The organism is Fibrella aquatica, from assembly GCF_041321135.1.
GTDB classification, from domain to species: domain Bacteria; phylum Bacteroidota; class Bacteroidia; order Cytophagales; family Spirosomataceae; genus Fibrella; species Fibrella aquatica.
In genome coordinates this window covers 1-230,686 of sequence record NZ_JBGGWF010000002.1, presented here as the reverse complement: position 1 = coordinate 230,686, position 230,686 = coordinate 1, and the positions used below count along the sequence as shown (strand labels likewise).

Annotated in this window: 173 protein-coding genes and 2 tRNA genes (1 of these 175 cut by a window edge); 103 read left to right on the top strand and 72 right to left on the bottom strand. The window is 51.1% G+C overall.

The genetic code is table 11. The features are described from left to right. Positions 1–111, top strand: partial view of a hypothetical protein gene (locus ACAW87_RS04855; RefSeq protein ID WP_370722031.1) — the 3' end only. Its footprint begins 489 nt before the window's first position; the window shows 111 of its 600 coding nt (coding positions 490–600); its start codon lies beyond the left edge, outside the window; its stop codon occupies positions 109–111. 15 nt (positions 112–126) lie between these two features. Beyond that, the gene (locus ACAW87_RS04850) at positions 127–1,107 is read left to right on the top strand and encodes a DUF1028 domain-containing protein (protein WP_370722030.1); all 981 of its coding nucleotides are present in this window, start codon (positions 127–129) and stop codon (positions 1,105–1,107) included. 105 nt (positions 1,108–1,212) lie between these two features. Here ACAW87_RS04850 and ACAW87_RS04845 read toward each other — a convergent pair whose 3' ends face one another. From ACAW87_RS04845 to ACAW87_RS04805, 9 genes are all read right to left on the bottom strand, one after another. Beyond that, the gene (locus ACAW87_RS04845) at positions 1,213–1,986 is read right to left on the bottom strand and encodes an SDR family NAD(P)-dependent oxidoreductase (RefSeq protein WP_370722029.1); all 774 of its coding nucleotides are present in this window, start codon (positions 1,984–1,986) and stop codon (positions 1,213–1,215) included. Between the two features lie 358 nt (positions 1,987–2,344). Then, positions 2,345–4,225, bottom strand: a complete 1,881-nt coding sequence (locus ACAW87_RS04840) for a heparinase II/III domain-containing protein (RefSeq protein WP_370722028.1) — start codon at positions 4,223–4,225, stop codon at positions 2,345–2,347. Positions 4,226–4,257: 32 nt separating this feature from the next. After that, on the bottom strand, positions 4,258–6,207 hold the full coding sequence (locus ACAW87_RS04835; RefSeq protein WP_370722027.1) for a heparinase II/III domain-containing protein: 1,950 nt from the start codon (positions 6,205–6,207) through the stop codon (positions 4,258–4,260). 61 nt (positions 6,208–6,268) lie between these two features. Beyond that, on the bottom strand, positions 6,269–7,453 hold the full coding sequence (locus tag ACAW87_RS04830; protein WP_370722026.1) for an alginate lyase family protein: 1,185 nt from the start codon (positions 7,451–7,453) through the stop codon (positions 6,269–6,271). A gap of 197 nt (positions 7,454–7,650) precedes the next feature. Then, the gene (locus ACAW87_RS04825) at positions 7,651–8,634 is read right to left on the bottom strand and encodes a DUF4466 family protein (RefSeq protein ID WP_370722025.1); all 984 of its coding nucleotides are present in this window, start codon (positions 8,632–8,634) and stop codon (positions 7,651–7,653) included. A 6-nt stretch (positions 8,635–8,640) separates the two neighbouring features. Further along, a complete protein-coding gene (locus tag ACAW87_RS04820; RefSeq protein ID WP_370722024.1) occupies positions 8,641–9,039 on the bottom strand; it encodes an SGBP N-terminal domain-containing protein in 399 nt (132 codons plus the stop codon). Positions 9,040–9,058: 19 nt separating this feature from the next. After that, entirely contained in the window at positions 9,059–10,789 is a 1,731-nt protein-coding gene (locus ACAW87_RS04815) for a RagB/SusD family nutrient uptake outer membrane protein (RefSeq protein WP_370722023.1), read from the bottom strand. 209 nt (positions 10,790–10,998) lie between these two features. Next, positions 10,999–14,166 carry a SusC/RagA family TonB-linked outer membrane protein gene (locus ACAW87_RS04810; RefSeq protein ID WP_370722022.1) on the bottom strand — a complete coding sequence of 1,056 codons (3,168 nt, stop codon included), beginning with the start codon at positions 14,164–14,166 and terminating at the stop codon, positions 10,999–11,001. 89 nt (positions 14,167–14,255) lie between these two features. Further along, complete coding sequence (locus ACAW87_RS04805; protein WP_370722021.1) at positions 14,256–15,389, bottom strand: endo-1,4-beta-xylanase; 1,134 nt, start codon at positions 15,387–15,389, stop codon at positions 14,256–14,258. 203 nt (positions 15,390–15,592) lie between these two features. Between ACAW87_RS04805 and ACAW87_RS04800 the strand changes: the two genes are divergently transcribed. Beyond that, complete coding sequence (locus tag ACAW87_RS04800) at positions 15,593–15,718, top strand: hypothetical protein (protein WP_370722020.1); 126 nt, start codon at positions 15,593–15,595, stop codon at positions 15,716–15,718. Between the two features lie 225 nt (positions 15,719–15,943). Here ACAW87_RS04800 and ACAW87_RS04795 read toward each other — a convergent pair whose 3' ends face one another. Both ACAW87_RS04795 and ACAW87_RS04790 read right to left on the bottom strand, forming a co-directional pair. Continuing rightward, positions 15,944–20,107, bottom strand: coding sequence for a hybrid sensor histidine kinase/response regulator transcription factor (locus ACAW87_RS04795; RefSeq protein WP_370722019.1), 4,164 nt, complete (start codon positions 20,105–20,107; stop codon positions 15,944–15,946). A gap of 88 nt (positions 20,108–20,195) precedes the next feature. Further along, complete coding sequence (locus tag ACAW87_RS04790) at positions 20,196–21,386, bottom strand: glycoside hydrolase family 88 protein (RefSeq protein ID WP_370722018.1); 1,191 nt, start codon at positions 21,384–21,386, stop codon at positions 20,196–20,198. A 518-nt stretch (positions 21,387–21,904) separates the two neighbouring features. Here ACAW87_RS04790 and ACAW87_RS04785 point away from each other — a divergent pair. The 3 genes from ACAW87_RS04785 to ACAW87_RS04775 all read left to right on the top strand — a co-directional run bounded on the left by ACAW87_RS04785 (position 21,905) and on the right by ACAW87_RS04775 (position 24,609). Then, positions 21,905–22,999: an alpha-amylase family glycosyl hydrolase gene (locus ACAW87_RS04785; RefSeq protein ID WP_370722017.1), complete on the top strand. Its 1,095-nt coding sequence runs from the start codon at positions 21,905–21,907 to the stop codon at positions 22,997–22,999. Between the two features lie 45 nt (positions 23,000–23,044). After that, on the top strand, positions 23,045–23,968 hold the full coding sequence (locus ACAW87_RS04780; protein WP_370722016.1) for a sterol desaturase family protein: 924 nt from the start codon (positions 23,045–23,047) through the stop codon (positions 23,966–23,968). A gap of 122 nt (positions 23,969–24,090) precedes the next feature. Next, complete coding sequence (locus ACAW87_RS04775; protein ID WP_370722015.1) at positions 24,091–24,609, top strand: DUF3459 domain-containing protein; 519 nt, start codon at positions 24,091–24,093, stop codon at positions 24,607–24,609. Between the two features lie 36 nt (positions 24,610–24,645). Here ACAW87_RS04775 and treF read toward each other — a convergent pair whose 3' ends face one another. After that, on the bottom strand, positions 24,646–26,247 hold the full coding sequence (gene treF / locus ACAW87_RS04770; RefSeq protein WP_370722014.1) for an alpha,alpha-trehalase TreF: 1,602 nt from the start codon (positions 26,245–26,247) through the stop codon (positions 24,646–24,648). Continuing rightward, positions 26,244–29,600 carry a maltose alpha-D-glucosyltransferase gene (gene treS / locus ACAW87_RS04765; RefSeq protein ID WP_370722013.1) on the bottom strand — a complete coding sequence of 1,119 codons (3,357 nt, stop codon included), beginning with the start codon at positions 29,598–29,600 and terminating at the stop codon, positions 26,244–26,246. Before treS ends, treF begins: the two co-directional genes overlap by 4 nt. Before the next feature lie 286 nt (positions 29,601–29,886). Between treS and ACAW87_RS04760 the strand changes: the two genes are divergently transcribed. Further along, positions 29,887–32,103 carry a bifunctional alpha,alpha-trehalose-phosphate synthase (UDP-forming)/trehalose-phosphatase gene (locus ACAW87_RS04760; protein WP_370722012.1) on the top strand — a complete coding sequence of 739 codons (2,217 nt, stop codon included), beginning with the start codon at positions 29,887–29,889 and terminating at the stop codon, positions 32,101–32,103. A 57-nt stretch (positions 32,104–32,160) separates the two neighbouring features. Here the strand turns inward: ACAW87_RS04760 and ACAW87_RS04755 are convergent, their stop codons facing one another. Then, positions 32,161–33,555 (bottom strand): TIGR00341 family protein, encoded by a 1,395-nt coding sequence (locus ACAW87_RS04755; RefSeq protein ID WP_370722011.1) that lies wholly within the window; start codon positions 33,553–33,555, stop codon positions 32,161–32,163. 89 nt (positions 33,556–33,644) lie between these two features. On the opposite strand from ACAW87_RS04755, the gene ACAW87_RS04750 reads away from it, so the two are divergent. Next, positions 33,645–34,889 carry a cation:proton antiporter gene (locus tag ACAW87_RS04750; RefSeq protein WP_370722010.1) on the top strand — a complete coding sequence of 415 codons (1,245 nt, stop codon included), beginning with the start codon at positions 33,645–33,647 and terminating at the stop codon, positions 34,887–34,889. A gap of 125 nt (positions 34,890–35,014) precedes the next feature. Here the strand turns inward: ACAW87_RS04750 and ACAW87_RS04745 are convergent, their stop codons facing one another. Beyond that, positions 35,015–36,382: a chloride channel protein gene (locus ACAW87_RS04745; protein ID WP_370722009.1), complete on the bottom strand. Its 1,368-nt coding sequence runs from the start codon at positions 36,380–36,382 to the stop codon at positions 35,015–35,017. A 157-nt stretch (positions 36,383–36,539) separates the two neighbouring features. On the opposite strand from ACAW87_RS04745, the gene ACAW87_RS04740 reads away from it, so the two are divergent. Beyond that, entirely contained in the window at positions 36,540–37,460 is a 921-nt protein-coding gene (locus ACAW87_RS04740) for a DUF8428 domain-containing protein (RefSeq protein WP_370722008.1), read from the top strand. Here the strand turns inward: ACAW87_RS04740 and ACAW87_RS04735 are convergent. Beyond that, positions 37,457–38,134: a metalloprotease family protein gene (locus tag ACAW87_RS04735; RefSeq protein ID WP_370722007.1), complete on the bottom strand. Its 678-nt coding sequence runs from the start codon at positions 38,132–38,134 to the stop codon at positions 37,457–37,459. The two genes, ACAW87_RS04740 and ACAW87_RS04735, sit on opposite strands and share 4 nt — an antisense overlap. A gap of 156 nt (positions 38,135–38,290) precedes the next feature. Here ACAW87_RS04735 and ACAW87_RS04730 point away from each other — a divergent pair, with 156 nt between their 5' ends. Continuing rightward, a complete protein-coding gene (locus tag ACAW87_RS04730) occupies positions 38,291–39,115 on the top strand; it encodes a glycine-rich domain-containing protein (protein WP_370722006.1) in 825 nt (274 codons plus the stop codon). Positions 39,116–39,178: 63 nt separating this feature from the next. Here the strand turns inward: ACAW87_RS04730 and ACAW87_RS04725 are convergent, their stop codons facing one another. After that, the gene (locus ACAW87_RS04725; protein WP_370722005.1) at positions 39,179–40,048 is read right to left on the bottom strand and encodes an SDR family oxidoreductase; all 870 of its coding nucleotides are present in this window, start codon (positions 40,046–40,048) and stop codon (positions 39,179–39,181) included. Positions 40,049–40,207: 159 nt separating this feature from the next. Between ACAW87_RS04725 and ACAW87_RS04720 the strand changes: the two genes are divergently transcribed. The 14 genes from ACAW87_RS04720 to ACAW87_RS04655 all read left to right on the top strand — a co-directional run bounded on the left by ACAW87_RS04720 (position 40,208) and on the right by ACAW87_RS04655 (position 55,939). Further along, complete coding sequence (locus tag ACAW87_RS04720; RefSeq protein WP_370722004.1) at positions 40,208–41,704, top strand: helix-turn-helix domain-containing protein; 1,497 nt, start codon at positions 40,208–40,210, stop codon at positions 41,702–41,704. A gap of 50 nt (positions 41,705–41,754) precedes the next feature. Further along, positions 41,755–43,050 carry an NCS2 family permease gene (locus tag ACAW87_RS04715; RefSeq protein ID WP_370722817.1) on the top strand — a complete coding sequence of 432 codons (1,296 nt, stop codon included), beginning with the start codon at positions 41,755–41,757 and terminating at the stop codon, positions 43,048–43,050. 69 nt (positions 43,051–43,119) lie between these two features. Next, positions 43,120–43,647 (top strand): GNAT family N-acetyltransferase, encoded by a 528-nt coding sequence (locus ACAW87_RS04710; protein WP_370722003.1) that lies wholly within the window; start codon positions 43,120–43,122, stop codon positions 43,645–43,647. A 56-nt stretch (positions 43,648–43,703) separates the two neighbouring features. Continuing rightward, positions 43,704–44,393, top strand: coding sequence for a uracil-DNA glycosylase family protein (locus tag ACAW87_RS04705; protein WP_370722002.1), 690 nt, complete (start codon positions 43,704–43,706; stop codon positions 44,391–44,393). Between the two features lie 13 nt (positions 44,394–44,406). Beyond that, entirely contained in the window at positions 44,407–45,582 is a 1,176-nt protein-coding gene (locus ACAW87_RS04700; RefSeq protein ID WP_370722001.1) for a DUF819 family protein, read from the top strand. A gap of 215 nt (positions 45,583–45,797) precedes the next feature. Beyond that, the gene (locus ACAW87_RS04695) at positions 45,798–46,862 is read left to right on the top strand and encodes a sulfite exporter TauE/SafE family protein (RefSeq protein ID WP_370722000.1); all 1,065 of its coding nucleotides are present in this window, start codon (positions 45,798–45,800) and stop codon (positions 46,860–46,862) included. 173 nt (positions 46,863–47,035) lie between these two features. Then, positions 47,036–48,226 carry a trans-sulfuration enzyme family protein gene (locus ACAW87_RS04690; protein WP_370721999.1) on the top strand — a complete coding sequence of 397 codons (1,191 nt, stop codon included), beginning with the start codon at positions 47,036–47,038 and terminating at the stop codon, positions 48,224–48,226. A 13-nt stretch (positions 48,227–48,239) separates the two neighbouring features. Beyond that, positions 48,240–49,328, top strand: a complete 1,089-nt coding sequence (locus ACAW87_RS04685) for a Gfo/Idh/MocA family protein (RefSeq protein WP_370721998.1) — start codon at positions 48,240–48,242, stop codon at positions 49,326–49,328. A gap of 116 nt (positions 49,329–49,444) precedes the next feature. Further along, positions 49,445–50,182, top strand: a complete 738-nt coding sequence (locus ACAW87_RS04680) for a phosphoadenylyl-sulfate reductase (RefSeq protein ID WP_370721997.1) — start codon at positions 49,445–49,447, stop codon at positions 50,180–50,182. A gap of 120 nt (positions 50,183–50,302) precedes the next feature. Continuing rightward, complete coding sequence (gene cysD, locus ACAW87_RS04675; RefSeq protein WP_370721996.1) at positions 50,303–51,199, top strand: sulfate adenylyltransferase subunit CysD; 897 nt, start codon at positions 50,303–50,305, stop codon at positions 51,197–51,199. Between the two features lie 94 nt (positions 51,200–51,293). Next, positions 51,294–52,538 carry a sulfate adenylyltransferase subunit 1 gene (locus ACAW87_RS04670; RefSeq protein ID WP_370721995.1) on the top strand — a complete coding sequence of 415 codons (1,245 nt, stop codon included), beginning with the start codon at positions 51,294–51,296 and terminating at the stop codon, positions 52,536–52,538. A 101-nt stretch (positions 52,539–52,639) separates the two neighbouring features. Continuing rightward, positions 52,640–53,224, top strand: a complete 585-nt coding sequence (locus ACAW87_RS04665) for a nucleotidyltransferase family protein (protein ID WP_370721994.1) — start codon at positions 52,640–52,642, stop codon at positions 53,222–53,224. Between the two features lie 431 nt (positions 53,225–53,655). Further along, the gene (locus ACAW87_RS04660) at positions 53,656–54,630 is read left to right on the top strand and encodes a porin (protein WP_370721993.1); all 975 of its coding nucleotides are present in this window, start codon (positions 53,656–53,658) and stop codon (positions 54,628–54,630) included. Beyond that, complete coding sequence (locus tag ACAW87_RS04655; protein WP_370721992.1) at positions 54,566–55,939, top strand: voltage-gated chloride channel family protein; 1,374 nt, start codon at positions 54,566–54,568, stop codon at positions 55,937–55,939. Before ACAW87_RS04660 ends, ACAW87_RS04655 begins: the two co-directional genes overlap by 65 nt. Before the next feature lie 51 nt (positions 55,940–55,990). Here the strand turns inward: ACAW87_RS04655 and ACAW87_RS04650 are convergent, their stop codons facing one another. From ACAW87_RS04650 to ACAW87_RS04640, 3 genes are all read right to left on the bottom strand, one after another. Further along, positions 55,991–58,240: a xanthine dehydrogenase family protein molybdopterin-binding subunit gene (locus ACAW87_RS04650; RefSeq protein WP_370721991.1), complete on the bottom strand. Its 2,250-nt coding sequence runs from the start codon at positions 58,238–58,240 to the stop codon at positions 55,991–55,993. 122 nt (positions 58,241–58,362) lie between these two features. Next, positions 58,363–59,394 (bottom strand): FAD binding domain-containing protein, encoded by a 1,032-nt coding sequence (locus ACAW87_RS04645; protein WP_370721990.1) that lies wholly within the window; start codon positions 59,392–59,394, stop codon positions 58,363–58,365. 20 nt (positions 59,395–59,414) lie between these two features. Then, the gene (locus ACAW87_RS04640; RefSeq protein WP_370721989.1) at positions 59,415–59,945 is read right to left on the bottom strand and encodes a (2Fe-2S)-binding protein; all 531 of its coding nucleotides are present in this window, start codon (positions 59,943–59,945) and stop codon (positions 59,415–59,417) included. A 276-nt stretch (positions 59,946–60,221) separates the two neighbouring features. On the opposite strand from ACAW87_RS04640, the gene ACAW87_RS04635 reads away from it, so the two are divergent. From ACAW87_RS04635 to ACAW87_RS04575, 13 genes are all read left to right on the top strand, one after another. Continuing rightward, the gene (locus ACAW87_RS04635; RefSeq protein ID WP_370721988.1) at positions 60,222–62,363 is read left to right on the top strand and encodes a ferredoxin-like domain-containing protein; all 2,142 of its coding nucleotides are present in this window, start codon (positions 60,222–60,224) and stop codon (positions 62,361–62,363) included. A 111-nt stretch (positions 62,364–62,474) separates the two neighbouring features. Further along, positions 62,475–63,224, top strand: coding sequence for a uroporphyrinogen-III C-methyltransferase (gene cobA, locus ACAW87_RS04630; protein WP_370721987.1), 750 nt, complete (start codon positions 62,475–62,477; stop codon positions 63,222–63,224). Between the two features lie 146 nt (positions 63,225–63,370). Then, positions 63,371–64,327 carry an oxygen-dependent tRNA uridine(34) hydroxylase TrhO gene (trhO, locus tag ACAW87_RS04625; protein WP_370721986.1) on the top strand — a complete coding sequence of 319 codons (957 nt, stop codon included), beginning with the start codon at positions 63,371–63,373 and terminating at the stop codon, positions 64,325–64,327. 433 nt (positions 64,328–64,760) lie between these two features. Further along, a complete protein-coding gene (locus ACAW87_RS04620; RefSeq protein ID WP_370721985.1) occupies positions 64,761–67,619 on the top strand; it encodes an outer membrane beta-barrel protein in 2,859 nt (952 codons plus the stop codon). 96 nt (positions 67,620–67,715) lie between these two features. Next, positions 67,716–68,483, top strand: a complete 768-nt coding sequence (locus ACAW87_RS04615) for a GLPGLI family protein (RefSeq protein ID WP_370721984.1) — start codon at positions 67,716–67,718, stop codon at positions 68,481–68,483. Positions 68,484–68,604: 121 nt separating this feature from the next. Continuing rightward, on the top strand, positions 68,605–70,341 hold the full coding sequence (locus tag ACAW87_RS04610) for an alpha-amylase family protein (protein ID WP_370721983.1): 1,737 nt from the start codon (positions 68,605–68,607) through the stop codon (positions 70,339–70,341). Positions 70,342–70,377: 36 nt separating this feature from the next. Continuing rightward, complete coding sequence (locus ACAW87_RS04605; protein ID WP_370721982.1) at positions 70,378–71,256, top strand: N-acetylmuramoyl-L-alanine amidase-like domain-containing protein; 879 nt, start codon at positions 70,378–70,380, stop codon at positions 71,254–71,256. 109 nt (positions 71,257–71,365) lie between these two features. Continuing rightward, positions 71,366–71,584 carry a YgaP family membrane protein gene (locus tag ACAW87_RS04600; protein WP_370721981.1) on the top strand — a complete coding sequence of 73 codons (219 nt, stop codon included), beginning with the start codon at positions 71,366–71,368 and terminating at the stop codon, positions 71,582–71,584. A 22-nt stretch (positions 71,585–71,606) separates the two neighbouring features. Then, positions 71,607–72,437: a hypothetical protein gene (locus ACAW87_RS04595; RefSeq protein WP_370721980.1), complete on the top strand. Its 831-nt coding sequence runs from the start codon at positions 71,607–71,609 to the stop codon at positions 72,435–72,437. After that, positions 72,428–73,795 (top strand): ethanolamine permease, encoded by a 1,368-nt coding sequence (gene eat, locus ACAW87_RS04590; RefSeq protein ID WP_370721979.1) that lies wholly within the window; start codon positions 72,428–72,430, stop codon positions 73,793–73,795. Before ACAW87_RS04595 ends, eat begins: the two co-directional genes overlap by 10 nt. 17 nt (positions 73,796–73,812) lie before the next feature. Beyond that, positions 73,813–74,493 (top strand): hypothetical protein, encoded by a 681-nt coding sequence (locus ACAW87_RS04585; RefSeq protein ID WP_370721978.1) that lies wholly within the window; start codon positions 73,813–73,815, stop codon positions 74,491–74,493. Positions 74,494–74,532: 39 nt separating this feature from the next. Then, on the top strand, positions 74,533–75,813 hold the full coding sequence (locus ACAW87_RS04580; protein ID WP_370721977.1) for a hypothetical protein: 1,281 nt from the start codon (positions 74,533–74,535) through the stop codon (positions 75,811–75,813). Positions 75,814–76,115: 302 nt separating this feature from the next. Then, the gene (locus ACAW87_RS04575; RefSeq protein ID WP_370721976.1) at positions 76,116–79,274 is read left to right on the top strand and encodes an ExeM/NucH family extracellular endonuclease; all 3,159 of its coding nucleotides are present in this window, start codon (positions 76,116–76,118) and stop codon (positions 79,272–79,274) included. Between the two features lie 110 nt (positions 79,275–79,384). Here ACAW87_RS04575 and ACAW87_RS04570 read toward each other — a convergent pair whose 3' ends face one another. From ACAW87_RS04570 to ACAW87_RS04535, 8 genes are all read right to left on the bottom strand, one after another. Continuing rightward, positions 79,385–80,587 carry a DUF3179 domain-containing (seleno)protein gene (locus ACAW87_RS04570; protein WP_370721975.1) on the bottom strand — a complete coding sequence of 401 codons (1,203 nt, stop codon included), beginning with the start codon at positions 80,585–80,587 and terminating at the stop codon, positions 79,385–79,387. Positions 80,588–80,677: 90 nt separating this feature from the next. After that, the gene (locus ACAW87_RS04565; protein ID WP_370721974.1) at positions 80,678–80,872 is read right to left on the bottom strand and encodes an ester cyclase; all 195 of its coding nucleotides are present in this window, start codon (positions 80,870–80,872) and stop codon (positions 80,678–80,680) included. 89 nt (positions 80,873–80,961) lie between these two features. After that, positions 80,962–83,139: a TonB-dependent receptor family protein gene (locus ACAW87_RS04560; RefSeq protein ID WP_370721973.1), complete on the bottom strand. Its 2,178-nt coding sequence runs from the start codon at positions 83,137–83,139 to the stop codon at positions 80,962–80,964. Positions 83,140–83,223: 84 nt separating this feature from the next. Beyond that, positions 83,224–84,765 (bottom strand): phosphatase PAP2 family protein, encoded by a 1,542-nt coding sequence (locus tag ACAW87_RS04555; RefSeq protein WP_370721972.1) that lies wholly within the window; start codon positions 84,763–84,765, stop codon positions 83,224–83,226. A gap of 46 nt (positions 84,766–84,811) precedes the next feature. After that, positions 84,812–85,702 (bottom strand): hypothetical protein, encoded by an 891-nt coding sequence (locus ACAW87_RS04550; protein WP_370721971.1) that lies wholly within the window; start codon positions 85,700–85,702, stop codon positions 84,812–84,814. Between the two features lie 5 nt (positions 85,703–85,707). Next, the gene (locus ACAW87_RS04545) at positions 85,708–86,829 is read right to left on the bottom strand and encodes a hypothetical protein (protein ID WP_370721970.1); all 1,122 of its coding nucleotides are present in this window, start codon (positions 86,827–86,829) and stop codon (positions 85,708–85,710) included. Between the two features lie 341 nt (positions 86,830–87,170). Further along, positions 87,171–87,716 (bottom strand): hypothetical protein, encoded by a 546-nt coding sequence (locus ACAW87_RS04540; protein WP_370721969.1) that lies wholly within the window; start codon positions 87,714–87,716, stop codon positions 87,171–87,173. A gap of 124 nt (positions 87,717–87,840) precedes the next feature. Beyond that, complete coding sequence (locus tag ACAW87_RS04535; protein ID WP_370721968.1) at positions 87,841–88,635, bottom strand: DUF2490 domain-containing protein; 795 nt, start codon at positions 88,633–88,635, stop codon at positions 87,841–87,843. A 213-nt stretch (positions 88,636–88,848) separates the two neighbouring features. Between ACAW87_RS04535 and ACAW87_RS04530 the strand changes: the two genes are divergently transcribed. The 14 genes from ACAW87_RS04530 (at position 88,849) to ACAW87_RS04465 (ending at position 110,531) form a co-directional block, all read left to right on the top strand. Continuing rightward, entirely contained in the window at positions 88,849–91,344 is a 2,496-nt protein-coding gene (locus ACAW87_RS04530) for a TonB-dependent receptor domain-containing protein (protein WP_370721967.1), read from the top strand. Between the two features lie 465 nt (positions 91,345–91,809). Next, positions 91,810–94,845, top strand: a complete 3,036-nt coding sequence (locus ACAW87_RS04525; RefSeq protein ID WP_370721966.1) for a SusC/RagA family TonB-linked outer membrane protein — start codon at positions 91,810–91,812, stop codon at positions 94,843–94,845. 22 nt (positions 94,846–94,867) lie between these two features. Further along, positions 94,868–96,526 (top strand): RagB/SusD family nutrient uptake outer membrane protein, encoded by a 1,659-nt coding sequence (locus ACAW87_RS04520; RefSeq protein ID WP_370721965.1) that lies wholly within the window; start codon positions 94,868–94,870, stop codon positions 96,524–96,526. 459 nt (positions 96,527–96,985) lie between these two features. Then, positions 96,986–98,167: a mannonate dehydratase gene (gene uxuA, locus ACAW87_RS04515; RefSeq protein ID WP_370721964.1), complete on the top strand. Its 1,182-nt coding sequence runs from the start codon at positions 96,986–96,988 to the stop codon at positions 98,165–98,167. A gap of 35 nt (positions 98,168–98,202) precedes the next feature. Beyond that, positions 98,203–99,636, top strand: a complete 1,434-nt coding sequence (gene uxaC, locus ACAW87_RS04510) for a glucuronate isomerase (RefSeq protein ID WP_370721963.1) — start codon at positions 98,203–98,205, stop codon at positions 99,634–99,636. A gap of 112 nt (positions 99,637–99,748) precedes the next feature. Next, a complete protein-coding gene (locus ACAW87_RS04505) occupies positions 99,749–101,089 on the top strand; it encodes an MFS transporter (RefSeq protein WP_370721962.1) in 1,341 nt (446 codons plus the stop codon). A gap of 163 nt (positions 101,090–101,252) precedes the next feature. Beyond that, positions 101,253–102,683 carry a Gfo/Idh/MocA family protein gene (locus ACAW87_RS04500; RefSeq protein ID WP_370721961.1) on the top strand — a complete coding sequence of 477 codons (1,431 nt, stop codon included), beginning with the start codon at positions 101,253–101,255 and terminating at the stop codon, positions 102,681–102,683. A gap of 114 nt (positions 102,684–102,797) precedes the next feature. Next, on the top strand, positions 102,798–104,186 hold the full coding sequence (locus ACAW87_RS04495) for a putative oxidoreductase C-terminal domain-containing protein (RefSeq protein WP_370721960.1): 1,389 nt from the start codon (positions 102,798–102,800) through the stop codon (positions 104,184–104,186). Between the two features lie 145 nt (positions 104,187–104,331). Continuing rightward, the gene (locus ACAW87_RS04490) at positions 104,332–105,450 is read left to right on the top strand and encodes a Gfo/Idh/MocA family protein (protein ID WP_370721959.1); all 1,119 of its coding nucleotides are present in this window, start codon (positions 104,332–104,334) and stop codon (positions 105,448–105,450) included. After that, positions 105,425–106,294 carry a ThuA domain-containing protein gene (locus tag ACAW87_RS04485; RefSeq protein WP_370721958.1) on the top strand — a complete coding sequence of 290 codons (870 nt, stop codon included), beginning with the start codon at positions 105,425–105,427 and terminating at the stop codon, positions 106,292–106,294. Before ACAW87_RS04490 ends, ACAW87_RS04485 begins: the two co-directional genes overlap by 26 nt. Before the next feature lie 227 nt (positions 106,295–106,521). Continuing rightward, positions 106,522–108,096 (top strand): F0F1 ATP synthase subunit alpha, encoded by a 1,575-nt coding sequence (atpA, locus tag ACAW87_RS04480; RefSeq protein WP_370721957.1) that lies wholly within the window; start codon positions 106,522–106,524, stop codon positions 108,094–108,096. 113 nt (positions 108,097–108,209) lie between these two features. After that, positions 108,210–109,091: an ATP synthase F1 subunit gamma gene (gene atpG / locus ACAW87_RS04475; RefSeq protein ID WP_370721956.1), complete on the top strand. Its 882-nt coding sequence runs from the start codon at positions 108,210–108,212 to the stop codon at positions 109,089–109,091. A gap of 466 nt (positions 109,092–109,557) precedes the next feature. Continuing rightward, positions 109,558–110,139, top strand: a complete 582-nt coding sequence (locus ACAW87_RS04470) for a DUF4136 domain-containing protein (RefSeq protein ID WP_370721955.1) — start codon at positions 109,558–109,560, stop codon at positions 110,137–110,139. A 113-nt stretch (positions 110,140–110,252) separates the two neighbouring features. Beyond that, complete coding sequence (locus ACAW87_RS04465) at positions 110,253–110,531, top strand: hypothetical protein (RefSeq protein ID WP_370721954.1); 279 nt, start codon at positions 110,253–110,255, stop codon at positions 110,529–110,531. Here the strand turns inward: ACAW87_RS04465 and ACAW87_RS04460 are convergent. The 3 genes from ACAW87_RS04460 to ACAW87_RS04450 form a co-directional block, all read right to left on the bottom strand. Next, positions 110,525–111,871 (bottom strand): peptidoglycan DD-metalloendopeptidase family protein, encoded by a 1,347-nt coding sequence (locus ACAW87_RS04460; RefSeq protein WP_370721953.1) that lies wholly within the window; start codon positions 111,869–111,871, stop codon positions 110,525–110,527. The two genes, ACAW87_RS04465 and ACAW87_RS04460, sit on opposite strands and share 7 nt — an antisense overlap. A 282-nt stretch (positions 111,872–112,153) precedes the next feature. After that, complete coding sequence (locus ACAW87_RS04455) at positions 112,154–113,638, bottom strand: APC family permease (RefSeq protein ID WP_370721952.1); 1,485 nt, start codon at positions 113,636–113,638, stop codon at positions 112,154–112,156. Positions 113,639–113,752: 114 nt separating this feature from the next. Continuing rightward, positions 113,753–117,781 carry a GEVED domain-containing protein gene (locus tag ACAW87_RS04450; RefSeq protein WP_370721951.1) on the bottom strand — a complete coding sequence of 1,343 codons (4,029 nt, stop codon included), beginning with the start codon at positions 117,779–117,781 and terminating at the stop codon, positions 113,753–113,755. A gap of 108 nt (positions 117,782–117,889) precedes the next feature. Here ACAW87_RS04450 and ACAW87_RS04445 point away from each other — a divergent pair, with 108 nt between their 5' ends. Together ACAW87_RS04445 and ACAW87_RS04440 are read left to right on the top strand one after the other, a co-directional pair. Then, entirely contained in the window at positions 117,890–118,522 is a 633-nt protein-coding gene (locus ACAW87_RS04445) for a DUF6134 family protein (protein WP_370721950.1), read from the top strand. A 105-nt stretch (positions 118,523–118,627) separates the two neighbouring features. Further along, positions 118,628–119,884 (top strand): lytic transglycosylase domain-containing protein, encoded by a 1,257-nt coding sequence (locus ACAW87_RS04440; protein ID WP_370721949.1) that lies wholly within the window; start codon positions 118,628–118,630, stop codon positions 119,882–119,884. A 66-nt stretch (positions 119,885–119,950) separates the two neighbouring features. Here ACAW87_RS04440 and ACAW87_RS04435 read toward each other — a convergent pair whose 3' ends face one another. From ACAW87_RS04435 to ACAW87_RS04425, 3 genes are all read right to left on the bottom strand, one after another. Continuing rightward, entirely contained in the window at positions 119,951–122,110 is a 2,160-nt protein-coding gene (locus ACAW87_RS04435; protein ID WP_370721948.1) for a c-type cytochrome domain-containing protein, read from the bottom strand. A 70-nt stretch (positions 122,111–122,180) separates the two neighbouring features. Further along, on the bottom strand, positions 122,181–123,632 hold the full coding sequence (locus ACAW87_RS04430) for a DUF1501 domain-containing protein (protein ID WP_370721947.1): 1,452 nt from the start codon (positions 123,630–123,632) through the stop codon (positions 122,181–122,183). After that, a complete protein-coding gene (locus tag ACAW87_RS04425; RefSeq protein WP_370722816.1) occupies positions 123,629–125,989 on the bottom strand; it encodes a PSD1 and planctomycete cytochrome C domain-containing protein in 2,361 nt (786 codons plus the stop codon). Before ACAW87_RS04425 ends, ACAW87_RS04430 begins: the two co-directional genes overlap by 4 nt. A gap of 227 nt (positions 125,990–126,216) precedes the next feature. Here ACAW87_RS04425 and ACAW87_RS04420 point away from each other — a divergent pair, with 227 nt between their 5' ends. After that, on the top strand, positions 126,217–126,744 hold the full coding sequence (locus ACAW87_RS04420; RefSeq protein ID WP_370721946.1) for a DinB family protein: 528 nt from the start codon (positions 126,217–126,219) through the stop codon (positions 126,742–126,744). 153 nt (positions 126,745–126,897) lie between these two features. Here ACAW87_RS04420 and ACAW87_RS04415 read toward each other — a convergent pair whose 3' ends face one another. Then, a complete protein-coding gene (locus ACAW87_RS04415; RefSeq protein WP_370721945.1) occupies positions 126,898–127,305 on the bottom strand; it encodes a pyridoxamine 5'-phosphate oxidase family protein in 408 nt (135 codons plus the stop codon). Positions 127,306–127,594: 289 nt separating this feature from the next. On the opposite strand from ACAW87_RS04415, the gene ACAW87_RS04410 reads away from it, so the two are divergent. Next, entirely contained in the window at positions 127,595–128,812 is a 1,218-nt protein-coding gene (locus ACAW87_RS04410) for an MFS transporter (protein ID WP_370721944.1), read from the top strand. Between the two features lie 241 nt (positions 128,813–129,053). Here ACAW87_RS04410 and ACAW87_RS04405 read toward each other — a convergent pair. Beyond that, positions 129,054–129,137, bottom strand: a tRNA-Leu gene (locus ACAW87_RS04405). A gap of 143 nt (positions 129,138–129,280) precedes the next feature. On the opposite strand from ACAW87_RS04405, the gene ACAW87_RS04400 reads away from it, so the two are divergent. Next, a complete protein-coding gene (locus tag ACAW87_RS04400) occupies positions 129,281–130,024 on the top strand; it encodes a class I SAM-dependent DNA methyltransferase (protein ID WP_370721943.1) in 744 nt (247 codons plus the stop codon). Between the two features lie 74 nt (positions 130,025–130,098). Here ACAW87_RS04400 and ACAW87_RS04395 read toward each other — a convergent pair whose 3' ends face one another. After that, entirely contained in the window at positions 130,099–132,831 is a 2,733-nt protein-coding gene (locus ACAW87_RS04395) for a TonB-dependent receptor (protein WP_370721942.1), read from the bottom strand. Between the two features lie 334 nt (positions 132,832–133,165). Further along, a complete protein-coding gene (locus tag ACAW87_RS04390; protein ID WP_370721941.1) occupies positions 133,166–134,404 on the bottom strand; it encodes an ABC transporter permease in 1,239 nt (412 codons plus the stop codon). 84 nt (positions 134,405–134,488) lie between these two features. Between ACAW87_RS04390 and ACAW87_RS04385 the strand changes: the two genes are divergently transcribed. The 5 genes from ACAW87_RS04385 (at position 134,489) to ACAW87_RS04365 (ending at position 139,384) form a co-directional block, all read left to right on the top strand. Then, positions 134,489–135,763: an asparagine synthetase B gene (locus ACAW87_RS04385; protein WP_370721940.1), complete on the top strand. Its 1,275-nt coding sequence runs from the start codon at positions 134,489–134,491 to the stop codon at positions 135,761–135,763. A gap of 127 nt (positions 135,764–135,890) precedes the next feature. Beyond that, positions 135,891–136,028 carry a hypothetical protein gene (locus ACAW87_RS04380; protein WP_370722829.1) on the top strand — a complete coding sequence of 46 codons (138 nt, stop codon included), beginning with the start codon at positions 135,891–135,893 and terminating at the stop codon, positions 136,026–136,028. A gap of 98 nt (positions 136,029–136,126) precedes the next feature. After that, the gene (locus ACAW87_RS04375; protein WP_370721939.1) at positions 136,127–137,362 is read left to right on the top strand and encodes a hypothetical protein; all 1,236 of its coding nucleotides are present in this window, start codon (positions 136,127–136,129) and stop codon (positions 137,360–137,362) included. A gap of 45 nt (positions 137,363–137,407) precedes the next feature. Further along, positions 137,408–139,057, top strand: coding sequence for a DUF8832 domain-containing protein (locus ACAW87_RS04370; RefSeq protein WP_370721938.1), 1,650 nt, complete (start codon positions 137,408–137,410; stop codon positions 139,055–139,057). Between the two features lie 15 nt (positions 139,058–139,072). Further along, positions 139,073–139,384, top strand: coding sequence for a GNAT family N-acetyltransferase (locus ACAW87_RS04365; RefSeq protein ID WP_370721937.1), 312 nt, complete (start codon positions 139,073–139,075; stop codon positions 139,382–139,384). On the opposite strand, the gene ACAW87_RS04360 is transcribed toward ACAW87_RS04365, so the two are convergent. The 6 genes from ACAW87_RS04360 to rsgA form a co-directional block, all read right to left on the bottom strand. Continuing rightward, positions 139,381–140,619, bottom strand: a complete 1,239-nt coding sequence (locus ACAW87_RS04360) for a glycosyltransferase family 4 protein (protein ID WP_370721936.1) — start codon at positions 140,617–140,619, stop codon at positions 139,381–139,383. The genes ACAW87_RS04365 and ACAW87_RS04360 overlap by 4 nt on opposite strands. A gap of 17 nt (positions 140,620–140,636) precedes the next feature. Beyond that, positions 140,637–142,955, bottom strand: a complete 2,319-nt coding sequence (locus ACAW87_RS04355) for a glycoside hydrolase family 65 protein (protein WP_370721935.1) — start codon at positions 142,953–142,955, stop codon at positions 140,637–140,639. Between the two features lie 133 nt (positions 142,956–143,088). Continuing rightward, a complete protein-coding gene (pgmB, locus tag ACAW87_RS04350; protein ID WP_370721934.1) occupies positions 143,089–143,775 on the bottom strand; it encodes a beta-phosphoglucomutase in 687 nt (228 codons plus the stop codon). 116 nt (positions 143,776–143,891) lie between these two features. After that, positions 143,892–144,767, bottom strand: coding sequence for a PIG-L family deacetylase (locus tag ACAW87_RS04345; protein ID WP_370721933.1), 876 nt, complete (start codon positions 144,765–144,767; stop codon positions 143,892–143,894). Positions 144,768–144,928: 161 nt separating this feature from the next. Beyond that, on the bottom strand, positions 144,929–146,797 hold the full coding sequence (locus ACAW87_RS04340; protein WP_370721932.1) for a glycoside hydrolase family 13 protein: 1,869 nt from the start codon (positions 146,795–146,797) through the stop codon (positions 144,929–144,931). 73 nt (positions 146,798–146,870) lie between these two features. Beyond that, positions 146,871–147,797: a ribosome small subunit-dependent GTPase A gene (gene rsgA / locus ACAW87_RS04335; RefSeq protein WP_370721931.1), complete on the bottom strand. Its 927-nt coding sequence runs from the start codon at positions 147,795–147,797 to the stop codon at positions 146,871–146,873. Positions 147,798–147,876: 79 nt separating this feature from the next. Between rsgA and ACAW87_RS04330 the strand changes: the two genes are divergently transcribed. Next, positions 147,877–149,232 (top strand): neutral/alkaline non-lysosomal ceramidase N-terminal domain-containing protein, encoded by a 1,356-nt coding sequence (locus tag ACAW87_RS04330; RefSeq protein ID WP_370721930.1) that lies wholly within the window; start codon positions 147,877–147,879, stop codon positions 149,230–149,232. A 1-nt stretch (position 149,233) separates the two neighbouring features. Here the strand turns inward: ACAW87_RS04330 and ACAW87_RS04325 are convergent, their stop codons facing one another. Then, the gene (locus ACAW87_RS04325; protein ID WP_370721929.1) at positions 149,234–149,971 is read right to left on the bottom strand and encodes a Nif3-like dinuclear metal center hexameric protein; all 738 of its coding nucleotides are present in this window, start codon (positions 149,969–149,971) and stop codon (positions 149,234–149,236) included. A 321-nt stretch (positions 149,972–150,292) separates the two neighbouring features. Here ACAW87_RS04325 and ACAW87_RS04320 point away from each other — a divergent pair, with 321 nt between their 5' ends. The 3 genes from ACAW87_RS04320 to ACAW87_RS04310 all read left to right on the top strand — a co-directional run bounded on the left by ACAW87_RS04320 (position 150,293) and on the right by ACAW87_RS04310 (position 153,178). Beyond that, a complete protein-coding gene (locus tag ACAW87_RS04320) occupies positions 150,293–151,678 on the top strand; it encodes an MATE family efflux transporter (RefSeq protein WP_370721928.1) in 1,386 nt (461 codons plus the stop codon). 79 nt (positions 151,679–151,757) lie between these two features. Continuing rightward, positions 151,758–153,035, top strand: coding sequence for a GTPase HflX (hflX, locus tag ACAW87_RS04315; RefSeq protein WP_370721927.1), 1,278 nt, complete (start codon positions 151,758–151,760; stop codon positions 153,033–153,035). 71 nt (positions 153,036–153,106) lie between these two features. Beyond that, positions 153,107–153,178 (top strand) — tRNA-Arg (locus ACAW87_RS04310). Positions 153,179–153,336: 158 nt separating this feature from the next. On the opposite strand, the gene ACAW87_RS04305 is transcribed toward ACAW87_RS04310, so the two are convergent. Beyond that, positions 153,337–154,620: a nucleotide sugar dehydrogenase gene (locus ACAW87_RS04305; RefSeq protein WP_370721926.1), complete on the bottom strand. Its 1,284-nt coding sequence runs from the start codon at positions 154,618–154,620 to the stop codon at positions 153,337–153,339. A gap of 296 nt (positions 154,621–154,916) precedes the next feature. Between ACAW87_RS04305 and ACAW87_RS04300 the strand changes: the two genes are divergently transcribed. Both ACAW87_RS04300 and ACAW87_RS04295 read left to right on the top strand, forming a co-directional pair. Beyond that, positions 154,917–155,999 carry a dipeptidase gene (locus tag ACAW87_RS04300; RefSeq protein WP_370721925.1) on the top strand — a complete coding sequence of 361 codons (1,083 nt, stop codon included), beginning with the start codon at positions 154,917–154,919 and terminating at the stop codon, positions 155,997–155,999. Between the two features lie 307 nt (positions 156,000–156,306). Beyond that, positions 156,307–156,855 carry an RNA polymerase sigma factor gene (locus ACAW87_RS04295; protein ID WP_370721924.1) on the top strand — a complete coding sequence of 183 codons (549 nt, stop codon included), beginning with the start codon at positions 156,307–156,309 and terminating at the stop codon, positions 156,853–156,855. Positions 156,856–156,926: 71 nt separating this feature from the next. On the opposite strand, the gene folB is transcribed toward ACAW87_RS04295, so the two are convergent. The 3 genes from folB to ACAW87_RS04280 form a co-directional block, all read right to left on the bottom strand. Further along, complete coding sequence (gene folB / locus ACAW87_RS04290) at positions 156,927–157,277, bottom strand: dihydroneopterin aldolase (RefSeq protein ID WP_370721923.1); 351 nt, start codon at positions 157,275–157,277, stop codon at positions 156,927–156,929. Positions 157,278–157,317: 40 nt separating this feature from the next. Then, positions 157,318–158,226 carry a DivIVA domain-containing protein gene (locus ACAW87_RS04285; protein ID WP_370721922.1) on the bottom strand — a complete coding sequence of 303 codons (909 nt, stop codon included), beginning with the start codon at positions 158,224–158,226 and terminating at the stop codon, positions 157,318–157,320. 114 nt (positions 158,227–158,340) lie between these two features. Further along, on the bottom strand, positions 158,341–159,258 hold the full coding sequence (locus ACAW87_RS04280; RefSeq protein ID WP_370721921.1) for a WD40 repeat domain-containing protein: 918 nt from the start codon (positions 159,256–159,258) through the stop codon (positions 158,341–158,343). Between the two features lie 83 nt (positions 159,259–159,341). On the opposite strand from ACAW87_RS04280, the gene ACAW87_RS04275 reads away from it, so the two are divergent. Continuing rightward, complete coding sequence (locus ACAW87_RS04275) at positions 159,342–159,974, top strand: 4'-phosphopantetheinyl transferase family protein (RefSeq protein WP_370721920.1); 633 nt, start codon at positions 159,342–159,344, stop codon at positions 159,972–159,974. A gap of 312 nt (positions 159,975–160,286) precedes the next feature. Here ACAW87_RS04275 and ACAW87_RS04270 read toward each other — a convergent pair whose 3' ends face one another. Then, positions 160,287–161,519: a BaiN/RdsA family NAD(P)/FAD-dependent oxidoreductase gene (locus tag ACAW87_RS04270; RefSeq protein ID WP_370721919.1), complete on the bottom strand. Its 1,233-nt coding sequence runs from the start codon at positions 161,517–161,519 to the stop codon at positions 160,287–160,289. Positions 161,520–161,690: 171 nt separating this feature from the next. On the opposite strand from ACAW87_RS04270, the gene ACAW87_RS04265 reads away from it, so the two are divergent. The 4 genes from ACAW87_RS04265 (at position 161,691) to ACAW87_RS04250 (ending at position 165,435) form a co-directional block, all read left to right on the top strand. Then, positions 161,691–162,800, top strand: a complete 1,110-nt coding sequence (locus tag ACAW87_RS04265) for a DNA/RNA non-specific endonuclease (protein ID WP_370721918.1) — start codon at positions 161,691–161,693, stop codon at positions 162,798–162,800. Between the two features lie 90 nt (positions 162,801–162,890). Beyond that, positions 162,891–163,322, top strand: a complete 432-nt coding sequence (locus ACAW87_RS04260; RefSeq protein WP_370721917.1) for an FKBP-type peptidyl-prolyl cis-trans isomerase — start codon at positions 162,891–162,893, stop codon at positions 163,320–163,322. Between the two features lie 160 nt (positions 163,323–163,482). Then, positions 163,483–164,454, top strand: a complete 972-nt coding sequence (uvsE, locus tag ACAW87_RS04255) for a UV DNA damage repair endonuclease UvsE (RefSeq protein WP_370721916.1) — start codon at positions 163,483–163,485, stop codon at positions 164,452–164,454. Between the two features lie 66 nt (positions 164,455–164,520). After that, positions 164,521–165,435: a sugar phosphate isomerase/epimerase family protein gene (locus tag ACAW87_RS04250; RefSeq protein ID WP_370721915.1), complete on the top strand. Its 915-nt coding sequence runs from the start codon at positions 164,521–164,523 to the stop codon at positions 165,433–165,435. Between the two features lie 28 nt (positions 165,436–165,463). On the opposite strand, the gene ACAW87_RS04245 is transcribed toward ACAW87_RS04250, so the two are convergent. Beyond that, entirely contained in the window at positions 165,464–165,964 is a 501-nt protein-coding gene (locus tag ACAW87_RS04245; protein ID WP_370721914.1) for a DinB family protein, read from the bottom strand. 201 nt (positions 165,965–166,165) lie between these two features. Further along, on the bottom strand, positions 166,166–167,800 hold the full coding sequence (locus ACAW87_RS04240) for a carboxylesterase/lipase family protein (RefSeq protein ID WP_370721913.1): 1,635 nt from the start codon (positions 167,798–167,800) through the stop codon (positions 166,166–166,168). A gap of 117 nt (positions 167,801–167,917) precedes the next feature. Here ACAW87_RS04240 and ACAW87_RS04235 point away from each other — a divergent pair, with 117 nt between their 5' ends. After that, positions 167,918–168,544 (top strand): PepSY domain-containing protein, encoded by a 627-nt coding sequence (locus ACAW87_RS04235; protein WP_370721912.1) that lies wholly within the window; start codon positions 167,918–167,920, stop codon positions 168,542–168,544. Positions 168,545–168,589: 45 nt separating this feature from the next. Here ACAW87_RS04235 and ACAW87_RS04230 read toward each other — a convergent pair whose 3' ends face one another. Beyond that, the gene (locus ACAW87_RS04230; protein WP_370721911.1) at positions 168,590–169,909 is read right to left on the bottom strand and encodes a DEAD/DEAH box helicase; all 1,320 of its coding nucleotides are present in this window, start codon (positions 169,907–169,909) and stop codon (positions 168,590–168,592) included. A 170-nt stretch (positions 169,910–170,079) separates the two neighbouring features. Here ACAW87_RS04230 and ACAW87_RS04225 point away from each other — a divergent pair, with 170 nt between their 5' ends. The 3 genes from ACAW87_RS04225 to ACAW87_RS04215 all read left to right on the top strand — a co-directional run bounded on the left by ACAW87_RS04225 (position 170,080) and on the right by ACAW87_RS04215 (position 173,110). Beyond that, complete coding sequence (locus ACAW87_RS04225) at positions 170,080–171,408, top strand: DEAD/DEAH box helicase (RefSeq protein WP_370721910.1); 1,329 nt, start codon at positions 170,080–170,082, stop codon at positions 171,406–171,408. A gap of 59 nt (positions 171,409–171,467) precedes the next feature. Then, complete coding sequence (locus ACAW87_RS04220) at positions 171,468–172,616, top strand: DEAD/DEAH box helicase (RefSeq protein ID WP_370721909.1); 1,149 nt, start codon at positions 171,468–171,470, stop codon at positions 172,614–172,616. Between the two features lie 89 nt (positions 172,617–172,705). After that, complete coding sequence (locus tag ACAW87_RS04215) at positions 172,706–173,110, top strand: hypothetical protein (RefSeq protein WP_370721908.1); 405 nt, start codon at positions 172,706–172,708, stop codon at positions 173,108–173,110. Between the two features lie 287 nt (positions 173,111–173,397). On the opposite strand, the gene ACAW87_RS04210 is transcribed toward ACAW87_RS04215, so the two are convergent. Then, the gene (locus tag ACAW87_RS04210) at positions 173,398–173,820 is read right to left on the bottom strand and encodes a DUF2254 domain-containing protein (protein WP_370721907.1); all 423 of its coding nucleotides are present in this window, start codon (positions 173,818–173,820) and stop codon (positions 173,398–173,400) included. 84 nt (positions 173,821–173,904) lie between these two features. Beyond that, the gene (locus ACAW87_RS04205; protein WP_370721906.1) at positions 173,905–177,924 is read right to left on the bottom strand and encodes a two-component regulator propeller domain-containing protein; all 4,020 of its coding nucleotides are present in this window, start codon (positions 177,922–177,924) and stop codon (positions 173,905–173,907) included. 308 nt (positions 177,925–178,232) lie between these two features. On the opposite strand from ACAW87_RS04205, the gene ACAW87_RS04200 reads away from it, so the two are divergent. The 11 genes from ACAW87_RS04200 (at position 178,233) to ACAW87_RS04150 (ending at position 195,485) form a co-directional block, all read left to right on the top strand. Next, positions 178,233–181,388 carry a SusC/RagA family TonB-linked outer membrane protein gene (locus ACAW87_RS04200; RefSeq protein WP_370721905.1) on the top strand — a complete coding sequence of 1,052 codons (3,156 nt, stop codon included), beginning with the start codon at positions 178,233–178,235 and terminating at the stop codon, positions 181,386–181,388. Positions 181,389–181,400: 12 nt separating this feature from the next. Then, positions 181,401–183,272, top strand: a complete 1,872-nt coding sequence (locus ACAW87_RS04195) for a RagB/SusD family nutrient uptake outer membrane protein (protein WP_370721904.1) — start codon at positions 181,401–181,403, stop codon at positions 183,270–183,272. A gap of 30 nt (positions 183,273–183,302) precedes the next feature. Beyond that, on the top strand, positions 183,303–184,034 hold the full coding sequence (locus ACAW87_RS04190) for a DUF3823 domain-containing protein (RefSeq protein ID WP_370721903.1): 732 nt from the start codon (positions 183,303–183,305) through the stop codon (positions 184,032–184,034). 29 nt (positions 184,035–184,063) lie between these two features. Then, positions 184,064–186,172, top strand: a complete 2,109-nt coding sequence (locus tag ACAW87_RS04185) for a CehA/McbA family metallohydrolase domain-containing protein (protein WP_370721902.1) — start codon at positions 184,064–184,066, stop codon at positions 186,170–186,172. Between the two features lie 34 nt (positions 186,173–186,206). Further along, positions 186,207–189,791 carry a PVC-type heme-binding CxxCH protein gene (locus tag ACAW87_RS04180; protein ID WP_370721901.1) on the top strand — a complete coding sequence of 1,195 codons (3,585 nt, stop codon included), beginning with the start codon at positions 186,207–186,209 and terminating at the stop codon, positions 189,789–189,791. Between the two features lie 13 nt (positions 189,792–189,804). Beyond that, complete coding sequence (locus ACAW87_RS04175) at positions 189,805–190,578, top strand: ThuA domain-containing protein (RefSeq protein ID WP_370721900.1); 774 nt, start codon at positions 189,805–189,807, stop codon at positions 190,576–190,578. A gap of 46 nt (positions 190,579–190,624) precedes the next feature. Next, positions 190,625–191,737, top strand: coding sequence for a Gfo/Idh/MocA family protein (locus ACAW87_RS04170; RefSeq protein ID WP_370721899.1), 1,113 nt, complete (start codon positions 190,625–190,627; stop codon positions 191,735–191,737). A 111-nt stretch (positions 191,738–191,848) separates the two neighbouring features. Further along, entirely contained in the window at positions 191,849–192,706 is an 858-nt protein-coding gene (locus ACAW87_RS04165; protein WP_370721898.1) for a sugar phosphate isomerase/epimerase family protein, read from the top strand. Positions 192,707–192,733: 27 nt separating this feature from the next. Further along, positions 192,734–193,354, top strand: coding sequence for an HAD family hydrolase (locus tag ACAW87_RS04160; protein ID WP_370721897.1), 621 nt, complete (start codon positions 192,734–192,736; stop codon positions 193,352–193,354). Between the two features lie 31 nt (positions 193,355–193,385). Beyond that, positions 193,386–194,612 carry a Tm-1-like ATP-binding domain-containing protein gene (locus ACAW87_RS04155; protein WP_370721896.1) on the top strand — a complete coding sequence of 409 codons (1,227 nt, stop codon included), beginning with the start codon at positions 193,386–193,388 and terminating at the stop codon, positions 194,610–194,612. Between the two features lie 15 nt (positions 194,613–194,627). Continuing rightward, positions 194,628–195,485: a phosphoenolpyruvate hydrolase family protein gene (locus ACAW87_RS04150; protein ID WP_370721895.1), complete on the top strand. Its 858-nt coding sequence runs from the start codon at positions 194,628–194,630 to the stop codon at positions 195,483–195,485. 35 nt (positions 195,486–195,520) lie between these two features. Here the strand turns inward: ACAW87_RS04150 and ACAW87_RS04145 are convergent, their stop codons facing one another. The 4 genes from ACAW87_RS04145 to ACAW87_RS04130 all read right to left on the bottom strand — a co-directional run bounded on the left by ACAW87_RS04145 (position 195,521) and on the right by ACAW87_RS04130 (position 199,694). Further along, positions 195,521–196,744, bottom strand: coding sequence for a sensor histidine kinase (locus ACAW87_RS04145; RefSeq protein ID WP_370721894.1), 1,224 nt, complete (start codon positions 196,742–196,744; stop codon positions 195,521–195,523). 74 nt (positions 196,745–196,818) lie between these two features. Then, positions 196,819–197,769 (bottom strand): magnesium/cobalt transporter CorA, encoded by a 951-nt coding sequence (gene corA, locus ACAW87_RS04140; protein ID WP_370721893.1) that lies wholly within the window; start codon positions 197,767–197,769, stop codon positions 196,819–196,821. An 82-nt stretch (positions 197,770–197,851) separates the two neighbouring features. Then, positions 197,852–199,051, bottom strand: a complete 1,200-nt coding sequence (locus ACAW87_RS04135; RefSeq protein WP_370721892.1) for an MFS transporter — start codon at positions 199,049–199,051, stop codon at positions 197,852–197,854. 73 nt (positions 199,052–199,124) lie between these two features. Continuing rightward, complete coding sequence (locus ACAW87_RS04130) at positions 199,125–199,694, bottom strand: DinB family protein (protein WP_370721891.1); 570 nt, start codon at positions 199,692–199,694, stop codon at positions 199,125–199,127. Positions 199,695–200,112: 418 nt separating this feature from the next. Here ACAW87_RS04130 and ACAW87_RS04125 point away from each other — a divergent pair, with 418 nt between their 5' ends. Further along, complete coding sequence (locus ACAW87_RS04125; protein ID WP_370721890.1) at positions 200,113–201,618, top strand: capsule assembly Wzi family protein; 1,506 nt, start codon at positions 200,113–200,115, stop codon at positions 201,616–201,618. 94 nt (positions 201,619–201,712) lie between these two features. Here the strand turns inward: ACAW87_RS04125 and ACAW87_RS04120 are convergent, their stop codons facing one another. The 5 genes from ACAW87_RS04120 to nusB form a co-directional block, all read right to left on the bottom strand. Beyond that, positions 201,713–202,432 (bottom strand): YbbR-like domain-containing protein, encoded by a 720-nt coding sequence (locus ACAW87_RS04120; protein ID WP_370721889.1) that lies wholly within the window; start codon positions 202,430–202,432, stop codon positions 201,713–201,715. A gap of 119 nt (positions 202,433–202,551) precedes the next feature. Further along, positions 202,552–202,869, bottom strand: a complete 318-nt coding sequence (gene yajC / locus ACAW87_RS04115) for a preprotein translocase subunit YajC (protein WP_370721888.1) — start codon at positions 202,867–202,869, stop codon at positions 202,552–202,554. A gap of 66 nt (positions 202,870–202,935) precedes the next feature. Beyond that, the gene (locus tag ACAW87_RS04110) at positions 202,936–203,406 is read right to left on the bottom strand and encodes a DUF1573 domain-containing protein (RefSeq protein ID WP_370721887.1); all 471 of its coding nucleotides are present in this window, start codon (positions 203,404–203,406) and stop codon (positions 202,936–202,938) included. Positions 203,407–203,418: 12 nt separating this feature from the next. Beyond that, entirely contained in the window at positions 203,419–203,721 is a 303-nt protein-coding gene (locus tag ACAW87_RS04105; protein WP_370721886.1) for a YtxH domain-containing protein, read from the bottom strand. 79 nt (positions 203,722–203,800) lie between these two features. Next, positions 203,801–204,937: a transcription antitermination factor NusB gene (gene nusB, locus ACAW87_RS04100; RefSeq protein WP_370721885.1), complete on the bottom strand. Its 1,137-nt coding sequence runs from the start codon at positions 204,935–204,937 to the stop codon at positions 203,801–203,803. Positions 204,938–205,295: 358 nt separating this feature from the next. Here nusB and ACAW87_RS04095 point away from each other — a divergent pair, with 358 nt between their 5' ends. Then, entirely contained in the window at positions 205,296–207,077 is a 1,782-nt protein-coding gene (locus ACAW87_RS04095) for an ABC transporter ATP-binding protein (protein WP_370722815.1), read from the top strand. Between the two features lie 98 nt (positions 207,078–207,175). Here the strand turns inward: ACAW87_RS04095 and ACAW87_RS04090 are convergent, their stop codons facing one another. From ACAW87_RS04090 to radA, 3 genes are all read right to left on the bottom strand, one after another. Further along, positions 207,176–207,661 (bottom strand): ankyrin repeat domain-containing protein, encoded by a 486-nt coding sequence (locus tag ACAW87_RS04090; protein WP_370722814.1) that lies wholly within the window; start codon positions 207,659–207,661, stop codon positions 207,176–207,178. A 121-nt stretch (positions 207,662–207,782) separates the two neighbouring features. Continuing rightward, complete coding sequence (locus ACAW87_RS04085; protein ID WP_370722813.1) at positions 207,783–209,429, bottom strand: catalase; 1,647 nt, start codon at positions 209,427–209,429, stop codon at positions 207,783–207,785. Between the two features lie 167 nt (positions 209,430–209,596). Continuing rightward, positions 209,597–210,973, bottom strand: coding sequence for a DNA repair protein RadA (gene radA / locus ACAW87_RS04080; RefSeq protein WP_370721884.1), 1,377 nt, complete (start codon positions 210,971–210,973; stop codon positions 209,597–209,599). 275 nt (positions 210,974–211,248) lie between these two features. Here radA and ACAW87_RS04075 point away from each other — a divergent pair, with 275 nt between their 5' ends. Then, on the top strand, positions 211,249–211,920 hold the full coding sequence (locus ACAW87_RS04075) for an outer membrane beta-barrel protein (protein WP_370722812.1): 672 nt from the start codon (positions 211,249–211,251) through the stop codon (positions 211,918–211,920). Between the two features lie 76 nt (positions 211,921–211,996). Here ACAW87_RS04075 and ACAW87_RS04070 read toward each other — a convergent pair whose 3' ends face one another. Both ACAW87_RS04070 and ACAW87_RS04065 read right to left on the bottom strand, forming a co-directional pair. Beyond that, entirely contained in the window at positions 211,997–212,410 is a 414-nt protein-coding gene (locus ACAW87_RS04070) for a LytR/AlgR family response regulator transcription factor (RefSeq protein WP_370721883.1), read from the bottom strand. 310 nt (positions 212,411–212,720) lie between these two features. Then, the gene (locus tag ACAW87_RS04065; protein WP_370721882.1) at positions 212,721–213,152 is read right to left on the bottom strand and encodes a LytR/AlgR family response regulator transcription factor; all 432 of its coding nucleotides are present in this window, start codon (positions 213,150–213,152) and stop codon (positions 212,721–212,723) included. Positions 213,153–213,333: 181 nt separating this feature from the next. Here ACAW87_RS04065 and guaA point away from each other — a divergent pair, with 181 nt between their 5' ends. The 5 genes from guaA (at position 213,334) to trpS (ending at position 219,335) form a co-directional block, all read left to right on the top strand. Continuing rightward, positions 213,334–214,866 carry a glutamine-hydrolyzing GMP synthase gene (gene guaA, locus ACAW87_RS04060; protein ID WP_370721881.1) on the top strand — a complete coding sequence of 511 codons (1,533 nt, stop codon included), beginning with the start codon at positions 213,334–213,336 and terminating at the stop codon, positions 214,864–214,866. A 119-nt stretch (positions 214,867–214,985) separates the two neighbouring features. Beyond that, positions 214,986–215,453: a nuclear transport factor 2 family protein gene (locus ACAW87_RS04055; protein ID WP_370721880.1), complete on the top strand. Its 468-nt coding sequence runs from the start codon at positions 214,986–214,988 to the stop codon at positions 215,451–215,453. A 140-nt stretch (positions 215,454–215,593) separates the two neighbouring features. Continuing rightward, entirely contained in the window at positions 215,594–217,861 is a 2,268-nt protein-coding gene (locus ACAW87_RS04050; protein WP_370721879.1) for an NADP-dependent malic enzyme, read from the top strand. A gap of 54 nt (positions 217,862–217,915) precedes the next feature. Further along, entirely contained in the window at positions 217,916–218,293 is a 378-nt protein-coding gene (locus tag ACAW87_RS04045) for a four helix bundle protein (protein WP_370721878.1), read from the top strand. A 61-nt stretch (positions 218,294–218,354) separates the two neighbouring features. After that, a complete protein-coding gene (gene trpS, locus ACAW87_RS04040; RefSeq protein ID WP_370721877.1) occupies positions 218,355–219,335 on the top strand; it encodes a tryptophan--tRNA ligase in 981 nt (326 codons plus the stop codon). A gap of 90 nt (positions 219,336–219,425) precedes the next feature. Here trpS and ACAW87_RS04035 read toward each other — a convergent pair whose 3' ends face one another. Continuing rightward, positions 219,426–220,028 carry a T9SS type A sorting domain-containing protein gene (locus ACAW87_RS04035; protein WP_370721876.1) on the bottom strand — a complete coding sequence of 201 codons (603 nt, stop codon included), beginning with the start codon at positions 220,026–220,028 and terminating at the stop codon, positions 219,426–219,428. A gap of 273 nt (positions 220,029–220,301) precedes the next feature. Here ACAW87_RS04035 and ACAW87_RS04030 point away from each other — a divergent pair, with 273 nt between their 5' ends. Beyond that, entirely contained in the window at positions 220,302–221,402 is a 1,101-nt protein-coding gene (locus tag ACAW87_RS04030; RefSeq protein WP_370721875.1) for a hypothetical protein, read from the top strand. A gap of 218 nt (positions 221,403–221,620) precedes the next feature. Here the strand turns inward: ACAW87_RS04030 and ACAW87_RS04025 are convergent, their stop codons facing one another. Continuing rightward, the gene (locus tag ACAW87_RS04025) at positions 221,621–222,304 is read right to left on the bottom strand and encodes a TetR/AcrR family transcriptional regulator (protein ID WP_370721874.1); all 684 of its coding nucleotides are present in this window, start codon (positions 222,302–222,304) and stop codon (positions 221,621–221,623) included. 128 nt (positions 222,305–222,432) lie between these two features. Between ACAW87_RS04025 and ACAW87_RS04020 the strand changes: the two genes are divergently transcribed. Genes ACAW87_RS04020 through ACAW87_RS04010 form a run of 3 tightly spaced genes read left to right on the top strand, consistent with a single transcriptional unit; the run spans position 222,433 to position 226,378 of the window. Beyond that, entirely contained in the window at positions 222,433–223,434 is a 1,002-nt protein-coding gene (locus ACAW87_RS04020) for an ABC transporter transmembrane domain-containing protein (protein ID WP_370721873.1), read from the top strand. Positions 223,435–223,439: 5 nt separating this feature from the next. After that, positions 223,440–224,801 (top strand): HlyD family secretion protein, encoded by a 1,362-nt coding sequence (locus ACAW87_RS04015; protein ID WP_370721872.1) that lies wholly within the window; start codon positions 223,440–223,442, stop codon positions 224,799–224,801. Next, a complete protein-coding gene (locus ACAW87_RS04010) occupies positions 224,798–226,378 on the top strand; it encodes a TolC family protein (protein WP_370721871.1) in 1,581 nt (526 codons plus the stop codon). The genes ACAW87_RS04015 and ACAW87_RS04010 overlap by 4 nt, the downstream gene beginning before the upstream one ends. Positions 226,379–226,519: 141 nt before the next feature. Here the strand turns inward: ACAW87_RS04010 and ACAW87_RS04005 are convergent, their stop codons facing one another. Continuing rightward, positions 226,520–227,758, bottom strand: coding sequence for an MFS transporter (locus tag ACAW87_RS04005; RefSeq protein WP_370721870.1), 1,239 nt, complete (start codon positions 227,756–227,758; stop codon positions 226,520–226,522). A gap of 115 nt (positions 227,759–227,873) precedes the next feature. Between ACAW87_RS04005 and ACAW87_RS04000 the strand changes: the two genes are divergently transcribed. The 4 genes from ACAW87_RS04000 to ACAW87_RS03985 are packed head-to-tail and all read left to right on the top strand — an operon-like array spanning position 227,874 to position 230,608. Continuing rightward, a complete protein-coding gene (locus ACAW87_RS04000; protein ID WP_370721869.1) occupies positions 227,874–228,722 on the top strand; it encodes an ABC transporter ATP-binding protein in 849 nt (282 codons plus the stop codon). Next, a complete protein-coding gene (locus tag ACAW87_RS03995) occupies positions 228,719–229,534 on the top strand; it encodes a hypothetical protein (protein WP_370721868.1) in 816 nt (271 codons plus the stop codon). Before ACAW87_RS04000 ends, ACAW87_RS03995 begins: the two co-directional genes overlap by 4 nt. A 4-nt stretch (positions 229,535–229,538) precedes the next feature. Next, positions 229,539–229,910: a GntR family transcriptional regulator gene (locus ACAW87_RS03990; RefSeq protein WP_370721867.1), complete on the top strand. Its 372-nt coding sequence runs from the start codon at positions 229,539–229,541 to the stop codon at positions 229,908–229,910. Then, positions 229,907–230,608 carry a hypothetical protein gene (locus tag ACAW87_RS03985; protein ID WP_370721866.1) on the top strand — a complete coding sequence of 234 codons (702 nt, stop codon included), beginning with the start codon at positions 229,907–229,909 and terminating at the stop codon, positions 230,606–230,608. The genes ACAW87_RS03990 and ACAW87_RS03985 overlap by 4 nt, the downstream gene beginning before the upstream one ends. Positions 230,609–230,686 lie beyond the last annotated feature (78 nt).

Below are 230,686 nucleotides of genomic sequence, written 5' to 3'. Positions count from 1 at the left end.
GAGGGTACAAACACGATCCGCGTCATCAATAAGAGAATAATTTACACCTCATCGGGCACGAAGGAAGTACTCATTACGACCAACTATAAGCGTTACACAAAAACTACATAACATCAACCCAACTCTATGCGCCTTTTCTTCCTGATTCTCGTCCTGCTCCCGTTTGCCACAAACGCTCAACACACCCGAAATGGCGACCCGTTTGCGCATACCTTCTCGATTGTAGCTCGCGATGAAAAAACGGGCGATCTGGCCGTTGGGGTGCAAAGTCACTGGTTTTCGGTAGGTACGTCGGTGTCGTGGGGCGAGGCGGGCGTTGGCGTGGTGGCTACGCAGTCGTTTACCAACAAATCATTTGGGATCAGGGGATTGCAACTTTTAAAAGCAGGCAAAACCGCGCAGGAAGCCCTCGACGAATTGCTCCGCACCGACGAAGGTCGCGAAGTGCGGCAGGTAGCTATCGCCGACGCGAAAGGCAATGTAGCCGTGCATACCGGCAACAAGTGCATCGATTTTGCCGGGCACAAAAAGGGCACCAACTACTCGGTGCAGGCCAATATGATGCTCAATAACACGGTGCCCGATGTTATGGCCGCGGCTTTCGAGAAAAACAGCACCCTGCCCCTTCCCGAACGAGTACTGACTGCGCTAACTGCCGCACAGGCCGCAGGCGGCGACATTCGTGGTCGACAGTCGGCGGTTTTGCTGGTGGTAAAAGGCAAAGCGTCGGATGCACCCTGGGACGATAACCATCTGGTAGACCTTCGGGTAGACGATGCAGCCCAACCCCTGCCCGAACTGGCTCGTCTGCTGCGTACCCACCGCGCTTACGAGTACATGAACAACGGCGATCTGGCCACGGAGAAAAACGACATGAAAGCCGCTATGGAGCAATATGGCGCTGCCATGAAACTCTTCCCCAAGAATCTGGAAATGCAATACTGGACGGCAATTGCCCTGGCTAACACCAAACAGGTGCCCAAGGCGGTCGGCATGCTGCGAGGCATCTACGCGCAGGACAGTAACTGGCGCGAACTCACCCGCCGATTACCTAAAGTGGGACTACTGACGGTGACTGACGCAGAGCTGGCGCAGTTGATCAAGTAAGTTCAATGTCTAATGTTCAAAGTCTAACGTTGCGCTGCGGGGTAGTGATTTAACCCTGGCAGCGCAACGTTGGACTTTGAACATTAGACATTGAACCCAAAAAAATCACCTCCCCATCCAGCCGCCGTCGACAGTTAACACGGTGCCGTGAACGTACTTACCAGCCTCTGACGCCAGGAAGACAACCGGCCCTTTGAAATCGGCGGTTTCACCCCAACGGGCAGCCGGGATGCGCGACAGAATGGACGCGCTACGATCCGGATCAGCGCGGAGGGCTTCGGTGTTATCCGTTGAAATATAGCCCGGTGCAATGGCATTCACATTGACGCCTTTAGATGCCCATTCGTTGGCAAACGCCTTCACCATGCTGCCAATTGCCCCTTTGCTGGCGGCGTAGCCAGGTACGTTGATACCGCCCTGGAACGTCAGCAGCGACGCCGTGAAAATCACCTTACCACTCCCCTGCTCGATCATGCGTTTTCCGATTTCGCGGGTAAGAATAAACGGCGCATTCTGGTTTACTTCGATCACCTCATCCCAATAGGCATCGGTATGTTCAGCGGCGGGCTGACGAAGGATGGTACCCGCGTTGTTGACCAGGATATCGATTACCGGATGATCGGCTTTTACTTGTTCGATGAATGCGTAGAGGGATTCGCGCTGACCGAAATTGGCTTTGTAGGCATAAAAACGGCGTCCCAGTGCCTCGACGGCCTTACCTACGGCGCTGCCCTCAGCGGGCAGATTAGCCGAAACGCCAATGATGTCGGCCCCGGCTTCGGCCAATGCCTCGGCCATAGCTTGCCCAATACCCCGATTGCAACCTGTTACTAAGGCAATTTTACCGGCTAATGAAAATGTGTTAAGTACGTTGGTCATTCTGAACGAAAAATAAACGAATGAATGGATTGTGTTTTAGGGTAAACAGGCTGACTACCAGTTTTACCCGTTTCCTGGCTTTGTTTCGAAGAGTCGGTGCACCAGCGGCACGAATGTACGGACAACCGGCTTTCCTGGCTGTCATCAACGTACCTACCTAGGCAGGGCTTTCATCTGAAAACCAGTTATGCCAAAAATTGCTTTCGCCTGGCCCTTCGACAGGCTCAGGGTGACAACCTAACTCAAGTTCATCATGAACATCTGGATGTGAGTTGTCACCCTGAGCCTGTCGAAGGGCCAGGCGAAAGCAATTTTTGATGCTAAAGATGAACGCCACACATTAATGAGAAAGCCCTGCCTACTTGGGCCACTGCGCAAGTGGCAAGACGGGCGTTGAGCTGACCTGCCCCCCTTTTTCAGGCATCAGTACTACCGTAATCGCTGATTTTGACTTAGCTGGCAGCACCACCTCGAAACCCAGCAATGTGGTTCCCTTATTCTGGTTTTCGTAGGTACGTGATGGCATAGTTGGCCAGGTTTTCATAGTTACGTTGGCCGGTTCCTGCACCTGAAGAATCAGTTTTTTACCGTCTTTGGTCAGTTCAACCCGGTTATTACCGAGTATGGTCACTGTTGCCGGGGTGGCCATTGTCCAACGCACGGTTGCTTCTTTTTCCCCAGTTTCCAGTTCATCACGAACCACAACCTGCGACTTGTTTATGATGGCAATACCCCGATTGGCTTTGGCTAACTGATCGCTGTAGATGGAGGTCAGGTCAGTGGTGACGTTCATAAACTGCGGTTTGTCTGACGAAGACGTAATCGACGAAAAGCCCTTCACTTGCTGTAATTGGCCGTTGATGGTCAGTGTGTTGTGAACGAAATTATTATACCGAAAGACGGTCCAGCGTTCAGAGTCCTGGGTCATACCCCATAGTTTTACGCCGTTCACTTCCAGCGGATTATATTCTTCCATGCCCAAATCCATAGCCCAGCGTACGCCGTCGGCATCCATCACAAACGAGCCAACATCCATGTGGCCGTGATTGACACTCGGCGAACCGGTTTTCACGCCAACGTAGATCGCGGCCGGGTCGGTCCAGGACGAACGCATCATCGCTACCGGGTTTCGACCGGTGCCTACCCATAGCTGCTCGCGGGGCGGGTCGATTTTGCTGAGCGATACCCCTGAACCCCAGATCATAACCGCCGGAAAGATTCGGTTTTTAACGTGTTTGGTCATGGGTACGTTCGTCAGTTGTCGACGCTCTTCAAGCAGCAGTGAATACTCGTTCAGCCGGTTGGCAAACCAGAACATAGCCGGTTGCAATTCACTGTTTCCGCCCGAATCAGAGTAGTTGAACGGAATACCAGTCGGGCCGGTCATGTTCTCCATAAACGACGCCGTTTTCATGAAGCCGGGAAGGGCCGACAGACCAAAATCGGTTCCGAATGCTTTTTCGACAGCGCTGATCAACAGCACGTTAAAGCTTGTTCCGTAACCCCAGTAGCTGTATCCTTCCTGGTAAGCTCCCGTTGGATTGTAGTCACCCATGGGTAGTTTCACCGTCGTGATCGCCCGATTGATCAGGCTACGGGCCAGTTCGGGCTGGTCTTCGTAAATGGCCAGCGCGCCGAAAGCAATGCCCGCGTTACAGACCTGATTCCAATTGTGGGTAGCTTTTAGCCAGCCGTTATTTTTTGCCAGCAGCGATGGCTCCAGCCCCTTTTTCAGAATGGCTTTGCGAATGACAGCCCGCGACGATTCAGGCAGTTCACTATGCAGCCAGTCGTATCCGATCGCAACAGCCATGGTCATTTCGGCCACATCGAGGAAATGTGATGGGTTCCAGTCACTGAATGCCGATACGGTCAGCAGCTCCTGTTCGCCCCGTTTCAGGTACGTTGGCTGGCGGGTGAGGCGATAGGCATACCCCAGGGTAAACAACCGACGAAGCGCCTCGCGCGATACGCTCAGTAACCGCCGGCCAGTCACAATTCGCTCAAGCACCGGGGTTTTGCCAATTGCGTCTGCCTCATTGATTATTGCCTGGTGTGCGCTGGCCCAGGTTTGGTCAGCTTTCATGGTTTTCTGAATAGCTAGCTCCTCGCCTTTCAACAGCAAAAGGCGTGGGTGATCAGGTATAGTTGTCGTGGCTGTTATGTGGTTTTCCTGAGCAACGGCGATTGTTACGCAGGCCAGAAAGAGAAATAGGAAAATTGGTTTCAGGTGGCTCATTTTCATATCGGTGAGTTTGACCCTTTTCGGCCTTAGTTGGCGGCTACGGTCAAATTGACTCTGTCGGTCGTTTTTGGGGTCAGCGCGTTTAGGTTGATGCGGTAGATCGTATCGCCCCATTTACTGACGATACCCCGATCTTCGGGTGCGTCCAGTTTTACTTTCTCGACCGACGCCCGAAACTGTTTGGGATTGTACGTCACCACAAAATCACGGGCTTTCCCTCCCCTGGGCGCGTAATGAATCAGTAACTCGCCGGGTTTTCCCAGATCGGTTGGATAGCAGGTCATCAGATGCTGAGTGAGTTCAGTTGCTTTTTCCAGGTTGATCACGTCGTTGATCTGCACGTTCTTGCCTCGATTCAGCCGCACCGTGCGTTGCCAGTTTAGTACCCCCGCCTCTTTCGGATAGGCCTGCGAAATATCCAGGTCGAATTGTGTAAAGGAGTCAGCCTCTTTATAGGCGATGTTACGGGCTTTGAACTGTGGACCAGGTGGCTGATTTTGGCCGTTGATGGTGGGCAGGTTATGGTAATCCGAGCAGTTGTACCAGATCTCGTACCGCTTGCCGCTGAAGGTTTTACTCGTATACGTACCCCGGCCCACATCGATCAGCACCGGTTGACCATCGTAATACACCACATAGTTGCCAATGTCATTATGGTTATGACTCTCGTCGTTATGACCTCCCTTGGCGGCTACGTAAAAGCCATCGGTTGTTCCGGCCTTATCGCGGGCAGCAAATACCTGTAAATCAGGTAGCCATACATTTTTTGGCAACGGTAAACCCTGAGCAGCAGTCTGAAATTCGCTCTGCATGAACAGGGAATAGAAGTGTCGGAAGTAATGAAACTTACCAATGGTCCCCGTTTCCGGCTTTCGATAATAGGCTCCAAACCGCATCATATCGGGGTCGTTGATGGCTTTTCCGTACCGGTAAATCATCGTCGATGCCATGCCCGGTTGCGGATCAGCGTCGGCGAAATTCAGAAAATACCGGTCGCTGATCTGGGCGCGGTAGATAAAGCGACCCATGTTCCGAAATTTCTCATCGGCATAGACGTACGCAAACGCATCGTTGCTGGCTGTGTTAAGCAGGGCCACATTATCAAAAAGCGACGCGGCAGCCGCACCCCAGTAACTTGGCCCTTCATCGCAGCCACCATCGTTCGGGTACGGATTAACGAATTCATCCAGCACATCGAGCAGTTTGTACACCGAGGCAGCGCGCTTGTCGTCGTCTTTTTCGAGAAGCAACACCGCATTTAGCCAGTTCGAGCAAATCCAGGGATTCCAGTTGTTGGGTGCACGACCGGCGGCGGTTTTTGTCATCCAGCCGTGGGGTTGCGTCATTAGCGGCTGAAAAACCCGGTAATCGGTCTCGTTGTAGATACGTTTCCTGATCTGCGGCGAAACGGCATCCAGTTTATCACCCAGGTAGTAATCGACCCAGGCCAGGTACGTTGCCGTTTCGGCGGCAAACAAATCAACGAATGGTTTGGAGACGTCCATCAAACCAGCATAGGCTTTTGATTTGGGCAGGTGCGCTGGCACACCCCAGAACGATTCTTCGCAGATCGACCAGACCCCATCGATAATCTGGTCAGTAAAGCGGCCCTTATTTTCGTAGATCTCAGCCAGCAGTAACGTACCCAGCACTTCCCGTTTTTCGAAACTCACGAGTTGGTATTCGTCACGGTCGCCGGTGCGCCCGATCAGCAGCGATTTGGTGGCAGGAATGTAGGGCCATTTGTAGGTCAGGTACGTCTCCGCTTTTTTCAGGTACGCCTGCATCATAGCCTGATCGGCTTTGGCCCAGCCCGCCCGGTCCTGCCGTTTGGGGAAAGGTGCCCATTTTGCCTGTGCAATCAGGATTTTCTTCAGCTCTTCTTTCGAGAATTTCCCACTGAGCAGATTAGCTTCCTGCGCCTCGGCGGTAAAAAAGAGCAACCCGCAGAGCAGTGTAACAAGTATGGTTTTCATGGAACGATTGCGATCACAGCTTACACCAGGCCAAAGCGATTCGGGGTCACTCTCCTACTACCTAAAACAGGGAGCGGGTCAGGGCAAACAGGCTGTCTTGTCCGGGCAGTACAGTTGCGTCTCCCTGCTTGTATTTCTGACTGGCAATGGCTTTTACCGTTGTAAACTCGTCGAAATTTGGCGTTTTAATCTGCTGGAACGTCCACGGTTTTGTTTGATCGGCGTAAGGCAGCATCCAGAAATACGCTTTTTTCAGGCTTTTACCATCGGCGGTTTCGTAGTTCCAGAGATCAATGTTTACGTTTTCGGCTAGTTGAGCCAATCCAAAGAAACCTTTCAAATTCATGACCGAATAGCCCCAGGTCAGCGTGCGGGCGAGTTCGTGTGGCTGACTGCCATCTTCCTTCAGTTGACTTTGGATACGCTTCAGGGTTTTCTGTTCGATGATCTGTTTGGCCAGTCCTTTGTCGTCCAGAAAAAGCGCAATGGCCACCGCCTGCACGTCATAATAGGTGCCGTGGTTGTTGTGCTCATCTTCCTCGTCTTTTCCGATCGGGCTCATCATCATCCAGTCCAGAAACTGCCTGAACCAGCCTTGTAGCGCTGCATGTTCCTTGTTTGTCCACGCTTTCGACCCCTTCAGCAATTGTACCGCATCAACCAGTTTGGCAAACATGCGCGTGTCGATGAGGCCAATGCCGCGCCCTTCGGTGATGCCGGGAATCGCCTGCCCGTAGTTCAGGTTGGGGTTCATGTGGGTAGCCGGATTCAGGAACCAAACCCGCAACAGGTCTGCCGCCTTGCGAGCGTACTTCTCATCGTCTGAAAAATAGTAGGCTACGGCTAGTTGTTGCACCTCTTCGCACATCGCTTTCAGGTACGTTTCGTCCTGCACAGCATACCGTTCAGGGTTGATCTGTCCGTCTTTCCGAATGTAGGGCAGGCCGTTGGCTTTTGTCGAGTCGGGCCACCAGTATGGGCCTACGCTCATGTAATCGTGCTTGTCGCCGCTGGGGGGCATTTTTGTTTTCTCCACCACCGAATGCGCTGGCTTAGAAAGCAGCTTGTCGGCGTTGGCCAGCACCTTTTTTCGAGCCGCCAGCAGGGCGGCATTTCCCTGAGCAATCTGCGTTTTATTCGCCTGCAACAGCGCCCCGTTTAGCAGGAAAGTCGACGGCTTCTGGGCGGTAGCGCTTAATACGCAGACCAGCAGCAGGAAGCCAATTGATGATGCCAGTCGTATCATGATGCTGGGTAGTTTGGTGAGTGGTGTTAACTGCTTCGCGAGCTCGGTTGCTGACGCATAGCCCTTCGACAGGCTCAGGGTGACAATCCCACTCAAGGTCGTCACTTACATTCTTGAGTGAGATTGTCACCCTGAGCCTGTCGAAGGGCTATGCGTCAGCAACCGAGCTCACGAAGCAGCTAACCAGTTAGCCAGTCCTACTTCAGTTTAAGTCGCTTAATACTCACCGTCATCGTTTTAGCTGTATTGTTAACAGCGTTAACATAGACGTATGCGGCATACGTACCATCGGCTGACTTCACAAATGCACCCTGATCGACCGCCATGCCGAAGGCATAATCGGCTGAATTGACGAAGGTCGTTTGCTGAAGATCAATGTCGTCGATATAGACATCGAAGCCTGCGGTACCGCGCAGTTGCGCATCTTTTACATCCACGCGCTTGTCAATCAGCGTGCGGGGTTTGGCCAGACCAGTGGGTAACACCACATCGGTCAGGTACGTTGGGTTCGACGGCGCAACGATGGCGTGTCCGAAGGCAAAAGTGCTGATCGTTGGCCGATAGATGTACACAAAATCGATCTTGCTGGCCAGATTATTCGCTTCTACTTCTGCCTTCGTGTAAGCGGTCATATCCGCGAGTGACACATACGCTTTGGCTCCGTCGCCCAGCACAATCGACCGTTTCATGTCCATTCGGCTGATTCGGTAGCTTGGAGACTGGATGCTGACTTCTTTGCCAGTCGAGTTGGTGGCACTGAAGCGGAACGATACATCCTTGCCCTGCGAGTCGGCAGTTGGGTAGTAATAGTACCGCAACGTAATGGCCTTGTTGGTCGCCACATCGAGGATATTGGCCGTTGATACGGTTCCGTTCGTCAGCGTGTCCGTTGCCGTTTGTTTGGGCTGATCAACGCCTGTGCTCGGGTTGGTGTACCAGGAATTACGGCTAAAACCGGTCAATGGACCACCCGCCACAGAGGCTTCGGCCCGAACGTTTTTCAGATCACCTTCGGTGGTACCGATGGCATAGGCGAACTCGATACGGTCACCAACCAGTGCGGGTCCGGTCGTTTTTTTAAGCAGATCGTTTTGAAACGGTTCTGTTGGAGCAATTGCTTTTTTTTCGCAACCCGCAGTGAGCAGGGCGACAATAGCAACCGGAATGAGATAATGACGCATGGGTGGCTATTTTTGAAGAGTGACGGTAACAGTATACGTTTTGCGCACTTGCCGATTTCCCGAGACAACGGTGTAGGTCTTGGCTTCGGTAAAGTCAGTCCAGATGCCCATCGTGGGCTCAACAATGGCGTCGGTCACTACGCTGCAAATCGGCTTGAGCCGTTGCATATTGGTGCCAAACCGGGCAATAGCCGTCACCGTCAGCGCGGTTGTGTCGATCTTGGTCTGGCCACTGACCAGCACTGTGCGGTGGTCGGTACCCAGCAAATCGAACGAAGTCATGAATGACTGTGAGCGCTGAGTAATCAGCAAGCCATTGGCGTCAATTGGGTCTTCGCCGCCGCAGGCAAACAGGCCGGCAACAGTCAACAGACTCAGACAGATATAAAGGATTGATCGTTTCATGGAAAATGACGATTTCAGCTTAGAGCCAGGGAATGTTCTGGGTGATTTTTGGATTTACTTCAATCTCATTGTTCGGTATCTGGAAGATATAATACCGCTGGTAAGCACGCAGATCAGCATTGACGAATTCGTCGCGTATCCGCGTCCCTTGCGTATCGAACAACACCTGTCCGCTTGGTGCAGGCCAGATCTCCTCCGCTTTCTTCCAGCGGCGAATATCGAAGAAGCGGTGACCTTCGCCCACCAGTTCAATGATGCGCTCCTGCTCAATGGCTTTGAAGAACTCAGTTTTAGAGGCAAACTTAGCCGCATTCAACGCGGGCAGGTTACCCCGACGGCGTATACGGTTCAAGAGCGTAAAGAGCTCAGCAGTTGGTCCGCCGTTCACTTCATTTACTGCTTCGGCATACATCAGCCACACATCGGGCAGGCGCATCAGGTAAATATCCTGAGGTCCGTCGCTCCGGTTAATGCCGCCGGTCTGACGTACCCACTTGCGGAACACATAGCCCGCCGGTGCGCCGTCGTAGTTGATGGCCGTCACCCCGTCGCGGTTGCCAAACCGGAAAGGCAGACTGTCGCCGATAACGGTCAGGCCATCGGTTGAGAGCTGCACCATTTTCTGGCCATCCCAGACCATCGTAGCCCGCATGCGGTAATCACGCCCTTCATACGATTTTGGGTTGGTGGCGCTGTTTGTCAGCGTAGTGGTGCGGCTCAAAACCAGCGGCGGCGCAAAATCGCCGGTGCTGGTGAGCTGATAGCGGTTTGCCAGCCGGAACGTAGGTGCCACCCAAACCTGGCCAAAGCCCGTGTTCCGGTTCCCAAAATCACGCGACAACTCTTCGCCCTGGCTCAGCAGCGGGCCACCGAACTGCACCGAAAAGATAATCTCCCGATCATACTCGTTGAAATACTGGAACAGGTGCCAGTAGTTCGGGTTGTCGGCCGGACCGGGATCACCATTGCGGAAGAGTGGAATATTCAGGTCGATGATCTTCTTGAAATCAGCCGCAGCCGCTGTGAAATGCTTCTGTGCTTCGGCCGTATTGCCTTCACCCTTCATCCATGAGGCCCAGTACAAATTCACTTTGCCACTGTAGGCCCAAGCGGCTAGTTTAGAGGCCCGGCCCAGGTTATCGCCCGTATACACTTCGGGCAACGCAGCCGCAGCAAAGGCAAGGTCGGCCAGGATCGAGTCTTTCACGGCGGCGCGTGGCGTACGTGAGAGTGTGTAGGCTTCGGCGTTACCATTGAGCTTGTTCGTGAAATAAGGCACGTCGCCCCACAGATCGATCAGGCGGAAGTAGTTGATGGCGCGGAGAAAACGCGTTTCGGCTACCAGTCGGTCCATCAGAGCCAGATCGGCAGCGGCTGTTGTGGTGGCCCGCAGAATACCGATGTTACCCAGCACGTAGTTGGCCCGGTTGATGGTCCGGTAGCAATCGTTCCACAGAAAACCGAAGTTACCCGTTGAGCCGAGCGCACTTGGGCTATACGTACCTTGGTTATTGCTGGTGCCACGGGTATGCACAAACTCACCGGCTCCATCGAAATAGTAATCGCGGTCGAAGGTGCTTCGGTTGGCCTCGTAAACGCCATTTACGGCAGCACTTGCGTCGGCGGTGGTTTTCCAGAATAGGTCAGCCGACAGTTGGGTGGTGGGTACCTGATCGAGCAGATCCTCGGTACAGGCGGCTGACACCAGCACCATGCCCACCAGTAGATATAACTTATAGATTCGATTCATGATGAGAAGAAGTTGTCATTTGTGGTCATTATGCCGTTGGCGTCATTTGCTTCGCGTCATTAAGTTGTCATTTCGCCGGGGCGCGGAGCCTGCGCTGTCATTTATAGTCATTGGTGGTCATTTGCTTTGCGTCATTTTAGCAGAAACAGCTAATGACTACTTAATGACAGCTCAGCGTAATGACGCCAACGGCATAATGACCATTTTAATTAAAAGCTGAGATTCACGCCAAACGAGTATGATTTCAGCAGCGGAAATGGATCATCCTGATTATCAACCCCTGATACACTAGTGCTTTTCTCAGGATCGACGCCCCGGTATTTGGTGAAAGTCAGTAGGTTCTCGGCGGTGCCATACACGCGCAGTTTGCTTACCCCTACACGGCCCAGGTACTTGGCTGGAATGTTGTAACCGAACTGTATGTTTTTGAGGCGGACGTAGCTGAAATCGTCCAGCCAGAAGGTAGACTCGGCCTGGTTATTTCCGCCCGATCCTGTCAGGAGGCGTGGTAAAGTTGCCGACCGGTTATCGAGGTTCCAGGTATCATTCCAGTGGAAATCCTGGAAAGCATTACGCGCCGATGGAACGTTCACGTTGTTGAACGGCTCCAGCCAGAAGTCTTTCCGGCCGGTAGCTCCCTGCCAAAGCACACTCACGTCGAAACCACGCCAGTTCCCGAACAGGTTAACGCCATACGTACCCAACGGCTGATCGCGGTTGAACCGGGGCTGCGCTACCCGATCTTCATCGTTGACCTGCCCGTCGCCATTCATGTCTTTGTAGAGCACATCACCCGGCGAGAAGTACTGCCCCTGATACGGTGCATTGGCAATGTCTTCCCAGCTTTGGGCAATACCCGTAGCTACCCGGGTGTAGGCAAAGTGATAGGGCATGTTCAGGTACGTAAATCCTTTACCCAGAAACTCATTCCATTCCAGCAGTTTGTTCTTGTTCCAGGCCATGTTGACCGTCGCCCCTACGTTGGCATCCCGCACTTTGGCGCGGTAGGTGATATTTACCTCCATCCCGGTATTCCGCAGTTTACCGATGTTCACACGGGGCGCGTTGTAGCCCGACAGAAAAGTAGAGAGCGACGAAGGCCTAATCATGCCCGATGTCAGCTTGTTGTACACGTCGATATCAGACGTCAGACGGCCGCCGAAGAAAGCCAGATCAAGCCCTACGTTGGTGACGTTGGTTTGTTCCCACGAAAAATCTTCATTGATAATCTTGGCCGAACTGAACCCCTTCACAATTTTACCGTTCAGGATGTAGTTCGTCAGGTTGAAGATATCGCGCTGTTCGTATCGACCCACGCCGGAGTTATTACCCAGCTTACCAATCGACGCCCGGATTTTAGCTGAAGAGACCACCGAACTGAACCGCTTGAAAAACGGCTCCTCCGAGAAACGCCAGCCTACCGATGCCGACGGGAAAAAGCCATACTGGAATCCGGGCAAAAACTTGCTTGAGCCGTCGTAGCGGGCGTTTGCCTCAAAGAGATACTTATCATTGATAACATAGTTTAAGCGGCCAATAGCCGACCGCAGGCCCTCTGCATCGGAATTTCCACCGGCTGTTTGCGTAGTAGTTAGCGCCGCGTCGATTTCGCTCAACAGTGGGTTGATCCGCTCCAGGCGACTGGCCGACAGGTTGCGGTTGAACCAGTATTCTTCGGTGTAGGCACCAAGCAAGGTCAACTGGTGATTGCCAAACAACGTCTGATTGTACGTCACCCGGCCTTGAAGCAGCGTTTTATAACCCGAATTGACGGCGTTACTTACACCCGCACTTGGCGCTACCAACGTCCTCGAAAGCTGGTTCGTCTGGAAATTGAATACGTCGGTTGGGTCAGAATAACTCTTTGTGAACTGGTTGTAGTAACGTAATCCATAGTCGCCCCGGAAAGTCAGTCCTTTAATTGGGGTCCACTCACCGTACAGGTTCGCGTTTACTTCCTGCCGATCGCGCTCATTGTGGTTGATGTTCATGGCCGCCAGCATGTTGTAGGCCAGCGCATCTTCCCCATAAGCCATTGCCCCGCCATACTGGCCAGTTGTGGGATTTTGCGGAAGAATACCTGCTACCGCATAGCGAATATCGTAGCCAGCCGTTCCGTTGTAGGTAATCAGACCTTCTGAGTTAGCGTACGTCTGTTTCGACCATTGACCGTCCATTCGGATACCAACCTTGATGTTATCACTTAGCTTGTAATCCAGATTAAATCGCGTGTTATAGCGTTTGTAGTCATGGTTGATCAGCAAGCCCAGTTCATCGTATACACCGGCTGAGAGGTAGAAATTGGTCCGATCGTTACCGCCAGCCGCCGAAAGGTTGTGGGTCTGAATTCGACCGTTGTCGCGCAGCACTACATCCCACCAGTTGGTGCTTGGGTACTTGATAGGATCAACCAGACTTTTTGATAGCCAGTCCTCGACTGTACCGTACCGGAACGTCGTTGACGAAGCGCCGGCTGCCGAGGCGCGAAGGTGCATGGTCAGCGAACGGGCATAATCATCGAAGTAGTTGTAGAAGTTGGTTGGCTGCGACAGGCCATACGTACCTGAGTAGCTAATGAGCGGTTTTTTGTTGCCCGAACCGTTTTTGGTCGTAATCAGCACAACCCCGTTGGCAGCCCGCGAGCCATAAACCGATGCCGACGCCGCATCTTTCAGTACCGAGATACTAGCCACATCATTCATATCGATCCGGTTGATGTCTACATCAGGAATACCATCGACCACAATCAGCGGCCCCGAGTTATTGACCGTTCCCAGACCCCGAATAACCAGCGCCGCGCCGCTACGCCCCGCCTGACCGGTTGATTGCTGCACAGCCAGGCCAGGAATCAGCCCCGACAGACCCGACGATACGTTAGCCAGCGACCGACTCGCGATTTTATCATCGATGGTAATAGCGGCTACAGCTCCGGTGAGATTTTCTTTCTTTTGGGTACCATAGCCCACAACAATCACTTCGTTTAGTTGCTTGGTGTCGGCAGCCATCGACACATCGAGCGTTGTTTCGCTGGTAACGGCCACTTCCTTCGGCAGATACCCAATAGCCGACACAATCATGATTCCGCCACCGGTGGGCAGGTTAATCGTGAACCGTCCGTCGGCGTCGGAAGTGGTTCCGGTTCTGGCGTCTGATTTCAGCACGATGGTAGCACCGGGTAAGCCATCCCCTTTTTCGTCCAGAATCCGGCCGCTAAACTTGTAGGTTGCCGTTTGTCGGGCAGCCTGTCCACTGCCTGTTGGCGTGACCTGCGCTACAGCAAACTGAGGAGTCGACAGTAGGGCTACTGAGCAGCCCGTTGCCAATAATCCCAGCCTCCAGACGCGCAGTGTCGGATGTGATTGATACAGGTTTCGCATTGTTATTAACGTGTTTAACTGGTTTAGTCTATTCGATGTATGCGTACTATACGGGTAAACTTCGACAGGTACTGATGCACAGAGGCAACTCATTTCAACCCGTCGAGCAAGCCGTCATAGGCCGATTTTTTGGCGTACTGTTTGTCAAAAGGAAGTGGAAAATCGTTGCAGCTACACCAACCGGGAATCCAGCTATCGCCATCGCCCACATTCCAGGTGGTAATACCGTGCTGCTGTGATGTAGGAATCAGCGTTCGGTACGCCCGTACCACCGAAGCGTACTTCTGGCGTTGTTTCAGCGCATCAGCAGCGCTGAGAACGTACCCGGCTACTTTATTCTGGTTTACCCGAATATCCAGTTCCGACACGTGGATCAGTAGCCCCGTTGCAGCAACCTCCTTAAATAGATTCTCGATCAAAGCGTCGGTTAAGCCAATGTGGGTATGCATTTGCAGGCCCAGTCCGTCGAGCGGTATACCTCGTTTTTTGAAGTCTGCGGCCAACGCCAGGGTAGCGGCCAACCGCTTTGGACTATACTCGTGGCCATATTCATTGTAGAAAAGCTTCACAGATGGGTCAGCTTCACGCGCATAGCGAAACGCACGGGCTATATAATCCGGACCAAGCTTCGTCAGCCAGATGGATGGCCGCAAGGTTCCATCGTCAACAAAGGCTTCGTTGACCACATCCCAAGACGCAATACGACCCTTATAGTGACTTATTACGGTCTGAATATGGCTTTTAAACATGGCCTCCCAGGCCAGCGAGTCGCCCTGAAAGTTGGTTACCCAGGCGGGTAGTGACTGATGCCAGATTGCTACATGCCCATGCATCCGTTGCTTGTTCTGCTCGGCAAAGGCCAATAACTGGTCGCTGCCTGTCCAGTCGTAGCGGTCTTGAGCCGGGTGTACGTTTCCCATTTTCAGGTAGTTCTCGGCCGTGACGCTACTAAACTCAGTTTGGGCAATTTGGCGATAGGCCGAATTACTGCTCAACAGATTTGGGTTCAGGGCGGCCCCGATCGGAAACGGAAATTCAGCCCGCAGGGTCGTGGTCGCTACAGGTGGCTTTACCGGAGCTACCACCGCGGGTGTGGTTGCCGATTGGCAGGCAATCAGGATAACACCGGTCACGGCCATCACTGCCCCAAGAGTACTTCGGCCTCGCAGGTACGTTCTGATAAAAGCAGAATTCAGGTTTTTCATCGTCGTTGTACTACTCATTGATGAATCAGTTTGAGAGACAGGTGCGTATAGGCTGTCTTGCCGACAGGACAATAGTAGTTACCAGGAGACAATAAAATAATGGAATAGTATCAATTGGAGCGATGAATCCACCCTTTTGAACGTTCTGTCACCCGGCTGAACTATTTGTCCTCCTTGATGAACATTGTACGTAACCAGTAAAAAACCAGACGATACTAAACTTGCAGTATCAAAACCAGAACGCCACGAACGTGAAAAAAGACAGAAGTACGCTGACCATCGCTGAGGTCGGATCGGTGATGCTGATCGTGAGTTTACTGGTCTACATGCTGTCGATTATGCTGTGAGGGGTGATATGGTGAAGGGTGAAGGGTGAAGGGTGATGTGGTGAAGGGTGATATGGTGAAGGGTGAAAGGTGAAGGGTGATGTAATGAAGGGTGAAGAGTTTCACCAGGTGCAATGGATGCGTTGCTAATCAACGTACCCCTTTACCACATCACCCTTCACCCCTTCACCCTTCACCCCTTCACCCTTCACCCCTTCACCCTTCACCCTTCACCCCTTCACCCCTTCACCCTTCACAAATCACCTCCTCAACAGGCTGGGTGCTGAACTCGGTGGGTGTCATGCCGTACTGACTGCGGAAAGCCCGGCTGAAATATTTGGGATCGCTGAAGCCAACGGCAAAAGCAACTTCAGATACACTGGCTTTACGCTGTTTCAACAACTGTTCGGCTTTTTTCAGGCGCGTGGTTCGCAACAGATCGATCACCGACAGACCCGTGAGCATTTTCACTTTACGGAACAATACCGGCCTGCTCATCCCTATTTCGCTCACCAAACTGCCGACGTTAAATTCAGGCTCGTGCAAGTGCTTATCGAGCACCATCATTAGTTGATTCAGGAATTTAGCATCGGGGTGGTCAAGTTCCTGTGCCTGAGGCTGAAGTGTCACCTGGCGGTTGTACCGGGCTTTCAGTTGCTCGCGCAGGTTCAGCAGGTTGTTTACCCGCGCCTGAAGCAGAATGGGGTGGAACGGTTTAGTCAGGTAGTCGTCGGCACCCGTTTCAAGGCCGGTGAGCTGATTATCTACCGTGTCTTTTGCCGTGAGAATAATCACCGGAATATGACTGGTTCGCGGATCAGATTTGAGGCGGTGGGTCAGGGCAAAACCGTCCATGATAGGCATAGCCACGTCGGCAATGATGATATCGGGCAGTAATCGGGCGGCTTTCTCCCAACCTGCAGCCCCATCGGCCGCTTCAATAACCTGATAGGTATTCTCGAACAAATGACGAATGTAGGTACGTATATCGTCCTGATCTTCAACCAACAATACAATGGGCCGCACTGAACCCTCTTTCGGTAGCAGCCCGTTTTCAGACAGTAGAACCGGCGGAAGCGCTACAGTTGTCAGGGCCGGTTCCGGCTCGGCAGGCGTCGATACCGGCGCCTGGTTACCTATGGTATTGCCCACCGGTAGCGAAATGGTGAAGCGGGTAAAACCCGATTGATGAGCAGTCGCTTTACAACTTTCAACATTTATCTGTCCACCGTGCTGCTCCACAATGTGTTTACTCAGTGCTAAACCAAGGCCAAACCCGGAATCACGCGTTCTGGGCTGATTTACCTGGTAGAACTGATCAAATATATGGTCAATATCGCCGGCCGAAATTCCCTGACCGGTATCTTCAATCACTATCACCACCCGATCACCCATTGGCGAAGCCGTAAATTCCTGTTGTAGCCGGATAGACACTGTGCCGTCGGCCGGTGTGAATTTGAAAGCGTTTACGAGCAGGTTATACACCACTTTCTCCAATTCCCCCACGTCGATTCGGGCTATCAGTGTATCAACCTCCGACTCATAAATAAGCGTAATATGTTGGGAACGGGCGTGTTCAGCGAACGAATCGGTGATAGTACGCAGGAAGAGAACCATGTCTACCTCTTGCTGCTGAAGCTGGATGTTGCCCGTTTCGTGCTTTCTGAAATCAAGCAGTTGGTTCAGCAATCGCAATAGCCGATCGGTGCTGTTGCGCATAATGGCAAGCTGCTTCTGAACCACCCCATCATTGGCATACTGATTAGCCAATACCTCGATTGGAGCCATCACGAGCGTTAATGGCGTACGAATTTCGTGAGCGATCTCGGTGAAGAAATTTAGCTTGATCTGATGTAGCTCCTGCTGTCGGTTTTTTTCATCATGTTCCACCTTCAAATCGTGGGCCAACTGCAGACGGTTCCGGTTAATGCCCGACCACAGCCGCAGTAGACCCAGAAAAGTGAGTACATACAGTACATACGCCCAGGGTGTTTTCCAGGGTGGCGGCAACACCGTGATTTTCAGCTCCAGCGGTTTCCGGTTCCAGACATCATCGTTGTTAGTACCCTTAACCCGAAGCGTATACGTACCTGCGGGCAGGTTCATGTACATGGCCTGCGGCTCGCTCACATAGTTCCAGCCTCGGTCGAAACCAGCGAGTTGATAGGCATAGCGATTCTTCGGCGAGTTGATGTAGTTAAAGGCCGAAAAACTAAGCGAGAATACGTTTTGCTGGTAGGTAAATGTAAGCCCCTCTTCTGAGTCAACATTCAATCTGTCAACTACTTCCTCTGATTGAGCAGGCAATGGTTGATTAAATAACCGGAGCTGAGTGAAAGCCAGTTTCGGGGCTGTGGTGTTGCGGCGAATGCTATCGGGGTGAAACATGACAATGCCGCTGTAACCCCCGAAATAAAGCTGCCCCCGCGCATCCTGAAAGGTAGAATTAGGCGTAAACTCTTTGCAAACCAGCCCATCTTCTTTATCATAAGCGATAAACGTTGACTGATCGGAATCAAACTGAGCCAGGCCCTTATCAGTACTGACCCACAACCGACCCCGTTGATCTTCCTGAATACCAAACACGGTATTGCTAGGCAACCCATTACTGGTTGTGAACCGCCGGAACGAACGCTGATTGGGAAGCAACAGGTTTAATCCGTTCTCGCGCGTGCCCACCCACAGTTGGTGTTTTCGATCTTCGAGCAAACAAACAACGTGATCACTACTCAGCGACGTACTGTCGCCGGGCTTATGCAGGTATCGCACGAATGCATCCTGACCGGTTATTTTCCGGTTGAGCCCCCAAACCGTGCCCACCCAGAGTTGCTGTTGACTATCGACCAGCAATTCGATCGCCGCGTTTGAACTGAGTGAAGTATTGCGATTCGGCTCGTGACGAATGGAACTAAACGACTTCATCTGTTCATCAAACCGACACAGACCACCAAAATAGGTGGCTACCCAAAGTGTTCCCTGCGCATCCCGTTTCAGGTCGTAGATGTGGTCATCGGGCAATGATTTTGGGTTATTCGGTTCGTGCAGATAGCGCGTCACTGTCTGACGGCGCAAATCAATGTAATTTAGCCCCTTCAACGTACCTACCCACAAACCGGCAGTACCATCGGCAAGCAGGCATTTTACTTTATCGTTGGTCAGCGACTGACTTACTTTCGGATCATGTACGTAGTGCCGGGCAATACTTTTGTCGGCATTTACCAAAAAAAGGCCGCGATCTTCAGTACCCACCCATCGCTGATTAGGCGTCGTAGCCTCTAGCATTGGCCCCGCAATTTTAAACGGCATTCCCCCCCGGCTATCAACCGGGCGATAGGAGCCAAACTGGCGGGCAAGCGGGCTATACATGGCCACACCACCATAATACGTACCTACCCAAAAGGAACCGTCGCGGTCGCGGAATAACGACCGTACTGAGTTATCGCTGAGCGAACTGGGGTCGGTAGGCTGGTTCATCAGGGTACGCGCCCTGCTTCCATCCTGCGCAATGATGTGCAGGCCGGTCATGGTACCCACCCAGAAATTACCCTTCCCGTCGGGCATAATTGTTCGAACCGTCTGCGTGCTGACGTCGAGTCTGGGGGCCGGATTCCACGACACAACCCGCCCTTTCTGCTTATCGAAGAGCGCAATTCCGTTTCGCTCTGTACCAATCCATAACCGGCCGGCCTTGTCTTCGGCAATGGCGTTCACCCCATTCGAGGTATTGTGGTAGACAGAATCGGCTGAATGCAGGTAGTAGTTAGTCAATTCAAACTGACCCGACCGCGTTGGTTTTAGCCTGGCCAAACCACCCGACGTACCTACCCATACATTCCGCTCCCGATCTTCGTAAAGCGTTCTGATCGTTTGGTTGGACAGGTCCCCCTGCTGATCGGTTAGATCAATCAGACGATCACAGCGGTTAAGGTCTGACTTGTGAAGGCGAAAAAGACCACGCGACGTACCTAGCCAAACCCGGTGTTGATGATCTTCCAGCAACGTATTGATGGTTGACTCCGCAGGCTTACCGGTTGTAATTACCAAAGGCGAAACAGGCAGAAAATCATCCTGCTGATGACGGTATATACCAATACCTTTCGACGTACCCACCCACAAGCGCCCCTGCTTGTCGAGCAGCAAGCTGTTGATGATATTCGAGGCCAAACTGTTGGGAACACCACTTCTGGGCTGATAAACAATCACATGGCGAGAGTCGTACCGGTTCAGGCCATTGCGGGTACCAAACCACATGAATCCTTTAGGGTCTTGCGCAATGGCATATACGCTGCTTTGCGACAAACCCTCTTCAACACTTAAGTGGCTGAAATGCTCAATGCCTGTCTGCCCCTTTGCCCTTGGCAGCAAAGCGAAATACAGGGCCGAAAGCCACAGAATTGTCGAGAGTTTCATGCTACTCATTCGTGCCATGTCATTCAATTCGTGGACTTTGTGCTACTACTGACTGGAGAAGCCTATGTAACTACTCTCAGCATATAGATTAACTCCGCTTTTTTTGTAGGGCCTGATACCGTAATAGGGCTTCGAGGTAGTAATAATCAGCATAGACCAGTGGCACATCGATTTCACTTTTGCCCGGCTTGTGCCCCACACTGTGCTTGAGAATAAAATGATTGTTCTCTCCAGCCTTCGCCAGGTACGTTGGGCTCGACAAACTTTCGAGCATGGTCACGGCCGACTGGTAGTAGGTTTTGGCCGACGAACCGCCATAGGTGCTCAGTTCAAGCAGGGCCGACGCCGTAATGGCACCCGCCGAGGCATCACGCTCTTCGCCCGGAATATTGGGGGCATTAAAATCCCAGTACGGAATTTTGTCGGCGGGCAGGTTGGGGTGTTTCAGGTAGAAATCGGCAATGCGCTGCGCCAGTTTCAGGTATTTCTTGTCTTTCGTTTCCCGATACATGGTCGTGTAACCATATAACGCCCAGGCCTGTCCCCGCGCCCAGGCCGACTCGTCGGCGTAGCCCTGATGGGTTCGGCGCGCTTCTACGTTACCACCTTCACCATACAATACTACGTGATAACTACTGGCGTCGGGCCGGAAATGGTTTTTCAGCGTCTGATCGGCATGCGTCACGGCAATAGTGCTCAGCTGTTTGTTTCCTCCTGTTTTAGCAGCCCAGAACAGAAACTCGAGGTTCATCATGTTATCCACGATAACCGGATAGGCATACACTTTACCGGCTCGATCTTTAAAACTATTCCAGGATTTGATGACGCCGTAATCGGGCCGGAAACGCGTAGCCAGCGATTGGGCTCCTTTCAGCATTACCTCCCGATAGACCGGATTTTTGGTCAGTCGGTAGCCATTGCCGAAGGGGCAGTATAGCATGAAACCCAGGTCGTGCGTACCTGTATTGTTCTGTTCTTTGGCCACAGCCATAGTCCATTTGTGAGCGGCTTCTTTCCATTTTGGATCACCGGTTTGTTCAAAAAGATACCAAAGTGACCCGCCAAAAAAGCCGCTGCACCACCAGCTCGATTTCATATCACGCGGACTACCATCGGGATTGGTCGACTGCGGGAATTTAGTAGTATCGGGGTGCGAGGCCAGCATGCCTTCGTATTGTTTGGCCGCCAGTGCAAACGATTCGTTTACATTAATCGTCGATTGAGCCGGTGCCAGATGGGCCAGTAACACAAGGCCAAGCAAGGAAATATATCTGATCATTCTTGTAGGTAGTGAGTGATGCACTATGGTGGGGCAAGAAAAAGGGCGCCCGATTTTACTGTTCAGCGGGCCATCAAATCCAGGAAAAATCAAAAATTTCATAAACTCCCTTACATAAAACCCAGCTAGTGTGTAGTGTTGTACTGCTCCGCGAGCAAGGCCGGCCCTGCTGCGCGAAGCAGTACAACACTACAGGTCAAATATCCGACCTCCAATATCCCAAATCCATTCTCTCTCTAAGCAATTTTTAAGTTCTGCTTAAGTCTATTTTAAGGGTTGAAACCGAGTTTTGTAGTTAGTATATATAGTAACCAGGCAATCCGATGACTTTCATTTCCCGCTTAGGTATATGGCTAATTTCTCTTTCGCTTCTGGCGGTATCGCTCATACTGAATCAGGTGGTGGGCCTGATACTACGGCTTAGAAAACAGATTAGCATTCGAAGCTTTCTCGGTTACTAGAAAAACGAGCAAGCATGTAGTGGGTTAGCAACATCGGTTAGCGTATCGAAATGATTTATGCTCAACCAACAGTTAAGTGATATCAAACCCTTCGGGATTACCTTCAACAGTGGGCAAAAAGCCACTGCCCGAGTGTGGCATACAGCTGCTACTCGCGTAGCCATTCAAGTCGAAGGTCAGGCTGCACCGGTTGATCTTATTCGTGCCAATAATGGCTACTGGGAGGTTGAAACAGCCTATATCAGACCTGGCGATTTATACTCTTTGCTGGTTGATGGTGAACGAATCTATCCCGACCCGGCTTCGCTGGTACAGCCGCACGGCCCTTATGGCCCTTCTGAGGCAGTAGACCTGAAAAACTACTATTGGGAAGACGGTTGCTGGGTAAACCCAGATATGGATGCCTACCGGCTAGTTGACCTTGACCTGGGCAGTTGCACGGCTGTCGGGACGTTCGATGAAGCCATACCCCGAATCAGGCAACTGAAAAAGACCGGCGTTACGGCGGTTGTTATTAGCCCAACCCAACCAGTTAGCAACGCGGCCAATTTATACGATACGTCGCCCATTTATAGCATTCAACCGAAACTTGGCACGCCCCAACAGCTTCAGCACCTCATTAATGCCTGCCACTATGAGGGCGTTGCCGTTACTATCAGCCTCGATTATAGTCTGGTTTGCCCCACCGAAGCGAACCGGCAGCAGGTTGAGCATTTTCAGAGCCGTCGCCTGCGTACCGCCTGGGTCGATCAGACGCTGCGCGTCGACAGATCCCGTTCAGAGGCCAGTATGCTTTACGCGCTCGACAATGCGCTGATGTGGTTTCGTGATTTCCATGCTGATGCGCTACGGTTGAGCAATGTACATGCACTGCCCGATTCCGAATTATTTCTCAATCAGCTCAGAAACGCTACCGACGAGTTAACAGCTTCGACCAACCGGCAGTATTATCTACTGATCGATTCCGACACTACCCAACCGGTAATCAACTGTCAGTATTTTCACCATCTTCCTGAAGTAGAAGAGAAACCTGCTGAACCGGCCACCGAGGCCTCACCGAATACGCTGCTTCCTAAACCTTACCGGCAGGCCTACGTTTACAATACACGGTTCGCCTCCATACTGAAAAGCCTGTTCAATCGCCGCACCTAGCTTGACAGGTAACTTACTTAACAACCCTGAAAACGATCTTTTTCTATGCTCGACACCTTATTCGGTGCCCCTGCTATTCCATTTGACCAACTCGGACAAATTGAACAGGGTGCGCCCAGCCTCATTATTTGGGCAGCTCCCATTTTGCTCTCGCTAACGGCCATCGAGATGATCGTTACCTACATTCAAGAGAAGCCGTACTATGAAAAATGGGAAACCATCGGATCAGTACTGGTTGGGCTTGGGTCACTGGTGGTTGGGGCGGCCCTCAAACTGGGGTTGCTCTACGGTGTTGTCTGGATCTATAACCTACTGCCCTGGCGCATGACACTTCAATGGTGGACGTTAATTCCCTGCTACCTTATTTTCGATTTCTTCAGTTATTGGGCGCACCGAATGTCGCACGAGAAGCGATTTTGGTGGGCTACGCATGTGGTTCATCATTCGGGCGAAAATTATAATCTAAGCACCTCGTTCCGGCTAAGCTGGATTCAGAATCTGAAGATCATTTTCTTTCTTCCTGTGGCCTTAATCGGCTTTCACCCTATCATTTTTTTCACTGTCAGTCAGGCTGCGGTACTGTTTCAATTCTGGGTTCACACCGAATATATTCACAAGCTTCCGCGCTGGGTTGAGTATATTTTTGCTACACCCTCTAATCACCGCGTACATCACGGCTCACAGGAAAAATACATCGACAAAAATTTTGGGGCTACGTTTATTTTCTGGGATCGACTGTTTGGTACCTATCAACCCGAAGAAGAGCGACCTGTCTATGGCATCACAACCAACATTGGGCAGAAAGCCAATCCCTTACACATTAATTTTCACGAGGTTGCTGATATCATTCACGACGTTAAGCAAGCCCGGGGATGGCGGCGGAAGTGGTTTTTTCTGTTTGGTAGTCCTATAGAAGTGGCCCGTCAGAAGCAGCAACTGGCTGAAGTGAGTGACCTAACAGACAAATAAGTCACTGTGTATTTTTCTAAGGATTTTCTAAGCTCAAAATAAGTACTTTTTAATTTGTAAGGTTGTAGTTTGGGCTATTCTTGCGGCCTGATTAACTGGCAGTTCGTTAAAACCCGATCAAGATGATACAACCACATACTCAATCGTTTCGATCTGAAACAAAAGACGACTTCCAGGAAGCAGCAGTTACTCTTGAGTCACTCAAGTTATTGGCTGGATCATTATTGGTTAGCCCGCACATTCCCACCTTATTTACGGGTAATGTGTCAGATGATCTCCATGCATACGATTCGCAAACTCAGTTGTTGAAGGCCTATTACAAGGCCCTAAACGAACTGCGCCGTCAGGAACCGGCCTTGCATGATATGAGTCGGAAATTAGTTGCGCTCATTCCACCAGATAATGAAAATGTGCTTTTTCTACACCGGTGGGTTGGTAGTCAGCACTTGCTCTGTTTGCTAAATTTTACGGCGATGAAGCAAGAAGTTCACCTGCCCGCAATGGGCATGGACTGGCACAAATCTATTGATTCGGCGGCTCCCTGCTGGAATGGTCCCGAAGCAGCGCCCAATTTCATAGCCGACGCTGAACGCATTGTGTTGCAGCCCGAGTCTATCATTATCTACAAATGCTGTGACTAATGCGATGCCGGATTACATCCTCACTCCGGTTACTCTTTACTTCTCGGAGAGTAAACGCATCAGCACTCCGTTTGTCCAGCCAAATCCATCCTGATTGGGGTACTCACCTCCCTTAGCGGCATCGGTGTTAATGACGTCATACTTCTCAACCAGTTTACCCGTGGCTTTGTAGACCCGCAAATTCTCATTAACCCAGTTTTGCTTAATCTTGTTGGCCAACGGAACCTGCCTGTAATTACGCAACCCCCGAATGGCTATCCACTGCAATGGAGCCCAGCCATTGGGTGCGTCCCACTGCTCGCCTGTACGGCCAAGCGTAGTGGTCAAACCCCCGGGTTTTAGGAAAAACCGCTCGAGTTTGCGCGCCACAGCTACGGCCTGTTGTGGTGAAGCCATACTCACGAAAAGCGGATAAACGCCCGCCAGCGAATAAACGATAGACGTTTTACGGGCCACAAAATCGTAATCGAAGAAGAACTGGCTTTTTGCATTCCAGCAAAAGCGCTGAATAGCTTCGCGGCGTTGCAGAGCTAGTTTCGTGTACATTTCTGCTTTTATCTTGTCGCCTTTTAGCGAATAGCCAGCGGCCAGTGTCTGTTCCAGGTTTAGCAGCAACGCATTCAGATCAACAGGAATAAAATCGATGGTATGAATAGTTTGCAGGCTTTTATAATCCCGAAACCATCGGCTGCTAAAATCCCAGCCCGATTCGGCACCAGCCCTGATGTGCCGGTACAAGGATGCCTGATCTTTGCTATTTCTGGCCAGGTTCACATCTTCCCGATACGACTCGGGCCGGGGCGTTTGCTTGTCATCGTAGTAACGGTTCAGCACCACACCATCATCAAGTCGAACTACGCGTCGAATAGCGGGGCGCTGCGCTGTCAGTTCTGCTTTCCCATCCATCCAGAAATTATACTCCTGCTGCAATTGAGGCAGGTAATTGAGTAATACCCGCCGCCCCTTCACTTCAGACAGCAGATTGACCATAAACGAGAAAAACGGCGGCTGCGACCGACCCAGAAAATAGGTTCGGTTACCGTTGGGAATAAAGCCAAAGGTTCGGATCAGGTAGGCAAAATTGTCGACCATATTCTGAATCTGAACCGTTTTGCCCGACGCTTTCAATCCCAGCATCGTAAAATAGCTATCCCAGTAATAGATTTCGCCAAACCGTCCGCCCGGAACGACATACGATTTGGGCAACGGAATCAGCGTACCCGCCAGCTTCCCCGAGTTGGGCGAAGCGGGGCGGGTAAGCACGGGCCAGAGGTCGGCAATATGTTGCTGCGCCGACTGCCCCGCTTTACTCGTATAGCCGGACGCTGGCCGAACGGGCAAGGTAAAATGCTGGAGAACAAACGCTTTCAGATTAAATCCTTCCTGCGTACGGGCTTTTTCGTAGTTACTCAGAATGGTTGCCACCGAAAATTTCGGTGTACAGTCGGCAAACGTTTTCGAGTCAGGAAAGACGGTATTCATCTGAACAGCCTCAAATAAAGCTCCGAACTGTTCATCAGGGCCAGCCGGCAATATGGCAGGGGATTGCTTTTTATCGAGCGCCCGCTGACCCCACGCGGGGGTCAGACAGAGCAGAAAAAAAGGAACCAATGCAAGCTTTTTCAACGAGGTGTTCATGGCAGGTTAACAGGCAATACAGACTCAATTAATTGCAACGCCGCCCGCACCGAACCAGATTGGTCCTTAAGGCCATCATTCAGGTCTTTCATGGCCTTTTCCAGCAGGTACGTTTCCAGCATAATTTGCAAATCGGCCGTATCGCGGGGAATGATCGAACTCTCCTGAACGGTGTCGAAATAAGCTTTCAGGAAAATAGAACTCACCTGCTTTGCCCAGAATTGCGAATAAGGAAGCAGTTGCCCGGCTTGTTCGTCGGCAATTTGGTCACTCGTAGCAAAGGCCTCATCGACAACGTAATAAAGCGAGCGTACCATGTCGGCGATATCGCGCAAGGGTGATCGTTTCAGGCGGCGCTCGCTGTAGGTCCGGATCGGATCGCCGCCAAAATCACGGATGGCCAGATCACGCCCCGTCAGCAGAATCTTTTCCAGTTGCAAATCACCGTGAATCCTGATCTTCATGGTGTCGAGTTTATGGTCATAAATGCGCCGGAACGTTTTAAGAACAGTTTCCCGACGATTCATCAAAGCGTTGGCCATCGGTTGCACATCGGCCGGTAATTCGTTGTGGCTTTGGTTGAGTTGCTTGTAGGTCTCACGCACCAGCGACTGCATACCGGAAAACAGTGAACGTTGATAATGCAGCGAGAACGCCTCCGGCTCAAATTCCGCCTGATCCGTCACCGACGATAACGCCAGGTGCATTTCACCAATCCGTACGCCTAGCAAATGGGCCTGTTCGGCAGCCCGACGACCCAGTAGTACCTGCGTTTCAGTCGGCATATCATCGAATGAAATGGGTTGACTGAGTGTGCTATCGGGTACGTTCATGGCCAGATCGAGCTGGGTTTTGTCGCGCGCCAGTATCCTTTCGATGTAATTGTTGACCCGTTCCAGTACATATTGCTTTCCATTGCCATACAGCCCCACCTGTTCTTCCAATACGCCGAGTAACACAGATTCGCCATTCATACGCATACTCACAGCGCCAACCTGAGGAGCTACATTCTGAAAATTAGCTTTCTGAATCAGAAACTGACTCAATTCGGCATCGGGATTTATGGCCAGATCAACCTTGCGATACATTTTAAGCAAAAAACGACTATCATAACTGATGGATAGGTAGTTAGCGCTTACTTCCAACAGTTTTGCTTTATTTTCCTTATGCTCGGCTTTGTAATCGACCAGGGCAGGCTGCTGCTCAAACAGCAGTTTATCTTTAGCAACGTACCTGGTTTTTTGGCCTTCGCTTTCTTCCGCCGGCTTACTCATCTGATCGATCAGCGCCTGTTGAACCGGGGCCAGATACAGACCATCGCAAAGTGCGGTAGTTTCCCCGCCGATGTTGAGGTTGGCCAGTATTGCCTGCGGACAGGTTACACTCATTTTAGACACCTGTTCGCCACTTGTCTGCGCCAGCACGAGTTGAAAAATTGAGGATACTCCCCGTTCATAAGCCACTTCGATCAGGAGTACATACGCCACCGAATCGGCCAGTGGCAGGGTAGTATGGTGACTGATCGTCACCTCCCGCATAGCGTCTTTCTGTTCGCCCAGCCAATCGGTTGTGAGGAGATAATTGGGCAGTACTACCGTTTCCAGCACGGTACGGTTTCGACTATCGATCAGGTTGGTCCAATCATCGAGTTCAACAGTGGGTAATTGACGCGTATCGACCACGCCCGCCGCTGTCTTTTGAAGTACAAACCACTGATAATCATAAGAGGCCAGGGTAAAGAAGTAATTTTCCCGTTCAGTTATAACCGGAAAGGCATTCTTGCTGAACAGCTCGACAGGTACGTACCCGGCATAACCTGGCAACTCAATCTCGGCGGGCTGGGCATATTTCGACAGATTAATGACAATCAGCAGTGTCTCGTCTTCGTAACTCCGGGTAAAGGCCAGCACTTTAGGGTTCTCAACGGTCAGAAAACGCATATCGCCTCGCCCAAACGCCTTATGCTTCCGCCGCAGGCCGATCATCCGTTTCATGAACCAGAACAACGACGATGTGTTCCGGCGCTGCGTTTCCACGTTGACCGACTCAAAATGGTATTCCGGGTCCAGAATCGTGGGCAGGTATAGCTTCTGCGGGTTGGCCGACGAGAAACCAGCGTTGCGGTCGGGCGACCATTGCATGGGGGTACGTACCCCATCGCGGTCACCCAGATACACGTTGTCGCCCATGCCTATCTCATCGCCGTAGTAGATGACTGGGGTACCTGCCAGCGAGAACAGCAGGCTGTTGAGAATCTCGATTTTTTTCCGGTTGTTTTCCATCAGCGGAGCCAACCGGTGCCTGATTCCCAAATTAATCTTTGCTTTTGGGTCTTTAGCGTAGGTTTTGTACATGTAATCCCGTTCTTCGTCGGTCACCATTTCGAGCGTTAACTCATCGTGGTTACGCAGAAAAATAGCCCATTGGCAATTATCAGGAATAGCGGGGGTTTGATCGAAAATATCGGTGATCGGATACCGGTCTTCCATTTGCAGGGCCATGAACATGCGAGGCATGACAGGGAAGTGGTAATTCATATGGCATTCGTCGCCATCGCCAAAGTATGACGCCGAATCTTCGGGCCACATATTGGCTTCGGCCAGAAACACAACGCCGGGGAAATGGGCATCAATGTGGCTTCGGAGGGTTTTCAGGAAAGCATGCGTTTCAGGTAAGTTTTCGCCGTTGGTTCCCTCCCGCTCAAACAGATAAGGCACTGCATCAAGGCGGAATCCATCTACACCCAATTCACACCAGTAATCGATCATCCGAAATACTTCTTCCTGCACCAGCGGATTATCGTAGTTCAGGTCGGGTTGGTGATGGAAAAAACGGTGCCAGTAATACTGTTGTGCTTCGTGGTCCCAGGTCCAGTTCGAACGTTCAAAATCCTGAAAGATAATGCGCACATCGCCGTATTGAGTCGGGTCATCGGTCCAGACGTAATAGTCCCGCTCGGGCGATCCTTTGGGGGCTTTTCTGGCCCGCTGAAACCACGGGTGCTGGTCAGACGTGTGGTTGATGACCAGCTCGGTGATGACTTTAAGGTTGCGCTGATGGGCTTCGCTGAGGAGGGTTTTGAACTGCTCTACCGTACCGTATGACGTGTTGATATTGTAGTAGTCGGCAATATCGTAGCCATCGTCGCGCAGTGGCGACGGGTAAAAAGGAAGCAGCCAGATAGCCGTTACGCCTAGTTCCTGCAGGTAGTCCAGCTTTTCGAGCAACCCCTCGAAATCGCCGATTCCGTCGCCATTACCGTCGCGGAACGCTTTAATATGGAGTTCGTAGATAATGGCATCCTTGTACCAAAATAGGTTATCCTGCGTTGTTGCCTCATTTTGTAATGACATAGCTTTCTTTTTCCGGTTTATGCATTGTGGGCTTCGTTGGCGACACAAGCCATGCAGGTCAATCGGACCTGAACGTTGAGATGTGCAACAAGCCACACGCCTGTAAGAATTTGCTTATAACAACCTTAGAATATCATTAGAGGACCCGGTTATTAGCCCAAAAAGCCCGGTAACTTATCGTACAGGCCCGCTCTAAGGAGATTCTAAGATTTGCTTAAGCCCGCTCTAAGTCCAGAGTACTTACTTTGTTGACACACACTGCACGTATCAGTAATACACCAACTTTATGAACACGTCTAAGCATTCATTCAACCGATTACTGATCGTTTCGTACCGGTTACCCTTCACCATTCAGACAACTGATGAGGGACCGGTACTGAAGCAGAACTCAGGGGGACTGGTATCAGCGGTACTGTCTATGGCCGAACGAATGGGTCAGCGAGGCGACGAGGCAGCGAGTAAGATTCACTGGGTGGGTCATGCCGACCCCAGCCTTCAACAAATGAATTTGTCTGTGTTTGAGAACGAAACGTTTGTGGCGCATCCGGTTTTCATGGATGAATCGGTTCACAAAGGGTTCTACGAAGGCTTTAGCAACGACTTGTTGTGGCCTTTGTTTCACTATTTTCCATCATATGCCTCGTTCAATGAGCAGGATTTTACGCATTACCAGCAAGCTAATACCCGCTTTTTAGAAGAACTGACAACGCTGATTCAACCGGGAGATCTGGTGTGGATTCACGATTTTCAGCTCATGTTGCTACCCGATATGGTGCGCAAAGCCCAGCCAAAAGCGGCTATTGGTTATTTCTTCCACATTCCATTTCCGAACTACGAAATCATTAAACTCCTGCCACGTACCTGGCGTCAGCAACTGATCGAAGGGGTACTGGGGGCCGATCTGGTTGGTTTTCATACGGCCGATTATGTGCAGCATTTTTTGCAAAGCGTTTCGGAAGTACTGTCGCTACCCCTCATTGGTCAACGGATCGTACTCGAAGACCGCTCGGTATTGGTTAAACATTTCCCTATTAGCGTCGATTTCACCAAGTTCAGTAGCAGCGGCCAGGAACAAGAGGTTGTTGCTCTTCGGGAGCGCTATTTATCGCTACTCCGACACAACAAGCTCATTTTTTCGGTCGATCGTCTCGACTACACAAAAGGCATCGTTTACCGGTTGCAGGGGTATGAACGTTTTTTACAGCAACAGCCCGACTGGCACACCCGCGTTACGTTTGTCATCACCGTGGTGCCTTCACGCGACCAAATTCCGCAGTATCAGGAGCTAAAACGCGAGATCGAAGAAAACGTGGGTCGAATCAACGGGTTGCACGGCACCATTGGCTGGCGGCCCATTGTGTACTCATACGGTTCGCTGAGTTTTAACGAGCTGGTAGCCCTGTATACTGCCTGCGACATTGCCCTGATCACCCCTGTCAGAGACGGCATGAATCTGGTTTGCAAAGAGTTTGTGGCCAGTCGGAATGACCAGAGAGGTGTACTTATTCTGAGTGAACTGGCCGGTGCTGCTCAGGAGCTCCAAGAGGCGTTGATCATCAACCCAACGGATACACAGGAAGTAGCCGACACCATTGAGCAGGGATTGACCATGCCTCAACCCGAACAGGAACGGCGGATGATCCATATGCGCAATCACTTACAAAATCATAACGTTTTTCGCTGGAGCAACTCATTCCTGAAAGCCTTTGACGAAGTCACATCCACAGAATCTGACATGGAAACAAGCTTGCCTGTCTCTTCCTTTATGACTGCTTTTCAGGAAGCGCGTCAACGTATGCTACTGCTCGATTTCGACGGCACGCTGGCCCCGCTGGTCAATAACCCGGCCGATGCCCGGCCTTCCGAGAGTTTAAAACGAGCCTTGGCCAGCCTGGCCGAAAATAGCGATCTGGTCGTGATCAGTGGACGTAACCGCGCGTTTTTAGAGAAAACCATGGCGGGTATTCCCGTGTATCTGGTAGCCGAACACGGTGCTTTCCTGAAAAAACCAAGTCAGTCATGGGAGCGCCTCGACCTCTCCTCCGACGATTGGGTAGAACCGGTACGGGCCGAAATGGCCAGGTACGTTAACCGCTTTGCCGGTTCGTTTGTGGAAGAGAAAGAAACAGCTATTGCCTGGCATTACCGCATGGCTGAGGCCGACGACATTGAAGGTAGAGCCGTTGAACTGGCTTCTGGCCTGCGGGGGCTGTCGTCGTCGGTGCCGCTTACCGTTATTCAGGGGAATAAAGTAGTGGAAGTGAAACCCGCCAAACACAGCAAAGGCACCGTAGCCATCAGCATTGCCGAGCAGAAATCATATGATTTTATTGTTAGCATTGGTGATGATGCCACCGATGAAGATATGTTTCAGCAATTGCCCAACTGGGCCTATACCCTTAAAGTAGGGTCGGGCCAGTCGTTTGCCCGCTACCGGCTCGCCCGGCAGCGCGACGTAGAGATGCTGCTGCAACAGATGAGCGAAGTGCTAACTGAAGTGTAGTTGGGGTAAATGGTCATACCGGGTAAAGCCCGGCGAGACCACTTACCCCAACTACACTTACTCCACAATCAGCTTGATGCGTTTGCTTTTGGTGCGGCTTTGCAACCAACGTTGAATCCGGTTGCGTTCGGCCAGAGTATGTCGGCGCGAGAATTTGGCGTAAACCAGCAGAACCGTGTCTGGCCTGGCACTATTACCACTCATCACTAGCGAACGGGCGGCGGTAAACGTCTGCACGTCGGGCATCAGGGTCTTCAGTTCATTGCGCAGATCAGCTACGGGTAAATTTGCATTTTGCGTGAGTTCAATATACCGCCGTAACGAATCGATGGTGTATTCTTTCCGCGCAATCGATGATTGGCTATACTTGATTACCTGATCGGTGATCGTATTTTTCAGGGCATCTACGTCTATTTCGGCGTCTTTAAAATTACCCTGCTTTACTACAAGTAGGGTATTATTTAACCCGTATGGCAGCATCTTCGAACGCAAATGGTTGATCGAATCTTTCGGCATCGACTCGCCCACCATGGTAAGTTGCAAGCGGGGTTGTGTACGATTATAGTCGGCATTGTAGCTAATGACCTGCCGGTATTCGAAGTTACATTCGTTGGCAACGAACCGTTTGGCCGCCTGTTCGAACAGGGTTTTTCGCACAATCTGATAAGCCAGGTACGTACTAGGCACCAGCACAATCAGTACAGATACCCAGATTGTTTGCCGAACCCGCCTTTCTACCTCGATCGTTGGGTACTGCTTTTGGTGATAGCCCAGAAAACGAACAATCAGGTACGTTGCCAGGCTAATGCACACGCTGTTGATCAGAAACAGGTAGAAGGCGCCGGCAAAATAGTATACATTCCCGGTGGAGAGGCCATAGCCGGCCGTGCAAAGAGGGGGCATCAGGGCAGTGGCAATGGCGACGCCCGGCACCACGTTAGTCACCTTCTCGCGACGGGAGCCCGCTACAATACCGGCCAAGCCGCCGAAAAAGGCAATGAACGCATCCCAAACCGTGGGCGATGTACGGGCCAGCAACTCAGATTGAGCAATGTGCAGCGGACTGAGCACAAAGTACAGCGTAGACGTCAGCAGACTAATAAAGACCGCGATGCCGAGGTTTTTCAGGGCTCGCATAATCATCTCCAGATCATTGATGCCAATGCCTAACCCTATACCCATGATGGGCCCCATGAGCGGCGAAATAAGCATGGCCCCGATGATTACCGCCGTTGAATTCACGTTGAGGCCGATAGAGGCAATGAAGATGGCAAAAATCAGGGTCCACAGATTAATACCCTTAAACTCAATGCCCCGGCTAATGCTTTCGATCACACCAGCTTCGTCGTCTTTATCCTCATCGAGGCTAAAACGTTCGCGCAGAAACACGCTGAAACGGGTTAACACATCTGTATGTTTGGGGCGGCGAAGGTTTGGGTCTTTAACAAGCATAGGTCAAGGTATATTACCAGTTGTTGGCCAGGCACCGGCAGGCTGTCGTAGCCGAAAATAGTTTAATCTCGTAAATTTCTACAAGGTATATGGACTTATTTACCCTCATCACAGTACTGATTGTTGTTTCGGCCCTATTCGCTTACCTCAACATCCGGCTTCTTCACTTACCCGATGCTATCGGGGTCATGCTGCTATCGTTGCTGTTTTCTGTGGGGCTCATTTTGCTCAACGCCCTGCAACCCAGTTGGCTAAGCACTGTTCGGGAAACGGTAGAGCAAATTGATTTTGGGCGTGTCTTGTTCGATGTCATGCTTAGCTTTTTACTCTTTGCCGGGGCTTTTCATACCGATGCGGCTCAGCTACGCCTCGAACGCCGGTCGGTTATGTTGTTTGCCTGCGTTGGGGTTCTCTTCAGCACATTTCTGATCGGCACAGGTCTGTATTATCTGGCCCTTTGGCTCGGTTACGGCATTTCTTATCCGCTTTGCCTGCTTTTCGGTTCGCTCATCTCACCTACCGACCCTATTGCCGTGCTGGGTATTCTGTCTAAATTCAAGTTGCCCGAAAGTGTAAAGCTCAATATTGTGGGTGAATCATTATTCAACGACGGCGTGGGCGTAGTCGTTTTCGCCTCTATTTTTCGAGTTGTGGTCGACGGAACAGAACATTTCAACGCTGCCAACATCGGATTGCTATTTGCAGAAGAAGCCGGGGGAGGTATCTTATTCGGCATTGCGCTTGGGTACGTTATGTTGCGGTTGCTTCGCTCCATCGATCATTATCAAACGGAAGTGATTATCACGCTGGCCGGGGTAATGGGCGGTTATTTGCTGGCTCAACAACTGCATATTTCCGGTCCGCTTGCGATGGTCGTTGCCGGTTTGCTGGTAGGTGGAAAGGCCCGGCAGGGCGCGATGAGCCATCAGACGGAGGAATACGTCGATAAATTCTGGGAGATTGTAGACAGCATTCTCAACGTGGTTCTTTTTGTGCTGATTGGACTGGAACTGCTGATCATCGAGCTTAAATGGAGTTACGTGCTGATCTGTCTGCTGGTGATTGGTCTGGTATTGCTGTCCCGGTTTATCTCCATCTGGGTTCCGTTCCGGTTGGCCCACCGCTGGCTCGACCTCGACAGTAAAGCCCCTGTTATGCTTACCTGGGGCGGCCTTCGGGGCGGAATATCTATTGCCTTAGCCCTTTCCATTCCAAACAGTTTCTCCGAGAAAGGACTGCTCGTTACCATCACCTATGCTGTAGTCCTGTTCTCGGTACTTGTGCAGGGCCTTACCATGGAAAAGCTAATCAGAAGGCTGTATCCGGCCTCATAGAGGTGGGGGTGATTTGGTGAGGGGTGAAGAGTGAAAGTTACTTTCGTTTGGGTAATGACCTTACGAAGGTAACCTTCACCCTTCACTCCTCACCAAATCACCCCTCACCCCTCGTCCTTCACCCCTCACCCCTCACCCCTCACAACCGCTTCGTCAACGAATCCTTCTTTCAGGTGTTCATAGAAGGAAACAGGGTCGACCAGCGACGCTGCGCCCTGGGCCATGAGGCCACCCAACAGCAGTTGAAAAATAGCCGAGTGGCGGTCTGTCATTTCGAGCACCAGAATGGCCGCCGTGAAGGGCGACCGCACCACACCAGTCAAAAAGCTAACCATACTGACCAAAATAATCAGGTTATGATCAACGGGATCGATGCGGGTTAGCTGAGCTAGTTCGTCGCCCAAAATAGCTCCGGCGCTGAGTGAAGTGGCAAAGATGCCCCCGGCCCCGCCACTACTGTAGCTAAGCGCCATGCCCGCAAAACGCACCGGAAACATGTACCAGGCCGTTTGGTCACCCGTCTGAAAAAGCAACCGGTTAATGATGGGCTTACCGGTACCGATAGCATCGGTGCCTACCCAAAATGCCAAACTGGCCATTAATAACCCGCAACCGATCACCCAGCCAACCTGTTGCATCGGTTGCTTAAACCGTTTCCTGATCGCATTCAGTTTTAGCAGCGCTTTGGCAAAGAGCGCGCCCGCCAGTCCGCAGAAGAGGGCTACCAGTACCACCACCCCCAGAAACAGACCGGTAGAACTGGTTACTTTAGGAAAGCCCAGGTAGAGGTAAGGACCCAGAATAGCCTGAGCGGTCATACCGGCGATGATTACGGCCGTGAACACCGCCGTCCGGAACTGGGTGATGTGCGTTTGGGTCAGTTCTTCCACCACAAAGACGATACCGCCCAGAGGGGTGTTGAACGCCGCAGCTAGCCCGGCTGCCCCACCTGTAATGAGTGCGATTTGCCGGGAAAGCTGTGGCCAGCCGGCGGGTTGTAATCGATTGATAGCCCGAAAGATAGCCGCCGAAATCTGAATCGTCGGCCCTTCGCGACCAATCACGCCACCGCCAATCAGCAGCACCGCACTACTGACCACTTTCACAATGGCCACTCGCAAACTGAGCAGATACCCTGTATGCCCGTGTTGCGCAGGATTGGACAATTCAATACCTGCCATTACCTGCGGAATACCACTTCCCCGCGCTGCCGGGGCCAATTTATGAACCAATGCCCACGACACCAGAAAGGCGATCGGTGTCAGTATAAAGGCTAACCAGGGTCGGGCAGTTAGCCATTCGAAGCTGGTCTGTTCGGCCCACACAAAGAGCTTCTCGTAGCCTACCGCCGCCAAACCGGTCAGTATAGAAGCAATCCAAAATGGTATACTCTGGAGAATTAACTCACGAACGCGGTCTGTGTATAATCGGCGAATCAGGTATCGATCGATCCAGGCCAGTACCTGCGCGTAACGGGATATCTTAACAGACATAGGTGGTATGGTAACTACCTATTCTAACGCACAACAGACTGATCAGATTAGTTAAAAGCCTGTTTCTAAGTAAATTCTAAGTTTTATTTAAGCGCTGTATAACGCTTGAATAGGATGTTTACTGATGTATTAACAACTCATTAAACAACGTACCTACATGGAAGACTACACTCAAAAAACGGGATGGGTAACCTGGCTGTTGGGCGGGCTGACAATCTTATTACTAGGGGGCGGCTATTACGTCTGGAATCAGAACAAAACTCTGATCCGGCAGTCGGATCTGAGCAAGCGCGCCGCCGACTCGCTTGTTTCTGTGAAATTTCACCTGGAGGGCGACGTGCGTAAACTGGAACAGGAATTGCAATCGGCCATTGAAGCGAAAACAGCCATCGACAGCCGGCTCAGTTCCGTAGAAAATCAGTTGGCGCAACGGAACCGGATCGTTACTCAATTGACTCGTACCGGCAGCAACCGGAGGCAGACGATTCAAGCGCTGAATCAGAACCTGGAAACCTTGACGGTGGGCCGCGATAGTCTGACCAATCAGATGAATGCGATGCGCGAAAAAATTGGCTGGCTGACTGACTCCGGCACCGTATATCGCAACCGTAGTCTGCAGTTGGCCGATGATATTGCTCAACTGAATACCACATTACTAACAATGGTACCCCGGTCTGACCTGCGAAGTGATTTGTTCCGGGTCGAAGCTGTCAAGTCGAATAAGAAGGAAACAGCAAAAGCCAAAAAGATAAATGCACTCACCGTTTCACTGAACGTACCTGCCAATACGGGGCTGTCTGGTCAGCAGGAGGTGTATCTAGCTATTACCAACGGTGAAAAGAAAGCGGCTTTGCCCCCACTCCGCAGTCTCACTGTTATGCTGCCTACTGTGAACGAAGTGGTAGAAGTGAATGCCGTTCAATCTGTTCAATTTGGCAGTAATTCACAGCGCATCGTTTTCCATCTGGATTCGGTTGCAGATTTGAAGCCGGGACTTTATCGCGCTTCCGTCTATACAAAGGATACGTACCTGGGCTCTGTTGAATTCAGTTTCCGGGACAGTTTTTGGTTCTTTTAGCCCTCAACCCGCTCAAAATAGTATGTTCGGTTTTCAACGTCTATATCGTCATAAGTAAACATATGACGGTGCTGATTTTTGCGCCAGAAATTGATGAGCACGAAATCGCCGATACAGCCAGTGGTGTGCAGAAAAAGCAGTGTAGCCCAGGCAACGGCAAATTGAGGCATAACTGCCCAGGCAATCACCAAGGCTATGCTGATGAACACGAAGGGCATTACTGCTACATAAGCCACCTCGCGCAGAGTCATCACATAGTTTTGCGCATAGGCATACGCCATCATGCCTTTCCACGACCAGCCATAGCCAACGCGGGGAGCACCTACCCGTTTAAAAAAAATACCGTGAATAAACTCGTGTACAGTGATTAATGGGAAGAAAGCGACTAATCCTGCAAGAAACTGAATGCCGCTACTAATCAGCGCCTCTTTGGGTAACCACCTGGCAATCCCTGTACCGATAAGCCAGCCGAAGCCGACCGATACCAGCATGAACAGCGCGAAGCCAGCCGCCTTTTTAAGACGTTGAGGTGTTGTGACCGGCTTGTCTGTTGCCTTCTTCCCGGGCGACATGCCCAGTTCGCGGACCAGGAACTGCATCATCTCTTCAATTTTGAACGATTCGACAAGGCGGTATCGGCCTGATTCGTGCAAGTCTTGAATAGTAGGTTTCATGAGAGGAAATATAACCGGAAATAATCAAATTTATAAAATGACCTATTTAAAAACCGCTGAGTAAAAGTCTGCCTTGCCTAGTCAACAATTTGGTAACAAATCCTTAACAGACAAGGCTTGCACAGATCAACGATTACCGCGATATTTCTTACCAATATGAAAGCGATAATCGATCGAATGTCCGGAGACGAAGCGGCCCTCTGGACTAAACTCAGCACCTTCTCGATAGATGGTCCTGATACCCGCCTCACCTTTGCGGCAAGGCTTGCCCGAGAAAACGGGTGGAACCGCGTCTATACCCAACGCGTGCTGGAAGAATATCGTAAATTTCTCTTCCTCTGCTGTGTTACCCCAACCGGCGTAACCCCATCCGACGCGGTTGACCAGGCGTGGCACCTGCACCTGACCTACACCAAATCGTATTGGATCGACCTCTGCCGCCATACACTCGGGCACGACATTCACCATAACCCAACACAGGGTGGCGTGAGCGAAGGAGAAAAGTTCGACGGTATGTACAGTCATACCCATGACCTGTATGAGCACTATTTTGGGGCTACTCCCCCGGCCGATATCTGGCCCGAAAATGAGCAGCGCTTCACCGATATTGACTTTGAGCGGGTAAATCGGCGCACAAACTGGGTCATGCGTAAGCCGACTTGGGTGGCTCCGAAAATGATCGCGGCGGGTGCCGCAATGTTGCTCGTTGCCGGGCTTTTTCTCCAATCAAATAACAGTTTATTACTGATGCTACTTGCCGGACTGACGGTAGTAATCATTACGGTGACTAACCTGTCAGCAAGCTCTAATGACAAACGTCGCGACAACAATTCGGGTGGTGACGGAGGGGGCTGCGGGGGCGTGACGGACACCGGCGATGGTCACCACGGTGGTGATAGCGACGGAGGCGGTGGAGACTCGGGCTGCTCGGCCGGTGGGTGTAGCAGTGGCTGCGGGGGAGGCTGTGGAGGTGGTGACTAATAAAAAATCCGGCGGTGCATGAGGCACCAACCGGATTTGAACACAAGCTACGGATTGTGTGATTTAGGCATTCCCACCGTTCACATCCAGCAGGCTACCTGTGATGTATGAGCCATCGGCCGATGCCAGCAGCACGTAGGCGGGCGCTAACTCGTCGGGCTGACCGGGGCGTTGCAAAATCGTTTTGCTGGCGGCTTCCTCTACCCCTTCAGGTCCCATACCTGCGCCGGGCAGGAACGGTGTGTAGATAGGTCCAGGTAACACGGCATTCACCCGAATTTTCTGCTCGCCCAGTTGGGTGGCCAGTGACATTGTGAAAGCATGGATAGCTCCTTTTGTCGACGCATAATCGACCAGTTTGGGCTGACCCATTTTGCCCACGATGCTCCCTGTGTTGATAATCACGTCATGCTCGTGCAGGTGCGGAAGAGCTGCCTGTACCATGAAAAAGTATCCGAGAATATTGGTATCGAACGTGCGGCGTAACTGCTCTTCAGTAATATCGATCACGTTTTCCACAATATGCTGGTAAGCGGCGTTATTGACCAGAATATTCAGTTTACCGAACTCACTTACCGTCTGATCAACTGCTTTCTGGCAGTTCGCTTTGCTTCGCACATCGGTTGGAATTAGCAGGCATTTGGTGCCAAACTGTTCGGCCAGGCGTTTGGTTTCGTCGGCATCTTCCTGTTCCTCTGCCAGATATATAATGGCTACGTTGGCGCCTTCTTTGGCGTAGGCTACGGCTACAGCCCGGCCAATACCGCTATCACCACCGGTAATGATGGCTACTTTGCCCGCCAGTTTACCAGCTGCGTTGTAGCCGGATAAATCACTCTGCGGTTCAGGGGTCATCTTGGCCTGAATGGCCGGAAAATCCTGTACTTCACTTTTCAATTCACCACTCTTCGGGCGTTTTACTACTTGTTCCATAGATTTAAAGAATCTGTAAATAATACGTTGACTCGGCAACGCCGACACTCCATAAAGAGCCGTAAATGTGATTGATTGTTTCGTTATTACGTCTAAACGGCCAATTTACCGGGCTTCCAATCGAGAATGTTATCTTTATAGCGAATTAACTACCTGCCTGTGTCGCTCTCTTCCGATCATATCCGCCTGCTGTTTGGGCTCAAACTCCGTCAACTTCGTCAGGAGCGGGGTATCTCCGTGAGTGAACTGGCCCTGCGGTCGGGGATGGCCATTTCCTACATCTCAGAAATCGAAAAGGGACGTAAATACCCCAAAGCCGATAAAATTTCGGGCCTTGCCCGGGCACTCGACGTTGATTATGACACGCTGGTTTCGCTGAAGGTCAACAAGAAACTTGCTCCCATCGCTGACCTCCTCCGCTCCAAGTTCCTGACCGAAATACCGCTCGAACTGTTTGGTATCGATCCCTCCGACCTGCTCGATCTGCTGGCTGGAGCACCCGATAAAGTCAGCGCCATGATTCGTACGTTCATGGATATTGCGGTGAGTTACAACATGAGCGTAGAACGACTGTATCTGACCATGTTACGCTCCTATCAGGAGATCAACGATAACCATTTCGAAGACATTGAAGCCGACGCCACGCGATTTCTGGCCGAATTTGCCTCTCCCGGAACTGCCGCCGATTCAGGGCTGCTGACGAACCTGCTTAAAACACGCTACACCGTCAGAATCACTAACTTTGATCCGGTTCACCAGCCTGAATTAGCCCCCCTCCGATCCGTCTACCGCCCCGAATCTAGGACATTATACCTCAATAGTACTTTGTCTGAACCGCAGCGTTCTTACGTACTGGCCCGGGAAGTGGGCTTTCATTACCTGAACCTGAAAGTCCGCCCCTATACCTATGCCTACGTCGAAGCCGAGTCGTTCGAGCAGATCCTGAATAACTACAAAGCGTCGTATTTCGCCGGGGCAGTTCTTATTCGCCGCGATTCGATGGTAGCCCGGCTTAATGAACTATTTGCCCGCGACACCTGGAGTAATGAAGCCCTGCTGGCCATTATTGATGAGGTTGGAGCCACTCCCGAACGATTCTTTTATCGCCTCAGTAACGTATTGCCCCGCGACTTTGGCATTGATCAACTCTTTTTCTACCGCTTCAACCATACTCCCGGCCAAACGACGTTTGCGCTGACAAAAGAAATGCACCTCTCCCGGCAGCAGGGGCCTCGCGGAATGGTGGATGAGCATTTTTGCCGACGCTGGGTTGCGCTAACCAGTTTGCAGGAACTGGGATTTCTGCAACATCACAAAGATTTTAGCGGCTCATTATGCCGGGCACAGCTTTCTACCTACGCCGATACCGGCCAAACGTTTCTGGTTGTATCGGTAGCACACCCCCACCGGTCCGACAAAACAGATGCCAGTTCTGATCAGAATATGAGTGTGTCGATGTGTTTCGTGGTGAATGATACGCTTCGTAGCAAGATGCGCTTTCTCAACAATCCCGACAGCAGTATTCCCCACCGAGTGGTGAACGAAGCCTGCGAACGGTGCGGTATTTTCGACTGCCGCGAGCGCGTTGCTTCTCCCACAATTCTCCAGAAAAAACGGCAGTTAGAGGCCATGAAAGGCGCTCTGGACATACTGTAAATGGTGCCTAATGCTGATCCGTAAACTTTAGACCCTGCACTTTGGATTCCATACGCACTTCGGCCAAAACTGAAATTCTGGCCGGCATCTCAACGTTTATTGCCACGATGTACATCATCGTGGTCAATCCAGCTATTTTAAGCCAGAGCGGACTACCCTTTTCGGGTGTTGTGACGGCAACGGTGCTACTATCGTTTTTTTGTAGCCTCATGATGGGTCTTTATGCCCGAAACCCCATTGTGGTAGCGCCAGGCATGGGTCTCAACGCTTTCTTTACCTTTTCGGCCGTGAAAGGCATGGGTATTCAACCCGAAGTGGCGCTGGGTGCCGTTTTCTGGGCGGGGGTGCTGTTTTTGCTGCTCACCATTTTCAACGTCCGAACGGCGCTGGTTCGGGCCATACCCAAGCCACTCCGCTACGCTATTTCGGCAGGAATTGGTCTGTTCATCACCCTTATTGGCTTCGAAAACGCCCATTTTATCATCGCTAGTCCAGCCACACTGGTGCAGATGGCCAGTTTCCGCGATCCAGTGGTCATCACGTTTATGGTTGGTCTGTTGCTTACGGCAGCCTTGGTGGCGCGTAACGTACCCGGCGCTATCATTCTGGGCATAGCCGTCACCACCGCACTCGCCTGGCCCATTGGCCGGTGGTGGGGCGATGCGTCGGCCATAAATTTCGGGAAACCTACGCTGGTGAGTTGGCAGGGCCTGTTTGCCGCCCCAGACTTCAGCCTGATTGGCAAACTGGATCTAATGGGTTCATTGCAGTGGGCGCTGGGGCCGGTCATTTTCGCTTTTGCCTTCACCGATCTGTTCGACAGTATTTCAACCTTCGTAGGTGTATCTGAGGCATCTGGACTACACGACGAAGAAGGCGAACCCCGTAACCTGAACCGATCGTTGCTGACCGACGCCGTGGCTACAACGCTGGCCGGGGTATTGGGAACCAGTCCCGGAACGGCCTACATCGAATCGGCGGTAGGTATTGCGCAGGGTGGGCGGACCGGTCTGGTAGCGATAGTCGCAGGCTGCCTGTTTCTTCCCTTTCTGTTTCTGTCTCCCCTACTCTCGGTTATTCCGGCGCTGGCCACCGCCCCCGCACTGGTTCTCGTGGGCACGTTCATGATTCAACCTGTTACCCGCATTCGCTGGACCGAACTCGATGAAGCCATTCCGTGCTTTCTGGCGCTGGTGCTTATCCCGTTCAGTTATTCCATCACGCAGGGTATTATCTGGGGTTTTCTGAGCTGGACGGTCATCAAGCTGGCAGTGGGCAAACGAGACGAAATCCCCGTAGGCCTGTGGGTTGTCGATGCGTTCTGCGTGGCCTCCCTCTTACTGTAGGCACGTTGTCAGGCAGCATCGAGCCATTATGTATATTCGTAAAAAACACTCGCTTGTCTGCTCTCGATCATGTTTCCCGACCTCACCACCCTAATCCTCGAATCGGAACGTCTTCGGATGTTACCCGTTTCCGAAAACTATACCGACCTTATTTTCCGCGAATTCACGCCCGAGGTAGCCACTTATATGCACCCACGCCCTGCCTCTGAACGAACCGAAACCGAGGCTTTCGTTGAAGCGGCAAAAGCGTGTAACCAGGAAGGCAGCAGTTTGAATATGGTAATTACCGATCGCCAGACAGGTGATTTTCTAGGGTGCGTTGGGCTTCACAAACTCGCCGACAAGCGGCCCGAGTTTGGTATCTGGGTAAAACAGTCGGCGCATATGCACGGGTACGGACGGGAGGCAATTCACACGCTGAAACGATGGGCCGATGAATATATCCCCTACGAATACCTGATCTACCCCGTTGATTCACGTAATATTTCCAGCCGCAAAATTCCCGAATCGCTCGGCGCGGCCATCATTAGCCAATATGACGATACCGGCGGCATGGGTCAGGACCTGACTCTGATCAAGTACCGGATTGAACGGTAACATTTAAACCTGTAAGGTCTAAAAAAAGAGCTTATAGGTTTATTTCACAAAGCAGAATGACATTCTCAGAACGAGCTATCCAGTTTTATCTGAATCAGCACGAACCAGCCGGTTTGCCGATGGGCGTGTCGGCCATGAATCCGTACGCCGATCCGGTAGTGCAGGACATTATCACTCAGTTTTACACTAAATTCTATACCGACCAGCAGCCGCGCGTATTTATTCTGGGCATCAACCCCGGCCGGTTTGGGGCGGGTGTAACGGGGCTTTCGTTTACCACGCCACAGAATTTAGCCCGGTACTGCGGCATCCCAAACAACTTGCCTCCTACACCCGAACTATCCAGCCGGTTCATATACAAGGTTATTGATGCATTTGGCAGTGTAGACGCGTTTTATGGCCGTTTCTTTCTCTCATCGCTTTATCCGCTGGCGCTGGTAAAAGACGGGAAAAACTACAATTTCTACGACGACAAAGCCACAACACAAGCATTATGGCCTGTGATGATCGACAGTTTACAGCAGCAACAAACGTTTGGCTGCGATCGGCGTACTGCCATCTGCCTGGGTCGTAAAAATGAGACTTTCCTGAAAAAACTCAACGATCAGCATGGCTTTTTTGATCGAATTCTGACGGTTGATCACCCGCGTTATATTCTTCAATACCGATCGAAGCATCTGGAACAATACGTAGACACGTACCTAAACGTGTTGGCCGACTGCCTACCCGATCAATTTCCCAGGTAGCTTGCTTGCCAGAATGAACGGAAGTAACTATGTTGCAATCAGGCTGCTACTAACCGCACCACTCCCACCCTTGTTCATTCTGTCTGTCCTGTTTCTCAACGTCTTCATTTGCGAATGGCTGACGACAAAGCCCTATTTTCAGTCGCTGGGCACCGCTTTGCTGGTTATTATCCTGACTGCCATTGAGGCTAATCTGGGGCTTATTCCTACCTCAGATATCCCTTTGTACGATGGTATTTTCACCTATGTGGCCCCATTTTCTTTGTTTTTGCTACTTCTGCAAGTGAACCTGAATGACTTGCGTCGGGCTGGACTACCTATGTTGACCATGTTTCTGGTAGGTTCTGTCGGCACCATAGCTGGTGTGCTCAGCAGCATGTGGCTTTTCAGTGGCCCACAAACGGTTGGCAACCTTTATTACGCGCTGGCGGGAATGTTTACAGGTACGTATATCGGCGGCAGCATTAATTTTCACGCGCTGGCATTGCACTATGGCGTATCTAAAGCGGGCAATTTGTTTGTGGCCGCCACCGCCGCTGACAATATCATGACGGCGATCTGGATGGCAGCCAGTCTGGCCATTCCGCAGGCGTTGCAACGCTTTTGGCCACGCCGTGAGTCGACGCTACCAGTCGAAACCGCCAATACCTTGCTAACGAACGATCAGGAAACGGTTTCACCCTTGCATCTGTCGCTGTTGCTGGCCATGGGCACCGGCGGCATTTTTCTGTCTAAAGAAGTAGCATCAATCTGGCCTGCAATTCCGTTTGTGCTGGTACTCACAACGCTTGCGCTCACTCTTGCACAGTTTAGAACCATTAATCAACTGCGCGGAAGCCGGTTATTAGGACTACTGGGCATTTATCTGTTTCTGGCCGTGATTGGTGCCTACTGCGACCTGTCGGCACTGCTTCGCGATGGGCAACTGGCCGTTGTGCTATTCGGCATGATTTGCGGCATCGTGCTCATTCATGCCCTCATTGTGTATGGAATTGGTGCGCTCTTTAAAATCGATTGGGCCGTGCTCAGTATTGCCTCACAAGCCAACATAGGTGGGGCAACATCAGCGCTGGCCTTGGCCCGAAGCCTCAACCGCCCCGATCTGCAGCTCCCCGCCGTGCTGGTTGGCTCGCTCGGCAACGCAATCGGAACGTACCTGGGTATCCTCGTCGCTGAGGGGCTCCGTTGAACTAATGCCCCTACGCCAAAGCCGAGAGATTGAATTTTTCTGATTATTTCTACCTGTTTTTCAGGATTCGACGCGAAATACACCAGCTTAGTGAACTATGCTGACTGAATATTTCTTTTACCTTTGCATCACATCAACCTGCTAAAAAACGCCACAATAGCTGTGGCGTTTTTCATAACAACACTAATCTATTAAGTCGATATAGTTAATACATTATGCAAATCGACAACCAGGCCGACCCCGTTTCTGAGCCCATAGCCAACGTACCCACCCCTCCTTTAGATTTAAATGGACTCACGGTTTTGGTTCAGGGGGCGCAGGCTGAACAGCAGGCGCTAGCGATAAAAACGGCGTTTCCGGCCGCGAAAGTAAGTACCGAGCCCCCACGCCCCATTTGGCGGCGCCGTACCCGAACAGAGATTGCGATTTACGTAACGGCAGCCTTTTCGCTGATGATTGTCGGGCATTTGTTGTTTAGCTATTTCACGCTCGATCGAATTACGCTACTGGCCACCTCGGTCAGCATTGAACCCGAATTTTTCTTCTTTCTGATGGCCGGGTTTGTGGCTCAGATGATCGACGGGGCGTTAGGCATGGCCTACGGCGTAACGGCTACCACTTTTCTGATGAGCGTAGGTATCAGCCCGCTTCACGCGACAGCGAGCGTACACAGTTCCGAAATTTTCACGTCGGGTGTGTCGGGCTACATGCACCTTAAGTTTGGCAACATCAACAGCAAGTTGTTTAAAGCCGTACTGATTCCGGGCGTAATTGGTGCCGCACTGGGAGCCTGGTTAATATCCGAGTTATCATCGTTTGAAAGCTATGCCAAAGCACTACAACCCATCATTTCGGTCTACACCGCTTTTCTAGGCATCCTTATCATCCGGAAAGCACTCGTTAAACGCATTGTCAAGAAGCCAATCAAAAACATCGGCCTGCTTGCCTGGACGGGTGGCTTTCTGGATTCGATTGGTGGTGGTGGCTGGGGGCCTATAGTCAACTCAACGCTTATAGCCAGTGGTCGGCATCCACGATACACAATTGGCTCGGTCAATCTGGCCGAATTCTTTATTTCCTTCGCTTCATCCGTTGTGTTTGCCCTCTATGTGGGTCTGGGCAATTACGGGCTCGTGATTCTGGGTCTGATTTTAGGTGGCAGTATTGCGGCTCCCATCGCCGCTCATTTAGCCCAGCGATTGCCCGTTAAAACCATGATGGTATTAGTAGGCATCGTTGTCATCCTCGTAAGTTTGCGGAAAATAATTATGTTCTTTTAAAAAGAGACGTAAGAATCAAGAGATCAGAGACAAGACGGGAGATATGAGAGACAAGAAACGAGATTTCTATATGGTGAAGCTTCTATAGCCTAACCCACTGTCTCTCACATCTTAACTTCCATTTCTTGCTTCTCAAATTTCGTTTCTTGCCTCTCATATCTTGCCTCTGTACCATGAAAAAACAGACCAAAGCCATACGTACCCAGACGAAAAAGACGCAGTACCGGGAACATTCGACCCCACTGTTTCTAACGTCGAGTTTCACCTTTGAAAGCGCCGAACAGGGTAAAGAACTTTTCGAGGAAACGATTGAAGGTAACATCTACAGCCGCTTCTCGAACCCCAACGTAACGGAGTTCGTCGATAAAGTCTGTATGCTGGAAGGGGCCGAAGAAGGCATTGCCACGGCAACGGGTATGGCCGCGGTTTTTGCCTCGATGGCTGGACTACTAAAATCAGGTGATCACCTGGTGGCTTGTCGGGCGTTATTTGGCTCGGCACACCAGATCATCACCCAGATTCTGAGCAAGTGGGGTATCACGCATACGTACGTCGATGCAACGGCTACTGAAGCCGAATGGGAGGCCGCTATGCAGCCAAACACAAGGATGGTCTATCTCGAAACACCCTCGAATCCAGGCCTCGAACTGGTTGATCTGGCCATGCTTGGGCGGTTGAAAGACAAATACGGTTTTATCCTGAACGTGGATAACTGCTTTGCCACGCCCATTCTGCAAACACCCATCGACTTTGGTGCCGATCTGTCGGTTCACTCAGCCACCAAATTCATGGATGGCCAGGGTCGTGTGCTGGGTGGTATTGTTGTTGGTCGTGCTGATTTGATTGCGCCCATCCGGTTTTTTGCCCGCCACACGGGTCCATCGCTGTCTCCGTTTAACGCATGGACATTGTCGAAAAGTCTCGAAACGCTTGACCTGCGGATGGAGCGGCATTGCTCGAATGCGTTGGCACTGGCCGAATCACTGGAAAACCACCCCGACGTAGCCGTAGTGAAGTATCCATTCCTGCCATCGCACCCGCAGCACGATCTGGCCAAGTCGCAGATGAGCGCCGGTGGCGCCATTGTGACGATTGAACTGGAAGGCGGTTTTGAGCGGGTACAGGCGTTTATGGAAGCGCTGCAAATCCCCACACTTTCATCAAACCTGGGCGATTCGCGCACCATTGTGACCAACCCAAACACAACGACCCACGCGAAACTAAAGCCTGACGAGAAAGTAGCCTTAGGCATCACACCGGGCCTCATCCGTATCTCCGTCGGCCTGGAACATATTGACGACCTGATCGCTGATTTCGAACAAGCCGTAACGGTGAGTGCAGAAGTAGTAAAGGAAAACGTGTAGAACCAATCCTATTATGAAGTTACGTCTCTCCATATTTTTTGTACTACTGGTGCAGCTCGCTACTGCGCAAAAAGTCCATAAACCACTTCGAGTTGGTATTGCGGGCCTGACCCATGCGCATGTACATCAGATTTTGGGGCGATTGAAACAGGGCGATCTGGTTTTGGTAGGCATTGCCGAAGCCAACCGCGATTTAGCGAGTCGCCTCACAAAACAGTACGGTATCGATATGGCGCTGGTATATCCAACGCTCGAGACAATGTTGAGCAAAGGCAAACCGGAGGCTGTGCTCGACTTTGGTGCCATTGCCGATCATGTCAACACAGTGAAAGCCTGTGCACCGCTTGGCATTCATGTGATGGTTGAAAAACCACTGGCCACGCGCTATTCAGACGCTGTTGACATGGCTGCACTGGCTAGAAAGCACAACACCCAGTTGCTGACGAACTACGAAACAACCTGGTATGGCAGTAACCACCATGCCTATGCCGTAGCCAATACCGACAAAGCCATTGGCGATATCCGCAAAATTGTGGTGCACGACGGGCACGAGGGGCCTAAAGAGATTGGCTGTAACCCTGAATTTCTGGAATGGCTCACCGACCCTGTGGCAAACGGAGCTGGTGCCCTGTTCGATTTTGGCTGCTACGGAGCCAACCTCTCGACTTGGCTGATGCAGGGACAGCGACCAACGGCCGTTATGGCTGTTACCAAACAGATCAAGCCCGACCTGTATCCGAATGTGGATGATGATGCTACCATTTTACTGACCTACCCAAAAGCCGAAGCCATCATTCAGGCCTCGTGGAATTGGCCGTTTAGCCGCAAGGATATGGAGGTATATGGGCAAACCGGGTACGTGAATACCATTGATGGTACACGCATGCGGATTCGTCTGAAAGCAGATAAAACGGAACGGGCCATAGAAGTACCCCAAACCGAAGCACCGGCCAGAGACCCGTTCACGTACCTGGCTCGCCTGTTACACGGTGAAACAAAACCCGATGCGCTGACATCGCTTGAAAACAACCTAGTTGTTGTCGAAATATTAGACGCCGCCCGAGAGTCAGCCAGAACGGGTAAGGCAGTAGAGTTGAAATAGTCATTAAGTGGTCATTACGCTGCGCTGTCATTGATGGTCATTAGGAATAATAATAGACAGCGCAGCGTAATGACTACTTAATGACTATAAAATGACCACCTAATGACAGTTCAACCATGAGTACCGAACAACCTACTACACACACCTTCGAATCGCTGACAGCCCAATTAGACGGCCTCAACGAGATCGACGCCATTCGTAAGCTGACGGAGTTGTTTCCCGGTCAGGTAGTTTTCTCCACCAGTCTTGGCTACGAAGATCAGGTCATCACCGATCTGATTGCCACAAACGAGTTAGCTGTTCGTCTGTTTACGCTCGACACGGGCCGTATGTTTGGCGAGAGTTACTCTGTCTGGAACAAGACCCTGAGCCGCTACGGCCTGCCCATCGAAACAATGTACCCGAAGCAGGAGGCCGTTGAACAACTAATGACCGCCAAAGGGCCATACAGCATGTATGAGAGCGTCGACAACCGGAAAGAATGCTGTTTTATCCGTAAAGTCGAACCGCTAAACAGAGCTCTGGCGGGGCAAAAAGTATGGATCACCGGCATCCGGGCCGAGCAGTCGGCTAACCGGAACGACATGACCCGGCTCGAGTGGGACGAAGCGCATCAATTAGTAAAGTTTCACCCGTTGATGAACTGGACGTTCGACGACGTAAAGGCCTACGTGAAAGATCATAACGTGCCGTACAATCCGCTGCACGACAAGGGGTTTGTCAGCATCGGTTGCCAGCCGTGTACCCGCGCTATCCAACCCGGCGAAGATTTCCGTGCCGGCCGCTGGTGGTGGGAAGACAACTCGAAAAAGGAATGTGGACTGCATACCCACGAAGAAGTTTTCAAGCCTTAGTAATGTCATTAGGTAGTCATTGATTGTCATTAATTAGTCATTTGTTGTAAAACGAGAAGACCATCTACTGACCATTAATGACAGCGAAGCGTAATGACCACCTAATGACAATCAATGACCATGGATTATTTAGATCAACTCGAATCGGAAGCGATTCACATCATGCGGGAAGTAGCCGGGCAATTTGAACGGCCGGCGCTACTCTTTTCGGGCGGCAAAGACTCCATCACGCTCGTCCACCTGGCCCGCAAAGCGTTCCGTCCCGGTAAATTTCCGTTCCCGCTCGTCCATATCGACACGGGACATAATTTTCAGGAAGCCCTCGATTTTCGTGATTGGCTGGCTAACAGCCTCGGTGAACGACTGATTGTCAGGTACGTTGAAGACACCATACGTACCCGGAAACTGAAAGAGCCAACCGGTCGCAACGCCACCCGCAACGGCCTGCAAACGTTCACCTTGCTGGATACAATCGAAGAGTTTGAGTTCGATGCCTGCATCGGTGGTGCCCGTCGCGACGAAGAGAAAGCACGCGCCAAGGAACGCGTTTTCTCGGTGCGCGACGAGTTTGGCTCGTGGGACCCAAAACGGCAACGCCCCGAGCTTTGGAACCTCTACAACGGCCGGATCCATAAAGGCGAAAACGTACGGGTATTCCCTATCTCGAACTGGACTGAACTCGACGTCTGGAATTACATTCGTCGCGAGAATATTGATCTGCCGAGCCTGTATTTCGCTCATGATCGCGAGTTACTGCTCCGCGATGGTAAATTGATGGCCACTGCCGGCAACGTAATTCAGCAGGAGGCTGATGATGAGCGGGTAACCCGCCGGGTACGTTTCCGCACTGTTGGCGACATTTCCTGCACCGCTGCTTCCGAATCAGACGCCGACACGCTTGACCAGGTGATTGCCGAAATCCAGGCCACCCGCGTTTCTGAACGGGGCGAAACCCGCATGGATGACCAGCTTTCTGAAGCAGCCATGGAAGACCGCAAAAAAGGAGGCTATTTCTGATCAATCAAGAATTAAGAATTAGGAGTTGCGCTGCAAAGCACGATTCTGGTACGCTGACAACTCTTAATTCTTAACTCTTAATTCTTAATTTCTAATGGATTTACTACGTTTTATAACTTGTGGTAGCGTTGATGACGGGAAAAGTACCCTCATCGGTCGGCTGCTGTATGATTCCAAATCAATTCTGGCTGATCAGCTAGAAGCCATCGAAAAAGCCAGCAGAAGTCGGGACAACGGAGAAGTTGATCTGGCCCTGTTGACCGACGGTCTCCGCTCAGAACGCGAACAGGGAATTACCATCGACGTGGCGTACCGCTACTTTCAGACTACGGCCCGTAAGTTCATCATCGTGGATGCGCCGGGGCATATTCAGTACACCCGCAACATGGTAACGGGGGCGTCGAACTGCCAATTAGCCATCGTTTTGATCGATGCACGGCATGGTGTGGTAGAACAGACTCGTCGGCACTCACTCATTGCCAGCATGCTCGGTATTCGGCACGTAGTGGTGGCGGTGAATAAAATGGACCTGGTTGATTTTTCGGAAGATGTGTTCTCGAACATTTGTATTCAGTACGCCGAATTGGCTCAGAAACTGACTATTCCTGACATCACGTACATTCCATTGAGCGCACTTAACGGTGATAACGTGGTTGATCAGTCGGAGTCAATGCCCTGGTACACTGGCACAACGCTGCTAAACCATCTGGAAACGATTGAAATCGACCAGAGCGATAGTCAGTTGCTCGGCCGTATGCCGGTACAACTCGTTATTCGCCCACAAACGGCCGAACTGCCCGATTACCGGGGTTATGCTGGAAAAATCAATAGCGGTTCGTTCTACGTAGGCGAAGCGGTAACGGTACTCCCCTCTGGCGAAAGCTCGACTATATCACGAATCGAGACCAATGAGCAGGACGTTCAGGTCGCGCATGTGAATCAATCAGTTATTCTGCACCTGGCCGATAACATCGACATCAGCCGCGGCGACCTGATTGTACCGTCGGCCAACCAGCCGCTGTTGAGTCAGGACGTAGAGGCTATGCTTTGCTGGATGGATACCAAAACACTTTCGCTGGGCAGCAAATACGTGTTGCAGGTAGGTACGTCCCGGACACGCTGCTCGGTTCGGGCTATTCCGTATCAGCTCAATATTGAAACCTATGAGCAGATCGAAAGCATCGACACGTTGAAACTGAACGATCTGGCCCGTGTGGTGCTGCGTACCGCTCAGCCCATCGCCTTTGATCCGTACGGCCAAAACCGGGCCAACGGTGGCGCTATTCTAATTGACGAAACCAGTAACGTTACAGTCGGCGCGCTGATGCTGCAACATTAGTTTGTTGTTTGAAGTTTGAGGTTTGATGTTGCGCTGCGAAGGCACGATTGGTTCAATAGCAGCGCAACGTCAAACTACAAACTTCAAACCTCAAACCCATCATGACAGTAGGTACCATCATTCTGGCCGCCGGGGAATCATCACGGCTGGGTCAACCCAAACAATTACTGGAGAAGAACGGGCAGCCCCTTGTCCGCCACATGGCCCAGCTGGCCCATGACCTGAACGCCGGGCCGGTGGTCGTGGTAGTTGGCGCCAATTCGGAAGCCGTCACCGAGGCGCTTCACGATATTCAGGTACGTATCGTGCCGAACCCGGACTGGAAAACGGGCATGGCCAGTTCACTGAAAGTGGGCATCGAGTTACTGGAAAAAACATTCCCGGAGGCCATACTCGTATTATTGACCGACCAACCACACGTGAGTCGTGCTTTGGTGGAAGAACTGATCGACACCGCCACATCGACGCACAAAGCCATTGTGGCTAGTGCGTATGGAGATGTCGTGGGTGTTCCGGTACTGTTCAGACCCGAATACTTTGACGCGCTGAAAGAACTCACCGGCGATACGGGAGCCCGAAAGCTGGTACAGCAACATCTGGATGACGTGGCCAGCGTTCCGTTTGAGCAGGGCAGTATTGACTTGGATACCCCCGACGATGTAGCCAAGTGGTTAGGAGAGAATTAGTGGGCTGGGTTTGGCATTCAGCTTTCACAGCACTTACTTTGTCATTCGACTTTTCAGTAATCGGAATTAATTTTTCTTTGATTTACTGAAAGTCGTCTGATTACTACTCAAGCGGATAATTGATTAAACTATTTTTCATCCTTAAAATCAATCGTAATCAATAATATCCTCTCGAGTTAAAGTCAATGAAATACTTTTTATTTTTTCTTATTTCGTGTAATTTATTAGTTGTCAATCAGGCCATTTCGCAATCAGATTCACTACAAAAAACAACGGCACCCAGGCCTGGTGATGTTAAGTGGTACGATCAGTTAGCGATACGGGGATACATGCAGGCACGATACAATCGCCTCCTGGAGACAAACGAAGACCTGAGATGCGAACAGTGTGACCGGTCGTGGGGAAAGGGAGACGGATTTTTTATTAGACGAATGCGCGTCATTTTTTTCGGACAAGTCAGCAAACAGATATACGTTTACATCCAGCCCGATTTCGTCAGCAATGCCAGTTCTGACAGATTGCATTTCGCACAATTACGCGACGCATATGTTGACGTGGGGCTCGACAAAAACAACGAATTTCGATTTAGAATTGGTCAGAGTAAAGTGCCTTTTGGCTTCGAAAATATGCAGTCGAGCCAAAACAGATTGGCCCTGGATAGAAATGACGGTTTAAATAGCGCCGTGTCTAACGAACGTGATCTAGGCGTATTTTTCTATTGGGCATCTAAAGAAAAAAGGAAGTTATTAAGTTACCTCGTCAATTCAGGTTTGAAGGGAAGTGGCGATTACGGTATAATCGGTTTTGGCGTTTACAATGGACAAACGGCAAACAATCCAGAACTGAACGACGAGCTACACGTAGTGGGTCGACTTACGTATCCGTTCAAAGTAAAAAATCAACTCCTCGAAACAAGCATTCAGGCTTACAAAGGTCAATATGTGCTATCGAGATCGAATATTAGCACAGGAACAACGGTTGACAGCGACTTGAATTACCTTGATCAACGAATGGCCGTTACGTTCGTTTTATACCCTCAACCTTTCGGTATTCAAGCCGAATACAATACGGGAAAAGGTCCTGAATTCGACAAAACAACAAACTCAATTCAGACAAAAAACTTGCACGGTGGGTACGTTCAGGTCATGTATAATCAAAAAATCGGCAATCAAACCTTATTTCCTTTTGCTCGGATTCAGCAGTATAAAGGCGGAAAGAAGCACGAGTTAGATGCCCGAAGTTACGAGGTTAAGGAAGCAGAAATTGGCGTAGAATGGCAACCAGTTCGGCAACTGGAAATAGTAGGTATGTATACGATTTCGGAGCGCCGGTTCGAAGATTTTGCACGAAAAAACAACTTGCAATCCGGGCGGTTACTCCGACTACAGGCACAGGTTAATTTTTAAACTAACATTAAAGCTGGAAAAGTCGTTTAGTCGCCGTATTACCCTGCTTACACGCCTTTTTTTCAGGCGGCACACAGCCATCCCCTATATCCTGAAATGGCTGTTCATCAGCGGAATTCTCGGCATTTGTATCGGCACGGCATCGGCGGGATTTTTACAATCGCTGGACTGGGTAACGGCTTACCGGGAAACACACCTTTGGCTGATCGCTTTACTACCCTTTGGCGGTCTGCTCATTGGCATGCTGTACACACACTATGGTAAGGACGTAGAGGCTGGCAACAACCTGCTTATCGATACGATTAATAACCCAGGCGGAACAGTTCCACTCAAAATGGCTCCCTTTGTGTATGTCGGCACCATGGTCACGCATTTGCTGGGGGGCTCGGCTGGTCGCGAAGGCACTGCTTTGCAAATGGCTGGCGCTATTGCCGATCAATTCAGCATCCCGTTGCGCCTGAGCGAAAACGACCGAAAAGTGCTGATCATTGCTGCCATTGCGGCAGGTTTCGGCTCTGTTTTCGGGACGCCCCTGGCAGGTGCCATTTTTGGACTGGAGGTTTTTCTGATTGGCCGCATTACATACGCGGCGCTATTTCCGGTCATCATGTCGGCTACCCTGGCTGATTTAGTGACCAACCTCTGGAAAACTCACCATACCCATTACCATATCGATCTGGTACCGGCTATTTCGCTGCCGACGTTGTTGTATGCACTAGGTGCCGGCCTTGTTTTTGGCTTGTGTGCCGCTTCATTTAGCCGCCTTATTCACACGGTAAGCGCTTTATTCAAAGCCAAGATCAGCTACCCTCCTCTGCGACCATTTATCGGCGGTATTCTTGTAGCGCTCGGCGTTTGGACCATTGGTACTACCAACTACATCGGTCTTGGAATTCCTACCATCCTGGCATCGTTTGAGAAGCAACTACCCGCTTACGATTTCGCGCTGAAGATGGCATTTACACTAATCACGCTGGCCGCCGGTTTCAAAGGAGGCGAAGTAACACCACTCTTCTTCATTGGCGCCACCCTGGGCAATGCCCTTTCTTATTTTGTTCCTCTGCCCACCGAACTGCTGGCGGGCATGGGCTTTGTGGCCGTGTTTGCAGGGGCAACCAACACCCCGCTGGCCTGTACTATTATGGCTATGGAACTGTTTGGTAGTGGCTGTGGCGTATATGTCGCCGTTGCCTGCGTTACCTCCTATCTGGTTTCAGGCCATTACAGTATTTATGGCCGGCAGTTGATCGGCGAGCCCAAACACAGCCGTTTCAGTCAGTATATGGGCAAACGATTGAATGAACTTTGAGGTAATTGGTCGCACCGGGCGGTGCCCAGTTAGACCAATTACCCCAGTTAACTAATACAATACGCGGTCAAGCGTGATGGGTAAATCGTAGATGCGTTTGCCGGTGGCATGAAAAACGGCGTTGGCTACAGCGGCAGGCATACCCACAATACCAATCTCGCCTAGCCCTTTAGCACCAAGCGGATTTACAATATCGTCGTGCTCTTCCACAAAAATCACGTCGAGTTCATGGATATCGGCGGCTACAGATACATGGTACTCAGCCAGATTGTGGTTCATAAACCGACCGTAGCGATGATCCATTTTACTGTCTTCCTGCAACGCACTGCTTATCCCCCACACCATTCCGCCAATAATCTGACTGCGGGCCGTGCGCGGATTTAGAATACGTCCACCAGCTACAGCTGTAACAGCTCGTTTTACGGTTACCGTACCCAAATCTTCGTCTACCTCCACCTCAACGAAAGCCGCCGCATGGGTATGACGCGAGTATTTCTTGATCTCCAGCGGGTTAGGAATAGACGTTGACGTTTCCGTTACGGCCCGCCCCCCGTTCAGCGCTACAATGTCGACCAATGCCATTGATACAGTCGGGTCTTTTTTCAGCCTGAGTTGCCCGTCAAAGAAGGTTACGTCTTTCCAGGTAGCATCATAAAACGGCGATTTGGCATCTTTTGCGGCCAGTTTAAGCAGCTTCTTGCCTAAATCTTCACAAACCTGCTTCACCGCCGAGCCTACCGTCGATGCCGTCCATGAACCGCCCTGAATGGGGGCCATTGGCATTTCGGTATCGCCTAGTTTAAAGATCACATCTTCGATTGGCATACCCAGCGTATCGGCCGCAATTTGGGTCATGATGGTATACGTACCCGTGCCAATATCAGCGGTGGCGCTGCTGACGCGGAGTTTACCGTTTACGGTCAATACGGCTTCGGCGCGGGCTGGCATCCGGCTGGCATCCCAGATTCCGGTAGCCATTCCCCAACCCACCAGATTATGCCCCCGCTTCATGGAGCGTGGTTCGGGGTTGCGCTGATCCCAGCCAAAACGTTGGGCACCCTGATAAAAACAGGCCCGCAGCTCTTTGCTCGAGAACGGTTTACCGCCTTCCGTCCAGTCTTTTTCCGAGTAGTTTTTTAGCCGCAACTCAATCGGATCCATGCCCAATTCGTAGGCCAGAGCATCCATAGCGGTCTCGATCGCATGATCGCCGGTTACACCACCGGGGGCACGCATATCCAGTGGTGAATAAATATCGAGCGGTTTTACCTTGTAGGTTAGCGTAGTGTCAGGTACGTCGTAAAGAATACCCGTCCAGTTCACCACCACTTCAGTATAATCCTCAAACTGAGAGGTGGCTGCCTTAGCGTCGTGCTTGATGGCCGTGATGGTTCCGTCGGTCGAAGCGCCCAGTTCGACTTCCTGTACCGTGTTGGGGCGGTGACCAAATGAGAACATCTGCTGTCGGGTAAGCGTGACCCGTACCGACCGGCGGAGGGCTTTAGCCGCCATAACCGCGAGAAAAAGCTGGTACTGAGGGCGCAAGCCTGACCCAAAGCCACCGCCTACATACGGTGAAATAACCCGTACATGACTGAACGGTAGATCAAAGATCTGCGCCACGTACATCTGGCTGTTCGGCGCGCCCTGCGTTTTGTCATAGATCGTCAGATACGGCTTTCCGTCCTTGTCTTCTTTGCCATACTCTACCGTTGTACCAAACATCTCCATCGGATTATGGTGCTGCGGGCCATGCACGTGACGGGCGTTTATGGATACTGGGGCAGCCGCCATGGCTGCATCGGCGTTACCGCGCGGTTCGGGCGGTAAAGGCTTCAGGAAATGAGAAACGCCGGGCTCAGGGTCACGGGCTTCCGATAAGTTAGCCTCCAGATCAGTTATCGACTGTTCGGCATCATAAACTACTTTAATAAGCGAGGCACCGTAGCGCGCCATTTCAAAGGTATCAGCCACCACCAGCGCAATTGGCTGGCTACTGTACTTAATCTGGTTGTCGTGTAAAGGCCGGAATGGCGAACCCGGCGGGGCATCCTGATCCTTGTAATTCATGTCGAACCAGGCCGTTTTGGGCCGATTCTCATGAGTAAAGACCTCCAGCACACCGGGTAGAGCCAATGCCGCTGCCGTATCGATGCTGGTGATCGTTCCCTTGGCAATCTCACCCGACACCACAAAGCCGTAAGCAAGGTCAGGTACGTTAAATTCGGCGGCGTATTTCGCCTTACCAGTCACTTTATCCAGGCCGTCGACACGTTTGACGGGTTGTCCAATGTAAGTCATGAATGTGTGTGTTTGGGATAGTTTGTGGTTTGTAGTGTGTAGTTTGTGGTTGCGCTGCTAATCTAGAAATGGGTTCCAGAGCAGCGCAACCACAAATCACACACTACAAACCACAAACCTCTTTATTTTTCAACTCCTGCTGCTTCTGTCAGTGCGCGTACGATGGCCCGTTTGGCGAGATCGATTTTGAACGTATTGTGTCCGTATCCTTTTGCGCCCGCCAGTAGGTTCTCAGCTACCGCGTGGAAGTTTTCGGCGGTGGCTTCTTTACCAATTAACAGTTGCTCGGCTTCTGTTTTACGCCAGGGTTTATGAGCTACCCCACCCAACGCCAGCCGGGCGTTTGTAACGGTGTTCGATCCGTCAGTTCCGTCCATCTCCAGCCCTACGGCTACTGATACGAGGGCAAATGCGTACGAAGCCCGGTCGCGTAGTTTCAGGTACGTATGGTGTTGCGAAAAACCGGTGGCGGGCAAATCTATCGCCGTCACTATTTCGCCGGGTTGCAACGTGTTGTCGTACTGAGGTTGCCCCTCGGGCAGTCGATGGAATTCAGCAATGGGGATAGTCCGTTCACCGTTTGGTCCCTCAATGCGGATAATAGCTTCGAGAGCAGCCAGGGCTACACACATATCGGAAGGATGCGTAGCGATACAAGCCGTTTGGGAATTGGTGTCAGTCTGCCCCGACGATTCGGTGCCCAGAATGGCATGAATCCGGTTATAGCCGCCTATTGCGCCGCAACCACTGCCCGGTTCGCGCTTATTACATGGCATTGCTTTGTCGTAGAAATAGTAGCAACGGGTGCGTTGAAACAGGTTTCCGCCGTTGGTAGCCATGTTGCGCAATTGCGGCGAAGCCCCCGCCAGAATGGTTTCTGATAACAACGGATACCGCTCTTTTACCAGCGGATGATAGGCTGTATCGGCATTCGTAACCAACGCACCGAGGCGCAATCCGCCATCGGGTAATTCAGTAATGTCGGTTAATGGTAAGCGGTTGATATCGACGAGGCGCGATGGCTTCTCGATATTTTCCTTCATCAAATCGATGAGGTTGGTGCCACCACCAATGAACTTAGCGGCAGGCTCGGAGACCAGTTCATCAATGGCTGAGCCAACAGAATCGGGTCGGGAATAAGCAAATGGATTCATAACGAGAAGCGCTGAGAAGTTTAGCTTTTAGAAAGGCCCATGACATCAGTTACGGCATCGACAATGTGCGGATAAGCTCCACAACGGCAAATGTTGCCGCTCATTAGTTCGCGTACATCAGCCTCGGTTTTTGCCTGACCTTCGTTCATTAGCCCTACCGCCGAGCAAATTTGCCCGGGAGTGCAGTACCCACATTGGAAAGCATCATGGTCAACGAAAGCGGCCTGTAACGGATGTAATGCACCTTCCGAACCGGCCAGTCCTTCAATGGTGGTGACCTCATGATCATCGTGCATAACGGCTAGGGTCAGGCACGAGTTAATTCGTTTGCCGTTGACCAAAACGGTGCAGGCACCACATTGGCCGTGGTCACAGCCTTTTTTGGTACCTGTCAGATTCATGTATTCGCGAAGCGCGTCGAGTAGCGTTGTCCAGGGCGCTACGCTAATAGTTTTGATGGCGCCATTGACGTTGAGACGCACGGAGCCGGGTGTTAGTAAAGCGGCGGAGGCATCCCCCAGAGAAACAGGTGGTGACAGAGTCGTTTGCATAAGCGATGAATAGTCGAGTGTACTCACCCAACGGAAAGGGTTGGCGTGTGTTTAAAAAGTTGAGGAAATGACCTTTTCCTAAGTACGTTTTATGGCAGTCTGCCCATAACTATGTCAGAAATGCGGCCCTTGAAGCACTAAAAACAGGCTTTTCGGAACGATTTTAGCTGGTTTCCAATTAAACCTGTACGTACACTTCATAACGACTAAGCCGGACCCACCTCCGGCCTTTGTTTTAATTAGTCAGTATATAAACTCTATAGAGTAATAGTAGATATGTCTATTACCTTTTCTCCCAATGTCAGCCGAGCGGCTCAACGCGACATTAACGACCTTCAGCAAAAAGTCGATGCCTTTACTACCGGGCAGATGACCGACGAGCAGTTTCGTAAATTCCGCTTGGCGCGGGGCGTGTACGGTCAGCGGCAGGCTGGCGTTCAGATGATCCGCATTAAACTGCCTTACGGACGAATCTCAGCCGATCAACTCATCCGTATCGCCGATGTTTCTGATAAGTACGCCACGGGTAACCTGCACGCCACTACCCGCCAGGATATTCAGCTTCATTTTGTTAAACTAGCCGATTCGCCACAGCTTTGGGCTGAACTCGAAGACGCCGGCATTACCCTGAAAGAAGCCTGTGGCAACACGGTACGTAATGTAACGGGTTCTGCGCGGGCGGGTATCGATCCGGAAGAACCGTTTGATGTCTCTCCCTACGCTCACGCTATTTATGCCTACTTCCTGCGTAATCCGATTTGTCAGGATATGGGGCGTAAGTTCAAGATCGCTCTTTCGTCGTCGGAGCGTGACTCGGCCTACGGTTACATGCACGATATTGGCCTGATTCCCCGTATTCAGGATGGCAAACAGGGCTTTAAAGTGCTGTTGGCAGGTGGTTTGGGAGCGCAACCGTTTGCCGCCCAGACAGCGACGGAGTTCATTGCCGAAGATCAGGTCATTCCGTTTATAGAAGCCGTAATCCGCGTATTCGATCGCTATGGCGAACGTACGAAGCGTCATAAAGCGCGGATGAAATACCTGCTCAACGACATTGGCCTGGAGGAGTTCCTCAGCCGGGTGCAAACCGAGTGGACGGCGTTGAAGAGTAAGGAGTTTAAGGTTCAAGGTCCAACGGTCAACGTTGCACTGCCAGAACCACGCCCTGAAGTATCTGGCTATCAGCCTGACAGTCAGGACGCTGCTTTTAACACCTGGTTTAAAACCAATGTGTTCGAACAAAAGCAGGCGGGTTGGTACGCCGTTCAATTGCGGGTTCTCCTCGGCGACATGTCGTCGGATACAGCACGGGCGCTGGCTCAGGTTGTGAAGCAATATGCTGGCGATGATATTCGGGTAACGGTGAATCAGGGTTATCTGCTCAGGTACGTTCGGCCCGAAAATGTAGTAGCTCTATACGAAGCCCTCGACGCGCTGGGACTTGCAAAACCCGGTTTTGACACCACGGCCGATATTACCACCTGCCCCGGCACCGATACCTGTAACCTGGCCATTACCAGCAGTTACGGCATCACCCGGGCGCTTGAAACGCTAATGACCGAGGAGTTTCCTGACATCGTGTACAACACCGATATCAAGATCAAGATCAGCGGTTGTATGAATGGTTGTGGTCAGCACTCGGTGGCCACTATTGGTTTCCACGGCTCGTCGATTAAAAACGGCGCGTATGTATTGCCTGCGCTTCAGGTGTTGCTGGGCGGCGGTTTCAACGCGGATGGCGTTGGTCAGATGGGTGACAAAGTCATCAAGCTGCCAACCAAACGCGGGCCGGCGGCACTTCGCACGCTGTTTGCCGATTACGAAGCCAACGCTTTCGACGGTGAATATTACAACAACTATTACGGTCGGCAGGGTAAGAATTATTTCTACACACTACTGAAACCACTGGCCGATCTGAAAACGATAACAGATAGTGACTACGTTGACTGGGATCATTCTGAGCAATATGCTACAGAAGTGGGTGTAGGGGAATGTGCCGGCGTAATGCTCGATCTAGTGGCAACCACACTCGACGAAGCATCCGACAAGTTTAGCTGGGCCACCGAATCGCTGGACGACGGTCGTTGGGCCGATGCGATCTATCACGCCTACAATGTGTTTATCACCGGTGCCAAAGCAGCCCTGATGAGTCGCGATGTCCCTACTAATACACAGCACGGTATTGTGGCTGATTTCGATCGTGAGTTTGCTGGTGTCGATGGCTTCCACGCTGAAGAATCGGCATTCAAGACGCTGGTTTTCAGTATCAATAAAGAAGAACCCTCCGAGGCTTTCGCTAACCGATTTATCGGCGAGGCAAACCAGTTTCTGGCATCAGTTCGGGCTTATCGCGAACAGCAGATCCAACGCGAAGGGCTTCCCACATTGACAGAACTGGTTCAGGCACAGGACAGCTAAACAGAATTACGTTTGACGAGTTACGATTGACGATTTGCCCTGCCTGAGCAACCGTGTTGTAAAGCAGAAGAGCAAATCGTCAACCGTAACTCGTCAAACGGACATCGAATTATGAAGGTAACCCTCATTGGCGCGGGTCCCGGCGACCCTGACCTGATCACATTAAAGGGCATAAAGGCACTACAATCAGCTGATGTGGTGATGTACGATGCCCTCGTTGCCGAAGAATTGCTCGACTACTGCCGACCCGATGCGCTCAAAGTATATGTCGGAAAACGGCGCGGTGCTTATTCGTGCATGCAGGAAGATATTAACCCGCTGATTGTTCATTACGCCCAGAATTACGGGCATGTGGTGCGATTGAAAGGCGGCGATTCATTCGTGTTCGGACGAGGGTACGAAGAACTCGACTATGCCCGACAACACGGATTACATGTAGACGTAATACCTGGAATTTCAAGCAGTTATGCTGTACCTGCCTCCGCAGGTGTGCCCCTTACCTCACGTGGCCTCTCAGAAAGTTTTTGGGTCGTTACCGGCACAACTAAGGCCGGGAAGCTATCGAAAGACCTTCATTTGGCGGCTCAATCGTCGGCAACGGTCGTGGTACTGATGGGTATGCACAAACTGGCAGAGATTGCGGAGGTTTTCGGCGATGCCGGTAAACGCGACACGCCCATTGCTATCATTCAGAATGGAACCACCCCGCAGCAACGCGTGGTAACTGGTACCGTAAGCACTATAGTTGACGAAGTGGCCAAATCAGGTATCGACAACCCGGCCGTGATTGTCATTGGCGCAGTAGCCGCGCTGGCAACTACGCCCGAAAACGCCCGCTTTTTCGTAAATTTGCAGGCGTAATACTTAACCTCACTCCCAACCCCTCTCCTGAAAACCAGGAGAGGGGAGTTACTCTACAGCAGCTTCGCAATTCAGCAGAGCTACGCTAAAGCGGCTCCCCTCTCCTGGTTTTCAGGAGAGGGGCTGGGGGTGAGGTAAAACTTGCCATGAAACCATACCGCGTTCTCTTATACTATTATTACACGCCCATTGCTGATCCTGAACAATTTCGGGAAGAGCAGCATCAGCTATGCCTGAGCCTGAATCTGCTTGGACGTATCATCGTAGCACCAGAAGGACTGAATGGCACCGTTTCGGGCCTTCCCGCCGACTGCGACGCCTACATGGCGGCCGTTCGGTCTGACCCTCGTTTTGCTGCAATAGAATTTAAGGTAGAAGCACACGAGGCCCATGCCTTTCAAAAGTTGCATGTTAGGGTAAAGTCCGAAATTGTCCATTCCGACCTGCCCGTCAATCCGTTGGAGCAAACGGGAATTCACCTCGAACCAGCCGAATTCAGAGCGATGAAAGACGATCCTGATGTGGTGCTGGTCGATATGCGGTCGAACTACGAACACAGCGTGGGTAAATTCAGCGGAGCCGTTACGTTCGATATGGAAAACCTGCGTGATCTACCCGATCATGTGGGAGAGATTGCGCATCTGAAAGATAAAAAGATCATAACCTATTGCACCGGCGGTATCAAGTGCGAAAAAGCATCGGCTTACCTCCTCTCGCAGGGTTTTGAGAATGTGTATCAGTTGCATGGCGGCATCATCAAATACGGTCTGGAAGCTGAAGGCGAAGGATTCGACGGGCAGTGCTACGTGTTTGATAACCGGTTGGCGGTTGACGTGAACCACGTTAATCCAACTATTATATCAACCTGTTTCCGGTGCGGCACCACTACCAGCCGCATGATCAACTGCGCCAGCCCGGCCTGTAACAACCACGTTCCGCTGTGCGAAGACTGTGGGGATGCGCATGCAGGTACATGTGCCGATGCCTGTAAGCAAGACCCAGCGCTACGTACCTACGATGGAACTGGCTACTACAGCAAAAAGTCGGCGGGCTACACACCCGAACAAGGTTACCGAAGCAGACAGCGTAGCGTCATTGGCTGAAGCTAACAGCTTGACGATTTCAAGCCCAACATCACGAAACCGGAAAAGACCCCTTTTCCGGTTTTTTTGTGCACGTCCATGCAACGAAAGTTGCTCTTCAGGAATCATTCAAATCGATACTGTCGTAGTGCTTTGTACGTGTACGGCTCCGCATAGCAGTAAGACTTTCGCAACTTTTACATGTTGCTTACAATCTTTTACCCCCTTTTTACAGCTACCCACACATTCGTCTGCTACTTGCTTCCTGTTCCGTACAATTAATTTTTAAGAAGCCATTATGCAATTTCTACAGGCGACGCATCCCTCTCAGAACCACTTGTCCCCTTCCCCTACCGTTTAAACTATATTTATAGTTAAAATACCTTAACCAAAGGCGGTGAATTGGTTACGTAACTACATTTGTCCTTATTGAATCGCTATCGTTCTCCTGCGTATGAAAAACAGATTACTTGTTCTCTTCCTCTGTGTCTTGTTTGCCCTGCCGGCAGTTGCCCAGACACCACCTTCCCGCTTTACCGTTCAGGCCACTGTTACGGACACCATAGGCGCTAAATTAAATGGAGCTACTGTGATGCTCCAGACGACCAAAGACTCGGTACTGACCAACTATGGACGGACCGACGAGACGGGTGCTTTCACGCTGAAAGGGGTTCGGCGAGGTACATATATTCTGAAGGTTACGTATGTGGGTATGATGCCCCTAAACCAGATGGTCACCTTCGATGCCGAGCCAACTGTCAATCTTGGCACCATTAAACTCAAGCCTATTGCCAAAGAGCTATACGAGGTTGTGATCAAAGCAGCCCGCGCCCCACTCACTATCCGAGGCGATACGGTCGAGTATGACACACGGGCCTTTAAAGTGCCACCGGGGTCGAGCGTTGAGGATTTACTCCGGAAACTACCGGGCGTTATTGTTGACCGTGAAGGCAATATTCGGGCGCAGGGACAGGAAGTAAAACGCGTTACCGTTGATGGCAAGCAGTTTTTCAGCGACGATCCGAAAATGGCGACTAAAAATTTACAGGCCGAAACGATCTCGAAAGTACAGGTATTCAGCGACCAGACCGAAAAGGCTAAGCTTACGGGTGTTGACGATGGTACCAAAGAGAAAACGATGAACCTTGAACTGAAAGAGGAATTCAAGAAAGGCGGATTCGGAAAGATAACGGGGGGCGTAGGGCCTGCCAGCGACCTGCCTGCCCGGGCCGAAGTGCGGGGCAGCTACAACAAATTCGACAAGAAACAGCAACTTTCGCTTATTGGCCTGGCCAACAACACGAACCAAAGTGGCCTCTCCTGGACTGATTACCAAGACTTTAGGGGTAGCAACTCGTTTAACTGGAACGACAACGCCGATTTTGGGTTCAGTAGTGGCAATAACTTCATCGTGTTCGGTGGCGGAGATGGTGAGAGCCTGTCTATTCCGATTACGGGCGGTGACCGGGGCAACGGTTTGTCAGACAACGTAGCGGGCGGAGCCAACTACAACTACGACACCAAGAAAACTAAGATCAGCGGCAGCTACTATTTTAGCCAGACCAAATTACGGACCGAGAGCGAAAGCGAAGTGACCAACTTCATCCCGTCGGGCGACCTGAACACCAGCACCACCACCAACCAGACTAACCGTAATGCAAGCCACCGGGTGAGTTTCCGGATTGAAAAGCAGCTGGATACGCTCAACACGCTGGTTTTTGCGAACAGCAGCCGGTATACCACCAACAACGCGCTCCGCCTCAGTAACCGCGACATTCGCCGTATTTTGAATTCGTCGGCTCAGCCTACCACCTCCAATTTCACAAATAACAGCAGCAACGGTCAGTCGTTTGCCATGTCGAATTCACTGATTTTCAGACATAAATTCAAGAAAAAAGGCCGCACGTTTAACGCCAGTGCCGGTTACCAGTTGAACAGCAGCGACGGGACACTAGATCTGGAAGCCCGCAACGAGTTTTTTGAAGCGACTGACATTAACGACCAGTTGCGCATTATCAGCCAGTTGCAAACTACCAACAGCACGGCATCGGAGTACAAGACTAGTTTGCTGTTTGTTGAACCCCTCTCAAAGAAATTCTTTTGGGAGTCGTTTTACAACTTCAGCCTGCGCTATGATGAGGTTGACCGCAATGTGTTGAACACCCAAACCGATTCACCCACGTTGAACGATTCACTGAGTCGTTATTACACCAACACGTACATTTATAACCGATTGGGAACCAGCGTACGGTACACCAACAAAGGCCTGAACGTGGGCGTAGGAGGTGCCGTGCAACAATTCCAGATCGACGGCGAGTTTGCCGCCGACCAGTCTCGGCCCCGTCTTGGCGTGATCAACCGGTCGTTCACCACGTTTGTACCCAACATGTCGGTAAACTTCGACCTTAAGAACAACAAGTACCTGTATGGTGGATATAATCTTCGGGTGCAGATGCCAACCTCACGGCAACTGCAGCCTATCGTTGATAACAGCAACCCGCTGTTTATTACGCAGGGAAATCCGAATTTGCTACCTGCCCTGACGCACAATGCCAACCTGGGTTTCAACTACTTCAACCCCGGTTCGTTCACCAACTTCTACGGCGGCCTTAACTACGGATACAACATCAACCAGATCGTATACGCGCAGACCATCGACCCGCAAACGCTGATTACCAGCACGCGTCCCGAAAACATCACCGGTGGCTACAATTTTGGGTACTATAACTACGTGAGCTTCCCGCTCAAAAAGACGAAAGCAACCCTCGATCTTGGTGGAAACATCAACTTTGGTCAGCTGATTACGCCCATCAACGGCGTACAAAACCAGACCAACACCACTAATTACAACGCCAACACAAGGCTGAGCCTGACACCGGCCGACTGGTTTACGTTTTACGGAAGCGCCGATGTAAACATTGGCAACGCGCGGTATTCGATCAACTCAGCGCAAAATGCCCAAACGATCAATACCAACTACAGTGCCGACGCCAATGTGAAAGTACCCGGCGATGTATTTATCAGCAGTTCATTCAATTACCGGATTTACCGAAATGAGCGTTTTGGCTTCAACCAGTCCGTTCCTATCTGGAATGCTTCGGTATACCGTTTGGTTGGAAAGGCTAAGAAAATGGAAGTTCGTCTGTCGGCCTATGATTTGCTGAACCGGAATATAAACGTGAACCAATATGCCGGTCAAAATTCCGTTTCTTCGGAGCGCACCCGGACATTGGCCCGGTACTTCATGTTCAGCATGACGTACAACATGCGCGGTTTGAAAGCCAGTGTACGGAAAGGTAACGACTGGGATTAGATGATGTAGCGCCGAAGCTCCAGCTTTGGTAGGTAATAAGTTACGTAGAGCTGACCACCGAAGCTGGAGCTTCGGTGCTACAATCCTAAAAACGCTATGACTCGATTACTTAACCCAATTCTCTGTGCCCTTTTTGTCCTAACGACGCTGACGGCACAGGCGCAGGCCAATCAAACCGAAGGAGTGGTCAATTACACGCGCCGCACCTACTGGATCAAAATCATTGCCCGCATGACGTACCTGAGTCAGGAACAGAAAGACCGTGCGGCCAACACCTGGAAGAATGAGGAGGAAGGGAGCAAAGAGAAGATGAAGCTCACCTTCACGCCGACTACCAGCCTCTACACCTACGAAAGCGAATCGGGAGAATCGGAAGATGGCCGCTACACCTGGCGTAACCGGGAACTCGCCTTCTTCCGCGATTTCGACAAAGAGCAACAGACCGACGTGGAAGAGATGTTGGGCAAAGTGTATGTCATTGATGACTCGCTGCGTATTCCAGCCTGGAAAATTGGTAATCAGGTTCGGGAAATTGCCGGTCATATGTGTCTGAACGCCACCACAACAGACCCTATAAAAAATCAGGCAATTGTGGCGTGGTTTGCGCAGGACATTCCTGTTTCGGCCGGCCCCGAGCGGTATTACGGGTTACCGGGTCTCATTCTGGAACTGGATGTAAACAACGGCGACGTGGTCATTGAGGCAACCAGCGTTACCTTCAAACCGGTAGCCGCCGATATGAAGTTACCAAAACCGAAAAAGCCCAAGAAACTGGACGGCAAAGGCTACGAAACCATGCTGAAAAACTACATCGTAGAGCAGATGAAAGAGCAGCAAAACCCCTATTGGGAGATCAGGTATTAGGCAAAAATAGGTTCAAAGTTTAATGTCTAACGTCTAAAGTTGCGCTGCTAATCTATCCTACCACGATGCAGCAACGCAACTTTAGACGTTAGACATTAAACTTTGAACCTATTTTTGCCTCATGGCATCTGATAAACTGATCATCTACCAACTGCTGCCCCGGCTGTTTGGCAACATAAATACCACCAACCATACCTGGGGAACACTGGCCGACAACGGGTCAGGTACGTTCGCCGATATAAACGACGCGGCCCTCGAAAGCATAAAAACGCTGGGGGCCACGCACGTTTGGTACACTGGCGTACCCGAACACGCCACCATGACCGACTACTCGGATCAGGGAATTACACCCGACGACCCCGCTGTGGTGAAAGGGCGGGCCGGGTCACCATATGCCATTAAGGATTACTACGATGTGGTGCCCGATTTTGCGCAGTCGGTCTCCAACCGCATGGCCGAATTTGAGGCGTTGGTGCAACGTACCCACGCCCACGGGCTGAAAGTAATTATCGACATTGTACCTAACCACGTGGCCCGCCAATACGGGTCAGATGCCAAACCAGCGGGTGTGGTTGATCTGGGCGAAGACGACGATGTTCGCCAGGCTTTTTCCACGAAGAACAATTTCTATTACCTGCCCGGCACTACATTCGTTGCCCCCTTTATTCCCGGCAGTGTAGATGCAAATCCGCCGCTGTCCAACTCGGCAACACCCATCCGGGAGGTGCCCGCGAAGGTGACCGGTTCCGGCTCCATCAACGAAGCGCCGCATATCGACGATTGGTACGAGACCATCAAACTCAACTACGGCTATAACGTTTTCGACGGTTCGTTGCACATTGGCTCCGAGAGCACCTCTGACCGACCCGACACCTGGTATAAGTTACTGGACATTATGCTTTTTTGGGCCGGAAAAGGCGTCGACGGCTTCCGGTGCGACATGGCGCATCTGGTGCCCGTGGCTTTTTGGCAATGGGTAACCGGGAAAGTAAGAGCCACGTACCCAGCCCATATTTTCATCGCCGAGATTTACGATCCGGGGCTGTATCGTCCGTTTATTTTCGAAGGTGGTTTCGATTATCTCTATGATAAAGTAGGCCTCTACGATTCGCTTCGGCGGCTAGTAGAAGGGCATGGCAGCTGCTATGACCTTACGCGCGTGTGGCAGCAGGAATCGGGCGACTTTTCGGAACATATGCTCCGTTTTCTGGAAACCCATGACGAACAGCGCATCGCCTCGTCATTTTTTGCCACCGATCCCACGCGGGCTATTCCTGCCATGGTCGTTACAGCCACCCTGCACACGGGGCCCTACCTGCTTTATTTTGGGCAGGAAGTAGGTGTAAAAGCCGAAGACGCCGAAGGCTTCAGCGGCCACGACGGGCGTACCACCATTTTTGATTATTGGGGCCTGACCGACTGGCAGGGATACGTTAACAAGCATGCATACGACGGCGCAGGACTCACGGTAGAACAGCATGCATTAAGGGCTTTTTACGAAAAGCTAGGTACGTTCGTCAACGGTTCTGAAGCGATTCGATTGGGTGCTTTCTACGATTTGCAGTGGGCTAATCAATACACGGCTGGCTACAATCAGCACCGGGTTTACAGCTACCTGCGGTATACTGCCGAGCAGAAACTATTGATTGTGTGTAACTTTGACCAATCGAACGGCTTGTCGGCAACGCTTTCTATTCCAGAAGATGCTTTGGCATTAATGCATTTGTTGCCTGAAACCAACCTGGAACTAACCGATCAGCTACTGACCAACGAAACCACATCGGGCAGCGGAAATCAGGGGTTTTCAATCAGTATGCCGCCCACAAGCGTTCGTATTTTTGCACTCAACCAGATTTAAACAGAATACTTTTTGGAAGGGGAACGTCTAACGTACATGAAATTCGGACTATTATGGTTGGGCCTGCTGGCCTCTCCCCTACTGGCGACCGCTCAAAACGCCGATGAGTTGCACCAGATTAGCCTTGTTCCCGGACGGTCTGTGGCCGAAACAGCCGTACAAACGGCCATAACCCTGCTTGGGAAACCCTACGTTTACCACACGCTGGAAGGAAATCAAAGCGAGCAACTGGTAGTCAATCTTAGCGAATTTGATTGTACCACCTTTATTGAAACGACTCTGGCCTTAGCCTTGGCTCAGCAGGAACTCCCTCCAAGATATAGTCCCGCGCAGCTAGAGCCCACGTTTCGCCGGCACCTTACCCGGCTTCGCTATCGAAACGGGCAAATTGATGGCTATGCCAGCCGCCTGCACTACCTCTCTGACTGGCTCAGGGACAATGAACGTAAAGGTATTTTGCAGGATATCACCCGCGAGATTGGCGGTGTTCAGGTGCAGAAGGCCGTGAATTATATGACCACTGCCGTTCATAAATATCCGCACATGGCCGATCCCGTCGTGTACAAGCAGATGGCTCAGGTTCAAACCGATATTAGTCAGCAACCCTTTTACTTTATTCCTACCAAGCAGTTCAGGGTACTGGAAAGCAAACTTCGGGAGGGCGATATTGTCATGCTTACCGCAGCACGACCCGGTCTTGATATGCGGCATGTGGGCTACGCCACCTGGCGAAATGGACGGGTTCATCTACTCCACGCCTCCTCGGACCATAAAAAAGTGGTGCTTACTGCACAACCTTTGGCAAACTATTTGCTTGCAAACAAACGACTGTCAGGTGTGCGAGTAGCCCGAATAAAGACAGGTTCGCTGCGAGTGGCCGACGCCCATTCAGCAGCTATTATTCAGGCGCATTAATTGATTTACAATGCCAACTCTATAGAATTAAAGATTATAGTCATTTGTAAATAATTTGTTACCCGTACATCGAAACTATTTATATTAGCGTCTTAACCTACCTATAAAGATGCCTAATCATAACCAAAACGTCGGTTTCATAGACCGGCTTGTACGTGGATTGCTGGCGATCGATTTGTTGGCATTGTGTTTAACCTCCTTCATCAGCGGACTGACCGTCATCATTTCCGTAGTTCTGATTGCCTACTTAGCCTACAGCGGAGCAACCGGGCATTGCCTGATTTACTCGTCGATGGGGCGAAACAGTCGGCAGCGCACTGAGCCCTAATGTTTCTCACTGCCAGCCCCTGATGGCAAAATTGCCCTGGTTTCAGCCGAAATCAGGGCAATTTTGCCATCAGGGGCTGTATCTTTGGCTTATGTCGCACAAAGCGTTTTACCAGACCCTGTTTCAGACCGAACAACTTTTTCGTCGGGCCGACGATGCGCTGACGTTTCCGACAGTGGCCGCGCCAAACGCTGAATTGCTGACAAGTACGGTCTCCATGCCAGCCAATGAGATTCCTGATTTGGTTCAGCCAACCTTTACCGACGTACCTGCCGTAAGCATCAGCGATCCGGTACTACCGCCACCTGTATCGGTTAGCGTGACCGCACCTGTCGATCTTCTTTCGGCCGACGAACTACTGATCAATACAGTGGACGTTGAACATACTGCTCCTGAAATTGAACAACTCGCTGCGCTCATTGAGCCAGAACCAACACCTGTACCAGAGCCAGAGATTGTCAAAGAAAGTCGCCCGGCCACGCCATTGATTAGCCAGAAAGTGTTGATTCTGGTGGATGAAGACCTGCTGCCAAGCGACCTCCTATTCCTCGAAAAAGTGCTAAAGGCAGTACATCTTGACATTCAGGGTGTCGATCTGCTGAACGTACATGGACAGGGCATTAAGGATGTTGATTTTGGGCAGCTCCTATCGGGAAAGTACATTCATCATTTTTTCACCTTTGGTGTGCCGTTCACCCGGCTGAACCTCGACATTATGATGGATCGCTACCAGCCCGTTCGTTTCGAGGGAATTACCTTTTTGATGGCCGATACACTGCCCGCTATTGAAGCCGATGTTGTCTTGAAAAAGAAACTCTGGGAGTCACTAAAAAAGGTGTTTTTATGGCGTTGACCGACCTTCCTGCTGCGCCGTCGGGCCAAACGCTACGGCGTGTACTGACCACAACGCAATTATGGGGCATTGCTGTTGGTCTGGTTATTTCGGGCGAATATTTCGGATGGAATTATGGTTGGGCCGTAGCGGGAACGGTAGGTTTTGGCATAGCTACGGCTATAGTCACCGTCTTTTACATCGCCTTTGTTTTTAGCTACACTGAACTCACCACTGCCATTCCGGATGCGGGCGGACCTTTTGCCTACGCCTACCGTGCATTCGGACCAATGGGCGGCTTTCTGGCTGGTTTTGCTACGCTCGTCGATTTTTTACTGGCCCCGCCTGCTATTGCCGCTGCACTGGGTGCCTACGCTCATTTTCTGAATCCTGATCTATCTGCACTCTGGATAGGCGTGTTGGCATACGTAGTATTTGTAGGAATTAATATGCTGGGGATCAGAGAATCGGCGAATTTTTCACTGATCATCACCATTCTGTCGGTCGCCGAGTTGCTGGTCTTTATGGTCTTGATTTTTCCGGCATTCAAGTTAGAAAACGTGGTGGCGCATACCGAATCGTTTGGTTGGCAGGGTGTGTTTGCCGCCTTACCTTTTGCGATCTGGTTTTACCTGGCCATTGAAGGAGCCGCTATGATGGCCGAGGAAGTGAAAGACCCGCGACGCACCATTCCCCGTGCTTATTTGCTCAGTATTGGCACCCTTGTTTTTCTGGCTGTAGGCACCATGTTGCTATCGGCGGGCGCGGGCGACTGGCGGTTGCTCGCCAACATTGACTACCCCCTACCTGAAACACTGGCGATGGTGCTGGGGCGCGGTAACCTGTGGACCCGCTTCTTTGCCAGTCTGGGTTTATTTGGTCTCATCGCATCCTTTCATTGCAACACCCTGGGTTATTCGCGGCAAATTTACGTGTTGGCCCGAAACGGCTATTTACCGGCTTTTCTGGCTAAAATCAACACTCGTTTCCGCACCCCACACTGGGCATTGCTGGCAGGAGGTTCGGTGGGGCTGGTGGCGCTGTTTATGGGTAGCACCGATCAGATCATTATTTTTTCGGTGCTGGGTGCCATGATGATGTATGCCATCAGTCTGGTGAGTTTACTGGCCCTGCGGAAGAACGAACCTGATCTGGAACGCCCCTTTCGCACTCCCTTTTACCCCGCACTTCCGTTGCTGGCACTGGTACTGGCCATCGTCTGCTTACTGGCAATTATCTATTTCAACCCGAAGTTAAGTGCACTGTTTACGGGTTTGGGCCTGCTGTCGCTTCTGGTTTTCAGGCTGGTGGGTCGGCGGCAGGTAACGGTAAAACTCCACGTACTTACCGAAGAGACAACGCCTGATAAGGAAAACTAAACCTCAACGTAATTTCTGTGACAAATTCGTCCTACACGCTCCCTTCCTGGCTAACCGATGAGCAGGTACTCCGAGACGAAGCGGTTCTTTTTGGCCTGTCGGAAGCCCGCCCCGACGAAAAAATAGCGTCGATCCGGCTGGCATTTACGGCATTGACGGCCCCACTCGAAAAACAGATCGAGCAGCACCACGAGGCCATCGGTAACCTGAACCTACTGCTCGAAACGGCTGATAATCAACAAAAGGGAAGCCACGTCAAAAAGCCTGATCATCGGTTTGGCAATTGGCCGGTGGGTAGCTTTAGCCTGGGTATACTGTTGTCGCTGACGCTCTGTGCAGGTACGTATCTGGGTACGTTGCAGTGGCTGGATACTCAGCTAGCATTGTTGATGGCGGGCCTTGCGGGGGGCGGCACCGGTACAGCCACGCTACTTATTTGCCAGGCAATTTACCGGCGAACAGCTACGGCACTGGCATTTAGTCAACAGCAGTATGAAGCGACTCAGCGGCAGATTCAGACCGAAAAATCGGCCTGGCTGTTGGAGAAAAAGACCGAGATTGAACAGCTTTACAGGGCTGAAGCAACTTTGAATCAGCAACAGGCACAGCGTGATCTGCTCATTCGTTTGTTCGAAAGCGAATTTGATCTGGCCCGAAGCCTGCGCCATCAGATCCGTGATCGATTCGTCAATCTGTAAGCCGGGTCATCCATTCATTCCAACTTCACCTTTCCTCCTATGCAATCTGATTTTCAGCACGGATACGACGGTGGTACCGATCAGGTGCAGCGCGATCATTTCGAGAGTTACGTATCCAGTCAGGAAAATGAGTCGTTTCTGGCCAGCCAACTCAACCGGTATCAGCGCGATCTGGATCAACTCGACGTTACGATTGTCAACACCACCCAACAGCGTCAAACGCTCGATCAGCAACGTAATACTCACCTTGTTGCTATCAGCTCATTGTCTGGCCGCGTGGCACGACTACGCGAACAGCTGACCCAATTGCGCGACGAGCAAACAAGTTTGCGGACACGCAGACAGGCCGTAACGCCCGAATATTCGCTGATTGGCGGTCTGTTTTTTTTAGTAGCGGGGCTATCTTTTGTGTTTGGCGACCTGATCATCTCGCATGAGATTGTCGCTTATGCGCTTAATATTCGTGATAATATGGAAGCCTGGGCTTTTGCCTTTGGTCTGGCCATGGTGACCGTTTTGCTGAAACCCGCCTATGACCGGCTGCTTGAGCGCCCTTACCAGGAAGATCCGGCCCGAAACCGGGTACGTTACGAGCGATTCAAACTATCACTAGCCGTTTTTGCCATGCTTACCCTGGCCGTATTGGGCTGGTTTCGGTACGAAGCGTACCGGACCGACCAATTAAAAGCTGCAATCAACCGTAGTATCCGTCAGCTTCAGCAACAGGCCACTCCTCTCGACGGCTCTTCGGTACCAGTCGATGCAGCGGTACTGACTAAGATTGAGAAACAGTTACAACAATCGACCGAACTGAATATTGCCTTGGTAAGCAGCCCGTGGGCCATGTTATCGTTCGTACTCAGCGGCTTGCTGTTTGCACTGGCGGGAGCCGTTTGTCTGGGCATTGGATTGCCAGTGGTATCGGCGTTCTGGTTTCGCTGGTTGCAGGTCGACAGACGACTGTGGGTGTTGCGTCGTCGCGAAAAGCCACTTCTTGCTAAGTTAGATCCGCTCGATCAGATCCTGAGCGAACACAGCATGCAACAGCAGTTGATCGAGCAACAAATTGACCAACTACCCGCTGATGCAACCCTTCAGCAGCAACGTACCCAACTGATTGCTACCGTAACGGAGATTGGCAATGAACACCGCCTTGCGCTAACCGACCGCCGCATTGCTCAGTATAATGATGGCTACTCAAACGGCAACACAGACCGACACACTCAACCCAAAGCAGGTAACCGATTAGCGCAATTGCGACCGCATGAAGCCATCCGACAATTACTACGGGATAATCTAAAAAGCGGCAGTCTGGAATAGTAACTTATACTCAATAATTGTAATTATTTAACAAAGTAATAACTCGCTAACATTTAAGAAAGCAAGGTGAATTAAGTTTGCATGATCTCACTACTGTTCATCAACTACTTTACTCACCGCGTATGCGTCGGCCGCTACTTTATCTCTGGCTTCTTTTCACAGGAGCCTTCTTTTTTTACTCTAATGCTGCTTGGGGTCAGGTTACCCTTCCAAGTTCAGGTACGTATACAGAAACGTTTAATTCTCTTAGCTCGGGCTACCCCGCAGGGTGGTCTGGCTACACAGGGGCCACCTCAACCACATTGGGTACTGCTGCAGTATTGACCACAGCCGTCACCAACTGGAATAATATAACAGGCGCTTTTAAGAACTTCGCGTCTGGCACTATAACCTCATCGGGTACGCAGGAAACAGCCACTAACAGAGCCCTTGGATTACGCCAAACAGCTAGTGTTGGCAATCCGGGTGGCGCCTTTGTGCTTCGAGTAACCAACACAAACGGTTTTCAAAATGTCAAGCTCACGTTTAAGCTCCAAAGTCTGGATGCAACCTCCCCCCGCGTGGCAACCTGGCGAGTCGACTATGGAGTTGGCAATATCCCAACCTCATTCACGCAAGTTGCTACTAACCCGGCCTCATTAACCACAGGCGGCAGTTCATTTACCAATCAGGACGTGACCGTCAATTTCGGTACAGCGCTCGACAACATTACCGACGCGGTCTGGATTCGGGTTGTTACTTTATCCACCGCAACTGGTAGTGGGAATAGGCCGTCGACCGCAATTGATGATTTCAGGTTAGATTACACTGTTGGACCGATCACCGGCCCCTTTATATCCGCTAACCCATCTAGTTTACCGAGCCTGAATACCACGCAGGGAATTGCTTCTTCCCCGCAATCGTATGTCTTAACGGCACAGGAATTAACGGCCGCCCTGACGATTACAGCCCCCACTAATTTTGAGGTGAGCATCAACAATGTAGATTGGGCTGGTTCGCAAACACTGCCGCAAACCACCACCTCGGCTACTGTATATGCCCGTCTGAGTGCAGCGGCGCCGCAGGGTACATATACCAACTCGAGTATCACTAACGTGAGTGGCGCGCAATCGGCCAACGTAACGGTAAGCGGCGTTGTTGGCGCAACGGCAGGTACGTTCACAAAAATTAGTAGCATTCAGGGTGCTGGAAACACCTTTGCATTGAGTGGTTCGCAAACAATTGAAGGCATTGTAACCCGAACCTTTCACGGCAGTGCCGGCCAGAATGGCTTTTATGTACAGGAAGAAGATGCGGATCAGGATGGCAATGCAGCTACATCGGAAGGCATTTTCTGCTACGACCCGGTGGGTACGTATGCCTCACTGACCGTAGGCGACAAAGTGCAGGTGTCCGGTACGGTAGCTGAGTTTGCCAGTTCCTCAAACGGGGTAAATAGTACGGTTACACAACTGGCAAATCTAACCGGGGTTGTTGTTGTGAGCCAGAGCAACAGCTTACCAACGGTTCCTTCGGTCAGCTTACCCATACCTGCCCCTAGTGACGGGGTTTCGTATCTGGAGCGTTTTGAGGGCATGTTGGTGCAGATAAGCGCGGCCTCCGGTAATCTGACCGTAACGGAAGTGTTTGGTCTGGGGCAATATGGCCAGGTAACCCTCGCCGCAACAGACGGTACCAACCAGTCAGGAACTGATGCGCGGATTGATCAGTATACACAATTCAATGCACCGAGTGTGAGCGGCTACGCAAGCTATACGGCAGCCACCGCACTGCGTAAAATCATTCTTGATGATGGTAGTGCCGTTGCCTATCCATCCACAGTTATTCATGCCCGGGCAGGTAATCCGCTTAGTGCTGCCAATTCCCTGCGTGGTGGCGACAACGTAGCCAACATCACGGCTATACTCGACGAGCGGTTTGATGGGTACAGACTCCAAACCAGAACGGCCGTTAATTTCAGTGCGGCGAATCCACGCCCATCCAGCGTTCCAGACGTAGGCGGAACGCTCAAAGTGGGCTTTGCCAACGTGCTGAACTACTTCACCACCTTCGGCGGATCTAACGACCGGGGTGCCGACAATACCACTGAGTTCACCCGCCAACGCGATAAAGTGATTGCCAACTTACGCGGAACAGGCGCCGACATTATTGGCCTTAGTGAAATTCAGAACAACGGTACCACCGCTATTCAGGATCTCGTCGACGGCATGAATGCGTTATCGGGTGCGGGTACGTATACTTATGTGACACCCAATTCCAGCGCAGCTAGTGACGTCATTACCGTGGCTACCATTTACAAACCGGCCAGTGTTTCGTTGGCCGGGCAGGCAGTTCCCATACCGGCCAGTTATGGCACAGGCTCTTATGGTGTTGCCGGTCGAAGCGCCGTTGCGCAGACCTTCGCCCAAAAAACAGGCGGCGGGGTTTTCACGCTCGTTACCAACCACTGGAAATCGAAAGGTTCGTCGGCAGGTGGCGTAGGAGATAGCGACACGGGCGATGGGCAATCATTTTCGAATGGAACACGTACCCGACAGGCGCAGGATTTGCGCGATTGGCTAGCCACTAACCCTACCGGCACCACCGACCCCGATTACCTGATTGTGGGGGATTTAAATTCGTATGCCCTCGAAACGCCCGTCACTACCCTGACCACTGGCGGCTATGCCGCCCTGATTCCGAATACCAGTTACTCCTTTGCTTTCCGGGGTGAATGGGGTTCGCTTGACCATGCATTGGCCAACAGTACATTACAGGCACAGGTAACGGGTGCCACCAAATGGTACATCAATTCGGATGAACCAACGGCGCTCGATTACAACACGGAGAATAGCAAACCGGCGGGCTTTTACAGCCCCGATCAATATCGGTCTGCCGACCATGACCCGCTCGTTGTTGGTCTGAATCTAACCACCCCGCTCCCCGTGCGTCTGGTTGATTTTCGAGCTACAGTAGCTGGCGATCAGGTAACCCTGGCCTGGGAAACGGCCACCGAACAAAACGTATCGCACTTTCTAGTTGAGCGCAGCCGCGATGCACGTGAGTTTAGTGCTATCGGGCAGGTATCGGCAACGGGTAATACAATGGCCCGCAAAGCCTACGGGCTAATTGATAATCAACCCATTGACGGAATAAACTACTACCGTCTTCGCACCGTAGACCGTGATGGCAGCAGCGAAACCAGCAAAATTGTGGCCGTAACAGTCGACGAGATAACCCAGGCCATGACGCTGATGGGTAACCCAATTGACAGCCATCAGATTCAATTGGCCGTGCGCAACATGGCGGGAGCGACGTACCATCTCCGTTCACTAACAGGCCAGACTATTCGGCTACAGACACTTCTGCAAACTGACCGTCTGGTCAAATTACAGGTCGATCAATCTGTTTCGGCGGGCGTTTACCTGCTGGAAGGGAAAACAGGCACGAATCGCAACGTGGTTAAAGTAGTGATCGATTAATTTTTTTTGCAGTTGTCGATACACAGGGAAGGCAACCCAAATCGGGTTGCCTTCCCTGTTTTTAAGTCTATACGCCTGGATACGCTACCTGGTGATAGACACTTTTGCCGTTATCTTGTCGTATTCGGATGGAATGACTGCCACGAATGCCAGAATTCCTGATAAGCCTGGACCGGCATCAGTTGCTGTCCAGCCAACGTACCTGAGACAGCTAGTCCCGTCTTGGCCCAGACTGTAGCTGTTTCACGGTCTCTTAATTGGTTATCCGAAAGTGACTCGAACGTAAGCAGTCGACCGTTAACCAGGCGACTAAAGGCGCGGAGCGTTTGTCCATCACTCGCCATCGTTACAACTAGTGGCAGCTTTCCAACAGTGGTATTGATTACCTTCTTCTTTACCAACTCATTCCAGTCGATTGCCTTAGCTGATTTACCATCCAGCACGCCGACTACCCAGGATTTTGGTTTCCACGAAGCAGAGTCGCGGCGGGTGAGTTCGCCTCGCCGAACTCCGGTGTCGTAGGTGGCCAGACTGTCGGTTTCTTCCCGGAAGGCTGGATCAGGTTGCATCACGAGCGTATTGGGATGCTCAGAAGCCCATTCAGACAGGGTCATTTGTCGGGCTGTCAGTTCCGTTAACGCTTTACCCTGGAGTGGGCCCATGATGGCCTCCCCCGTTGCCTGACGCCACCAGCTACCAGTACTATCGTCTTCAAACATGGCATTGAAATGATCCATGCCCACCAGTCTGAACGTTATTGGTTTGCCATCAACCACCGGATCGAACACCCGGCCTGTGCGACAAACGGTGCAATAGGTCACCATAATGGGCTTCCCTCCGACCGTATCGCGTACCTGATGATGGTAGCCAATCAGTTGCAGGGGATAAGCCCTGGCCTCCCCATTTTCCACCACACCCAAAATCAGCTTATTCGCCGGAATTTTATTCTGGCTCATCGGCAACATCCGTTTGGTCGTCGGCTGCAAAAACATATGGTCGGCCATCATCGTCATACTAACCATATAAAATGCCCCGGCATAGATGCCAACCAATCCTAGAACCAACCACCGGTGCCGGGTTTTCCCTGGCTTTGTAATCACCGTAAAAACGGGTGTAATCAGTAGTAGGAGTAGCATCGCCCGAAGCCAGGGCACATACTGATGTAGCCAGTAGGCCACCCCTACCCGACTCAGATTAGCCTCGTCTTTGAGTTGACTCCCCGGAAAAGGCATGATGAAATAGACCCGTATTGCTTCCAGACAAATGAGCAGAGCCAGGCCCACCAACGTCCAGCGTAGCGGGTTCTTGTTCATGGTTATTGGATTAGGGGAATTGGGAAATAGTAAGTTGATAGCGTGACTAGTCGATCAGGAAACTGGCTGGCTAATCAAGCTATCTCTCATTTACAGAATCTGCTTTGTAATCTGGTTGAAATCAACTACCGAAAACTCTTCGGCTATCTTTCCATCGCGAACCGTAAATCGCGCAAAACCCGGTACGGTAAATGGCTTGTTTGTTGCCGCCGTGGCCAGAAACGCCGAGCTGTATGTTCCTGAGAAATTGGCTTTCATAAATACAACATCACCTTCGGTAATCACTTCTGTGTCTGATTATTCGATATTCCGTTGTGGTAGTCAACTTTCTGGAGGATAACCGACACGCGATCTTTTGAAGATACAACCCCGTCTTAGATTTTGATTCCAACAGATAAGACTGCGTTACGCCCGTCTGACGACCATACACCAGGACCAGGATAGAAAAGTGGTCGTTTGGTGAAGTATTGGCTGTTCAACAGATTGTTTACACTACTCCTGACATTCAGCCAGGGTGTGACCCGCCAGGTGGCGTTCAGATCCCAGATACCATACGCTGGCACTGGCCCTTTAGCGCCATTGGCCGAGACAATCGCCGTGTTGAGGGCATCAGAATACGTCATCCCCACGTAGCTATATTGGGCCGTCAGACTGGTACTCCGGTAGCGAAGTGTTACTCCGTTGCGAGACGTGAAGCGTGGCGCTGACTCAACCTGATTGCCGTTTACCGTCCGGTTTTCTGTTCCTGAGGCCACATTGGCGTTCAGATACCGGGCATTCATGAACGCAGTCGATGTGAACCCGCTCACGACAAAACGACCCGCATTAACCAGTTGGCCTTCTACCAACAGTTCCAGCCCCTGACTTCGGCTGTCGCCAATCGTTGTCCGAAACGTGTATGGTTGTCCAGTGGCAGACGTTTGCACCAGCGTTCCCATCCGATTTTGATACAGCACATCGAACAAACTCATGTTGATGTGCCAACCCTGCCAACGGCCTTCCAGGCCTAGTTCAGCATTGTAGCCACTGGCATTTCGGAGATTTTTGTCGATCTGTTCGTAAACAGAGGCCGGTACAATGTCCTTAAAGATGACTGGTCGGTAGGCCTGTGACCAGCCACCATACACCCGAACATCTGCATTGACCTTATACTGACCGCTGAGGCCAAGCAAGACAAACTGATGATCGATATCGGTGGGCAGATTGCCCGGATCATAGTAGGAAATTACACCACGCATCCGGGTAAGGCCGTGTTCCAGCCGAATGCCTGGTGAAACCGTCAACTGAGGCGTCAGGTCAAGCTGCATTTCGGCAAAGGCGGCTCCATTACGGGTGTAGTACCACAAATCGCGACCAAAGGGTGCAGTCAATGTCAAGTCAAAATCCGAACCAGTCGTACCCTTACCTAATTGCTGGCGATGCATATCGTTGTGCATTAGCTGACCACCCACTACCACCGTCGAGGGCAATGTGGCGAGCTGAAACTGATGCAGTAGACGTACCTCCGACGTAAAACTGTTGAACTGATCAACGTCAACCTGACGCTGCCGATACTGACCCGTTACTGGGTCTGGCAGATCGGTGACGGTGGCGAACGCATCGATCAACACACTATTACGGGCACCCAATACAGCCGACGTGATCCACTGGAGGCGGGTACGGTTGCTCAATTGCCAGTCTGCGCGCACCGAAGGCACCCAGATATCCGGGTTAAAATAGTTGCGAGTACGGGTAGCCTGGCGTGGATCAGCCCGAAACATAGAGTCGGTCAATGGGCCCGGGATCTGATACAGGTACGTTGAACGAGCCACTTCGGCAGAAAGCACCAGTCGCGGTGATGCCTGATAGCGTAAGCTTGCAAACAAAGCCTGCGCATCAGACCGGCTGCTTTGCCGGTATCCGTCTGAATGCCGCCAGTACGCATATCCGTAATACGTCAGCTTCCCAACACGGCCTCCTACAGCATTGTAGGTGCTTCGAAGACCGTATGAACCAACCGACCCGATGCTCTCGAAACCAAACCGGCGGGTTGTATCAGCCTGTTTTGACACCATATTGAGCATTCCGCCAAACTGAGCACCATATTGAAGCGAAGCCGTACCCCGTACCAGTTCAATCCGTTCCAGGCTTTCGCCGGGAGGCGAGAAATGGCTGGCCGGGTAGCCATACATGTCTGAATTGGTCAGCACCCCATTGTAACGCATGTTCATCTCCCACGAACGGTGCGCATCCAGTCCCCGCGTTGCCACGTTGATTTGATTGCCCGAGCCGTCCATATCGTAAATGAAGACGCCCGGTACCCGTGCCAGCAACTGACGTGGATTTTTCTGGGCCACATCGGCATCAATCTCGGCCAGTCGAATCTGTTCAGTGCGGCGACCAGCCATCAGGTACGTTCCTTGCTGATTGGGTAATGCGTTAACCTCACCGAGTTTGGTGGTGCGCACATCAACCTGTTTGAGCAAAAGTGTTCGAAGCGTATCCGGCTTTTGAGCATAGCACGGCCAGGCTAATAGCCAAGTAGCTATCAGCGCGTTTAGAAAGTATTTCATCGTGGAGCGTGAGTTGATTTGCAAGTACATAGCCATATGGGAGGCTTACAAAACCTCCTCTATGACTATGTAATGCTGTTGTATCTACAAACCTGACCCGTCTGCTTTACCTCTAGCCACAGCGTATGCACCGATGTTCTTCCCGCAAACCAGACCAACTTCGCAATCTGACCGAAAGTGAATCATACCGTAGATACGCGATACCGACGCCTCCTGTGCACGCGCCCAAAATTCATCGGCCCGGTCAGGAAAAATACTACCTAGTACCGTAGCTGCAGCACCCGAGAAGGTTGAATGCCCGGACGTATAACTAGGGAAATTAGGCAGGCCAACCGATGTTTTCACGCCATACTGTTGCGGACGAGGCGTGTAGTAGTAGAACTTGGTTTCCCAGCAACAGACACTGGCATCTTGCAAGGAAGTCGCTACTAAGGCCAATGTACGGGCCATTCTGACTTCGCTGAATTTAGCTTCGTGAGCCGCATCGGCAGCCGAGCGCATCCAGTGACCGGGGGGCGTGTAACTTCCGGCTCCGTCGGCCCAATAGTTGGCAATCCGGGCCTGTTCGCGAGTCTGGTTTTTATTAATAGCTTTAAGCTCTTGCAGTTCCTTATTGAATTGCTCGGAGCCCGGTTGAGGTGCCATACCCGGCCGTAATTTAACCAGCGTGGCCCGATCGAAATTCCAGGTAGAAACGGCTCCGTAGTTAGGCAACATGGGCGGGCGAAGCGGAGACTCCTGGCTTGTCCAGACTTCCAATTGTCCACGGCTTTTAGCCGATTCAACCATCGCAGCGGTTAGTGTTTGGTTGTTAGACGCACTCATCCCGTCTGTTCGAGCCCGGCCCATCACTTTAGCCGCCACCTGGCTTCCCAGACTGGCACCGGCTTCCAAATCGCTCTTTACGTTCATGCCAGCCCACTGCCGGGCGTTGGTGTGCTCAGCCACTTTCGCATCAATAAACGCCACTTCGCCCGGGAACATCGCTTTCAAAATGACGGCCGAGGCCGCCGCTACAACGGCATCTTCGGATGGGTACGTTGGCAAAGCAGATACAGGCAACGCCACCGGAACGGTTGCATCAACCTTAGAAGGGGCTGTTCGCTTAAAAACATACTTGTAACTCCAGGCCGATACAAGTGCATCGTATTGGGCCACACTCAGGTAGGCCAGCATACGCGCTGTGTAGGGCGGATTAGCAAATGGAAACTTCGGATCAGCCAGGGGGTTAGCAGCGTCGGGCACCGGATATTTACCATCAGCATTCGATGCTGGCGGAGTATTGTACCGCGCTGCCAGTTCACGAGCGATCTCGTTCCAGCGGTAAGCGGCACCAGCTCCCCAGTAAACAACCGCCTCCTGTTGCGCCAGTGAAAGGTTCGCGGCTTTAGACTTCAGGTCGGTCAATTCAGCCAGATAGGCAGCCGATGAAACCGATGCAGGTGTAGCCAGCGTCACCTCGCCAGGATTGGTCAGTATATACGTTTTCCAGCTACCTGCCTTATCATCTACGCTCGCGGGCACATAGCCAACGCGTTGTGGTTCCTCAATGGTTTTGTCGCATGATACTACGGTAATCGCCAGTAGTGCCAATACGAGAAAGAGTAATTTATGTACTGATTTCATTGCTTTTAAAGTCTTATAAACCGCACAGCATTGCTGACTGGCGATCTTATTTCAGGTTGATTTGATACAGCAGGCCCAGCATAAACGACGTGCTTTGCCCCATATTGAGGCCATCGGTAACGTACCCAACGCGGGCATTTACGCCCACGTTATGCGGTTGGTATTTGGCATACCAACCCACGGTTGTCGCCCGCATGTTATTGGTTGGAAACGGCATATCATTCCGGCGAATGTTATCGCCGGAAGTACAGGCAAACCGTTCGGCAAACACTTCTGTCTGGAAGGCTGATCTAAGAATACCGATCCGAACCGCCGTGTCGGTAGCATTGGGAACCGCCACTTCATCGGTGTTGTATACCCGCCCATCGGCCTGGTACGAATCCTGGTCGATACGGATGGTGCTGCGCCAGATATACGAGCCGTGCGCGGTCAGATACAGGCCCGTTTTCGGATGCTTGTAGTTAAGCAAAACCCGCCCGGCCGCCGACCGTGCCCCCATGCCAATCGACATTGGCTGAAAGCTGGGTACGTAGCTGCTCAATGGCGTTGACAAACCGACAATACCGTGTAGTGATAAGCCTTTGTACTGCAAAGCGTTGACCTTCAACCAGCCCGAAACATCCTGAAAACCTTTTTGACCCATCAGGTTGCCCGCCGTGGTGCTTGTCCAGACGTAGGGCACGTTTACGATCAGGTTTACCCGGTCACTCAGTCCTACGGCTGCCATCAGCGATGCGCTTTGTGTGGTGTGCGTACCGATGTTCAGATTTTCGCGTTTGAGGGTATTCTCCCAATACTCGTTCCAGTTGCTCCGCCCGTACATGGCAGCCGCACAAATCGTCTTTTTAGGCATGTATATGGCATCCTGAGGCATCTGCGCCCAGCAAGAGCCCGCGCTTGCGAAGAAAAGCGCGATAAGAAGTAATTGCTTTTTCATACAGCTTAAAAAGAACGGCTTACGTTGAAGGAAATCAGATAATCGGCAAATGCAGCGTCACCGTGCCGAACGCCCAGCGGATCAAGTTGATCAGCGTAACTTCTTGTCCGGTTTCGATAAACAGCGACTGGAACAGTCAGTGCGGCCGCGTAGCCGTGGCTCATGAACGAAAACCCTGGCTCGACCGACACGATATAACCGGGCCGACGAAAACCCTTGCTACCACCTATAGCATCCTTAGCAGGCACACCTTCTACCCGACCACCAAGCATTACCGCTAAACCCGGCACGAACCCAAGCGACTGACTCAGACCAAGGCGAGCGGCAAACTGATCGGCAACTGAGAACTCACCCGTAATCAGATCAATCGTTGTGGCCGTTGGATTACGCCTAACACCGTTAGTTTCGCGCGGATTAAACAGGTAAAATCCATTAGCATAGGCAGTTAGACCGCCGGTTAATTGCGAGTAGCCCTGTAATTCAACACTGGCTCCAACCCCACCATCGCCCAATTGAATTGACTGGTCAACGGGTAGATTAACCGTATAATCAGCACCTTCTTTGGTGCGTTTGTGGAAATTGTCAGTGACTTTGTAATTACCCGTTGGCAGTTTCACGCCTACGCCTACCGCCAGATTCGTTTTCGGTAGTGAAGCCGGATTAATCAACCAGTAGCTGGTCGAAATTCGCAGATCACCAATTCCCTGCGAGCCTGTGTGGAACCGTAGTTGATCGGGGTTACCAGCCACTGCATTACCATAATGCTCGTACAATGACGACCGGTCATTCATCTGAATAGGCAGATTTACCGACACAGACCACCTCAGCGATGGCATGTAGGTAACGCCTAAATCAAGTGCGTGCGACACGTTGATCACCTGCGTTCCCTGCTCTACGCGATGAATTTGTTCTTCATCACCAACAAAGTGTTTGTATGACCGAAAAAAGCGGTAGCCAGCCGAAACCTGCCATTGGCCAGAGCGCTGTTTGAAATAAGCTGCTGACGAACCTGTCGGCGCCGAACAGCTCATGTGACGAACGGCTACACAGCCCTGTGCAGTAGCCAATTGGGTACTCAGTATCAGGCCCAGCAATGCCAGACCAGTGTATTTTAAAGAGGAGATCATGGAAGAATGGCGGTCCATTCAACGCCAGGTACGTTACTAGCCAGCACACACTATCGCCCGCTTTAGTCAACCGTATAGGCCATTCACAACCCATCACAGCACCAACCGGGGCGTATGTCATCTGAAATGACAGCCCAGTGGCATCGACGAGTCAATTACCTACAGAATTGCTGAAAGGGTGCAGGCGAACAGTTGCGCAGAAATTCCGTGCACAAGGAGCCGAAAAAGACCAATTTAATTGAGTGACTGATAGATAGACCGTCTCACTCAGCCGCATACAACCGCAGGTACGTACCTGACAAACTGAAACAGACCGGAGACGACAACACAGAATGACTCAATTAGCCACGCGGAGGGGGAGATAGAACCGCCAGATAGCGGGAAAGTAACGAAACTGGCACATCAGAAATACGCATATCGACCAGCCACGATAATAGGGAAGGCGATATAACCAGCCGATCGGTGAGCTGGTATTCTTTGAGCAACAGCTTAAGCCAGTGACCGGCTTTTCGCTGCGAATCATCACCAGAAGTGGCACCAATCGATTTTTTAACAAACGACAGCAAGTCCTGCTGCAAGAATCCGGCCTGCTTATCTTCGATACCAGCAATGCGAAGTGTATCGCCGCGTAGCTCAAGGCTAATGACGTCATAAAAGCGACCGTTGTAAGCAAAGCCATCTTCTGATGTCTGCTCAACGAGCTTCTGTGCCTGACCCGCACCAAGAACGACCTGAAACTCGACCATACTATCGACCGACGAATAAACCGTGAGCCGTTCGGTGAGGTCATGCTGATCCTGCCACCAGACACCTACAGCCACCCATACTGTTGCTAGCATGTGGTAAAGCAGTAAAGCCAATAAGCTAAGACTCAGCAGGCGTTTCATACTACAATCAAGGTGACTTATCGAAAATCTAGGCGCTTTAGAAGAAAGTCGAGAACAAATATAGCGAAATACAGTTTTGGCTTGCTCTTTCCCCTGTAATTAGCACAATATTCACGCCAGAGATTTAATAGGGTGGTGTGATTAGCCACATGGCAAGTCCATCGAGGCTAAAATTAGTAGCCCACTGAAGCTGAAGCAGATGCAGGTTCCGATGATCTTGAGCCGGGTTCCGCACAAGGTTCTGATATTGATAGCCTACTTCTATTTTCCCCCAACGACCCATATTGTAACCAATGCCACCATAACTCCAGTTTTCACCGTAAAAAGCGTTTTTCGAGCTGATCGGGCTATTCTTGGCTCCTGAAAAACAAAAGAAGGCCTCGTTCGAGAGCGACGCATACCAGCCGTTTTTTTGCTGTTTCAGATCAAAGAAAGGGATGGTTGCTCCTACATGATAGCGGCCCAGTTGCGCCAACGACCATTTATCGGTCGACAGTCGAAGCGGATACCGCTCTTCGTAGCGCAGTCGGTGACTCATACGTACCCGGCTACCAGTAATACCATGCGTTAGGGTTGTCTGGGCCCAGAGTCTATTTTCGTTGACTCTTATTCCGAACAGGTTATGTCGAACATAGGCATAGCCCAGGCCCATTTGAATGTTGTCTGTCACTTTGTAGGTGAGGCTAGGCTGAGCGTAATACTGCAAATCAAGCATCGCAATTCCCGGCGATTCAGCTTTCTGCGAGGTCGCATGACTAGTAGCCGACAGGAAAACGTTGTAACCCAATCGCTTAGTGATTGGACCGGTTTGTGAGTATTGAGGAAAAACCCCGAAGAAATTCCAGGTCTGCCCTGCGGCGGGCAGTGTCAAAAAACTAAGAAGTATGAAAATAGCGGTAACACGTAATCTTAGTATCATGCTGAGTTAAGTAGTTAAGCAGAATTACCTCAGCATACCTAAACAATATATGTGCCACTTACTTCTGGGAATATCTACTCCACTTAAACACAGTCCTCTCGATATAACGGGATTTTAGCCTTAGAACAGGTTATCAATAGTAGAAATCGGTCTTGAATACTTCATTCTGCGAACTCTCAGCAACGTATGAAATATTATTTACTTTTTCTTTTTATGTTGATCCTGGTCCACACACAGGCGCAAACACCAGATTCACTTAAGAAACCCTCACCACTCGATTCTTCCCAACCTGCGTCGACAACAGCAATTACACCATTTACAACACCACAACCCCGTCTTATCAGTACTAGAACCGGACAGCTTACAGGTACACTGATCGATGGTGGACTGAACAAACCGGTTGAGTTTGCTACGGTTGCCTTGTACAACCCACTGACCAATAAGCCGATTGGTGGTACTACGTCTGACGAGCAAGGCAAATTCGTACTGAATAATGTGGCTCCAGGTACGTATCGGGTGGTGGCGAGCTTCATGGGCTACGAAACAAAAACCCTCGACAACATTACCTTAAGGATGGGGCAGCCTCCCCTTGCGTTAGGGGTTATATCCATGCGCGTTGACAGCCGGACCTTGAACGAAGTGGTGATCACCAGTGAAAAACCACTGATTGAAGACAAGGATGACCGAATGGTTTACAACGCCGAAAAAGACCTCACTAATTCGGGCGGTACGGCAATGGATGTACTAAAAAAAGTACCGTTGCTGACTATCGATCCCGATGGTACAGTGCAGATGAAAGGGAGCAGCAGCATTAAAGTATTGATAAATGGTAAGCCCTCAAGCCTGATGGCCCGAAGCATCAACGAAGCCCTTCAAATGATTCCTTCCGAGCTCATCAAATCGGTGGAAGTCATCACAGCCCCATCTGCCAAGTACGATTCGGAAGGCACAGCAGGGGTAATCAACATCATTACCAAAAGTAAATTACAGGGCATCACCGGAGGGCTTACCGGAACACTTGGCAACCGGCAGAACCCGCTCAACGGCAATCTCAACATGAAACGGGAGAAGCTGAGCCTAACCGCCTTTGGCGGCGGAAACTGGACTAACTCCTACGGCCGTTCCGAAAACGTAAGGCGAAACCTGCGAAATGGTGAACTCTTCAGCGTGATTGAACAATCAAACGCGTTCAGCAACGAGGGAAAATCGGTGGTTGGCTCCCTGAGTGTTGATTATGATCTTGATTCTACCAATCGCCTTGGCGTAGATGTCAATTTGGGCGGCGACAATCGCACCACCTATTCAACACGCGACACCCGGCAAAGCGTCGACAGCGATCGAGCGTTTCGGCGATATACCACCACTAACGGGGAGAATAGCCACGCGGATATGAACGTTAACTATACTCGGCTTTTCAAGCGAAGTACCGAGCAGGAATACACGTTTCTGGCCCAGTATAACCAGAATGATGGCCTTAGTGGCTACAGATTGACCCAGTTTCCACTCCCCGAAACAGAACTGATTAATTACCGGGAACAGAACCGTAACGAAAACAGACAGAATGAATTAACACTTCAGACCGACTATTCGCATCCGTTTTCAACTACTAAGCAGCGACTGCTGGAGATAGGCACTAAACTGATCCGCCGCGATGTGGGCAGCAATTTTAGGCTGGAAACATCGCCCGATGGCTCCGTGAATTTTCGGGACGATCCCCGGCGGGCCAACATGTTCGATTATCAACAGGCCGTGTGGTCGTCTTACGCATCGTTCAGAATGCGGACAGCCAAAAACTGGAGTATCAACCTGGGTGGCCGGTTTGAGGTAACGATGATCGATGCCGATTTCAAATCGACTAAAACCCAATTCAGCGATGATTATAACAACTTCCTGCCCAATGTAAGTGTCTCCAAACGAATCGGGAAAAGTCAGCGGATACGGATGAACTACAGCCAACGAATTCAGCGACCGTCCATTGCTTTCCTGAACCCTTACATCAATTCGGCCGACCCGAAAAATATTCAGTCAGGTAACCCCTTTTTGGAGCCAGAACTGGCTCATCTGGTTGAGTGGGCATACAGTACGTATACCAAAAGCGGTACTACGGTTAACCTGATGCTCTTCAGTCGGCAAACGAATAATGCCATCGAGCGGGTAACCACTGTTGACACCACGGGCGTATCGACGAGTACGTATCGAAACATTGCCAGCAACGCCACCTACGGCACCAACCTGTTTGGCTCGGTGAAACCGGTGAAAGGCTGGAATCTGAGTGGTTCGGTAGCGTTAAATTATAATATCTTGAATAGCCCGGCGCTACGCACGAGCAATCGTAACTGGAGCTATCAGCTAAACATGAATACCTCAGTTCAACTCCCTAAAAACACCAGTCTTCAGGCTAATGGCTCGTATCGGTCACGCCAAATACTGCTACAGGGCCAATCTGCCGGTTATTATTATTATGGTTTTTCGGCACGTAAAGAGTTGAAACCTCATAAGATAACGCTGACAGCCACGTTCGAAAATCCATTCCGGGTCTATAACATCGTTTCTAATCAACTGACCACAGCTACCTTCCTGTCAGAGGGCACCAGTTACACAATGATCAGAAACATCAGACTGACAGCCAATTGGCGGTTCGGGAAAATGAGCGCGGGACCCAAGCGGGAAAAGAAAAAAATCGTCAACGACGACAAGAAACCGGCTTGACCAGATTCGTATCCTTCTATAACAACGGCTCAGCATTTCGCGGCCGCCCAGCCCCAATTTATACTTAGTCTTTCAATACCAATTTTTCCGCCGATGTAAATTAACATTCGAGGGAAAGAGTACAACAACCCTTTACCTACTCATTGCCTAGTTGTTAATTTTGGTTGTCAAGCAGCTGTAAACACTAACTACTCGTCTATTTTGCATGTAAGTATAAATACTTATATAATTAAGCGTTACTATCAAATTTTATCATATTATACTCAACACACTCATTATCCAGCATTCATATGTATAGAACGCTTGATAAGCTGTTATGAGAAAAATCAATTTTAATATCTTTATTACAATAAGATTACGGGTAGATTCTAGTAAAAGGTAAACTTTTACGGGGAATAATCAAGAATACAACAAGCGTTTGTTCCTGTTATTAAACCCTATGTTTAAGTATAATCCCTTTAATCTATGATCTCTTACTACTTTCAGGCGCCGCAAATTCGGCGTCTACTCGCATGGTCCTGCCTATGGCTGTGTTGTTTATGTACTGTTCCGGCTCTGGCTCAGGAACGAATGATCACCGGCCGTGTCAGCGACGAGCAAATTTCGTTGCCGGGAGTTACAGTCACCGTTAAGGGAAGTACCCGCGGCACCACAACCGATTCTGAGGGTACTTACCGCATCAGCGTGCCAAATGACCAAGCCGTGCTGGTGTTCTCGTCGGTAGGATTCTCCTCGCAGGAGTTGGTTGTTGGCAATCGCAGTTCTATCAATGTAACCCTGACCAATGACGAACGCGCCCTGAATGAGGTGGTAGTCGTTGGTTACGGTACGCAGAAAAAGAGTCAGCTAACGGGTGCTATTTCGTCGATAAGTGCCAAACAGATTGTTGAGTTACCTATTACCAACGCCAGGCAGGCTTTACAGGGTCGTGCCGCCGGTGTCGATGTAGTACAGAGCGGTAGTCGCCCCGGTGCAGGCGTAACGGTGCGTATCCGTGCCCGTCGTTCCATCAACGCCAGTAACGATCCCCTCTACGTAGTTGACGGTATACCGCTCGCTGGAGGTATTGATGACATCAACCCGAATGATATAACGGGCATGGAAGTCCTGAAAGATGCTTCGGCAACGGCCATCTACGGGTCGCGGGGTGCTAATGGAGTGGTTATCGTAACGACTAAACGCGGAAAACCAGGCCAGACTGTCGTAAGTTTGGACAGCTATTACGGCATCAGCCAGCCCCTGAGTCTGATCGACGTGATGGACGGACCTCAGTTTGCTGAGTACAAGCGCGAATCTCGTCGGGCCATTAATGCCTACACAACGGACGCGGCTTTATTTGAGCCAATTGAGTTAGATGGCATTACAAACGGTCGTACTACCGACTACCAGTCCTACCTACTTCGTACGGGGAGCATTCAGAGTCACCAGGTTGGCGTATCGGGGGGTAACGAAAAAACGCAGTTTGCCATCTCGGGCAACTACTTCCAGGACGTAGGTATTATCAAAAATCAGGATTTTACCCGGTATACATTCCGGATCAACCTCGACCATCAGATAACCAAGCGCGTCAAGGTGGGCATATCGTCACTAGGCGTGTACAGTCTCCAAAACGGCGAAGTCTTCAACCCGTACGGTGGTGCTTTGCAGGAAAACCCATTGGGTAAACCTTACGATGATAATGGCAATCTGATTTTCCTGCCTACTTCCGACGGTTTGCGTACCAACCCCATTGCCGAAGTCATACCTGGTGCTCAGATTGACTTGAATAAGCGTATTCGTCTATTCAATAGTGTGTATGGCGAGTGGAACATTCTGGACGGGCTTCGTTACCGAGTCAATTTTGGACCTGACTTCACCAACCGGCGTCTTGGTCGATTCACAGCAAGTCAAACCAACGCTCGGCGCGGGGGCGATCCAACAGCCTTTACCCTGTACGAATACGGCTTTAATTATACGCTCGAGAACATTCTGACGTACGATAAGACCTTCAAAGGAGTACACAACCTTAACCTGACGGCTCTGCAGTCTATACAGCAGGACGACATTGAGCGGGGTCAAATGAGTGTGACGGGTATTCCGGCAGAGACACAGCAGTATTTCAACCTTGGTGAGGCCACCCTTATCAATAGTATCGGTACAGATGTAAGCCGCTGGACCTTAAACTCCTACATGGCACGACTGAATTATGCCTACAACGACAAATACCTCTTTACACTGACAGGCCGCTATGACGGATCGAGCCGCTTCGGTACCAATACTAAATATGGTTTCTTCCCATCGGCTGCCCTTGGCTGGAATCTCAGCGAAGAGCCATTCCTGAAGACTGTAGCCTGGGTAGATCAGCTAAAATTACGTGCCAGTTATGGCTCTATTGGCAATACGGCTATCAACCCGTACCAAACGCAAACTCTGCTGGGACGTACCACCTACGCCTTTGGTACAACACCAGCTTACGGCTATCGCCCCGGTACGATTGGCAACTCCGATTTGAAGTGGGAAACAACCACTACGGCCAATATTGGATTAGATTTTAGCCTGTTTCAGGGTCGTTTGAGTGGTGCCATTGAGGCTTACCGCGCCAACACGTCTGACCTTCTCCTTCAGGATCAGTTACCGCTCACAAGCGGCTTTGGCAGTGTATTACGAAACGTGGGTAGAACACGCACGGATGGTCTCGAAATCAGTATTTCAACCGTCAATGTTGCCTCGAAAAGTGGTTTCCGCTGGACAACTGACATTCAATGGGCAAAGAACCGTGAAGCCATTGTTGAACTCTTCAACGGCAAAGTAGACGATATCGGCAACGCTCGCTTTATCGGTCAGCCCATTACAGCCTATTTCGATTATAAGAAAATCGGTATCTGGCAGGCAGGCGAAGAATCTCAGGCCGCCAGTTTTGGCCGGAAGGTGGGTGAAATAAAAGTAGAAGATAACAACGGGCGTACGCCGGATGGCAAACTGACGGGCCAGCCAGATGGTAAAATCAATGCCGACGACCGCCTGATCATTGGTTCGCAAGTTCCCGACTTTACGGCAGGCGTAACCAACCGATTCAGCTACAAGGGCCTTGACTTCTCCTTTTTTGTCTATGCCCGCGTAGGTAGCACATTCCGTAGTGGTTTCCATACGGCTTTCAATTCCCTGGCAGGTCGGTACAATAACCTTGACATCGATTATTGGACTCCTAACAATCCTACCAATGAGTTCCCCCGACCGAACCAAAATCAGGAAGCCCCCGTGTTCCAATCTACACTGCAGTATTTCAGTGGCACGTTCCTGAAAGTACGGAATATTAACCTCGGTTATACCTTCCCCGAAACACTCACTAGCCGCATTAAATTAAGTGCCTTGCGGCTTTATGCTTCGGCCCAGAACCCATTTAATTTCTCAGAATATCGCTCAAAGTATAAGGGCATCGACAACGAATCATTCGACATCGTGGACCAGAATCAATCGCCTACTGTAAAACAGTTTACCGTAGGAATCAACGCAAAATTCTAATCCCGATTTAACTCAGTCAATCATGAGAAAAATAATCATACTCTTTACAGCTACACTGCTGTTACTCACAGGACAATCCTGCAAAGATGTTCTTGTTGAAATACCAATCTCACAGGTAGGTAGCCAGTATCTGGACACACCAGCCGGCTTTGAGGCTGCAGCACGAGGTGCGTACCAAACACTTCGTAACTTTTACGGCCGCGAAATAGGCATGAACCTAACCGTTTTCGGCACCGATACGTATACGATGGGGGCCGACGGAAGTTATAAATTTATGAACCAGTATCTCTCGCAGTTTGACGGCAGGGTAGACCTGATTCGTAACCTCTGGAATGATTTCTACATTGGTATCAATACTGCCAACCTGGTGATCGACGCATCTGAAAATATTGCCGGTATTGATGCAACCGTTAAAAAACGGCGCGTGGCTGAGATGAAATTCCTGCGGGCTCACCACTATTTCGTGATGGTGCAAACCTGGGGTCCGGTTGCGTTGGTTCTCAAGGGTAATACAGAACCTACAAAAGCCTTTACCCGCGCCCCGGTTAAAGATGTGTACGCGGCAATAGTCAGTGACCTGGAGTCTTCTTTGGCTGACCTCCCACCTACAACGAGTGGGGTCGACTACGGACGGGCGAACAGAGGGGCGGCCGAGCACCTGCTGGCCCGGGTTTATCTGACGAAAGCAACATCAGAAGCAGCAGCGGCTGATGATTATGCAAAGGCAGTTACTCATGCGACTAATGTAACTAAGAACTATTCGTATTCGCTGCTACCCGACTTTGCCCGAGTGTTCGAGCAGGGAGGTGGAGAGATCAACTCTGAGGTAATCTTTGCCACACAGTACACGTCTGACCCACTTACTAATGGCCCTGGTAACCAAACGCACTTATACTTTGGTATGGAGTACGACACGCAGGCAGGTATGCAGCGCGACACGCAAAATGGTCGCCCGTTTAAGCGATATAAGCCAACTACGTATATGACCGAAACGGTATTCGCTCCGGCTAACCGCATGAATGACTCACGCTACAAAAAGACGTTCAAGGATACCTGGATCTGCAACAGACCCGGAACATACACAAACGTATTCGATGACTCTAAAACTACGCTTACGTTCGCGGCCGGTGATACCACCATATTTATTCCTGGGGTTGAGATGAGTAAGGCCGAGCGCGCCAAACGTAAATATCAGGTGCTGGTGCCCAGTAATTACCGGCTTAACCTGTTCCCAACACTTCAAAAGCATCTCGATCCGCTCCGCCCCGACCGTACCTACGAGCAGGGAAGCCGCGATTTTTTGATGTTCCGATTAGCTGAAACGTACCTGATCTTGGGTGAGGCCCAGTTTAGATTAGGTAAATTACCAGAAGCGGCTGAAGCAATCAACGTAGTACGTCGGAGGGCAGCATGGCCCGGTCGCACAACTCAAATGGAAGTTACACCTGCCCAAGTAACGCTTGACTTCATTCTGGATGAGCGGGAGCGAGAATTAGCTGGCGAAATGTTCCGCTGGTTTGATTTGAAGCGCACGGGCAAGCTCATCGAGCGGGTAAAGGCTCACAACACGGATGCCGCCGCCAACATCAAAGATTTCCACTTGTTACGGCCCATCCCACAGGATCAGATCGACCGGACTACCGATGGTGTAACAACCTTCCCTCAGAATCCAGGGTACTAAAAAAAATGGCCCCAACTCTTTCCCCATCGGGAGAGGTTGGGGCCATGCTAAGTAAATGAACCCTTCAGCCCCAAAAAGTATCAGATGAATGGAGCGTATCAGTGTCCATAGTCTCGAAAAAAAATCTGTCAAGCCTATGCCTGGTTGCCATCCTCACCCAAGTAAAACACTTGATTTTTCTCTCCCATTTTAAGATATACTGTTTATAAACGGCCGTACCCGCTTGATACTATTGTTGAGATTGGGCAACGAATTATAAAAAAAACGAGAAATAATTGGCACTGGTTGATGAATAGACCCATTCAGGACCAACAAGTGAGTAGAATATATACGCCTATCTCCATTTTCGGATGCTGTCAATTCGCCCCTGAAACTAAAGTTGTTTAGTTATCAGCAGGTAGCACAATCACCTATGGTTACTTTCTCACGTTGAACAGTCATTAAAAAAATACACCCTGAATGAATTTACTACAATCCTGGCGTTGGTTTGGGCCAAACGACCCCGTAACCCTCGCCGACGTACGCCAAACCGGAGCAAGCGGAATTGTTACCGCCTTACACCAAATTCCTCATGGCGATATCTGGCCCGTAGAGGCCATCCGGGCGCGGCAAGCCGAAATAAGTGCATCGGCTAAGGGCGAGGCACCACTTCACTGGGCGGTTGTTGAAAGCCTGACCGTATCAGAAAGCATCAAAACCCGTACGGGCGCATTTCGACAGCACATCGAAGACTACAAACAGAGCCTTCGCAATCTGGCCGAATGTGGCTTGAAAATAGTCACTTATAACTTCATGCCCGTCAATGACTGGACCCGTACCAGTTTGAATCACCCTATGACTGACGGATCGAAAGCGCTTTATTTCAACTGGTTCGACCTGGCAGTTTTCGATATTCACCTGTTGAAACGGCCCAACGCAGCCGATGACTATTCGGCCCATGTCGTGGCCGAAGCCGAGCGGCGGTTTGCCAGCTACAGCACGGGAGAAAAAGAGCAACTCGCCGACGTAGTAATGTTTGGTATTCCCGGCGAAGCGAAACAGACCTTGGAACGGATGCGCGAAAAGCTAGGTACGTATGACGATATCAACGCCGACGCCCTACGCTCAAACCTGACCGATTTTCTGGCCGATGTGGCCCCCGTTGCCGACGAGCTGGGCATCAAGCTGGCTATTCACCCCGACGATCCGCCGTTTCCTATTTTTGGTCTGCCACGCATTATGTCGAGGGCCGAAGATTATGAGTACATGCTTACCAAAGTGCCCAACGAGAGCAACGGCGTTTGTTTCTGCACCGGCTCACTGGGTGCTAATCCGGCTAACGACCTGCCCGCGCTTGCCCGGCGTATTGGCGAGAAAATTCACTTCGTTCACCTGCGTAATGTGCGCAAAGATGAACACGGTAATTTCTACGAAGCCGATCATTTGGATGGAGATGTAGATATGTATGCCGTTATGCGCGAGATTCTGGCTATTCAGCAGCGAGTGGACGAGCCTATCCCCTTCCGGCCCGACCACGGCCATCAAATGCTCGACGACCTGCACAAGACTACTAATCCCGGTTATTCGTGCATTGGCCGTCTGCGTGGACTGGCCGAATTACGCGGCCTCGAAATGGGTATTACCCGGGCTGAGGGCTGGTAATCTATCCTGGCAACAAGCACTAACCTCAACTAGATATGACACTGAATTCTGTTACTACCGAGCCCTTTATTTCCGACAACTTTGTGCTGGAAAACGAGTTTGCCCGGTCGCTATACTTCGATTACGTTCGCGATCTACCCATCGTGGACTATCACAATCACCTGCCTCCCGACGAAATTGCCAGCGACAAGCGATATGCCAACCTAACCGAAATCTGGCTCAAAGGCGATCATTACAAGTGGCGGGCCATGCGCGCGAACGGCGTTCCTGAGGCGTTGATCACTGGCGACCGCAACGACTGGGATAAGTTTGAAGCCTGGGCCAAAACGGTTCCGTATACCATGCGCAACCCGCTCCAGCACTGGACACAGATGGAGCTCAAGCATCCGTTTGGTATCGACGATTTATTGACCGGTCAAAACGCACGGTTGGTCTATGATACCTGCAACGAGCAACTACAGAGCCACCTCACGGCCCGCGCCCTGCTCGATGCGCATAACGTACAGGTAGTTTGTACAACCGACGACCCGACCGATGACTTACGGTACCACAGTCAGTATGCTGCCGAAGGGAAGGCCTTGCAAATGTTCCCCACTTTCAGGCCCGATACACTTCTGCCTGCCAACACCGAAGCGTGGCGCAATCAGGTAGCGAAACTAACCGCGGTGTCGGGTATTACCGTGACTGATCTCGATTCGCTGCTCGAAGCGCTGATTAGTCGTATCGACGCTTTTCATGCGCTGGGTTGCCGGGCGTCTGACCACGGTTTGGAACGTCTGCCGCCCGTTTCTGCCCGCACCACAGCGCTGGAAACGGCATGCAAGCAATTGCTCGCCGGACAAACGACGCCTGATGCCGCTACCATAGATCTTTTGCAGGGGTACGTTCTGGTGGAATTATGCCGCGAATACGCCAAACGAGGCTGGATTCAGCAGTTTCACCTGGGTGCGCTACGCAATGTGAGCACGCGCTTGTTTAACAGCCTGGGGGTGAACGTAGGCGGCGACTCGATGGGCGACTGGAGCCAAACGCAGCGGTTAGGTCAGTTTCTGGATGCGCTCGATCGCGACGGCCAACTAACCAAAACGGTCCTGTACAACCTCAACCCAGCCGACAATGAGACGTTTGCCACGATGATCGGAAACTTTCAGTCGAGCAGCGATTCGGTGCCCGGCAAAATTCAGTGGGGCTCGGGCTGGTGGTTTCTCGATCAGAAAGATGGCATGGAGACCCAACTCAATACCCTCTCGAACATGGGGTTGCTGAGCCGCTTCATTGGTATGGTGACCGATTCGCGTAGTTTCCTATCGTTCTCCCGCCACGATTATTTCCGCCGTATTCTGTGCAACCTGATTGGACAGGATATTCAGCGCGGCCTGTTGCCCAACGACCTGCCCTGGCTAGGTCGGCTAGCCGCGAATATATCGTACCACAACACAGTAGATTACTTTGGCTGGACCATTAAATAGGCACTGGCATGCTCGGTCAGGTACGTTCATTACACCTGATCGGGTCTACCAGCCAATCAACCACCACCCGCTGATACCGTAGTGTCCTTCCTGCTGCGATTAAACCTCTTCTATGCTACATACCGAACCTGCCTCTATGATCGACTCGACGGAAAGGCAAACCAACTACCGTTGGACCATTTGCGGGCTGATATTCTTTGCCACCACCATCAATTACCTCGACCGGGTGGTGATTAGCCTTTTGAAGCCCAGTCTCGAAAAAGAATTCAACTGGACAGAAACCGACTACTCCAACCTGGTGGTGGTGTTTCAGGCGGCCTATGCTCTGGGTATGCTGGGTATTGGCGGTATCATTGACCGAATCGGGACTAAAAAAGGCTATGCGCTTTCGCTTACGCTCTGGAGCATTGTAGGTGTAGCCACAGCCTTCGCCAAAACGACTTTCGGCTTCGGTGTCGCCCGGGCCGCCCTGGGGATAAGCGAAGCGGGTAACTTTCCGGCTGCCATTAAAACTGTAGCAGAGTGGTTTCCCAAGAAAGAGCGGGCACTGGCAACGGGTATATTCAATTCAGGCACCAACATCGGGGCTATTGTGGCTCCCCTTACCGTACCTTTTATCGCCGAAAACTATGGCTGGCAGTGGGCCTTTATTCTAACCGGCGCAACCGGTGTAATCTGGCTGGTACTGTGGCTGACGATTTACGAAAAACCTGCTGTCCACAAAAAAGTATCTGCTTCTGAACTGGCTTATATCAATAGCGATGCTGACGAACGAGCTGAGGAAGCAGCCGCCGAAGGAACACTCAAAGTATCGTGGTTTAAATTACTGACGTTCCGGCCTACCTGGGCTTTCTTTTTCGGTAAGCTACTGACAGACCCGATCTGGTGGTTTTACCTCTTCTGGTTGCCTGCTTTTTTGAAGGCTCAATATGGCCTTCAGGGTACCGCCCTGGCCCTACCGGTAGCGTTAGTGTACACGATTGCCAGTGTTGGTAGTGTGTTTGGCGGCTGGTTGCCACTCAATTTCACCAAAAACGGTATGTCGATTTTCAAAGCACGCAAAACATCCATGTTTATCTATGCTTTGTGTGCGTTACCGGTTGTATTTGCCCAATGGCTCGGTAGCATGAATATCTGGCTGGCCGTTTTCATCATTGGCTTTGCGGCTTCGGCTCATCAGGCCTGGAGCGCCAACATCTTCACCACCGTGTCGGATATGTTTCCTCGTCGGGCGGTTGCTTCGGTAACCGGTATTGGTGGCATGGCCGGGGCCTTTGGGGGTATTTTTATCGCTAAGCTGGCCGGTCGGTTGTTCGATCACTACAAGGCACTGGGCGAAATTGAGACTGGCTACTACATTATGTTCATCATCTGTGGATTTGCTTATCTCACCGCCTGGAGCGTGATGCACCTACTGGTTCCGAAATTCAAAACGATCAATATCGCTGAATAGATCAGAACCGGATGGTAGACGTTGGATGCTGGATATTGGACTAAAGACTACCGCGAGGCTACGATTTTGTCCAAAGTCCGGTATCCAACATCTAACGTCCTTACTGATCTCGCTGCTATTCCTTACCTATTTTTCCCCGATTAACTCCTGAACCAACCGAACCATGCAACAGAATGATACGTCAGATGCTTCGCGCAGGAGCTTTCTGAAAACTACCGCAAAGGGAATACTGACATCGTCGGCCATTATAAGTGGATTTCCAACCATCGTTCCAGCGTCGGTATTTGGCAGAAACGCGCCCAGTAACCGCATCAACATTGGAGCGATCGGCACCGGTCGAATCTCTCGCGGACACGACATGCCCGGCGTCTGGCAGTACGATAATGCCAACATCATGGCCGTTTGTGATCTAGATGTAAATCGGGCTAACGATGCTAAAAAGCTGGTTAACGGCTTTTACAGCAAAAAGACCGGTAAAGACTATGATGGCGTTCGGGTATATACCGATTACCGCGAATTGCTGTTAAATAAAGACATCGACGCAGTGCTCGTTAGTACGCCCGATCACTGGCACGCGCCAATTGTGGTTCATGCGGTAGAGGCGGGCAAAGACGTATACATGCAGAAACCAGCTTCGCTCACCATTGCCGAAGGCCGCATGATGGCCGATGCCGTGAAACGCTCGGGGCGGATTGTGCAAGTGGGCAGTCAGCAACGATCATCGCGGCAGTTTCGCTACGCAGCCGAACTGGTACGAAATGGGCGGATTGGCGATCTAAAAACGGTGTATGTAGGCCTACCCGGCGACCCCGGTGGCGATGAAGAACCTGAGATGCCCGTTCCGAAAAACCTGAACTACGATATGTGGCTCGGTACCACACCCGACGTGTACTATACCGAAAAGCGGGTTCACCCAAATGTAGGTTATGACCGACCAGGCTGGCTTCGTTGCGAGCAGTTTGGTGCGGGCATGATTACGGGTTGGGGCGCACACCACATCGACTGCGCCCACTGGGCGATGGATACCGAACTTACCGGACCGGTCGAGATTTGGGGGAAAGCTGATTTCCCAAAAAGTGGACTGTGGAATGTTCACGGTATTTTCCAGACCGAAGCGCTCTACAAGAATGGTGTGAAGATGGTTGTGAGCAACGAGATACCGAACGGGATCAAGTTTGAAGGCACTAAAGGCTGGATTTTTGTATCGCGGGGCGACGCGTCGGTGACGGCGAGCGACCCGATTGCCAAGCAAAATGCGGCCAAGGCCCTCGACGCCAGTGACCCAAAAATCATTACATCGGAAATTGGGCCAAACGAAATCAACCTACCCGTCAGCAAGGAGCACCATGGCAACTGGCTGGAAAGTATTGTTAGCCGGAAAGAACCCATCGCCCCAGTCGAAATTGGGCACCGGTCATGCTCGGCCTGTTTGCTCCATCACGCGGCCATGAAGCTGAACCGGAAACTGTACTGGAATCCGGAAAAAGAGCAATTCGTAAACGACCCCGAAGCCAACAAGCTCCTCTCTCGTCCGCAACGTAAAGAATACGCGATCACGGCATCGGCTTCGAAAAAAATGCTCAAGAAAGGCTGACATTAGCTAAAGCTACGTACTTGATTTCCCGATGAGTTCTGTAGCGCCGAAGCTCCAGCTTCGGTACTGAATAAAGTTACCCTACCGAAGCTGGAGCTTCGGCGCTATAGAACTATGAAAATTGCTCTTTCCATCACAACTACGCTGGTTATCGCTACACTCGTTGCCTTTCGCGGACCGGGCGCCATCGGCCCCATTCGGCTAATCACGCTCGACCCCGGCCATTTCCATGCAGCCCTGGTGCAAAAATCCATGTACGAGGGGGTTGATCCCGTGGTACATGTCTACGCACCCGAAGGGCCCGACGTGCAGATGCACACCGATCGGATACGTACCTATAACACCCGAGCCGACAACCCGACAAAGTGGAAGGAGGAAGTTTACCGCGGCCCTGATTTTATGGCCAAAATGTTGGCTGAACGAGCCGGGAACGTGGTGGTGATGGCGGGTAATAATCGCCTGAAAACAGACTATGTGCGGCAGGCTGTCGGCGCGGGTTTCAACGTGCTGGCCGACAAGCCGATGGTAATCGATGGGTCGGAGTTTGGCAAATTGCAGGAATCGTTTGCGACAGCGGCTAAAAAGAACGTACTGTTGTACGACATCATGACCGAGCGGTATGAGATCACGACCATGCTGCAACGGGCTTTCTCTCGTCAGGCGGCGTTGTTTGGTACGCTGGAAAAAGGCACACCTGATAACCCGGCGGTGACCAAAGAAAGCGTTCACCATTTCTATAAAAACGTGTCGGGCAGCATTCTCACGCGGCCGGCATGGTTCATGGATGTAGCCCAACAGGGTGAAGGCATCGTTGACGTAACAACCCACCTCGTCGATCTGGTGCAGTGGGAATGTTTTCCAGAGCAGACCCTCAATTATAAGAAAGATGTTCGCCTAACCTCTGCCCGCCGATGGACTACGGATATGCGGTTGAGTCAGTTTAAGGCGATCACGAAACTCAATGCTTTTCCTGATTATCTAAAGAAAGATGTTGTTCAGGATAGCGTGCTGAAAGTGTATAGCAACGGAGAAATCAATTATCAGCTCAAGGGCATTCACGCCAAAGTATCGGTCATCTGGGCTTATGCGGCTCCAGCCGGTGCTGGTGATACCCACTACTCTATTATGCGAGGCACCCAAGCGAATCTGATCATTCGTCAGGGAGCCGAGCAACAGTACAAGCCAACGCTCTATATCGAGCCGGTTGCAGGCGCTCCGCAGGGAATGTCCACTCAGTTGGGTACGTCACTGAAAAGCGTGTTGCCCGCCATTCAGCGCGAGTTTCCGGGCGTTGACATCAAGCCGACGGCCGCGGGCTGGATGGTGGTTGTTCCTGAAAAATACAACGAAGGCCACGAAGCGCATTTTGGCCGGGTAATGCAGAACTACCTCGGCTACCTGAAGGCGGGAAAATTACCCGCCTGGGAAGTGCCTAACATGATTACCAAATACTACACCACGACACAGGCACTTACCCTGGCTAAGAAAAGCCAGGTACGTTAGGTATCAGGTACTGAACGCTAGGTGTTGGATAACAGATCAAAACAGGGCGTAAGCTACTTTCTTTCTACTATCCAGCGCCCCGGACTCCCATTGTAACCGTTGCTCTCTAATCGTTTCTCCCCTATTCCTTCTCCAGCTCCTTATCATGGATTCTCTTTTCTCTGACCGCCGGACTTTTCTGAAGAAAACGACCGGTTTAGCGGCGCTGACAGCCTTAGCGCCTCCCCTACAGGCAAGCCCCTACACCAGCGCGTCGCGCATTAAGTTTGCCGCCATTGGTTTAAACCACGGGCACATTAACGGTCAGGTTGAGGCGGTTATCCGAGGCGGTGGTGAGTTGGTGGCTGTTTTTGCCAAAGAGCCCGATCTGCTTGCTGCCTTCACCAAACGGTTTCCGCAGGCTAAAGTCGCCAAATCAGAAGCCGAAATCCTTGATGATAACAGCATTCAGCTTGTGGTCAGTGCAGCCATTGCTAATGAGCGCGCACCGTTAGGCATTCGGGTTATGAAATCCGGAAAAGATTTCATGGCCGACAAGCCCGGTATTACCACCCTTGATCAGTTGGCTCAGGTACGTAAGGTGCAGCAGGAGACAAAACGGATTTACTCGATCATGTTCAGCGAGCGCTTTGAGAACCGAGCTACTGTCAGAGCAGGTGAATTGGTAAAAGCCGGGGCCATCGGTCAGGTTATCCAGACAATCGGCATGGGCCCTCACAGGATCAATCTAAAATCACGGCCCGAGTGGTTCTTCGAAAAAAAACAGTTCGGCGGTATCATCTGCGACATCGCCTCTCACCAGGTCGATCAGTTTCTGTTCTTCACAGGCTCCACTAAAGGCGAGGTTTTATCGTCGCAAACGGGCAACGTGCATTACCCACAGTACCCGAATTTTGAAGACTTCGGCGACCTGACCCTGCGTGGCGACAAAGGCGCCGGCTACATTCGCGTAGACTGGTTTACGCCGGATGGCCTGAATACCTGGGGCGACGGTCGACTGACGATTCTGGGTACTGAAGGCTACATCGAGATTCGTAAAAACGTGGACATTGCAGGACGTGAGGGCGGCAGCCACCTGTTTTTGGTCGACAAGAAAGAAACGCGTTACGTTGATTGCAGCAAACAGGTGCTCCCGTACGGAACCCAACTAGTCGAAGACATTCTGAACCGAACTGAAACCGCCATGCCACAGGCTCATTGCTTCCTGGCTACCGAACTGGCGCTAAAGGCACAGAAAAATGCCCAACGGCTTACAATCGGGTAAAGCCATGCTGTTCACGAAAAAGGCAGGGTTGCTGACGCTCCTTTTACTGATAATTGACCTGTCTCTGGTCAATGCTCAGTCAGAACGGGTTAACTGGAAACGAGTGAAGGTGCTGGTGTACACCAAGAATGGTAAGGGGTACGTCCACGACAACATTCCGTTTGCCGTGCAGTGTATGCTTCGATTGGGAAAACAGCACGGATTCAGCGTCGACACCTCGTCACGCCCGGATGCGTTCAGCGAAGCCAATTTAAAACAATACAACGCCCTCATTTTCGCGAGTACCAATAACGACGTATTCGACGCCGACACGCAGCGGTTGGCGTTTCGGCGCTACATCGAGGCTGGTGGCGGCTTTGTTGGCATACATTCGGTGCTGGGTACCGAGCGAAACTGGCCCTGGTTTAAACGAATGATGGGTGGTACGTTTCTGTGGCATCCGCGCTTTCAACCCTATCGCCTACGGGTATTAGACGCCAACCATCCGTCGATGAAGGACGTACCTACGGTTTGGACGAAATCAGACGAGTGTTACTTCATGAAAGAGTTATCGCCTGGGCCAACCACGGTACTGGCGCACGAACTTGGCTCACTGAATTCGGAAGAATCGGAAAAGATCAAAGCCTCAGCGGGTGCTTATACGGAGCTTTATCCCGCTGCCTGGTACTATCATTTCGATGGGGGTTATACCTGGTGTACGGCGCTGGGTCACGATAAGAAAGACTACGCTGATCCCACGTTTGTGAACCACCTTTTTCAGGGACTCAGGTACGTTGTTAGTCAGGTAAAAAGTATTGATCATCGTAAAGCATACGCCCAATCGGCTTCGGAAGTGATTCGGTAGATCCAGGACACCCCTTCCTCCGCTTTTTGCGGACCTGTTTATCTACTTCTGCAACTATTTCTTCCTTAACTCCAAGGCAACTGGTCAGCAAGACATGCTTCGGCTCCTCATTCTTAGAATAGTATAAGAAATCGTTGCTTTGTCGGGCTTTAATCGGTGTTTTATCGAATTTTAACCGTACCTTTGCGCCCGAAAAATAATCTCTAACTAACGATTTCTCAGACTATATGGTGTCCGTAAGACCCGATGAGGTATCAGCTATCCTTCGCGCACAGCTTGCTGGAGCGCAGACCGAAGCTGAACTCGAAGAAGTGGGTACGGTGCTGCAAATCGGCGACGGTGTGGCGCGTATCTACGGTTTGTCTAAAGTACAGGCCGGTGAATTGCTTGCCTTTAACAATGGCTTGCAGGCGCTCGCGCTGAACCTTGAAGAAGATAATGTCGGTGCAGTATTGCTCGGCGACTACTCAGAGGTAAAAGAAGGCGATACCGTAAAGCGCACCAGCCAGATTGCTTACGTTAACGTAGGTGAAGGCATCCTCGGCCGCGTTGTAAACACGCTTGGCCAACCCATTGATGGTAACGGACCCATTCAGGGCGAGACCTTTGAAATGCCCCTGGAGCGTAAAGCCCCTGGTGTTATCTACCGTCAGCCGGTAACAGAACCCCTACAGACTGGTATCAAAGCGATCGACGCCATGATCCCCATCGGGCGTGGTCAGCGTGAATTGATCATCGGTGACCGTCAGACAGGTAAGACTGCCGTGGCGATCGATACGATCATTAACCAGCGCGAGTTCTTCGAAAAAGGCGAGCCTGTTTACTGTATCTACGTTGCCTGCGGCCAGAAAGCCTCAACGATCAAGCAGATCGAAGCGACCCTGCGTAAAGCGGGTGCCATGGAGTACACGGTAATTGTTGCCGCTGCTGCTTCTGACCCATCGCCTATGCAGTTCTTTGCTCCGTTCACAGGTGCCGCCATTGGTGAGTACTTCCGTGATACGGGCCGTCCGGCACTGGTTGTTTATGATGATCTGTCAAAGCAAGCTGTATCGTACCGTGAAGTATCGCTGCTGCTGCGTCGCCCACCAGGACGCGAAGCGTACCCAGGTGACGTATTCTACCTGCACAGCCGTCTGCTCGAGCGGGCCGCTAAAATCAACCAGAACGACGACATCGCCAGCGAAATGAACGACCTGCCACCAAGCCTAAAAGGTAAGGTAAAAGGTGGTGGATCACTGACGGCCCTGCCGATCATCGAAACGCAGGCAGGTGACGTTTCGGCTTATATTCCAACGAACGTAATCTCGATCACCGACGGTCAGATCTTCCTGGAGTCTAACCTCTTCAACGCCGGTATCCGTCCCGCCATTAACGTAGGTATCTCGGTATCACGCGTGGGTGGTAACGCTCAGATCAAGTCGATGAAAAAAGTGGCAGGTACGTTGAAACTTGACCAGGCTCAGTTCCGTGAACTGGAAGCCTTCGCCAAGTTTGGCTCTGACCTTGACGCCTCTACTAAACTGACGATCGACCGTGGCCGCCGGAACCAGGAGATGTTGAAGCAGCCTCAGTACTCACCCGTTCCGGTTGAGCAGCAGGTAGCTATCATCTACGCCTCAACCAACGGTTTGCTGGATAAAGTACCTGTCGACAAGGTGAAGGAATTTGAGTCGGAATTCAACATGTTGCTGCAAACGCAATATGCCGATGCCCTGACCGACCTTCGTAAAGGCAACCTGAGCGATACGGCAACCGCCGCCATTCGCAAAGTGGTTTCTGAATTGACAGCGAAATATTAAAAAGAAGTTCAAGGTTTAAGGTTCAAAGTCTAAAGTTGCTTCGCTATCTCAGCATTGTTGAGCATCACAACGCAACTTTAGGCTTTAGACTTTGAACTTTAGACGCAAAAAAAATGGCCAGTTTAAAGGAAGTACGCAGCCGGATTACGTCGGTAAACTCAACGCAACAAATCACCAAAGCCATGAAAATGGTGGCGGCGGCTAAGTTGCGGCGGGCTCAGGACGCCATCACGCAAATGCGTCCATTTGCCCAGAAATTGAGCGAAATGCTCGGAACCGTTTCAGCCGGTGCCGAAGCCGCCGCCGACAGCCCGTACAAACAGGCACGGCCCGTACAAAACGTATTGCTGATTCTTGTCACCTCAGATCGCGGACTTTGCGGTGCTTTCAACACGAACGTGGTGAAAGCGGCATTAGCCCGCATCAGTGAGCAATACGCCGAGCAGGCCCGTCGCGGTACGGTGCAGGTTATGGCGATTGGCAAGAAAGGTGCCGAAGCCATGCAACGCCGGGGCTTCAAAGTAAACGCCAACCACGTTAATGCATTTGGCTCACTGAGCTTCTCTACTGTTCGTGAGGCCGCTGAAGAAGCGATGGCTCAATTCGTCAACGGCGAATTCGATGTGGTCGAGGTGATTTACAATGAGTTCAGGAACGTAGCTACGCAGATTATCCGCACCGAGCAGATGTTGCCGATCGTGTCGACTCCTGCTCCGGCTGGCGTGACCACGAGCGTCAACTATAGCTTTGAGCCTGGTGAGGAGCAAATCATCACGGAACTGATTCCTAAAACGCTGAAGATTCAACTGTACAAAGCTGTACTGGAATCGAACGCATCGGAACACGGTGCCCGAATGACGGCTATGGATAAAGCTACGGAAAATGCCGGTGAGCTAATCAAAGAACTTCGTCTTATCTACAACCGGACTCGTCAGGCAGCCATTACCAAGGAAATCCTTGAGATAGTAGGTGGTGCCGAGGCACTTGCCGGATAATTATAATGACACCAATATGAATTAAACCCGCTGCCATGTTTGGTAGCGGGTTTTTTGATGCTTTTATCCAGGTAAACTACTGGTTATTAGTCTCTTATTGTGTAAACTAAAAAATCAGCTATACTTGATACAACCCTGATCGTAAATTCCGGGTCCTCACTTATACGAGGAGGTCTGTTTGCCGGGTACTTTACTATTAGAGTTTGGTTAGAGAACAGCGGAGATCAGCTGTATAAGTTAGCTTTTCTGGATATCTAACTTGTTAATTGTCAAATTGTTAAACCACCGCTTCCCGAACTGACCGTAGTGAATTTCTAGAACTTTAGACTTCTGATTTTGGTTATTATAGTGCCACACAATAGCAGTCACCTGCGTACCGTTTATTGGTAGTCTACGATGACATTTAGTACTTGTGGGGCCTTACCCTGCGTCGGGCAGACGACTGATTATCTAACAAAACACAACCATGTATATCAAAGGCTTAGTAGCGGGTTTATTCGTAGCGGGTTTACTTGCTTCCTGTGCACCGTCGATTGCCGTTAAATACGACTACGACCCAAAAGTGAATGTACGTCAGTTCAGCACGTACCGCATCGAGGCTGACCGGCAGCGCAATGCCGATCCTATTGTGGGTAGCAACCTGAATCAGCGCCGCATTGCCGAAGCGCTGGACCAATCGTTACAGGGGCTTGGTTACAAACCATCTGAAGATATTGGCGCTGATCTGGTGGTTCGTTTCTTCACCGATTCTAAAGATCGTCAGCAAGTTCAATCAACCGGCATGGGTAGCCCCTTTGGTTGGGGTGGCTGGGGTTGGGGTGGTGGTATGAACAATCAGGTGTATTCGCGTCAGTACGAAGAAAACCGGGTTGTTGTCAACATCTACGATAGCCGTACCAACAACATCGTTTGGCAGGGTTGGGCCACTGGTCAGCTGAATACTAAGAAAAACGAGAAAAACCGTGATCTGGCTTTCCGCGAAACAGTGGTTAGCATCATGAAGAACTTCCCGCAAAGTGCCGGTCAGGATTACGGAGCAGCGAGGTAACTTCAATATTTTCGGTAACAAATAGTAACCTGTGGCCCTGGTCTTCGTCTAAGACTATAAGGGCCACAGGTTTTTTTATGCATAGTGAACGGGTGCTGCCGGACGCATCGGTAATGTCGACTTCATCAAAGAACACGATTTACGCATTGTTGGTAGGCTTCGGGCTATTTATAGCCGGAGGCGCCGGACTACTGTGGGTCGATAATCGGCGCATTGAACGCCATACCGACGAACTGAACGATCTGCGTATTCACTTGAACGGCCGCGATCAGGACGTTGATAAGCTCCGTCGCCAACTTCGGGCCTGTTGCCCAGATAGTACAGTGTTGCTCAAACCACCCACTTCAGAAACGCCTCAAAAGACCCCCACCTCACACGGTTGGGATCATTGAGCACGACTAGGCCGTAGGAGCCACCCCGTTTGCCCTGTTTCGCCGCGTACCAGCAGAAAGTTAGGCAACTGAGCCAACACGCGCACCGATGTACCTACAGACAGCGTAGTGATCACCGCTGCTGCAGGATGCGCCTCATCGAGCAACGGCGTAGGTACGTTGATCGATTCGCTTCGCACCGGCTTTTCAATTGATTCAAAGCTTCCTTTAGCCACGTACCCAGCTTGTCCGTTGGGTAGTAGAACGCGCAACCAGTTGGCGGTTCCTCCCTGCACAGTCATAAACTGTTGACGGGATAACGAAGTCAACACCGGTGAATCGCTACCGGGAGCCAATCGCAACTGACCGCGTGTGGTGGTTAACCTAACGGAATCACCGAGCAGGGAAACGGCGGGTAGCTCCTGCCGGGCGGGGCCGGGGCCAAGCCGCACGAAGGGTAACGGGTCAACAGCCCCTTTATTAAACGAATAAATGCCAAAATGAAGATGTGGCCCGGTTGTGCGTGCATTGCCTGTATTCCCTATGAAACCAACCGTATCGCCGATACTCACCCTTTGCCCATCGGTGACGTTAAACCGGTCGAGGTGGGCATAGTACAGGCGCTGTTGGCGGTCATTATCGGTCAGGAAGACCACGTTGCCACCTAGCTCATTCACGCCTACTCGGGAGATAACGCCATCGACGGAGGCCACGGCAGGCGTACCGCGTGGCGCAAAAATATCAATACCTTCGTGTCTGCGACGACCGCCATCGCGAGCTACACCAAAATAGCTGCTGATTTGTCTACTCGTACGCCCTTTCACGGGAAAGCTTAACACCGGGTCGCGGGTGACGGAGATGGTGTAGCGGCCCGAACGCAGTAACTCGGGCTGAATACGAATGAGGTGGGTTTGTGTACGTCGTGGTTCCCAAACCAGTTCGGCCGTGGCGTTACTGTCGGCGTTAGCCTTCGCAAACGCGACCAGATCGGGCGTGGCGTTGCCCAAGGAAAAGACATCGATAAATACGCGCCCCGCCTCCCGCCCCTGCACCTCGACCCGAATCGTTAGCTTATCGCCCCGACTACCGTCGATTCGGTAGCCTACAGCCACTGGTTTAGTAGCCGAGAAATAACCACTTTCGCGGTAAGGTACCGTAATTTTCAGGGAGTCGAGCAATGCCCTGTCGGCCGCCGCCGCCCAGTCTATGCCCAGTGCGGTCTCATCAAGTTGGGCCGTTTTCAGCGAACGCTGATATTGTTCGTGCGGCGTATTGGCACGAAACAGGGTACTGCCGGGACCATTCGTCGTGCAGGACGCTGCCCATACCAACAGCGAAGTAAAAGTGATAATAACTTTCATAACGTATCAACAACGTCCTGTTCGGACGAAGAGAGTTGAGTGAAGGATGCCATCTAGTGCAGCAGATAGAATCCTTTCTATTGTCAACGAACGGGCTCACGCTTTAGTTAAACGACTTACCAACGACCGCTAACTTGTGAGTTGGACTCCAGATTCTCCGTGTTTGCTCACGTATCAGATATCAGCGCACAGCACTGACAGTGAGAATACGCGAAGGCCCCATCTATTCCGTAGACGGGGCCTTCGTATCCACCAATCGAAAAAAAATGCAAAGATTTCCTCTCAGCTATTCGAGCGTTTTGTCCAGAAGTAAACCGGCACGCCGAGTCCCGCGATTACCAGACCCATTCCGGTATTGAATCGGGTTTGCGGGTCGATCAGCAGAATCAGGCAGATACCGATACCGGCAACCATGTACAGGGCGGGTACGAACGGGTATCCGAAGGCGCGGTAAGGCCGCTCGGTATTGGGTTCTTTAGCCCGAAGCAGAAACAGCCCGCCAATTGTGACGATGTAGAACACGAGCGAAGCGAAGGTGCAATAGTCAAGCAAGTCGCCGTATTTACCCGAGAGGCAGAGCAACGACGCCCAGCCGCACTGCAACCAAAGAGCGGCCCCCGGCACCGAATTTTTGTTCAGCTTACTGGCCGATTTCAGAAACAGACCGTCGGTAGCCATGGCATAATACAGCCGTGCACCCGACAGAATCAGGCCATTGTTACAGCCGAAGGTCGACACCATAATCAGTACCGCCATGATGCCTACGGCCACATCGCCAAACACCATGGAGGCAGCGGCGGTACCGATGCGGTCAAATTCAGCGAATTGCATACCCCGACCCACTACGTCGGCGGCATCGGGCAGTCCTTTCAGAGGTAACACGGCCAGGTACGCGATATTGGCCAGCGCGTATATGGTGGTGACCAGCAACGTGCCGAAGAATAAACTGAGGGGAATATTCCGGCGTGGATTTTTAATTTCACCGGCGATAAACGTCACGTTATTCCAGGCATCGGCCGAAAAGAGTGAACCAATCATCGATACGCCGAAAGCCAGCAGCAGCGCTGAACCAACCAAAGGGGTAATGCTCACGGCGTTGGTGACGGGATCGACAACCGTTTTGGTCGCTGTCCACATATCCTGAAAATTGGCCGTCAGCGACCCGTTTGCCATGCCAAAGCCGATGCCCAGCAGAAGCAGCCCGAATAGCGCCACAAGTTTAGCCGAGGTGAATACGTTTTGAATCAGTTTGCCGCTTTGTACACCCCGGCTGTTCAGCCAGGTAAGCAACACGATACTACCGATGGCAAAGAATTTTCCCAGCGAAAACGTGACGGGTCCAATAGCGAACCAGGTAATCTCGGGGTTCAGCGCGGGCACAAAAACCGCCGTAAACTTGGTGAAGGCCACAGCCACCGCCGCAATGGTGCCGGTCTGGATGACAGTGAAAACGGTCCACCCATAGACGAAACCCAGCAACGGATTGTAGGCCCGTTGAATATACACGTACTGACCACCAGCCTTTGGCATCATCCCGGCCAGCTCACCGTAACTCAGGGCTGCGGCCACGGTCAGAATACCGGTCATGATCCAGAGCATCATAAGCCAGCCGGGTGAGCCCAGGTTACGGGCCATCGATGCCGATACAATAAAAATGCCCGATCCAATCATGGAACCCGATACAATCAGGGTGGAGTCGAGCAGACCGAGCGAGCGGTTAAAGTGATCAGAAGAAGTAGATGGTTCAGGGGTTGTTGATGGCGTCATAAAGCGCGTATTCGGTCGAAATAGGATCGTATTCGTTTCTCAATAGCAAGAACGACCAAAGAAAACGGATAACAAAACTGGGAAAGCCTTTCAGTAAACTTCCCCGCTTTTTCTTTATCGAACCCGTACGCTAACCACCGCTTCATCATCTTCACCCAGACCATGTCCATTTGTGTGGGGCGAATCGAGATCGGGCTGCCCTGCCGCCGTAATCAATCCCTGGATGTGCTGCTCGCCACTGCCCGCCACCTGCACAGGTACGTTAACGACGGTGACCTGACCGGCCGCCAGATTGGCCACCGTGAGCGTTACCACCTGCCCTTCAATAATCAGTCCGGCGGTATTTGTCACCACCCAGCCAGCAGGAAGAGTTACCGTAGCGGTGATGCCAGTGGCAGTAAGTACCCCCCGGTTCGCCACCACCACAGACACATTGATGGGGGAGCCCGATAGTGGTGTTCTTTCGTTTACTTGCAGCGAAAGGCTCAGATCTGCTTCAGTGTCTTCGGGCAGTGGTTGATTGCCTAGCACAGTCGGCAACACGCGTGGCGTTGGGTTGGGCGATTCAAAGAGGCTGTTTCCCGTTTCGCGGGTACGCAAATCAACACTGGCCGCATCGTCGTCGCCATCAGCCGTCCCTGAATTCAGGTAGCTATCGGTATCCTCGACGCTGGAGGCAATAATCTGAGCAGCTAAATGGTAAACACCCGGCTGAGTAACCAGTGCGCTGAACGAGAACGTACCTGACGTTGACGTACCAGCGGGCAACGCATCCACCACAGCCATGTAAACAGTTTCTCCATCGCTGGCTATCGATGTTAGGCTGCTACCGGCAAACGTCATGTTGGGCGGCAACAGACTTTTCACCAGTACCCCGTCTGCCAGTTGCGGACCCGCGTTACTGACCACAACCGTGAACGTTACTACTTCATTGACCGCCGGTGTGCGGTTACTGACTACCATTGCCAGCGCCAGATCAGCTGCCGCCAACGTGGTAAATGATTGCGATTGCGAATACTCGGACAAGATGCCACCCGAACAAAGCACCCATACCCGAACAGCATAATCAGTGTTGGGCACCAACCCAGTCAGTTGTGCATTAGGCGCGTTAACGGTCATTGAACCAGGCCAGTTGATCAAACCCACTTCCTGCCATTCAACCACATAAGTCGATAGATCCCGGTTTTCCCAGGTCACTGAAGCTGATGTGGCCGACAGACCAACCACCGTGATGGAGGCTGGTGGTTCGCAGGGTTGAACAACCGTGATGACAGCCTCTCCATTGCTCACCCCTACACCACAACTGTTTTCAACCTGAATGAGCGAATACGATGTGGTAATGGTTGGGTTTACCGTAAGGGCGAAGGGCGACGTGGTTATACCACTAAACGAGTTCCCGTTTCCTATGGTAAACGACCACGGCCCTGAACCAGCCAATGACACACTAAGTGTAGCTGTTTGGCCAGAGGTAATAGTTTGTGAACCAGCCAACGTAGCCGAAGCAGATGCGCACACGCTAATGACATAATCTTCGGTTTCACCATAGGTGACGGTGGAGCACGGATCTGATGGCACCATGATATAGGCAACTCTGACCCGCATTCGATACTCGCCCGGGGCTGTGTTGCCAGGCAACGCCAGCGAACCGGCAATGGAAGTTGTTTGTAGAGTAGGTGACGAGTAGCTTAATTCACCAGCACTGAAAATGCCATTTTTATCCAGATCAATCCAGATAGCCAGCCCTTCCTGATACACTGTACTCAGCAACGATGCCAGGAACGGATACGATTGTCCAGCCCTGAGTGTAGCCCCAACAGTTGTAAAAGACTGGTAAGCTCCCGGTGAACAACCCGAATTACTGCTCATCACAAAATTGCCCAGGGTAAATCCGTTCAGTCCATCATTATCAGCACAGCCTTCCTCAATTCCCGGAATACAGTAAGCTAGTGGACCATTAGCCGTAAAGCTGACAGGTGGTGAATAGGCCGACGGACCCGACGAACAGTTGGTCGCGACCCGCCATTCATAGACCGCATTAGTGGTTAAACCGGCAAGGGTATAGCTCATCGACGAAACCAGCGCAATTGTGGTCCAAGCTGGGTTTCCAACCAATCGCCATTGCAGGGAATAGGTATTATCGGCCCCTCCGCTCCAGTTTAGCTGAGCGGAGTTGCTGTAGATGGGGGCAGTTGTCAATCCAATTGGGGTTGAACAGGCTGTCACGAATAAGCCAGCTACCGATAGAGGTGAACTGCCCGCAGTACCACAAAGCGCCAGCACCTGCCATTCATACGTCCGGTCGAAAGAGAGGCCACTTAGTGTGAGTGAAGTTCCCGAGATACCGCTAACAGAAGACCAGTTGCTTGTGCCTGTTGGCCGATATTGTACAGCGAAAGGTGGTCCTCCGGTCGAGGCAGTCCACGCCAGCACGGCGGTGGTGGTTCCCACAGCGGTAACTGTTAGTGCCGTTGGGGCCGCACAGTTGGCCGGGTTTACAATAGTCAGCAGATAATCTTCAGCCTCACCACCAGCGTAATTTCCGCAGGGGTCGGTCGGCAGTGTTGTTGCAGTCAACACACGCACCTGCACTGATCCGATGGTTAAACTGACGGGTAAGGCCAGCGATAACGTAACGCTACCTGTACCTGCAGCCGGTGTACGGGCCAATAATTCTGTACCTTCAAAAACTCCGTTTCGGTTCAAATCGACCCAAACGGCGGTGTAGAGCGGTACACCTGCATTTAGTAGGGTAGCCGAAAAAGGAATACTCTGGCCCGCTCCAGCCACTGCCGAGATGGTTGTTAACGACGAATATCCAGACACCGCACAACCCGACACCGTACTCAGGATGGTCCCATTCAGCGTTACACTCGCCAACCCGTTGCTAACCGCACACGACGATACATACGTCGGTTTACACACAGGCACATTCACAACCACCACTTGACTCAAACTTCCGGTTGTTGTGTTGGAAGGGCGTATTCGGTAATAAAAAACGCCACCCATAGGCAGATTAGCGTCTGTAAACGACGTTTGGTCGGGGCCTGTGCCACCGACCGACCCAAAACCATCTGTCGGCCTGGCAGAGCGCTCTACAAAATACCCCATTTCATTCGTTGCCAGATCCTGCCAGTTCAGCGCTACCGAGCGGCCATTGGCCGAGAGTGTGACCGAGAGGTTAGCGGGCGCTGTTACGGCCGTGACCGGATACGTCAGCGAATAAGCCGTGTGATTCTGTCGAAGCGCCAGCCCTGCCGCCATCCGATCATACTGACCCGTTGTAAAATCGTGGGTACAGGGGAAATAATACGACATAATGTTGGTAATCGATGGCGTATACTGCGCGCCCTGTGGATCAGTAGCCGTGCCGTTATACTGCTGACAGCCATTGACTGATGCAGTGCTAGCTCCTGCCCGGCCATACGGATCAGCAGGGGTATCGCACACTAGATCACCGGCCGTGGTACAGTTAGCCCCCACTCCCCTTGTCACCAACTCAGGTACGTTGCCTGTACTACCCTGAAAGGTGTGGTATAGGTTGAAATTATGGCCTAGTTCGTGCGGCAGTAATCGGTTCCCCAGATCGGCTTCATTAGATTCGTTCAGAATAAATGACCGGGTTGTTTTCAACAGATTCGCCGGAAAATAAGCGTATCCTCCTAATCCAGACTCAGAGAAACTGTCGACGAAATACATATTCATCGCATTGGGTACGTCCCGTCCTGCTACAACAATGTCTTCGTTATCAGGGTTAAAGACACTGTAGTATGAATCATTGTCAATGTAATCAGGTGTATTGCCGGCAAAATAAAACTGGATGCCAAATCCGTTGAGCAGGTAATAGCTGTTCGTGACAGCCATTATCCGATTCAGTTTGGCCAGATTAATGCCACCTGCGCCAGCCGATGTTCGGAAAATGTGCGGACGGATGGGTACATACGTCAATGCTGTTGGGGCAGCGTTCGCTGACATTTTCATGGCTAACGCCAGCTTTGCCAACTGATCGAGTTCGCGCCGCTGCCCGTCTGTCAGTTCTGGGGCGCCGCAAAACAGAGCTGATGGAGGTATTTTTTGCTGAGCCTGACTAACGTATCCTGTCGTAAGCGAGATAAATAAGACACTCAAAAAGTAAACTAGACGCATACGATATGTTTAGAGTTAGCATAGGCTGATAATGGTAAGTATATCTACACAAAACGAGCCAAAAACCGAGTTAACTAAACAGAAATATTTATAATAATCTGAGCCCAAATGCCTTTATTTTCTCACCACCCTATTGTGCGATCTATGGTACTGTTGCTCCTACTTCTTGGAACAACCAGACAGGCGATTGGGCAACAAGGACTAGAAACCCATCATTATGCCATTGACATTGCTGGCGCAAGAATCGGCACTATGACGGCAACCCGTCATCAATTAACTGACAATGAGGCACTTTACACACAAATCAGTGATGTTCAGGTTAATTTTTTGGTTTATAAGTTGATCATTTATTATAAAGTGATTAGCCGTTTCAAAAATGATCAGCTCATGCTGAGTACGGTAGAAGCCCGTACGAATAAAGGCACGTACAGTTCACGCACCGAATGGAAAGGTAACTACTACGATATTGAGGCTAATCAGTATAAATACGTACGCAAAGCCCGGGAAAACCGCAAAATTGACTTTACCGTTTCGAAGCTGTACTTTAGCGAACCAACTGGACGTCAGCAGGTATATGCCGAATATTTCGGCGACTATTTTACCACAGCGCTAACGTCCCGCCCCTCTTATAGGGCAAAGCTTGCCGACCGCGAAGATGAGTATATCTACGAAAAAGGTAGATTGGTTCGTGTTATCAAAAAGAATGCACTGAAGAATTTCAATATCCGGCTGCTGGACTAAGCCGAACGAGGAGCGCGAACAGAGAGATTGGAGACCAGCGGTTACCGTACCTACCTCAGGCAGGTACATTAATTTGCCACCCAATAGCCTCTGCGCTTCCCATACATGCGAATTCTGCTACTTGCCACTACTATTTGCTTTAGCCTTCTTCAAGGCAATCTGCTTTGGGCACAGTTGGTACCTCAGGTAACTGCGCCCACCAACAGCGATGTGCACTTTTGTGGAGAACAACTTCCCAGCTACCTGCCTATTGTTGCCCAACGGTGGAATAAAACTATTGTTCGCCGTGCCCGGTATACCAATGAATTGATTGATATTCAGCGAAAAGCAGCCGTTCTGTTTCCCATTATCGAACCCATTCTGGAGCAAAACGCCATTCCTAAAGACCTGAAATATCTGGCGCTTGTAGAAAGTGAGTTAAAAAATAAGGCTATATCCCGAAAAGGGGCCGCCGGGCTTTGGCAGCTTATGCCACAGACTGCCCGGAAGCTTGGCCTGTCTGTTCGCAAACGGAATGATCAGCGGTACGATGTTCGCAAGGCTACTCAGGCCGCCTGCCGGTATTTATGGGAACTCTATCGGCAAACAGGCTCCTGGATGCTGGCGGCTTCAGCCTATAACTCCGGCCCAACCTATATTGCTCAGCTTAGCAAAAAATTCCCGCTCGATCACCCGCTGATGCTGCCCTTTGCCAAAGCGGAAACACAACTCTATGTGTATCAGGCACTGGCTTACAAGGAGTTGCTGACTCGTCCAGAACACTATGGTGACCTCCTGAGTGACGAAGCCATTCTTGCAATTTCCGGGCAAAAGATCAAACTAACTTCCGCTGATCGACAATCGATGCTGGCGGTGATTGAAACACCCCACCCCGAAACAGAAAGCGAGAACGTACCTGACGAGATGTCGGTTGCTTCGTTAGCTGATGCTACGGTGCTGATTGGCGGCGAAACAACACGCGAAACAGTTCGCTTAACCGATGTGCGGCCCGTTGCGCTGACCCAAACCAAAGCCGCACCCGTTTCTGAGTCGGTATCCCGATTTTGGCCGTCCCTACAAACCCGCAGCCTCACCAATACCGAATTAACCGAAGGGCAACTGTTTGTATTTGAGGTGACCAGCCCTCAGACCATCGATGAAACAAAACTGATGGTGGGCGATATGGTATACGCGCACATCGAAATCATCGACAAAGCATCGAGGCGTGTGTATCTCCGGGCCGATCGGGTTATGTCGTCACAAACCCGCGAATCTAAGCCGCTCCGACTGGTGGCCGTTGATAAAAGCCATACACCTGGTGTGCCTATGCCTGTTCGCGATGTACTGGCCACCGGCTGGCAATTAGCCTGGGAAAAACTTTAATGGATGAAGCCAACAATCAAGCCTGCCTTCGTGCAGGCTTTTTTTATACCCCAATGAAGAATCCAATCAATTAAAAAATACCTCATCCACAAAAACCCAGCCGGGGTCGCCCTTGCCCCGATGCCAGGCCGGTAGTTTAGTGACCGGATGGGCTACTACCTTTACAACGGCGCAACCTTCACCCTTTAGCGCCACTTGAATGCCTTCGATCCGTGCCGGTTCTTCTTTTTTCGGCTGCTCCGGTTCAATTTTTCGGAGCAGTTTCAAATGCGCCTTATCGGTCCCTCCCCAAATTTCGACGGAAGTTGGGGGCATAATGTAGTTGCCGGTGCTTTTACCAATGCTTAAGGTAACCGATTTGAGCGGCACTGGACGGCCAAAAGTAAAGAAGGCCTCGAACGGCTTTTCGCGGTAGCCAAGCCAGGCCACGTCTTTTGCATTTTCTATCGTCCCTTTTTTCTGATCGATCAGAGTTTTACCCCCCTCGCCCACGTATTGCGGGTTGGGTTCATTGACCAATTCGACCCGGCCGGGCTGGTATTGCCGACCAAAAAAAGTGTATTCGACCAGTTCGCTGGTATACCATTTGTCTTTAGTTGCCCGTGCCTTCACGACCGTGTAGCCATTGACGGCAAACGGTTTTCGATAAACAGGCCCGTTCACCGAATCAGGGTCCGTTCCGTCGGTCGTGTAGCGGATAGCAACGCCCCGTAGCGGATGCCTGAACGTAACGGGTGTTTGGGCGGTCACTACAAACTGCTCGTTGACCAGAATAGGCGGGTTCAACTTCAGGATCTCGGCATCGTCAGGTACGTACCCGGCCATAAACCGAATGTCCCTATTTTGCTGTTGTAGTTGAGCCAAATCAGTTGCTGTGATGGGCGTATTCCAGACAAATACTTCTTTTAAACCAGGCAGTTGAGCCAACGCAGCCAGGGTAGCCCTGTCTACTTTGGTACCCGACAAGGCGAGACTAGTCAGTTTGGCGAGTTTTTTCAGATCGGTCAACGTCTGGCCAGTTATCTCACTGTTATTCAGAATAAGCTTTTCGAGATTTTCAAACTGGGTAATGATTTTCAGGTCTTCGTCCTGCACCGGCATATTGGTCAGGTTAAGCGAAACGAGTTGCGTTTTCACGTCAGACAGTTCTGAGAGGTGTTCTGACTTGTAAGCCTCTCGCACGTAAAAACTAGCCTGCAAGGCCGGAGAGCCATGCGCCAGCGGTACCACCACCCGAAATGGCGTATTCACCTTTTTGAGCGTTTCGGGCGAAACCGCATCGAATGTATAGCTAGCTTCGCCGCCCTTCCCGGTTTGGGTTTGGGTACGTAAATGAGCCTGTACCATCAGGCGTAGGGGATCGTTCTGAGCCAAGGCCCGCAACGATTTCTTTGTGTCGGCTCCGGCTTTAATCCAGGCGGTCAGCAAGGCAACTTCGTCGGGTGCCAGTTGAGGCTTGCCCTTGGGAGGCATATGCTTTTTATCGTCGAGGGGCAGGTCGACGCGCTGAATCAGGTGACTGTTGAGTGGATCACCCGCTACCCAGACAGGTCCATTTTTACCCCCTTTCAGTAAACCCGCCAGGGTACTCATCAGCAATTGCCCTTTCTGTTTCTGTTCGTTATGGCACTGATAGCATTTGGCTTTTAAAATCGGCTCAATGGTACTCACGAACACGGGCGTCTCGTCGGTAAACGCGATGGCTGTTTCTGGCTCAGCGTTCGGAAACAGGTACTCTTCACCGTGGGTTAAACTGGCACCAAAGTGCCCGGTGACAAACAGGCAAAGGGTACTCAAACCCAATAGTGGGCCAAAGACCGGTTTATTTCCGGCCTCTCGCTGAGACAGCAGAAAGAGACCATAAGCCAACACGCTCATACCCACGCCAGTGTATTTATGCCAGTTGAGCAAATTATCGGCATACCCACCCTCACGCGACAGAAAGAAACCCATTAACGCAGCCGTGACTGACGTCAGAGCGGTAATCAACAGCAAAAAGCGAAAAAGCAGCTCAACGCCATCTCCGGCAAAAGACCGCCTGAAAACCCACAGTAACCCAACTACCACCAATAGCCCGATGGGTAAATGCAAGAGCATGGGGTGGAGTCGTCCAATGGGTTTCAACCAAACAGGAATAGTCACCTTTTCCTGGAAAATCAGCAGGAAAATGAGCAGCAGGTTGAGGGCAAAAAGGACGTTGGCGGCAACCGCCTGAAAACGACGCATGGCAGGTGAATGGCAATTTGAACGATTTAAATCTTTGGCTTCCGGCAGCAACCGTTACCCGAAACCGGGTTTAGGCAATTAGTCCCGGTAGCACGTTGCCGGCAATGTCGGTTAGGCGATACCGGCGACCGAGGTGCTTGTAGGTGAGACGCTCGTGGTCAAGCCCCATCAGGTGCATTACGGTGGCGTGGAAATCATGAATATGCACCGGATCGCGCACCACGTTATAGCCAAACTCGTCTGTTTCGCCATAAACGGTTCCCGGCTTCACGCCACCACCTGCCATCCAGGTACAATAGGCTCTCGGATGGTGGTCGCGGCCGTAATTGTCTTTAGTGGCGGTGCCCTGACTGTAGTTGGTTCGGCCAAACTCGCCGCCCCAGATCACGAGCGTTTCGTCGAGCAGTCCCCGCTGTTTAAGGTCCGTAATCAGGGCCGCTGACGCCCGGTCAGTATCTTTGGCCTGGAGGGGCATTTCGCCCACCATGTTGCCGTGCTGATCCCAGCCCTGATGGTATAACTGCACAAACCGCACCCCGGCTTCGGAAAGTTTTCGGGCCAGCAAACAGTTGGCCGCAAACGTACCTGGCACCAAACACTCGGGACCGTAGAGTTTAATGATATGGTCGGGCTCCTTGCTCAGGTCGGTCAGTTCGGGCACGGCCGTTTGCATTCGGTAAGCCATCTCATACTGCTGCACCTTTGCTTTGATTTCGGGATCGCCAAAATCGTCGTAGGCCAGGTTGTTCAGTTCGGCCAGATTGTCGAGCATCTTCCGGCGCGCGGCGCGGTCGGTACCTTCGGGGTTATTGAGGTACAGAATGGGTTCTTCGCCACTGCTAAACACAACGCCCTGATGCGTCGAGTCCAGAAAGCCGTTGGTCCAGAGTTTAGAATACACGCCCTGCCCATTGCCCTTACCGCGCGACAGCAGTACCGAAAAAGCGGGGAGGTTTTTGTTGTCGGAGCCGAGCCCGTAGCTTACCCATGCCCCCATACTTGGACGGTTCCCCTGCTGTGCCCCCGTTTGCAGGAAAGTCAGCGCCGGGTCGTGGTTGATAGCCTCTGTGTTCATCGTTTTGATCATACAGATATCGTCAACGATGTTGGCAATGTTCGGGAACAGCTCACTCATCCACATCCCCGACTTTCCATACTGCTTAAACTGAAAGTGCGACCCCACGAGTGGGAACTTAGCCTGATTGGCGGTCATCCCCGTGAGCCGTTGCCCATTCCTGATAGAAGCCGGTAATTCCTGCCCCGCCATTTTGTTGAGCATCGGTTTGTACTCGAAGCTTTCATATTGCGAGGGGGCACCATTCTGAAACAGGTAGATAACCCGCTTGGCTTTCGGTGCAAAATGAGCAATACCCAGCGGCAACCCATCTGCTTCGTCGTCAGCGCCACGAAACAAGTCGGGCACGAGTAATGAACCCAGTGCCAGTCCACCAATACCGGCGGCGGCTTTGCCCAGGAAATGCCGACGGTTTACATTCAGCCGATTTTCAATAAACTCGTTCATAGCATGATAGCTTCTTCGAGGTTGTACAACATCAACAGCGTTTGCATGAGGGCCGCCGTAGCGGGTTTATCAGCCACGGTGGCCGCAGGAGTTTCCCCAACGGCCAGCAGATTGGCCGCTTTTTTAGGAGTGGCCGTAAACGCCGATTTTTCGTCGGCGTAGTAGGCCTGCAGTACTTTCATCTCCTTGCTTTTGGGCGTTCGACAGAGAATTAACCGAAACGCTTTTTCTATTTTATTGTCTGGCATCGATTTCTCGAGCATCAACTTTTCGGCCAATACCCGCGCCGATTCCAACACCATCGGGTCGTTGAGCATGGCCAGTGCCTGTAGCGGCGTGTTTGTACGCGACCGTTTCACTTCGCACTGATCGCGGTTACTGGCATCGAACATGAGCATAGACGGGGGCGGCACGGTACGCTTAATAAACACATACATGCCCCGGCGATACAGGGCCGTTCCGTGGTCTTGTACATAACGCGCCAGCGATCCCCGACCCGACGTTGCCACTTCCCACAAGCCTTTAGGCTGATACGGTTTTACGCTTGGCCCGCCCACTTCGGGGTTCAGCAAGCCGCTGCTCGTCAGTACCAGATCGCGAACCAGTTCGGCCGGAAGGCGCAGCCGGGGTGCGTGCGAGAGGTACACATTTTCGGGGTCTTTGGCCAGTTTTTCTTTGGTAATAACAGCCGATTGCCGGTAGGTAGCCGACAGCACAATCTGCTTCACCAGCCGTTTGATGTCCCAATTATGGGTTCGGAAGTCGACTGCCAGCCAGTCGAGCAGTTCGGGGTGAGAAGGCAACTCGCCCTGCATACCAAAATCGCCTACGGTTTTCACCAGTCCCCGCCCGAAAAACTCCTGCCACAGCCGGTTAACGAATACCCGTGCTGTGAGTGGATTTTTTGGATCGGTCATCCAGCGGGCCAGACCGAGCCGGTTTTGGGTATATTTTTTCGCATCGAAGGGCATGATAAAGGCTGGCATCGCTGCCGAAACCTCCTTCGACGGCTGATCGTAGTTGCCCCGGCTAAGCACGTGCGTTTTTCGGAGCGTGTCCTGATCTTTCATCACCATGACCATGACTGAAGCCGTATCTTTTTTATTGATGAACCGAAGCAGGTCCTTCACATCCTGATCGGTTATTTTCAAGTTTGGAGGATCGGCGAATGACGCGTCGATAGTACCAAAAAGCCCTTTTTCCGGCACCTGATTAAAGAAGGCAAAGGCGCTGTAGTAATCTTTTTGGAGAATCGGGTCGTACTTGTGGTCGTGACATTTGGCGCATTCGTAGGTAAGGGCCAGAAAAGTCTTGCCAAACGTATTTGTTCGATCGGTAACGTACTCAATGCGGTACTCTTCATCGATCACCCCGCCTTCCTGCGTGATTTTGTGGTTTCGGTTGAAGCCCGTGGCCAGCATCATTTCTTTGGTGGGGGGCGTTCCGTTTGGGCCTTTTAGCAGGTCGCCGGCCAATTGCCAGGTCAGGAATTTATCGTAGCCATAATTCTGGTTAAAGGCATGGATCACCCAATCACGCCAGGGCCACATAGTTCGCAACCCGTCGTCCTGATAGCCATGAGAATCGGCATACCGAGCCACATCGAGCCATTGAATGGCCATTTTTTCGCCGTAGTGACGGCTCCTGAGCAACTCGTCGACTACCTTCTCGTAGGCATTTTCCGACGCGTCGTTGCTGAACCGCTTTTGCAAATCGAGCGATGGAGGCAGGCCCGTAAGGTCGAGCGATACGCGTTTCAACAGCCGCTCCTTGTCCGCTTCTGGATTAGGGGCCAGACCCATCTCACTCATTTTGGCCAGCGTGAAATGATCAATTGCATTACGTGACCAGTCTTCATCCGCTACTTCGGGCAGTTTGGGGAGTTGGGGCTGAATGAAGGCCCAGTGAGGTTTAAATTTTGCCCCCTGCTTTATCCACTTCTCGATGAGGGCAATCTGATGTTCCGTCAGTTTCAAGTTTGAATTAACAGGCGGCATCACCTCGGCCGTATCTCTTGTGGTGATGCGCAGCCACACCGCCGACGTCAATGGGTCGCCGGGGACAATACCATGCAGGTTTGGATTGTCTTTTAGGGCCGCATAGGCATCGGCCTCTGTATCGAGCCCCAGGTCGGCTTCCCGCTTGCTGGCATCGGGACCGTGGCATTTATAACAGTTATCCGACAGGATAGGACGAATATGAAAGTTGTAGTCGACCTCGTCTGGTATAGCAGCCGAAGCAACCGAGCCAATTTGACGGTTTGGGTTAAGGAAGCAAGCCGTTACCAGTACCGACAAGGCGATTCCGGTAATCAGATAGAGCCTGTTTCGTGTCAGCCAGCGCAGGAGTTGATGCACTTTTCTCACAGCCGATAAGTATTAGTTAAGCACTAAAGATAAGCGGTTTAAGGCAATTCTTACAACAAGTATCGTTGGGTAATAATGCCTTAAGAGTGGCTCATCAACTACTCAAGGTATATGAGCCTACAAGCTACTGCCTGTTCGATGCCGGTAAGCTTCTATGGAGGAGTTGAAAAAAAGTGATCAACAATGATATGTCAAACAGCTTTACTACATTGGCACCCATGATTACTCGCCCTACTCCCGCCGATTACTCGCCAATGGCCAGCACCTATGTTCGGCTTGTTCCGGAAGGACAGAATCCTCTCGATCAACTGCGCAAACAGGCCGATGCGCTAAAAGCCCTTCTGTCGGGACTTAGCGACGAGCAAGCGCTGTTTCGCTACGCACCAGGAAAATGGAGCATCAAGGAATCATTGGTGCATATGATTGACACCGAACGGATTTTTGCGTACCGGGCGCTGCGAATTGGCCGGGGCGATAAAACGCCTTTGCCGGGTTTCGAGCAGGACGATTACGTACCCACCTCTGAGGCCGACGCCCGCTCCCTTCCCTCTATCTGGCAGGAGTATGACACAGTCAGAGCAGCAACCCTCAGCCTGTTCGACTCATTTACACCAGCCGCCTACGAACGCCGAGGCATAGCTAGTGGCCATCCGCTTACCCTAAATGCGTTAGCTCACATCATACCCGGTCACGAAGCCCATCATATTCACCTGTTTCAGGAACGTTATCTACCCCTGATCGAATAGCTACAGGTCAGAAATGCCTACTTCAAAGGGCCTATGCCAACTTACATGGCTCTTGTCAGGTACTCAATAGCATAGCCAGGACTATAGCGGCTCTTGACAAACTGCACGAAACAGAAAACAACAGCTTCTTAATCAATAAGTTACGAACCTTCCTTATTCCCAGCAATGACCATCCTGAGTGGTAACGCGAATCAGCACTATATTCGGATCATCTTTCCCCTCTGGAAACCACTCATGTAAAGAATCATTCCATAAAGCATCGATTTTAGCCTGGTCTTTCACAATTTCGGCTTCACCGGCAGTGGCCGCCGATACCTGCGATTGTAGGTCTGAAAAGCCAAGTGCAATACCGGGGTGGAGACGGATATGTGCTGCCTTAATCGAGTTATCCCGCGTAAAAAACCACATGGTTCCATCGGCATCAAGTTGGTGAGTAACCATAGGGCGGGTTCGCAACGTACCGTTGGGTCCCTGGGTTGTTAAAAAGGCAACGCGTATGTTATTGATAGCCTGTTTAATGGCGTCAAACTCTTCGGAGCTGAGCGTAGTCTGATTGGTCATCGTATGTGTTGTTAAATCAAAAACAGTAAGCACTTGTGAAGGTCAAAGGTTTTCAGGATGCTCCTATATGGCTGATCAACCAGTGCGAAAGAGGAACGCACAGGCAGGATAGGCAGTCCTGATCAGTTCTCTATTTTGCGGGAATAAGCTCTCAGCTACTTGGTTGTAGGTTGCATACTCTATGGCACAGCACGCACCATCAGCCAATTCTCCGTCGAGCCCCCGATTCGGGTTGATTCTAACCCAAAACAAGCGCCTACGCTTTGTCGCCTTTTCTTACCTATACGTTATGCAGGGAATTCCGGCTGGTTTTGCCACCACCGCCCTTGCCAATTACCTGGCTGCCGAAGGCTTGCGGGCCGATCGTATAGGTACGTTCGTAGCCATGCAGGGGTTACCCTGGACACTGCAATTCATCTGGGGTCCGTTCATCGATCGATTCCAGGGATCAGCCATGGGCAGACGCCGCCCCTGGGTTGTAGCCTCTCAGTTCATGGCCTTTCTGGCGTCTTTATCCATGCTTTGGGTGAGTGATCCAGTCGGTCAGGTTACGCTACTGGGTTTGGCATTTCTGGTTCACGGCACTGTTGCCTCCGTTCAGGATGCCAGTGTAGACGCGATGGCCATTTCGACCATTCCAGCCGGCGAACGGGGACGAATAAATGCCGTCATGAGGGGCGGGTTTCTGGTCGGTATAAGCCTGGGAGCCGCAGGTCTTTCTCAGGTGCTGCGCCATCAGGGCTTTCAGATGGCTGTGCTGATTCAGTCGGGAAGTCTGTTGCTATTGACCGTGTTCACATTTTTCATCCGGGAACGCCCAACAGATTTACTGTTTCCGTCTCGCTCTACCCGGCAGACTACTCAGCGTGTAGCAGCCCAACATACGCACTCGACAGGCTGGTTATTTCGCCAATTAGGTCAGGGATTAGCGGCCAGAGAAAGCCTGCGCTGGCTTTTACCGATCATACTGGTGTATTCGGCACAAAGTATATTTATCCGTGCTTATAATACCCATCTTATTCAGAAGCTCGGCTGGAGCGACACGGCGCTATCGGGCCTTTCGGGTAGTTACGGCGGGGTGGTTGTAGTGATCGTCATTCTGACTGGTGGCTGGCTAGCCGACCGGTTTGGAGCCAGGCGACTACTGCCTTACCTGATGGGTCTGCACGTTGTTTATCTACTAACGATCAACCTTTTATCTCCTTTTTGGGGTAACCCTACTGTGGCTGGAGCGGGGGCTATTCTCTGGAACCTCATGGATCCCAGCCTAAGCGTCGCCGCGATACCCATTCTGATGTCACTGTGCCGACCTGACGTAGAGGGCTCGCAATTCACCGCGTACATGGCGTTGGTTAACCTCTCCGATGTGTTAGGTTCTTTTCTGTCCGGGCATGCTCAGCGGTTTGCAGAAGCGTCGACCATCGGCTTTATAGCAACGGCCTTGGCCCTCTGTAGCTTTCTTTGGGTTCTCTATATCACTCAGCGTGATAGACAGCCGCTCAACTAATAGCCTTTCGCCTGGCCTTGTGGCAAGCGCCTGCTGTATTCCCTGTTGTACCCGATTGATCAATGTGTGTCAGATCGACTTTTGGCAGACCACTACTATCGTGGCCTCAACGTCTTGTACTTCCGCACTGGTACGAATAGTACGACGGCTCAAATCTGAACGGTCAATTTCAATACCGTACACGACTACAAACAAAAAACCCCTAACTTTCTGTTTATCAGATTATTAGGGGTTATACTTGTACCGGGTGCCGGACTCGAACCGGCATGTCCTTGCGAACAATGGTGTTTGAGACCATCGCGTCTACCGGTTCCGCCAACCCGGCAGGTTTGACTCAGTAGTGTTCAGTTGAACGTGGGGCAAAAGTAGTGTTTCCAGTCAGCAAAAGCAACATCTGGCTACAAATTCCGCGTAAGAGAAACGCATCCTCCCATTTTTTGGCTACCCAGCAGGCCGTATCTTGCCGTCATGACAAAGCTATATTCAGAACTGGCATACCTCTACGACGCACTGTATCAAACGTTTATCGATTACGATGCCGAGTTTCAGTTGTACGAAACGTGTTTCAGCACATTTAACGTTAAATCAGTACTGGAAATTGGTTGCGGCACAGGTCATCTGGCGAGTCGGTTCATCAACGCGGGCTACTCTTACCTCGGAATTGATAGTAGTCCAGAGATGCTTGAACTAGCTAGAAAACGTGTTCCAGCCGCTCAGTTTGCCCTCGCTGATATGCGAACTCTTGAACTCGGGCAAACATTCGACACGGTGTTGATTACAGCTCGTAGCCTCAGTTACATTCTGACCAATGATCAGGTACTGGGTACGTTCCGGCAGTTGGCGAAACACCTGACCCCCACAGGTACGTTACATTTCGATTTCATCGACGCCAACTCGTTCATGACTGGTATTGACCCCAAAACGGTAATCAATCACCGGGCTTTGTGTGATGGGCAGACGTATCTACGACAGAGCCGCTACGCCCCTGATCTTGAGACCGGCTTTACGTGGAAGTGGCATTCAGAGTTTTTTATCGAACAAGCAGAGCAGTCGTTACTGCCAATAGCCCACGACGACGCCACGCTACGTGCCTTTCAGCCCGACGAGATTCGGCTGCTGCTCAAACTGGCTGGCCTGACAATTATACATGAACAAGGCCAGCCTACCTACGCATTCGATACCTGGGTGTTTTCAGCTCGTCGAAATTCGTAAAGTAAAAACGGATCGTCACCTGGGCTGAGACCCGGCAACAATCCGTTTCAAATGTAGTATCAGCTACTAAATGCTTAGAACTTGATGCTCAGGTTGGCATTGAACATGGTGCCCAACTGGCTGAACTGTGAGCCATTGTAACCCAGAATATCATAACGTCCGCTGAAACCGAGGAAACCACGCAGCAACGATTTATCGGCCGGATTAGCAATGGCCTTCTCGCCTTCGGCGTTCAGCGCAACCAGATCCCACTTGGGCAGTACGTTGAACAGATTGTTGACGTTAACGGTAGCCGAAATTTTGTCAGTAAATGCATAGCCAACGCTTAGATCAGATACCACCGCAGGTGTGAAGGTTGCTTTGATGTTTTCCATCGCCGAACCGCCGTTATCCAGATCCTGGAATGAGGTAGAACCAAACAGGGTGTTATACAGATTCAGGTTCAGTTTACCAACGCTGTATTCAACGCCCAGAATCGACTTGTAATTCGGACGACTCTCGGTCAGCAGTGATTTTATCTGTGTGTTCAGAATGCTTGAGCCAGCAGCCTTGATGGCTGGGGGATCAGCAGGAAGGCCAACGATTTCGTTGTTCAACACAAAGTTACCCGCCAAGCTAAAGCCCAGTTTACCGCTTCCCAGAATCAGGTTCCGATAAGCTACTACATAATCGAGACCCGACGTGTTGGTTTCGATACCATTGATAAAGAACTGAATCGTTGATACACCAGCCTGACTCAGGATGCCGCCTAACGTACTGGTCGGATCAGATGAGCGGATAGATGAGCTGTACACGATCCGGTCAGATACGTTGATGCTGTAGTAATCCAGGGTAACGCTGAAGTTGCGGCTTGGATTCAAGGCTATACCTGCCGTGTAGTTCATCGATTTCTCCGGCTTCAGGGCAGGAATGCCTAGTAAGCGAGCCTGCGCAGAACGGTTGTTGAATAAGCCTGACAACTGAATGGTACCACCCACAAAGGCGGCCTGTACTGATTGGGCATAGATCTGGTGCAGCGTGGGTGCCCGGAAGCCTGTAGAAGCCGAGCCTCTCAGAATGATTTTATCGTCGGCCAATTTGTAGCGAGTCGACAGTTTCCAGACGTTGGCTGCGCCAAAATCGCTGTAGTTTTCGGTCCGGAATGTACCGTTTACCAGGAAGTCTTTCGTCAGATCATAGCTCAGGTCAACGTAGGCACCAATGTTAAAACGCTGGTTTGTGCCCGCATTCAACTGGTTGATCCCTGGAAATGAGTTAGCTCCTTCTCCTTCATACGAAGCATCGTCGCCCGCCAGGATTGTATATTTCTCCGTGCGGCCCTCCATACCCAGAGCGAGGCTAAATTTCTCGGTTAGCTGCTTCGAAACGTCGATGTTACCAACAAGATGACCAAACTGATACCCACCGGGCTTAAAGCGGGTTGGGCTTGATTTACCCAGTGTACGGTTAACCGTATTTTCAACCGTGTAGGTCTGATCATTGTAGCCGGTAGTCAGGCTCACATCATGTCTCCAACCATTTGCTTCACCTTTGATGCCCACTGTTGCGTTGTAGTCAAGCAGGTTACCTTCAAACGTAGGCTGATAGCCGATATATCCTCTATACAAGTTAACATTATCTTCCGTTGGAAACGCAAGTGTAGCCTGCGTCAGGTAGTTTTTACCCCCGTTATCGGTCACACTATGCAGCAATCCACGATCCTGACGCCAGTAAGCCGGCCGATAGTTGGCCAAACTCGATACCCGCTTCACAACCATGGCTGCGTTGGCGTATAGATCCGTTTTGTTACCCAGCGACACGCCGGCGTTGATCAGGAATTTTGCGGCCGTAGTTTCGCCCGTTCCGTTTACGTTGTTGGCCGTCGGGTAATCTTTCAGGTACGTAGTAATCAGCGCATCCTGTGCCGGACTCCCCCCAAACGTAGCCACTTCGGTAGGTACGTCGACGATACCGGAACGGACAGCGTTGTTCTGCTGCATCAAATCAACGGTGTAATTCACGAAACCCTTGTTGCTGAGATTACTACCACCATTCAGCGCTACGTTATACATACCACCATCGCCTTTTGAGGTGATGCCCGTATTGACGTTCAGGCTAGTGTACTCGAATTTATCTTTCAGGATGATGTTCATTACCCCCGCAATGGCATCAGACCCGTACTGTGCCGAAGCCCCGTCGCGCAGAATTTCGACCCGCTTGATGGCCTGTTGCGGTATGGCTGAAATATCGACACCCGTTTCGCCCCGACCGGGCGAAAACTGTACGTAGAGCAACGAGCTAAGGTTTTTACGCTTGCCATTGATCAGAATCAAGGTCCGGCTTGGCCCCATGTTCCGCAGTTCCCAGGGATCTAACAGGGTAGTAGCGTCGTTTACGGGCGTGTTGACGGTATTGAACGAAGGCACCCGGTACTGCAACGATTTATCAAACGTAGGCTGACCGGTGGTTCGCAAATCAGCGGCCGACAGAATATCAACGGGCAGGGGCGAATCGACAACAGATCGTTGCGAGGCACGGCTACCTACTACCACAACCTCTGATAATACCGCAGACGATGGCTCCATTTGCACATCCATGACCACTTCATTACCGCTTACCTTAACATCTTTGGTCACGGTACCAAAGCCAACGAACGAATAGCTAACCTTATACGCTCCGTCAGCAACTTTTAATGAGTAGTTCCCTGACACATCGGTGGATACGCCATTCGTAGTGCCAACAATAACAACAGTTACCCCAATGAGTGGCTCCTGCTTATCATCTTTAACAGTCCCTTTAATAGCATATTGAGCAAAAACACTGCCCACAGAAAAAACTAACAGTACGATTACAGACAGAACAAATCTGTCAAGTTTGTAACATTTTAACATAGATTATTTTGCAAATTGGTGAAACTGGAAAACAGTTAACAATTCCAAAATAAATCAGACGAAACCAGTTTACCTACAATTTGTGCCTATTAATTACTTAGCTAACTGATTAATCATACAGCTTTCGGTAATAATGCAAAGTGGGTTATTGCTCACGAGTACATTTACTCATACACAATAACCCACTTATATTATTAATGCAAGCTCGAATATGTCAAGAAATCAAAACGAGACCTTGCCAGCTAAGTCGTTGGTTGCACCCGACAATTGGTTATTCGTAACGGAGTGCGTCGATAGGGTCTAGCTTTGAGGCGCGAACGGCGGGGTAAATACCAGAGAAGAGGCCAACGGCCACACAGACAACCAGCCCCATACCCATCCAGAGCCAGGGTACAACAAATTTTCCGGCGCCGCTGCTTACTCCCATGGCAATCAGATTACCAATAGCCAGACTCATAATGATTCCGCCTAATCCACCCAGGATACAAATCACAATAGCCTCAATCAGAAACTGTTGCCTAATTAGTGTGGGGGTAGCGCCCAGCGACTTGCGGATGCCGATCTCCCGGGTACGTTCGGTTACCGACACCAGCATGATATTCATCAGCGCAATGGCAGCGCCAAGTAGGGTGATGGCACCAATACCAAATCCACCCCAACGGAGATAATTCGTTGTTTCTTCGATATCCTGCACCAGCGCGTCGGCCCGCTCTATTTCGAACGAGTCGGGTTGTCCCAGCCGGTCCTGCCGAATCTGACGCATCAGGCCGGTGGCTTCACCAACAGCCATATCCTGATCACCGATTTCAGTCACCGACGCCGTGATGTCGAATGTTAATTGACGAGTACCAGCCAGTTGCCGCGCATTTTCGAGTGGAATAAGCAGGACACGGTCGTCACCACCACCAGTGAGAGACCCTTTTTTCTCCAATACTCCTACCACACGGAACTGCCCCCCCAGTACCCGCACTACCTGATTGACGGGATTAATCTTCCCTTTAAATAAGGTAGTAGCCAGTTCGTTGCCAATAAGCGCCACGTTGAGCGAGTTGTTCAGGTCATTGGCGTTGATGGTTCGGCCCAACGATACTTTATAGTTTTTTACGGTCAGGTAAGCATCGTCGATACCGATCACCTGCACGTTCGGGTTGGTCTTTATAGAGCCATATTTCACCTGCCCTGCCCCCGTAACAGCCGCCGACAGCGCAATAGTGGCCCCGTATTTGTAGCGACGACGGAAAGAAAGGGCGTCGTGATAGTAGATGGGTTTGTCTTTCTGAATAACCCGTCCGCCAAACCGACGAACTTCCTGCCGGGCAACCACGCTGAATGTGTTGGCTCCCAACCCTTCAAAACTGCTGTTCAGCGAGGCCTGAATACCGTCGATTGCCGTTAACGTACCCACAAGCGACGTGATACCAATGGCAATAATGAGCGCAGTAAGAATGGTGCGGAGGCGATTACTCAAAATAGAGCGAATCCCCTCCCGAATATTTTCTATGATGTTCATGATGACGGACAGCGTGAAAGAACGACTAATTATCTACGTATCTTCGTTACAAAGCTACAACCTGACGCACTCGACAAAACGCCAATGAAACGCCTGCTGTTACCGCTTATCCTATTTCTGCTGACCCTCCCCGGCATAGTCTCCTCGGCGTTGGCTTCCAAAATTCTGGTGCCAATGGACGACGCCCAGAAAAACCACCTGAAGGCCTACGGTATTGCTTTCTGGGTGCTGAAAACACATGATACCGAGATCGACTGGCTGCTGAACTACCGGGGTGGTGCTTTTCTGCTCCCGCAATCGGCCTCGTTTACCAACGAAATGCTGATTCGAGGAGTGACGTATGAAATCATTTCAGATGCAGATGCCGCGAACATTCTGGCTGAAATTGCGTCGCCAAATGCGAACATGGATGCCGTGAAGCTGCAAAAAGCACCTAAAGTGGCGGTCTATTCACCCAAAACCAAGCAACCCTGGGATGATGCGGTGACCATGGTGATGACCTACGCCGAAATTCCGTACGATGTTGTCTTCGACGAAGAGGTGTTGAATAGTAAACTGCCCGAGTACGACTGGCTGCACCTACACCACGAAGACTTTACGGGTCAGTTCGGGAAGTTTTTTCACATGAAAGATCAACCGTGGTATGTGGCGCAACGGCGGGAAGCGGAGGTAATCACCCAGAAATTCGGTTTTAGTAAAGTGCCCGAAATGAAACTGGCCGTAGTCAAGAAAATTCGCGATTTCGCCCTGGGTGGGGGCTATATGTTTGCTATGTGCAATGCCACCGATACCTACGACATTGCGCTCGCGGCTCAAAACACCGATATGGTCGACGCGTTTTACGACGGTGACCCGGCCGACCCGAATTGCAACAATAAACTCGACTTCAGCCAGACAATGGCCTTCAAAGACTTCAAAGTGTACACTAATCCGTACATGATCGAGTTCTCTACGATTGATAACCAACCCGAAGAACGCGGATTAGCCGAGCATAACGATTACTTCACGCTCTTTCAGTTTTCGGCCAAATGGAATCCGATTCCCACCATGCTAACGCAAAACCATCAGGGGACCATCAAAGGGTTTATGGGGCAAACAACTGCGTTCAAGAAAGCATACATTAAGCCACAGGTCGATATTCTGGCCGAGAATCGGGCAGCGGGAGAAGCTCGTTACATCCACGCGCCCTACGGAAAGGGCTTCTTCACCTTCTATGGTGGTCATGACCCCGAAGATTACCGCCATGAAATCGGTGAAGAACCGACCGACCTGAATCTACACCCCAATTCGGCCGGCTACCGCCTGATACTGAACAACATTCTGTTTCCAGCGGCCAAGAAAAAGAAGCAGAAAACCTAGTAGTTGGTTGACATTCAGGCTAAGGACAGGATTTTTATCGGTCTCTAGCCTGTTCATCTGTTGAATCTACCCAGCCTAATCTCACCGGGTCAGATTGCATTTCTCTACTTTACCCGTTGTATCAAACGTGGAAGAATCTACTAAAGGCAAGTTCAGCAGGTGGCTCAAACGAATGGGTTGGGCCGGGTTTCTATTCTTCCTCATCAAAGGCCTACTGTGGCTACTGATTCCCTATCTGATTGCGAAGGGATTCTGGTTCAAGTAAAATCAGGCCCTTCGATCGACCATTTAGCGAATTTACAGAGCAACTGACCGGTAACTTTTTGCATCTTTGGGATATTGCTTCTCAAGCTTCCCGACGCTATGCAATCAGCACTGCCTTCCTCCTCTACCTACCCGCTTGCCCAACCCCGCACCACCGACTGGCGGCTGGGTTTACCCACTTATGCATACGCCGTTGTCTTTGCCTCCTTCTGCATCATTATGGGGCTGCTTTGGGACATTATGTGGCATATGAGCATTGGCCGCGATGGGTTGTTTTCGGCACCTCACGTAGTTATGTACGTAGGTGCCCTGGTATCCGGTCTATTTTCGGGCTATCAGATCCTTTCGATTACTCTCCGCAAAAATCACCCCGACCGCGCCAGGTCCGTTAAATTCTGGGGTATTTTCTATGGTTCCTTAGGCGCTATGTACTGCGTTTGGGGTGCCCTGGCCATGCTTACTTCGGCCCCGTTCGATGATTGGTGGCACAACACCTATGGCCTTGATGTCCAAATATTGACCCCACCACACACCATTCTGCTGGTGGGCATGATGATGGTTCAGTTTGGCGCTATTGTGGCCGTACTGTCGCTACAGAACCAGGCGGTTACTCAGGCCAACCCACAACAGGCCGCCCGCATTCGGTTACTATTTATTCTGTCGAGTGCCTTTATACTCAGTGTGTTGTTCGTGTTGTTATCCGAAAATATGGGTCGTTACGAATCGCATCATTCCTCCTATTATGTCACCGCAGCCATTGCCTTTCCCTTTCTGTTACTGGCTATTGGCCGGGCGGGTGTAAACGATGCCGCGTTTCGGTACCCAATTACAGCTGTAACAGCCATTTATATGCTGGCTATTGCACTGCCCAGCTGGGTGCTTCCCCTTTTTTCGGCCACGCCTAAACTGGGCCCGGTGGCCAATCCGATTACACATTACCAGGCGTTTATTTTTCCGCTCTTGCTGGTTGTTCCCGGCTATGCGCTCGATCGGCTGATGAATCGATTCTCGGTAGGAAGAACGGTAAAACCGCTCAACGACTGGTTATTGGCAGCACTGGCCGGGGCTATTTTTCTGGTCGTTTTCCTTGCCGTTCAGTGGCCATTCGGCGGTTTTTTGCATGAGTCGCCATTAGCCCGAAACTGGTTTTTCATGAGCGATTCGTGGAGTTACGGCAGCGACCCCAACTGGGAATACCGCTTTAAGTTTGGCCCCTGGTACAAGCAGTCTGCGTCTGCTTTTGCGCTCGAGTTCGGCAAAGCACTCTTGATTGCGATGGTATCGGCACGGATTGGTTTGCTATGGGGGAATTGGATGAAGCGCGTTGTTCGCTAACTACTCGAGACCGGTCGCCAATCATTGGCCGTAAAAAACACCTTTATGAACTTCGTCCGTAGCAGCTTATTCTTTCTACTTTTCTGTGCCCATTCATTTCTGGCCGTTGCCCATATTGGCAGTTCGGGGGTCATCGTACAGAAGCAGGTCGGGAAATACCAACTTCTAGTGAGCGTACAACCACCCGATGTTGTTCCAGGAACAGCACTCGTTACGGTATATGTCGAAAAAGGCAACCCCAGCCGTATTCAGGGACGGCCGGTTTATTTTTTTGAAGGCGACGAAGGAGCGCCCGAAGCCGACCCGTTAACCAATATCGGCAACAACCGTTTTGAAGGAGCCATCTGGCTGATGGAATCGGGCTCAACCAGTATCCAACTGACCCTCGAAGGCGCTGATGGCAAGGTCGATGTGGTTGTACCTGTGCTGGCAACGTCAACAGCTACCCGCGAAATGCCCGCAGGCACCGGTGCCGGACTGGCGGTGATGTGTTTACTCCTGTTGGCGATGATGATTACTATTATTGGTGCCAGCAATGCCGACGGCATTTGGGTGCCGGGAGCGGCCAAAAGCAAGTCGTTTCAGCGGAAGCGAATGGTAGGCATGGGTGTAGGCGCAGTGTGTTTGATCCTGATTCTCACGGGCGGACGGATGTGGTGGAACAGTTGGGCCGATGAGTACCGCACCTATCAACTGTATAAAGCACCGCCCCTTATCAGCAGTGCTACACCAGCAGATGGGCAGGTAGTGCTGACGATGCGCCCCGACACAACAGGCTTTGCCAACAACTGGCGACGTCGGCGTGATTTCGACCTGATGGTACCCGATCACGGCAAGCTTATGCACACGTTCATGGTCAGGCTACCGGGTCTGGATGCGTTTGCGCACCTCCACCCTACCCGTCGTGATTCACTACATTTTCAGACCAAGTTGCCCAACCTGCCCGGCGGTCGGTACCTGATCTATACCGATGTTGTATACCGCTCGGGCTACGCCGAAACCCTAACCGATACCGTTGATATTCCATCGCTGAAAGTATCGGCCGAGGTGGCTGCGCGCCGTACGCTCGACCCCGACGACAGTTACCTGATCACGCAGCCATTGGGCGAAAAACAAGCCAATCCAGGTACGTTAAGCCTGGATAAAGATATGGCTGCCTGTGGTATACCCGGAGCAAGCACCCGCCTCTCCGATGGCTCAACCATGATCTGGACCGATAAGCCATCAACCGTACTGGAGACGGGTCAGCTTTATACGCTAAAGTTTGCAGTAGCTGATCCGGCGGGAAAAGCCACTAAACTAGAACCTTACCTTGGCATGAGTGGTCATGCCGCTATTCTTCGTTCCGACGGGTCCGTTTATATTCATCTGCATCCGGTAGGTACTTATTCAATGGCTTCAGAATCAATGCTGGTGAACCGGATTGCCGACACGTCAAGAACGGTGCCCAGGCTGAACGGTGCCCGTTTCCGCGACAGTATCGACACGTACCTGAGCAACCTGAAAACACAACCCGCTTCGGCGCAGTACGCTGTACTAGCCCCCGAAATGGCAGGGATGAACCATACACAGACAACCAATAACATGGTGACATTTCCGTACGCATTCCCCAAAGCGGGTAATTACCGCATTTGGGTTCAGGTAAAGCGTAACGGGCAAATACTCACCGGCGCTTTTGACACGGAAGTGAAGTAATAATATGAAAAACCTATGACACCTGCTCAACCAACCGTTACACACAACACTGATAAACGCCAGTTTGAACTCCGGATTGACGACACGCTCTCTATCGTAACTTACTTTAAGCCCGACGAGCAGACCCTGGCCCTGGCACACACTGAGGTAGATCCGGCACTGGAAGGACGGGGAGTAGGTTCTTCACTCGTGAAACAGGTGCTGGAATACGCGGAAGCGCACAATCTGAAAATCGTGCCGCTTTGCCCCTTTGTAGCCGCCTACATAAAGCGCCACCCCGACTGGAAACGGGTAGTATCCACAACGCACAGCACCAGCGATTTTTAAGCCCGATTCATCGAATCTATCAACGCTTTCTCCAGCCGGTCAATCGCCAGTTTGGTGCTCCACTGACCGGCTACCCAGCTACGCCCCTGCACCGACAGGCGCTGATGAAGTGCCGGGTCGGTCAATAGCCGATTTACCGCTGCTGCAAGCTGAACAGGGTCTCGGGGGGCCAGTAATCCGTTTTTTTCGTCGATTACTGTCTCCCGAATACCGCCTTCGGCAACCGCTACTACGGGTAATCCGCACGCGTTTGCCTCTAGAGGAGCAAAGCCAAACGGCTCTAGTTCAGACGTATAAAGCAGACAAGTAGCTGTATTAAGAAGCTCGATCAATTCGGCTTGCGATACCCGTTCATGGGGCTGAAAATCAACCCCGAGTTCGGTGGCGAGACGTTTCATGTCAGCCACATAGTCCTGATTGCCCATGTTGCCCACCCACACTAGCGGCGGGCGCTGACCGGCCGGAAACTGAGCAAGCGTACGTATGGCGGTGTCGGGTCGTTTGTGCGGGAAGAAAGCGCCAAGCCCCATCACGAAGGGTTTCCTGGATATGTTTAGAAAGGGAAACAAATCGGTATCGATACCCAGGTAACACACATCGCCACCACCGCCATAAGCCTTCACCACACTTTCGTTGCTGAAATAGGAGTTCAGTAACACCTTGTCGAACGAGTGATAATTGGCAATTTCTTCGCGAACACGTACCCGCGCTTTACGCTGTTCGAAGATATCGTCCCAAAACGCTTTGCGGTAACTCGCCTCGCGCCACCGACCCGATGCCGGTGGCAAAGCAGCCCATCGCTGTGTGGGAAAAGCCTCGAACAACGACCGGTTTGGTTCGCCCAGATAAAGCACTTTAGGCAAATCGACAAACCGGCCGATGTACGGCATCATGAAATACTGACACGAGTTGGCAAACAATACGTCGTGCCCCCCCGCCCTGATCTGTTCGCCCGATTGGCGGCAGGCTTCCAGCATCCACTCAATCTGCGTATCAGGCAATAACTCCAGCGAACGTACCTGATCGCGGTACTGATGCCGGATGCGGAGCGTCATATTGAGCGGTACAATCTTTGCCGCACCCGCATACTGATCAACGTCCAGATAAACGCTGTCGGCCATCGACGTAGTGTATACCGTAATCTGATGTCCCCGCTCAGCAAGACCTTTGATGTGCTGATGCAGGGCGCGACTAGCTCCACCACTGGGAAGATTGTGCCAAACGGCGATATTCATGCGTTAGTTATAAAAAGCTAAGAGACTGATACCGATACGTGCTGCTTCATATTTCCATCCACCTTCACCACGTCACCGTAGATAGATAGCGTAACGGCCTGTGCCGAAAAGTTTTCGATGGTCACCTGCTGTTGGGTGGTCGTTACCTGAAGCAAAGCACCGCGGAAACGGATTTTGAACGCGAATGATGTCCAGCCATCGGGGCAGTAGGGTGCCAGAAGCAGTTGGTCTTTTTCAACGCGCATACCGCCAAAGCCCTTCACTACGGCCAGCCAGGTACCGGCCATGCTGGTGATATGGCAACCGTCTTCGGTGTCGTTGTTGTAATCGTCGAGGTCGAGGCGGGCGGTACGGAGATACATTTCGTAGGCCTTCTCTTTCATACCCAGCTTCGACGCCTGAATGCTATGCACACAGGGCGACAGCGACGATTCATGAACGGTCATTGGCTCATAAAAATCAAAGTTCCGTTTCAGGGTGTCGATATCAAATTCATCTTCAAAGAAGTATAACCCCTGCAATACATCGGCCTGTTTGATGAAGCACGACCGTAGAATCCGGTCCCACGACCAGTTTTGGTTCAGTGGTCGCTGGCCCTTCGGGATGTCATCGACCGGCATGATTTCTTTATCGAGGAAATCGCTTTGTTGCAGAAACACCTGCCTCGTTTCGTCGAACGGGTAATGGATGTTGTCGACGATGTGTTTGGCTTTGGCGATCTCTTTTTCCTCGCGGAAGTGGATTCGGTCGGCCAGTTCCGTGTAGGCGTCGGGGTTAAGGCGCTTCACCGTCTCAACGGCCTCCATGGTGTAACGCAAGGTCCAGGCGGCAATGTAGTTGGTGTACCAGTTATTATTTACGTTGTTCTCGTATTCATTTGGCCCGGTCACACCCAGCATCACATACTGCTGTTTAGCCTCCGACCAGTTGACGCGCTGACTCCAGAACCGGCTAATGGCTACCAGTACCTCCAGCCCGTATTCGACCAGGTACGTTTCGTCGCCGGTATACCGAACATAATCGTAAATAGCGTAGGCGATGGCGCCATTCCGGTGAATTTCCTCGAAGGTAATTTCCCATTCGTTATGGCACTCTTCGCCGTTCATAGTCACCATCGGGTATAGCGCCGCCCCGGCCCGAAAGCCCAGCTTTTGCGCATTTTCAATGGCTTTTTCTAGGTGCTTGTAGCGGTATACCAGCAGGTTGCGCGCCACCTTCTGATCGGCCGTAGCCAGGTAGAACGGCAGGCAATAGGCCTCGGTATCCCAATAGGTAGACCCGCCATATTTTTCACCAGTAAACCCTTTGGGCCCAATGTTTAGTCGCTCATCTTCACCGGTATACGTTTGATTAAGCTGGAAGATATTGAACCGAATGCCCTGTTGCGCGGCAATGTCGCCATCAATAATGATGTCGTTCATTTTCCACTTATCGGCCCAGGCCTGCTGTTGCTCGAACAGCATTTTGTCGAAGCCTTTGCGCGTGATTCGCTGCATGTACTGATGGGCTTCTTTAAGCAACTCATCAGGGTCATAATTCAGCGACGACAGATTAACGGCGTATTTATAAATGACCGTTTCCTGCCCCTCCCGACAATCAAGCGAGATTCGGTTGGCCACGTATTTTTCGTACTTGATGGGCTGGGACTGGTAATCGAGACGAGCGCCATTCTGCTCTACTTCGACACACATTCCAGTCACAACATGAAAGCCGGTTTTCCGGGTACGTAGCTCAATAAACGCTTCGCCGTAGGCCGTTTCTTTCCGCACCTCATCCCAGAATGTTTCGTCGTAGTTGGCGTCTTTATTCCGAATAGCGCCATCGACGTAAGGGGTAATCGTAATTTTGGCGTCGAAATTCAGTGGCGTAATACTGTATCGAATAGCCCCAGCTTCATCGTCGACAATCGAGCAGAAACGTTTAGAACTGATTTTCAACTCTTTGCCGCTCTTCAGCCGGGCCACGAACTGCCGTTCGAGGTAACCCTCCTGCATATTCAGCACCCGCCGGAAATCACGTACCTCGCAGGTATTCAGATCGAGCGATTCGTATTCGATATCAACGTCGATACCAATCCAGTTGGCGGCGTTGAGCACTTTAGCGAAGTATTCGGGATAGCCATTTTTCCACCAGCCTACGCGGGTTTTGTCGGGATAGTAAACCCCCGCCACGTAATTGCCAGGTAGCGTTTTGCCGGTGTACTTCTCTTCGAAGTTACCCCGGCCACCCAGCCTGCCATTGCCCAGTGACATCAGGCTTTCGGTCACTTCATTAAACTCCGGGTGGAAGCCTTCTTCGACTACACACCACGCATCGTTGGTAAGGTACTGTTTCATGATAGGTTAGAGAAGGGTTTAAAGTTCAAGGTTTAATGTCTAAAGTTTGTCGACTAATGAACGGACGGAACACTTCGCGACGCTCATTAAACATTAGACCCGCGGCAGCGGGCCGCTTGAACTTTGAACAAATTTAATACCCCAAGCCCCGGGTACGTTCTACTGCGGCCAGGAGTTCTGAGACGGTGATGTGTTCGAGCGAGGGCACAACCAGATCGGCTTCGGTGAGTACGTCGGGCGAGCCAATACCGAGCGCGAACATATGGCCCCGCTTGGCGGCTTCAACCCCGGCAACGGCATCTTCAAACACGATGCACTCCTCGGGCGTCACGTTCAGTTCGTCCGCTCCTTTCAGGAAAACTTCCGGGTGGGGTTTGCTATTCGTGATTTTTGATCCATCGATGATGGCGTCGAAAATATGGGATAAACCAACACGTTCCAGAATCAGCGGGGCATTTTTCGAGACGGAGCCCAACGCAATCTTGATCGGATGCCCCTGCTCGCCAGCCTGTTTAATCTGCGCCAAAAACGCGTTGACACCGGGCAGAATATCGGCTGGTGTCATTTGATTGACCAATTCGAGGTACCAATCGTTCTTTTGAGCGGCCAGTTCCAGCTTCCGCTCATCGGGCAACGTTACGCCACCAAGGGCCAGAATTCGGTCGAGCGAATCCATCCGACTCACACCTTTCAGCGTCTCGTTGAATTCATGGGTAAAATCAAACCCCAGCGAATTAGCCATCCGCCGCCAAGCCTGATAATGAAACACGGCCGTATCGACCAGAACCCCGTCGAGGTCAAAAAGGAATGCTTTGATCATAAAATTCGGGTTCAACGTTCAAGGTCTAACGTTCAATGTTGCGTTGCACGGCTATAATTTAGACAGAGCAGCGCAACATTGAACGTTATACGTTAGACCTTAAACATTGAACCTATTTAATACCCACTCGCCTTTAATGCGGTGAACAGTTTTTTGATGGTTTCAAGGCCGCCGGGGCCATTTTGAGAAAAATAGTAAAACACTTCCACATCGCCCCGGTGCATGGCTACGTTCATATCGCCCGATTGAGATTTGTGTTCAGCTTTCACCCAGTCGGCCACAATCTGGTAACTGTGTTTGCCGCCTTCGCCAAAGGTATGCGACACATCGACTTCATAGACGGGAGCGGCGGGCAGCACTTTTGTTTCCGGGTAACCAGGCAATTCACTAAACGAGAAGGTAGTGGCCCGGCTGATAGTACGCCCTCCTAATATAATCGGCTTTTTGCCCGACAACCGCGCTACAGCTCTGAGTGCCAGCACCGTGGTGGCTTTGTGGTGAGCATGTTGCTCGGCAGAGGGCACTAAACAGATAACCAGATCATAGCGTCCTTTACTTAACACCTCGTCGAGTTGCCGGTCAACCAGTTCAGTATTCCAGCGGCGGCCACCCAGATAAGGAGACGGGTCTGTCGAGAACCGGTCATCGACCTGATCGAAAAAGAAGAAATTGGTGATACCCATGATTTCGCCCGCTTTCATCAGTTCTTTCTTGCGAATGGCCGGTAATACACGCCTTCCCATCGCCGAATCGAGCAGGTTGATCCCGTAATATTTAGAGGCCACCATTCCGTTAAAACCTCCCGACGCGTCGGTAACCAGCGCCAGATCGGCTGACCCGCCCAGTTCACGCACCAGTTTGAAGACCGTAACGGGAAACATAGTCTCATCGTCAGGATGGGCTGTAACAATCAGTGTTTTAAGCGATTGAGCAAACGAACCGGTTGAAAGAACGATGAGTGTAACCAGTAATAGAGGACGAATAAAGCGCATTAGACAAGGCTAAATTGATTTGCAAAGGTACACTAGTTCATAGTTACACCGGGCTTTACCCGGCGCAAGGGATGCGGAATGCGCTGTCAGACTAAACTTTACCTTAAGCACTAAACGTGACATAGCGAAGCATCCATTGCACCGGTTGAAACCCGGTATAACTAGCGCATCAACTCCAGCACCAGCGCCGTTTTGGCGGGTAACTGAACTGTCTTCAGGTTCTGAGTTACTTCTCCCGTCAGCACATTTTTAGCGCTGTTAAAACCTTGGGTACGTTCGCTAAAGCGAGCCATGTCCAGCGCTACAGGCTTATCAGTCTGGTTGGTAGCTATCATCACGGTTGCCTTATCGTTATAGCGGAAATACACGTAGGTCCCGTTTTGTGGCAGGTACTGCATCAGTTTGCCCGAATGGAGAGCGGGCGTATTTTTCCGATAGTTAGCCAGTGTTTTTACGAACGTAAAGGCATCATTCTCGGCTTTATTACGCCCCGATGCCGTAAACTTGTTTTCTTTATCACCGTCAAAACCGCCGGGAAAATCGCGGCGTACCTCGGCATCGGATGGGTTCTTGAAATTCTTCATCAGGATTTCGGTGCCGTAGTACAGGTGCGGAATGCCGCGTGTGGTCAGCAGCCAGGTGATCCCCATTTTGTAATTGTTGACATCTTCTTTCACCACCGACAAAAACCGGTCGGTATCGTGATTATCGAGGAAAGTCACCAGCTTCATCGGGTCTTCATACACAGCATCCTGCGCCAGCGCCTGCTGCACCCGATTGGCACCGCTATCCCAGCCTTCGCCTTCGTTCAGCGCCGCATTGATGGCTGAGTACAACACAAAATCAAGCCCGCCCGTCTGGTTTGATTTGAATGGGAAGTTGATCTTGTTCCTGGTGTAGTACGCCTGATCAACGCTGTTATTGACCCACGATTCGCCGAAGGTGTACATCTTCGGGTATTCGGCTTGCAGAGCAGCGTTACAGCGATTCATGAACGGCTGATCATTATACATGTACGTATCGATCCGCCAGGCATCTACCGCAAACTCTTCTGTACTCCAGATGGCGTTTTGAATCAGATAGTTTGCCACAAACGGGTTGCTCTGATTCAGGTCGGGCAGGAAGGGTACGAACCAGCCATCAAGTGTCACTTTACGGTCTGTCGCCGACGAATGCGGGTCTGTAACTGGCTGGTATTTGTAGGACGTGTTGGTGTAGGTTGGCCATTGATGCAGCCAGTCTTTCGAGGGAATATCTTTCAGAAACCAGTGATTGATGCCTACGTGGTTATACACCGCATCCTGCACCACCCGCATGCCCATATCGTGCAATTTCCGGTTCAGCGCCTTGTATTCTTCATTCGTACCCAGCCGTTTATCCACGGTGTAATGATCGGTGAAACCGTAACCGTGGTAAGCCGACCGCATAGCGCCCCCTTCGTTGGTTTGTGGCTGATTGTTTTCAACCACGGGCGTCATCCAGAGCGCCGTAACACCCAGCTCTTTCAGGTAATCGAGGTGGTTACCGACGCCTTTCAAATCACCACCATGCCGCAGAAACGGTCTGTTTCGGTCGGCGTCTTTATCGGCCATATCGGCAAATTTATCGTTGGCCGGATCGGCACCGCTGAAGCGGTCGGGCATGAGCAGGTAAATAAAATCGGCAGACGTAAGCCCCTGCCCTTTCGGTTGCGAATCACGGCTTTTCAGTTGGTAAGCGCGGGTAATGGTTTGATCTCCACTCCGCCCAACGATCTGTAATGTACCTGCTTTAGTCGATGCAGCGATAGTCAGATCGAGAAACGCGTAATTCTTGTTCTCAACTTTATGACTTTTCACCAGTTTCACCCCCGGATATTTGATGGAGTAAGTCATTGTGCCGGCATTGGGCCCGTAGACCAGCAGTTGCAGATTCGGGTTTTTCATGCCTACCCACCAGTTTGTGGGGTCAACCCGCTGAATCTGTGGGGTCTGAGCCGCACCTATTCGGCACCAGAATAGGATTATGAGGAGGAAAAATGGCTTTTTCATCCGCAAAACTAACGAAGTTTTTATTCTGGTATCCAATAGCCAACGCCTGGAGTCTGCCAGAGAATCCCATTTTTCAACGCCGGTTATCCTCTCCGCTAACCATGCTCAGATAGCTATTGTAGCGGCTTTCGGCAATATCTCCTTCAATGACAGCTTCTTTAACAGCACAGCCCGGTTCGTTAACATGCAGGCAGTTATGAAAGCGACATTGGTTCAGGCGGTTGCGCATTTCAGGAAAATAATGCGCGATCTCTTCTTTCGACGTTTCGACCAAACCAAGCTCTTTGATGCCCGGGGTATCGATGATGAACGTGCCTGGGGTCAGCTCAAACATCTCGGCAAATGTGGTGGTGTGCACGCCTTTATTGGCAAAAGTCGACACCTCATTGGTACGCAGATCGAGCGATGGCGCAATGGCATTAACAAGCGTTGATTTACCCACGCCGGAATGACCAGAAAGCAACGTGATTTTTCCACTTAGCAATTGCCTAAACGCCTCAACCCCATCGCCGTCGATGGCCGAAGTTGCCATGGTCTGGTAACCGATCTGTTCATACATATCCTGAAGTTCACGCTGGAAAGCCAGCCCTTCCTCGTTCAGAATATCGGCTTTGTTGAACACCACCGTGGTCGGAATCCGAAACGACTCGGCAGCCACCAAAAAACGGTCAATGAAGCCAAGCGACGTGCGGGGTAAGGTCAATGTAGCCAACAATACCGCCTGATCGAGATTAGCCGCCAGGATATGCCCGTGCGCCGTTTTGTGGACCGACTGGCGAATGATATAGTTTTCGCGGGGAGCGATATCGAAGATCACTGCCGTGTTTTCGATTTCATCTTCTACCTCAAACTGGACCCGGTCGCCCACCGCAATGGGGTTGGTTACCTTCAGATCTTTTATTTTGAATTTCCCCTTTAATCGGGCGCGGAAAATATGTCCGTCCGAATTACGGACGTCGTACCAGGAACCGGTTGAGCGTATAACTAAGCCTTGAGCCAAATTTTGTGTTATTAGTAACGTATGGGTAACCCCTAAAATGGGCAAAAATGTTTCTCGGAGACACCCTTACCTTTGCCCCATGAAATTTCTGCGTATTCTGCTCCGGGTTTTATTGGGTCTGTTGGTGTTCGTTCTGCTCTTGCTGGCCATCAGTCTGTCACCCAATGATCACACGCCTTACAGGCAAACCGAATTTTATGCGCAAACCAACGCGCGCTTAACAGCGTTAACCGGCCCTCCTACGCCCAAAACGGCACTTCGCGTGGGCTGGGCTAAAGCAAACCTAACCCCTGCCTTTACCACACCAACGGGAGGCTACGGCGTCCGGCGCGGCAAACACTGGACTACCGTTAGCGATTCTGTCTGGGTACGTGCCCTTGTTTTCGACAATGGGAATGGACCTATCGCGCTGGTTGCCTCTGACCTGCTCATTACGCCACCCACTGTCAGCGAGCAATTACGAAAACGCCTGCCCGAAATTGGATTGACCTGGGAATCGGTGTATTTCGGCGCCACACACAGTCACAGCAGTTTGGGTGGCTGGGCTCCGGGGCTGGTCGGCAATTTATTTTCGGGAAGCTACGATCAGCGCGTTGTCGATCATATCACGAATACCATACTGGCCGCGTTGCTGAAAGCCAAGACAGATCTGCAACCTACCACAGTGGGCTACGGACAGGTCAACGCACCCGAGTTTGTATACAATCGCCTCGATCGCACCAAACCCGTTGACCCATTTTTCAGGTTGTTGCAACTTAAGCGGACCGATGGAAAAACCGCCACCCTTCTTACGTACCCGGCACACGCTACCCTGATCAATATTTTCAGCTACCAATATCTCTCGCGCGACTGGCCCGGCCGGGTTGTCGATGGGATTGAACAGGAAACGGGAGGCTTTGCCCTGGCGTTGGCAGGTGCTGTGGGCAGTATGGGACCAAACGGACCACCCACGGGAAAAGATTTTCCGGTAGTCAATAAATACGCCGCCGATGTGCTGGCCCGGCTGAAGCCCGAACTAAGTCGCTTGCCGGCCCAGACCGACAGCACACTCAGTTTACTCACCTTACCCCTTACCCTGCGCGACCCCGCCCCCCGTGTTATTGGCGACTGGCGAATCCGGCCCTGGCTGTTTCATACCGTGTATGGTGATTACCCATCCGATCTGAAAGCGCTGCGTATTGGCCCGGCCGTTCTGGTGGGCACCCCCTGCGATTTTTCGGGTGAATTGTTACCTCCCCTCACTCTGTCGGCCTACAGACAGGGGCTAAACCTGATGGTAACCAGTTTTAACGGTGGGTACATCGGCTACATCACACCAGATGCTTATTACGGAAAAGACGCCTACGAAACCCGTGTCATGAACTGGTTCGGCCCCCAAAACAGTGCCTATTTTTCCGAAATGATTAACGGTCTGGTCAAGAAAACGGCGAGGTAATTTACCTGGTGATTATCTGTAATTCTGACCAGCGATCTTTCAGGACTTTAGCTAATGCCCTTACTCCCCATTCCTCAGTACGGCGGTGCCCAATAGCTATAACGGATATACCTGTTTCATCCACGGCCTTCTGCGTCCCTTTTCGATATTCGCCGGTCAGGTATAAGCTAACACCCCGTTCATGTGCCTCATAGACTAACGCCGGGTTCATGGCTCCCACAACCGCCACACGCGAATGGGAAAGTACCTGACCTGGTTCAGCGCGTTCGTAGCCTCCAAATTCCTGCGCGATCTGATCAAGCCACGCTTCATCGGTCTGTGCGGGTACGTTACCAATCATACCGATGGGTCGCTTTGGAAACGTGTTTCCGGAATCATCCACGGCTTGTTTATAGCCAAGCTCCTCCAGCGACTTTAGGCTTAATATGGCGGCCAGATGCTTGTTGTAGCCAGTTGTCAGGTGTTCATCGAATGGTAAATGATGCATCAGCACGCCAACATCAGATGGAAGGCTATCTAGGTCAAGTTGCCAGGGGCGATGTAGCCAAAGTGCATCCAACCGTTCGGAACGTACCCATCCAGCAATGTCTACCCAAGGCTCAAGGGCCAGTCCGATGCGTTGAACCGAGCGATCTGACGACTTAAAAACGCCTCCGGCTTCCGTGTCTGGATATTGGACTGTGGTGAACTCGGTTTGTAAAAAATCGGCGATATCAGCGAGAAAAATCGGTTGTCCCATGCCTTTCAAAACAGCATCAAGGATCAAAGGTTTCTAACCAGAAACAGGCGTTTACCCAATGAGCCAGCCTACTTTTAACCGTTAACTTACCCGCTTTTGGCTTTTCTAAACTTATTACAGTAATTTTGCTATCTAATTTAACCGCGTTCTGCGGTTGCCAATGCCGATGATTCTCGTACGCTAAAGCCTCACGCCGGCTTTCCTTTCTGCCAGATGTAGTTGCCCAAGTGCAACCTCGCTCTTCTGTTTTCAACGCGGCAGACCAGTTACGCTGGTCTTTTATTCATCGGTGGCCCATCAGGCTACGGCTTCTCCTTCCACATGTCCAGATTTTTCAGGTTGTTTCTGGCTGCGTTGCGCGGTTCAGAAACCAATTTCACGTCCGGCAGCATTAACCGGGCTATCTTCTTTCTATCCGTTCCCATGATCCTGGAAATGGTGATGGAATCGTTATTTGCCATTGTCGACGTATTCTTCGTAGCCAGAATCAGTACTGAAGCCGTAGCAACCGTAGGGCTCACCGAGTCAGTGCTAACCCTGGTGTACTCCATTGCCATTGGCCTCAGTACGGCCGCCACAGCACTGGTGTCGCGGCGTATCGGCGAATCGAACACAGGCGGAGCCAATCAGGCCGTGGGTCAGGTGCTGTTTATCTCGCTGGCTTTCGCGCTCCTGCTCGGCATACCTGGCGTGTTGTTTGCCCGCGAAATGCTTGCGCTGATGGGCGGCGATCAGCACCTGATCGATAGTGGTGTTGGCTATACGCGCGTCATTTTCGCGTCGGCCCCGGCCATCATTCTCCTGCACACCTTGAGCGGTGCCTTGCGCGGTGCGGGAGACGCCTCCATTGCTATGCGGTCATTATGGCTTGCTAACGGCATCAATATCGTGCTGTGTCCGGTCTTTATTTTTGGGTTCGGACCTATTCCCGCGATGGGGGTCATGGGTTCGGCGGTAGCCACCACTGCCGGTCGGTCAATGGGGGTATTGTATCAATTGTATGCGCTTACTATCCGCAACGGACGTATCTCAGTCAACATACGCGCCCTTCGACCTGATTTTGGCATCATCGGCACGTTACTGAGTTTGGCGGCAGGAGCAACTGGACAGTTCCTGATCTCGTCGGCCAGTTGGTTATTTCTGACCCGTATCGTCTCCACGTTTGGCAGCGATGTGGTGGCCGGTTATACCATCGCCATCCGAATTTTCGTATTCACCATCTTACCCTCCTGGGGTATGGCCAATGCTGCCGCAACGCTGGTTGGGCAAAATCTGGGCGCGGGCCAACCCGACCGGGCCGAAACCTCTGCCTGGCGGGCGGCACTCTGCAACCTCATTTTCCTCACTCCGGTCGGGGCGTTGCTGTATCTGAATGCCGAGAGCGTCGTTGGTCTGTTCAGCCGTGACATTCAGGTGCTGCTGATTGGCGTTGAGAGCTTACGAGTATTTTGTATCGGGTACGTGTTCATGGCCTATGGCATGGTGCTGACGCAAGCGTTGAACGGAGCAGGCGATACCCGCACGCCCATGCTCATCAATATTGTCTGCTTTTGGCTCGTCGAAATTCCGCTCGCCTATGTACTTGCTACGGTGTTACATTGGGGACCGTCCGGCGTATTTTGGTCGGTCGCTATTTCTGAATCATTACTGGCGTTGATGGCTGTCTGGGCATTCCGGCGGGGCCGCTGGCGTCTCATGCAGGTGTAGCAACAGGCAGACCACCAAAAATTTGAAACCCGAAACTAACTCGCATCGTTATTTACTAACCGACTAATCCCGACTCCATATGATCGATAATCATAAAAACCCTGAAACCGCCGTTTTGGTGGCTGTTGCCACGCAAAAGCAAACGGCTCTACAGACGAAAGAATACCTCAAAGAACTCGCTTTTCTGGCCGAGACATCGGGTATTGTTACCAAGAAAACGTTTACCCAGAAACTGGAACGTCCCGACACCAGGACGTTTGTTGGCAAGGGCAAACTGGAAGAGATAAAGACCTTCATCCTGGCCGAGCCCGTTGACACGGTTATTTTCGATGATGACCTGTCTCCGGCTCAGGTACGTAACCTGGAAGCCGAATTCACCGACGTGAAAGTGCTCGACCGGAGCCTACTGATCCTGAATATCTTCTCGATGCGGGCACAAACAGCTCAATCACGTGTACAAGTTGAACTGGCTCAATATCAGTATCTCTATCCACGCCTTACCCGCATGTGGACTCACCTTAGCTCACAGAAAGGCGGGGCTGGTATGCGTGGTCCGGGGGAGAAAGAGCTCGAAACTGACCGTCGGATCGTGAAAGACCGGATCGTGTTTCTGAAGGAAAAACTGGATAAGATTGATAAGCAGAGTATGACCCGTCGCAAAGAACGCGACCGCCTGGTTCGTGTTGCGCTGGTGGGGTACACTAACGTGGGCAAATCAACATTGATGCGGACCGTGGCCAAGACCGATGTGTTCGCGGAAAACAAACTCTTCGCCACTGTTGATTCCACCGTACGCAAGGTTGTTCTGGGCAATATCCCGTTTCTGCTCACCGACACTGTTGGGTTTATTCGCAAATTGCCTACTTCGCTGATCGAATCGTTCAAATCGACCCTCGACGAGGTGCGCGAAGCCGACATTTTGCTCCATGTGGTCGACGTATCGCACCCGTCATTTGAAGAGCAAATCGAGGTAGTGACGAACACGATGGCAGAATTAGGCGTCGCAGACAAGCCGATCGTGCTGGTGTTCAATAAGATGGATGCGTTTGTCCCCAAAGAAGAATGGGCACCCATTTACGGCGACGAATCGGAAGACGTCATTCCGGTGTCTACTCGTCGGAAAACAGCCCTAACGTACCTGAAGCAAACCTATCTGGCTCGCAAAGCAGAGCAGGTCGTATTCATTTCGGCACAGACCAAAGAGAATATAGACGAGCTTCGTGAGTTACTTTATGACATGGTAAAACAGCGTCATTTTCAGATTTACCCCAACTGGCTCGACGTTCCGCTCATTGAATCGGCTACCCTTGGCGGTGATCAAACTCCCGAAGAAATACCCACCGAATTGGGCAATTGATCTTTTTTAACGATTTTTGCAGTTCTACCGGTCCGCAAGCGCTTGCCGCGCCCACGGACCGGTCTCTTTTTGGTCCCGTAGTTCAACGGATAGAATAGACGTTTCCTAAACGTTAGATATGGGTTCGATTCCCGTCAGGACCACAGTTTCGTTCTACAAATGCTCAACTTTTCCTTCGAAAACCTCGATTGTATGAATTCAAAAATCTCACTACAAGCTTGTAGTGAGATTTTTGAATTCATGTACGAAGCAAACAGTTAAAAGTGATAGATGTAGCACGAACCGGATAGAATGGTAGGCGTTACAATCGAATATCGACCAGTGCTTTACTGAAAATCGATTTGATATCGAACACGATCGACAAATCATCTTTCCTTAACTGACCGATATCCACATTAAGAAACTGCCTATGCGATACGGCAATAATTATCCCATCGTAGGCCTTCTTTGCCAGCTTATTCACAAGTCGAATACCATACTCAGCCATTACCTCTTCTTGCGACGCCCAAGGATCATATACATCTACATGCAGGCCGAAATCTTCCAGTTCATGATAAATGTCGACAACCTTTGTGTTGCGAATATCGGGACAGTTTTCTTTAAAAGTCAGTCCCAAGATTAAGATGGTACAGGTTTGAATCAACAAGCCATTGGCAATGAGCCGTTTTAAGATTTTTTTAGCTACAAACTGTCCCATACCATCATTGACTAATCGGCCTGACGAGATAACTTGTGGCTGATAACCAAGGCTTTGCGCTTTATAAACGAGGTAATAAGGATCTACACCAATGCAATGCCCACCCACTAGTCCGGGTTTAAATTTCAGGAAGTTCCACTTTGTCCCCGCCGCGTCGAGTACATCTTTCGTGTCAATTTCCATCAGATCGAAGATCAATGCCAGCTCGTTTACGAAGGATATATTGATATCCCTTTGCGCATTTTCGATCGCTTTGGCAGCTTCAGCTACTTTGATTGACGGGGCACGATGGGTACCAACCTTGATGATAGAGCGGTACAGCTGATCGACAAAACTGGCTGTTTGTGGGGTAGATCCCGAAGTAATTTTGATGATATTGGTTAATGTCCGTTCCTTATCGCCGGGGTTGATACGCTCGGGGGAGTACCCACAGAAAAAATCAACGTTGTAGGTAAGAGCACTGTATTTACTCAATATGGGTACGCAATCTTCTTCGGTACAGCCAGGGTAAACCGTTGATTCATAAATTACCAGATCGTCTTTCTTTAGTAGCTTACCAATCGTGGCCGAAGCTTTCAGCAGATGGCTTAAATCGGGTTTTTTGAAGGAGTCAATAGGTGTAGGGACGGTAATGATGAATACCGTACAACTCGCCATATGTTGGGCTCGATGCGTGAAAGTAAGGCTATCGGCGGATGCTATCAGTGCCTCAGTCGTGATTTCCAGCGTTATATCTATGAAGTTGGTCAGCTGGGTTACTCGCTCCTGGTTTATATCAAAGCCCACAACTGAGTATCGCTTACTGAACTCAACGGCCAGCGGTAAGCCTACATAGCCAAGGCCAACAACGCCAATTTTAACATTAGTTAACGATAATGAGTCGTGCATGAAAGTACAGGGGGGGGGAGTTGGATAGTCAATGAGTAAGCATCGATTAATGGTTACGTTCGTACCGATTTAAAAAAAGCCTCTTGCCAGAGCGTAGCGCAAGCGGCGAAGAAACTGTTAATTCATTAAAGAATTCCCTTATTCAAAAGCTTAGAATTAAACTATGCGTAAAAGTACACTTACCTATTTAACAGTAAAGAAATAAAGTCCTAAATACCATCTTTACTTCTTTATCAGCGTTTATTATATAGTTAAAAACCTTCTTTCTGTTAAAACTGACGAATTTTCACCACCCTATGTTCACTTTCGATATGCACCTTGATCTGGCGCTGAACGCCCTTGAATGGAACCGCGATTATCGGCACGACGTACCTACCATTCGTCGTTCTGAGGCCGGTATGACCGATAAGCCCGACCGGAGCCGGGGCGTGGTGTCGTTACCCGATTTGCAAAGAGGTCAGGTGGGGTTGGTTGTAGCCACGCAGATTGCCCGCTATGCCGAAACTAACACCGGCTTACCCGGTGCGGGCTGGAATTCGCCCCATCAGGCATGGGCCATGACACAGGCACAAATAGCCTGGTATCAGGCCATGGAAGACGATGGCTGGATGCGCCAAATCACGAACCGACAACAACTCGACGAACACATGACGCTTTGGCTGGATACAACTATTCCGACCAATCAGAAGCCGGTGGGGTATATACTAAGTCTGGAAGGGGCCGATTCGCTGGTCAGGCTAACGTACCTGGAAAAAGCGTATGCGTATGGGCTTCGTGCTCTTGGACCAGCTCACTATAGCACCGGGCGTTACGCCCCCGGCACTGGGCTTAGTGGCCCACTCACACCCTTGGGACTCGATCTGCTCCGCGAAATGGATGCCCTGGGTATGATTCTAGACGTTACTCACCTCACCGACGAAGGATTCGACCAAGCCCTTGCACTTTATAAAGGGTCAATCTGGGCCAGCCACCATAACTGCCGGGCGCTTGTTCCCCATCAGCGTCAACTCACCGACGAACAGATACTTCGCCTGGCCGAACGGGGTGCTATTATCGGTAGCTGTCTGGATGCGTGGATGCTTAAACCCGGCCTTACCCAACGGGTACCTTTTCAGTCGCATACCTTCGGCGTCACCCTCGAAACGGTAATCGATCATTTCGATCACATTTGCCAGCTAACCGGTTCAGTAAAACACTGTGCCATCGGGTCCGATCTGGACGGAACTTACGGTCTCGAACAATCGCCCGCTGATCTGGACACTATTGCTGATATGCAAAAACTGGCTGGTTTGCTGCTCAACCGAGGCTACAGCCAAAACGATATCGACGATATCTTCCATCAGAATGCCCTGCGGTTTCTACGCGAAGCATGGCAATAGTCCTCCCTACTTCATCGTAGGCTAATCGACAACGATTAATACGATATTAAAGTATAAAAAATGTCTAATCATAAAGTACTAGTTAACAGATGTTTATGAAAAAATAAAATAATAACCTGTAATTAATGTAGATACATGGAATCTAATTTAGACAAAGTAACGTATGATAATTACTTCCGATAAATCTATAGGGTAACTGACAGAAAAGACAGGTTATCATATCGATTTACAGCCTCATCGGTGGGTGAACCTACATTATCAATCTGACCACGTACCCATGGCAATACATGGGTGTTGATTGTCCGTTATGACACAAGTTTATGCTGATGAGGCAATTATAGAAGCCTACTTAAAGAGCGGAGAAGAACACCTCTTCACCGAGATTTATAACCGTTACCACCAGAAAGTATATCAATCTTGCCTGCACCTTCTCCACAATCCAGAAGAGGCGCAAGATCAAACCCAGGAAATTTTCTGCAAAGTATATACTCGCTTGAGCACCTTTCGGGCAGAAGCCAGGTTTTCGACATGGCTTTTTGTACTAACCCGTTACCATTGCCTCTCAGTACTCGATACCCTGAAGAAGCGAACGTTTGTATCGCTCGATTCACTCGGAGATACCCCTTTTGGATCGGTACAGATTGAAGAGCCCACCCTGGATGAACGCTGGTTTCAGGCTGAGCGAACGCTCAACCAGCTCTCTGTTCAAGACCAACAATTGCTCCGTCGACGGTATCTCGCCAATAAAGATGTAAATACGCTGGCCGACGAAGCCCGTGTTAGCGTTAGTGCCATGAAAATGCGCCTAAAGCGTGCCCGTGATCAGGCTCGGGCTTTTCAGCAGAAACAAGCTTAGCACGTTGCCAAGCAGACATATTTGTAAGCGTTTTTTTATTGAAGAATCTGCCAGTTAGCCCGACAGATTCTTTATTCCCTAAGCGTAATTCGGGCTCTGTGACACACCCCTCCAATGGGCGGATTAAACTTAGACACACTCACCTCTACACTTTCCACGGCCGGAAACTGTTCCTTAATGTCGGCAATCAGGTTATGGGCGATGTGCTCCAGTAAACGGGCGGGACGTTTCATAACGGCCGCCGTGATCTGATAAAGCGCTTCGTAGTTGACGGTGGCACTAAGCCGGTCACGGCGAGCCGCTTCCGAGAAATCGGCAAAAACCGTTATGTCTACAGCATACTTATTCCCTATTTTCTGCTCCTCGTCGTAAAATCCGTGGTAAGCAAAAAACTCAAGGCCTTCTAAGGCAATTGTCCCCAAAATAGTAGTTGTTTACGTACTTGTGCGAATGACCACCTGCTTAAATCTGGTCGAAAAAAGAACCGCCTTTTTTCTCAGTCGCTTCTTCATTCTGATTCACCTGAGGCTCGGTTGACGTAGCATCACCCGTGTACTGAGCCGATGCATCGGCCCCTGCCAACGGGTTTGGTTCATCTGTTGATTGCACATTAGTGGGCAGATCGTCGGGCACTTCAGCATCTGCCGGCAAATCGGTAGGCACATTAGCCACGGGGGTTAATTCACTTTCCGAGGGTTCGTTAGTAGAGGTATTTACTTCTTCGGCCGCCTGTGGTTCAGCTTCGGCCGGCTTCGGTTCTTCCTCCAAGGATGCGGTGGTATTCAGCGCAGGTATCTCTTCCTGTACGTGCTCGTTAGCCACTTCATCGAACTTTTGCTTGGCCGATTGACGGGCAAATTTTTTCTCAAACCGGTCTACGCTTTCCATCGCGTTGGTGGCCAACGCCCGGATTTGTACCATCAGATTGTCTTTATAGCGCTCCATCGCTTTAAAGTCCTGCTCCAACGATTTCAATTCAACGGATAAATTTTCGCGTACATACCGAGCCTGGTTTTCGGCGTCCTGAATCATCACAGCCGATTTTTTCTTGGCTGTAACAAGTTGCTCATCCGCTTTCTGACGCATTTCGGCAATATATTGCTCAGCCTGCCGATTGGCCTGTTCCGCAATTTGTGAGCTACTGTCTTCGGCATTTTTGAGCGTACGAAACAGCGTCAACTCAATTTCTTTGAGCTTGTTTAACTCTTTCTCAGCCAGTTCAAGTTGCATTTTCAGCATCTTGCTGTCGCCAACTACACGCTCCCATTCCTGCGATAGCGAAGACAAAAATGCGTCGACATCATCGACTTTGTAGCCACGCAAACTTTTTTCAAACGTGTGCTGGCGAATTTCAATTGGTGTAATTTTCATGCGTATGGTATATTTCCTACGGGAAGAATCTTGTCGTCAGGAGGCTCTCTTAACGTCGATTTATGGGAAATTACAGCAATTTTTCTCACAAAATTGTCGTCTAAATACAATTTGTTAGCTGATAACCTCCCAAACGGCAACAGTTCTATCGTCACTTGCCGATGCAAAGGTCGTGCCTGAGAGCCATAACACCTTGTTAATCGAGGTGCTATGACCACCATGTCGGGCCCGGTCAATCACTTTCCGAAGCCGTAGCGTGTCGGCATCCCAAATTTTGATGGTCTTATCCATACTTACGGTGGCCAGCCAACGACCGTCGGGGCTATATGCCATATGGTTGAGGGCATACAGATGCGCCACAACGTCAGATTCGGGCTGGTAGTCATGCTCTACATCCCACGAACGCAGGTGCGCATCACGTCCCCCCGCCAGCAAAAGCCGAAAATCAGGGGAATACGCAACCGTGAATACCGAGTTGGTAGGCCCGGTCAATGTTCGCTTCAGCAACAGTGTGTTCAGGTCGAATATGCGGATGTGGTTATCGCTGTACCCCACGGCCACTTCCCGTTCAACCGGGTTAATGGCCACGCAACGTGCCGACTGTGACGATGCTTTGAGGTGCTTGCGAATCGCCCGAGTGGGAACGTCAATAACAATAACCACGCCATCCCCCAAGGCAATGAAGGCTGTCTGCTGATAGATCTGAATATCAAAGATGGTCACCGACGTTAGTTGCAGCGACCCCAGCGCTGTTTTCTGAATAGGGTCGATAAACTGAATCCCTTCGTAGTTTTGCCCCACCCACAACACACCCGTTTGCCGATCGACAGCCAGTGCGTATACCGATGCCGGAATAGTAGCCACTAACGCGCCCAGATCAGGGCGGGCAACATCCCAATCGGCTACCTGACCATCAGCACCGGCAGAGAAAAAGTGGCCGGCCTGCAACGACGAAGTGAGCGCAAAGACACTATCGCGGTGCCCCCCGAAAGTGTCGAGCCGTTGAATCTGGAGAGGGGTAGGTTTGATCATGTTGCTGACTTATTCGTACAAAAGTAATTGCTCGTTGACCGATAATGCCCCTTACCGGACATTATCGGGTTAATATCCAACCCATGCCTCAGGTATCTACCCACGCCATTACCGCCGACTGCACGTTGATTCGCTGGCAGATCACAGAAGCGGAAGCTGACCTCACCAGCCAGCTTGTTCTGACCAGCGACGAACAGATTGACCTGGATGGAATTGCTCATCCTGGGCAGCGGGTAGAATGGCTAGCCTGCCGGGTGGCCTTAAAAACTATGGTAGAAGCGGGAGGCTGTAGGTATGCCGGTTTGTGGAAAGACCAATTCGGAAAACCGCATTTACGCGGTTTGACCGGTCATATTTCGCTATCACATACCCCCGGTTGGGCCACGGCCGTCTGGCACCAAACCCGGCCCGTTGGCCTCGATGTGGAACCCATCCGCGACCAGTTTACCCGGGTTGTACCCCGTGTGTTGTCGGCCTCAGAAATAGCCGATGCCAACGGGCAACCCGACCGGTTGGCGGTGTACTGGTGTGCCAAAGAAGCACTTTACAAACTCTATGGCAAACGGCAACTCACTTTCCGCGAACACCTGCTGGTTGACCCTTTCCCATCAGGAGCAACGTACCTGACTGGCCACGTCCGGTTGCCGGGTCACGACGAAACTCTGTCGCTCCATTGCCTGCATCTGGAGCCAGGGCTGGTTATTGTGGCCTATTGACGGCTTGGTACGCGGATTTTTATGGATTTTAGCTTTAGTTACCAGAGTTGGATTTACACGAATTTGCTTACTCGTGCCTTAGCCAGAAATCCATGTGAGATGTATTACGCGGATTGGCTTGCTCGTGTGTTTCAGCCAGAAATCCGTGTAAATCGTTCTCTTTCATCTCAAAATAAAATCCCTTAAATCCGCGTACCATTTGTGGTTCCTCATGCGTCAGCCAGAAATCCGTGTAAATCCAACTCTGGTAACTAGAGCTAAAATCCATAAAATCCGCGTACCATTGAATTGTTAGTACTTACAGTCATTTGATCAGGGCAGATTGCCCAGGTTTTTGCCGGCAACGTACCCGGTTGTCCAGGCATTCTGAAAATTAAACCCACCCGTAACGCCGTCAACGTCGAGTACTTCACCCGCAAAAAACAATCCGGGGTGCGCTCGACTTTCCAGGGTTTGCTCATCGATTGCCCCTAGTGAGATACCACCGCAGGTTACAAACTCATCCTTGAACGTACTCTTTCCCACCACAGCAAACTGACTGTTTCCGATTCGTTCAATCAGACGGTTTTGTACTTTACCGGGCAAATCGGCCCAGCGAACTCCGTCCGCAACACCAGCTTCTACACAAAACGCTTCCCAAAGTCGGGCCGGTAAACCACACGGATTCTGCGACGTTACCTGCTTTTTAGGATGTTGTTGGCGGAATGTATTCATTGCCTCGCGTAGCTGATCTTCATTTTTATAGGGCAACCAGTTAATACGTAGCGTGAAGCGGTAATCACAGTTGGCCAGATCACGGGCCGCCCAGGCCGAAAGCTTCAGCACAGCCGGACCACTAAAACCCCAGTGTGTGATGAGCAACGGGCCACTTTGTTGCTGTTTTGTACCCACCACCTGCACCCGCGCCACAGGAACTGATACCCCCGCGAGCGATAGTAACGGATTGCCTGGCGTGTTGAAGGTAAACAGAGAGGGCACCGGCGATTGCAACGGCTCATTCTGGTCGGGTATCCAACCATAGGAAGGTGCCTGCGGATAGCCGCCAGTAGCCACCAGCACGCGGTCAGCATGTACCTGTTCGCCGGTGTACAGATGCAGCGTGTAACCACCCGATTCCTGCGGTTCGAGGCGTTCGATCCCGCAACTGGTTTGTATCTGAATACCTAATTTTCGGGCTGTCCCCAACAAACACTCGATAATAGTTGCCGACGAATCGGTGGTGGGAAACATACGGCCGTCTGCTTCCGTTTTTAGGGCAACACCCCGATTCTCAAACCAGCGCACCGTACCAGCGGCATCGAACTGGGTCAGCAGCGGGCGCAGCCAACGGTCGCCACGTGGGTAGTGGGTTACTAATTTTTTATGGTCGAAACAGGCGTGGGTGACATTACACCGTCCGCCGCCCGAAACACGCACCTTTTGAAGTACCTGACGACCTTTCTCGTAGATGGTGACAGTGGCAGTAGGATCGGCCTCGGCCGCCGCAATGGCTCCGAAGAACCCGGCAGCCCCTCCCCCGATAATAGCTAATTGACGCGAAGACATACCAAACCAACAGACAGATACAGGTTTTGGGTTTCGTAATCGATAAGCAGAGTTTAGGGTTTGTCGTTTGGGGTTTGATGTTGCTCCGCTTATCAAACCATTTCCAAATAAGCGAAGCAACATCAAACCCCAAACGACAAACCCTAAACTTCCTTCCCGTAGCTTTGCCCTATGTTCTTTAAACCTAAATTTCGCGCTACTCGACGCTATACCCGCCGGGGTTTTCGGCTCCGGGGCAACACCCTGATTCTGCTATTCGGCTTTTTTATGGTCGGGCTTTTTTTGCATTATAAAGGCCGAACCGAACCTGTTGTAGCGTTCTGGAACGATGTTCGCAGTCTGCTTGGCATTGGCCGCTCAACCCGCGACCGGACCGGCGTAAACCCGTATAAAGCCCCCGAACCAGGCCAGTCTGAAGCTTCGGAAGATGAGGTTACCGAAGACCGAACGAACGATCAGCAAAATGACGAGCGTGAAGCCTCGGCCGATAACACAGCCAGTTCTGAGGGCAAGGAATCTTCTTCGCGCAGTTCAGAGCAACGTACCTCCGGCAAACTGTTCGATTTTGAAAAACAACCCGACTTCATTCTGCCCAGCGGACGTACCCAGCACGAACTGGTTCGGCATGATGGGTACACATTGCGATACGATACCGATCTGAAAAATGCGCTTTGGGTAGCTTACCCGCTGTTGGCCTACGAAATCACGGGCGATGCCGATCGCGATACTGAACGATTCATGCCCGATCCCAGCGTAGACGGTGGTACCGCCCTACCCACCGATTATACCAAATCAGGTTATGACCGGGGCCACCTGGCACCCGCGGGTGACTTTAAATTTTCGCAGCAACTGACGAAGCAATCGTTCTTCATGAGCAATATTTCGCCGCAGGCACCACAGTTTAACCGGGGTATCTGGAAATCACTGGAAGAGCAGGTTAGAGCCTGGGCTCTTCGCGACGGCGGGCTTTATATTGTCACTGGGCCGGTACTCAGAAACGGGCTCCCCACCATTGGCAAAACCAACGAAGTTGCTATTCCAGACTCATTTTACAAGGTCATTCTGTATTGCAAAAAAGGAGCATCGCCCGATATTCGGATGATTGGTTTTCTGCTTAAAAACGAACCCGCCAGCGAGTCGCTGAAAGCCTTCGTTGTACCGGTCGACGTTATTGAAAAAGCCACCGGTCTCGATTTTTTCGCCAAAATCCCCGATGAACTGGAGCAGAAACTCGAAAGCCAGAGCCGAAGCCAGATGGTAGGCCAATGGTTCGATTACTGATTAATTTATCAGCCTATAAAATGAGCCTGTTGCCCTCCCGTTCAGCGGTGGTTGCTTACCTTTACGGCTCAACAAAAACGACAAAAAGTTATGGCACAGGCACAAGCTGGGGATACCGTTCAGGTACATTATACCGGTACGTTAACCGATGGCACCCTGTTCGACTCATCGCAGGGCCGCTCGCCTTTAGAATTCACGCTCGGTAGTGGTCAAGTCATCAAAGGCTTCGACGACGGCATTACGGGCATGGCTGTGGGCGATCACAAAACCATCAATATTCCGCATGAGGAGGCCTATGGCCCGGCTAACGAAACGATGGTATTCACGCTGAACCGCAGTGACATTCCCGACGAAATTCCACTGGAAGTGGGTATGACATTGAACATGCACGAAGACGGTAATCCGCAACCAGTACCGGTTATAGTTCGCGCCCTCAGCGACGATTCAGTTACCCTGGATGCCAACCACCCCCTCGCCGGTCAGGATCTGACCTTCGAGTTGGAGTTGGTAAGCATTAACTAAGCTCAAAGTCTAAAGTTTAAGGTTCAAAGTCTAACGTCCAATGTCTAAAGTTGCTCCGCCTGCCAACGTTTGGTGAGCCAGAGGAGCAACTTTAGACATTGGACGTTAAACTTTGAACCCAACAATCCAAACCCAACCAAGCTAATCGGGTTGTATTACCATGAATACAGCACCGTCAAATATTGGTTACGCCTGCATTAACCTGACCCTACAGGCTGAAGATAAAGTGATGACAAACCGGGGAATGATTAAAAAAACATTCACCGAAAAAGGAATTCAGTATGCCTCGCAGCTCGCTCTGCAAAATGTGCAAGACCTACTGAAGATCGTCGACTGGAATCTGGCGCACGGTTTTCGCCTCTTTCGTATGTCGTCAGATCTATTCCCCTGGGCCTCTGAATACCGACTCCCGCAACTTCCCGACTTCACCGAGATTCGTGCCGTTCTGGAAGAAATTGGTGCCAGACCTATCAGGCTTACTTTTCATCCCGGCCCGTTCAACCACCTGGCCGGACAAGGTAAGACCCTCGACAACACCGTTACTGATCTGGAATATCAATCAGAGGTGTTTGACATAATGGGGCTTATGCCTTCGCATTGGAACAAAATAAACATTCACGCCGGAGGTACATATGGCGACAAAACGGCTACACTACTTCGTTTTGCCCATCATTTCAACACGCGACTGTCGGCGAATCTCCGGGCCCGCCTCACCGTTGAAAATGACGATCGGATTACGCTGTATTCAGTAAAAGATTTGCTGTTTTTACACGAACAGATCGGAACACCTATCGTTTTCGATTATTTCCACCACGCGCTACACCCCGATGAGCAAACGCAGGAAGAGGCCTTTCATATGGCCTACGATACCTGGAATGTTCGTCCGGTTTTCCACTATTCCGATTCACGTCGGCATTACGAAGATCCGAAAGCACGTAAGGAGGCCCATGCCGATTGGCTGTATACCGCCGCTAATACATATGACCGCGAACTCGACATTGTGTTTGAATCGAAAATGAAAGAGTTATCAATTCTGCGACTACGGGGCGACGAACCAGACTATTCACCAAAAGTGCGGAAGCTGATCGAAGCCTCGGCCATTGCGGCCGATCTGGCAGGAACCACTGATTGAGTAAATCAACGCCCTGGTGTCGCTTTTTTCACAGCAATCGCGCTTTCACTCCTAGCAACTCGCCTCATGCTACAACTCGGTTTTGTATCCGCCATTCTGGCTGATTATGATCTAAACTCAACCCTGAAATTTGCGTCGACACACGGATTTAAATGCGTTGAAGTCATGTGCTGGCCCGCCCAGAACGCCGACGCCCGACGCTATGCCGGTGTTACACACATAGACGTAGATGATCTCGATGTGGATTATATCCAGACGTTGTGCCAACAATACGGCGTATTTATTTCCGGACTCGGGTACTACCCTAATCCGCTGGACGCCAATGACGAACAAGCCGAATTTTATCGGGAACACATCAAGAAGATCATTCGGGCGGCGGCTAAGCTGAACGTACCTGTGGTGAACACGTTTATTGGCCGAAATACGGCGCTGAACGTGACCGATAACCTGAAACTGGTGGCCCAACACTGGCCCGCCCTGGTAAAGGTTGCCGAAGAGTATAATGTCAAGATCGGCATTGAAAACTGCCCGATGTGGTTCAGCGACGACGAATGGCCGGGTGGCAAAAACATAGCCACTACCCCCGCTATCTGGGATCGGCTTTTCGAGCTGATCCCTTCGCGGGCGCTTGGACTGAATTACGACCCCAGTCACCTGATCTGGCAAATGATGGACGAAGTACGACCGATTTACGAGTATAGGGATCGCCTGCACCACATTCACCTAAAAGACGTAAAGCTGTACCGGGATCGCCTCGACCGGTTTGGCATTATGGCGAATCCGCTGACGTATCATTCGCCCAAGTTACCCGGCCTCGGCGACGTACGCTGGAATGCTTTTTTTGCCGCGCTGACCGACGTACGTTACCGCGGACCTGTATGCATTGAAGTAGAAGATAAAGCCTTTGAAGGATCGGCCGAAGACGTACACACGGCCATTCTGACCGCGCGCAATTACCTGAAACAATACCTGGCCGACTAGCTTCCAGACAACCAGGTACGTTACCGACTTATTGAAAAGCTGGCTCGTCGGCGCTGGGGCCGTAACTGCCGGGAATAGGGATATCCAACAGGCGCAGGTAAACGCCTAGCTGAGCCCGGTGATGAATGATCTGCGAAAACGACATCCGAACAAAATCACCCTTTGTATCTGTACTATAGATTTTATCGCCTTCACGGAGCGTGAACAAAGGCTCCAGATCTGTTTCCGTTGCTGTGCTAAGAGCGGTTTTCCCATCAGCAAGCGACTTCTCGAAGATAGCGAGCAATTCAGCATTGGTTTGAAATTGGGTAGGCGTGTAGTCCATCGCGGCAAAGTCAATTTCATTGGTCTGGAGCGTTAATACTACCCAGGAAGGCATTTCGGCAATGTGCACAGCCAGTTGGCTCATCGTCATACTTTTAGGATGCGGACGCCAATCGTGGCTACTTTCGGGAATTCGGCTTAGCATGTTGCGGGTTGTTTTCGCCTCCATTTCCATTTCCTGTTGCAACAATTCGATGATCGACATAGCGTATTGGTTTGGTTGAGTAGCAAAGATCAAATCCCCCACTGACAGCCCTATGTCAGCAGGGTTCACGCCCTATTCCCAAAAGAGCATAAGAAAAGCGACCAGCCCGAATTACCGAACTAGTCGCTTTTTTTTAGTACTCCGCCAATTTGATTTCTAGACGTCAAGCTAATCAACTAGCTAAAATGGTCGAGCTCTACGTTACTTCACAAAAAACTGATCAAGAAAGAGGTAACGATCCCGGTTTTTTTCGATTTCGGGTTGTGTCGTTACATCGATCCGCATGACCGGCGCAGGTTGGCCAGCTTTGAGCGCCGTCCAGGTAGGTAAGCCCGTTCCGTTTGGGTTACCCGTTTTGATGAAATTGGCAAAAAAAGCCTGCATCGTTTTCGATACTTTTTCATCATCGGCTGTCCAGGCGTATACTTTGTTCGACGACAAATTACCCATGGCGTATTCAATCTCGGCTGAGTGTACAGCCCCTTTGGGAGGGGCCTGTTTGGGTGCCGACGCATCGGCATTTTTTACTACACCACCGGCTAAGCCAGCCGTTGCGTTACCCATTTCGGGCACCATTGGCGGCCGTGGACGCGTATAGAAATACCGATAAACCGGTTGTCCACCGGTTTGGCTATGTACATCGGCCCATTTCCAGGTACTAAAGCCAATGAAGCGGTCACCCGCCAGATCAGTCGCTACCTGCACTACGTCGGCATCAGTGGCAGGGGCGTAGTGTTTCAGCGCTTCGGTTGCTTTCTCGCCATACAGTTTTTGCACTGCCTTCGTGAAATTGGCCACGGTAGGTTCGTCGTTACCCAGAATGCCTTTGTAACCCGACTCTTCGGAGTTCCAGCCAACCAGCAAGGGTACACGTGCCTGTTCACCCATTCCGAATATAGTTGTTACCGGTTTGGGGAAGAAATAGCCATCTACGCAGGTGCTGAAGCGCGGCGTTGCCGGTTTAGCCGTGGCTTCCAGAATCTGGTCGCCGGGTAAAGCACGGAGTTCAGCCAGCGAGGAAGCACCCATACTGGTTCCGAATTTGGTACCCAAAGCCTCGGCTTCGTCCAGAGTCATGGGTGTCAACGTACCTAGCAACGAGCCACTTTCGCCAATGGCTCCGGCAATCAGGTTCTTCGACAACGGAGAGGCCATTTGCGCACTCACAGACGTTGACCCCGCCGACTCACCAGCAATGGTTACTCGTTTGGGATCACCGCCGAATGCCGCAATATTTTTCTGCACCCAGACCAGTGCCGCCTGCTGATCTAGTAAACCGTAGTTGCCCGACGCCTTGTGAGGTGATTCTTTAGTCAGTTCGGGGTGAGCCATAAAGCCGAATACACCCAGCCGGTAGTTGACGGTTAATGTCACAATACCCTGCCGGGCCATGCTCTCGCCATCGTAACGGGGTTCTGAGCCATCGCCCGCCATGTAGCCGCCGCCGTAGAAGTAAACCAGTACTGGCAGTTTATCATTGGCCGATTTAGCCGGTGTCCAAACGTTTAAATAGAGGCAATCCTCGCTCACGCCGTTCGACCGAAAATTCATGTCACCGAAAATAGCGCGTTGCATAGCGCGTGGCCCAAACTGATTGGCTTTCCGCACGCCCGTCCAGTTTTTAGGCGGTTGAGGTTCACGCCAACGCCAGTCGCCCACGGGTGGCTGGGCAAACGGAATGCCTTTGAAAGACCGTAGACCTCCTGTTTCCGTCACGCCTTCCAGCATTCCGTTGGCGATCTTCACGCGGGGAGGTGCGCTTGTTTTGGTCATCTGTGCGGGTGCAACCGTAGCCACCCCAACGCATGCCAGCATCAATAAAAAGTAAGGTTTCATCAGGTAAAAGGGAATGAAGGTACAACCCTGATGAAAGCACTAAAACCCGTTATTCATACTGATTAATCCGCTTTAGGCTAGGTACGGCCCGGACCAATAATCCTGTTTGGTAGCTGGTTGCATCGTATTTTTGGTCACGCTCCCGTACGGGCTATCCCAATCGCCAACATGACCGAACCTACATCCAGAAAAAAACAGGCTAAACTGCTACGGATTGCCCGAAGCCTTCACCGCACCACCGGGGCCGTGCTCTTTATTTTCTTCTTCGTGGTATCGGTAACCGGACTGTTGCTGGGCTGGAAAAAGAACAGCGGCGGCGTACTCTTAGCCAAATCGTATCAGGGAACCACCGCCGACCTGAAAAAGTGGTTACCCGTTGATAGCTTGCACACCATCGCCTGTACCATCTTGCACGATTCCGTTTCAGCCGACCTTGCGCTCGATCTCGAACGAATCGACATACGGAAAGATAAAGGCATGGTGAAGTTCGTTTTTGCCGACAGTTTTTGGGGCATTCAACTCGACGGAGCCACCGGCAAACTCCTCCACATTGAACGACGCCGGGCCGATTATGTCGAGAAAATCCACGATGGGTCGATCATCGATCATTACCTGGGTTTCGATAATGGCGCGGTCAAACTGGTTTACTCCACCGTGATGGGTGTGGCCTTATTATTATTCACCATTACCGGCTTCTGGCTCTGGTACGGCCCCAAACGCATGCGCAAAGACGCCAGCCGTTAACGGATCAACCAGCTGGGCCCTGTGCATGCTTTGATAGCCATTCATTTACCGGGCCACTTCGATCTTGTATTTCTTGCCCTTCATTTTCTCGTTCTGAATCCGGCCCAGTAGCTCAGCTAATTTGGTGCTGCGAACGGAGGCAAACGACATGAAATCACCGACTTCAATGCGGCCAAGATCATCTTTGGCAAGTTGCCCTTTCTGACCGAAAAAGCCGACAATATCTATCTTGTTGATCTTGTTCTTCTTACCGCCACTGATATACACGGTCGTGTAAACCGGAGGCGAAGGCAATGGTGGCGCAGAAGCGGGTAATTTGAACTCGTCGAGGTTTTCGGGCATGTAGAACGGTCCCGATTCTCCATTTGGCAACATGACGTAAGCCGTACCGGCAGCGTGCATCCGGGCGGTGCGACCGTTGCGGTGCGTAAATTCGGTTTCGTGCGAAGGCAATTCGTAGTGAACAACATGCTTCATGTCGGGAATATCGAGGCCGCGCGCCGCCAGATCGGTGGTGATCAGGTACGTTACGCTACCTCCCCGAAACCGAATGAGCGCACGTTCGCGGGCGTCTTGTTCCAGTGCTCCATGATAAGCCGTACTGTGCAGCCCCTTGCTATTCAGCCAGTTGCTTAGATGTTCAACCGTATCTCGCAGGTTGCAGAAAATAAGGGCCGATTCGGAACCCAGCGTGCAGAGTAACCGGAACAGCGCCGCGCGATCGTCGGGCCCATCGGTATACACCACTTTCAGCGTGAGGGCATCTGCCTTTGCCTCGTCGGCCTCGAAAACAAGCCGGGTTGGGTTGTGCAAGTCAACAAAGTCTGGAATGGCCACGCCCGACGTTGCCGACACCAGCACCCGCGTTTGCAGGTTGGGAAGCTTGCCTATGATGTACGCCATTTCGTCGTGGAAACCCAGCGTCAGCGACTTATCGAACTCGTCGAGTACAAGGGTGTGGATTCCATTAGTATCAAAGGTGCGGCGCGTAAGGTGATCGGCAATGCGGCCGGGGGTCCCGATCAGCAGGGCGGGCGGATTGCTCAGATTCTTCACTTCGGTATCTACCGAGTGACCGCCGTAACACACATTTACTTTGAAGCCCGTGGCCATTTTGCGCCATACCTGCTCGATCTGCATGGCCAATTCGCGCGACGGCACCAGCACCAGACACTGCACACGGGTTGCGTCGGCCTGAAGTAGCTGAAGCACCGGCAGCAGAAAACCAAGGGTTTTGCCCGATCCGGTAGGAGCCATCAGAAACGTGTCGGTGCCGGGCTGGATAGCCTGTTCAGCAGCCGTCTGCATGGGGTTCAGCGCCTCAATGCCCAGGGCAGCAAGAACGGGGGTACGTACATCATTCATGCCGTAAAAGTACAGCTTATCGACACGATAAGACCTGGTTCACTCCGTTTTGAAACCTTATCGGGTCCATTTGGGCTTCTATCTACCTATGAGGCTACTAATGAACGTTTCAATTGCCCCCCAGGCCTTATAAGTTTGCTGTACCTTTGCATTATACTCGATAGGAAACCATGACGTTTGCCGACCTCAATCTCAACAAACCGCTGCAAAATGCCCTGAATGACCTGGGCCTAACTACTCCCACGCCCATTCAGGAACGCGTATTTTCGGTCGTGATGTCGGGACGCGACGTGTGTGGTATTGCCCAGACTGGCACCGGTAAAACCATTGCCTACCTCCTGCCCTGCCTGCGTCAATATCAATTCTCGAAGGAGCGTATTCCTCAGATGATCGTGCTGGTACCAACCCGAGAGCTGGTAGTTCAGGTAGCCGAAACGGTTCGTCAGCTAACTACTTATATGAACCTGACAGTGGTAGGCGTGTATGGCGGTGTGAATCTTAAACCGCAAACAGCCCTGGTACAACAGGGAGCTGACGTGCTGATTGCCACCCCCGGCCGCCTGGTGGATCTGCTCTCGTCGGGAGCAGTGAAGATGAAGGCGGTGAAGAAGCTAGTAATCGATGAAGTCGACGAAATGCTGAATCTGGGTTTCCGGGCACAGCTAAAAATCATTCTCGATTTGCTGCCACCAAAACGGCAGAACCTGCTGTTTTCGGCCACCATCACCCCCGAGGTAGAGCAACTGATTGAGACATTTTTTGCCAGCCCGGTGCGCGTAGAAGCCGCCCCGGTAGGTACGCCGTTGGCCGGTATTTCGCAAATGGCTTATCCGGTTGTGAATTTCAACACGAAAATCAATCTGCTACAATTACTGCTCGATCGGGATGAAACAATGAACCGCGTGCTGGTATTTGTATCGACTAAAGCGTTTGCCGATGTGCTTTTTGACGATATGGCCGATCGGTTTCCCGATCAGGTGGGCGTCATTCACTCCAACAAAGCGCAGGCTAAGCGCTTCGAGGCCGTCAATCAGTTTCAGGATGGCACTATCCGCGTACTGATTGCTACCGATATTGTGGCGCGGGGGATCGACGTAGCCAACGTCTCGCACGTGATCAATTTCGATTTGCCCGAGGAGCCAGAGAGTTACATCCACCGCATTGGTCGCACAGGCAGGGCCGACAAAAAAGGCATCGCCATAGCGTTCATCACCGACGCCGAGCAGGACCGCCAAACGGCCATTGAAACGCTGATGAATTACCCAATTCCCATTGTGCCCCTTCCTAACGACCTGCTGATTTCGCCGGTGCTGATCGATGAGGAGATGCCGAAGATCAACATGAAGACGATCACCGTAAAAACGGTTCGTCGCGAAGAAGTTGGCCCCGCTTTTCACGAGAAAACCGCTAAAAATCAAAAAGTCAACGTTCGACGAAATTACGCCGCCGAGAAAATGCTGAAGTATGGTCGACCTATTAAGCGAAGCGGTAAAAAATAACAGAGTTCTGTATCCCGTAACACAAACAGCCTCTACCCCTTTCACGTACCCAACACACTATGCCCTTTTCTGACCTCGGCTTGTCGAAGCCCCTGCTGACTCTTATTGTGGAACAGGCCTACCTGAAGCCTTATCCCATTCAGCAGGAAGCGATTCCGCTTATTCTGGTAGGAAAAGATGTGCTGGGAATTGCCCGGACCGGGTCCGGCAAAACGGCCAGTTATGTGTTACCCATTCTGGAACGGTTGCAGCGGCAGCGTGCTCTGGTACGCAGTTCGGTAAGCCACCGGGTATTGGTGCTGGTGCCTACCCGTGAACTGGCGGTTCAGGTAGCGCAGGTTTTTCAGACGTTTGGGGCCAACCTGCCGCGCCGGATTAAAACCGTGGCGGTGTTTGGTGGAGTCTCGGCCAACCCGCAGATGATAGCCGTGCGCGGGGCCGACGTGCTGGTAGCCACGCCCGGCCGCCTGCTCGATCTGGTGGCCCAAAACGCCGTGAAGCTATCTGGCATTGATACGCTCGTTCTCGACGAAGCCGACAAAATTCTTGAACTGGGCTTCGCCGACGAAATGAAACAGGTGTTTGACCTATTACCTGCACAACGTCAGACCGTGCTTTTCTCGGCTACTCTGGGAGACACTATTCAAGACATCAGCAGCATGGTATTGCGAAAGCCTGTCAAAATCGAGATCGAAGAAGAAACCGCCTCCATCGATCAGATTCGGCAAACGGCTTATCGCGTTACCCCCGAACGAAAAAGTGCGCTGCTTCGCTACCTGATCAAGTCTGGCAAGCTGACACAGGTGCTCGTCTTCGTGTCAACTACCCGAACGGCCGATAATCTGGTGGCAAAACTGGGTAAAAACGGTATTCAGGCCGTGGCCATGCACGGGCATAAAACGCAGGGAGCCCGCACCGATGCCTTGGCGCGTTTCAAGTCAGGTACGTTGCCGGTACTGGTGGCTACTGATTTACTGGCCCGAGGTATCGATATTCAATTTTTGCCACACGTGATCAATTTCGAGTTGCCCCGCTCTCCCAAAGATTACGTCCACCGCATTGGTCGCACCGGACGGGCCGATGCGTCGGGCGAAGCCATTTCACTGATCACACCCGAAGACGAGCACCACTTTGGAGTTATCCAGAAAAAGATGGGTAAGCGCGTCGATATGATCGATGCTTCCGTTCTTGATCTGACGGGTTCCTGATGTTTTGTTGATCATCATTGGGTGCATAGGGTAGTCTTTCCGAACAAACAGCGTACTTGTTGGCTTTTATCAGGTCAAAACACGTACCTATGAAAGCTTTGTTCAACCTGCTATTGTTCTTCCTGATGAGTTGGTCTTCGGTCGCTCAAAATAAACCAGCCTCTACCACACCTCCCTCTGTAGTGTCGGCTATTGAAGGCGTCACTGGTAAACAGTTCCTGCCCGATACCACCTACACGGCTCTCTCGGAAGAAGATGTGACGGTATTGGCCAAGGCCCCGCTGGCAAACTGGGATTTACCCCGCGAAAATGGGAAATACATGATGTACTCCAACCTGGTTGTGGGTACCCGTTCGTATCAGCTTTTGATCACCAAACTGCCGAAAGACGAATTTCCCTCCGCTCAACTCATTCGCTACGACACGCCAACAGCCAAACCGGAACCCATTGCTCGCGGTGTCCTGAAACCAAAGCAAGCACCAAATACTCGATGAACGAATTAGCTCTTTTGATCATCAGATGCGAGTACTACCAGGGTGAATGTTGCAACGATTAGTAGGCTTTCTTACTGCCCCGGAAAGCTACTTCCGTCTGTAAAGAATATAATAAACAGTTCCGAATAGGCTACCTAGTAGCGGGTAAGCAATGACAAGGGGATAAAACTGTTTAGACTTCAGCTCTAAAAAGAAGTAAGTGGCATAAGCCAAATACATTTGTCCTGACGTACCTACCACTTAAGCTTCACCCTCCCATAAGTAGCTAGTCGCGTCTCGCTTGTAATTCATTCCCAGGCATCTCGATGCGCAACAAACGAGGCTTGCACCGCTTGTTTTTCATACTCAGACTCCAGCGTCTGGTTAGCCCAGGCGAGTAAGAGTATTGCCTGCTGTTGCATCGTTTGCTTACGATCGGGTAAAGAGCCAGCCCCACTCGCGGTAAGTGCAAGTGCTTGTAACAAGCGTAACAAAACAGCATGATTTCCTTTCGCGTTGATCCGGGGCAAGTCAAACGCAAGCTGCATAAATCGGTCGAAGCTGCGGGCTGCTACAATCAGGCGAAGTTGCTTTTTACCCTTCCAGGCGGTGTTTGTGTCAAACTCTACCAGACCATAGGCCAGGCCAAATGAAAAGAGGACCAATACCCCCGGTACAAACCAGAGTGATGCCCGAAGTTGTTGCCAATAATACCCGAGTTTGCTATTCATAACGCTGTATAACTCTCTACAACATCAAGCGGTTTACTTATCTGCTATGTATTTGCTGGTCAGCCTGCCTCTCCATGTTGTGCATCAGACCGTTTTGCTGGGCGTGATTCCGTATTTCTTTTTGAAGGCTCTTCCAAAGTAGTTTGGATCGCTGAAACCGACTTCGAAAGCCACCTCTGATACGCTCAACCCGGTTTCCAGTAGCTGACGACCCAACGTTAGTCGATAATCATTCAGGTATTCTTTGGTGCTGAGTCCAGTTAGCGTTTTCAGTTTCAAGTGCAATTGCGACCGGCTACAGTTCATGAGTTGAGCCAGCGAATCCGCCGTTACTTCTTTGTTTTTGTACTGCTGATTAACCAGCGTCGAAAACCGTAGAACAAACTCCTGCTCTTTGTTTCTTCGGGGAAGAGGTGCCAGCAGTGACTCAGCTAAGCTGCCTGCCATTTTGTTTTTCAGCAACGATAGTGTTTTGAGTTGATTGCTAATGGTAAGGTCCAGCTCTTTGAGATTGAATGGCTTACTGATGTAGCCGTCGGCACCACTGTTCAGCGCATCAATGATCGTTTTGTCATCGTCGTTGTCCAGCAGGAGAATAATCGGGATGGTCTGCGTACGCTCATTCATTTTCAGCGTTTTACACAGGTTTCGGTTTTCTTTATCGTGAATATCGCTGTCACACAAAATCAGTTCTGGCAATACTGATTCAGCCTTTTTCAGGGTTTCGCTGAAGGAATACGTCACGCAGATTCGATAGTTGTCCTGGTAGTGGCGTTTCAGAAACTGAGCCAGATCTTTATTGCGGTCGGTAATCAATATAACAGGTTTATCGGTCGATTCCTGCTCATCGGCTCCCTCTTCAACGTACCCATCCTCAACCAGCATCTCCTCTGTGAAACGGAGTGCGTGTGTACCCGGCAGCTCCTGCTTTTTGGCCCCTAGGGTTCCTCTACTAACTGGACTTTTGTGGATCGGGATCTGAATAGAAATTACCTGACTGCTTTGTTTTCGGCTGAAGACAACCTTACCTAAGAGTAACTTCAACAAGCTGAATGTCAGCAAAATACCAATACTCGTCGCATTATTTAGTCGGAATATTTCTTCATTGCCTTCAGAGAGACGGTAACTTTTTTCAACCGTATCGACTAATTCCGCTTTTCCGTCGAGGCAAAACGTCAGTACAAGCTGGGCATTCGTTGAGCCGGACGTTTGTTCGAACTGCACATTCAGCACGATCTCCTCGCCCTCGGCCAATTCATTGATGAGGAAGAAAAACACGTTTCCAACAATCATCTCTACCTTATTGGCATCGAACGAAGCCAGCAGATAAGGATGTGAAAAAGTAATTCGTTTCTGAATGTGGCGGACCTGCAACAGCGGGTCGAAGCCATGAATGGTCTCTTTCATGAACCCGACCACGTCAAGAGTTGTGAGGGTTACTTTCTGCTGTTCACTACCCGTCTTACGGAGTTCAGTGATCTGATCGATCAGCGATTGTAATCGCCGGGCGTTCTTTTTGATCACACTATAATTTGTAGCCGAACTGGTACGTTGAAGCTGCCCGGCGTGAATCAGTTCATCAATCTCAGCCATGATCAGCGTAATCGGCGTTTTGAACTCGTGCGACAGAAAGGTGAAAAAGTTTAATTTCTGTTGATTCAGTTCGTGGCTTTTTTCCCGTTCTACCCGCTCCATCTGCACGGCCATTTTCTGGTGATTCATGAACGTGATGAACCGTCGGTACAACAGCAGTGCGCCGATTCCCAGCAGAACATAAATCAGATACGCGTAGGTTGTCTGCCAGAACGGTGGCTTGATCACCAGCCGAATAGTGCGTTCCGTAGGCGACATTTCACCATTCGACTGATATGACCGTACATGAAATGTGTATTGCCCCGGCGATAGGTTGGTATACGTTTGTGAATTTTTAGTGGTTTTAGGACCCCAGCTTTTTTCAAAACCTTCCAGGTAATAGGTGTAGTAGTTGGTCTTCTTTGAGAAATAATTAATGGCCACAAAGTCCAGCGTAATCACATTCTGGGAAAAGCTGAAGACCAGTTCTTCCGTTTCGTCCAGATGCCGACTAAGCATGAGCGATCCGTCGGGCTTCACCTCTTTGTTGAAGAGCTTCAGATCGGTAAAATAAACGGGAGGATCGACTACCCGGCTGGTTATAACAGCGGGATTGAAATAGCACAACCCGTCTACACTTCCGAAATACAGGAAACCGCGCTTATCTTTTAATGACGATCCAAAATTGAACTGGGTGGCCTGCAACCCATTACTCTTGTCGAAAATTCGAAACGTGTTCTGGCGGGGGTTGAATGACAGTAGCCCCCGATTGGTAGAGAACCAGTATATACCCGCATTGTCCTCCAGAATTCCGTATACAGTTTGGTTGGGAAGAAACGTATTGGCCGGATTCGGGACGATTTTCTGCTGCTCATAACTCCAGTAGCAGGCACCCCCATTGATACTGCCAAACCAGATGTTATGTTTGGCGTCTTCATACATCGTAATGATCTGATTGTTGCGAAAGGCTTTGGTATTGTCGGTGTAATAATGAGCCAACGCGCCTGTGGTGGGGTTGTAGCGGTACACACCCGCCGTTCGGGTGGCTACCCAGATGTGGCCGGTTACATCTTCAAGCACTGAATAAACAAAGGCATCCCCCAACACATCTGGTCTGATTAGACGAAAAGTGCCTGTCTTCTCATTCATGATGTTGAGCCCGTCTATGGTTCCCACCCACAGTCGGTTCGACCGGTCGCGGTAAACGGTACACACAAAATTGTTGGCGATCGATGTTGAATCGGCGGGATGGTGCGTGAAAACACGTTTCTGCCCCGTAACCGGGTCTATCCGGTTAAGCCCTCCCAGGAACGTACCCACCCAGGCTACCCCCGATTTATCTACATGAACAGTATGTACATTATCGTCGCTGAGCCCGTTTGTTCGGTTGTGGTGAGTGAAGCGGCCTGTAGTCTGGTCAAGCACTGATATGCCGGCGTCTTCAGTTGCAATCCACAGCCGCTGTTTGTCATCCTCAACGAGTTGGCTGATCGCTTTACCGGCAAGGCCTTTTCCGTTGAGCGCGGGGAAAAGATGATGAAACGACGTGCCAACGGGTCGGGTGTAATTCACACCACCGAAGTAAGTACCCAACCAGACGGTGCCACCCCGGCTAACACAACTCGAATAAACCGCCCGATCGGTTAAACTATAGGGCGATGTGGCAAATGATTTATCATAGCGCTGTACCGTGTGCTGACGCATGTTAACGATAACAATTCCCGATTCACTACCGATCCAGATGTTGTCTGCGTCGTCCTGATTCATTGTGCGCACTACCCGTATTTTGGGATTGGTGAGCTGATTCAGCCAGTCGACAGGCCGGAACACCATTGCTTTCTCATCCAGTTGAAAAACCCCTCCATTGGTACCTAACCAGATGGTGCCTTTACGATCTTTAAACAGCGTGTAATTCCGAAAAGAGGCTAATCGTTCCTGACCACTATCGTCAATGGCGACCGGCAAAATGGTTTCGCCTTCTGCGTTAATGATGTTCGGTTCGCTACCGTGCAGTACAAGGAAGGTTCCCTTTCTGAATTCGCAGATAGACCGGATATTCTTTAGAGGTAGTATATGACGTACCTGACCGGTATGACCTACAATAAAGACTCCGTTGTTCGTACCAACCCATAATTCGCCGGTCGATACCCGCTTGATATCGTATACGTTCACGGGTGCCTTACTTAATTGCACCTGCCTGAACGTATCCGTACTATTTAAGTACGTAAACAACCCGATCTCGGTGCCCACCCACAACTGTTTACCTACCGCGTAAATGCAGCCAACCCGATTGGCCTCTTCGTCGGGGCTATACACATTGAAGTAATAATTTTTGATCCGCTGCCCATCATATCGACTGATACCGTCGCGGGTTCCGAACCACATAAATCCTTTATAGTCTTCAGCAATACTAAAAACGCTATTGTGCGATAGACCATCCTCCGAGGTTAGTGAGTTAAAATGAAAATCCTGAGCCATGCTATTTCTTCTTACAGACAGCAACAGCATGATTATCAGCACCGTATTTTTCATAATAAGCAAAGTATCTACAGGCGTATAATTAATCGCACTAAGGTCTTCTGGCCCGCACAGGTTTACAATTAGCTACTCAGCTACCCAATAATTGTACATATGTCTGGATTTTCTGCACAAAAGTAATGATTTGCAGAGGCCTCAACTCTTAAAATTGCAAAATCAATTCTTGGAATTATTCCAGTACGAGTGAACCTAATCCCACACTATGGTTCTACGAATTAGCCATTATTCGGCCTGCTCAGCTTCTCTATTCCTCTCTTTATAAACCCGTTTTTCTCACTTATTCTATACCCCTCAATACGTCTATGAACAGGAAAAATCTCTACCAAATCGTAGTGCCACTGCTTGTTTGTCTGCTGATGCTGGCCATGCCCAGTCCGTCGGCATTGGCACAGCAACGTACCCTGACCGGCAAAATAACCGGCGAAAAAGGAGACCCCTTACCCGGGGCCACCGTGGTGTTGAAGGGTACCTCTACCGGTACATCAACAAATGCCGATGGTAACTTCACCCTACCGCTAGCGGCCGACCAGGGCAACGCCATCGTGGTTGTATCATATATCGGTTACCTCTCTAAAGAGATTCCGGTTGGCAATCAGTCATCGATAAACGTAACCATCGAACCCGACTCGAAAGGCTTGCAGGAAGTTATTGTGGTTGGTTATGGCACCCAGAAAAAAGAGTCGATTACCGGGGCTATCTCTGCGGTGACCGCCAAGGATGTGGGCCGGGTTCATGCAGCGACCGTTACGGCAACATTGGCGGGTAAAATTCCGGGTGTGCAATTCCGGCAGGCTGATGGCCGCCCCGGAGCCGCCGCCAATATTCAGATACGGAACATGGGCGGTAATCCCCTGTTTATTATCGACGGCGTGCCCAAAGACAAATCCCAGTTCGATAACATCTCCCCAAATGACGTAGAGACAATTACGGTTCTGAAAGACGCGTCAGCCTCTATTTACGGTTCGCGGGCAGCCAACGGCGTTATTATTGTCACCACTAAACGGGGCGCGCTCGGTCAGAAAAGCACCATTAATCTAGACGCCTACTACGGGTTTCAGAACTGGACCCGCTTCCCATCGGTGGTCAACGCTTATGAATGGAACCTGGGTAAAGCCGAGGCCGAGGTAAATCGCAATGGCACTACCTCGATCACACAGTCTGAACTAGATAAGTACAGAGCCGGCACTGAGTATGGTTACCAGAGCTTCGACTGGTACGATTTCATTATTCAGCCCAACGCACCTCAGTCAAACATAAACTTAAGTGCCAGCGGTGGCTCCGATAAGATCAATTACTACATCTCGGCAACCCGGCTCGACCAGAATTCGGTGATGGGACGTGAGTTTATCTTCAACCGCTCCAACATTCAGTCGAACATCGACGCTCAGATCACAGACCGGATCAAAGTTGGCCTCACGATAGCAGGGCGCCAGGAAACCCGCGAAAACCCCGGCGTACCAGGTGGTGACGACTATGTGGCTCCCAAGTTTGCCATTCTGCGCAACCGTCCCGGCGAACGCCCATATGCCAACGATAACCCCGCTTACATCAATACCATCAGTAACCCGGCCTCAAACTGGGGGTACCTGAACTACCAGCGGTCAGGCTTTCTCAAAGAAGTATACACATCGGTTACGCCCCAGTTCACGGGAGAATATCGTACGCCGCTCAAAGGGCTGGTCTTGAAGGGATTATACTCGTATATGTTCCGCGATTCGCAACGTGAAGTGTTCGAGTATACCTACGACACGTACACTTATAACCCCACCACTCAGGCCTACAATAGAACGGGTGGCAGCCAGAACCCTTACCGTCAGCGCGTGGTCAACAAAATCGACGAAAACATTGGGCAGATCCAACTCAACTATACCAATACGTTCGGCAAGCACACCATCACGGCTTTGGCACTGACAGAACGTCTGCAGCGTCGCGAACGCAATGTAGAAGCGCGTACCGTGCCCAAAACCAACACATTACCTGTAATGCAGTTTGCAGATATTGTTGCCTACAACGATGCTGACTTCACACAGGCACGGGTTGGGTACGTTGGTCGGGTGAACTACGGATTTGCCGACAAATACTTCGTAGAAGTAGCAGCGCGGCGCGATGCTTCCTGGAAATTTTCGCCTACCAAACGCTGGGGTACGTTCCCGTCGGTATCGGCAGCATGGCGTATTTCGGAAGAACCCTTCTTTAAATCGTTTACAAACGAAGGCCGGGTATTAACCGACTTGAAACTGCGGGCATCGTATGGCCAACTGGGTGATGACAACGTTCGCCCAAACAACGCCGACCTCGACCCATTTGCCTACAATCCGGGCTACTCGTATAACACCGGAGTCGGCATCATGTCGGGGGTAACTACGGTGGCTGCACGCGACCGGGGCATTGCCAATGACCGTGTATCGTGGCTCACCGCCAAAGTGACCGACATCGGACTCGATTTCTCCCTGCTCAATAATAAGATTACCGGTACGCTCGATTATTTCCGGCGCAACCGGGATGGGTTACCAGCTGTGAAAAGCGACGTATTTGTGCCCAGCGAACTGGGATACGCCCTGCCACAGGAAAATCTGGAACGTGATGCAGTGGTAGGTGGAGAAGGCTCGCTGGTCTATAACGGATCGGTTAAAGGGCTGCGGTTCACTGTAGGCGGTAACATTTCGTATGCCCGCAGCCGGTATATCACTCCCTACAACCCCAGATACGGAAACTCCTTGCTTCAATACCGCGAGTCGATCGAGGATCGCTGGAGTGGCATCTTCTGGGGATACGAAGCTATTGGCCAGTTTCAGTCACAGGAAGAGATCAACAATTACCCGGTTAACATTGATGGGCAGGGTAATCGTACCATGATTCCCGGTGATTTGATTTACCGCGACGCTAACAACGATGGCATCATCAACTCCCGCGACGAACGGCCTATCGGGTATAGCATCAACACCACGCCCATTCTGTCGGGGGGCTTCAACTTTACCATGCAATACAAGGGCTGGGATTTTGCGGCTGACTTCTCGGCGGGCTCGATGATGGCCATTAATCGTCAGTTCGAGCAGCGCAACGCCTACCAGAACACAGGCAATGTACCCCGTCTGCTGTTCGACAACCGCTGGCGCCGGGCCGATCCGCTCAACCCGGACAGCGAATGGATTGCCGGTACTGAAATTCCGCTCCGCTACAATGATACCGGCCACAGTAACATCAACAAAAACTCGACCTGGTGGCTGCTCAATATTAAATATATCCGAAACCGGACTATGGAACTGGGCTACACCCTGCCTACTACCCTGACCCAGAAAGTGAAGATTCAGCGCGCAAGGGCGTTTGTGAACACCTACAATCTATTCTCGATCGACAACACCCGCCCTTATGGGATCGACCCTGAAGTACAGGACGAGAACGGACTGCAGTACCCACAAACCAAGCTTGTCAATTTCGGCCTAAACCTGAGCTTCTAAACCGACCTGACCATGAAAAAATACAGTGTAAGTCTCGCCGCAGCCCTCTGCCTGACCATCACGGCCTGTAAAGACGATACTAACTTTCTGGATGTAAAGTCCACCAATATCCTGCTGGTCAACGAAGTATTTAGCGACCCCCGTTTAGTCCTCTCGGCCGCCACGGAACTCTACAACCGTATTCCTGAACTCGTAGAGCCCGCCAACTTCGGTATCTACGCCAGCTTCGACGAAGCCTTTGCCTCAGGCGATTATGGTCGGCATCAGAACCGAGAATACAGCTACGACGACTGGAATCTATGGGATTATGGCTACATCCGGGAAATCAATCTGTTCATTGAACGGGTTGAATCATCCACGGCCCTGACACCAGCCGATAAAGCGCGGTTTGTTGCCGAAGGTCGTTTCCTGCGGGCCAACGCCTATTTCGAAATGGTGAAACGGATGGGTGGTGTGCCGCTCATTACGGAGTCACTTTCGTACGATTACAGCGGTAATGCAGCCTACCTGCGTAGACCACGGGCCAAAGAGTCAGACATCTACGATTACGTCATTGGCGAGTTTGAAGCCATCAAATCGATTCTCCCAAAAACACCCAACGAAAAATCGAGGGCTACTTATGGCCTGGCCTTGGCGGCAAAGGCAAGGGCGGCTTTGTATGCAGGCTCAATTGCCAAGTACGGCGTCAACACTCCCTCGGTCTCATTGCCAAATGGAGAGATAGGCATTCCGGTCTCAAAAGCTACTGGCTACTTCCAAACAGCGCTGGCAGCCGCTCAGGAATTGATCAACTCCGGGCAGTATTCGCTCTATCAGAAAGCACCCGATCTGTCTACCAATTTTGCCAATATTTTTCTGGACAAGGCCAACAACCCGGAGGTTATTTTCGTGGAAGATTACAAACTGGCCAGCGGCAAAGTCCACAGTTTTGCCCTTGACAACCAGCCACGAGCGTTGACGGAAGAAGGTGAACGGGGCGGACGGATTAACCCATCGCTCAACCTGGTGCAGTCGTTTGAAAAGCTGGACAACACCTTTGCCCCCCTTGCCATTAATAACGGCTCAGCCACTGATTATATCTATTACGATAAACCAGAAGATCTGTTTGCCAATCGGGATGCCCGCTTGCAGGGAACGGTTCTGGTGCCGGGAGCCATCTTCAAAAATCGCCCGATCGACATCTGGGCTGGCCTGATTCTAGGCAATGGCAGCATTCTGTCGGGCGATCAGCTGGGGCAGCTTAAGCCGGTTAATAATGCCTCGGTACAGGTAGTAGGTTTGTCGGGTCCTATTGAAGGATATGATGGGTCGGCGCAGGGTGGATTTTACATGCGTAAATACAACGATCCTGTGACGGGTTCAGGACAGATCGGTACGCAGAGCGAGGTCTGGAATGTGCGGTACCGGTACGCTGAAGTATTGCTGAATGCCGCCGAAGCTGCTTTTGAACTGGGCCAGAATGCCATAGCCGCCACGTATCTGAAACAAGTACGGGACCGGGCGGGGCTAACCAATGCACTGGCAGCGGGTGACATCACATTCGACCGTTTAGTACACGAACGGAAGGTAGAACTGGCTTTTGAAAATCACCTCCTTTGGGACATGAAACGGTGGCGTTTAGCCCACATTGTCTGGGATGGTAGCAATGCTGACTTGACTACACAACCTGGAAAAGCAACAGAGCCAAGCACCAGGGTGTATAGCCTGTGGCCCTACAAAGTGTACAATCCTGGCGGGGCCAATCACAATAAGTGGGTGTTCCGCAAGGTGTTATCGGGACGGGTAACGCAGAGCCATATTTTCAGACTGGGCAACTACTACTCGCGGATCAACGACGGTATTATCAACAACAATCCGCTGATTACCCGAAATCCAAACCAGTAACTCATCTACGGCCTCTAAAACCTCACAACCATGCGCTATTCTTCTTTCCTGTTTCTGCTGCTGACCATTGGCCTGGCAGCCTGTGAACTCGACAATTTCGAGCCCCCAAAATCAACGTTCGAAGGGCGGCTGGTATACAACGGCGAACCACTCCTAATCCAGAGTGCCAACGTATCGGTAGGTAACAATTCTGACTTCCCCGTTTTTCTGGAGCTATGGCAGAAAGCTTATAACAACCGAAGCTCAATCCGTATTCCCATCAAGCAGGATGGCTCATTTTCATCACTGCTTTTCGATGGTGATTACAAACTGATCGTGCCCAATGGTCAGGGGCCGTTCTTGTGGAAAAAAACTGCCGCCAATACGCCCGACAGCCTTGACATTGTGATTCGAGGGAGCCAGAAAATAGATATAGAAGTCGTACCCTATTATATGGTTCGCGACCCACGCTTTACGGTAAGTGGACGTAAAATATCGGGTAACGTAAAGCTGGAAAAAGTCATCACCGATGCCATTAATGGTAAAACGGTAGAACGGGTGTCGCTGTACGTCAACAAGTCGCAGTTTGTCGACGCGGGTAACAGCATCAACAGAGCAGATCTGGCTGGATCAGCGATTTCAAACCTCGACAATGTAAGCCTGACTACAGCCGACATCCCCGTACTTATTCCTTCACAGAGTTATGTCTTCGCTCGCATTGGCCTTAAAATCAGTGGTGTAGAAGACATGATCTACACCCCCGTTCAGAAAATTAATTTTTAACAGGTTGCTCTACGCTTTCAGACTCACCAATGAAAAACTACCTTCTTTTACTTTGTCTTCTAAGTTCCACCGCCTTTTCGCAGGTACGTGTCGATCTGTCGAAATTCACAAAAAAGAGCCCCACGACGGTTATTCAACAGGGGAGTGAAGTCATTTTGAGCTGGCCGACAACCGGCACCGAAAAAGGACGATTAGTAGTCAATCTGGAACCTGACAAACCCTTATTCAGTCATATACAACTCTCGAACAAAGGTAGGTTCGTCGATATTGCCACCGATATGGACCCCGCCTTTGTGCTAACGGTCGGAAAGCGTGATCTGATCTCCCAAAACGGCTGGAACATCTTTTTCGATAAAACGAACCGGTTGCCCTCCAAAGCGTATGCTGTTGAGTTGACAAAACGGCAGGCAAGCGCCACCACCATTGGAACCCGCACGGTGCTTCGAATTGGAAACCTGCAGGCAGCTACTTTTGCCGGGGCGCTCGAAATCACGGTTTATCAGGGTAGCCCGCTGTTCAACGTGGCCGCTGTCATGGCTACCGAGCGTGACTCAACGGCTATCCTGTACGATGCGGGTTTGGTGGGTAAAACAGTGAACAGAGGTGCTGGTGTGGGGCATTCGTCTGGCTGGACTACCCTATCCTGGTCGAATACGGACAATAAACTACAGCAGATGGCGCTGGACCCTGCCCAACTTAACAAGGCGCAGGCGGTCAAATACCGGACAATCATGGGCAGCAGCCCCAGAGGTACGCTGGCCGTTTTTCCGGCCCCGCACCAGTATTTTTATCCGTTAGACGAAGCCTTTAACCTTGACTTTACCTGGTTTGGCACCAATTACCGAAGCCTGGTACCCGATTTCGGTATTGGCATCCGGCAAGACCTGATGGGCGACAAACGTTGGGTGCCCTGGGTCAATGCTCCGCCCCGCACGCAGCAACGGCTCAACTTTTTCTGTTTGCTCAGCACCGGTCAACCCGCCGCGGCTCTCGATGCGGTGAAGCAGTTTACCCACAACGACAAGTACCCGGAGGTGGCCGGCTATAAAACAATGTCGAGTCATTTTCACAATGAATTTGTGATGAAGGTGATTCGGGCGGGAAAACCGGTGCCGGCCAATCCTGCTTTTCTGGACGTATTCAAAAATTCGGGCGTTGATATCGTTCACCTGGCGGAGTTTCACTACACAGCACATCCGAAAGGTCCTGATAGTTTACGCCTGATCGAGTTGAAAGCGCTGCACGATATGTGTCAGCGCTGGTCAAACAACGATTTCCTGTTGCTACCCGGCGAAGAACCCAATGAGTTTCTGGGCGGGCACTGGCTCAGCTTCTTCCCCAAGCCCGTAAACTGGATTATGGCGCGCAAACCCAATATGCCGTTTGTGACCGACGACCCGACCTACGGAAAAGTGTATCGGATTGCGGATAAAAACGATATGCTGAAACTACTGGAAGCCGAGAATGGCCTGGCCTGGACCGCCCACGCCCGTACGAAAGGATCGACGGGTTTTCCCGACAAATACAAGGAGGAGGCCTTCTTCAAATCGGACCATTTCTTCGGGGCTGCCTGGAAAAACATTCCGGCCGATTTGTCGGAGCCCCGCCTGAGTCGACGTGTGCTTGATCTAATGGACGATATGGCTAACTGGGGACACAAAAAACACGTCATCGCCGAGGCCGATATTTTTACCATGGAGCCCGAAAATGAAACGTATGCTCACCTGAACGTCAATTATTTACAACTCGACAAACTACCCGATTACAAGCAGGGATGGCAACCCGTGCTGGATGCCATGAAGCAGGGTAAATTCTTTGTCTCGACGGGTGAAATCATGCTGCCCACGTTCACCATCAATGGCAAAGGATCTGGAGAAACCCTGAGCCTGGGGGCTGATGGCAAAGCCACGGTGACGTTGGCTATCGACTGGACGTTTCCACTGGCCTTTGCCGAGATCATCTCCGGCGATGGCCAGAACGTATACCGCGAACGAATCGACCTCACCAACACCCTGCCTTTTGGGAAAAAGCAGTACCAGTTTCCAACCAACCTGAAAAATAAAAAGTGGGTACGGGTCGAGGTCTGGGATGCCGCCGTCAATGGCGCTTTTACCCAACAAATCTGGCTTCAACCGTAATATCCAACATTCCCTCTCAACCTCCCGCTTGCTTATGAAATGGTTTATTTTATCGCTGGTACTCACGTTCGGACTGTACCAGGGCTGCACGAACAGTGCCCAAAAAAACAGCCGAACGTCAACAAACACTCGTTCCGAGGCCCCGCCTCGCCGGGGTGAAGTACTCTTTCTGGGCAACGCAGGAAAACACCACGATTCGGGCAAATATGCACCCTGGCTGGCTATCTCGCTGTTTAACAAAGGCGTAAACCTGACGTACACAACCGATCTGAACGATCTGAATGAAGAGAACCTGAGCCGTTATGACGGGCTGGTCATCTACGCCAACCACGACAGCCTGTCGCCCAGTCAGGAGCAGGCCATGAAAACCTTTGTAGAAGGAGGTAAAGGCCTGATTCCGCTACATTCAGCGTCAGGTTGTTTCAAAAATTCGGTCTGGTACATCAATACTATCGGCGGTCAGTTTAAATCGCACAAAACGGGCTCGATTGCCGAGATCATCGTCAATAAAAACCACCCGGTGATGCAGGGCTTAGCCCCCTTTACCACGTCTTGGGACGAAACTTATGTACACCAGAACCTGAATCCCGACATGACCGTGCTGACGGCGCGGCAGGAAGGTGACCGGCAGGAGCCCTATACCTGGGTACGTACCCAGGGGAAAGGCCGGGTTTTTTACACCGCGTATGGCCATAACGACAGCACCTGGACCAATCCTGATTTCAGGGCGCTGGTCAACAACGGCGTATTGTGGGCGCTGGGCGAGCCAGTGAAACAGCAGATTGCCCGGCTGACCATTCCCAACGTAGACATTTATGAATCGTCGGGCATTGCCATTTCCGATTATTCGAAACGCTACATGGTTCCGAAAATGCAGGAAGCGCTGAAGCCCGAAGAATCCAAAAAGCTGATGCAGGTACCAGCCGATTTCGACATCCAGTTGTTTGCGGCCGAACCTGATATCACCAATCCGATTGCCATGTCGTGGGACGAACGAGGTCGACTTTGGATTGTTGAATCGGTCGATTACCCGAACACGTTTCTGGAAACCGACGGGGCCGCCAACGACCGTATCAAGATTTGTGAAGACACCAATGGCGATGGCAAAGCCGATAAGTTCACCGTTTTTGCCGATAAACTGAACATTCCCACCAGCATGGTTTTTGCCAACGGCGGAGTAGTTGTGGCCATGGCCCCACACCTGGTTTTTCTTAAGGATACCAATGGCGACGATAAGGCCGACGTGCGGGAAAACATCATGAGCGGCTGGGAGAAAAACGATACCCACTTCGGCCCGTCGAACCTGCAATACGGCTTCAACAACAAGATATGGGGCGTAGTTGGCTCAGGCTATAACGGCACCACTCGCGATGGTAAAACCATGAGCTTCCGAACAGGCGTGTATAACCTCAATCCAGACGGAACGGGTGTTGACTTTCTGGCCAATACCAGTAACAATACCTGGGGACTAGGCTTTTCAGAAGACAACAACGTGTTTATCTCAACGGCCAATAATACCCACAGCGCCTACTACTCGATGCCAGCACGGTACATGCAGCGGAATCTACCCGGCTCGACCATGCAGGCGGTGCAGAAAATAGATGGCCACTACGACTCGCACACCATGACCCCAAATATGCGGCAGGTCGACGTAGTCGGTGGCTTTACGTCAGCGGCCGGGCACCATATGTACACGGCCCGTAGTTTCCCTAAATCGTACTGGAACCGCGTAGCGTTTGTCTGCGAGCCCACCGTACGGGTCATCCATAATGCGATTGTGGAGCCTAGTGGGGCCGGTTTTGCCGAGAAAGATGGCTGGAATTTTCTGGCCAGTTCCGACGAGTGGGTTGGCCCGGTACATGCCGAAGTGGGTCCCGATGGCGCGCTATGGGTGGCTGATTGGTACAACTTCATCATTCAGCACAACGTATTTGTCGAACGTCAGGCTCCGTCGCTAATGGTGCTGCCCTTTAAAGAGCAACCGCGCGGACAGGGAAATGCGTTTATAAGCCCCTTGCGTGACATCAACTTTGGCCGCGTGTACCGGGTCGTCTACAAAAAAGCCAAACCATACCAGCCCGTCGCGTTGACCAGAACCGATACGCCGGGTCTGATAGCAGCCTTGAAAAGCGACAATATGTTCTGGCGCATGACTGCCCAGCGGATACTGGTCGAGACTAAAAATAATGCAGCTCTCCCCGAATTATACCAGATTATTGCCAACCCCACCGTTGATGAAATTGGCCTGAATAGCCCCGCCGTACATGCCCTCTGGACACTGCACGGGTTGGGTGCACTCAACGGGTCAAACGCTGACGCGATGCGGGCCGTAACGGGTGCTTTGTCGCACAAGGCGGCGGGTGTGCGGAAAGCGGCCATCGATGTGCTTCCCCAGACTAGCCAGACCCTGGATATACTTCAGAAAGTAGGGCTACTGAACGACCCAAACCTCAACGTACGGATGGCAGCCATGCTGGCACTGGCGGCACTGCCAGCCAACGAAGCCGTTGGCGCGGCACTGTACCGGGCATCGCGGCAACCAGACAACGAAGCCGACGAGTGGATTGGCCGCGCCCTTTTTGCCGCCGCCGCCGTTCACCGCGATGGTTTTCTGACCGAAGCGGCCAACAACCCGGGTGCTTCCACTTCAGAAAAAAGCTTGAGCCGTCGGCTGCTATCGGGGATTAACCAGGAAGTGTATGCACTACAACGCCGGGCTACGATTGCGTTGCCACCCGATGTTACGGGCCGCGAAATCATCGTAAAAGGGTCTATCGCCAAAGGGAATCGGGATCTGGAAGGGTTCATTGTTGGTCAGGGCGGTCAGGAAGCCGGGTACGGATTGTATATTAAAGATGGGCACCTCACCATGGCCGTCAAGCAAAACGGACAGGTGTATACGGCGGCAACTACCGAAGCATTGCCCGAAAAATTCGAGTTCGAAAGCCGATTCCTTACCAATGGTGAGATGATGTTGCTGATCAACGGGCAAGAGAAGGCGAAAAGCAAAGCACCATCGCTTTTCACCAAACCACTGGCCGACGTAATCCGGTCGCAGCGCGACGTAACAACTGAAAACTCGATCGGCGCTTATGCCAACGCGTATACCAACTCGTTCGATTTTGTGGGCAATGTGCAGAACGCCACCCTGGAAGTCAGGAAGCCGACGACCACTAAGCCAGCTATGGCCGCCACTTCAGCCATGAGCAATGAAAAAGCCACCGTATTGACAATCAAGGTGGTTGAGGAGCAGATGAAGTACGACACAAAAATGATCACGGTTAAGGCTGGGTTGCCCGTTGTACTGACGCTGGAAAACCCCGACATCATGCAGCATAACCTGGTCATCTGTAAACCCGGCACCGCCGAAAAGGTAGGCAAAGCCGCCGATGCGCTGGCCCGCGACCCCAAAGCGGTAGAGAAAAACTACGTACCTCAGATGCCCGAAGTATTGGCCTCGACCAAACTCGTGAATCCGGGCGAATCGTACACACTGGAGTTTACCGCCCCCACTCAACCCGGCGATTACCCCTTCGTATGCACGTTTCCGGGGCACTGGAGCATTATGCGTGGCGTCATGCGGGTAGAAAAAGCCAACAAACCCCTCAACAGCAAGTAACCAACCAATCGACATGAAAGCACGATTTCATCCACTAAACCAGCTTGCGCTGACACGTACCTGGCTGATTGCCTGCCTGGGTCTTAGTCTCTCTCTTTTACTCACGCAGTGTAAAACAAGTTCAGCAGGCTCAGCTAAGTCGGGCAAGCCCATTCGGGTGCTGATGGTGGGCGGCGGCACCTCGCACAATTTTGGCATGTGGTACAGAAACGTTGATGGCCAAACCCTGAGCCGCGACGGGTTTGCTACAGTCAACTACGTGGGCGACCCCGACTCGATGATGACGTACCTGCCTCAGGCCGACGTGCTGTACCTGAGCAATAACCGCCCCATTACCAATCCGGCTATTCGTCAGGCTGTAATGAATTTTGCCGAAGCAGGTAAGGGAATGATCATTGCCCACGCGGCGATGTGGTACAACTGGAAAGACTGGCCAACATACAACCAACAGATTGTGAGCGGGGGGTCGCGCGGACACGATCGCTACGGTTCGTTCGACGTGACGGTCAATGAGACTGGCCACCCAATCATGAAAGGTGTTGAACCCAAATTCACCCTGAAAGACGAACGCTACTACTTCATTCCCGACCCGACCGGACCGGGCGTAGAGGTGCTTGCCAGCTCTAGCGTTGCTACTTCCGACAAAATATTCCCGTCTGTTTTCGTGGTAAAACACCCTAAAGCCCGCATTGTGGGCCTGGCCCTGGGCCATGATGCCGAGTCGCACAACATTGCCAACTACCAAACCCTGCTGCTCAACTCCGTGAAGTGGGCCGCCAGGAAATAGGGCTTTTCATAATCAATTATCAATAAATAAATCGACTGCATTAGTCATGAGTGATCAGCAAATTACCGTCGTTATCGTAGGCATGGGATTCGGCAAAGAATTTATCCCCATCTACCAGAGTCATCCCAACATCAAAGCCGTGGGTATCTGCACCCGTAATCGGAAAACGCTGGATGAACTGGCGGCTAAGTTCAATCTGGACCCCGATCTGTGTTTTGAAAATTTCGAGGACGTACCTGGCCGCGCCGATGTTGATGCCATCCACGTGGTTACGCCCGTTCCTGATCACGCCCGCATGGTGCTGGCTTCGCTGAACGCCAATAAACACACAGCCTGTACCATTCCAATGGCGATGACAGTAGAAGACTGTAAAGCTATTGTTGAAGCGAAACGGAGAGCCGGTAAAGTGTATATGATGATGGAAACGGCCTTATATACCCGCGAATTTTTGTACGGCCTGAAACTGGCAGAAACGGGCGAACTGGGGCGTATTCAGTTTGTCAGAGGCTCGCACATTCAGGATATGAGTATGGAGGGATGGGGCGAATACTGGAAAGGGTACCCACCCATGCTCAACGGCACCCACGCTATTTCGCCGCTGCTGCGCATCAATAACACCATTGCTGAAACGGTCGTTTGCCACGGCTCGGGTCGCCTCAGCGAAGACCTCGCCAGCCGGTACGGCTCGCCGTTTGCCGTTGAAACAGCCACGTTTACACTCAAAGATTCAGACGTGGTGGCCGAAGCGACACGCTCTCTGTTCGACGTGGTGAGGCAATACCGAGAAAGCTATGACGTGTATGGCACCAAAATGTCGTTTGAGTGGGAGCAGCTTCAGGACGAAGAGCACATTATTTTCGACGGTGGTGAAAACGCCCGGCGAATCAATGTACCCGACACGGATGACCTGTTGATCGAGCCGATCAAGCACTTTACCAAGCGCGAAAAAATTGACGATCCCAATCACGTGTCATTCCTGCAAGGTGCGGGGCACGGTGGTTCACATCCGCACCTGGTGCAGGAATTTGTGGCAGCCATCATTGAAGGTCGTGATTCGGCCGTTGACGCTGAATTGGCCGCCAACTACACCCTTGCCGGTATCTGCGCTCACGAATCAGCTATGAAAGGCGGCGAACGCATCACCATTCCCCGGTTCTAATTCAACATGGTACGCGGATTTCGCCGATGATTAGATTCCAGCGGATTAATTATAAAATTAGCATGAACCCAATTTATCGGCGAAATACGCGTACCCATCCAACATCTGCACATGATTCAATTTGGCGTCAGCACCTTTGTGTGGGTGTCTCCCTTTTCTACCACCCACTTCGATCTCCTGTATAAAGTAGCCGACATGGGCTACGACATTGTCGAAATAGCCATCGAGGACAAGGACCTTATTGATTGGTCGGCTCTGAAAAAGCTAGCTACCGAAACCGGTTTACGCATCACCATCAGCGGCGCATTTGGCCCCAATCGCGATATCTCCAGTGATGATGCTGCTATCCGGAAGATGGGGTACGACTACATAGTGGATTGTATCCGCATTGCCAGTGAAATGGATAGCCCGCTGTTTACCGGCCCGGTCTATTCAGCCGTTGGCAAAACCCGGCTGGTATCAGCAGAACGGAAACAACAGGAACGTACCTGGTGCCTCGACAATCTCCATCGAGCGGCACAGGTTGCCGAATCTCATGGTGTGGTGGTGGGCGTTGAACCACTTAACCGTTTCGAAACCGACATGGTCAACACGGCCGAGCAGGCCTTATCGCTGGTGCACGAACTGGCTCATCCGTCCATCAAGATTTCGCTCGATACATTTCATAATAACATCGAAGAAAAAAGTATTCCGGCCACCATCCGGGCCATCGGCAACGATCTTCTGTGCCACGTTCAGGGCAACGAAAGCGACCGGGGAACACCCGGCACCGGCAATGTAGACTGGGCAGGCATTAAACAGGCGCTGATCGATATTGACTACCAGGGTGCCGTAGTACTCGAAACGTTCGGCGCCCCCTCTGCCGAGTTAGCCAAAGCCGCATCGATCTGGCGACCACTGGCCAACAGCCCCGACGAATTGGCTAGTGAAGGGCTGGATTTCTATAAATCACTTTTCCGGTACGACTAAAACCAAAATGAAGCGTACATTTCCGGCATGATTAAAACCATCATTTTTGACCTGGGTGCCGTCCTGATCGACTGGAATCCGTTGTATCTCTACGAGACGATTTTTGAGGACGAAACCGAGCGGCACGAATTTCTGCGTACCGTTTGCACACCCGACTGGAACGAAGAACAGGATGGCGGACGAACCATAAGCGAAGCCACTAGTCTGCTAATTCCACGTTTCCCTCACTACGAAACGGCCATCCGGGCTTTTTATGATCGTTACCCAGAAATGCTACGGGGAGCGATTACCGGCACGGTCGATATTCTTCGCGAATTAAAAGAATCCGGCAATTTCGGCCTGTATGCCCTTACAAACTGGTCGGCCGAAACGTTTCCGGTTGCACAGAAACAGTTCGATTTCCTGACCTGGTTTGATGGAATTGTGGTTTCGGGGACTGAAAAAGACCGTAAACCGTTCCCCTCGTTCTATAAAACCCTGCTGAACCGCTACGAACTGGAACCCACCCAATCGCTCTTCATCGACGACAACCTCCGTAATGTAAAGGCGGCACAGGAATTGGGAATTCACAGTATCCACTTCACCGATCCGGCTAGCCTGCGCCACGAGCTGACCGCTTATGGTGTGCTGGAAACACAGCCTAACTAATGGTTCAGCTCGTGTCGACGACCTTGTTTCCATGAACAAATCAATTGTACTCATTGGCTGTTTTGACACGAAGGGGGCAGAATTTGCCCTCCTGAGAACGCGTATTCTGGAGCGGGGCCTGCCGGTCATCACCATCAATACGGGGGTGATGGACACAAGACCGACTTTTCCAGAAGACTATACCGCCGAAGAGGTAGCCCAGATTGCGGGCATTTCACTGACCGATCTTCAGAAAACGCCCGATCGTGGATATGCCATTGAACGCATGAGCAATGGGGCCACGCAACTCGTTCGTCGGCTGGTGAGTGAAGACCGCGTAGCCGGGGCAGTGGGCATGGGGGGAGGCGGTGGTACATTCATTGCCCTCTCGGCCATGCAGGAAATTCCGTTTGGAATCCCCAAATTATGCATCAGTACGCTGGCGGCCAAAGACTTATCGCGGCAGGTAGGAGCCAAAGACATTGTGTTGATGCCCTCGGTAGTTGATATTGCCGGCCTCAATAGCATTCTGTGTCCGTTGATTGAGCAAGCCGCAGCGGCTATCTGCGCTATGGCTAGGCTGGAACAGGTACCTGCCCGCCACGCTTCGGGCTGTATTGCCATCAGCATGTTTGGGAACACAACGCCCTGCGTAGAGCGGTGTAGTCAGTTAATCACCGAACAGGGCTATGAGGTGTTTACTTTCCATGCCAACGGTATTGGTGGCAGAACTATGGAGAGCCTGATTCTGGAAGGCATTTTCGACGCCGTTCTCGACATCACGACCACCGAGCTTGCCGATGAACTGTGCGGGGGAATTTGCAGTGCCGGAGCTAATCGGATGCAGGCAGCTGCCCAACTGAACATTCCGCAGGTTGTTGTACCGGGCTGCCTCGACATGGTTAATTTTGGCCATCCAGATACTGTGCCCGCCTCATTCAAGCAACGGCATCTATATAGTTGGGCTCCCGATGTTACGCTGATGCGAACCAATGCGGCTGAAAACAACTGGTTGGGGACCCACCTGGCTCAACAAATAAACCGGTCAGCAGGGCCGGTCGCAGTGGTGTTACCGCTGAAAGGCCTTTCGCAACTCGACACTGAAGGCGGTATTTTCTTTGAGCCACAAGTTGATAAAGTACTTTTTGATGCCATCAAAGCGACCGTATCACCGCGTGTAACAGTGGTGGAATCAGACGCACACATTAACGACAGGGCTTTTGCCGAACTACTCGTAACGAGTCTACTGGCCCTGATCGAATCAAAAAAACGGACGTAAACCATCTTTTATACAATGCCCAATCCATGGACAGGGAAAGGAAATCCCTACACAAGACAGGAAGTTAAAGACCGCTTACAGGCTACCCTCAACCAGAATAAGGCGATAATTGCCGCTGGCGCAGGAACGGGAATCAGCGCCAAATTCATTGAAAAAGGCGGGGCTGACCTCATCATCATCTACAATTCGGGCCGCTTCAGAATGGCCGGTCACGGATCTACGGCAGGCCTGATGGCCTATGGCGACGCCAATGCCGAGGCTATGAACATCGGCGAATTCGAGGTATTGCCCGTTGTAGAAGACATTCCGGTCATTTGCGGCGTTCACGGCTCCGACCCCCGCCGTAGGATGTGGCATCATCTGATCAAGGTTAAGGAAATGGGCTTTTCCGGGGTGAATAATTTCCCCACCCACTGCATTGTCGACGGGCACTTCCGCCGCGTGCTGGAAGAAACGGGCATGGGTTTTCAGAAGGAAGTAGAGATGGTGGCGCTGGCTACTAAAATGGACTTGTTCTCCATTGTCTATGTAGCCACGCCCGACGAAGCCCGTCAGATGGCTGAAGCCGGGGCCAACGCCATTATTGCCCACGTGGGCACTACCGTTGGTGGTTCTGTCGGTGTAACGGATGCCTCCTGCTCGATGGACGAAGCCGTTGAACGTACCCAGAAAATTATCGATGCCGGCCGGTCGGTCGATCCGGATATCTTTTTCCTGGCCCACGGCGGCCCCATCAACACACCTGAAGACGTACGAATTGTGCTCGATCGGAGTAGCGTGCAGGGTTTCGTAGGTGCCTCTTCGCTGGAGCGGATGGGTGTTGAACGATCACTCACTGAATTGACGCAGGCCTTTAAGTCGCTGAGCCTCTAAAACAGACCGATGTGGGAGATGGTGACACGAGTAGGTCAGACGGGTAGGTACACACTAAATGTTGAGCCCTGGCCGAGTTGGCTGGTGGCGGTGATGGTCCCTCTGTGATTAGCCACAACCTTTTCGCAGATGGCCAGGCCAATGCCAGTACCCATAAACTCAGTTTTACCGTGCAGGCGTTGAAAAATAACGAAGATACGGTTTACGTATTTTTCGTCGAAGCCAACCCCGTCGTCGATCACATCAATTCGATGGTAGGCAAGAGCCCTTTGATCAGATTTCACAGAGTTTGGAAGTTTATCCGCCGCAACCCAGGAAGAGTGAATTTTTACTTGAGGAGCATTACCAGGCTTCCGAAACTTGAGGGCGTTACTAATCAGATTTTGAAACAGTTGTTCCAATTGCAAAGGGTCACCTTCCACCACAGGTAAATTACCGACCTGTATCATGGCATTTGATTCGTTAATTGAAACCTCCAGGTTCATCAATACCGTTTGCACGATTGTTGCCAACGAAACAACACCTTTCGTTTCCTGCTGGGTTGAAATGCGTGAGTAGCTTAGCAAGTCTTTAACCAAAGTAGACATGCGATTAGCTGCGTTTTGCATCCGTTCAACATACGTCACCCCTTCACCCAGCAGGTGACTGTATTGATCCTTGAGCAAATCACCGAATTGCTGCACTTTTCGTAAAGGCTCTTGTAGATCATGAGACGCAATAAAGGCAAATTGCTGTAGGTTCTCATTCGAGCGTTTTAACTCTCTTATTGAGTCTTCTAACTGCTGGGTACGTTCCTGAACCTGCCGATCCAGACTAGTCGACAGCTGACGAAATCGTTCTTCACTTTCCTGAAGGGCCAGCCGAGCTGCTGTCTGCTGCGTAATGTCAATACCAGTCGCGATGATGCCATAAACCACTCCCTGCTCGTTTCGAACGGCCTTGAACGAAAAGTCGAAGTAAACGGTCGTGCGCACTCCATCAACAACCATATCTGCGGGCGTATTATCAGTAGCAAACGTGACGCCCGTGGTGAATACGTTATCGAGAATGGCCAAAAATGGTTGCCCCTCCATTTCGGGAATGGCTTTCGCTAGTGGCATGCCAAATACGTGACTGCCCTTTCCCCAAACTTTCAACTGTGGCTCATTGGCTACAGTAATAATCAACTCCCGGCCAATCAGCAGCGCAATCGGAATAGGCGATTCCATCACGATAGCCTGAAAAACAGTCGAATCGACCAGGTCAGATTTGTTACTCATCAAACATATAAACACTTAAAACTAAATAAAGCCGTTACTTCCGGCCATATAATTACTAAAATATGGTAACGTACCTACAACCAGTTTTTCTTTTTGAAGAAATAGTAGGTCAGACCCGATGAAATAGCCATTAGGCCTAAGGCAAACAGATAGCCAAATTTCCAACTAAGTTCGGGCATATCGGCGAAGTTCATGCCGTAGATGCTGGCAATGAGCGTGGGCGGCAATAACACCAGCGATAGTACGGTGAATATCTTGATGATATTATTCTGCTCAAGATTAACCAGACCAAGAAATGTATTTTGAAGAAATTCGAGTCGCTCGAAGATGAAGTTCGTATGGTCGATCAACGAGTTGATGTCTTTGATGACAATGCGTAGCCGGGCCTGCTCGTCTGAGGTAAACCAGCCATTCGACCGAATCATGGCCGATATAACGCGCTGTTTATCCACTACGTTTTCCCGTATCGACATGGTTAACTCCTGGTAATCATTGATTAACAGGAGCATTTCCCGGTCTAGTTTGGCATCCAGATCCAGTTGCTTATTGATCTCCTTCACCCGTGTCGACAGCGATTCGACCAAGTCGGCATCATAGTCAATTCTGGACTCGAAAATGGCGATCATGATTTGGGCACCATCGCTAAACACTGTCCGTTTCGACTTGATCTTTTTCACCATATCGGCAAAGCTTTTCAGATCGGCAAAGCGATAGGTAAACAACACGTCATCTTTCAGCAGGAAATTGACAGGAACCGTTTTGTATTCGTGATTTCGGGTAGGAATCAGGAAGTTCGAGTTGGCAATCAGCAGATCATCTTCTTCAATGTAACGCGAACTACTTTCAATTTCAGCCTGCTCCTGCTGCGACTGAAAACTAACATCGAATTTTTCTTCTACACTTCTGATTTCCTCGGGCGTTGGATTTTGGAGATCTACCCATAAGGTTCGCTCGGTGTCCTGAAAAGAATCGAAGTCACGAATCTTTCGAACGGCAGTTTCATCCTGTTGAAAAATACGAATCATACGCTGTGACGTGTTTATTTTCTCCGTCCTTACTATCCGACAGGTGCTGCTGGAAGCTGGATACGCGATAGGAAAAGTGCGCCTAACCCATTCGTGTCAAGCGAAACAAATACCCCACTCCTATCACTGCAAGGCCTGCCGCAATACTAAATGCGACGGATAGTGCCTGCTCTGTTACCAAATGTGTAAAGAACCAGCCTGCTGCCAATGCCCCCAGGCCAATACCTAATTCGAGCGCAATATAGAGTGTAGCCATAGCACGACCACGGGTTGCCTCTTCGCTCAGGTCAACCGTCCAGGCTTGTAACGTGGGAGAGTTCATGCCCCAGGCCATGCCATACACTACCGCCGCCGTAAAAAATAACCATACCGAATCGGTAAGTGCCAGCATAACCAACGATATAGCCAACACGATGGTAGAGGCAATCATCACCGGAATGCGGCCATGGCGGTCTGATGATTTAGAAAGCAATAAACGAATTACCAGCGAAGCCAGCGTATACACCGCAAAGAACCATCCTTTATTAGTTACCCCAACCGATTGGCTTAATGCCGGGGCCAGAATAATGACCACACCCGACGCAAATGAGTTAAGCAATTGCACAAAAAAGGCAGGCAGAACCCCCGTATCAAACCATTCATCGGACCGTAATTTGAACAGGCTCAGCCGGAAAGGGTGCCGATTCTCCAACGTTTCAGGCAATCGAAGCAATATTCCAATTGACAGCAGGGCAAAGGCCGACGAGGTATAGAACATAATGTTCATACTGGCATTGTTGACCAGGAAACTCCCAATAACCGGCCCCAGAGACATACCGGTAGCGGTGAATATTCCTAAGCCGCCCATAGCTTCGCCCCGACGACTTGCAGGAACCACATCGGCCACATAGGCCGATGTAGCGGTTGGCTTGGTGCCCGTTGAAAAGCCATGAACCAGGCGGAGCGTCAAAAAACCTGCTACAGTAATGAGAAACGGGTAGAGTAGGCCGCAAAGAAAGCAGACAACCGAGCCAAAGGCCATCACCGGGACCCGGCCCACCGTATCCGTAATTTTTCCACTGAACGGACGCGAGATGCCAGCGGTAAGTGTAAAGAGAGCAATGATAAGGCCGATGTATTCCCGCCCCCCCAGTTTGGTAAGGTACTCGGGCAACTCGGGAATCATCATCGAAAAACTGGCCGTGAACAGAAAGTTGCTTAAACAAAGCAACCAGAAGGGCAGTGTATAGAGCGATGAAGCCGAAGTAGGCACCTCACCGGCTTGATGTAATTGCGTTGGCAAAAAGGGGGAAATTAATGTTGATCAACAATGATCAATCATCAATTTATTGATGATTGATCATTGACAATTGAGTTCAGTAGTAATCTTCGCGGTCGTAGGAAGAACCAAAATCGTCATCGCTGTCGCTGAAACGACCGGCACCAGCTGCTTTGAAAGCCAGCGCTTTTTTTAGAATCATGATCTGACCGGCATGATAAATATCGTGGTTGATGATGCCATGCAGGAGGTCGTAATAAGTATAGTCACGACCTGGTACGATCTCTTCCAGAAAATCATCTTCGTCGCGTTTATCGAGTTCGTTAATCAATTCTTCCTGACTCAGACTGAGTTCCATCTGGAGCGCTTCCCACTCGAAATCATCAATTTTTTCAGGAAGTTGACCAAAGTTCTTTTCTGGAGTCAGAATATCAAATTCTCCATCGCCCTGCATTTTTTTCACCGAGAAAATGCGCCAGCTCGTCATGTGAAACAGAAGCTCGGCAATGGTATGAGTGTTGGGCGAAATCCGCAAACTGGCCATATCAGGCGTTACATCACGCATGACTTCCGCCACTGAGGGACCATGCCAGGCTTCTTCGCCTTCGTATGTCGTATTCAGCAAATCGATGATTCGCAGGAGCTCGTCGTTATTTGGCTGTTCCATTTTGTGCAGAACGTTACTTTTTTAGTGGTCGCTGTCTATATAAAAGGTGTCCTGCCGACCACGCAGATTTAGCATTTTAACCCTTTGGTTAAAGGCCAACACCTAACGAATACGGGTGACACAACACCTTGACACTGATAACAAAGGTAGGTCAATATTGATGGTCTTCCGAAGTTTTGACGCTTACAATGTCTTTTTTAAATGAATAAAGGAACCCAATTTTATGTGACGACAGCCATTCATTCCACTCTTTAATTGGAACATTAGCCTTGTTTTCAGGCATGTTTAAGTTCCCAACAACTGAACAGACAGGCCCTTTTTGTCTTCTGGCCCAACTATTGTACAAGCGTTGCTGGACGTGGCGAGTGATCCTGATCCATGTTGCACCGCTCTACATTTATAAACAACGAAACTCTTCATGCGGCTCCTGATTCTGCTTGTCTGCTGTAGCCTCACTGTAGCTGGCCAAACCCGCAAACCCACCCTCTATCAGCTCGAAGCAGGAATCTATCTGCCCGCCCGTGGCGAAATTCCGTTTTGGCAACGAGCCAATCAGTATGGTATCGTTCCCCGTAGTAACCCTGATCGGTTTGACCCCGTTACAACGCTTCGTGGCGGTCTTCGGGTCGATTATTACGGCAAACCACAAACCAAGCTGGATAGTTTGCGTGCGGTACGCAGGCGGGTAGACTGGGGCTGGGGATTCGATATGGTACTGAACAGTACCGATCTGAACACAAAATCCAGGTTTTTGCTACCTGAAGCCTATGCCAAAGTCAAGTACCGTAGTGTAGAATTTTACGCCGGCCGACGCCGCGAAATTATCGGCCTGGTCGATTCTACCGTATCATCAGGCTCCTACATATGGTCGGGCAATGCGTTGCCTCCTCTGAAAATACAGATTGGCACTGCTGGCTGGGTTCCGCTCAGTAAAGCACTGGCTATCAACGCCTTTTTTGCCCAAGGTTGGTTCGAATATAACCGATTTATCAAAGGGTCGATGCTGCACCAGAAAGCGCTGTATTGGCGATTGGGAAAACCAAATTGGAAAGTGTGGCTCTCCGGGGGGCTAAATCATCAGGTGCAATGGGGCGGCAACAACGAAACCTTACCCGGAGAATTTATCCGAAATAGCCAGTTACCAGCCAGTTTCCCCGATTACGTCGATGTAATCATGGGCAACAGCCTTGGCAACCGCCGGGTAGACACCACCAAGTATAGCGCCTTCGATGCCGGTAATCGGATTGGAAACCACCTGGGTACCCTTGATCTTGGCCTGACCATCCGGGCTCGCACTTTCGATGTTTCGCTCTATCGTCAGAGCATTTACGAAGATGGCTCCTTATTTTACCTGATCAACATTACCGATGGGCTAAGCGGCCTCTCTATCCAGAATAGACGGGTAGCCCGCCGTGGTTTCCGTATCAACAAAGTGGTGTTCGAATACCTGGACACCTTTAGTCAGGGAGGCAACGCATTTGTCGATAGTGACCCTAACAAACGGGGTCGCGACAACTATTTCAACCATGGCCAATACCGCGACGGATGGGCCACATTTGGTCGAACAATTGGTACACCTTTCATTGCTCCCGCCACCGATTTGCCAGGTACGTTACCGGGTGCTTTCTTCACAAACAACAACCGGGTGGGCGTGTTCCATACGGGACTGAGCGGATCGTTTTCCAGGCGGATTGGCTTTACGGGTCGGTTTTCGTACAGTCAGAATGCGGGCACGTATGACACGCCGTTTACAGCCACTCAGTTCTCCGGCTTTCTGGGCTTAACCTCCCAACTTAACTGGCTGGGGGGATCATTCTTGAGCACGACCTTCGCCTACGACAAAGGCGACCTGTATGCCGATAACCTGGGCCTGTTTATCAGCCTGAAAAAACAGGGCCTCATCAAATCGAGATTTACCAGATAAGATATTGGATGCCGGACATTGGACTGAAATGTCAAAATGAGGCACTTTTAGTCCAATATCCGGCATCCAGTATCTAACGTCTAATGTCTGCTTGTCACTTTCGTTTGCTGGCCGCTGCCGGAAGTGGTGAGAGCAACTCCCCCACTTCAAAACTAACAAACACCTTGTCGGCACTGCGCTGAACCAGTGGATGCCTGAAGGCGGTTATAGGCAGTTCTTCATCATAATTGGCCGAAATTCGGCGACCGGGGATTTTAATCAGCATAGTATCGCTGAACCCCTTAAGCAGTCGAGCGGGGCCCTGCACGGTGATGGTAGCCGGTGTCAGGTTAATGACGCTCGACACCACAAAAGGCGAAAGCATATCGATGTGTGTACTGTCGGCAACCAGGCGAATCGTTTTGGTAATCCGATGATCGAAACTCATTTCCAGCGTATCGGCCACGACATAGTTCACCTTCAGATTCTTGATCTGATCGGCCAGTGCGGCAGTCATGGCCGAGGTGTTGATGATCGACGCCCGCATCGGGTTGTTCACTTCATAGTTGACGGGCTCAGTGCGAAAAGGGAGCCACGATAACCGCAGCAAATCCCAGCCATCGCCCGATACATTTACTTTCACCGTGCGGGGAAGCGTGGTGGTTGGAATATAATTCGACTCGTTGAACTCGAAGTGAACCGGATATTCAACATTTAGTGAATAACCCTCTTTGTTGAGCGCATTCATGATCCAGAATAAGCCGGCCCCTACGAGGCAGAAAAGCCATTTTCCCGGATTAAATGGCTGCCTTGGTGTATTTGCCTCAGCGTTCATACAGTGTTAAGGGGGATATTATAAGGTCATTGGTAGTCATTAGCTTATCTGACCACATGGTGGGATAACCTAATGGTCACCAATGACCATAAATGCCTACCTAATGACAGGGTTATAAATCAGGCTTTCTCTCCGTCGGGCTTAACTGTCGCCTCTCTCGAAATAGCCGACTTCTCGAAGGTTAGTTTCGTACCCCGATCTACCTCCAGGGTAACGGTTGTACCTTCTACAGAAGCGATTTTACCGTGCAGACCGCCAATGGTGACCACCGAATCACCCTTTTTCATACTACTGACAAAGTTTTTCTGATCCTTTGCTTTTTTCTGTTGTGGCCGGATCATGAAGAAATACATGACGGCCAAAACGCCACCCCAAAGGGCAAACGTAAATACACCCTGAGGAACCTGACTGATGGACTGTGCCAATACCGTTTGCATTGTAGAGAGGAGAAAAAAGCCCGTTACTGCCCGCAAAGGCGGCAACGGGCCGGTGGAATTAAACGCTTACTTAGTTGTTGTAGCCGACTCAGGTTTTGGATTCACCATCACCTTAAATTCAATATCGGTCATAGTTGGCTGGGTGTTGGCGTAAACAGTAACCGTTTTGCGCTGCTCGCCCTGTTTGCCCCGGCTGTTGAAACGTACCCGAACCGCCGACTCTTCGCCGGGTGCTACCGGGTCGCGTGGCCAATCGGGCGTGGTGCAGCCACACGACGCCGTGATGTTATTGATTACCAGGGGAAGTTCGCCTTTATTGACAAACTTGTAGAGGTACTCTACCGTGTCACCTTCTGTCAACTGGCCAAAATCATGAACACCCTTGTCAAGAAATTCGATTTTAGCTGTTTTACCCGTAGCAGCACCCTGCTCTCCTACTGGCTGACCGTTCGCATCGCGTTTGTTGCTGCAGCTCTGCCCAAGCAAACCCATCAGCACAACCACTAACAGACCGATTCGACTTATTGAATGCCTCATGTTGTTGGCTGCTTAAGCGCCTTGCTGTTTAATTTGAGCCATCAAACGGTCTACATCTTCCAGCAGCCGTTCTGCTTTTTCGCGGGCATCATTTACCACCCGTTGCCCCTCCGATTTCTGAAAATTTTCGGGCAAATCGGCCGTATTCATTAACTCATTCAGCAACTGTTCCAGTTGCTCCCGATATTTCGAGAGCCGGAACGAAAGCCGGTCGCGGGTAATCTCCCCTTTCTCGGGGGCATACAATAGGCCCAGAATGGAACCTGTGGCAATTCCGGTCAGGAAAAACGCCAAATCACGTCCTGATCTGCTCATTACGTTAGTCGTTAGTTGTCAGTAATTAGGCAGGGATGTTACCGATAGAACCAGTTTTTAACCCCCTGCCGTCACCCTCTTATTTGTTATCGATCAAACCACGGCCACTCTTGCGGAGTGTACCATCGGCCACTAATTTGGCCGACAAGTTATCTAAAATTCCGTTGACAAAGGTACCGCTTTTGGGCGTGCTGTACGCTTTTGCCATGTCGATGTATTCGTTTATTGTTACTTTAACCGGTATACCCGGAAACGTAAGCATTTCGCAAACAGCCAGTTTCATGATAATAAGGTCCAGGATGGCTACGCGGTCGACTTCCCAGTTTTTTAGCTGATCGCCCAGCAACTGTTCGTAGTTGGCGTCGTTCAGAATAGCGTTATTGAAGAGTTCGTTCAGGAACAACTCATCGGCCTCCCAGTCATCAGTTAGTTTTTCCAGTGTCAGCCCCGTAATCGCCTGCGTCGATTTTAGCGTGCGAATCGCCATGCCGCGAACCACTTCGCTATTTTCGGCCCATGCCAAATCAATTTCGGCCAGATAATCCCGAATGATATCTTTTTTCAGAATCAATTGCCGCAGCATATGCTGCACTAACTGTTGATCTTCGTCGGGCGTATGATCGTGTTTGAGGCAATACGCAATGACGGTTTCATCGGTCTTAAGAACCTCACGATACGTTTTCCGTACAAAGTGCAGGTCATCGGCCCACGTAATACCCCGACGAACCAACTCCGTTTGCAGCGGCTGATGCTCGGCCAGCCCCCGAATGACCACGTTCTGACTCAGGTCTGATTCGTAAGTAAACGGCGTAACGTCTGGATCGGGGAAAAGCCGCTCCCGATCGAGACGCGACATATGGCCGTATTCTACCAACAGTTGCAGAATGCGCAGGTAATCGCTGTAAATATCCTTTACGGCTTCGAGCAAACGACCCGACAGGAACTGTTGGTCTTTACGATGACGATTTTGGTAGTAGACAAGAGCCGAATTGGCCGCGTCGAGAACAGATTTGGGGGCATCATCATCCTGAACGGATTGCCCGCCTTTAAGGGCTTCGTCGAAGAGAAGTGTTGCCAGCTTCCGGTAGCCTTCCAGTTGCCGCTTATTCTGCGGTTTCATGGAGTTCAGATCGGGTTGAAATTGATCGCTGATGCCGTCGTGGGCGAGTTGCTTATTAGACTGTGTGGCCTGCCGAAGCGCATAAAGCGTCTGCATAACCTTAATTCGGAGTAATCGCCTGCTTAACATAGAGCCGCCTGAAACCGTCTGAACTACCGGGATGAAAAAGAACTGTCGTGAAATCGGGTGCAAAAGTACAGCTTTTAGCGGAATGGTACGCGGATTAAATGGATTAAAAAAGATCTACACGGATTTTTAGATTGGAGCAGAGCCAATCCTTTTCAAATCTAGTGATCCGCGCAAATCCGTGTCATCCCTTTAATCCGCGTACCCATCCAAAATCTGCGTCAATCGTTTTTAATCCATTTAATCCGCGTGCTATCCTTTCGGCGAACCCATTAGGGCAATTTGCGCGTTGAAAAACCAGAACGTACCTGATTTAGTTGTGGAAACCATTCGTGCCCTAGCGCATCTTAATAAATACCTTGCCCGTTACAAGTGGTACCTCATCTGGGGAATTGTCTTCACCGTAGTATCGAACCTATTCGGCATCTTTCCGGCTCAACTCGTTCGTTATGCACTCGATCTGGTACGCGAAACACTCGACATTTATTATCTCTATGCAGGTACGTCGCTCCAGCCGGAACTCTACGAGTTTTTTGCCTTCACCATTACGCTGTATGGGTTGCTCATTCTGGTCCTGGCCTTGCTAAAAGGCTTTTTTCTATTCCTGGTACGGCAAACACTCATTGTCATGTCCCGGCATATCGAGTATGATCTGAAAAACGACATTTACGATCAGTACCAGACATTGCCGCTGGCATTTTACCGCCAACATAACACCGGCGATCTGATGGCGCGCATCTCCGAAGATGTCGGCAAGGTGCGCATGTACGTTGGCCCCAGTATTATGTATGGCATGAATCTGCTGGTTCTGTTTACGCTGGTCATCGGCTACATGGTCAGCATTAACGCCCGCCTGACACTCTACGTACTACTGCCGCTGCCTATCCTGTCGGTCGGCATTTATCTGGTCGAGAGTATTGTGATCAAGCGGTCGGAAGAAATTCAGCGGGCGCTGTCGCAGATGAGCACCTACGTGCAGGAAGCTTTCTCGGGCATTCGGGTACTAAAAGCCTTCGTGCAGGAGAATAATTCAGTCAAGAACTTTGAGGGCGAAGCCAACAAGTATCAGGAAAAATCGCTCCGACTCACGATGGTCGATGCCCTCTGGCAACCCATGTCGGTACTGCTGATTGGGCTTAGCAACGTATTGGTCGTGTATGTGGGTGGTCAGGAAGTGCTGGCCGGACGGCTAACGGCGGGGAACATCACCGAGTTTATTCTCTACGTGAATATGCTGACCTGGCCCGTTATGGCACTGGGCTGGACAACCAGTCAAACCCAGCGAGCGGCAGCGTCACAGCAGCGCATCAACGAGTTTATGGCCATAAAAACCAGCCTGGTTTCGACCAAAAACATACGTCGCGATATTAGTGGTCGGCTTACGTTTAATCACGTGCGGTTTGTGTATCCCGATACGGGCATTGTGGCCCTGAAAGATTTTTCGATGGATGTGCAGGCGGGCGAGTCAGTAGCCATTCTGGGCACTACCGGTTCAGGAAAAAGCACGCTGGCCAACCTGATGATGCGTATGTACGACACCTCTACTGGCGAGATCAGTATAGACAACGTACCTATCCGCGATTATGATCTGGGCCATTTGCGCGGTCAACTGGGGTACGTTCCGCAGGATGTATTTCTGTTTTCTGATACGATCAGCAACAACGTCAGGTTCGGCAAACCCGATATGCCGCAGGAACGAGTGCTTCGCGCTATCGACGATGCCGACCTGACCGACAACATCGCGGCTTTCCCGGAAGCGTTTGAAACGCGCATCGGCGAACGGGGCATCACCCTATCAGGCGGTCAGAAGCAACGCCTGAGTATTGCCCGAGCCATTGCCCGCGACCCTAAAATCCTGATTTTGGACGACTGTCTGTCAGCGGTTGATACCAATACAGAAAATATCATCCTGAACAATCTTCGCCGCATCATGGCCGATCGGACTTCGGTGATTATTTCACATCGCGTATCTTCAGCCAAACTGGCCGACAAGATCATTGTACTCGATAACGGGGAAATAAAAGAGCAGGGAACGCACAGCCAATTAATGGCCCTAGGCGGTATCTACCGCGAGTTGTATGACAAGCAACTGCAGACAGAGGATGTTTAGTGGCTTAGTGTCTAATGTTCAAGGTCTACTGTCCTACGTGCTCCGCTTGTCGACAGATTGTCTATAAGCGGAGCATGTTGGACAGTAGACCTTAAACATTAAACATTAAAAAGCGCTGACGCTTCTTCATTCCCCTGCTGAATAGCCAGGTCATAGGCTGTCAGGCCCCGTACATCGCGGACGGTAGTGTCTGCTCCCGATTCTATTAGTAGTCTGACAAGATTATTTCGGCCGAACAGGGTAGCAAACATGAGCGCTGTCCCCCCGTTTCCGTTTTGCAGGTTCAAATCGGCACCGTGTTCAATTAATAAGCGGGCAATATCCGGGTAGCCTTTGAAGCTTACTCCCATCAAAGCCGTGTTGCCCGTTACATCCTGCGCATTCACGTCGGCATTGGCTGCGAGCAACACATTGGCCGCTTCTTGCTGTCCATCGTAAGTAGCAATGATCAGCGGTGTAAAGCCTTTTCCGTTGCGCGTATTTACGTCAATGCCTTCCTTTAGCAGTTCAGTCAGATAAACTACGTCGCCCCTACGGGCAGCGTCGAACAATAAATCTTCGGGTCGTGTCGATGAGAATGTCATGGCTTGTGAAAAGGTCATTTGTAGTCATTAGGTGGTCATTATGCTTCGCTGTCATTCCTTGTTTAACAGTAGATGACAGTGAAGCATAATGACCACCTAATGACTACAAATGACCATTAATTTAGTAGGGTTGTGCTTCGTGCGACAATTCTTCAGCTTGTTGGACAGTTGAATGCCCTTTTTCCTGAGTATGCTTTTCGAGTCCTTCCCGAACGCGCCGACCATAATCTTCGTCGCATAAGCTGAACTGTTCGATCATCTTCGTCTGCACGGCAGGAACAGCGCCAGACAGCGCATCAACGAGGTTATTGATCAGGTCATCGCGCTCCCAGTCTTCAAACGTACGGTATCGTTCACCAGCCTGTTGGTAATTATTGGTGCGATCGATTGGTGAGCGCATCAAGTTACCAGCAACATAAGGTTTATGATCCGGGTATGTTTTCGGTGCCTCTTTCAACCCGTTCATGGATGATGGTTCGTAGTTGACGTGCAGATTCTGTCCAGGGGCAGAATCGACTCGATACTGCATCTGTCCATCGCGCTGATTCGTGGCCACATGCTTTTTGGGTGCGTTGATAGGGAGTTGCAGGTAGTTTGTTCCTACCCGATACCGTTGCGTATCCGAGTACGAGAACGTTCTTCCCTGTAACATTTTATCGTCGGAGAAGTCAAGCCCATCAACCAGCACGCCAGTTCCGAAAGCTACCTGCTCTACTTCATGGAAATAGTTTTCGGGGTTTTTATTGAGCGTCATCATGCCCACAGGCAACCACGGAAACTTGTCGGGTGGCCATAACTTGGTATCGTCGAGCGGATCGAAATCGAGCTCAGGATGGTCATCGTCGCTCATGATCTGAACCAGCAGTTCCCATTGGGGGAAGTTGCCCGCTTCAATAGCGTCGTACAGGTCTTGGGTGGCATGATTAAAGTTTTTCGCCTGAATCTGCTCGGCTTCGGGCTGAGTCAAGTTCTTGATACCCTGCACCGGCTCCCAGTGGTATTTCACCAGAACGGCTTTACCTTCCTCATTCACCCACTTATACGTGTTCACTCCCGAACCCTGCATTTGCCGGTAATTGGCCGGAATACCCCAGGGCGAAAACAGGAAAGTAATCATGTGCATGGCGTCGGGCGTATTGCTGATGAAATCAAAAATACGTCCCCCATCCTGCCGGTTTGTCAGCGGGTCGGGTTTAAACGCGTGCACCAGATCGGGGAACTTCATGGCATCGCGGATGAAGAACACCTTCAGGTTATTACCCACTAAATCCCAGTTGCCATCTTCGGTGTAGAATTTCACCGCAAAACCGCGTGGGTCGCGCAATGTTTCCGGTGAGTGTCCACCGTGAATAACCGTCGAAAAACGCACGAAAACGGGCGTCTGCTTCCCTTTCTGCTGGAATAGCTTTGCCCGCGTATACGCCGAAACCGGCTCGTCGCCCACAGTACCATACGTTTCAAAAACGCCGTGAGCACCGGCACCACGCGCATGCACTACCCGCTCGGGAATGCGTTCCCGGTCGAAATGAGAGATCTTTTCAAGAAAAGGATAATTCTCCAGCGTGGTAGGTCCCCGATTGCCAATGGTACGCACATTCTGATTATGCGTCAATGGATGCCCCTGCCGTGTGGTTAAGGTTTGATCGGTTGGCTGATCCTGTGCCTGTAGACCAGTAGCGCCGAATGTTGATTCAGGCACAGACTGCTGTTCGCGCTGCTGACCTGATTGTCCGTTAGGAAGGTTGTCGTTTTGCGTATTGTCCATAATTCCTATAGAATACATTACAATAAGCTTAACTCAGGGTAAGGTTTTTAGTTTTATTCTCTTTGTCCAAGGTTGAATGTTTAAGGTCTAACGTTGCTTTGCTTGGCTGAAGATGCCTTTCCACAGCAAAGCAACGTTAGGCCTTAAACATTCAACCTTGGACTTCTACCCTACATCAACACGCCCTGAAATACTTCGTCTAGCTTGGCTACGGCGCGAATATCGATGCTGAACTGACTGGCATCGAGCCCTTTGAGGTTGTATTTCGACACGTAAATCTGCTTAAAACCGAGCCGTTGCGCTTCGGCAATTCGGGCCTCGATACGGCTAACGGCACGTACCTCGCCACCCAGGCCCACCTCGGCCGCAAATGCCACTGTAGTCGGAATGGCAATATCTTCGTAACTAGAGATGATGGCAGCACAAACAGCCAGATCGATGGCCGGGTCTTCAACGCGCAGACCGCCCGCTACATTCAGGAAAACATCTTGCTGACCCAGCCGGAAACCACCACGCTTTTCCAGAACAGCCAACAGCATCTGTAGTCGCTTGCTATCGTACCCTGTGCTGCTTCGTTGTGGCGTACCGTATGTACTCACGCCCACGAGCGCCTGTATCTCAATCATCAGCGGGCGATTCCCTTCCATCATTGAGCCTATAGCCACGCCACTCAAGGCTTCGTCGCGTTGAGAAATGAGAATTTCAGATGGGTTGGACACCTGTCGCAATCCCGTCCCCTGCATCTCATAGATGCCCAGTTCGGAGGTGCTGCCAAACCGGTTTTTTGTCGTGCGCAGAATTCGGTAGGTCGTGTGGCGATCGCCTTCAAAGGTCAGCACCGTATCAACCATATGTTCCAGCACTTTGGGGCCAGCCAGAGAACCTTCCTTAGTGATATGACCAATCATGAACACCGGCACGCCCGACTCTTTGGCGTACTTCATGAACTCGGCGGTACATTCACGTACCTGCGATACACTCCCCGCCCCGGCCTCGACCAACGATGAATGCATGGTCTGTATGGAGTCGACAATCAACACTTCAGGCTCGAAATGCTCGACCACCCGGAAGATGTTTTGCGTCGACGTTTCGGTCATTATGTGGCAATCACTCGTGGGCGTTTCCAGGCGTTCGGCCCGCATCTTGATCTGCTGCTCGCTTTCTTCACCCGATACGTATAGCACCCGCATATCGGTTAGGCTGAGGGCAATTTGCAATAGCAGTGTCGATTTACCGATGCCTGGTTCGCCTCCAATGAGCACGAGCGATCCCGGAACGATCCCCCCTCCCAGCACCCGATTTAATTCACCATCAACGGTGAGCGTTCGGGGTTGTTCTTCGTAATTGATGGCATGGATCGCTTTAGGTTTTGCCGCAATTTTGGCCGGACCAGAGGTTACGCGCCAACTGCCCTTGTCAGGTTCATCTTTCTGTACTACTTCTTCAACGATGGTGTTCCATTCGCCACACGATGGACAGCGGCCCAGCCATTTTGGCGACTGATGGCCGCAACTTTGACAGAAGTAGGAGGTTCTTATTTTCGCCACGGGGGTAGATTAGAGAAAAGAAATAACAATTATCCGCTTCGCATTAAACGATACACTTCGTCGTTCATCAAAGTGAAAACAACAACCAACTGACTGGCCTATTGATGGTTTATGAACATCAGTAGAGCAGGCAATTGGCCATTGTCGATTGATTGCCAATCACCAACAACTGTTCACTAATGAAACGCCGTTGGCTCAGAAATAGTTGATTTTTGACCAGTCGGGGCTGTTTCCGCGTTAAACCCCTGCATCCAATGAAGAACACTATCATTTCCATGAAAAGAATTATGCTCGGCATCGCCATTGCCGTACTGCCAGCGCTAACCTACGCACAAGGCTTTCAAATTGGCGTTAAAGGGGGGGTTAACCTCTCGAAACTGACGTTTGGGCCGTTTGTCAACGCAAGTACAAACGCCAATGGCTCGCCTAATGTAGACGTAAATGGACAGACACTGCGCGACAATATTTCGGACAGCTACAAGAGCCGCACCGGTACTTCTTTCGGTGTGTATACCCGCATCGGTAAGAACCTGTTTATTCAGCCGGAAGTGCTTTACACCACGCAGGAAGGTCAGTTCGACGTGGTCAGAAATGGTGTGACGGAGAATGTGACGATCAAAACAACCAGTTTCGACGTACCAGTACTGCTTGGTTTGAAAGGGGGACCTTTACGGTTTATGGTTGGCCCAATGGCTTCATTCCGTATCAATGACAACGCCGGTCTGAGTGATGCCCTCAAGCAATATACGTCCAGTACACTGAACGATGCCTGGTCGAAAGCCTATTACAGCTACCAGATTGGCGGTGGTCTTGATTTGGGTAGCCTTGGCCTCGATGTTCGGTATCAGGGTAACCTCTCTGATGTAGCGCAGGTAAACACATCGGCTGGTAGTTTCAGTCAGCGGGCCAAATCATGGCAGATCACGCTGGCTTACAAGATTTTCTAACGTACCTGAACAGCCTACTAAAAAGGCCCCATCCGAATGTTCGGATGGGGCCTTTTTAGTAGGCTGTTCAGGTACGTTAATTCAGGTATTCCAGGTATTGGTTGAGGAGTTGTGTGATCTCCCGCAAGCGGCGCCGTGATACGATTATCTCCCGATTATCGGCCATGCGAATGATACGGTCACGGGCAAAAACTCCGTATTGCACATAAGCCAGATTGATCATATTGGATTTGTGAACGCGGATGAAAATGGAACTGTCGAGCGTTTTCTCAAACTCTTTCAGCGTTTTTGATACCAGGTACTTGCGGCGATCGCGGGTGTGAATAAATGTGTAGTTACCCTCCCCCTGCAAACAAACGATGTCATCGATAGATACCATCACCGTACGATTCAGATACGGTAAAGCCATACGATGCGCATTTCGGGTATACGTAGCAGGATAGTGGGGTGTTACTGCCGACGTAGCTGGTATTAAAAATTTCGCTTCCATAAGTTTTGGGTATTTAGACTGAGTTGAGAGTGGATCATTTGACTGACTCAAAACTACAAGCTGGCTACCGTTCCCTAAAAAGAGCGATCAATGTATATACACGAAATTCAATAGTAACTATCTAATATTGAGCTAATTATAAAATATTGGTTTAAGATAATCACGTGTATCCCCCCACCTGATCACGTAGTTTTACGTGCTCTTTATTAAACGGTAGTACAATTCCCAATACGCAAAAAACCGGGTCAGCTTAGGGTATACTACGCTGACCCGGGTCGGATATCTTTCGTTGATGAAATTAAGGTAGAGCCTAGTTCACCAAAGAGGGGCTATAGTCACGAATACGATCGATAAACATCTGGGCGCGGCGACGTGAAATTTTCACTTGCTGCCCGTCAGATAATTCGAGTTCGCCTTCTTTCTTAACGAAGAACTTACGTACGAAACTCAGGTTAACGATGCATGACTTGTGCACACGCACAAACGCCTGACCATCGAGCAGTGTTTCGTATTCTTTAAGCGTACGTGATACCAACATTTTGGTGCCGTCTTTCAGATAAAAGTTGGTGTAGTTGCCTGAACCTTCGAGCCGGACAATTTCATCGACAGAAACAGTGCGCTTACGGTCGAAGAAAGGGATCAGTAATTTTTGGTTGTTGTTCGATGGGGTATTTTTTTCCACACTTTTGGGGAATGGCATCGACAGGGCATCAAAGAAAGATTCAGACGTCATGATTTTCATAATGGTTTGAGTGAAACGTTAGGCTACAGGTCCCGACACTAGTAATCAGGCACTTAGACAGCTCATTTCCGGTAGCATTGCGTGGGAAATGAGTTGCCCATCATATATCATTGTTTCAATAATCAAGCCTGTTTCGGCTGGTGGGGCAATTTGATGTAGCTTTGTGCTTTAGAAACTCACGATGGCCACCGAACAGATTCTGATTATCGATTTTGGTTCACAGTTCACTCAATTGATTGCCCGCCGGGTACGTGAACTGAATGTGTATTGCGAAATACATCCATACAATAACCTTCCTTCTATTTCGCCCGATGTAAAAGGTGTTATCCTGTCGGGTAGCCCCTGCTCGGTTCGCGACAGCGATTCACCCACCGTTCATCTGGCAGCTTTCCGCCACAAACTCCCATTGTTGGGCGTTTGCTATGGTGCTCAACTGCTGGCCCAAAGCAGTGGGGGTGAAGTGCAACCGTCCTCGATCCGTGAATATGGTCGCGCCCGCTTAGGCACCGTTGATGCCGAAAGTAGCCTCATGCAGGGTATCGATCAGCATTCGCAGGTGTGGATGTCGCACGGCGATACAATCACACAGATCCCCGCCGATTTTGACGTCATTGCCTCGACCGAAACGGTACGGGTGGCGGCTTTTCAGGTACGTGGCGAACAAACTTACGGTATTCAGTTTCACCCCGAAGTGACGCACTCGCTTCAGGGCAAACAGCTACTTCAAAACTTCGTTGTCAACATTTGTGGTTGTTCACAAAACTGGACCGCCGATTCCTTTGTCGATACCACGGTTGCAGCACTGAAAGCCAAAATTGGCGACGACAAAGTTGTACTCGGCCTGTCGGGCGGCGTTGATTCGTCGGTGGCAGCGATGCTCATTCATCGGGCAATCGGGCCAAATCTGTACTGCATATTCGTTGATAACGGCTTGCTCCGGAAAGACGAGTTCCAGGGCGTTTTAGACAGTTACAAAACACTGGGGCTGAACGTAAAAGGTGTTGATGCGCAGGAACAATTCTACAAAGCGCTCACCGGCCTCACCGACCCCGAAGCCAAACGGAAAGCCATTGGTAAAACGTTTATCGATGTCTTTGATCAGGAATCTCACCTGATCGAAGACGTAAGCTGGCTGGGGCAGGGCACCATTTACCCCGACGTGATCGAATCGGTATCCGTGAAAGGTCCATCGGCCACGATCAAGTCGCACCATAATGTGGGTGGTCTGCCCGATTTTATGAAGCTGAAAGTGGTTGAGCCACTAAACACGCTCTTCAAAGATGAGGTACGTGCCGTTGGCCGGTCAATGGGACTTCCCGAGTTTATTCTGGGTCGTCATCCGTTCCCCGGCCCTGGCCTGGCCATTCGGATTCTGGGCGATATCACGCCCGAAAAAGTGGCTATTCTTCAGGAAGTAGACGCGCTGTTCATCAACGGACTGAAACGCGAAGGGCTCTACGATCAGGTTTGGCAGGCGGGCGCGATGCTGCTTCCCATTCAAAGTGTGGGCGTAATGGGCGACGAACGTACCTACGAACGCGTGGTAGCCCTTCGGGCTGTAACCAGTGTAGACGGCATGACGGCCGACTGGGCACATCTCCCCTACTCGTTCCTAGCCGATATCTCCAACGAGATCATCAATAAAGTAAAAGGCGTGAACCGCGTCGTGTACGACATTTCTTCGAAACCACCCGCTACGATTGAGTGGGAATAAGCGGGCCAAGCCCCTTTGAGGTCTAATGTTTATTGTCCAACGTTCAAGGTCTAATGTTCAAGGTAGTTCGCTAAATTGCAGAGCTACGATGAACATTAGACTTTGAACGTTGTACTGTCATGCCTCTCCGATCTGTTACACTAGTCTGTCTATTACTTTCAGGCCTCGCATCGGCTGCTCAGACGCCCTTCCACGATGCGTTGATCAACTCAGATAAGCAACGCTTTGCCGCCCAGATTAAAAAAGACTCTGTAGCCTTAACCAGACTCCTTTCAGACAAGCTGGTCTACTCGCACTCAAATGGCGTGATTGAAACGAAGCAGCAGTTCATACACAGCCTGATGACGGGCCGGTGGAATTACCAATCCATCGATACAGACAGCGTAAAAGTTCATTTTATCACCACCTCACTGGCCATTGTGACAGGCCGGGCCCGGGTGGTTTTGTTAGTCAATGGCAAGTCCACTCCTGTGTATATGGCGTATACGGACGTTTGGAACCTGCAAACCACTCGGCCGGTGAAAGGCCTTTCAGCAGGGCGCTGGCAGCTCATTTCGTGGGCCGCTACCCGATTGCCACCCCCTTAACTACCTTCCTCTACCTACCTCCTTCTACCGGGTCTAACCGCCGGGAGTATGTCTTTTGTAGGCAAGCCAATCTCCGTTTTGTAGTTTAGCGGCCCCATTTAGGCCGAACCCTCCGGGAAACTCTGGCCGCAACTCATCTTATGCAACAGAAAATCAGGCGCGAAGACGCCCTTGACTACCACGCCAACGGACGTCCCGGCAAACTGGAAGTTATTCCCACTAAACCATACAGTACCCAGCGTGACCTAACACTGGCCTACTCGCCGGGCGTGGCAGAGCCTTGTCTGGCCATTGCCGACAACGTGGAAGACGTGTATAAATACACCGCAAAAGGCAATCTGGTAGCGGTAATCTCAAACGGAACGGCAGTATTAGGTTTGGGCAATATTGGCCCCGAAGCCGGTAAACCGGTGATGGAAGGAAAAGGGCTGCTCTTCAAAATTTATGCCGACATTGATGTGTTTGACCTGGAGTTGAACACCAATGACGTCGATGAGTTTGTGCGCACGGTGAAGATTCTGGAGCCAACGTTCGGTGGCGTAAACTTGGAAGACATCAAAGCTCCCGAGTGTTTCGAGATCGAGGAGCGGCTACGTAATGAGCTGAATATTCCGATCATGCACGACGATCAGCACGGAACGGCCATTATCTCCGGCGCCGCTCTGCTGAACGCACTGGAGTTGGTCGATAAAAAGATCGGCGACGTGAAAATTGTGGTCAACGGAGCTGGCGCATCCGCTATTTCGTGCACCAAACATTACGTGGCATTGGGCGCTAACCTCGACAATATTGTCATGTGCGACTCGAAAGGCCCGATCCGCGCTGACCGGACTGACCTTGATGTGCGCAAAGCCATGTTTGCCACCACTCGTAACCTCACATCACTCGAAGAAGCCTTCGTTGGAGCCGATGTATTCGTTGGCCTCTCGAAAGGGAACGTGGTAAATCAGGCGATGGTGCAGAGCATGGCCGACAACCCGATCGTGTTTGCCATGGCCAACCCAACACCCGAAATCAGCTATGAAGAAGCGATGGCCGCCCGGCCGGACCTGATTATGGCAACGGGCCGGTCAGATTACCCGAACCAGGTAAACAACGTGCTGGGCTTTCCCTACATTTTCCGGGGAGCGCTCGACGTGCGGGCTACAGAGATCAACGAGCCCATGAAGCTGGCCGCTACGCTCGCGCTGGCCGAGCTGGCTAAAAAGCCTGTTCCCGACATGGTAAACATGGCCTACAGCACCGACAACCTGATGTTTAGCCGGACATACATTATCCCGAAACCGGTTGATCCCCGGCTGTTGGTTACCGTAGCCCCCGCCGTGGCTAAAGCCGCGATGGAATCGGGCGTAGCCAAACACCCAATTACCGACTGGGACGCCTACGAACAGCAACTCGCCCGCCGTTTAGGCCAAGACAACAGCATTTCGAGAGTCATCATCAACAAGGCCAAGAGTAATCCGAAGCGGGTTGTTTTCGCCGACGCCGAGAACCTGAAAGTCTTGAAAGCTGCCCAGCAGGTACGTGACGAGGGCATTGCACAACCAATACTTTTGGGCGAAACGGCCATGATTCGGCAGATGATCGAGCAAAACAGCCTGGATCTGGGCGATACGCCTATTTTCGACCCGCGTTCACCTGAACAGGATGCGCTCATTGGCCGGTTTGCTGATGAATTCTTCCGGAAGCGGCAACGGAAAGGGCTTAATCCCCGTGAGGCGCGTAAGCTCATGTATTACCGCAACTATTTTGGAGCGATGATGGTAGAAACGGGCGAAGCCGACGCCCTAATCTCTGGCCTAACGCGCAACTATCCCGACACCATTCGGCCCGCCCTGCAAATCATTGGCAAGCAGGAAGGGGTAAAACGCGTGGCGGGTATGTACATTCTGATGACCAAACGCGGCCCGCTGTTTTTCTCGGATACCACGGTGAATTTTAACCCCACTGCTGAAGAGATTGTCGAGATCACGGAGTTGACTGCGCGGGCCGTTGAACAGTTCAACATCAAACCGCGTATTGCCCTGGTCACCTACTCGAACTTTGGCTCTGCCGACGGCGACGATGGACAGAAAATGAGTAAGGCTGTTTCGCTCCTGCAATCAAAGTACCCCGATATGATCGTCGATGGCGAAATTCAGGCGCACTTAGCCTTCGATACCGAACTGCTGAAACAGAACCACCCGTTCAGTAAACTCGTTGACGAAGGCGCAAATACACTGATCTTCCCAAACCTCTCGGCCAGTAATATTGCGTATAACCTAATGTCGGAAGTAGGCGGTGCCGACGCCATTGGGCCAATTTTGCTAGGATTACACAAACCTGTTCACGTGCTTCAGTTAGGCTCATCAGAACGCGAAATCGTCAACATGGTAGCCATCGCCGTTGTGGAAGCACAAGGACAATGAGGTACGAATTACAACTTACGAAGTACGATTTCACCTGCTCCATTACGCTACAGCATGGATAGTAATGAGTTGAAGAAGCGAACAAAGACGTTTGCACTGATGGTCATTGAACTTGTTGGGCTTATTCCAGAGAATACAGCAGGGAGGGCCATCAGAAACCAGCTTGTTCGTTCTGGAACTTCTATTGGTGCCAACTACAGGGCGGCCTGCCGCGCTAAGTCGATGGCCGATTTTATTTCCAAGATTGACAACGTGGAGGAAGAGGCTGATGAATCATGTTATTGGATAGAACTAACTGCGGAAGCGGGACTGTTGCCTCGCGAAACAGTTGCCCCAGTATGGCGTGAAGCCAATGAGCTCACAGCCATCTTCACTCAAATCAGTAAGACATCAAAAACTAGGCACAACAATACCAAGAAGGCATCATTCTGACTCTTGGGGTCTGGTAAGCACACACAAAATCGTACATCGTAAGTTGTACATCGTAAATCAAATGTCTCGAATTTTGACCGGAATTCAGAGTAGCGGCAGGCCGCATCTGGGTAATATATTGGGGGCTATTCTGCCCGCTATTCAATTATCACAACAGGCTGGCAATGAATCGTTTTTGTTTATTGCTGACCTTCATTCACTCACTACCCTAAAAGACGGTGACACCCGCCGCGAATTCGTGCGGGCCATTGCGGCCACTTGGCTGGCCTTTGGTTATGATACCGTGCAGAATACCCTATGGCGGCAGTCAAGGGTACCGGAACATACCGAGTTGGCCTGGTACTTGAACTGCTTCACGCCCATGGCGATGCTGGAAAACGCCACATCGTATAAAGACAAGCTGGAGAAAATGCCATCATTAGCCAATGCAGGGCTATTCACGTACCCGGTCTTGCAAACGGCCGACATTCTGCTCTACGATGCTGAACTGGTGCCCGTAGGAAAGGATCAGCGCCAGCATCTGGAAATGGCCCGCGACATTGCCGGGGCCGTAAATCGGTACTACAACGATGAGGTGTTTGTGATGCCAGAAGCCCGAATAGACTCAAAAATAATGACCATTCCGGGTATCGACGGGGCCAAGATGAGCAAGTCGTACAATAACTACATCGACATCTTCCTGCCCGCCAATGAGTTGTATAAGGTGGTGAAGAAGATTATCTCCGATTCAACGCCACTGGAGTCGCCCAAGAATCCGGATACCGACATCACGTTTCAGCTTTATTCGCTGCTGGCTACTGACGAGCAGGTAGCTCAGCTTCGGCAGAAATACGAAGCGGGTGGCTACGGATATGGCCACGCCAAAAAAGAACTCTACGAACTTATGATCGAACGCTTTGCCAATGAACGCGATCGTTTTGATGAGTTAATGGCTGAGGGGAACCCTGAGTTGGAGCGAGAGTTACGCGCCGGAGAAGAGAAAGCGCGCGCAGTGGCTTCAGAAACCATTGGCCGGGTGCGCCGGGTGATGGGCTTCAGCTAACGAAAACCCGTCCAGACATAAAGCAAAAAAGACGTTAAACGCTGGAAAAAATGACCAACGTTTAACGTCAAATACAGGCGCGCCAACATACTATTTGATGGCTACGCGTTCAGTAAACTGCTTCTCAGACGGACCATACACAAATGTGTAGTCACCGCTTGGCAGTGAACTCAGGTCAAAACGGTGTACCTCACCGGCGCTTCCGAACGACTTCGTAAAAACCAGATCATTCATCCGGTCGTAAATAGCTACCGTGAGTGAATTCACTCCGGGCATAACCAGCTCATATTTGTTCTGGGCGTAGGAGACGAGAGCCGGGCGAACCACTTCAGTGACGTTCTGAGCGTCGACACTTACCTGATCGTTATTGACCATAATGCCCTGCGACATCCACACGTCGTCGTTAGTGGCGGTGATAAAGTAACGACCCTCGGGCAGGTTCGACAGGTTTAGCGATGTGCCCCGGCTGTCCTTTGCCCGGAACGAACCGGCGTAAAGTACAGTACCTATCTGGTCGATAACGGCTACGTCCATGGTAGCGCCAACCGGCGTTTGCAGGCGTACTTTTTTAGCGGCTGATTTGGCTACTTTAACCGGACCATTCACGGTTGATGACTGAGCCACGACACTCCCTGCGGTGGTCAGCGTTAATGCTACTGCGAGCATTGCGATTGTTACACGAATCTGTTTCATTGTCTTTGTACAGTTGTTATTTCTTCGACAAAGGTGGGCCGACCGACGATTCAAATGCAAGACTAAACAACCTGATTAACAATCATTTAACCAAAATTCTTGATTCTGTACAAGTCGGTATCTAAATCGTTTCACGAAAGAAGAGAATGTGCAATAGATTCCTTTTTTTACTACACGGTTACATTTTTGTTCTAACGCAGAGAGAGTAGGACACACCACCGTTGGGTGTAAAATCAATAAGCTTTCAGTGCAATTTGCGTTCTTTACAACCTTATGAAAAAAATCTGTACCTGGTTTCTGCTCCCCCTGACAACCCTATTTTTCTATCAGTGCCGGACCGCCAAACCGCTCTCGCCCCCACGAGCGCAGATCACTAACGAAGGATTTATCACCTGCTTTGAACCCGGCCTGGCCGAAGGCAAAACCTGGTGCGAGGCCTCGGCCGTGCTGGCGCAGGGCGATCGCATTTACCTGGCCAACGATAAAGACATGCCTGCGCCCCGTTCGTCGGTCTTTTACATTACCGGACCAAATTTGGCCAAATCGGCGGCCGGCATAGCAGCGGCAAACCCCGTTTATCTGGATCAGCCGTATTTGAGACTGGCTCATAAGTTCGAAGAGTTTGCCCAAAGCCCGAACCGAAAATGGACGTTTCTGACCACCGCTTTCGATCGTATCAAGCCCGGATCCGCTGATTTCGACGGCTACAATATGTTGTTGGCCTGGCACCCCGGTCAGGAAGGGGACGTGGAGGTAGTGGGGAAGCGAAAAGACGAACAAACGTCGCTGGGCCTTCGGCGTCAATTGCAGGAGGTACTGGGCGGTTCACCCTATTTCAAGATTGAAGGACTGGCGGCTACCAACACACACCTCTGGTTTGGGGTGCGGGAACAGGGAGAGAGCTACGAAAAATTCGACTACCGGATCACGATTCTGAGAGCCAAATACAACAGCCACGAAGCCACAGGAGGTCGAGGCAGAATCACCTTGAAGACTCCTGAACTGGTCAGAACGTTTGATGTAAGTGATGTGGATGTGGCCCTGCCGAAGCCGCTAGCAATCTCGAGCATTGAGTATGACCCTGTCCGAGACTGTTTTTGGCTCCTGACCTCTTTTGAACAGGGCAGCACAATTGGTGCTTATCTCTGGGTTATTTCGGCCAAAGACATGCAGAACGGCGGCAATCTGCAACTAATACGTACCCGGAATGGTGCTCCCCTTACCTTCAAACACAAAGCTGAAGATATGACCTTCACTGATCCAAACACGCTCTTCGTTATTCACGACGATGACCGGGTACGTACCCAGATCGGCGAGCAAATACGCCAACCCAATCAGGCAGCCTATAGTGTGGTTAGCATTGGTGAGGAGTGAAGGGTGAAGGGTGAAGGGCGAGGAGTGAGGGGCGAGGGGTGAAGAGTGAGTGATCTCATCATGAGCTTGGCGGGGATGCTTAGTCGAAGGCCTAAAGCGCGAAGCCCTTCGCCCCTCACCCTTCACCCTTCACCCTTCACCCCTCACCCCTTCACTCCTCACCCCCTCACTCCTCACCCCCTCACTCCTCACCCCCTCACTCCTCACCCCCTCACTCCTCACCCCTTCACCTCCAGTGTGGAGAAGAGTAGATGACGGAGGTATTCGAGCAATGAAGCATTCAGATCGGTGCCTTTAAAGTCGGTAAGGGAAGGTAGATACCGCATAAAGAACGACTGGTAATGCGCCGTTTCGATAATTGAGCTAGCCCTTGAGCGGGCGTAGGGATAATCGGGGCGGAAATCGAGAATGAGATTAGCAATCCGGGCTGTCAGGTCTTTGTAGGGCTTAAATAGCTGTTGCCGATTATCTTCTGTCACATGCCGGGTCAGGTACGCTTTGCTGGCTTCGCAGATGACAATGTTGTGCAAGGCACCAAGATCAATATCATCTGGCGTTGCGGGAGTGGATATATTTGTCTGGAGTAGTACGCGTAAAACGCGTTCCAGTTTTTCGCGGCAATCAGTCAGGTTATTGGTCTCGAACATCACCTGAAAATCGAGCCATTGCCAATACCAGGCTATCAAGTAAACGAGCAACCGGTGCTTGTTCTCGAAATACCGGTAAATGCTGGCCTCTTTGGTACCCATCCGATCGGCCAGCTTTCGGAAGGTAGTTTCTTCAAAGCCAATTTCGCTGATGAGCAAAATTCCCTGCCGAATAATACGGCGACCTAGTTCAGACTGCTCCGGATCGCGAAGGAACAGCTTCTCATTCATACGTACCTGGACAGAATACTCCATGCGATAGCCAACTAAAAAGGTAAAAATACAATTATAAAGGTACAACAAACTTTTTTGTATCAAAGTTACGTTGTCAAAACAGATAGCTTTACTATCAAGCGTCATAGTACCAGACTAATCTTTACTGTATGGCCCAGGCCCCAATTTCAGAACTCCCTCCAAGCCCCCTACAGCGACTGCTTCGGCTTCTGAATACCGAACGTCGCGACATTGGGTACGTTTATCTATATGCCGTTGTGTCAGGCCTCATCAGTCTGTCGTTACCACTCGGAATTCAGGCGGTTTTCAATCTAGTATCCGGGGGAATGGTTTTCAGTTCCGTGTACGTACTCATCGGGCTGATCATTGTTGGCGTCATCATCAGTGGGTTCATTCTGGTAGGGCAGCAGGTACTGGTTGAAGTACTTCAGCAGCGCATTTTCGTGAAGGCCGCTTTTGAATTTACGTACCGCCTACCTCGTATTGAACCCGGATCGCTCGAAGGAACACATCCACCTGAACTGATGAACCGCTTTTTCGACGTGCTCACAATTCAGAAGGGATTGCCCAAACTCCTGATCGACCTTACCGCAGCAGTTGTGCAGATTTTGTTCGGTATCATTTTGCTTTCTTTTTACCACCCTGTTTTCATCGCTTTCGGTATTATCACGTTGCTCGTTGTTACTGGCTTACTGGGGCTATTCGGCAAAAGCGCCTTGAAAACCAGCCTCAGCGAATCGAAATACAAGTACAAACTGGTGGCCTGGCTTGAAGATATGGCCGGCCGGTTGCCAGCCCTGCGGGAACATGAACAAACGGATGATCTGATGAAGCACACCGACGATTATGTGGCTCAGTATATCTCCTACAGAAATGACCACTTCCGGGTATTGAAGCGTTTTTACTACAGCGCCGTTGCGTTTAAAACAATCATCACCGGCGGGCTGCTTATTCTAGGTACAGCCCTGGTGGTTGGTCGCGAGATGACATTAGGTCAGTTTGTAGCCGCCGAGCTGGTTATTGTCCTGATTACCAGCTCTGTAGATAAATTAATTATGGGTATTGATGTGGTGTATGATCTGATGACCGCTTCCGAAAAAATCGGACAGGTAACTGATTTTCCACTTGTAGATGAAGTCCACCAGTCATAATCTTTATGCTCAACCTGTCGAACGGTCGTGTTAACGACGATATAATTGATAATTACCCGCTTCAGACGCTCCACGAACTCCCTGACCTAAAGGCGGGCCGCTCGTTGGGACGCTGGATGCTATTGCTCTTATTTATACTCTTCGCCACCATGTTTTTACCGTGGCAGCAGAACATTAACGGCGAGGGAGTAGTGACCGCACTTACCCCGCAAGACCGGCCACAAACGGTTCAGAATGCCATTGCGGGCCGAATTGAAAAATGGTATGTACGCGACGGGCAACGGGTGAAGCGGGGCGATACCATCCTGATTATTTCAGAAATAAAGGACGAATACTTCGACCCAAACCTACCGGAACGTCTTCGCGAACAACTGGGAGCTAAGGAAAACAGCGTGGAGGCAACCAACGCTAAAATCGAAGCGCTGAATGAGCAGATCACAGCCTTATCGGCCGGCCTGACCGCCAAAATGGAATCAGCCCGGAACAAGGTGAAACAGAACCGGTTTAAGGTCACCAGCGACAGCACGGATCTGATTGCGCAACGCACCAACTACCGCATTGCCGCCGACCGGGTGGCGCGTTCAGAGCAGATATATAAAGACGGGCTCATTTCGCTGACCGACCTGGAAAGTCGCCGCCTGAAATTGCAGGAAGACTACGCTAAGGTGATTTCGCAGGAGGCAAAGCTGAATGTCTCGCGGCAGGAACTGACCAACTCCATTATTGATCTGAACACAATTCAGGCTGATTATCAGGAGAAAGTTGCCAAGGCAGAGTCGGACCGGAGTTCGGCGGTGTCGTACCGGGCCGATGCAGCGGGGGAGGTATCTAAAATCACCAATAAAATAAGTAGTGTAGAGGTGCGGCTTGGTTTGTACGTGATTCGTGCCCCCCAGGACGGGTACGTCGTAGGTACGTTCAAGGCGGGTATTGGCGAAACCATCAAGGAAGGCGAATCCATTGTGACTCTGCAACCCGATAACCCCGAAATTGCTGTGGAGTTGTTTGTGCGGCCTAACGACGTTCCACTGATTCAGCGTGGCCGCACCGTGCGAATCGAGTTCGACGGATGGCCAGCTATTCAGTTTTCGGGATGGCCCACCGTAGCGGTGGGTACGTTTGGGGGTGAGGTAGCCGTGATTGACGCCGTAGCCAGCACCAATGGTAAGTACCGGTTGTTGGTTCGACCCAAACAAACAGAAAAAGACGCCAAATGGCCCGAACAACTGCGGGTAGGATCAGGGGTTTATGGCTGGGTAATGCTCGACGATGTGCCCATCTGGTACGAAATCTGGCGGCAATTGAATGGCTTCCCCCCAAGCCTTCAGGCAGAACCGACAGCTGATAAAGGAGGAGCAAAAAAATGAACAAGCAACTCGTAACCATAAGGTCAACAGACCCTAACCGTGTGGTTTGTTGCGCTGAGCGGACAGGAGGTTTCCCTAACGCAACAACCTCATACTCGGTCTGGTCGTTTATGCTGCAACTAATCCTGGACATTTTTCTGGTGCTTAGCCTGTTCACGCCAATCGATGTGTTTGCTCAGCAGCCAGCCCGGCAACTAGATCAGCGGGCGACCCCACCGGCAGATACTGTAGTATTTACCGCCGCTGAATTTTTCGAGGCAGTGGTGCGGTATCACCCTATTGTAAAACAGGCAGCTCTGTTTCCCGACGAAGCCCGTTCCGAAATTATGCAGGCACGCGGGGCATTCGATCCCAAAATCACCTCTTACTTCGACCGTAAAGAGTTTGGTTCAGATCTGTATTATAACCGCTGGCAGTCGGGCCTGTCGGTTCCCATTATGCCTGGCGGTATCGACCTGAAGGTAGGCTACGACCGGGCCATTGGCGAGCGGGTAAACCCGGAAGTAAAAACGCCGTTCTCTGGGTTAGTGCTGGTCGGCGTCAGCGTACCGGTGGGTCAAACTCTGCTCATCGACGGACGACGGACCACGCTTCGTCAGGCTCAGCTTGGGCTTAACCTGGCCGAGGCCGATCGGCGCAAACAGATCAATAAAACGCTGTTCGATGCAGCAAAAGCCTATTGGGAGTGGTATCTGTCTTACCAATCATATCGGCTTATCAACGAGGGATTCGAATTGGCTGACTTTCGTTTTGCCGGCACACGGCAGCGGGCGCTAATTGGCGAAGCCGCCGCCATTGATACCACCGAGGCGCTGATTACCGTGCAGGATAGGTTGGTGCAACGGCAGCAAGCAGAGGTGGATTTACAAAATGCCCGACTTCGCCTGTCGGTCTTTTTGTGGGCTGGCAACAACCAACCCATTGATATGCCTACTAACGTGGTGCCCCAATCGGCGGTGAGCGAGCCGGTTAGCAACGAGTTTGTACAAACGCTACTAAGCCAGGCCATAGAACAACATCCCGAACTACTAAGCCTCGACGCTAAAACCGGTCAGAACCAATTGGAGGAACGCTTTCGGCGGGCGTTGATTCAACCACAAATCAACCTGAGCGCCAATTTATTGAGTCAAACCCCCAATCTGGCACAGGCCTACGACTGGAGCAGCTACTATGCCTTTGGTTTGGCCAACCACAAAATTGGCCTCGATCTGGTCATGCCCCTGTTTCTGCGGAAAGAACGCGGCAAGCTCCGTCAGGTACAGATCAAGGGGCAACAACTGACCCTGGAACGGCAACAGGTTTCGCGGGATATTCAGAACGATATTATAACTGCCCGCAACGAAATTCTAAACTTCAACGAACAGATTCGGGTGCAGCAACAAGCTGTTATTAATCAGCGTCGGTTGGTGCAGGCCGAACAGCAACGTTTCTTTTTGGGTGAAAGCTCGCTCTTTCTGGTCAATTCCCGTGAAAGTAAACTCATCGATCTGGGCGTGAAGCTGGAAGAACTCCGCACCAAATACCAGAAAGCCATTGCTAACCTCTGGTACGTAGCCGGTACCGCGCAGGGGATCTAGCCTGAGGGATTTAGTCTCACCGGGCGGTGCCCGATGCAATGGATGCGTTGCTTATTAACGTCCTAAATCAAATCTCAATCCCAAAGAGAGCGGAGCATCTTTTGCACCGGGTACAGCCCGGTGAGACCGATTACCCCACGCCTAAATCACCACTTCTTCCGTGGGGTCGATGCGCATCCATAGAAGGCAACTGAGCAGGAGTAGGCCCGAAATCATGAACAGTGGCTGGTTGAAATCGCCGGTGGCTTTCACAATATAGCCGAACAGTACGCCCAGGAAAACGGCACCCATTTGCCCGAAGGTGTTCATAGCCCCCGACACCACGCCCGATTGGCTGCGGCCCACATCGTTACAAACAGCAAATGAAACGGGGAGCGTCAAGTCCTTGAACCCCATGCCCATCGCCAGCAGAATAGCCGCGGTCTGATTATCAGCCGTGCTGGCCGACAGAAAAATACTGATGCTCGACAAACCCATGCCGACAATACCTACCGCCCGTCGACCCACTTTCAGGCCGTAGCGTTTGGCCAGCCAATCGCTGGCAAAGCCGCCAGTAAAACAGCCGATAGCCCCCAGTATAAAGGGCAGCGTGGCAAATAGCTGCATCTGCGTTTTATCAAAATGACGACCTTCTTTCAGGTACGTTGGTAGCCAGCCGGTGAAAAAATAGGCTCCGTACATGTAGAAATGGAACATGAGCATGATGGCCCACATGTTGGTGCTGCGGAACAGTGCCCGCCACGGAATATGGTGCGTATTGAGTTTGAACCAGCGATTTGTTTCAATGTGGGTACGCTCGTCGGCAGGCACATTGGGTTGTTCGTGCGGAAAGTCACGGAACCAGATAAACCAGTAAACGGCCCAAACCAGCCCTAGCAGCCCCATCGCGAAAAAGGCAATCCGCCAGCCGTAAAACGCTGAGATCGGAATCACAATCCACGGGGCCAACACGCCCCCTACCCGACCGGCGGCCCATATAAACGCCTGTGCCCGGCCCGTTTCCTGACGTGGAAACCAGCGCGATACCACGATCGACGCGTTGGGGTAAGCACCAGCTTCGCCCATGCCAAACAGAAAGCGGACAATAACCAGATACAGCCAACTGGTGGCGGTTCCGGTCAATATCGTAAACGCTGACCACCAGCCCACTACCCGGGTCAGCACCCGACGTGGACCCAGCCGGTCGCCCATTGCTCCTGTTGGCATCTCGAAAGTGGCGTAGGCTAAGGCAAACGCACTGAGTACCCACCCCCAGGCATCGTTCTCAATGTTCAGATCGCGCTTCATATCGGCGGCTACCAGCGAAATACCCGTTCGGTCAATGTAGGTGATGATGGACAGGACAGATAGAAAAGATAAGACGCGGGAGCGGTAGTTCATGAAACAGGCAGGTCAGAAATGCCCGGCTAAGATGGCGAATTTTTGACCAATCGCTTGTCAAATCAAAAATTCACCTTAGTATTACAGTGTATTATATCACTAATACACTGCAACAATGATAAACATAGCTAATCTCACCTTCTGCTACGGCAACAAACCGCCGGTGTTGCAGGATTTAAGCCTCCACCTCGAACCGGGACGGATCTACGGACTACTTGGGTCGAACGGGGCGGGAAAGTCGAGTCTGATGCGTTTGATGGCGGGCCTTCTGTTCCCGACCGACGGCCGGATTCGGGTAAACGATCGGGAACCCCGCCGCCGGGAACCTGCTTTTCTGGAAGACATTTTCTTTATTCCCGAAGAAGTGGATACTCCTTCCATGACCCTCGCCAGGTACGTATCTACGATGAGCGTATTTTACCCGAAGTTCAACCACGCCCAATTCCGGCAATATCTCAAAGCATTTCAACTGCCCGCCACAATTAGCAAACTGGCCGATCTGTCGCTGGGGCAGCGGAAGAAAATCTTCATCAGCTTTGGACTGGCCGCTAACACGAGCGTATTGCTGATGGACGAACCCACCAACGGCCTCGATATTCCCTCGAAAAGTCAGTTTCGCAAAATAGTGTCGGCCGCCCTTACCGATGATCGACTGATTCTGATTTCGACCCATCAGGTACGTGACCTCGACGCGCTGATCGATTCGGTGGTGGTTCTAAACGATCATGAACTGCTCCTCAACGCGCCGCTCGAGCGGGTCACACAACGCCTTCGTTTCGAAATGCTTAGTCGTGACGTACCGGCCGATGCCCTTTATGCCGAGCCCAGCCTGCGCGGCAATGCCGTGGTACTCGAAAACAACGATCCCACCGACGATACCCCGATCGATCTGGAACGGCTTTTCAACGCGGCCATCAGCAATCCACAACGAATAAAAACGCTTTTTTCGGCCCCAAAATCATGAATCAGACCTTTTCCTTCACCCGTTTTACCCGCCTGAACCGCTGGCTATGGGCCACCAAAGGCCGTACGTACTTGATTGCTGCTTTAGCCTTGATACCCATCAGTATGCTGGTACCATCGCAGGTTCTTACGGACACAAGTGCGTATGTCTTTCCAATGGTCTATAGCAAAAACGTAGCTTATTTTAATTTTTTATCACTAATCGTCGCAGTTAGCATAGGCAGTGACGTGTTTAGTTCTCTTTTCCGGCAGGAATCGGCTATATCGTACCTGATGATTCCGGCCTCGCGGGCAGAAAAATTCTGGTTAGGCACGCTATACTGCATCAGCGCTCTGCTACTATTGATTATCGTCTACTTTGGTTATGAGGCGATTGTATTCGAGATAGCTAATAGCCGACTTCCAGCAACAGAGCCCGACAGGTACGTTTCGACACTGCTTTTTTACACCTCCTACTCATTGCAAGGTGAAAAGGAATTTCTGTTGCTCATTCCCTATTTTCTCTTCACTAGCCTTGCCATTTCCTTAATTGGGAGCTTCTTCTTCCGGCGTGGTGTGTTTATTCGAAATGTGGGGCTTGCGTTGGTCCTCACGATTAGCTTGTTGTTGCTATATCGCTGGATAGTGAGCATTCAATCAAGCGGGACAGGTGTAGGCACGGCGCTACCCTTTTATCCTATTGCTATTCACAGTTCCGAAAGCAGCTATGAACTACTAGGCCCTCCTGAATGGCTGAAATACGGAGCCTACGCAGGTACGTTGCTCATCTTTTGGATTACTGCCCGCGTCAGGTTCAACGAAATAGAACGGTAACAACATGGAATTCAACGATAAACAACCTATCTACCTGCAAATCGCCGACTATGTCTGCGAGCAGATTCTCCAGCAGGCCTGGCCACCCGGTGAGCGTATTCCGTCGGTGCGCGACCTAGGCTCGTCGCTGGAAGTTAACCCCAACACCGCCATGCGAGCCTTCGATTATTTACAACAGCAAAACATACTGTTCAATAAACGCGGCATGGGCTACTACGCCGCCGACGATGCCGCTGAGCGAGTAAAATCCATGCGTCGAACCCGTTTTCTCGACATAGAACTACCCGAGTTATTCCGCAGTATGACGCTGTTGGGCATTAGCATGACCGAAATCGAATCCCGTTTTAACGCGTTTCAACTAGCCTCCGCCTCATGAAAACGAGCATCAAACTCTTGATCGGCCTCGCTCTGTTCCTGGTCGTTACCATGTTCGGCGCGGCTGTTTCAATTCGTCATCAGTTCGATTCAATCGACAAATCAGACAAATACGCCCGCTGGCAGAAAAAGCCGTTACCTGCTTTTCAGAACGTTCATATCAGCGGTCCTTCAGCGGCTATTGTGCAAATCGAACCCGGTAAAACGCCCCGCCTGCTAGCCGATTCGCTGGGAGAATGGAAGCGACCGACCTACACCTACAAAGTTGAGCGCGACACCCTTTTCCTGAAAGTTAACCCGGTAGATGGATGGAGTTTTCGGGTAGAAGATGAAGATGATGAGTGGCACAGCCCTCAACTAGTGGTGCAGTTGCCCACGCTTCAGGCAGTCTCTACAGTCAATGCACTTTGCCAGATCCATGAATTTGAGGGCGACGCATTAACGGTCAATCAGAGCGGCAAGGGGGGAATTACCCTGATCGAACATGTACGATATAATCAGTTGACGGCTTCGTTAACGGGGCGTAATCAGTTGGTGCTTTACGGCATCAATAACAACATTCAGAAAGGGACAATTACTGCTCGTGATAGTTCACGCCTGTTTCAGTACACTGATTTCAAGCAGGGCCTTATCCTAACCGCCGACCCAACGGCCAAACTTCGATTGACGGGAAAAGCGTTGCAACAGGTGAAAGAGTAGTACTCAGCGTAGCCCCCCGCCCTAAAGGGTGCCCGCTTGCGCTTTATTATGCGCAAGCGGGCACCCTTTAGGGCGGGG

Coding starts and splice junctions, on each gene's coding strand:
- ACAW87_RS04030 (WP_370721875.1), top strand. CDS start 220,302: ATGAAAAAAATCTGTACCTGGTTTCTGCTCCCCCTGACAACCCTATTT.
- ACAW87_RS04345 (WP_370721933.1), bottom strand. CDS start 144,767: ATGCGCTTTATTCGTCCTCTATTACTGGTTACACTCATCGTTCTTTCA.
- trpS (WP_370721877.1), top strand. CDS start 218,355: ATGTCTCGAATTTTGACCGGAATTCAGAGTAGCGGCAGGCCGCATCTG.
- ACAW87_RS04695 (WP_370722000.1), top strand. CDS start 45,798: ATGCAAATCGACAACCAGGCCGACCCCGTTTCTGAGCCCATAGCCAAC.
- ACAW87_RS04725 (WP_370722005.1), bottom strand. CDS start 40,048: ATGGAACAAGTAGTAAAACGCCCGAAGAGTGGTGAATTGAAAAGTGAA.
- ACAW87_RS04015 (WP_370721872.1), top strand. CDS start 223,440: ATGCTCAACCTGTCGAACGGTCGTGTTAACGACGATATAATTGATAAT.
- ACAW87_RS04035 (WP_370721876.1), bottom strand. CDS start 220,028: ATGAAACAGATTCGTGTAACAATCGCAATGCTCGCAGTAGCATTAACG.
- ACAW87_RS04635 (WP_370721988.1), top strand. CDS start 60,222: ATGTCTATTACCTTTTCTCCCAATGTCAGCCGAGCGGCTCAACGCGAC.
- ACAW87_RS04365 (WP_370721937.1), top strand. CDS start 139,073: ATGACACCTGCTCAACCAACCGTTACACACAACACTGATAAACGCCAG.
- ACAW87_RS04285 (WP_370721922.1), bottom strand. CDS start 158,226: ATGAAAATTACACCAATTGAAATTCGCCAGCACACGTTTGAAAAAAGT.
- ACAW87_RS04230 (WP_370721911.1), bottom strand. CDS start 169,909: ATGAATGATGTACGTACCCCCGTTCTTGCTGCCCTGGGCATTGAGGCG.
- ACAW87_RS04610 (WP_370721983.1), top strand. CDS start 68,605: ATGGCATCTGATAAACTGATCATCTACCAACTGCTGCCCCGGCTGTTT.
- ACAW87_RS04150 (WP_370721895.1), top strand. CDS start 194,628: ATGCCCAATCCATGGACAGGGAAAGGAAATCCCTACACAAGACAGGAA.
- ACAW87_RS04355 (WP_370721935.1), bottom strand. CDS start 142,955: ATGAAACAGTACCTTACCAACGATGCGTGGTGTGTAGTCGAAGAAGGC.
- ACAW87_RS04735 (WP_370722007.1), bottom strand. CDS start 38,134: ATGAAACCTACTATTCAAGACTTGCACGAATCAGGCCGATACCGCCTT.
- ACAW87_RS04420 (WP_370721946.1), top strand. CDS start 126,217: ATGATTACTCGCCCTACTCCCGCCGATTACTCGCCAATGGCCAGCACC.
- cobA (WP_370721987.1), top strand. CDS start 62,475: ATGAAGGTAACCCTCATTGGCGCGGGTCCCGGCGACCCTGACCTGATC.
- ACAW87_RS03990 (WP_370721867.1), top strand. CDS start 229,539: ATGGAATTCAACGATAAACAACCTATCTACCTGCAAATCGCCGACTAT.
- ACAW87_RS04295 (WP_370721924.1), top strand. CDS start 156,307: ATGACACAAGTTTATGCTGATGAGGCAATTATAGAAGCCTACTTAAAG.
- ACAW87_RS04170 (WP_370721899.1), top strand. CDS start 190,625: ATGAGTGATCAGCAAATTACCGTCGTTATCGTAGGCATGGGATTCGGC.
- ACAW87_RS04450 (WP_370721951.1), bottom strand. CDS start 117,781: ATGCGTCTAGTTTACTTTTTGAGTGTCTTATTTATCTCGCTTACGACA.
- ACAW87_RS04780 (WP_370722016.1), top strand. CDS start 23,045: ATGCTCGACACCTTATTCGGTGCCCCTGCTATTCCATTTGACCAACTC.
- ACAW87_RS04595 (WP_370721980.1), top strand. CDS start 71,607: ATGGCAAAATTGCCCTGGTTTCAGCCGAAATCAGGGCAATTTTGCCAT.
- ACAW87_RS04280 (WP_370721921.1), bottom strand. CDS start 159,258: ATGATCAAACCTACCCCTCTCCAGATTCAACGGCTCGACACTTTCGGG.
- ACAW87_RS04245 (WP_370721914.1), bottom strand. CDS start 165,964: ATGTCGATCATCGAATTGTTGCAACAGGAAATGGAAATGGAGGCGAAA.
- ACAW87_RS04485 (WP_370721958.1), top strand. CDS start 105,425: ATGCCCAACGGCTTACAATCGGGTAAAGCCATGCTGTTCACGAAAAAG.
- ACAW87_RS04220 (WP_370721909.1), top strand. CDS start 171,468: ATGCCCTTTTCTGACCTCGGCTTGTCGAAGCCCCTGCTGACTCTTATT.
- ACAW87_RS04555 (WP_370721972.1), bottom strand. CDS start 84,765: ATGAAATCAGTACATAAATTACTCTTTCTCGTATTGGCACTACTGGCG.
- ACAW87_RS04470 (WP_370721955.1), top strand. CDS start 109,558: ATGTATATCAAAGGCTTAGTAGCGGGTTTATTCGTAGCGGGTTTACTT.
- ACAW87_RS04190 (WP_370721903.1), top strand. CDS start 183,303: ATGCGCTATTCTTCTTTCCTGTTTCTGCTGCTGACCATTGGCCTGGCA.
- ACAW87_RS04195 (WP_370721904.1), top strand. CDS start 181,401: ATGAAAAAATACAGTGTAAGTCTCGCCGCAGCCCTCTGCCTGACCATC.
- ACAW87_RS04640 (WP_370721989.1), bottom strand. CDS start 59,945: ATGCAAACGACTCTGTCACCACCTGTTTCTCTGGGGGATGCCTCCGCC.
- ACAW87_RS04500 (WP_370721961.1), top strand. CDS start 101,253: ATGCAACAGAATGATACGTCAGATGCTTCGCGCAGGAGCTTTCTGAAA.
- ACAW87_RS04205 (WP_370721906.1), bottom strand. CDS start 177,924: ATGAAAAATACGGTGCTGATAATCATGCTGTTGCTGTCTGTAAGAAGA.
- ACAW87_RS03995 (WP_370721868.1), top strand. CDS start 228,719: ATGAATCAGACCTTTTCCTTCACCCGTTTTACCCGCCTGAACCGCTGG.
- ACAW87_RS04410 (WP_370721944.1), top strand. CDS start 127,595: ATGCAGGGAATTCCGGCTGGTTTTGCCACCACCGCCCTTGCCAATTAC.
- ACAW87_RS04650 (WP_370721991.1), bottom strand. CDS start 58,240: ATGACTTACATTGGACAACCCGTCAAACGTGTCGACGGCCTGGATAAA.
- ACAW87_RS04130 (WP_370721891.1), bottom strand. CDS start 199,694: ATGGAACAGCCAAATAACGACGAGCTCCTGCGAATCATCGATTTGCTG.
- ACAW87_RS04435 (WP_370721948.1), bottom strand. CDS start 122,110: ATGCGTCGTTTTCAGGCGGTTGCCGCCAACGTCCTTTTTGCCCTCAAC.
- ACAW87_RS04605 (WP_370721982.1), top strand. CDS start 70,378: ATGAAATTCGGACTATTATGGTTGGGCCTGCTGGCCTCTCCCCTACTG.
- ACAW87_RS04105 (WP_370721886.1), bottom strand. CDS start 203,721: ATGAGCAGATCAGGACGTGATTTGGCGTTTTTCCTGACCGGAATTGCC.
- ACAW87_RS04025 (WP_370721874.1), bottom strand. CDS start 222,304: ATGGAGTATTCTGTCCAGGTACGTATGAATGAGAAGCTGTTCCTTCGC.
- ACAW87_RS04045 (WP_370721878.1), top strand. CDS start 217,916: ATGGATAGTAATGAGTTGAAGAAGCGAACAAAGACGTTTGCACTGATG.
- ACAW87_RS04125 (WP_370721890.1), top strand. CDS start 200,113: ATGCGGCTCCTGATTCTGCTTGTCTGCTGTAGCCTCACTGTAGCTGGC.
- ACAW87_RS04375 (WP_370721939.1), top strand. CDS start 136,127: ATGCAATCAGCACTGCCTTCCTCCTCTACCTACCCGCTTGCCCAACCC.
- ACAW87_RS04850 (WP_370722030.1), top strand. CDS start 127: ATGCGCCTTTTCTTCCTGATTCTCGTCCTGCTCCCGTTTGCCACAAAC.
- ACAW87_RS04740 (WP_370722008.1), top strand. CDS start 36,540: ATGGAAGACTACACTCAAAAAACGGGATGGGTAACCTGGCTGTTGGGC.
- ACAW87_RS04200 (WP_370721905.1), top strand. CDS start 178,233: ATGAACAGGAAAAATCTCTACCAAATCGTAGTGCCACTGCTTGTTTGT.
- ACAW87_RS04815 (WP_370722023.1), bottom strand. CDS start 10,789: ATGAATCGAATCTATAAGTTATATCTACTGGTGGGCATGGTGCTGGTG.
- ACAW87_RS04160 (WP_370721897.1), top strand. CDS start 192,734: ATGATTAAAACCATCATTTTTGACCTGGGTGCCGTCCTGATCGACTGG.
- ACAW87_RS04330 (WP_370721930.1), top strand. CDS start 147,877: ATGAAATTTCTGCGTATTCTGCTCCGGGTTTTATTGGGTCTGTTGGTG.
- treS (WP_370722013.1), bottom strand. CDS start 29,600: ATGTCATTACAAAATGAGGCAACAACGCAGGATAACCTATTTTGGTAC.
- ACAW87_RS04600 (WP_370721981.1), top strand. CDS start 71,366: ATGCCTAATCATAACCAAAACGTCGGTTTCATAGACCGGCTTGTACGT.
- uvsE (WP_370721916.1), top strand. CDS start 163,483: ATGAATACAGCACCGTCAAATATTGGTTACGCCTGCATTAACCTGACC.
- ACAW87_RS04615 (WP_370721984.1), top strand. CDS start 67,716: ATGACTCGATTACTTAACCCAATTCTCTGTGCCCTTTTTGTCCTAACG.
- ACAW87_RS04440 (WP_370721949.1), top strand. CDS start 118,628: ATGCGAATTCTGCTACTTGCCACTACTATTTGCTTTAGCCTTCTTCAA.
- ACAW87_RS04730 (WP_370722006.1), top strand. CDS start 38,291: ATGAAAGCGATAATCGATCGAATGTCCGGAGACGAAGCGGCCCTCTGG.
- ACAW87_RS04760 (WP_370722012.1), top strand. CDS start 29,887: ATGAACACGTCTAAGCATTCATTCAACCGATTACTGATCGTTTCGTAC.
- ACAW87_RS04300 (WP_370721925.1), top strand. CDS start 154,917: ATGTTCACTTTCGATATGCACCTTGATCTGGCGCTGAACGCCCTTGAA.
- ACAW87_RS04825 (WP_370722025.1), bottom strand. CDS start 8,634: ATGCGTCATTATCTCATTCCGGTTGCTATTGTCGCCCTGCTCACTGCG.
- ACAW87_RS04560 (WP_370721973.1), bottom strand. CDS start 83,139: ATGAAATACTTTCTAAACGCGCTGATAGCTACTTGGCTATTAGCCTGG.
- uxaC (WP_370721963.1), top strand. CDS start 98,203: ATGACACTGAATTCTGTTACTACCGAGCCCTTTATTTCCGACAACTTT.
- ACAW87_RS04445 (WP_370721950.1), top strand. CDS start 117,890: ATGCCTTTATTTTCTCACCACCCTATTGTGCGATCTATGGTACTGTTG.
- treF (WP_370722014.1), bottom strand. CDS start 26,247: ATGAACACCTCGTTGAAAAAGCTTGCATTGGTTCCTTTTTTTCTGCTC.
- ACAW87_RS04680 (WP_370721997.1), top strand. CDS start 49,445: ATGAGTACCGAACAACCTACTACACACACCTTCGAATCGCTGACAGCC.
- ACAW87_RS04090 (WP_370722814.1), bottom strand. CDS start 207,661: ATGACATTCTCATCGACACGACCCGAAGATTTATTGTTCGACGCTGCC.
- ACAW87_RS04415 (WP_370721945.1), bottom strand. CDS start 127,305: ATGACCAATCAGACTACGCTCAGCTCCGAAGAGTTTGACGCCATTAAA.
- ACAW87_RS04545 (WP_370721970.1), bottom strand. CDS start 86,829: ATGATCTCCTCTTTAAAATACACTGGTCTGGCATTGCTGGGCCTGATA.
- ACAW87_RS04530 (WP_370721967.1), top strand. CDS start 88,849: ATGTTGATCCTGGTCCACACACAGGCGCAAACACCAGATTCACTTAAG.
- yajC (WP_370721888.1), bottom strand. CDS start 202,869: ATGCAAACGGTATTGGCACAGTCCATCAGTCAGGTTCCTCAGGGTGTA.
- ACAW87_RS04165 (WP_370721898.1), top strand. CDS start 191,849: ATGATTCAATTTGGCGTCAGCACCTTTGTGTGGGTGTCTCCCTTTTCT.
- ACAW87_RS04110 (WP_370721887.1), bottom strand. CDS start 203,406: ATGAGGCATTCAATAAGTCGAATCGGTCTGTTAGTGGTTGTGCTGATG.
- ACAW87_RS04620 (WP_370721985.1), top strand. CDS start 64,761: ATGAAAAACAGATTACTTGTTCTCTTCCTCTGTGTCTTGTTTGCCCTG.
- ACAW87_RS04835 (WP_370722027.1), bottom strand. CDS start 6,207: ATGAAAACCATACTTGTTACACTGCTCTGCGGGTTGCTCTTTTTTACC.
- ACAW87_RS04665 (WP_370721994.1), top strand. CDS start 52,640: ATGACAGTAGGTACCATCATTCTGGCCGCCGGGGAATCATCACGGCTG.
- ACAW87_RS04155 (WP_370721896.1), top strand. CDS start 193,386: ATGAACAAATCAATTGTACTCATTGGCTGTTTTGACACGAAGGGGGCA.
- ACAW87_RS04320 (WP_370721928.1), top strand. CDS start 150,293: ATGTCCAGATTTTTCAGGTTGTTTCTGGCTGCGTTGCGCGGTTCAGAA.
- ACAW87_RS04790 (WP_370722018.1), bottom strand. CDS start 21,386: ATGATCAGATATATTTCCTTGCTTGGCCTTGTGTTACTGGCCCATCTG.
- ACAW87_RS04745 (WP_370722009.1), bottom strand. CDS start 36,382: ATGTCTGTTAAGATATCCCGTTACGCGCAGGTACTGGCCTGGATCGAT.
- ACAW87_RS04325 (WP_370721929.1), bottom strand. CDS start 149,971: ATGGGACAACCGATTTTTCTCGCTGATATCGCCGATTTTTTACAAACC.
- ACAW87_RS04120 (WP_370721889.1), bottom strand. CDS start 202,432: ATGAACGCTGAGGCAAATACACCAAGGCAGCCATTTAATCCGGGAAAA.
- ACAW87_RS04805 (WP_370722021.1), bottom strand. CDS start 15,389: ATGAGTAGTACAACGACGATGAAAAACCTGAATTCTGCTTTTATCAGA.
- ACAW87_RS04465 (WP_370721954.1), top strand. CDS start 110,253: ATGTCGACTTCATCAAAGAACACGATTTACGCATTGTTGGTAGGCTTC.
- ACAW87_RS04540 (WP_370721969.1), bottom strand. CDS start 87,716: ATGAAACGCCTGCTGAGTCTTAGCTTATTGGCTTTACTGCTTTACCAC.
- ACAW87_RS04185 (WP_370721902.1), top strand. CDS start 184,064: ATGAAAAACTACCTTCTTTTACTTTGTCTTCTAAGTTCCACCGCCTTT.
- trhO (WP_370721986.1), top strand. CDS start 63,371: ATGAAACCATACCGCGTTCTCTTATACTATTATTACACGCCCATTGCT.
- ACAW87_RS04265 (WP_370721918.1), top strand. CDS start 161,691: ATGTTCTTTAAACCTAAATTTCGCGCTACTCGACGCTATACCCGCCGG.
- ACAW87_RS04210 (WP_370721907.1), bottom strand. CDS start 173,820: ATGAATAGCAAACTCGGGTATTATTGGCAACAACTTCGGGCATCACTC.
- ACAW87_RS04830 (WP_370722026.1), bottom strand. CDS start 7,453: ATGATACGACTGGCATCATCAATTGGCTTCCTGCTGCTGGTCTGCGTA.
- ACAW87_RS04215 (WP_370721908.1), top strand. CDS start 172,706: ATGAAAGCTTTGTTCAACCTGCTATTGTTCTTCCTGATGAGTTGGTCT.
- eat (WP_370721979.1), top strand. CDS start 72,428: ATGGCGTTGACCGACCTTCCTGCTGCGCCGTCGGGCCAAACGCTACGG.
- ACAW87_RS04370 (WP_370721938.1), top strand. CDS start 137,408: ATGAACTTCGTCCGTAGCAGCTTATTCTTTCTACTTTTCTGTGCCCAT.
- corA (WP_370721893.1), bottom strand. CDS start 197,769: ATGATTCGTATTTTTCAACAGGATGAAACTGCCGTTCGAAAGATTCGT.
- ACAW87_RS04685 (WP_370721998.1), top strand. CDS start 48,240: ATGAAGTTACGTCTCTCCATATTTTTTGTACTACTGGTGCAGCTCGCT.
- ACAW87_RS04050 (WP_370721879.1), top strand. CDS start 215,594: ATGCAACAGAAAATCAGGCGCGAAGACGCCCTTGACTACCACGCCAAC.
- ACAW87_RS04400 (WP_370721943.1), top strand. CDS start 129,281: ATGACAAAGCTATATTCAGAACTGGCATACCTCTACGACGCACTGTAT.
- atpG (WP_370721956.1), top strand. CDS start 108,210: ATGGCCAGTTTAAAGGAAGTACGCAGCCGGATTACGTCGGTAAACTCA.
- ACAW87_RS04785 (WP_370722017.1), top strand. CDS start 21,905: ATGCTCAACCAACAGTTAAGTGATATCAAACCCTTCGGGATTACCTTC.
- atpA (WP_370721957.1), top strand. CDS start 106,522: ATGGTGTCCGTAAGACCCGATGAGGTATCAGCTATCCTTCGCGCACAG.
- ACAW87_RS04340 (WP_370721932.1), bottom strand. CDS start 146,797: ATGAAAAAGCCATTTTTCCTCCTCATAATCCTATTCTGGTGCCGAATA.
- ACAW87_RS04525 (WP_370721966.1), top strand. CDS start 91,810: ATGATCTCTTACTACTTTCAGGCGCCGCAAATTCGGCGTCTACTCGCA.
- ACAW87_RS04505 (WP_370721962.1), top strand. CDS start 99,749: ATGCTACATACCGAACCTGCCTCTATGATCGACTCGACGGAAAGGCAA.
- ACAW87_RS04520 (WP_370721965.1), top strand. CDS start 94,868: ATGAGAAAAATAATCATACTCTTTACAGCTACACTGCTGTTACTCACA.
- ACAW87_RS04775 (WP_370722015.1), top strand. CDS start 24,091: ATGATACAACCACATACTCAATCGTTTCGATCTGAAACAAAAGACGAC.
- ACAW87_RS04360 (WP_370721936.1), bottom strand. CDS start 140,619: ATGAATATCGCCGTTTGGCACAATCTTCCCAGTGGTGGAGCTAGTCGC.
- ACAW87_RS04705 (WP_370722002.1), top strand. CDS start 43,704: ATGACATTCTCAGAACGAGCTATCCAGTTTTATCTGAATCAGCACGAA.
- ACAW87_RS04385 (WP_370721940.1), top strand. CDS start 134,489: ATGAAACGCCTGCTGTTACCGCTTATCCTATTTCTGCTGACCCTCCCC.
- ACAW87_RS04570 (WP_370721975.1), bottom strand. CDS start 80,587: ATGAACAAGAACCCGCTACGCTGGACGTTGGTGGGCCTGGCTCTGCTC.
- ACAW87_RS04055 (WP_370721880.1), top strand. CDS start 214,986: ATGCCTCTCCGATCTGTTACACTAGTCTGTCTATTACTTTCAGGCCTC.
- ACAW87_RS04305 (WP_370721926.1), bottom strand. CDS start 154,620: ATGCACGACTCATTATCGTTAACTAATGTTAAAATTGGCGTTGTTGGC.
- ACAW87_RS04550 (WP_370721971.1), bottom strand. CDS start 85,702: ATGAAAAAGCAATTACTTCTTATCGCGCTTTTCTTCGCAAGCGCGGGC.
- ACAW87_RS04075 (WP_370722812.1), top strand. CDS start 211,249: ATGAAAAGAATTATGCTCGGCATCGCCATTGCCGTACTGCCAGCGCTA.
- ACAW87_RS04175 (WP_370721900.1), top strand. CDS start 189,805: ATGAAAGCACGATTTCATCCACTAAACCAGCTTGCGCTGACACGTACC.
- ACAW87_RS04690 (WP_370721999.1), top strand. CDS start 47,036: ATGAAAAAACAGACCAAAGCCATACGTACCCAGACGAAAAAGACGCAG.
- ACAW87_RS04270 (WP_370721919.1), bottom strand. CDS start 161,519: ATGTCTTCGCGTCAATTAGCTATTATCGGGGGAGGGGCTGCCGGGTTC.
- ACAW87_RS04430 (WP_370721947.1), bottom strand. CDS start 123,632: ATGAACGAGTTTATTGAAAATCGGCTGAATGTAAACCGTCGGCATTTC.
- ACAW87_RS04750 (WP_370722010.1), top strand. CDS start 33,645: ATGGACTTATTTACCCTCATCACAGTACTGATTGTTGTTTCGGCCCTA.
- ACAW87_RS04795 (WP_370722019.1), bottom strand. CDS start 20,107: ATGAAACTCTCGACAATTCTGTGGCTTTCGGCCCTGTATTTCGCTTTG.
- ACAW87_RS04225 (WP_370721910.1), top strand. CDS start 170,080: ATGACGTTTGCCGACCTCAATCTCAACAAACCGCTGCAAAATGCCCTG.
- ACAW87_RS04065 (WP_370721882.1), bottom strand. CDS start 213,152: ATGAAAATCATGACGTCTGAATCTTTCTTTGATGCCCTGTCGATGCCA.
- ACAW87_RS04535 (WP_370721968.1), bottom strand. CDS start 88,635: ATGATACTAAGATTACGTGTTACCGCTATTTTCATACTTCTTAGTTTT.
- ACAW87_RS04455 (WP_370721952.1), bottom strand. CDS start 113,638: ATGACGCCATCAACAACCCCTGAACCATCTACTTCTTCTGATCACTTT.
- ACAW87_RS04070 (WP_370721883.1), bottom strand. CDS start 212,410: ATGGAAGCGAAATTTTTAATACCAGCTACGTCGGCAGTAACACCCCAC.
- ACAW87_RS04145 (WP_370721894.1), bottom strand. CDS start 196,744: ATGAGTAACAAATCTGACCTGGTCGATTCGACTGTTTTTCAGGCTATC.
- ACAW87_RS04660 (WP_370721993.1), top strand. CDS start 53,656: ATGCGCGTCATTTTTTTCGGACAAGTCAGCAAACAGATATACGTTTAC.
- cysD (WP_370721996.1), top strand. CDS start 50,303: ATGGATTATTTAGATCAACTCGAATCGGAAGCGATTCACATCATGCGG.
- ACAW87_RS04020 (WP_370721873.1), top strand. CDS start 222,433: ATGGCCCAGGCCCCAATTTCAGAACTCCCTCCAAGCCCCCTACAGCGA.
- nusB (WP_370721885.1), bottom strand. CDS start 204,937: ATGCAGACGCTTTATGCGCTTCGGCAGGCCACACAGTCTAATAAGCAA.
- pgmB (WP_370721934.1), bottom strand. CDS start 143,775: ATGATCAAAGCATTCCTTTTTGACCTCGACGGGGTTCTGGTCGATACG.
- ACAW87_RS04700 (WP_370722001.1), top strand. CDS start 44,407: ATGAACGGAAGTAACTATGTTGCAATCAGGCTGCTACTAACCGCACCA.
- ACAW87_RS04670 (WP_370721995.1), top strand. CDS start 51,294: ATGGATTTACTACGTTTTATAACTTGTGGTAGCGTTGATGACGGGAAA.
- guaA (WP_370721881.1), top strand. CDS start 213,334: ATGGCCACCGAACAGATTCTGATTATCGATTTTGGTTCACAGTTCACT.
- ACAW87_RS04180 (WP_370721901.1), top strand. CDS start 186,207: ATGAAATGGTTTATTTTATCGCTGGTACTCACGTTCGGACTGTACCAG.
- ACAW87_RS04275 (WP_370721920.1), top strand. CDS start 159,342: ATGCCTCAGGTATCTACCCACGCCATTACCGCCGACTGCACGTTGATT.
- ACAW87_RS04710 (WP_370722003.1), top strand. CDS start 43,120: ATGTTTCCCGACCTCACCACCCTAATCCTCGAATCGGAACGTCTTCGG.
- ACAW87_RS04390 (WP_370721941.1), bottom strand. CDS start 134,404: ATGAACATCATAGAAAATATTCGGGAGGGGATTCGCTCTATTTTGAGT.
- ACAW87_RS04000 (WP_370721869.1), top strand. CDS start 227,874: ATGATAAACATAGCTAATCTCACCTTCTGCTACGGCAACAAACCGCCG.
- ACAW87_RS04495 (WP_370721960.1), top strand. CDS start 102,798: ATGAAAATTGCTCTTTCCATCACAACTACGCTGGTTATCGCTACACTC.
- ACAW87_RS04810 (WP_370722022.1), bottom strand. CDS start 14,166: ATGCGAAACCTGTATCAATCACATCCGACACTGCGCGTCTGGAGGCTG.
- ACAW87_RS04260 (WP_370721917.1), top strand. CDS start 162,891: ATGGCACAGGCACAAGCTGGGGATACCGTTCAGGTACATTATACCGGT.
- ACAW87_RS04755 (WP_370722011.1), bottom strand. CDS start 33,555: ATGCTTGTTAAAGACCCAAACCTTCGCCGCCCCAAACATACAGATGTG.
- ACAW87_RS04010 (WP_370721871.1), top strand. CDS start 224,798: ATGAACAAGCAACTCGTAACCATAAGGTCAACAGACCCTAACCGTGTG.
- ACAW87_RS03985 (WP_370721866.1), top strand. CDS start 229,907: ATGAAAACGAGCATCAAACTCTTGATCGGCCTCGCTCTGTTCCTGGTC.
- ACAW87_RS04005 (WP_370721870.1), bottom strand. CDS start 227,758: ATGAACTACCGCTCCCGCGTCTTATCTTTTCTATCTGTCCTGTCCATC.
- ACAW87_RS04840 (WP_370722028.1), bottom strand. CDS start 4,225: ATGAGCCACCTGAAACCAATTTTCCTATTTCTCTTTCTGGCCTGCGTA.
- hflX (WP_370721927.1), top strand. CDS start 151,758: ATGATCGATAATCATAAAAACCCTGAAACCGCCGTTTTGGTGGCTGTT.
- ACAW87_RS04580 (WP_370721977.1), top strand. CDS start 74,533: ATGCAATCTGATTTTCAGCACGGATACGACGGTGGTACCGATCAGGTG.
- ACAW87_RS04240 (WP_370721913.1), bottom strand. CDS start 167,800: ATGAAACCTTACTTTTTATTGATGCTGGCATGCGTTGGGGTGGCTACG.
- ACAW87_RS04845 (WP_370722029.1), bottom strand. CDS start 1,986: ATGACCAACGTACTTAACACATTTTCATTAGCCGGTAAAATTGCCTTA.
- ACAW87_RS04490 (WP_370721959.1), top strand. CDS start 104,332: ATGGATTCTCTTTTCTCTGACCGCCGGACTTTTCTGAAGAAAACGACC.
- ACAW87_RS04250 (WP_370721915.1), top strand. CDS start 164,521: ATGCTACAACTCGGTTTTGTATCCGCCATTCTGGCTGATTATGATCTA.
- uxuA (WP_370721964.1), top strand. CDS start 96,986: ATGAATTTACTACAATCCTGGCGTTGGTTTGGGCCAAACGACCCCGTA.
- ACAW87_RS04460 (WP_370721953.1), bottom strand. CDS start 111,871: ATGAAAGTTATTATCACTTTTACTTCGCTGTTGGTATGGGCAGCGTCC.
- ACAW87_RS04820 (WP_370722024.1), bottom strand. CDS start 9,039: ATGAAACGATCAATCCTTTATATCTGTCTGAGTCTGTTGACTGTTGCC.
- ACAW87_RS04645 (WP_370721990.1), bottom strand. CDS start 59,394: ATGAATCCATTTGCTTATTCCCGACCCGATTCTGTTGGCTCAGCCATT.